198 protein-coding genes, 3 tRNA genes and 4 pseudogenes (2 of these 205 only partly in view) are annotated in these 230,686 nt (G+C 61.8%); 86 read left to right on the forward strand and 119 right to left on the reverse strand.

Annotated elements, in window-relative coordinates; translation table 11 throughout:
• On the forward strand, positions 1-437 hold the 3' end of the coding sequence (locus tag MESAU_RS23720; protein WP_015318562.1) for a putative bifunctional diguanylate cyclase/phosphodiesterase. Its footprint begins 1,705 nt before the window's first position; the window shows 437 of its 2,142 coding nt (coding positions 1,706-2,142); the start codon falls outside the window, past its left edge; the stop codon is at positions 435-437.
• 15 nt (positions 438-452) lie between these two features.
• Here MESAU_RS23720 and MESAU_RS23725 read toward each other — a convergent pair whose 3' ends face one another.
• The gene (locus MESAU_RS23725; protein WP_015318563.1) at positions 453-1,343 is read right to left on the reverse strand and encodes a fatty acid desaturase family protein; all 891 of its coding nucleotides are present in this window, start codon (positions 1,341-1,343) and stop codon (positions 453-455) included.
• A 111-nt stretch (positions 1,344-1,454) separates the two neighbouring features.
• Between MESAU_RS23725 and MESAU_RS23730 the strand changes: the two genes are divergently transcribed.
• Entirely contained in the window at positions 1,455-2,372 is a 918-nt protein-coding gene (locus tag MESAU_RS23730; protein WP_015318564.1) for a LysR substrate-binding domain-containing protein, read from the forward strand.
• Positions 2,373-2,386: 14 nt separating this feature from the next.
• On the opposite strand, the gene MESAU_RS32515 is transcribed toward MESAU_RS23730, so the two are convergent.
• The 18 genes from MESAU_RS32515 to rpoZ form a co-directional block, all read right to left on the reverse strand.
• Complete coding sequence (locus MESAU_RS32515; RefSeq protein ID WP_245262891.1) at positions 2,387-2,560, reverse strand: DUF3303 domain-containing protein; 174 nt, start codon at positions 2,558-2,560, stop codon at positions 2,387-2,389.
• A gap of 116 nt (positions 2,561-2,676) precedes the next feature.
• Positions 2,677-4,140: a RimK family alpha-L-glutamate ligase gene (locus MESAU_RS23740; protein ID WP_015318565.1), complete on the reverse strand. Its 1,464-nt coding sequence runs from the start codon at positions 4,138-4,140 to the stop codon at positions 2,677-2,679.
• On the reverse strand, positions 4,140-5,237 hold the full coding sequence (locus MESAU_RS23745; RefSeq protein ID WP_015318566.1) for a peptidase C39 family protein: 1,098 nt from the start codon (positions 5,235-5,237) through the stop codon (positions 4,140-4,142). The genes MESAU_RS23740 and MESAU_RS23745 overlap by 1 nt, the downstream gene beginning before the upstream one ends.
• Positions 5,238-5,445: 208 nt before the next feature.
• A complete protein-coding gene (locus MESAU_RS23750; protein ID WP_015318567.1) occupies positions 5,446-6,237 on the reverse strand; it encodes an anti-sigma factor family protein in 792 nt (263 codons plus the stop codon).
• Entirely contained in the window at positions 6,234-6,752 is a 519-nt protein-coding gene (locus MESAU_RS23755) for an RNA polymerase sigma factor (protein ID WP_015318568.1), read from the reverse strand. The genes MESAU_RS23750 and MESAU_RS23755 overlap by 4 nt, the downstream gene beginning before the upstream one ends.
• 161 nt (positions 6,753-6,913) lie before the next feature.
• A complete protein-coding gene (locus MESAU_RS23760; protein ID WP_015318569.1) occupies positions 6,914-9,661 on the reverse strand; it encodes a DUF2339 domain-containing protein in 2,748 nt (915 codons plus the stop codon).
• Between the two features lie 82 nt (positions 9,662-9,743).
• Positions 9,744-10,262 (reverse strand): PaaI family thioesterase, encoded by a 519-nt coding sequence (locus MESAU_RS23765; protein ID WP_015318570.1) that lies wholly within the window; start codon positions 10,260-10,262, stop codon positions 9,744-9,746.
• Positions 10,259-11,035 (reverse strand): DNA repair protein RecO, encoded by a 777-nt coding sequence (gene recO, locus MESAU_RS23770; RefSeq protein ID WP_015318571.1) that lies wholly within the window; start codon positions 11,033-11,035, stop codon positions 10,259-10,261. The genes MESAU_RS23765 and recO overlap by 4 nt, the downstream gene beginning before the upstream one ends.
• A gap of 133 nt (positions 11,036-11,168) precedes the next feature.
• Positions 11,169-12,329 carry a porin gene (locus MESAU_RS23775; RefSeq protein ID WP_015318572.1) on the reverse strand — a complete coding sequence of 387 codons (1,161 nt, stop codon included), beginning with the start codon at positions 12,327-12,329 and terminating at the stop codon, positions 11,169-11,171.
• A gap of 744 nt (positions 12,330-13,073) precedes the next feature.
• Entirely contained in the window at positions 13,074-13,994 is a 921-nt protein-coding gene (gene era, locus MESAU_RS23780) for a GTPase Era (RefSeq protein WP_015318573.1), read from the reverse strand.
• Positions 13,991-14,707 carry a ribonuclease III gene (gene rnc, locus MESAU_RS23785; protein WP_015318574.1) on the reverse strand — a complete coding sequence of 239 codons (717 nt, stop codon included), beginning with the start codon at positions 14,705-14,707 and terminating at the stop codon, positions 13,991-13,993. The genes era and rnc overlap by 4 nt, the downstream gene beginning before the upstream one ends.
• Entirely contained in the window at positions 14,707-15,456 is a 750-nt protein-coding gene (gene lepB / locus MESAU_RS23790; RefSeq protein WP_015318575.1) for a signal peptidase I, read from the reverse strand. Before lepB ends, rnc begins: the two co-directional genes overlap by 1 nt.
• Positions 15,457-15,535: 79 nt before the next feature.
• On the reverse strand, positions 15,536-15,949 hold the full coding sequence (gene acpS / locus MESAU_RS23795) for a holo-ACP synthase (RefSeq protein ID WP_015318576.1): 414 nt from the start codon (positions 15,947-15,949) through the stop codon (positions 15,536-15,538).
• Positions 15,946-16,545, reverse strand: coding sequence for a DUF2062 domain-containing protein (locus tag MESAU_RS23800; RefSeq protein ID WP_015318577.1), 600 nt, complete (start codon positions 16,543-16,545; stop codon positions 15,946-15,948). The genes acpS and MESAU_RS23800 overlap by 4 nt, the downstream gene beginning before the upstream one ends.
• Before the next feature lie 335 nt (positions 16,546-16,880).
• Positions 16,881-17,261 (reverse strand): VOC family protein, encoded by a 381-nt coding sequence (locus tag MESAU_RS23805; protein WP_015318578.1) that lies wholly within the window; start codon positions 17,259-17,261, stop codon positions 16,881-16,883.
• Between the two features lie 13 nt (positions 17,262-17,274).
• Positions 17,275-17,853 (reverse strand): orotate phosphoribosyltransferase, encoded by a 579-nt coding sequence (pyrE, locus tag MESAU_RS23810; protein WP_015318579.1) that lies wholly within the window; start codon positions 17,851-17,853, stop codon positions 17,275-17,277.
• Between the two features lie 24 nt (positions 17,854-17,877).
• On the reverse strand, positions 17,878-20,106 hold the full coding sequence (locus MESAU_RS23815) for a RelA/SpoT family protein (RefSeq protein WP_015318580.1): 2,229 nt from the start codon (positions 20,104-20,106) through the stop codon (positions 17,878-17,880).
• 212 nt (positions 20,107-20,318) lie between these two features.
• On the reverse strand, positions 20,319-20,720 hold the full coding sequence (gene rpoZ, locus MESAU_RS23820; protein WP_015318581.1) for a DNA-directed RNA polymerase subunit omega: 402 nt from the start codon (positions 20,718-20,720) through the stop codon (positions 20,319-20,321).
• A 317-nt stretch (positions 20,721-21,037) separates the two neighbouring features.
• On the opposite strand from rpoZ, the gene MESAU_RS23825 reads away from it, so the two are divergent.
• Both MESAU_RS23825 and MESAU_RS23830 read left to right on the forward strand, forming a co-directional pair.
• Positions 21,038-21,619, forward strand: coding sequence for a LabA-like NYN domain-containing protein (locus MESAU_RS23825; RefSeq protein ID WP_015318582.1), 582 nt, complete (start codon positions 21,038-21,040; stop codon positions 21,617-21,619).
• Positions 21,620-21,630: 11 nt separating this feature from the next.
• On the forward strand, positions 21,631-22,287 hold the full coding sequence (locus MESAU_RS23830) for a uracil-DNA glycosylase (RefSeq protein ID WP_015318583.1): 657 nt from the start codon (positions 21,631-21,633) through the stop codon (positions 22,285-22,287).
• A gap of 33 nt (positions 22,288-22,320) precedes the next feature.
• Here the strand turns inward: MESAU_RS23830 and MESAU_RS23835 are convergent, their stop codons facing one another.
• Positions 22,321-22,794, reverse strand: coding sequence for an Lrp/AsnC family transcriptional regulator (locus MESAU_RS23835; protein ID WP_015318584.1), 474 nt, complete (start codon positions 22,792-22,794; stop codon positions 22,321-22,323).
• Between the two features lie 146 nt (positions 22,795-22,940).
• Between MESAU_RS23835 and MESAU_RS23840 the strand changes: the two genes are divergently transcribed.
• Positions 22,941-23,864, forward strand: coding sequence for a DMT family transporter (locus MESAU_RS23840; protein WP_015318585.1), 924 nt, complete (start codon positions 22,941-22,943; stop codon positions 23,862-23,864).
• Positions 23,865-23,926: 62 nt separating this feature from the next.
• On the opposite strand, the pseudogene MESAU_RS23845 reads toward MESAU_RS23840, so the two are convergent.
• The 3 genes and pseudogenes from MESAU_RS23845 to dapA form a co-directional block, all read right to left on the reverse strand.
• Positions 23,927-24,637: pseudogene (locus MESAU_RS23845) on the reverse strand (glycoside hydrolase family 25 protein).
• 73 nt (positions 24,638-24,710) lie between these two features.
• Positions 24,711-25,190, reverse strand: coding sequence for an SsrA-binding protein SmpB (smpB, locus tag MESAU_RS23850; protein ID WP_006202221.1), 480 nt, complete (start codon positions 25,188-25,190; stop codon positions 24,711-24,713).
• 150 nt (positions 25,191-25,340) lie between these two features.
• Positions 25,341-26,222 carry a 4-hydroxy-tetrahydrodipicolinate synthase gene (gene dapA, locus MESAU_RS23855; protein WP_015318586.1) on the reverse strand — a complete coding sequence of 294 codons (882 nt, stop codon included), beginning with the start codon at positions 26,220-26,222 and terminating at the stop codon, positions 25,341-25,343.
• Positions 26,223-26,629: 407 nt separating this feature from the next.
• Between dapA and MESAU_RS23860 the strand changes: the two are divergent.
• Positions 26,630-28,660: pseudogene (locus MESAU_RS23860) on the forward strand (lytic transglycosylase domain-containing protein).
• A gap of 109 nt (positions 28,661-28,769) precedes the next feature.
• The gene (locus tag MESAU_RS23865) at positions 28,770-29,669 is read left to right on the forward strand and encodes an alpha/beta fold hydrolase (RefSeq protein ID WP_015318587.1); all 900 of its coding nucleotides are present in this window, start codon (positions 28,770-28,772) and stop codon (positions 29,667-29,669) included.
• Positions 29,670-29,727: 58 nt separating this feature from the next.
• Here MESAU_RS23865 and MESAU_RS23870 read toward each other — a convergent pair whose 3' ends face one another.
• Together MESAU_RS23870 and MESAU_RS23875 are read right to left on the reverse strand one after the other, a co-directional pair.
• Positions 29,728-30,804: a tyrosine-type recombinase/integrase gene (locus MESAU_RS23870; RefSeq protein ID WP_015318588.1), complete on the reverse strand. Its 1,077-nt coding sequence runs from the start codon at positions 30,802-30,804 to the stop codon at positions 29,728-29,730.
• Between the two features lie 242 nt (positions 30,805-31,046).
• Positions 31,047-32,183, reverse strand: a complete 1,137-nt coding sequence (locus tag MESAU_RS23875) for a porin (RefSeq protein WP_015318589.1) — start codon at positions 32,181-32,183, stop codon at positions 31,047-31,049.
• Between the two features lie 451 nt (positions 32,184-32,634).
• On the opposite strand from MESAU_RS23875, the gene MESAU_RS23880 reads away from it, so the two are divergent.
• The 3 genes from MESAU_RS23880 to MESAU_RS23890 all read left to right on the forward strand — a co-directional run bounded on the left by MESAU_RS23880 (position 32,635) and on the right by MESAU_RS23890 (position 34,361).
• A tRNA-Ser gene (locus tag MESAU_RS23880) sits at positions 32,635-32,725 on the forward strand.
• Positions 32,726-32,819: 94 nt separating this feature from the next.
• Complete coding sequence (locus MESAU_RS23885; protein WP_015318590.1) at positions 32,820-33,071, forward strand: GIY-YIG nuclease family protein; 252 nt, start codon at positions 32,820-32,822, stop codon at positions 33,069-33,071.
• A 96-nt stretch (positions 33,072-33,167) separates the two neighbouring features.
• Positions 33,168-34,361, forward strand: a complete 1,194-nt coding sequence (locus tag MESAU_RS23890; RefSeq protein ID WP_015318591.1) for a porin — start codon at positions 33,168-33,170, stop codon at positions 34,359-34,361.
• A gap of 124 nt (positions 34,362-34,485) precedes the next feature.
• Here the strand turns inward: MESAU_RS23890 and MESAU_RS23895 are convergent, their stop codons facing one another.
• Together MESAU_RS23895 and MESAU_RS23900 are read right to left on the reverse strand one after the other, a co-directional pair.
• On the reverse strand, positions 34,486-36,147 hold the full coding sequence (locus tag MESAU_RS23895) for a tetratricopeptide repeat-containing sulfotransferase family protein (RefSeq protein WP_015318592.1): 1,662 nt from the start codon (positions 36,145-36,147) through the stop codon (positions 34,486-34,488).
• 236 nt (positions 36,148-36,383) lie between these two features.
• Positions 36,384-38,048 (reverse strand): tetratricopeptide repeat-containing sulfotransferase family protein, encoded by a 1,665-nt coding sequence (locus tag MESAU_RS23900; protein WP_015318593.1) that lies wholly within the window; start codon positions 38,046-38,048, stop codon positions 36,384-36,386.
• A gap of 120 nt (positions 38,049-38,168) precedes the next feature.
• On the opposite strand from MESAU_RS23900, the gene MESAU_RS23905 reads away from it, so the two are divergent.
• Positions 38,169-39,281: a pyridoxal phosphate-dependent aminotransferase gene (locus tag MESAU_RS23905; protein WP_015318594.1), complete on the forward strand. Its 1,113-nt coding sequence runs from the start codon at positions 38,169-38,171 to the stop codon at positions 39,279-39,281.
• A gap of 103 nt (positions 39,282-39,384) precedes the next feature.
• Here MESAU_RS23905 and MESAU_RS31675 read toward each other — a convergent pair whose 3' ends face one another.
• Positions 39,385-39,546, reverse strand: coding sequence for a hypothetical protein (locus MESAU_RS31675; protein WP_174361971.1), 162 nt, complete (start codon positions 39,544-39,546; stop codon positions 39,385-39,387).
• A gap of 69 nt (positions 39,547-39,615) precedes the next feature.
• Between MESAU_RS31675 and MESAU_RS23915 the strand changes: the two genes are divergently transcribed.
• The 7 genes from MESAU_RS23915 to MESAU_RS23945 all read left to right on the forward strand — a co-directional run bounded on the left by MESAU_RS23915 (position 39,616) and on the right by MESAU_RS23945 (position 46,420).
• Entirely contained in the window at positions 39,616-39,900 is a 285-nt protein-coding gene (locus MESAU_RS23915; RefSeq protein WP_015318595.1) for an acylphosphatase, read from the forward strand.
• A 66-nt stretch (positions 39,901-39,966) separates the two neighbouring features.
• The gene (locus tag MESAU_RS23920; protein ID WP_015318596.1) at positions 39,967-40,617 is read left to right on the forward strand and encodes a TetR/AcrR family transcriptional regulator; all 651 of its coding nucleotides are present in this window, start codon (positions 39,967-39,969) and stop codon (positions 40,615-40,617) included.
• Complete coding sequence (locus MESAU_RS23925) at positions 40,586-41,749, forward strand: isovaleryl-CoA dehydrogenase (RefSeq protein ID WP_015318597.1); 1,164 nt, start codon at positions 40,586-40,588, stop codon at positions 41,747-41,749. Before MESAU_RS23920 ends, MESAU_RS23925 begins: the two co-directional genes overlap by 32 nt.
• Before the next feature lies 1 nt (position 41,750).
• Positions 41,751-43,358, forward strand: coding sequence for a carboxyl transferase domain-containing protein (locus MESAU_RS23930; RefSeq protein ID WP_015318598.1), 1,608 nt, complete (start codon positions 41,751-41,753; stop codon positions 43,356-43,358).
• 1 nt (position 43,359) lies between these two features.
• The gene (locus MESAU_RS23935; RefSeq protein WP_015318599.1) at positions 43,360-43,890 is read left to right on the forward strand and encodes an O-acetyl-ADP-ribose deacetylase; all 531 of its coding nucleotides are present in this window, start codon (positions 43,360-43,362) and stop codon (positions 43,888-43,890) included.
• A gap of 120 nt (positions 43,891-44,010) precedes the next feature.
• Positions 44,011-44,385, forward strand: coding sequence for a hypothetical protein (locus tag MESAU_RS23940; RefSeq protein ID WP_015318600.1), 375 nt, complete (start codon positions 44,011-44,013; stop codon positions 44,383-44,385).
• Between the two features lie 49 nt (positions 44,386-44,434).
• Complete coding sequence (locus MESAU_RS23945; protein WP_015318601.1) at positions 44,435-46,420, forward strand: acetyl-CoA carboxylase biotin carboxylase subunit; 1,986 nt, start codon at positions 44,435-44,437, stop codon at positions 46,418-46,420.
• Positions 46,421-46,493: 73 nt separating this feature from the next.
• Here the strand turns inward: MESAU_RS23945 and MESAU_RS23950 are convergent, their stop codons facing one another.
• Together MESAU_RS23950 and MESAU_RS23955 are read right to left on the reverse strand one after the other, a co-directional pair.
• Positions 46,494-47,615 carry a branched-chain amino acid ABC transporter substrate-binding protein gene (locus MESAU_RS23950; RefSeq protein ID WP_015318602.1) on the reverse strand — a complete coding sequence of 374 codons (1,122 nt, stop codon included), beginning with the start codon at positions 47,613-47,615 and terminating at the stop codon, positions 46,494-46,496.
• 427 nt (positions 47,616-48,042) lie between these two features.
• Positions 48,043-48,309 (reverse strand): SEL1-like repeat protein, encoded by a 267-nt coding sequence (locus MESAU_RS23955; RefSeq protein WP_010915070.1) that lies wholly within the window; start codon positions 48,307-48,309, stop codon positions 48,043-48,045.
• Between the two features lie 439 nt (positions 48,310-48,748).
• Here MESAU_RS23955 and MESAU_RS23960 point away from each other — a divergent pair, with 439 nt between their 5' ends.
• The 5 genes from MESAU_RS23960 to MESAU_RS23975 all read left to right on the forward strand — a co-directional run bounded on the left by MESAU_RS23960 (position 48,749) and on the right by MESAU_RS23975 (position 52,424).
• On the forward strand, positions 48,749-49,090 hold the full coding sequence (locus MESAU_RS23960; RefSeq protein ID WP_015318603.1) for a DUF2147 domain-containing protein: 342 nt from the start codon (positions 48,749-48,751) through the stop codon (positions 49,088-49,090).
• Between the two features lie 208 nt (positions 49,091-49,298).
• Positions 49,299-49,454, forward strand: coding sequence for a hypothetical protein (locus MESAU_RS31565; RefSeq protein WP_015318604.1), 156 nt, complete (start codon positions 49,299-49,301; stop codon positions 49,452-49,454).
• 40 nt (positions 49,455-49,494) lie between these two features.
• Positions 49,495-49,689, forward strand: coding sequence for a hypothetical protein (locus MESAU_RS23965; protein WP_015318605.1), 195 nt, complete (start codon positions 49,495-49,497; stop codon positions 49,687-49,689).
• Between the two features lie 117 nt (positions 49,690-49,806).
• Positions 49,807-51,267, forward strand: a complete 1,461-nt coding sequence (locus MESAU_RS23970) for an AMP nucleosidase (protein WP_245262892.1) — start codon at positions 49,807-49,809, stop codon at positions 51,265-51,267.
• Between the two features lie 146 nt (positions 51,268-51,413).
• Entirely contained in the window at positions 51,414-52,424 is a 1,011-nt protein-coding gene (locus tag MESAU_RS23975) for an endonuclease/exonuclease/phosphatase family protein (protein WP_015318607.1), read from the forward strand.
• 65 nt (positions 52,425-52,489) lie between these two features.
• Here the strand turns inward: MESAU_RS23975 and MESAU_RS23980 are convergent, their stop codons facing one another.
• Together MESAU_RS23980 and MESAU_RS23985 are read right to left on the reverse strand one after the other, a co-directional pair.
• Positions 52,490-53,086, reverse strand: coding sequence for a DUF922 domain-containing Zn-dependent protease (locus tag MESAU_RS23980; protein WP_015318608.1), 597 nt, complete (start codon positions 53,084-53,086; stop codon positions 52,490-52,492).
• A 138-nt stretch (positions 53,087-53,224) separates the two neighbouring features.
• Complete coding sequence (locus tag MESAU_RS23985; RefSeq protein ID WP_015318609.1) at positions 53,225-54,904, reverse strand: electron transfer flavoprotein-ubiquinone oxidoreductase; 1,680 nt, start codon at positions 54,902-54,904, stop codon at positions 53,225-53,227.
• 220 nt (positions 54,905-55,124) lie between these two features.
• Here MESAU_RS23985 and MESAU_RS23990 point away from each other — a divergent pair, with 220 nt between their 5' ends.
• The 3 genes from MESAU_RS23990 (at position 55,125) to MESAU_RS24000 (ending at position 57,586) form a co-directional block, all read left to right on the forward strand.
• Positions 55,125-55,769 carry a hypothetical protein gene (locus tag MESAU_RS23990; protein ID WP_015318610.1) on the forward strand — a complete coding sequence of 215 codons (645 nt, stop codon included), beginning with the start codon at positions 55,125-55,127 and terminating at the stop codon, positions 55,767-55,769.
• Positions 55,770-55,859: 90 nt separating this feature from the next.
• Positions 55,860-56,729, forward strand: a complete 870-nt coding sequence (locus MESAU_RS23995; protein ID WP_015318611.1) for a uracil-DNA glycosylase — start codon at positions 55,860-55,862, stop codon at positions 56,727-56,729.
• Positions 56,730-56,782: 53 nt separating this feature from the next.
• Positions 56,783-57,586 (forward strand): helix-turn-helix domain-containing protein, encoded by an 804-nt coding sequence (locus tag MESAU_RS24000; RefSeq protein ID WP_015318612.1) that lies wholly within the window; start codon positions 56,783-56,785, stop codon positions 57,584-57,586.
• Here MESAU_RS24000 and MESAU_RS24005 read toward each other — a convergent pair whose 3' ends face one another.
• Positions 57,587-58,552 (reverse strand): DMT family transporter, encoded by a 966-nt coding sequence (locus MESAU_RS24005; protein ID WP_015318613.1) that lies wholly within the window; start codon positions 58,550-58,552, stop codon positions 57,587-57,589.
• A 269-nt stretch (positions 58,553-58,821) separates the two neighbouring features.
• Between MESAU_RS24005 and pepN the strand changes: the two genes are divergently transcribed.
• Both pepN and MESAU_RS24015 read left to right on the forward strand, forming a co-directional pair.
• A complete protein-coding gene (gene pepN, locus MESAU_RS24010) occupies positions 58,822-61,467 on the forward strand; it encodes an aminopeptidase N (protein WP_015318614.1) in 2,646 nt (881 codons plus the stop codon).
• Between the two features lie 194 nt (positions 61,468-61,661).
• Complete coding sequence (locus MESAU_RS24015; protein ID WP_015318615.1) at positions 61,662-63,983, forward strand: PAS domain-containing sensor histidine kinase; 2,322 nt, start codon at positions 61,662-61,664, stop codon at positions 63,981-63,983.
• A gap of 51 nt (positions 63,984-64,034) precedes the next feature.
• On the opposite strand, the gene MESAU_RS24020 is transcribed toward MESAU_RS24015, so the two are convergent.
• The 14 genes from MESAU_RS24020 to MESAU_RS24085 form a co-directional block, all read right to left on the reverse strand.
• Positions 64,035-64,508 carry an EF-hand domain-containing protein gene (locus MESAU_RS24020; RefSeq protein WP_015318616.1) on the reverse strand — a complete coding sequence of 158 codons (474 nt, stop codon included), beginning with the start codon at positions 64,506-64,508 and terminating at the stop codon, positions 64,035-64,037.
• Positions 64,509-64,557: 49 nt separating this feature from the next.
• Complete coding sequence (locus MESAU_RS24025; protein ID WP_015318617.1) at positions 64,558-67,518, reverse strand: bifunctional [glutamine synthetase] adenylyltransferase/[glutamine synthetase]-adenylyl-L-tyrosine phosphorylase; 2,961 nt, start codon at positions 67,516-67,518, stop codon at positions 64,558-64,560.
• Positions 67,518-68,993, reverse strand: coding sequence for an ATP-binding protein (locus MESAU_RS24030; RefSeq protein ID WP_015318618.1), 1,476 nt, complete (start codon positions 68,991-68,993; stop codon positions 67,518-67,520). The genes MESAU_RS24025 and MESAU_RS24030 overlap by 1 nt, the downstream gene beginning before the upstream one ends.
• 8 nt (positions 68,994-69,001) lie before the next feature.
• Complete coding sequence (locus tag MESAU_RS24035) at positions 69,002-69,676, reverse strand: response regulator transcription factor (RefSeq protein WP_041163488.1); 675 nt, start codon at positions 69,674-69,676, stop codon at positions 69,002-69,004.
• A gap of 353 nt (positions 69,677-70,029) precedes the next feature.
• Entirely contained in the window at positions 70,030-71,580 is a 1,551-nt protein-coding gene (locus MESAU_RS24040) for a Do family serine endopeptidase (RefSeq protein ID WP_015318620.1), read from the reverse strand.
• A gap of 132 nt (positions 71,581-71,712) precedes the next feature.
• On the reverse strand, positions 71,713-72,180 hold the full coding sequence (locus tag MESAU_RS24045) for a cytochrome c-type biogenesis protein (RefSeq protein ID WP_015318621.1): 468 nt from the start codon (positions 72,178-72,180) through the stop codon (positions 71,713-71,715).
• Positions 72,177-74,162 carry a heme lyase CcmF/NrfE family subunit gene (locus MESAU_RS24050; RefSeq protein WP_015318622.1) on the reverse strand — a complete coding sequence of 662 codons (1,986 nt, stop codon included), beginning with the start codon at positions 74,160-74,162 and terminating at the stop codon, positions 72,177-72,179. Before MESAU_RS24050 ends, MESAU_RS24045 begins: the two co-directional genes overlap by 4 nt.
• A gap of 32 nt (positions 74,163-74,194) precedes the next feature.
• Complete coding sequence (gene ccmE, locus MESAU_RS24055) at positions 74,195-74,638, reverse strand: cytochrome c maturation protein CcmE (protein ID WP_015318623.1); 444 nt, start codon at positions 74,636-74,638, stop codon at positions 74,195-74,197.
• A gap of 8 nt (positions 74,639-74,646) precedes the next feature.
• Positions 74,647-75,783 carry a c-type cytochrome biogenesis protein CcmI gene (ccmI, locus tag MESAU_RS24060; RefSeq protein WP_015318624.1) on the reverse strand — a complete coding sequence of 379 codons (1,137 nt, stop codon included), beginning with the start codon at positions 75,781-75,783 and terminating at the stop codon, positions 74,647-74,649.
• Between the two features lie 121 nt (positions 75,784-75,904).
• Positions 75,905-76,345, reverse strand: coding sequence for a hypothetical protein (locus tag MESAU_RS24065; protein WP_041163489.1), 441 nt, complete (start codon positions 76,343-76,345; stop codon positions 75,905-75,907).
• A gap of 186 nt (positions 76,346-76,531) precedes the next feature.
• Positions 76,532-77,920: an ATP-binding protein gene (locus MESAU_RS24070; protein ID WP_015318626.1), complete on the reverse strand. Its 1,389-nt coding sequence runs from the start codon at positions 77,918-77,920 to the stop codon at positions 76,532-76,534.
• 28 nt (positions 77,921-77,948) lie between these two features.
• A complete protein-coding gene (locus tag MESAU_RS24075; RefSeq protein WP_015318627.1) occupies positions 77,949-78,614 on the reverse strand; it encodes a response regulator transcription factor in 666 nt (221 codons plus the stop codon).
• A 78-nt stretch (positions 78,615-78,692) separates the two neighbouring features.
• Positions 78,693-78,992, reverse strand: coding sequence for a hypothetical protein (locus MESAU_RS24080; RefSeq protein ID WP_015318628.1), 300 nt, complete (start codon positions 78,990-78,992; stop codon positions 78,693-78,695).
• A 170-nt stretch (positions 78,993-79,162) separates the two neighbouring features.
• Positions 79,163-79,570 carry a DUF3168 domain-containing protein gene (locus MESAU_RS24085; protein ID WP_015318629.1) on the reverse strand — a complete coding sequence of 136 codons (408 nt, stop codon included), beginning with the start codon at positions 79,568-79,570 and terminating at the stop codon, positions 79,163-79,165.
• 318 nt (positions 79,571-79,888) lie between these two features.
• Here MESAU_RS24085 and MESAU_RS24095 point away from each other — a divergent pair, with 318 nt between their 5' ends.
• Complete coding sequence (locus MESAU_RS24095; RefSeq protein WP_015318630.1) at positions 79,889-80,677, forward strand: 2-keto-4-pentenoate hydratase; 789 nt, start codon at positions 79,889-79,891, stop codon at positions 80,675-80,677.
• Here MESAU_RS24095 and MESAU_RS24100 read toward each other — a convergent pair.
• The 5 genes from MESAU_RS24100 to MESAU_RS24120 form a co-directional block, all read right to left on the reverse strand.
• Complete coding sequence (locus tag MESAU_RS24100; RefSeq protein WP_015318631.1) at positions 80,674-81,489, reverse strand: ABC transporter permease; 816 nt, start codon at positions 81,487-81,489, stop codon at positions 80,674-80,676. The two genes, MESAU_RS24095 and MESAU_RS24100, sit on opposite strands and share 4 nt — an antisense overlap.
• Positions 81,489-82,322, reverse strand: coding sequence for an ABC transporter permease (locus tag MESAU_RS24105; protein ID WP_015318632.1), 834 nt, complete (start codon positions 82,320-82,322; stop codon positions 81,489-81,491). The genes MESAU_RS24100 and MESAU_RS24105 overlap by 1 nt, the downstream gene beginning before the upstream one ends.
• Before the next feature lie 22 nt (positions 82,323-82,344).
• Positions 82,345-83,457: an ABC transporter substrate-binding protein gene (locus MESAU_RS24110; RefSeq protein ID WP_015318633.1), complete on the reverse strand. Its 1,113-nt coding sequence runs from the start codon at positions 83,455-83,457 to the stop codon at positions 82,345-82,347.
• A gap of 70 nt (positions 83,458-83,527) precedes the next feature.
• Positions 83,528-84,622, reverse strand: a complete 1,095-nt coding sequence (locus MESAU_RS24115; RefSeq protein WP_015318634.1) for an ABC transporter ATP-binding protein — start codon at positions 84,620-84,622, stop codon at positions 83,528-83,530.
• Positions 84,623-84,744: 122 nt separating this feature from the next.
• A complete protein-coding gene (locus MESAU_RS24120) occupies positions 84,745-85,641 on the reverse strand; it encodes a LysR substrate-binding domain-containing protein (RefSeq protein ID WP_015318635.1) in 897 nt (298 codons plus the stop codon).
• Positions 85,642-85,717: 76 nt separating this feature from the next.
• On the opposite strand from MESAU_RS24120, the gene MESAU_RS24125 reads away from it, so the two are divergent.
• The 6 genes from MESAU_RS24125 to MESAU_RS24150 all read left to right on the forward strand — a co-directional run bounded on the left by MESAU_RS24125 (position 85,718) and on the right by MESAU_RS24150 (position 93,418).
• Positions 85,718-87,304 (forward strand): zinc-binding metallopeptidase family protein, encoded by a 1,587-nt coding sequence (locus MESAU_RS24125; protein WP_041163491.1) that lies wholly within the window; start codon positions 85,718-85,720, stop codon positions 87,302-87,304.
• A 41-nt stretch (positions 87,305-87,345) separates the two neighbouring features.
• A complete protein-coding gene (locus MESAU_RS24130) occupies positions 87,346-88,278 on the forward strand; it encodes a dimethylarginine dimethylaminohydrolase family protein (protein WP_015318637.1) in 933 nt (310 codons plus the stop codon).
• 223 nt (positions 88,279-88,501) lie between these two features.
• Positions 88,502-90,655: a transglycosylase domain-containing protein gene (locus tag MESAU_RS24135; protein WP_015318638.1), complete on the forward strand. Its 2,154-nt coding sequence runs from the start codon at positions 88,502-88,504 to the stop codon at positions 90,653-90,655.
• Between the two features lie 109 nt (positions 90,656-90,764).
• Positions 90,765-91,349 (forward strand): DUF1214 domain-containing protein, encoded by a 585-nt coding sequence (locus tag MESAU_RS24140; protein ID WP_015318639.1) that lies wholly within the window; start codon positions 90,765-90,767, stop codon positions 91,347-91,349.
• On the forward strand, positions 91,342-91,911 hold the full coding sequence (locus tag MESAU_RS24145) for a DUF1254 domain-containing protein (protein ID WP_015318640.1): 570 nt from the start codon (positions 91,342-91,344) through the stop codon (positions 91,909-91,911). The genes MESAU_RS24140 and MESAU_RS24145 overlap by 8 nt, the downstream gene beginning before the upstream one ends.
• A gap of 481 nt (positions 91,912-92,392) precedes the next feature.
• Complete coding sequence (locus tag MESAU_RS24150) at positions 92,393-93,418, forward strand: hypothetical protein (RefSeq protein WP_041163883.1); 1,026 nt, start codon at positions 92,393-92,395, stop codon at positions 93,416-93,418.
• Here the strand turns inward: MESAU_RS24150 and MESAU_RS24155 are convergent.
• From MESAU_RS24155 to MESAU_RS24165, 3 genes are all read right to left on the reverse strand, one after another.
• Complete coding sequence (locus MESAU_RS24155; RefSeq protein ID WP_015318643.1) at positions 93,396-93,743, reverse strand: DUF1491 family protein; 348 nt, start codon at positions 93,741-93,743, stop codon at positions 93,396-93,398. The two genes, MESAU_RS24150 and MESAU_RS24155, sit on opposite strands and share 23 nt — an antisense overlap.
• Before the next feature lie 71 nt (positions 93,744-93,814).
• Positions 93,815-94,597 (reverse strand): peptidoglycan-binding domain-containing protein, encoded by a 783-nt coding sequence (locus MESAU_RS24160; RefSeq protein WP_015318644.1) that lies wholly within the window; start codon positions 94,595-94,597, stop codon positions 93,815-93,817.
• Positions 94,572-96,323, reverse strand: a complete 1,752-nt coding sequence (locus MESAU_RS24165) for a sensor histidine kinase (protein ID WP_041163492.1) — start codon at positions 96,321-96,323, stop codon at positions 94,572-94,574. Before MESAU_RS24165 ends, MESAU_RS24160 begins: the two co-directional genes overlap by 26 nt.
• 533 nt (positions 96,324-96,856) lie before the next feature.
• Between MESAU_RS24165 and MESAU_RS24170 the strand changes: the two genes are divergently transcribed.
• Positions 96,857-97,204 carry a DUF5330 domain-containing protein gene (locus MESAU_RS24170; RefSeq protein ID WP_015318646.1) on the forward strand — a complete coding sequence of 116 codons (348 nt, stop codon included), beginning with the start codon at positions 96,857-96,859 and terminating at the stop codon, positions 97,202-97,204.
• A 100-nt stretch (positions 97,205-97,304) separates the two neighbouring features.
• Positions 97,305-97,733: a SufE family protein gene (locus tag MESAU_RS24175; protein WP_015318647.1), complete on the forward strand. Its 429-nt coding sequence runs from the start codon at positions 97,305-97,307 to the stop codon at positions 97,731-97,733.
• Between the two features lie 87 nt (positions 97,734-97,820).
• On the opposite strand, the gene MESAU_RS24180 is transcribed toward MESAU_RS24175, so the two are convergent.
• Positions 97,821-98,249, reverse strand: coding sequence for a Ros/MucR family transcriptional regulator (locus tag MESAU_RS24180; RefSeq protein ID WP_015318648.1), 429 nt, complete (start codon positions 98,247-98,249; stop codon positions 97,821-97,823).
• A 450-nt stretch (positions 98,250-98,699) separates the two neighbouring features.
• A complete protein-coding gene (locus MESAU_RS24185; protein ID WP_015318649.1) occupies positions 98,700-99,068 on the reverse strand; it encodes an SH3 domain-containing protein in 369 nt (122 codons plus the stop codon).
• Between the two features lie 114 nt (positions 99,069-99,182).
• Here MESAU_RS24185 and MESAU_RS24190 point away from each other — a divergent pair, with 114 nt between their 5' ends.
• The 3 genes and pseudogenes from MESAU_RS24190 (at position 99,183) to MESAU_RS24200 (ending at position 102,479) form a co-directional block, all read left to right on the forward strand.
• The gene (locus MESAU_RS24190; RefSeq protein ID WP_015318650.1) at positions 99,183-101,282 is read left to right on the forward strand and encodes a S9 family peptidase; all 2,100 of its coding nucleotides are present in this window, start codon (positions 99,183-99,185) and stop codon (positions 101,280-101,282) included.
• 19 nt (positions 101,283-101,301) lie between these two features.
• Positions 101,302-101,927: pseudogene (locus MESAU_RS24195) on the forward strand (LysE family translocator).
• 150 nt (positions 101,928-102,077) lie between these two features.
• A complete protein-coding gene (locus tag MESAU_RS24200) occupies positions 102,078-102,479 on the forward strand; it encodes an SET domain-containing protein (RefSeq protein ID WP_015318651.1) in 402 nt (133 codons plus the stop codon).
• On the opposite strand, the gene MESAU_RS24205 is transcribed toward MESAU_RS24200, so the two are convergent.
• The 4 genes from MESAU_RS24205 to MESAU_RS24220 form a co-directional block, all read right to left on the reverse strand.
• Positions 102,476-103,426, reverse strand: coding sequence for a cytochrome c (locus tag MESAU_RS24205; RefSeq protein ID WP_015318652.1), 951 nt, complete (start codon positions 103,424-103,426; stop codon positions 102,476-102,478). The genes MESAU_RS24200 and MESAU_RS24205 overlap by 4 nt on opposite strands.
• A 9-nt stretch (positions 103,427-103,435) precedes the next feature.
• The gene (locus MESAU_RS24210; protein ID WP_015318653.1) at positions 103,436-103,873 is read right to left on the reverse strand and encodes a c-type cytochrome; all 438 of its coding nucleotides are present in this window, start codon (positions 103,871-103,873) and stop codon (positions 103,436-103,438) included.
• A 157-nt stretch (positions 103,874-104,030) separates the two neighbouring features.
• Complete coding sequence (locus MESAU_RS24215) at positions 104,031-104,633, reverse strand: superoxide dismutase (RefSeq protein ID WP_015318654.1); 603 nt, start codon at positions 104,631-104,633, stop codon at positions 104,031-104,033.
• A gap of 172 nt (positions 104,634-104,805) precedes the next feature.
• Positions 104,806-105,684 (reverse strand): branched-chain amino acid aminotransferase, encoded by an 879-nt coding sequence (locus MESAU_RS24220; RefSeq protein ID WP_015318655.1) that lies wholly within the window; start codon positions 105,682-105,684, stop codon positions 104,806-104,808.
• Between the two features lie 155 nt (positions 105,685-105,839).
• Between MESAU_RS24220 and MESAU_RS24225 the strand changes: the two genes are divergently transcribed.
• Positions 105,840-106,502, forward strand: a complete 663-nt coding sequence (locus MESAU_RS24225) for a haloacid dehalogenase type II (RefSeq protein WP_015318656.1) — start codon at positions 105,840-105,842, stop codon at positions 106,500-106,502.
• 170 nt (positions 106,503-106,672) lie between these two features.
• Complete coding sequence (locus MESAU_RS24230) at positions 106,673-107,500, forward strand: L,D-transpeptidase (protein WP_015318657.1); 828 nt, start codon at positions 106,673-106,675, stop codon at positions 107,498-107,500.
• A 53-nt stretch (positions 107,501-107,553) separates the two neighbouring features.
• Here MESAU_RS24230 and MESAU_RS24235 read toward each other — a convergent pair whose 3' ends face one another.
• Entirely contained in the window at positions 107,554-109,101 is a 1,548-nt protein-coding gene (locus MESAU_RS24235) for a helicase HerA-like C-terminal domain-containing protein (protein ID WP_015318658.1), read from the reverse strand.
• Between the two features lie 341 nt (positions 109,102-109,442).
• Here MESAU_RS24235 and MESAU_RS24240 point away from each other — a divergent pair, with 341 nt between their 5' ends.
• From MESAU_RS24240 to MESAU_RS24255, 4 genes are all read left to right on the forward strand, one after another.
• Positions 109,443-110,885, forward strand: a complete 1,443-nt coding sequence (locus tag MESAU_RS24240) for a methylmalonyl-CoA mutase subunit beta (RefSeq protein ID WP_015318659.1) — start codon at positions 109,443-109,445, stop codon at positions 110,883-110,885.
• The gene (gene scpA, locus MESAU_RS24245; RefSeq protein WP_041163493.1) at positions 110,882-113,002 is read left to right on the forward strand and encodes a methylmalonyl-CoA mutase; all 2,121 of its coding nucleotides are present in this window, start codon (positions 110,882-110,884) and stop codon (positions 113,000-113,002) included. The genes MESAU_RS24240 and scpA overlap by 4 nt, the downstream gene beginning before the upstream one ends.
• A gap of 74 nt (positions 113,003-113,076) precedes the next feature.
• On the forward strand, positions 113,077-113,307 hold the full coding sequence (locus MESAU_RS24250) for an AbrB/MazE/SpoVT family DNA-binding domain-containing protein (protein ID WP_015318661.1): 231 nt from the start codon (positions 113,077-113,079) through the stop codon (positions 113,305-113,307).
• The gene (locus MESAU_RS24255; RefSeq protein WP_015318662.1) at positions 113,304-113,690 is read left to right on the forward strand and encodes a type II toxin-antitoxin system death-on-curing family toxin; all 387 of its coding nucleotides are present in this window, start codon (positions 113,304-113,306) and stop codon (positions 113,688-113,690) included. The genes MESAU_RS24250 and MESAU_RS24255 overlap by 4 nt, the downstream gene beginning before the upstream one ends.
• On the opposite strand, the gene greA is transcribed toward MESAU_RS24255, so the two are convergent.
• Positions 113,687-114,160, reverse strand: coding sequence for a transcription elongation factor GreA (gene greA, locus MESAU_RS24260; RefSeq protein WP_015318663.1), 474 nt, complete (start codon positions 114,158-114,160; stop codon positions 113,687-113,689). The two genes, MESAU_RS24255 and greA, sit on opposite strands and share 4 nt — an antisense overlap.
• A gap of 117 nt (positions 114,161-114,277) precedes the next feature.
• Between greA and MESAU_RS24265 the strand changes: the two genes are divergently transcribed.
• Positions 114,278-115,654, forward strand: a complete 1,377-nt coding sequence (locus MESAU_RS24265; protein ID WP_015318664.1) for a TIGR03808 family TAT-translocated repetitive protein — start codon at positions 114,278-114,280, stop codon at positions 115,652-115,654.
• Positions 115,655-115,663: 9 nt separating this feature from the next.
• On the opposite strand, the gene MESAU_RS24270 is transcribed toward MESAU_RS24265, so the two are convergent.
• Both MESAU_RS24270 and MESAU_RS24275 read right to left on the reverse strand, forming a co-directional pair.
• A complete protein-coding gene (locus MESAU_RS24270) occupies positions 115,664-116,668 on the reverse strand; it encodes an asparaginase (RefSeq protein ID WP_015318665.1) in 1,005 nt (334 codons plus the stop codon).
• A 27-nt stretch (positions 116,669-116,695) separates the two neighbouring features.
• A complete protein-coding gene (locus MESAU_RS24275) occupies positions 116,696-117,862 on the reverse strand; it encodes an acetyl-CoA acetyltransferase (protein ID WP_015318666.1) in 1,167 nt (388 codons plus the stop codon).
• A 194-nt stretch (positions 117,863-118,056) separates the two neighbouring features.
• Here MESAU_RS24275 and betI point away from each other — a divergent pair, with 194 nt between their 5' ends.
• From betI to betB, 5 genes are all read left to right on the forward strand, one after another.
• Positions 118,057-118,647 carry a choline-binding transcriptional repressor BetI gene (betI, locus tag MESAU_RS24280; protein ID WP_015318667.1) on the forward strand — a complete coding sequence of 197 codons (591 nt, stop codon included), beginning with the start codon at positions 118,057-118,059 and terminating at the stop codon, positions 118,645-118,647.
• Positions 118,644-120,173 (forward strand): choline-sulfatase, encoded by a 1,530-nt coding sequence (gene betC, locus MESAU_RS24285; protein WP_015318668.1) that lies wholly within the window; start codon positions 118,644-118,646, stop codon positions 120,171-120,173. Before betI ends, betC begins: the two co-directional genes overlap by 4 nt.
• Positions 120,170-121,174, forward strand: coding sequence for a threonine/serine dehydratase family protein (locus tag MESAU_RS24290; RefSeq protein WP_041163494.1), 1,005 nt, complete (start codon positions 120,170-120,172; stop codon positions 121,172-121,174). The genes betC and MESAU_RS24290 overlap by 4 nt, the downstream gene beginning before the upstream one ends.
• Positions 121,167-122,819 carry a choline dehydrogenase gene (gene betA, locus MESAU_RS24295; RefSeq protein ID WP_015318670.1) on the forward strand — a complete coding sequence of 551 codons (1,653 nt, stop codon included), beginning with the start codon at positions 121,167-121,169 and terminating at the stop codon, positions 122,817-122,819. Before MESAU_RS24290 ends, betA begins: the two co-directional genes overlap by 8 nt.
• 81 nt (positions 122,820-122,900) lie before the next feature.
• Complete coding sequence (betB, locus tag MESAU_RS24300) at positions 122,901-124,364, forward strand: betaine-aldehyde dehydrogenase (protein WP_015318671.1); 1,464 nt, start codon at positions 122,901-122,903, stop codon at positions 124,362-124,364.
• Positions 124,365-124,370: 6 nt separating this feature from the next.
• Here betB and MESAU_RS24305 read toward each other — a convergent pair whose 3' ends face one another.
• Together MESAU_RS24305 and MESAU_RS24310 are read right to left on the reverse strand one after the other, a co-directional pair.
• The gene (locus MESAU_RS24305) at positions 124,371-126,605 is read right to left on the reverse strand and encodes a mannose-1-phosphate guanylyltransferase/mannose-6-phosphate isomerase (RefSeq protein WP_015318672.1); all 2,235 of its coding nucleotides are present in this window, start codon (positions 126,603-126,605) and stop codon (positions 124,371-124,373) included.
• 10 nt (positions 126,606-126,615) lie between these two features.
• Positions 126,616-128,136 (reverse strand): phosphomannomutase/phosphoglucomutase, encoded by a 1,521-nt coding sequence (locus tag MESAU_RS24310; RefSeq protein ID WP_015318673.1) that lies wholly within the window; start codon positions 128,134-128,136, stop codon positions 126,616-126,618.
• 199 nt (positions 128,137-128,335) lie between these two features.
• Between MESAU_RS24310 and MESAU_RS24315 the strand changes: the two genes are divergently transcribed.
• The 6 genes from MESAU_RS24315 (at position 128,336) to MESAU_RS24335 (ending at position 131,061) form a co-directional block, all read left to right on the forward strand.
• Positions 128,336-128,412: transfer RNA gene (locus MESAU_RS24315), tRNA-Pro, on the forward strand.
• Between the two features lie 628 nt (positions 128,413-129,040).
• A complete protein-coding gene (locus MESAU_RS24320) occupies positions 129,041-129,325 on the forward strand; it encodes a hypothetical protein (protein ID WP_015318674.1) in 285 nt (94 codons plus the stop codon).
• A gap of 599 nt (positions 129,326-129,924) precedes the next feature.
• Positions 129,925-130,140: a hypothetical protein gene (locus MESAU_RS24325; protein ID WP_015318676.1), complete on the forward strand. Its 216-nt coding sequence runs from the start codon at positions 129,925-129,927 to the stop codon at positions 130,138-130,140.
• A 2-nt stretch (positions 130,141-130,142) separates the two neighbouring features.
• A complete protein-coding gene (locus tag MESAU_RS24330) occupies positions 130,143-130,580 on the forward strand; it encodes a hypothetical protein (RefSeq protein ID WP_015318677.1) in 438 nt (145 codons plus the stop codon).
• A gap of 93 nt (positions 130,581-130,673) precedes the next feature.
• Positions 130,674-130,847 carry a hypothetical protein gene (locus MESAU_RS31985; RefSeq protein WP_245262893.1) on the forward strand — a complete coding sequence of 58 codons (174 nt, stop codon included), beginning with the start codon at positions 130,674-130,676 and terminating at the stop codon, positions 130,845-130,847.
• Positions 130,780-131,061 carry a hypothetical protein gene (locus MESAU_RS24335; protein ID WP_425339447.1) on the forward strand — a complete coding sequence of 94 codons (282 nt, stop codon included), beginning with the start codon at positions 130,780-130,782 and terminating at the stop codon, positions 131,059-131,061. The genes MESAU_RS31985 and MESAU_RS24335 overlap by 68 nt, the downstream gene beginning before the upstream one ends.
• A gap of 39 nt (positions 131,062-131,100) precedes the next feature.
• On the opposite strand, the gene MESAU_RS24340 is transcribed toward MESAU_RS24335, so the two are convergent.
• The 4 genes and pseudogenes from MESAU_RS24340 to MESAU_RS24355 form a co-directional block, all read right to left on the reverse strand.
• Positions 131,101-132,720, reverse strand: coding sequence for an ABC transporter ATP-binding protein (locus MESAU_RS24340; RefSeq protein WP_015318679.1), 1,620 nt, complete (start codon positions 132,718-132,720; stop codon positions 131,101-131,103).
• A gap of 17 nt (positions 132,721-132,737) precedes the next feature.
• Entirely contained in the window at positions 132,738-133,859 is a 1,122-nt protein-coding gene (locus MESAU_RS24345) for an ABC transporter permease (protein WP_015318680.1), read from the reverse strand.
• Positions 133,852-134,775, reverse strand: coding sequence for an ABC transporter permease subunit (locus MESAU_RS24350; protein WP_015318681.1), 924 nt, complete (start codon positions 134,773-134,775; stop codon positions 133,852-133,854). Before MESAU_RS24350 ends, MESAU_RS24345 begins: the two co-directional genes overlap by 8 nt.
• Before the next feature lie 418 nt (positions 134,776-135,193).
• Positions 135,194-136,708 (reverse strand): annotated as a pseudogene (locus MESAU_RS24355) (peptide ABC transporter substrate-binding protein); the annotation flags it as partial.
• 108 nt (positions 136,709-136,816) lie between these two features.
• On the opposite strand from MESAU_RS24355, the gene MESAU_RS24360 reads away from it, so the two are divergent.
• Positions 136,817-137,263 carry a TadE/TadG family type IV pilus assembly protein gene (locus tag MESAU_RS24360; protein WP_083883080.1) on the forward strand — a complete coding sequence of 149 codons (447 nt, stop codon included), beginning with the start codon at positions 136,817-136,819 and terminating at the stop codon, positions 137,261-137,263.
• Positions 137,264-139,018 (forward strand): Tad domain-containing protein, encoded by a 1,755-nt coding sequence (locus tag MESAU_RS24365; protein ID WP_015318684.1) that lies wholly within the window; start codon positions 137,264-137,266, stop codon positions 139,016-139,018.
• Positions 139,019-139,046: 28 nt separating this feature from the next.
• Here MESAU_RS24365 and bglA read toward each other — a convergent pair whose 3' ends face one another.
• From bglA to MESAU_RS24415, 10 genes are all read right to left on the reverse strand, one after another.
• The gene (bglA, locus tag MESAU_RS24370; RefSeq protein WP_015318685.1) at positions 139,047-140,681 is read right to left on the reverse strand and encodes a beta-galactosidase BglA; all 1,635 of its coding nucleotides are present in this window, start codon (positions 140,679-140,681) and stop codon (positions 139,047-139,049) included.
• Complete coding sequence (gene glgX, locus MESAU_RS24375; RefSeq protein WP_015318686.1) at positions 140,681-142,678, reverse strand: glycogen debranching protein GlgX; 1,998 nt, start codon at positions 142,676-142,678, stop codon at positions 140,681-140,683. The genes bglA and glgX overlap by 1 nt, the downstream gene beginning before the upstream one ends.
• Positions 142,679-142,694: 16 nt before the next feature.
• On the reverse strand, positions 142,695-144,323 hold the full coding sequence (locus tag MESAU_RS24380) for an alpha-D-glucose phosphate-specific phosphoglucomutase (protein WP_015318687.1): 1,629 nt from the start codon (positions 144,321-144,323) through the stop codon (positions 142,695-142,697).
• Between the two features lie 3 nt (positions 144,324-144,326).
• Positions 144,327-145,772 carry a glycogen synthase GlgA gene (gene glgA, locus MESAU_RS24385; protein WP_015318688.1) on the reverse strand — a complete coding sequence of 482 codons (1,446 nt, stop codon included), beginning with the start codon at positions 145,770-145,772 and terminating at the stop codon, positions 144,327-144,329.
• A 102-nt stretch (positions 145,773-145,874) separates the two neighbouring features.
• Positions 145,875-147,140 (reverse strand): glucose-1-phosphate adenylyltransferase, encoded by a 1,266-nt coding sequence (gene glgC, locus MESAU_RS24390; RefSeq protein WP_015318689.1) that lies wholly within the window; start codon positions 147,138-147,140, stop codon positions 145,875-145,877.
• A gap of 51 nt (positions 147,141-147,191) precedes the next feature.
• Positions 147,192-149,405 (reverse strand): 1,4-alpha-glucan branching protein GlgB, encoded by a 2,214-nt coding sequence (gene glgB / locus MESAU_RS24395; protein ID WP_015318690.1) that lies wholly within the window; start codon positions 149,403-149,405, stop codon positions 147,192-147,194.
• A 71-nt stretch (positions 149,406-149,476) separates the two neighbouring features.
• Positions 149,477-151,939: a glycogen/starch/alpha-glucan phosphorylase gene (locus tag MESAU_RS24400; protein WP_015318691.1), complete on the reverse strand. Its 2,463-nt coding sequence runs from the start codon at positions 151,937-151,939 to the stop codon at positions 149,477-149,479.
• A 133-nt stretch (positions 151,940-152,072) separates the two neighbouring features.
• Entirely contained in the window at positions 152,073-152,855 is a 783-nt protein-coding gene (locus tag MESAU_RS24405; protein WP_015318692.1) for an ATP-binding cassette domain-containing protein, read from the reverse strand.
• Positions 152,852-153,913: an ABC transporter permease gene (locus tag MESAU_RS24410; protein ID WP_015318693.1), complete on the reverse strand. Its 1,062-nt coding sequence runs from the start codon at positions 153,911-153,913 to the stop codon at positions 152,852-152,854. The genes MESAU_RS24405 and MESAU_RS24410 overlap by 4 nt, the downstream gene beginning before the upstream one ends.
• A 159-nt stretch (positions 153,914-154,072) precedes the next feature.
• Positions 154,073-155,050: a sugar ABC transporter substrate-binding protein gene (locus MESAU_RS24415; RefSeq protein WP_411969383.1), complete on the reverse strand. Its 978-nt coding sequence runs from the start codon at positions 155,048-155,050 to the stop codon at positions 154,073-154,075.
• Between the two features lie 267 nt (positions 155,051-155,317).
• Here MESAU_RS24415 and MESAU_RS24420 point away from each other — a divergent pair, with 267 nt between their 5' ends.
• The 4 genes from MESAU_RS24420 to MESAU_RS24435 all read left to right on the forward strand — a co-directional run bounded on the left by MESAU_RS24420 (position 155,318) and on the right by MESAU_RS24435 (position 159,284).
• Complete coding sequence (locus MESAU_RS24420) at positions 155,318-156,544, forward strand: ROK family transcriptional regulator (protein WP_015318695.1); 1,227 nt, start codon at positions 155,318-155,320, stop codon at positions 156,542-156,544.
• Between the two features lies 1 nt (position 156,545).
• Positions 156,546-156,992, forward strand: a complete 447-nt coding sequence (locus MESAU_RS24425; RefSeq protein WP_015318696.1) for an RbsD/FucU family protein — start codon at positions 156,546-156,548, stop codon at positions 156,990-156,992.
• Positions 156,989-157,912 carry a carbohydrate kinase family protein gene (locus tag MESAU_RS24430; RefSeq protein ID WP_015318697.1) on the forward strand — a complete coding sequence of 308 codons (924 nt, stop codon included), beginning with the start codon at positions 156,989-156,991 and terminating at the stop codon, positions 157,910-157,912. The genes MESAU_RS24425 and MESAU_RS24430 overlap by 4 nt, the downstream gene beginning before the upstream one ends.
• Before the next feature lie 229 nt (positions 157,913-158,141).
• Positions 158,142-159,284: a DegT/DnrJ/EryC1/StrS family aminotransferase gene (locus tag MESAU_RS24435; RefSeq protein ID WP_015318698.1), complete on the forward strand. Its 1,143-nt coding sequence runs from the start codon at positions 158,142-158,144 to the stop codon at positions 159,282-159,284.
• Between the two features lie 74 nt (positions 159,285-159,358).
• On the opposite strand, the gene MESAU_RS24440 is transcribed toward MESAU_RS24435, so the two are convergent.
• The 5 genes from MESAU_RS24440 to MESAU_RS31315 are packed head-to-tail and all read right to left on the reverse strand — an operon-like array spanning position 159,359 to position 164,769.
• Positions 159,359-160,621 (reverse strand): O-antigen ligase family protein, encoded by a 1,263-nt coding sequence (locus MESAU_RS24440; protein ID WP_015318699.1) that lies wholly within the window; start codon positions 160,619-160,621, stop codon positions 159,359-159,361.
• 54 nt (positions 160,622-160,675) lie between these two features.
• Positions 160,676-161,479: a 3'(2'),5'-bisphosphate nucleotidase CysQ gene (cysQ, locus tag MESAU_RS24445; RefSeq protein ID WP_041163886.1), complete on the reverse strand. Its 804-nt coding sequence runs from the start codon at positions 161,477-161,479 to the stop codon at positions 160,676-160,678.
• A gap of 10 nt (positions 161,480-161,489) precedes the next feature.
• The gene (cysN, locus tag MESAU_RS24450; protein WP_015318701.1) at positions 161,490-163,427 is read right to left on the reverse strand and encodes a sulfate adenylyltransferase subunit CysN; all 1,938 of its coding nucleotides are present in this window, start codon (positions 163,425-163,427) and stop codon (positions 161,490-161,492) included.
• Between the two features lie 2 nt (positions 163,428-163,429).
• The gene (cysD, locus tag MESAU_RS24455; RefSeq protein ID WP_015318702.1) at positions 163,430-164,335 is read right to left on the reverse strand and encodes a sulfate adenylyltransferase subunit CysD; all 906 of its coding nucleotides are present in this window, start codon (positions 164,333-164,335) and stop codon (positions 163,430-163,432) included.
• Positions 164,336-164,379: 44 nt separating this feature from the next.
• A complete protein-coding gene (locus MESAU_RS31315) occupies positions 164,380-164,769 on the reverse strand; it encodes a hypothetical protein (RefSeq protein ID WP_157163665.1) in 390 nt (129 codons plus the stop codon).
• 30 nt (positions 164,770-164,799) lie between these two features.
• Here MESAU_RS31315 and MESAU_RS24460 point away from each other — a divergent pair, with 30 nt between their 5' ends.
• Positions 164,800-166,167, forward strand: coding sequence for an O-antigen ligase family protein (locus MESAU_RS24460; RefSeq protein ID WP_015318703.1), 1,368 nt, complete (start codon positions 164,800-164,802; stop codon positions 166,165-166,167).
• Positions 166,168-166,184: 17 nt separating this feature from the next.
• Positions 166,185-167,132, forward strand: coding sequence for an NAD-dependent epimerase/dehydratase family protein (locus tag MESAU_RS24465; protein ID WP_015318704.1), 948 nt, complete (start codon positions 166,185-166,187; stop codon positions 167,130-167,132).
• 41 nt (positions 167,133-167,173) lie between these two features.
• Here MESAU_RS24465 and MESAU_RS24470 read toward each other — a convergent pair whose 3' ends face one another.
• The 3 genes from MESAU_RS24470 to MESAU_RS24480 all read right to left on the reverse strand — a co-directional run bounded on the left by MESAU_RS24470 (position 167,174) and on the right by MESAU_RS24480 (position 170,130).
• A complete protein-coding gene (locus MESAU_RS24470; RefSeq protein WP_015318705.1) occupies positions 167,174-167,713 on the reverse strand; it encodes a sugar transferase in 540 nt (179 codons plus the stop codon).
• A 118-nt stretch (positions 167,714-167,831) separates the two neighbouring features.
• On the reverse strand, positions 167,832-168,119 hold the full coding sequence (locus MESAU_RS24475; RefSeq protein WP_023771497.1) for a hypothetical protein: 288 nt from the start codon (positions 168,117-168,119) through the stop codon (positions 167,832-167,834).
• 22 nt (positions 168,120-168,141) lie between these two features.
• Complete coding sequence (locus tag MESAU_RS24480; protein WP_041163495.1) at positions 168,142-170,130, reverse strand: UDP-N-acetylglucosamine 4,6-dehydratase; 1,989 nt, start codon at positions 170,128-170,130, stop codon at positions 168,142-168,144.
• Positions 170,131-170,592: 462 nt separating this feature from the next.
• On the opposite strand from MESAU_RS24480, the gene MESAU_RS24485 reads away from it, so the two are divergent.
• From MESAU_RS24485 to MESAU_RS24525, 9 genes are all read left to right on the forward strand, one after another.
• Positions 170,593-172,023 carry a phosphomannomutase gene (locus MESAU_RS24485; RefSeq protein WP_041163887.1) on the forward strand — a complete coding sequence of 477 codons (1,431 nt, stop codon included), beginning with the start codon at positions 170,593-170,595 and terminating at the stop codon, positions 172,021-172,023.
• A complete protein-coding gene (locus MESAU_RS24490) occupies positions 172,023-173,438 on the forward strand; it encodes a mannose-1-phosphate guanylyltransferase/mannose-6-phosphate isomerase (protein WP_015318708.1) in 1,416 nt (471 codons plus the stop codon). Before MESAU_RS24485 ends, MESAU_RS24490 begins: the two co-directional genes overlap by 1 nt.
• A 57-nt stretch (positions 173,439-173,495) precedes the next feature.
• Positions 173,496-174,482 (forward strand): GDP-mannose 4,6-dehydratase, encoded by a 987-nt coding sequence (gmd, locus tag MESAU_RS24495; protein WP_015318709.1) that lies wholly within the window; start codon positions 173,496-173,498, stop codon positions 174,480-174,482.
• Between the two features lie 25 nt (positions 174,483-174,507).
• The gene (locus MESAU_RS24500) at positions 174,508-175,464 is read left to right on the forward strand and encodes a GDP-mannose 4,6-dehydratase (RefSeq protein WP_015318710.1); all 957 of its coding nucleotides are present in this window, start codon (positions 174,508-174,510) and stop codon (positions 175,462-175,464) included.
• Between the two features lie 104 nt (positions 175,465-175,568).
• Positions 175,569-176,282, forward strand: coding sequence for an ABC transporter permease (locus tag MESAU_RS24505; RefSeq protein ID WP_245262895.1), 714 nt, complete (start codon positions 175,569-175,571; stop codon positions 176,280-176,282).
• Between the two features lie 2 nt (positions 176,283-176,284).
• Positions 176,285-177,511: an ABC transporter ATP-binding protein gene (locus MESAU_RS24510; RefSeq protein WP_015318712.1), complete on the forward strand. Its 1,227-nt coding sequence runs from the start codon at positions 176,285-176,287 to the stop codon at positions 177,509-177,511.
• Positions 177,508-178,929, forward strand: a complete 1,422-nt coding sequence (locus MESAU_RS24515) for a methyltransferase domain-containing protein (RefSeq protein WP_015318713.1) — start codon at positions 177,508-177,510, stop codon at positions 178,927-178,929. Before MESAU_RS24510 ends, MESAU_RS24515 begins: the two co-directional genes overlap by 4 nt.
• On the forward strand, positions 178,929-182,678 hold the full coding sequence (locus MESAU_RS24520; RefSeq protein ID WP_015318714.1) for a glycosyltransferase: 3,750 nt from the start codon (positions 178,929-178,931) through the stop codon (positions 182,676-182,678). The genes MESAU_RS24515 and MESAU_RS24520 overlap by 1 nt, the downstream gene beginning before the upstream one ends.
• Before the next feature lie 100 nt (positions 182,679-182,778).
• Positions 182,779-185,034 (forward strand): hypothetical protein, encoded by a 2,256-nt coding sequence (locus MESAU_RS24525; RefSeq protein ID WP_015318715.1) that lies wholly within the window; start codon positions 182,779-182,781, stop codon positions 185,032-185,034.
• A 42-nt stretch (positions 185,035-185,076) separates the two neighbouring features.
• On the opposite strand, the gene MESAU_RS24530 is transcribed toward MESAU_RS24525, so the two are convergent.
• The 4 genes from MESAU_RS24530 to MESAU_RS24545 are packed head-to-tail and all read right to left on the reverse strand — an operon-like array spanning position 185,077 to position 188,722.
• The gene (locus tag MESAU_RS24530; RefSeq protein WP_245262896.1) at positions 185,077-186,159 is read right to left on the reverse strand and encodes an FkbM family methyltransferase; all 1,083 of its coding nucleotides are present in this window, start codon (positions 186,157-186,159) and stop codon (positions 185,077-185,079) included.
• The gene (locus tag MESAU_RS24535; protein WP_245262897.1) at positions 186,146-187,069 is read right to left on the reverse strand and encodes a hypothetical protein; all 924 of its coding nucleotides are present in this window, start codon (positions 187,067-187,069) and stop codon (positions 186,146-186,148) included. The genes MESAU_RS24530 and MESAU_RS24535 overlap by 14 nt, the downstream gene beginning before the upstream one ends.
• Entirely contained in the window at positions 187,030-187,671 is a 642-nt protein-coding gene (locus MESAU_RS24540; protein WP_015318718.1) for a class I SAM-dependent methyltransferase, read from the reverse strand. Before MESAU_RS24540 ends, MESAU_RS24535 begins: the two co-directional genes overlap by 40 nt.
• 4 nt (positions 187,672-187,675) lie before the next feature.
• Positions 187,676-188,722, reverse strand: a complete 1,047-nt coding sequence (locus MESAU_RS24545) for a glycosyltransferase family 2 protein (RefSeq protein ID WP_224598170.1) — start codon at positions 188,720-188,722, stop codon at positions 187,676-187,678.
• 172 nt (positions 188,723-188,894) lie between these two features.
• Here MESAU_RS24545 and MESAU_RS24550 point away from each other — a divergent pair, with 172 nt between their 5' ends.
• Positions 188,895-190,019 carry a glycosyltransferase family 4 protein gene (locus tag MESAU_RS24550; RefSeq protein ID WP_015318720.1) on the forward strand — a complete coding sequence of 375 codons (1,125 nt, stop codon included), beginning with the start codon at positions 188,895-188,897 and terminating at the stop codon, positions 190,017-190,019.
• A complete protein-coding gene (locus MESAU_RS24555) occupies positions 190,016-191,134 on the forward strand; it encodes a glycosyltransferase (RefSeq protein ID WP_015318721.1) in 1,119 nt (372 codons plus the stop codon). Before MESAU_RS24550 ends, MESAU_RS24555 begins: the two co-directional genes overlap by 4 nt.
• Before the next feature lie 61 nt (positions 191,135-191,195).
• Here the strand turns inward: MESAU_RS24555 and rfbD are convergent, their stop codons facing one another.
• The 22 genes from rfbD to MESAU_RS24665 all read right to left on the reverse strand — a co-directional run bounded on the left by rfbD (position 191,196) and on the right by MESAU_RS24665 (position 215,636).
• Positions 191,196-192,095, reverse strand: a complete 900-nt coding sequence (rfbD, locus tag MESAU_RS24560; protein ID WP_015318722.1) for a dTDP-4-dehydrorhamnose reductase — start codon at positions 192,093-192,095, stop codon at positions 191,196-191,198.
• The gene (rfbB, locus tag MESAU_RS24565) at positions 192,092-193,162 is read right to left on the reverse strand and encodes a dTDP-glucose 4,6-dehydratase (protein ID WP_015318723.1); all 1,071 of its coding nucleotides are present in this window, start codon (positions 193,160-193,162) and stop codon (positions 192,092-192,094) included. Before rfbB ends, rfbD begins: the two co-directional genes overlap by 4 nt.
• A gap of 25 nt (positions 193,163-193,187) precedes the next feature.
• Positions 193,188-193,742, reverse strand: coding sequence for a dTDP-4-dehydrorhamnose 3,5-epimerase (gene rfbC, locus MESAU_RS24570; protein WP_015318724.1), 555 nt, complete (start codon positions 193,740-193,742; stop codon positions 193,188-193,190).
• Positions 193,743-194,624, reverse strand: a complete 882-nt coding sequence (gene rfbA / locus MESAU_RS24575) for a glucose-1-phosphate thymidylyltransferase RfbA (RefSeq protein ID WP_015318725.1) — start codon at positions 194,622-194,624, stop codon at positions 193,743-193,745. It lies immediately after the preceding gene.
• A 152-nt stretch (positions 194,625-194,776) separates the two neighbouring features.
• Positions 194,777-196,048: an O-antigen ligase family protein gene (locus MESAU_RS24580; protein WP_157163666.1), complete on the reverse strand. Its 1,272-nt coding sequence runs from the start codon at positions 196,046-196,048 to the stop codon at positions 194,777-194,779.
• Between the two features lie 65 nt (positions 196,049-196,113).
• A complete protein-coding gene (locus MESAU_RS24585) occupies positions 196,114-197,373 on the reverse strand; it encodes a tetratricopeptide repeat protein (protein WP_041163496.1) in 1,260 nt (419 codons plus the stop codon).
• On the reverse strand, positions 197,261-199,639 hold the full coding sequence (locus MESAU_RS24590; protein ID WP_015318728.1) for a GumC family protein: 2,379 nt from the start codon (positions 199,637-199,639) through the stop codon (positions 197,261-197,263). Before MESAU_RS24590 ends, MESAU_RS24585 begins: the two co-directional genes overlap by 113 nt.
• 45 nt (positions 199,640-199,684) lie before the next feature.
• Positions 199,685-200,422 (reverse strand): polysaccharide biosynthesis/export family protein, encoded by a 738-nt coding sequence (locus MESAU_RS24595; RefSeq protein ID WP_245262898.1) that lies wholly within the window; start codon positions 200,420-200,422, stop codon positions 199,685-199,687.
• Positions 200,423-200,454: 32 nt separating this feature from the next.
• A complete protein-coding gene (locus MESAU_RS24600; protein WP_015318730.1) occupies positions 200,455-201,267 on the reverse strand; it encodes a tyrosine-protein phosphatase in 813 nt (270 codons plus the stop codon).
• Positions 201,268-201,392: 125 nt separating this feature from the next.
• Positions 201,393-201,713: a hypothetical protein gene (locus tag MESAU_RS24605; protein ID WP_157163667.1), complete on the reverse strand. Its 321-nt coding sequence runs from the start codon at positions 201,711-201,713 to the stop codon at positions 201,393-201,395.
• Positions 201,714-202,023: 310 nt separating this feature from the next.
• Positions 202,024-202,512, reverse strand: coding sequence for a hypothetical protein (locus tag MESAU_RS24610; protein WP_015318732.1), 489 nt, complete (start codon positions 202,510-202,512; stop codon positions 202,024-202,026).
• A 425-nt stretch (positions 202,513-202,937) separates the two neighbouring features.
• On the reverse strand, positions 202,938-204,065 hold the full coding sequence (locus MESAU_RS24615) for a glycosyltransferase family 4 protein (RefSeq protein WP_140717757.1): 1,128 nt from the start codon (positions 204,063-204,065) through the stop codon (positions 202,938-202,940).
• 34 nt (positions 204,066-204,099) lie between these two features.
• Positions 204,100-205,050 (reverse strand): glycosyltransferase family 4 protein, encoded by a 951-nt coding sequence (locus MESAU_RS31320; RefSeq protein ID WP_157163668.1) that lies wholly within the window; start codon positions 205,048-205,050, stop codon positions 204,100-204,102.
• Between the two features lie 176 nt (positions 205,051-205,226).
• Positions 205,227-206,642: a lipopolysaccharide biosynthesis protein gene (locus MESAU_RS24625; RefSeq protein WP_083883086.1), complete on the reverse strand. Its 1,416-nt coding sequence runs from the start codon at positions 206,640-206,642 to the stop codon at positions 205,227-205,229.
• Positions 206,566-207,810 carry a hypothetical protein gene (locus MESAU_RS24630; protein WP_157163669.1) on the reverse strand — a complete coding sequence of 415 codons (1,245 nt, stop codon included), beginning with the start codon at positions 207,808-207,810 and terminating at the stop codon, positions 206,566-206,568. The genes MESAU_RS24625 and MESAU_RS24630 overlap by 77 nt, the downstream gene beginning before the upstream one ends.
• A 129-nt stretch (positions 207,811-207,939) precedes the next feature.
• On the reverse strand, positions 207,940-208,752 hold the full coding sequence (locus MESAU_RS24635; RefSeq protein ID WP_041163501.1) for a class I SAM-dependent methyltransferase: 813 nt from the start codon (positions 208,750-208,752) through the stop codon (positions 207,940-207,942).
• Between the two features lie 73 nt (positions 208,753-208,825).
• Positions 208,826-210,040: a glycosyltransferase gene (locus tag MESAU_RS24640; RefSeq protein WP_280739563.1), complete on the reverse strand. Its 1,215-nt coding sequence runs from the start codon at positions 210,038-210,040 to the stop codon at positions 208,826-208,828.
• Positions 209,958-211,127, reverse strand: coding sequence for a glycosyltransferase (locus tag MESAU_RS24645; RefSeq protein WP_015318739.1), 1,170 nt, complete (start codon positions 211,125-211,127; stop codon positions 209,958-209,960). The genes MESAU_RS24640 and MESAU_RS24645 overlap by 83 nt, the downstream gene beginning before the upstream one ends.
• 112 nt (positions 211,128-211,239) lie before the next feature.
• Positions 211,240-211,935: a class I SAM-dependent methyltransferase gene (locus MESAU_RS24650; RefSeq protein ID WP_041163502.1), complete on the reverse strand. Its 696-nt coding sequence runs from the start codon at positions 211,933-211,935 to the stop codon at positions 211,240-211,242.
• A gap of 83 nt (positions 211,936-212,018) precedes the next feature.
• Positions 212,019-213,044 (reverse strand): NAD-dependent epimerase, encoded by a 1,026-nt coding sequence (locus MESAU_RS24655; RefSeq protein WP_015318741.1) that lies wholly within the window; start codon positions 213,042-213,044, stop codon positions 212,019-212,021.
• Positions 213,044-214,318: a nucleotide sugar dehydrogenase gene (locus MESAU_RS24660; protein WP_015318742.1), complete on the reverse strand. Its 1,275-nt coding sequence runs from the start codon at positions 214,316-214,318 to the stop codon at positions 213,044-213,046. Before MESAU_RS24660 ends, MESAU_RS24655 begins: the two co-directional genes overlap by 1 nt.
• 40 nt (positions 214,319-214,358) lie before the next feature.
• Positions 214,359-215,636 (reverse strand): sugar transferase, encoded by a 1,278-nt coding sequence (locus MESAU_RS24665; RefSeq protein WP_157163670.1) that lies wholly within the window; start codon positions 215,634-215,636, stop codon positions 214,359-214,361.
• Between the two features lie 539 nt (positions 215,637-216,175).
• Here MESAU_RS24665 and MESAU_RS24670 point away from each other — a divergent pair.
• Together MESAU_RS24670 and MESAU_RS24675 are read left to right on the forward strand one after the other, a co-directional pair.
• Positions 216,176-217,804, forward strand: coding sequence for a fatty-acid--CoA ligase (locus tag MESAU_RS24670; RefSeq protein ID WP_015318744.1), 1,629 nt, complete (start codon positions 216,176-216,178; stop codon positions 217,802-217,804).
• A 67-nt stretch (positions 217,805-217,871) separates the two neighbouring features.
• Positions 217,872-218,657, forward strand: coding sequence for a DUF1499 domain-containing protein (locus MESAU_RS24675; protein ID WP_015318745.1), 786 nt, complete (start codon positions 217,872-217,874; stop codon positions 218,655-218,657).
• Positions 218,658-218,719: 62 nt separating this feature from the next.
• On the opposite strand, the gene MESAU_RS24680 is transcribed toward MESAU_RS24675, so the two are convergent.
• On the reverse strand, positions 218,720-219,628 hold the full coding sequence (locus MESAU_RS24680; RefSeq protein ID WP_015318746.1) for an MBL fold metallo-hydrolase: 909 nt from the start codon (positions 219,626-219,628) through the stop codon (positions 218,720-218,722).
• 115 nt (positions 219,629-219,743) lie between these two features.
• On the opposite strand from MESAU_RS24680, the gene MESAU_RS24685 reads away from it, so the two are divergent.
• The 3 genes from MESAU_RS24685 (at position 219,744) to MESAU_RS24695 (ending at position 221,376) form a co-directional block, all read left to right on the forward strand.
• Positions 219,744-220,334, forward strand: coding sequence for a biotin transporter BioY (locus MESAU_RS24685; RefSeq protein WP_015318747.1), 591 nt, complete (start codon positions 219,744-219,746; stop codon positions 220,332-220,334).
• A 170-nt stretch (positions 220,335-220,504) separates the two neighbouring features.
• Positions 220,505-220,858: a hypothetical protein gene (locus MESAU_RS24690; RefSeq protein WP_015318748.1), complete on the forward strand. Its 354-nt coding sequence runs from the start codon at positions 220,505-220,507 to the stop codon at positions 220,856-220,858.
• A 128-nt stretch (positions 220,859-220,986) separates the two neighbouring features.
• Positions 220,987-221,376 carry a DUF427 domain-containing protein gene (locus MESAU_RS24695; RefSeq protein ID WP_015318749.1) on the forward strand — a complete coding sequence of 130 codons (390 nt, stop codon included), beginning with the start codon at positions 220,987-220,989 and terminating at the stop codon, positions 221,374-221,376.
• A 53-nt stretch (positions 221,377-221,429) separates the two neighbouring features.
• On the opposite strand, the gene MESAU_RS24700 is transcribed toward MESAU_RS24695, so the two are convergent.
• The 3 genes from MESAU_RS24700 to ppdK all read right to left on the reverse strand — a co-directional run bounded on the left by MESAU_RS24700 (position 221,430) and on the right by ppdK (position 226,229).
• Positions 221,430-222,170: a polysaccharide deacetylase family protein gene (locus MESAU_RS24700; RefSeq protein WP_015318750.1), complete on the reverse strand. Its 741-nt coding sequence runs from the start codon at positions 222,168-222,170 to the stop codon at positions 221,430-221,432.
• Positions 222,171-222,328: 158 nt separating this feature from the next.
• On the reverse strand, positions 222,329-223,459 hold the full coding sequence (locus MESAU_RS24705; protein WP_224643876.1) for a glycosyltransferase family 9 protein: 1,131 nt from the start codon (positions 223,457-223,459) through the stop codon (positions 222,329-222,331).
• A gap of 91 nt (positions 223,460-223,550) precedes the next feature.
• Positions 223,551-226,229: a pyruvate, phosphate dikinase gene (gene ppdK, locus MESAU_RS24710; RefSeq protein ID WP_015318753.1), complete on the reverse strand. Its 2,679-nt coding sequence runs from the start codon at positions 226,227-226,229 to the stop codon at positions 223,551-223,553.
• Positions 226,230-226,452: 223 nt separating this feature from the next.
• On the opposite strand from ppdK, the gene MESAU_RS24715 reads away from it, so the two are divergent.
• The 4 genes from MESAU_RS24715 to MESAU_RS24730 form a co-directional block, all read left to right on the forward strand.
• Complete coding sequence (locus MESAU_RS24715; protein ID WP_015318754.1) at positions 226,453-226,797, forward strand: VOC family protein; 345 nt, start codon at positions 226,453-226,455, stop codon at positions 226,795-226,797.
• A gap of 127 nt (positions 226,798-226,924) precedes the next feature.
• Positions 226,925-226,999: transfer RNA gene (locus tag MESAU_RS24720), tRNA-Gln, on the forward strand.
• A 517-nt stretch (positions 227,000-227,516) separates the two neighbouring features.
• Entirely contained in the window at positions 227,517-228,965 is a 1,449-nt protein-coding gene (locus MESAU_RS24725; protein ID WP_015318755.1) for a TolC family protein, read from the forward strand.
• A gap of 36 nt (positions 228,966-229,001) precedes the next feature.
• Positions 229,002-230,686 carry the 5' portion of a type I secretion system permease/ATPase gene (locus MESAU_RS24730; protein ID WP_015318756.1) on the forward strand. The gene runs 448 nt beyond the window's last position, so only the first 1,685 of its 2,133 coding nucleotides appear in the window; it begins with the start codon at positions 229,002-229,004; the stop codon falls past the right edge of the window.

Raw genomic sequence — 230,686 nt, forward strand, 5'->3', positions numbered from 1 at the left:
TTTCCGGCGTTCCAGCTGGACGGCTGGAGCTGGAGATCACCGAAACCGTGCTGATGGACGAAAGCAAGGCCGTGCTGAAAACGCTGCGCCAGTTGCGTGAGCTCGGCATCCGCATCGCCCTGGACGATTTCGGCACCGGCTATTCCTCGCTCGGCTACCTCAGGCGTTTTCCGGTCGACAAGATCAAGATCGACCGATCATTCATTCGCGACATGGGCAACCGCGACACGGCGGCCATCGTTCGGACCATCATCGGGCTGGGTGCCGAGCTTGGTATCGTCGTCACGGCCGAAGGCGTCGAGACGGAGGCGCAACTCGACATGCTGCGCGACAATGGCTGTGTCGAGGCGCAAGGCTATCTGATCGGCGTGCCGTCGAAGCCGGCCGACATCCAGCGCCTGCTGGAGTCGCGTGCGACACGCAGCCAGACCGGCTGATGGCGTCAGCGCAAGTCAGCGCAGCGTTTCCAGGTATTTCTCATGGAAGCTGACATAGCCGGGCTCGACCACCTTCAGATGCCGCTCGATCAGCGCATGAAACCGCGGCAATTGGTGAAACGGAACGCCGGGATAGGCATGATGCTCGGCATGGAACGGCATGTTCCAGGCGAGCTTGCGCACCCCCCAGCTGGTCAGCGTCGTCCTGGTGTTTTCCAGCATGTTGGCCACCAGCGGGCAACGACCGTGCTCGGCCAGCAGATAGAGGCGCAGGAATGGCTGTCCGAGCAGAGCGGGAATGATCCAGACATAGAAAAGCACGGTGAGCCGGAAATAGACGGCGAGCAGAATGAGGACAGCGTAGAAGGCAATCATGGCGCGCGCCTCGGCCCGCACCTTGCGTCGGCCTTTCAGCGGTACATAGCTCTCCTGACTACCGCCAATCGCATTGGCGTAGAGTGTCTTGAGATGGCCCCACCACACCGGAAGCCCAGAGACGTGGACAATGTATTGCCGCAGGGTTTCGGGCTTCGGGGAGGCAAGCTCGGGGTCGTTTTCGGGATCCTGCGTGTACCGGTGGTGAGCGAAATGGAAGTAGCGGAACCAGTCGGCCGGCAGCGCGATGGCCAGGCTGCACAGCCGCGCCACGCCGTCGTTCAGCCACTGTGTTTCGAAAGCCGTGCGGTGCGCCGTCTCATGCAGCAGCGTGAACAGGAACACGATCAGGATGCCTTGCGGCAGCATCAGCAACGGCCAGAATGGGACCTCGGCCGCGATCAGTGATCCAATGAAGATAATCGCACCCAAGTGAGTGCAGAGCTGGAACAGGCCCGCAACATCGGACTTGGCCGTCAGGCGATTGCGCTCTTCCGGTGTCAATGAGGCGATAATGTCGCGATGGTCCATCGGCTTCGATCCAGGCTGAAGAATGATGAAGCCATTCTAGTCGACGAAAAAGCTTTCCAGAAACGACGATTTCTGCGATTTAGATAAGCTTACCTTACCTATCTAGCGATCATGGCCACATTCCCATCCCTGAAAGGACTTCAGGCTTTCGAGGCCGCGGCGCGCACGGGCAGCTTTACCGCGGCGGCGGAAGAGCTTTCGGTTTCGGCCGCCGCCGTCAGCCAGCTTATCCGCACCGTGGAGGTGCAGATGGAACGCAAGCTGTTTCACCGGATCAACCGCCGCGTTGTCCTCACCGAGGCCGGCGTGGAAATGCTGCCTCGGCTGACCGTGGCCTTCCAGGAGATCGGCAGCGTCTCGCGCGAACTGGGCGCCGATGCATTCCGCCCGCGCCTGGTGGTGTCGGTGCCGCCATCCATGGCCATGGGCTGGCTCTCGCAGCGCCTCGCCGGCTTTGTCGCAAGCCACGGCGCCGCCGACATATCGCTCCGGGGCGATGACGACCCGGTGTCGTTCGACCGCGAGTTGATCGACATCAGGCTTTCCTATGGTCCGCATTATCGCGAGCACCCGACCGAGGAGATCGCCAGGGACGCCGTCTATCCCGTCTGCGCGCCAGGGCTTGCCGGCATCACCAAGGCGGGCGGCGAGCCGCTCGCCGGGCTGCCGCTCATCCACACCGACTGGGGGCCGACAGGCGCATCGTTTCCGTCCTGGCCCAACTGGTTCGAGGCCGAGGGTGCTCACCCTGGCCGAGCGGCACGGCGCGGCCTTTCGGCCAATTCATCGCGCGCGGCCCTCGACCTCGCCATTTCGGGGTTGGGGGTGGCGCTGGCGCAAGGGGTCTATTGTGCCGAAGCGGTGGAGGACGGCAGGCTGGTCCGGCCGGCCGGCGGCGCGATTGCATTGCGCCAGCCCTATTGCCTGACGGTTCCAGAGCGAAGCGCAAGCCGCGATGTCGTGGCCGCGTTCCGCGATTGGCTGGTCAACCAATGCCAGCGCGCGGTTGGCTCGCCGGCGCTGCGCTGACCTGGAGGGGATGGTCAGAGGTGCCCGCTCAAGACCGCCACCATGTCCTTGCTGGTCGCCACGGGCACGATCTCGAACTCGACCAGATCAGCCCATTCGACGACCCAGCGCTGCAGCGACGTGACGTCATCGGTCTCCACCAGCGGGAAACAGCGGCTCATGTCAGCCGCGATCCAGCTGTGATGCACGACAGCTCCTCCGGCTTCAGGCGGCCGCGGTCGCGCGGAACCGGCGGTAGATTTCCTTGCGGTCGCAGCCGGTGAAATCCTCAATGACGATGAACTGCATATTTCCCCTCGGATGATTACCGCCCCGGCCGGTCGAGCCGCTCCAGGAACCACTGCGTCAGCCGCACCCAGACCTCGTCCTTCTCGCCGGAATCTTCCCAGCCGTGATCGAGGTTTGGATTGTCGTTGACCTCGATGACGAAGACGCCGTCCTTGGTCTCCTTGAGGTCGACGCCGTAGAGGCCGTCGCCGATGCAGCGCGCCGCCTTGACGGCGGTCTCGACGACATGGGCCGGCGTCTCCTTCAGCGTGAAGGTCTTGATGCCGCCCTGGTCGGGCTTGCCATTGGCCTTGTGGTTGACGATCTGCCAATGTTTCTTGGCCATCAGATAGTGCACGGCAAACAGCGGCTGGCCACCGAGCACGCCGACACGCCAGTCATATTCGGTCGGGATGAATTTCTGCGCGATGAGAAGGTCGGAATCCTCCAGCCATTCGGTCGCGAGCCGCGTCAGTTCCTCCAGGGTCTCGCATTTCTTGACGCCGCGCGAGAAGGACGAATCGGGGATCTTCAACACTAGGGGAAAACCCAGCGTCTGTGCGGCCAGTTCGAGGTCAGAGGTGCCGGCGATCATCACCGTCGGCGGCACCGGCACCTTGTTGTAGGCCATCAGTTCGTTGAGATAGACCTTGTTGGTGCAGCGGATCATGGACAGCGGGTCGTCGATGACCGGCATGCCTTCCTGCTGGGCGCGGCGAGCGAAGCGGTAAGTATGGTTGGAGATCGAGGTGGTCTCGCGGATGAACAGTGCATCGTAATTCGCGAGCTTGGCCAGATCTTTTCTGGTGATCGGCTCGATTTCGACCCCCATCTTTTCGGCGATCTTGGCCCAGTAGCGCAGCGAAGAGATTTCCGAAGGCGGCAATTCCTCATGCGGATCGACCAGCGTGGCGAAGGTGTAGCGCGCCGGCGTGCGGCCCTTGGTGTCGCGCCACTCGCGGTTGGTGTAGGTCTCCAGGCACTGGATGAAGCTTTTTTCCTCGTCCTCCGTCATCCGAGCCAGGGGGTGGAAGCCGATCTTGCGGATCGAAGCCCATTCGGCGCTGTCCTTGATATGCACTTCGAGCGCCGGCGCCCGGAACCAGTCGAACAACAGCTTGGCGAAACGGTCCCAGACCTTGGACGGGCCGATGCCGAAGAAGATGCAGACCTTCGCCGGAAATACACCGCCGAGATCCTTGCGGCATTTGTTGAGCGCCAGTTCCAGTTCCGGCAAGGCGTGCTCGTAGAGCTTGCGCTCCGACAGGTCGATCATCGTCTCCACGGTCGGGATGACCTTGTGGCCGCGCGAACTCGCCAGCAGCGAGGCATAGTAGCCGCGGCTCTGATAGCCGTAGTTGTTCGACAGGTTGATGACTTTAGGCCGCTGACCGCGAAACAGCGAGGGATGCGCGAGATAGTCGCGATTGGTGATGATCTTGTGCGGCGTCGCCACCTGGTCGAGATCGCTCTGCCTGCCGGTAAGAATGACCCAGGTCATTATCTCTTTCCCAAAGTGATGGCGGCACGCAGTCCGTCGCGGCCGAACTGCGCCATGTTCATGAAGATGCCGTAAGGCACGGGAATGTTGGCGGCATCAAGGATGGTTTCCTGCCTTTCATCCTCGACCCACGGATCGTGGATCAGAATATGATCGCCATCATCGCCGATGGCCAGCACCCAGTGCGGCACCTTCTTGCCGAACATCAGGAAGCCGCTGATCAACACCAGCACCAGTTTGCCCCCGGCGAGAGCCGCCCTGATATCGTCGATGGTGAATGGACGGTAATTCACCGGGATGCCGTAAAGTTCCGCGCGGCGGCGAAAGTCGACCTGTGCCAGTTCCATGACCCGGCGCTTGTCCTCGCTGCGCACCGACTGCAGGAACAATGCGCCGTAGAAGGAAACGTAAATCTCCGCCGCAAGCCCGCTTTCGTAGCCCGAGACAGCCAGGCCGAATGGTTCGCAGCCGCCCGGTCCTGACATCATGAAGACGGTCGTCGCCTCGCGCCAGAGTCGGATTTCCATCACCGGGTCGGGCACGAAGCCACGATCGAAATTGGCCATGGCCATCATCAGGCAGCATGGACCGCAGGTGAACTCGCAGGTCTGCTGATAGAATGGCACCCTGGTGGCGACCGCAAGGTCGCCGCGCAGGGTTTTTTCATAGCGCAGTGCCGTCGCGCCGTCCTCGTAGTAACCGGGCTCGCGGCCGATCTTGCGGTAGCCGGCCTGTTCATAGATGCTGATGGCACGGCCATTGTCCTCGCGCACTTCGAGACGCAGCATCATGCGGTCGTGTTCGAAGGCTGCCTCTTCGGCCGCGGCCAGCAATTGCCGGCCTATGCCGAGCCCGCCGAAAAACGGTCCGACGGCGATCGAATAGAGCCGTGCGACCCCACTGCCCTTGCGAAACAGCACGATCGCATAACCGCCGACGCGGCCATCGATTTCGGCGACCAGCGTCTCGGCGGTCTCGCGCTCGATGAACAGGCGGAAGGAGCGCCGCGAAATGCGGTCGCTCGAGAATACAGCTTTCTCGATGGCGGCGAGGTCATCGACGTCAGACGCGCGGGCCGTGCGGATCTCGGCAGGCATGCGGCTTGAGAAAACCTCGATTGCGTTGCGGCAACGTCCCCGGTCGAAAAGCGTCGCAAACACCGGCCGAAGCGCCGGTATTCATCAAGCGCTATCGCTCCTTGATTAGGGCCGAATTGTGACACTTTCCGCGACGGCAGGGAAGCTGACAAGCTTTGAACGGAATCGCTGTTTTCATGCCAGCCGACCGCGCAAGATCGCAGCCGGCTCAGCTGGAGAGACCGGCCAGAAGCTGGCCATACGCGCTCTTGGCCACGGCCGCCAACTGCTCGCGCGGCAGCGAACCAACGACGGCACAGCCATAGCCTTTATCCAGCCAGTAGACGGCCTGCGGACCGTCCTGCGCCGAAGCATAGGTGCCCTTGGCATTCTCGGTCGATTCCGCCGTCACGAAGAGGGATATGCGCTCGCCCTTGTCGTCTTCGTAGAGCAGCATCGCGGCCTTGCTTTCCCCCGCCGGCAGCAACCGGCCGCCAACCAGTTGGAAGCCGTTCGCGCTCAGGTCCGGTGCCACCAGTTTCAGGCCGACCCGACTGGACAGCCAGGTCTGCAGATGATCCTTGTCGCTGGCCGGCACTTCCACCGCGTGCCGCTTCTCGGCGGCATAGATGACATGGGCGGCGATCGCTTGTTCGGCGAGCTGATCCTCCGCCGGATCCTCCTGCCCGATCCCTCCGATACCCGCAAAGTAGCCGCCAAATCCGCCCGTGGCGAGAAGCACGGCCGCGGCGGCGGCAAGCCACCAGCGTGAGCGTCGCACTGCTGCCTTAACAGGCGCTTCACCGAGCACCACCTTGCGCAAGCGCACTGGCACCACCTCGTCCAGCACGCCGACGAAGGCCGAGCGCAACGCCTCCCGGTCGGCGGTGAAGCGGGCGCTCCTGGCCTTCATCTCGGGATTGGCGTCGAGCCAGGCATCGTAGGCGGCGCGCTCATCGGCCGGCAGTTCGCCGTCGAGCGCCATATGGATGTCCCGTTCGGAAAAATCGCGGCGGATCATTTCTCGACGATCCTTATGGCGCGGCGGCGCGCTGTGTCGTCCAGCAGCCCGCGCAATTCCTCACGCCCCCGCGCGATGCGCGACATCAGCGTGCCGGCGGGAACATCCAGAATGTTGGCAGCCTCGGCATAGGAAAAGCCTTCTATGGCAACCATGACGATGGCCGCGCGGCGATCGGGGCTGAGCGCCTGCAACGCGTCGATGATCTCGCGCGAAGCGATGCCCTCCAACTGTTCGGGCGGCTGGGCAACCGCCTCGCCCGCCTCCAGCGGCAGCATCGCCGCTTCGCCGCGGCGGTTCACCTTGCGCATCTGGTCGATGAACAAATGATGCATGATCGTAAACAGCCACCTCCTGGGGCTTTCTCCCGTCTGCCAGTTGTCGAGCCGCAACAGCGCACGCTCGAGGCAGTCCTGAACGAGGTCGTCGGCAGCATCACGGCCGCGCAGAAGCGAGCGTGCGTAGCGGCGCAGGCGCGGTATTTCACCAAGGATTGCTGCCTTTTTTTCGTCCATGACCGCTGGTTCTGAGGTCGCCCTTGTTGATCCGATAGAACGCGCCTTCCCGGCACGGCGCAAGCAGCCAGCGCGAAGCGGTCCACCGCTCCGGTCACCCAAGCAATGAGATAACGCCGGCGGATGCCGGTTTATTCCCGCGCAGCGTTGAATTCCGACTATTATTGTTCGCCGGCCGGCAATTTCTCCTTTGCCGCCCGCGTCAGCAGCCGCTGGTAGAACAGGCCGATGCCGATCAGAACGGCGCCGAGCCCGATAAAGGACAGCGCCCTGAGCACACCTTCCAGTTCCGACATGTCGAACAGGAAGACTTTCAGGACGGCCACCGCGATCAGCGCGGCGGAGGCGATGCGCAGCACCTGCGATTTCAGCCAGACGCCGGCGGTGAGCAGCGCCACGCCGATAACCAGCCAGAGCGCCGAATAGGTATAGGTCTCCAACTGCCCAAGGCCGCTCCACATGCCGATGAACTCGCCCTTGAACAGGCGCCTGACCGAAAGCGTGGCATAGGCGAAGGCAAGCAGCGCCGCCATCAGCGCCAGCATGGCCGAATACCATTTCGGCCGCTTGCCCCTGCTATAGAGCGCCAGACCACCGGCGGCGACGGCCGGCAGGAGATAGGCGAGGAACAAGAGGTTGAAGACTGGTATCCGGCCGGTCGATTCGTCCGTGAACAACGGATTGAGCACCAGAAAATGCTGGATGACGATGAAGGCGGCCGAGAGCACGCCCACCGCCATCGAACCATAGCGCAGCACCGAGCTTGGCGAGCGCCTGTCGATGGCGATCAGGATGGCGCCGGCACCGACGGCGATCAGCGTGTAGATCGCCTGTTCGGCGAGCGTCGGCGCATCGCTGTTGATGACGCCGCCATGCATTGCGTGACGCACCAGCATGGCGAGCGTCAGCAGCGCAAACAGTGCCGCCGCCGCTTCCATGGCCAGGCGTGGACGGCCATCGGTGGTGCGGGCGAGTTGCCAGGCCGCGAAGCCGAAGGCGAGCGCCGGCACGCCGTAGCCCGGCAGCAACCAGTTGAAAACCGGTGTCGTCGACAGGAATTCGGCGCCGACGATCGTCGGATCGACGGCGGCGCGGCCAAGCACCGCGATGACAGCGGCGACCGAAATCCAGCCGAGCACAGGATAGGAGCGCCAGCGCGTGGCGAGCGCCGGCACCATCGCGGCGGCACCAAGCAGGATGGTGGTCCAACCGGAATCAAAAGCCATATGCAGCATCAGGAGGCCGGCGACTGCCGCGCCGCCCAAAACAAACGACACTGCGGCTCCCCCCTTGAGCGGCGGTTCCTCAGCCCGCGCGATCCACTCGCCGCCGGCGGCGAAGACCAGGACCAGCAGGGCCGCGACGGCGGCATAGACAAAGTCGCGGTCGAGATTGCCGAAGGTGAACCAGAGCGCCAGCAGGACGACCAGCGGCACGATGACACCCCATGCAGCCCAAGAGGCTGCTCGGATCCGCGCCGTGGCGGCGAAGCGGCGCGCGGCCCACAAACCAGCGGCGACGAAAACAAGACCGAGACCAATACCGATACGCAAGCTCAGCGCGTCAGCGGTGGCCAAGGGCACCCCATCAACACCCAAAGCGCCGCCCGAAAAGTCGGAAGCGATAGACGTTGGCGGGATGATGCCGAGATAGATCAGCACCGTCACCAGTCCCGCGCCATAAAGCAGTGGCAGCGCCAGTGGGCGGTAGAGCGCGACCGCTATCATCACGACAAGCAGCACCGCGCCCGGCAAAGCATCACCGGCAGCGGCGAAGACCGGGTCAACCGAGAGGCCAAGCGCCGAGAAGGCGACGAACAGTCCAGGCACGATGGATGGCCAGTCGAAAGTCCCTGCTAGCCCGGTGTCGCCGCCACGGCTGCTCAGCCAGACAAGGGCAAGCACAGCCAGCGTTACAGCGTCGATGAGCAGTATGGCGGAGAAGTTCGCGCCCGGTGCGTCGGTCATGTAGAGGATGGTCCAGACGCCGGTACCGAAAAAAGCGGCCGCCATCAGCGTCTTCCAGTCGCGCATGCGGGCGATCACGCCAGTGGCGGCGAGCACGATGGCGAGATAGCCGAACAACGCCCACGGATTGGGCGCCTGCGAAGCGATCAGCACCGGCGTCACCATGGCGCCGACGAGACCGATGCCGGCCAGCGCCTGGCCATGGACGAGAGCGGCGGCAATGGTCGCAACGCCGATCGCACCGAGCAGCGTGAAGGCAAGCGCCGGGCCGATAAAGCCGTAAATGCCATGGGCGGCATAGACGGTGCCGAACAGGATGAAGGCGCCGGCCGCGGTCAGGATCGCCGGAATATAGGCGCCGGCAATACCTTGCACCGGTACCTTGAAGCCGGTGCGGCGAATGAACTCGCCGCCGGCGATCAGCACCAACCCGAGCACCGCCGCCATGGTGAGCCGCACGCCGGGTCCGAAAATGCCGGCCTCGATGGTGTAGCGGATCAGGAACAAGCCGCCCAGAGCCAGTGCAATGCCGCCGACCCAGACCGCCCAACGCGTGCCGAGCGCGGTTTCAACGTCGGACTGGCGAGCGGCTTTGGCGACCGCGGCCGGCGCGACCTCTGGCGTTTTCGGTGTGATCTCGGGGGCGCTCCAAGGGCCGGGCCCTCCGGCCGGGATTTCCGCCTCCGTGGCCTGTAGCGCGGGGGCCGGCTCGCCGGTTGCTGCCGGGGCGATGTCGGCAGGCCTGGCCACCGGAGCCGTGTCGGCCCTGCCCTGCGCCGCCTCCAGTTCCGACGGCTTGACCGTGGGCGATACCGCGCCCGAAAGCACGAGGCTGCGCAGTGCGCCAAGTTCGCGCTCGATCAGACCGATGCGGCCCTGCTGACGCGAAATGATGACGAACAAGGCAATGATGGCGACGAGGCCGATCAGGCTCTCAAACATGGCGGTTCCCCCAAACCAGGCCAGTTTTCACTGACGCTTCATGTCACTGACATTGAAATACGGCGGCTAAACGGCTGAAAATTCAACGTGCCGCCAGATTGGCGGCTGGAAATATCGAACATGTCTCGGTACCGAAAGCCAGCAGCTTGCCGCCGGCATCCTTCAGCGTCGCTTCCGAAACGGCAAGCGTGCGGCCCTTGTGAACCACCTTGCCTTCGCAGACAACCTCACCGGTCCTGGGCGTGATCGGCCGCGTCAGGTTCACCTTGAACTCCGCAGTCGTGTAAGCCTCGCCCTTGTCGAGCAGGGTCTGCACCGCGCACGCCAACGCTGAATCGAGCAGCGTCGCCGCCCAGCCGCCGTGAACGCCGCCCAGCGGGTTGAGGTGGCGTTCGTTCGGCACGCCCCGGAACACGGCGCGACCTTCCGATACTTCGGTCAACGCGAAGCTGAGCTGGAAGGAGATCGGTGGTGCCGGGTATTTGCCGTCGACGATTCGCTGCAGCAATTCCAAGCCGGTGTATTTCAGGATGTCGGCATGAGGAATGGTGCCGAGGCCGAGCGGCGAGACCCGGCCCGGATAGAGTTCGACTTCGCTCATCGGATGATTTCTCCGGCCGCGCTCTCTCCGGCGATGGGCTTCTGCGCTGCGTGGTGCTTGCGCAGTGCGGCCAGAAAGCCGGCGCGCGCATCGGGCTGATCGATGCCGCGCGGCTCGTAGACGTGACGGGTGAAGAAGAAGCCGGTCAGGCGGAAGGCGTCCGCGATCGCCGCATGATTGGCGCGCTGGCCGGAGCCGCGCTGCAGGAAGGCGGGCAGCACCAGCATCTTGTCGTGCCACGGCGCCCCGGCTTCACGCGACACCGCGCGCCCAGACTTAGGCGAGACATAGGCCAGATCCTGCCTCGTGCCGGTGGCGGCGCATTGGCTGAGATCGAGGCCAAAGCCGAGTTCATCGAGAACCAGGAGCTCGAAGCGCGCCACCAGTTCGCCGGCGGCATCTGCGTCGTCGAGATGAACGATCATCACCGAAAGCGCCTCGTAGAGGCCGGCATGGGCATCGCGCTCGGGCAGCAGGCGCAGATGCGCCGCCATCGTCTGAAGGCCGTAGACGGCAATGGCACTGTCCATCAGCCGGGCGGCGTTCATCTCGATGGCTTCGGCCTGGAAAGTGCCCAGGTGCTCGTCGAGGCGCGCGCGCCACAAGAGATCGACACGATTGCCTGGCTGGAGAACGGGCTGCTGCTTGCGCGAGCGGCCACCGCGCACGAGGCCGAGATGGCGGCCATGGGCGCGCGTCATCACCTCGAGAATGGCGCTGGTTTCGCCATGCCTGCGGGTGCCGAGAACGATTCCCTCGTCGCGCCATTCCATATCAGGAGCTTTTCACCGATCGGGTGGCGAAATCAAGGTATGGGTCTGGCGCCTGTGCCGGCTCTCGCAACGAGGCATAAAAAAGCCGCCCGCAGCACATCGCTGCGGGCGGTTGGTGAGGTCAGTCGATCCGTTAGAAGTTGCGCTGGAAGCGGATGATGCCGCCGACGCTGTCCTTCTTGTCGGCCTTGGACCAGTTGCCGTAGATGGATGGATTGCCGAAATTGCCGTAGTGATCCCAGTCGACTTCGGTCGTGACCGTGAAGCCCGGGACGATGGTGTATGCGACGTTCGCGGCGAGAGCATAGTTCTTGTCGTCGTCAGCCGAAGCCTGGACGTTGAACGAGGTCTTCTCGTTGAACTTGTAGGTACCGCCGCCCCAGACGGCCCAGTTGCCGCCCCACGGCTTGTACTGGCTGCGGCCATGTACGTCGATGGCATTGTGGGCGTCGTCTGTGAGGTTGTCGTCGGTGCCGTAGCCGCCCATGATGAACAGCGACAGTTCCTTGCTGACGTTGACATCCAGGCGAACCTTGCCGGCCACTTCCTCGTAGTTGCTGTCATAGGCGACAACACCGGTGATCGCGCCCCAGTCGCCCTTGTACTTCAAGCCGCCGACGACATGCGGAACATAGCTGTCGATGGTGTTGACGCCCGTGCCTTCTTCGAGCGAGACCACGCCCGTGAAGCCGCTGCCAGCGTCGAAATAGTACTGGACGACATTGGTGTCCTTGACGCCGTACGGGATGATCGTGTCCTGGATGACGTTGCCCGCGTAACCGATGAACTGGTCGTATGCAGTTTCATCCTTGCCGACGCGCAGGCCACCGAGCTGTATCCAGGCGAAGTTGAGGCTGGTGGTTTTGTTGCCGGCCTGCCAGGAGGTCGAGGAGCTTCCATCATAGTCGCCCGAGGAGTTGCCGAACTGGAAGCGGGTCTCGGTGAAGGTCTTCAACGTGCCGAGTTCGGTTTCCTGGCCGGTATACGTCCTCAGCGTGAAGCGCATGTTCTTGTAGTAGGTGTCGTGGTTTCCGCCGTCCATGTGATCGCCAACGTTGTTGACGCCATCCAGCGTGCCGGAATCGCCGACGCCGATGTCATAGCGGAGATAGCCGCCGATGCGCAGGCAGGTCTCGGTGCCCGGGATGTAGAAGTAGCCGGCGCCGTAGACGTCGCAGATCTTGACGTATTCGGCTGGTTCCGGTTCGGCGACGACAACCGCGTCCGCGGCGCGCGCGCCGGACACCGCGATCAAAGCCGCGGCTGAGCCGAGAAGGAGGCTCTTGATGTTCATTTTCTGACCTCTCCAGTCAAGTTTGAAAAAATGGCTTCTGAATTGTGGCTGGCGGATATGTTTTCCCGCCTCACCCCCACAATGAAAAAGGCCCGCACCGCGTCCCCTTTTCGCGGCGAACATACCCACCAATCGTCCACCTTCAATGACAATTCCATAAATGCGCTGGATTCTCGCTACAGATTAAATACGTGTTGCACAAATAACACTAATGAGATCTGGCTTGAATTTAAAATGGCACAAATGGAACATCGTCATATTTTTGTAACAAATAAGTGTATCCTTCTGCATAGACCAGTTTAGTCTATGAATTGCGGTCTTTTAAAACTATAAATCTAAAATAACTCGAGAAATTTGTGATTTCTGTCCTCGTATCGCTGTCGGCGCGAAAACAACACCGGCAGCGGCTCCAGATCACGGCGCGGAAAGCCGGCCTCAGCGCGCGTCGGCGCTTCGTTGGCGGCTTGCCAAGAATCTGAGTTGGTCTCGCGCCAATCGCGGGCCGCATGGTGGAGCCCGCGCTTCGCCTTAGTCTGCTTCCCAGCACCCCGGGCGGTTCGCGGTTCGCGTAAACCGCGACGTGCTCTACAGCACGTCGCGGCGAATCGGATTCGCCGACCTGCTGTAAGCTTCTGATTTTGTCGTTGTCCCGGAACCGAGGACACTTCCGGGCGACATGCATTAGCCTCACGCCCAATGCTTGTGGTCGGCCACCGCGCGATGGCGCGCCAGGATTTTTCGGCCTTAGCGGGGGAACTCCAGCCCCATCTCGCGGTAGCGCTCGGGATCATCGCCCCAGTTCTCGCGCACTTTCACGAACAGGAACAGGTGCACCTTCTGTTCCAGTATGCCTGATATTTCCATCCGCGCGGCCTGCCCGATGGCGCGGATGGTCTCGCCCTTGTGGCCGAGCACGATCTTCTTCTGGCTGTCGCGCTCGACAAAGATGGTCTGGTCGATGCGCACCGAGCCGTCCTTTTTCTCTTCCCATTTCTCCGTTTCGATGTGCGAGGAATAGGGCAGTTCCTGATGCAGCCGGAGATAGAGTTTCTCGCGTGTGATCTCGGCTGCCAGCTGGCGCATCGGCAGGTCCGAAATCTGGTCTTCCGGATAGTACCAGGGGCCGGCCGGCAGCGCCTGCGCCAGATAGTCGAGGAGGTCCTTGCAGCCGGAACCGGTCAGCGCGGAGACCATGAAGGTGCGCTGGAACGGCACTTTCTCGTTCGCTGCCGCAGACAGGGCCAGCAGCGCCTCGTGCTTGACCCGATCAACCTTGTTGAGAATCAGCACCATCGGTTGGCGCACGTCCTTCAGCCGTTCGAGGATGGCGTCAGCATCGCCCCTGATGCCGCGCTCGGCGTCGATCAGCAGCAGGACGATATCGGCGTCCTTGGCGCCTCCCCAGGCGGTGGTCACCATCGCGGTGTCGAGCCGCCGCTTGGGCTTGAAGATGCCCGGTGTGTCGACAAAGACGATCTGCGCGTTGTCGTGCGTGGCGATGCCGCGCACGATGGCGCGTGTCGTCTGCACCTTATGGGTGACGATCGAGACCTTGGCGCCGACCAGCTGGTTGACCAGTGTCGACTTGCCCGCGTTAGGCGCGCCGATCAGCGCAACGAAGCCGGAGTGCGTGACGGGAGCGGCTGCAGTGTCTTCTGCGGTCATGCCGCGCTCCCTTTATTGGCCCACACGCCTTCGCGCACGAGAAATGCCGAAGCCGCCGCTTCTTCAGCCGCCCTGCGGGAGCCGCCGGTACCGACGGAAGGTGCAAAGCCGCTAACCTGCAAAGAAATAGTGAAGACCGGCTGATGGTCGGGCCCTTCGCGTTTTTCGATCACATATTCGGGGCGCGCGTCACTCGTCTTGGCAATCCATTCCTGCAAATCGGATTTCGGATTACGTGGCTTCGTCACAACCGTGCTCGAACGTGGCTCCCAATAACGCAGAACGAACCGCCGCGCGGCGTCGATACCACCATCGAGATAAACGGCCGCGATTAGGGCTTCGACGGCATCAGCCAGATAATTTCCGCCGGAGCCGCGCGATCGCGTCTTCAAGGCGGCGTCGGCCCGGACCAGATTCTCCAGCTGCATCTCGATGCCGACTTCCGAGCATGTCTTTGCATCGACCAGCGCATTGAAACGGGGCGCGATTTCACCTTCCGGTGCATCAGGGAATTTCTCGAAAAGCATCTCGGCGACGACAAGACCAAGCACGCGGTCGCCAAGGAATTCAAGACGCTGATTGTTGCTTGCCGCCTTGACCGCGCTGGAATGCGTCAAGGCGGTCTCAAGTAAGCGGATGTCCCTGAAAACATGGCCGGTCCTGGCCACCACCAAACCGGCCAGAGTCTCGCCTGTCGGGCGCTTCAAGGCCATCAGTTGACGAAGTGGAACAGGCGCGAAGCGCGCATCAGCGACGGCCATTTCCAGATTTCGAGCGGGCTAGCCTTGCCGGCGATCGAGAAGAAGACAAGGTTGGCGCGGCCGACCAGGTTCTCGGCCGGAACATAACCGACGGTGAAGCGGCTGTCGGCGGAATTGTCCCTGTTGTCGCCCATCATGAAATAGTGGCCGGGGGGCACGTCGAATTCGCGGGTGTTGTCGCCAATCGAGTTCGGCGACAGGTCGAGCGTGTCATAGCTGACACCATCGGGCAGCGTCTCGCGATAGACGTCGATCGGATAATCCTTTTCCGTGATGTCGGGATTATCGATCTGGCCGGTCTTGACGCGCGGCACGCCAACGCCATTGATGAAGACTTGGCCATCCTTCATCTGGATCTTGTCGCCGGGCAGGCCGATGACGCGCTTGATGTAGTCGACGGACGGATCAGGCGGGAACTTGAACACCACCACGTCGCCACGCTTGGGCTCGGAGCCCCAGATGCGGCCCGAGAAAATGTCCGGTCCAAAAGGCAGCGAATAGCGTGAATAGCCGTAGGACCATTTGGTGACGAACAGATAGTCGCCTTCCAGAAGCGTCGGCCGCATCGAGCCCGACGGGATCGAGAACGGTTGGAACAGCAGCGTGCGAATGACCAGGGCGAGCAAAAGCGCCTGGACGATGACGCTGACGGTTTCGCCAAGCCCGCCGGATTTCTTCTGAAATTTTTCAGCCACGCTCATGTCGTCCTCGATTGTGCGTTGGATGGTATAGAGTCTCGGCGCGCGCTGGGCAACGTCCCATGCCGGTCGTCAGATGCAATCAATGTGGCGCTTCTTCGACCGGTAACGCCTCTATGATCACAAAGGCTTGAGCGAGCGGGAAATCATCCGTGATGGTGAGGTGGATCGCCGCCCGATGACCTTGAGGCAGGATCTTTTCCAGCCGCGCCAGCGCCCCGCCGGTCAGCGCCATCGTCGGCGCACCGCTGGGCAGGTTGACGACACCCATGTCACGCCAGAAGACCCCTTGTGCCAGACCAGTGCCCAGTGCCTTGGCGCACGCCTCCTTGGCGGCAAAGCGCTTGGCGTAGGAAGCTGCGCGGGCGCGCCGGTTCTCCGAACGCGCCTGTTCCACCTCGGTGTAGATCCTCTGGATGAAGCGCTGGCCGTGACGCTCCAGCGATTTCTCGATGCGTGTGATGTCGATCAGGTCGCTGCCGATGCCGATGATCATTGGGCGGCGGAACCGACGCTTCCGCCGGGATGAGGCGAATGCTCACGGCGTCTCGCGCGCTCGGCCAGCCGCTTGCGCCGCTGTTCGCGGAAGACATTCATGCCCCAGCGCGTGATGCCGTAGAACACCAGGCCGAACACCAGCCCGAGCGGCACCGCGCCGATCAGCATCGGCTCCAGGACGGGATGCCATAGTTTGGCGAAGGACAGCGTGTGCAGCATCTCGCCCAGATGCGCCGGCGGACCGTGTGTCGGCAGGCGATCGTGCAGGATGAGCTTGCCGGTTTCCCAGGATGCGCCCCACAAGAGCGGAAAAGTCAGCGGATTGCCGAAGAATACGGCTCCGAGAGCGGCGGCCACCAGATTGCCGGCGATCACCCAACACAGAACGGCGGCAATGATGAAGTGGAAACCGACGGGGAAGAACGAAGCAAAGACACCCGCGGCGACGCCGGCCGCCACCGCATGCGGGGTGGCCTTCAGCCGCAGAATGCGCTTGGAGAAATATTGAAGCGAGCGCGAAAACGAACGGCGCGGCCATAGATAGGTACGCACTCGCTCGAAAAGGCCATCAGGCTTGCGGCGACGAAAAAGCACTCTCTTCCTATTCCCGACAGTTCACAGCTTACACGCCGGCTGTTTCCAGCCAGGCTTCGACCGCCACATCTTGCGCTTTACGGTCGCCAGAAGGCAATCGCGACTTTGATATAGCCATCCGCAAGCCCAACAACAACCGAAGGCCGTACGCTCAGCGTCCGCAGCGCCAGATTTTTGGTCAGATCCATCTTCTCCACATCGGACAATCGCGGCGAATTTGAGAAGTGGTTTCGGCTAATTGTCGCAGCCGGATGACCGATATGCGGCCAGGGGTTCCTGCCGGCTTCGACAAGGGCACCATCCGTGGCCGAGACGATATCCTTCCGGCGCGGTGCCTACTTCAGATATTCGCTGACCTCGACCAGATTGTCGTCGGGATCGCGGAAATAGACCGACATCATAGGTCCTCGCGCGCCGATGCGCTCAACCGGACCGACTTCGATGGCAACGCCGTCGGCCGCGAGGCCGGCCTGGATTTCGGCGAGAGGCACCGCCGACACGAGGCAGAAATCGCCAGAACCCGGCGTCGGCGTCCTTGCCTTTGGCTCGAAAGTGCGGCCGACTTCGTGCAGGTTGATCTTCTGCGAACCGAACAGAAGCGCTGTCGGCCGGTTCGGCTGATCCAGGCGCCGCATGCCAAGCACGCGCCGGTAGAAGTCGCAAGTCGCTTCAACCGAGCGGACCGTCAGCACGAAATGGTCGATGCCGGCGATCATTTCGACCTCCCCGTCAGATGTTGCGGCTGCCCGGCTTGATGGCCGGGATGGCGGCAAGCTCCGGCGGCAACCTGTCCGGCGGATAGGCCGGAACTTCATATTCGGCAAGCGCGATCAACGGCACGCCGACATGGGTCTTGCCGGCCGAACGGTCGATGATGCAGGCGGCCGCGACCACCTCTGCGCCAACGTCGCGCAGGCAATCAATGGTTTCGCGGATCGACAGACCGGTGGTGACGATGTCCTCGACGATGACGACGCGGGCGCCTCGATCGATCTCGAAGCGGCGCAGGCGGAACTCGCCCCCTTCCCGCTCCACCCAGATCGCCGGCACGCCAAGGTGGCGCGAGGTTTCGTATGCCGGGATCAAGCCGCCGATCGCCGGCCCGACGACATAGTCGATCTTGCCTGGCACGGCGGCGCGGATCTTCTTGGCCAGCGCCTTGCACAGCCGCTCGGTCTTGTCGGCATGCATGAAGACGCGTGCCTTCTGCAGGAAAACTGGACTGCGCAGGCCCGACGTCAGGATAAAATGACCCTCGAGAACAGCGCCAGCCCCGCGGAATATGTCCAGCACTTCGTCGGTATTCATCTCGTCCCCCATGGTCGGCTATCGCTAGCCGTTGACGCGCCGCGCATCGCTGACGCTCGAATTGTCCTTGAGCTGCGACAGCAGCCGGTTGAGATGCTTCAGGTCCCAGACTTCGAGATCGATCAGCATTTCGGTGAAATCGGGCGCGGTGCGCACCATCGACAGCGTATGGATGTTGGCGTCGTTGGAGGCAACGACCTGGGCGATATCGGCAAGCGAACCCGGCGCGTTGATGGCGGTGACCGAGACGCGCGCGGGGAACCGTTCCTTGGTGCGCTCGTCGATGTCCCAGCGCACGTCGATCCAGCGCTCCGGCTGATCGTCGAAGGCCTGCAGCGCCGGAGACTGGATCGGGTAGATGGTGATGCCGGTGCCCGGCTGGACAATGCCGACGATACGATCGCCAGGGACCGCGCCTTCCGGCGCGAAGCGCACCGGCAGGTCGCCGCGCACGCCGCGGATCGGCACGGCGCCGGCGCCTGGCTGGTCCTTGTCCTTGCGCGCGGCCCGGCCAGGTATCTGGAACAGCATGCCTGCGGCGTTGCGGATCTTCGACCAGCCCTCCTCGCGCTGCTTGGGCGCTGCCGGCGTGACGCGCTCGTCCTTGTAGTCGGGGAACACCGCCTTCATGACATCGGTTGAGGCCAGTTCGCCGCGGCCCACGGATGCCAGCACATCCTCGATGTCCTTGCGTGCCAGCCTGTGCAGCACCGGCTTCAGGTTTTCCCTGTTGAAGGTCTTGCCGGCTCGTTCGAAGGCACGCTCCAGGATACGCGCGCCAAGGCCAGAATACTGCTTGCGGATCGCATTCTTGGTGGCGCGGCGGATGGCGGCGCGCGCCTTGCCGGTGACGACGACCGATTCCCATGCGGCTGGCGGCACCTGCGCCTTGGAGCGGATGATCTCGACCTCGTCGCCATTCTTCAGTTCCGTCATCAGCGGCATGATGCGGCCATTGACCTTGGCGCCGACGCAGGTGTCGCCGACATCGGTGTGAACCGCATAGGCGAAATCGATCGGCGTGGCGCCGCGCGGCAGGGCAATCAGCATGCCTTTCGGCGTGAAGCAGAACACCTGGTCCTGGAACAGCTCCAGCTTGGTGTTCTCCAGAAAATCCTCGGGATTGTCGCCCTCGGCCAACTGCTCGATGGTACGGCGCAGCCAAGCGTAGGCGTTGGTCTCCTTCGAGATCGCATGGCCGGCGCCGTTCGTCTTGCCGCCGGTGTCCTTGTAGATCGAATGGGCGGCGACGCCGTATTCGGCGATCTTGTTCATCTCGCGGGTGCGGATCTGCAGTTCGACGCGCTGGCGCGAAGGCCCGACGATGGTGGTGTGGATCGAACGGTAGTCGTTCTGCTTCGGGGTCGAGATGTAATCCTTGAAACGGCCGGGCACCATCGACCAAGTGGTGTGGATGGCACCCAGCGCGCGATAGCAGTCCTCGACGCTGTCAACGACAACACGGAAGCCGAAAATGTCGGACAGCTGCTCGAAGGACAGCGCCTTGGCCTCCATCTTGCGGAACACCGACCATGGCTTCTTCTGCCGGCTCTTCACGCCGGCGTTGATGGCGTGCTTTTCAAACAGGGCCGACAGCGCCTTTTCAATGTCGGTCAGCACGCCCTTGTTGCGCTCGAATATCTCGGCGAGCCGCGCGGTGACGGCCCGGTAGGCTTCCGGATTGATGAAGCGGAAGGCGATCTCTTCCAGCTCCTCGCGCATGCCTTGCATGCCCATGCGCCCGGCCAGCGGCGCGTAGATATCCATCGTCTCCTCGGCGATGCGCAGGCGTTTGGCCTCGGGCATGTGATCGAGGGTGCGCATGTTGTGCAAACGGTCGGCGAGCTTGACCAGCAGCACGCGAACATCTTCCGAGATCGCCAGCAAAAGCTTGCGCAGGTTCTCCGCCTGCTCGGCCTTCTTGGAGACGAGGTCGAGTTTCTTGAGCTTGGTCAGGCCCTCGACCAGCTTGCCCATTTCGGGGCCGAACAGATCGTCGATCTCGGCCCGCGTCGCCGTCGTGTCCTCGATGGTGTCGTGCAGCAGTGCGACGGCGATGGTCGCCTCGTCCATGTGCATCTCGGTGAGGATGGCGGCGACTTCGAGCGGATGCGAGAAATAGGGATCGCCGGAAGCGCGCTTCTGGTGGCCATGCTTCTGCATGGCGTAGACATAGGCCTTGTTGAGCAACGCCTCGTTGACGTCAGGCTTGTAGCGCTGGACGCGCTCGACAAGCTCATACTGACGCATCATGGGCTAAATCTCTCGGCGATGAAATGAATCATGCGCCGCACTGTCGTACGGCGCATGCCGGTACCAACTGTCGCAAATACCAGATTCACGCATTATGCCAAGTGCGGCCAAAGCTGCATTCTGGTATTTGCGACAGTTGGTACTAGATAGCCACGAAACCGCCGGGACGGAAGTGCCGGAAGATTGTTCCAGCGACCGCCGGAACGGAGGGCTTAGTAGTCGTCGCTCTTTTCCGGGGGCACCAGGCCTTCGATGCCAGCCAGGAGATCTTCCTCGGTCATCCGGTCGAAGGTGACGTTCTCCTCGGCGTCGTCGGCTTCGGCGGCCGCAACAGCGCCGCCGGTCTGATCGGCGATCACTTCGCCATCGGCTTCGGGCTCGTCGACCTCGACATGCTTCTGCAGCGAATGGATCAGATCTTCCTTGAGATCATCGGGCGACAGCGTCTCGTCGGCGATCTCGCGCAGTGCGATGACGGGGTTCTTGTCGTTGTCGCGCGGGACGGTGATCTGCGCGCCCTGGCTGATCTGACGGGCGCGGTGGCCGGCCAGAAGCACCAGCTCGAAGCGGTTGTCGACCTTGTCGATGCAATCTTCAACGGTTACGCGGGCCATGGACTGCCCCTTTCATGCCTGGATTTGATGGAAAACAGGCGCGGTCCATAACCCGAACGGCGCCAAAATACAAGCATCATGGCAATGCGGGCCCACAGGGCACTCAATCTCAATATCGAACTCCCGATCTAGCAAAGCAGCCGGGTCCAGGGTTCGGCGCCACGATCACAATTGCTTGCAGTGCGCCACATGCCCTTGGATTGCCACCAAACTGGCGTTATCTCGATTGGTCCAAGGTCGGCCGGTTATTAGAGCCTGACCGATAGTCGCTACCGCATTTCGTTTAGACGGCCGTTTTTTCGAAAAGGATTATTTCCATGTTCGACCCTCGTGAAAAAATCGCCCTGTTCATCGACGGCGCCAATCTCTACGCCACATCGCGCGCGCTCGGGTTCGACATCGATTATCGCAAGCTCCTGGCGAGCTTTCACAAGCGCGGTTACCTGTTGCGCGCCTACTATTACACCGCGCTGGTCGAGGACCAGGAATACTCCTCGATCCGGCCACTGATCGACTGGCTCGACTATAACGGGTTCAAGGTGGTCACCAAGCCGGCCAAGGAATTCACCGACTCGACCGGCCGCCGCAAGATCAAGGGCAACATGGACATCGAGCTTACCGTCGATGCGCTGGAACTCGCCGATGTCGTCGACCACTATGTCATATTCTCCGGAGACGGTGATTTCCGAACGCTGGTCGAAGCGCTGCAACGGCGTGGCCGCAAGGTGTCGATCGTCTCGACCATGGCCTCGCAACCTCCGATGATCTCAGACGACCTGCGCCGGCAGGCCGACCATTTCATCGACCTAGCGACGCTGAAGAACGAAGTCGGCCGCGATCCCTCCGAACGACCGGCACGGCGGCCCGAACCGGCTGAAGTCGACGAGGACGACTACTGAGGCCGGTCGACTTGACCGCCCCTTCACTTTCCGAACCCAGCCGCGATTGCCCGCTCTGCCCGCGGCTGCATGATTTCATCGCCGAATGGCGGCAGCGCGAGCCGTCATGGTTCAACGCGCCGGTGCCGACCTTCCTGCCACTGGGTGGCGAAGATACCGTCCAGCTTCTGATCGTTGGTCTGGCGCCTGGCCTGCGCGGCGCCAACCGCACCGGGCGCCCCTTTACCGGCGACTATGCCGGCGACCTGCTCTATTCGACACTGATTGCCCACAACTTCGCACGCGGCGAGTTCAAGGCGCGGCCCGATGATGGGCTGGAACTCCTCGGCACTGCGATCACCAACGCGGTGCGCTGCGTGCCGCCGGAGAACAAGCCGGTCGGTGCCGAGATCGCCACCTGCCGGACATTCCTGGTGCCGACGATCGCTCGCTTTCCCAACCTGCGCGCCGTGCTGGCGCTGGGATCGATCGCGCACCAGTCGACCGTGCGGGCACTGGGCGGGCGCGTCGCCGCCTATCCGTTCAAACATGGCGGCCAGTTGAAAGCCGGCGGCATCATGCTGTTTTCGAGCTACCATTGCTCGCGCTACAACACCAATACCGGTGTGTTGACCGCAGACATGTTCGTCAGGGTGTTTGGCGAGATCGCGGCATTCCTGAAGAACTGAGCTCTCGGATACCGTGCGGTCTGCGGTGCGAGCTCACACCGGCAGCAAGGCATCCGGCTTCACGTCGCCGATCGAGGCATAGGTATGTGTCTCCTTCACCCCGGGCAGCGGCAGGATGACGCGTTTGAGAAAGTCCTGATAGTCGGCCATCTCGGCAATGCGGGCCTTCACGAGATAGTCGAAGCCGCCGACGACCATATGGCATTCCAGAACCTCGGGCGCCTTTGCCACCGCCTCGGCGAAGCGGTCAAAGATATGCGGGGCCGCGTGATCGAGCCGCACCTCGATGAAGACAAGCATGCCGCGGCCAATCTTTGCCGGATTGAGCACCGCCCTGACGGCGGTGATAAACCCGTCGCGAAACAGGCGTTTCACGCGCTGGCTGGCGCCGGTCGGTGACAGGCCGACGCGCGCTGCCAGGTCGAGCGTGGTGCGGCGCCCATCTTCCTGCAGCAGTCGCAGAAGACTGCGGTCGACGGCGTCCAGGTCGACTGGTTCAGGATTCACGTTCAAGTCCTCCTATTTGCGTGAATTACACTTCAAATTCTAAAAAACAGCGTATTTTGTCGCGATCATTTCGACCATAGGCTGCGCTTCATCGCAAGGTCGGGGGCTGTCTCCTCCTGGCGGCATGAACATGCGGCGGAACTGACATGGCGGACGGACGAGACACGGGAGACACAAGACTGGCGGTGATCGCCGGCCTTGTCATGATCGCCATCTATGCGGCGCAGTTCGTCGCCGCCCGCTTCAGCCTCAGGGAGCATCTGACGGCCACCGACATGGCCAGCCTGCGCTTTGCAGGTGCCAGCGCGGTGTTCCTGCCGATCGTCTGGAGACGCGGCCTGGCGACCATGAAGGCGCTGGGCTGGCGGCGTGGACTGACGTTGGCTGCACTGGCCGGATTGCCCTATCCGCTGATCATCAACTGGGGTCTAACCCAGGCGCCCGCCGCCCATGCCGCGGCGCTCTGCCCGGCCTCGATCGTGTTCTTCTCGTTCCTATTGTCGCTGTTCAGGGAAAGCGCGTCGCGTCGGCGGATCATCGGCGTCGTTACGATCATCGCCGGCTTGTTGCTGTTCATAGCGCCGGCGCGCACCGGCGCCAGCGATGTCCTGTTCGGGGACCTGCTGTTTATCGGATCGGGCGCGATGTTTTCCACATATGCCGTTCTTGTGCAGCGATGGCGTGTCGACCCGGTCACGGCGACCGCGAGCGTCGTGCTTTTGTCCTGCCTGCCGCTGCCACTTCTTTATGTCTTTGCGCCAAGCGGCCTCCATGCCGCCGCAGGCCCCGAAATCGCCAGCCAGATCGTCATTCAAGGTCTTCTCGCGGGCGCTGCGGCAATGTTCCTCTACACTTACATTGTCGACCGATTGGGCTCACAGGCTGCATCACTGTTCCTGCCGGGTGTGCCGGTCGCCACGGTGATGGTCGGCATGGTCGTGCTTGGCGAGACCCCGCTGGCTATCCAATGCGTGGCCATCGCCATCATGGCCGCCGGGATGGGTTATTCGGCGATGGGTCGACGCAGCACCAGGGAAAATCTGGCTGTCTCGACATCAGCTGGATCGTGAATGGTTTCAGGGGCATGGCAGGCTGCCGAAGAACGGGACCGGTACCGGATCGGGCCTGTTCATCAAGGTGTGGAGGCGAGCAGCGCCGCCAACTTCTCCGGCCCGCCCTGCAAAACGTTCAGATCGACGTCCCCCTCGATGCCGTTCACGCGCCCCCTGTTGTGGTACTGCCAGTAGATCCAGTCACGGCGGTCCGGTTCCATGAGCAGTGAGCGTAGCCAGAGTGGGCGAGCGGCGATTTGCCCGGCATAAGCGGCCTCGGCTTCATCCGTAAGATAGACGATCGCCGGCTTGCCGAATGCCGCCTCGACAGGTCCGAGGAAGGCCTGGAGTTCGGCATTCAACTGTTCGGGCTACGGACGCCGCGGACAGTTGCCGCCGAACTCGATGTCGACCACGGGCGGCAGCAGCGGCTGATCGTGCGGCACCACCGAGATGAAATTCCTCGCCTGGTCGGCGCCCGGCCGGCAGAAGGTGAAGAAATGATAGGCGCCGACGGCGAGTCCGGCGGCGCGGGCCTCGCGCAGATTGCCGGCGAAGGCGTCGTCGACATGGTCGCCGCCTTCAGTCGCCTTGATGACGACGAAAGCCACATCATCGGCGGCAACACGCCGCCAGTCGATCCGGCCCTGATGATGGGAGACGTCGATGCCCCTGACCGGATATCGGTCGCGGTCGGGAGAGTAGGTGCGGAAATAGGCCACTCCTCCCACAGCAATGACACATGCCAAGGCAAGACTGGCCGCGCCCCAGAGAACAATCCGCTTCTTCAAGACCACCCCTGTTGGACTTGCCGGTTGTTCGGCGTTGAAAACCAGGCCGTTGGCTTTGCAGGCTATCTCCCGATCACCCGCGCTCCTTCAGCAGCCGGCCTTTTTCGCGCGACCAGTCGCGTTGCTTTTCGGTCTCGCGCTTGTCGTGCAGTTTCTTGCCGCGGCCGACGGCAAGCAGCAGCTTGGCGCGTCCCTGGTCGTTGAAATAGATTTTCAGCGGCACCAGGGTCATGCCTTCGCGGTCCACGCTCTGCGACAGCTTGGCCATTTCGCGCTTGTTGAGCAGCAGTTTGCGGCGGCGGCGCGGCTCGTGGTTGAAGCGGTTGGCCTGCAGATATTCGGGCAGATAGGAATTGATCAGCCAGATCTCGCCGCCTTCGACCGAGGCATAGCTGTCCTGGATGTTGGCCTGGCCCTGACGCAGCGACTTGACCTCGGTTCCGGTCAGCACAAGGCCGGCCTCGATCGTGTCGAGCACCTCGTAGGAAAACCGCGCTTTGCGGTTTTCGGCAACGGTCTTGTTGTTGGGATCGGCTTTTCTGACTTGGTTCATGAGGTCTAGAGTCCGTTTCGAAACTCGCTCCCGCGAGTCAGATGATGGTGCTACCGAGAACCGGAGCGGAGCGTACATATAGTACGGGAACACCGGAAGCGCAGGTGGCGCCTTCAGATGATCGCGGGAGCAGACTTCCCAAACGGCTCGCTAATTGATCAAGCCGGCGTGCTTCATGGCCGCATCGATCCTCTCGGCCGTTGCCGGTTCAACAGTCACCAGCGGCGAACGCAGCACGTTCTCGACCTTGCCCAGCTTCGACAGTGCATATTTCGCGCCGGACACGCCGGGCTCGATAAAGATCGCCTTATGCAGCGGCAAGAGACGGTCCTGCAGCTCCAGCGCCTTCGCACTGTCGCCCGAAAGCGTTGCTTCCTGGAATTCGGCGCAGAGCCGCGGCGCGACGTTCGAGGTCACTGAGATGCAGCCGACACCACCATGCGCGTTGAAACCGAGCGCGGAAGCGTCCTCACCCGAAAGCTGGATAAAATCCTTGCCACAGGTCATGCGCTGCTCCGACACGCGCTCGACCTTGCCGGTGGCGTCCTTGACGCCGACGATGTTCTTGAAGTCGTGCGCCAGCCGGCCCATCGTCTCCGGCATCATGTCAATGACCGAGCGCGGCGGGATGTTGTAGATGATGATCGGCAGCTTGGTCGCCCGGGCGACAGCGGCAAAATGCTCGTAGAGGCCGCGCTGTGTCGGCTTGTTGTAATAGGGCGTTACGACCAGGGCAGCATCGGCGCCGGCCTTTTCGGCATACTGCACGAGCCCGACGGCTTCCTCGGTGTTGTTGGAACCGGCACCGGCAACCACCGGGGCGCGGCCCTTGGCCACCTCGATGCAGATCTTGACGACGTGGCGATGCTCGTCATGCGACAGCGTAGGCGACTCGCCCGTTGTGCCGACAGGAACCAGGCCTGTCGTGCCCTCGCCAAGCTGCCAGTCGACGAACGCGCGAAAGGCTTTCTCGTCGAAACGCCCGCTCTTTTCGAACGGTGTCACGAGCGCGGTAAGCGAGCCTCTCAGCATGTCGTCCAACTCCTTGGGACTTCTCGGTTCACGCATGTCGTTGTCCCAAAACCGGTATCCACTTTTGGGCGCCATGCACTTTGTTGGTTGTGCATGTCGTTACCCCAAAACCGGTATCCACTTTTGGGCGCCATGCACTTTGTTGGTTGTGCATGTCGTTACCCCAAAACCGGTATCCACTTTTGGGCGCCATGCATCGGTGTTTCGTGGTGCGCCTTCTAACCGAAAGCGAAGCCGCGCACCATAGTCTCGACATTGTTGCGCGGCAAGCATTGCCATGGTGCCAGCAAGCGTAATTCGAACGGCCTCGATAACCCTTTGTTTACGAGCCCTTCACGACCTAAGTTTAGGCTTCAAGGCTTCTTCGCCGCCGGTAAAATACTGGATTTAAGGAAAGACACGCGATCATGCCGACCAGTCGGCCCCATCTCTTCGCGCTGCTTGGCGCCGTCGCCGCGCTGATGCCCGGCGTGGCGATCAGCGGCAGCGTCGATGTGCGGGTCACCTCGGCCATCCCGGTGCCTGGTGTACAGGACAAGGCGCAACAGGCCCCCTCACCCAGCGTCGCACTGTTGAAAAGTGGACTGGATGCGCTGGCGGCCGGCGATATTTCCGGCGCGCGCGGCGTGCGTGATGCACTGCCCGCACAATCGCTCGACCAGCACATATTGGCCTGAGCGATCGCGCTTTACGGCGGAGACAAGGTTCCAAGCGGCGACATCGCGGCGGCCGCGAAGATGCTGCCCAACTGGCCGGGCACCGTCGCCTTGCGCAAGAACAGCGAGCGCGCGCTCTACCGCGAAAACCCGGCGGCGGATGTCGTCGTCAAGGCATTCGACGGCAGCCAGCCGCAGACATTCGAAGGCGTGATGGTTCTCGCGCGCGCCTATGTGTCGTCCGGCAACGCCAAGGCGGCGCGATCGGTGCTGTCGCCGTTCTGGCGCACCGCGATCCTGGAGGCCAAGAACGAGACGGCTCTGATCAAGGAGTTCGGCAGCCTTGTTCCTGCCGCCGACCACCGTTTTCGCATGGAGCGCATGTTCTATGCCGACCGGGTGAGTTCCGCCTTGCGTGTCGCCGGCCTCGCCGGCGCCCAGCAGCTTGCCGACGCCTGGGCGGCGGCCGACAGGAGCGACAAGAATGCCGCCAAATTCCTAAAGGCGGTACCGGCGGCGCAGCGTTCGGCCGGCTATTTCTTCGCGCAGGCCGAGTATCTGCGCAAGCAGCAGGATTTTGCGGGCGCCGCGGCGGTTGTCATGAAGGCGCCGGCGGACCGTGACTTCCTGGTCGATCCGGATGCCTGGTGGGTCGAACGCCGGGTGCTGTCGCGCGAACTGGTCGACCGGGGCGACATGAAGACGGCATACAAGATAGTCGCCACGCATGCCGCCGAAAGCGCGGCCAATGCGGCGGAAGCCGAGTTCCATGCCGGCTGGTACGCGCTGCGTGGCCTGAACGATCCCAAGCTCGCGGCGACGCATTTCGCGCGCATCGCCGACCTTGCCCAGGGACCGATGACCCTGTCGCGCGCCTATTACTGGCTCGGCCGCGCGGCGGAAGTCGGAGGCCCCGGCAATGCCAAGGATTATTTTGGACGTGCGGCGACCTACGGCACCACGTTTTACGGCCAGCTCGCCGCCGAACGTGTCGGCCGGCAGGCGCTCAACATCGTCTATCCCCAGCCAAGTGCCGCCGACCGGCAGAGCTTTGCCGGCCGCGAGGCCGTCTCCGCCATCAAGCGACTGCAGGAGGCGGGCTACGACCGCTATGCCGAAACGCTCTACCGCGACCTTGCCGGCCAGTTGACCAGTCCGGGTGAACTGGCGCTGCTCGCCGTCCTGGCGGAAAAGCAGGACAACCATTTCATGGCGCTGAAAATCGGCAAGATCGCCGGAGCGCGGGGCATCGACGTCGGAGCGCTGTCGCATCCGCTCGGCGTCATCCCCGATTCGGCCAATATTTCCGGTTCCGGCAAGGCGCTGGCCTACGCGATCGCCCGCCAGGAAAGCGAATTCAATATCGGCGCCATATCCAGTGCCGGCGCGCGCGGGCTGCTGCAGCTGATGCCGGCAACCGCCAGGCAGTTGGCGAAGAAGGCCGGATTGCAGTTTTCGCAGACCAGACTGACAACCGACGCCGCCTATAATGCGACGCTTGGTTCGGCCTTCCTCGGCGAACAGCTGGATCGCTTCAACGGCTCGTACGTATTGACCTTCGCGGGCTACAATGCCGGCCCGGCCCGGGCCGGCCAGTGGGTGGCGAAATATGGTGACCCGCGCGGCAAGGACATCGATGCGGTGGTGGACTGGATCGAACGGATTCCCTACACGGAAACAAGAAGTTACGTGCAGCGCGTGATGGAGAATTACGAGGTCTACAAGATGCGTATCTCCGGCAAGTACGACATCGTCGGCGATCTCGTGAACGGGCGGAGTTGAAGTTTTTGCTCTTCCTTCGTGAGGAGAAGGAGGAGCCTTTCCCATTTGACCCTCCCGCGCTCCGTCTATAGCAGACGTGGACGATCCCTTCGGCTAGAGAACCCGTCCCATGTCGAGCAACCCAGGTTTCTCCGACTTCTTCTATGCCGCGCCAGATGGGCTGAGACTTCACGCGCGCGTCTATGGCGAAGCGAATTCCGCACATTGGCCGGTCGTCTGCCTGCCTGGCCTCACACGTAATGCGCGGGATTTTCACGAGCTGGCGCTCTATCTCTCAACGCGATCCGCCTTTGCGCGCAAGGTCATCGCCTTCGACTATCGCGGACGCGGACAGTCGGCCTACGATCCCGATGTCAGTCACTATAATGTCGGCGTCGAGGCGGGGGACATCCTTGCCGGGCTGACGGCGCTCGGCATCAAACAGGCGGCCTTCATCGGCACCTCTCGCGGCGGGCTGATCATCCATGTGCTTGGCGCGATGCAGCCGGCGGCGCTGAAAGCCATCGTGCTCAACGACATCGGGCCAGTGATCGAGCCCGCCGGCCTTGACCATATCCGCGCCTATCTCGATCCCACGCCAAGACCGAAGAGCCGTGCCGAGACTGTCGATGCCCTGCGCGACACCCATAGCAGCGACTTTCCCGCCCTCGCTTCGGCGGATTGGGAGCGGATGGCGTCAGCGCTCTATCGCGAGACAGATCAGGGGCTGATGCCGGATTTCGACCCGAGGCTGGTTGAAACGCTCGCCGCCCTCGACCTAAGCAAGAAACTGCCGGATTTGTGGGCGCAATTCGAGGCGCTGGCCGTCATGCCTATGCTGGTCATACGCGGTGCCAGTTCGAGACTTTTCTCCGTCGAGACGCTTGAAGAAATGAAGAAGCGCCACCCAAACCTCGAGGCGATCACGGTCGAGGGCCAAGGCCACGCGCCTTTCCTCGAGACCGGCAGCCTGCCCGTCGCCGTTGCTGCTTTTCTCGATCGCGCCGAGAGGCAAATAAGCGGCAAATAAGCCCCAAGACCAGATCAGATCCCGGGGCTGTTACGGCGGCAAAGGCAAACTGTCGGAACTACTTGGCCTTGGAGCTTTTGCGGGTCGCCTTTGGCGGCGCCTTCGCCGAAGCGCCCTCATCCGTCTGCTTCCGCTTCGCCGACGGCGTCGTCACCGGCGACGAAAACAGCGAGCTTTCCGCGTTGCCGGCCGGTTGCTCGCCGCGAGGCTTCTCCAGCACGACAACGCAACCATCGAGATCATTGGTGGCCAGATGCGCGTAGCGCATGGTCATCGACAAGGTCTGATGGCCAAGCCACATCTGCACGCGGCGGATGTCGATGCCGCCCTGGACAAGACGCGAAGCGCAGGTGTGGCGCAGGATGTGCGGCACGACCTGGTCGTCGGCGCCGAGGCCGACTTCCGCCTTGGCATCGTTCCAGATGGCGCGGAATTGTGCCTGGCTGAGCTGGGTGAACGGGCCCTTGGGTCGGCGTCCTTCGGCCGGAGGCAGCTTGATGACCTCCTTGACCCGTTCGGTCATCGGAATGGTCCGGCTGCGGCCGGATTTGGTGATCCAGAAGGAGACGCGATGTTCCTGGATATCGTTCCAGATCAGCCCGAGCGCCTCTCCGAGGCGGCATCCGGTGTCGACCAGGAAGACGGAAAGCCGGTAAGCATCCTCGCTGCGGCTCTTGATAGCGGCAAACAGCCTTGCCTCTTCCTCCCTCTCGAGGAAACGAATTCGTCCCGCCCGCTCCTTCTGGCGGCGAAACTCGGGCAAGCTGTGGATATCTCCCATCTTGTAAGCCTTGCGCAGCAGTTTGCTGAGAGCAGCCATCTTTCGATTGATGGTCGCGTTGCTGTTGCCGCGCTGGCGCAAGGTGCCGATAAGGTTGTCCAGGGTACTCTGGTCAAAGGCGCTGAAACGCTCCCCAAGGAGGATCTCGTCTATCTCGCCGATGAAGGAGCTGACATTATATTTATGTCGCCCATCATCCCACAATATGTCTCGATAAGCTGAAAAAAGCTCTCCGACCCGGTATGACTTTACTTCTCTTATCTTGTTATATGTGTAGTTGATCTTCGAGTTCTGAGAAGAAAACGTCGAAAACTGATCAGAGGGGTATCCCTCTTGAATCGCTTCGTTGGTCATTATCCGTCACTCCCCCGAGTGGATTGGGATCAGCCCTATCCGCTTGGGAGCGTCCTTTCAAGAGATTAAATCACGCAGTTGTGATCTCACCCGCCCACCGCGGATCCCACGAGACCAACCTACGGATCTGTTCAGCTACCGATTCCCCCTCTTTCCTTGGTTTGCGTTGACCCAGTCACGAAACAAAAACAGCCCGGGCGTTTGTGCGCCCGGGCTGGATTTCATCTGTAAGGAACCAGCCCTTAGAAAGAGCGCTGGAAGCGGAGGATACCGGCGACGTTGCTCTTCTTGGTCGCACCGACCCAGCCTTGCGACAGGTCGTCAGCACCGCCGACGTTCTGGTAATCGACTTCGGCCGTGACCGTGAAGCCAGGAACAACGTCATAGGCGATGTTCGCAGCGATGCCGAGGTTCTTCCAGTCGTCATACGAGATCTGAGCGTTGAACGAGGTCTTCTCGTTGAACTTGTAGGTGCCACCGCCCCACACTGCCCAGTTGCCGCCCCACTGCTTGTAGAAGCCGCGGCCGGTACCGAAGTCGTTGAGGTTGTCGTCCGAGCCATAGCCGCCCATGATCCAGAGCGACAGCTCGTTGGAGACGTTGACGTCCAAACGAACCTTGCCGGCAACTTCTTCGTAGTTGCTGTCATAGGAAACGACGCCGGTGAGAGCGCCCCAGCCCTGGGTCCACTTCAGACCGCCGACAACATGCGGAACGTAGCTGTCGATGGTATCGGCGCCTGCGCCTTCTTCCAGCGAGACCACAGCCGAGAAGCCGTTGCCGGCGTCAAAGTAGTACTGAACGACGTTGGTGTCGAAATTGCCGTAGGGGACGATCGTGTCCTCAATGACGTTGCCGGCGTAGCCGATGAACGTATCGAAGGCCGATTCATCCTTACCAACGCGGAGACCACCAAGCTGGATCCAGGCGAAATTCAGCGAAACGCCCTTGTTGTGCGCCTCGAACGTGCCAGTCTGCGGGAAGTCGTAGTCGCCATAGTTGTTGCCGAAGTTGAAGCGGGTCTCGGTATAGGTCTTCAACGTGCCGAGTTCGGTTTCCTGGCCGGTCCAGGTCTTCAGCGTGAAGCGGGCGTTCTTCCAGTAGGTGTCGTGATCGCCATCGCCCATATGGTCCGGAACGTTCTGGGCGCCACCGAATGCGCCGGCATCACCCACGCCGATGTCGTAGCGGACATAGCCGCCGATGCGCAGGCAGGTCTCGGTGCCGGGGATGTAGAAGTAGCCAGCGCCGTAGACGTCGCAAATCTTGACGTATTCAGCGGGCTCCGGCTCGGCGACGACGACGGCGTCGGCGGCGCGCGCACCGGAAACTGCGATCAGGGCCGCAGCGGAGCCGAGAAGAAGGCTCTTGATGTTCATTTTCTGACCTCCAGTCAAAAGTTAAAAAACGGGTCTGGGTATTCTTTGCTGAAGGACAGCGTTCCCTGCCCCATCCCCACTACCGAAAAAGATGCGCACCGCGCCGCTCCTTCGAACTCGACATTACCCATGAGCCGGCGGCGTTCAACAACGATCGTACCGGCGAAAGGGCTGTTCGGCTGCTATCCCCCAGCGTTGTTGCACAAATGACACGATTTGGCCTCACTCAGAAAGCTCTCGTTAACCATCGGGCCCGCCGCAGCCGGCTATTTCCGGCCGAATCCGGCATTCGGCCGATGGAATCGTGGCGAGGCCGCGAGTCACCTGCCAGGGATTTGCCGCATTACCGCCCCATCGCGGAAATCCGCGGCGACAGAGCGCCGTTATTTTCTATATTAATGATGCGGGCTTGTTGATTGTGCCGGCGCTTTTCTTTATCCAGCGGCTCAACGGAGAGGTGGCCGAGTGGTCGAAGGCGCTCCCCTGCTAAGGGAGTAGAGGTCAAAAGCTTCTCGTGGGTTCGAATCCCATCCTCTCCGCCACCCTACGCCCTGCGGGCTTCGGGTGGCAGGCCACCCGGAACCGCATTTGGGCGTAGGAGTGTCGCCCGAAGCTACGAAGTAGCGTAGGGGGACCATGTGGTACGTCTATTTCCTGGAGCTCCGTAACGGCGATATCTATGTCGGATCGACAAACGACCTTCGACGCCGCACCGAATCGCACCGATTGGGCAATCTTCCATCGACAAAGGCCTACCTGCCCGTAGCCTTGAAGAGCTACATCGCGGTCGAAACCGAGGCCAACGCTCGCCAACTCGAGAGATATTTCAAGACCGGATCGGGCAAGGCTTTCGCGACCAAGCGTTTCTTGCAGACCGCGCCTCGCTGACCGCCATCATATTATCTACCTGAAATAAAAAGGAAAACGGCTCTCCTGGCAGCTTTTCGTCGGCCTTCGCTCGCGATTCTGACTGGAGGTCAGAAAATGAACATCAAGAGCCTTCTTCTCGGCTCCGCTGCGGCCCTGATCGCAGTTTCCGGTGCGCGCGCCGCCGACGCCGTCGTCGTCGCCGAGCCGGAGCCCGCTGAATACGTCAAGATTTGCGACGTCTACGGCGCTGGCTACTTCTACATCCCCGGCACCGAAACCTGCCTGCGCGTCGGCGGCTATATTCGTGAGGATATCGGTGTGGGCGACGGTGGCTCGTTCGATGGCGTCAATCACGTCACGGACCACCAGCACGGTGATGACGACTCGACCTACTGGAAGCAGACCCGCTTCACGCTGAAGACCTGGACTGGCCAGGAAACCGAACTCGGTACGTTGAAGACCTACACTGAGTACCGCATCAACTTCGGCAACAGCTACGGCGACTATGGCACCCCTGGTCTCGCAGGCAACACCGAAGCGAACCCTAACGCTGGCGGCGACGGCTGGCAGGCGCGCAACAAGACCAGCGCCTTGGAATTTGCCTGGATCCAGCTCGGCGGTCTGCGTGTCGGCGCTGACGAATCGGCCTTTGATACGTTCATCGGCTACGCCGGTAACGTCATCAACGACACGATCGTCCCTTACGGCAATTTCCAGACCAACGTCATCCAATACTACTTCGACGCTGGAAACGGCTTCTCGGCCGTGGTCTCGCTCGAAGAAGGCTCCGGTGAGGTTGGCACCATCGACAGCTATGTTCCGCATGTCGTCGGCGGTGTGAAGTGGACACAGGGCTGGGGCGCCATCACCGGCGTCGTCGCCTATGACAGCAACTACGAAGAAGTCGCCGGCAAGGTTCGCCTGGACGTCAACGTATCCAACGAACTGTCGCTGTTTGCCATGGTCGGCTATGGCTCGGACAACAACCTCAACGACCCGACCAACAACATCGATGCGCTCGGCCGCGGCTTCTACAAGCAGTGGGGCGGCAACTGGGCAGCATGGGGCGGCGGCACCTACAAGTTTAACGAAAAGACATCGTTCAACCTCCAGGCGTCGTATGATGACTGGAAGGACATCGGTGTCGCGGCGAACGTCGCCTACACCGTCGTTCCCGGCCTCACCGTCACGGCGGAAGTCGACTGGCAGCGCGTCGGCCAAGGCGCCATCGACAACCAGTCCGTGTGGGTCAACGCGACCAAGAAGGACAACGTCGGCGGTCTCCTCCGCTTCCAACGCGACTTCTAGTCAATTCGCCTTGGCGAAATCAAACCCGGCGGGCAACCGCCGGGTTTTTTTAGGCCGCTTGCAACTATCGCAGGTAAGGGGCCTCCGTCGTGCGCAGAAAGTCAGTTCGAACAACTGAGAACGGCTAGCCTTCAGCCAAATCCCCCAAGGCATCGATCAATGGCCGAAGCCTGCCTTCGTAGTGCTTCCAACGCTTGACCGATGATTTGTAGATCGGCTGACGAACCTGCCAGTGGCTGAGGGTTCTGACGGAGCCAGCCCTTTCGAAGAAACGGAGGCAGGCGTCGTGCCACTCCAAACCCAGATGCTCCACAAGCCGACGGGACTGCCCCTCCTGGTCGGAAACAAGGTCTTCATAGCGATTCTCGAGAATGCGTCCCGGAAAAATCGACTTCCAATAGCGCATCAGGCGATCGTACTCGCGGTAGTAAAGCCCAAGCACCGCAAGGTCCGAATTATACTTATGCGCGTCGTTAAGATTCGAGGTGAAGCAAGAAAAACAATTATCAACGGGATCGCGTACGCAATGAACAATCCGTGCGTTAGGGAAGAGAAGGGCGATGAGGCCCACAAGTTCGAAATTGTGAGGCATCTTATCGACGATTCGCAATGCTTCGGGCGCGTTGAGACGCAAGCTGGATAGATATTCACCGGCGAGCGCCTTGGATTGCGTTCGCGTCATCGACATGACTGGTCGTCCCAATGGGCGTCCCGGCTGCAATTTAAGACCGTTGGCAACCGCGACTCGCCCCAGCTTGGAGTGTTCGCCCGCGCCGTGGACATCGGGATGGCTCGAGCAGATCTGTTCCGTCAGCGTCGTGCCAGAACGCGGCATTCCAAGCACGAATACAGGCGTCTCAGATGGATCACCATATCCCACCCTCGCCGCGAAGAACTCCGGATTGAACAGCTCGATCCACGCATCGACCTGTCGACCGTAGGATTCAATGTCAAAATCGAACCCCTTGTTCGTTGCGGCTCTGAGAAAATGGTCCATGGCCTCATCGTGGCGACCAAGATCATCCAAGACCTTACCGGCGGCCATATGAAGCTGGTAGGGCTCATCGGCGGGATTCGCCGTTTTTTGAAGCTCGTCCAGAATGGCTTTGAGCTCGGGTGGCTCGGCGGAGAATTTTCGAACCGCTACAAGCGTATTGTAGGACGACGGCACGCTCATGCGCCTGTCGATGCTCTCCTTCAGGCAAACCGTAGCTTCGTCCATGCGGCCGAGGGCAACGAGAGTATTCGCAAGGGCCGTCCGGACGAATGCGTTGTCGGGGTCAATTTCGAGCGCTTTTTCATAGAGCGGCACAGCCACGTCCGCCTTTTCGAACATGAAATATGCTTCGCCAAGTCGACGAAGAGCATCCGTGAGATCGGGCTTCAGCTCGCAGGCGCGCTGCAAATGATGAATCGCAAGCGGATAATCCGCGACCTTTAGAAAGGCCTCCCCCAGACTGAGCTGATAGTATGGATTTTTCGGCTCCTTCGCTGCCGCGCGGGCGAAATACTTGATCGCCAGTTCGTCGTCGAAACCGAGCCCCAGCGTGCCAAGAATGTAGAGGGCAAGCGCGTGATTGGGCGAGCGCGTCAGAACACGATGGCAGAGTTCTTCGGCTTCCGGCAGCCGTCCGGCTTTCTGTAGTTCCAGCGCTTGTCTAAGCAGCATGTCATCGGTTGGCCCAAGCAACGATCCAGGCTTAGCCGGTTGGGCGAAGGGTCTGGCCTTTTGCACTGGCTGTGCCTTGAGATGCTTGGACCAGGTTGGGGGCAGCCGTGAGTTCATCGTGCCTCGCTAGCAAAAACGGCCGACAGAATCCAGCATGGGATAGACCACCGGCCGTTGCCTGGAGACTTGCCAGAACTATTTGATACCGAAATCTTACTCCCCTACGCCTGCAGATCTGATCCAGTCCTGCACTCGCGTGCATCCACCCGCTTAACGGATTTAGGCCAGAGGGGCAGGACGTCTCGCGCAGCCACGGCCAAATCTCGACATCGTTCCGGCGCAAGCGTGCCAGACTAAGTCTCAGCCAAGTCTCCAAGGGCCTCAATCAGCGGCAGGATTGAACTTCCATAGCCCTTCCAGCGATTGACAGACGAGGTGTAGATCGGTTGTCGAACCTGCCAGCGGCTAAACGTGTTCACCGAACCTGGCTTGTCAAAGAAGCGCAGACAGGCGTCGTCCCAGGGCAGCCCCAGATGGTCGATCAAGCGGCGCGATTGCGCTTCCTGGTCGGAGACCATGTCCTCATAGCGGGTCTCAAGGATTTGGCCTGGAAAGACCTTATCCCAGTGCCGCATAAGCCGGTCGTATTCGCGATAATACAGTCCGAGCATATGGAGATCCGCGGTATAACTATTGTCCTCATTGAAACTCAGGAAATAACACGAGAGGCAGTTGTCGATAGCATCTCGACGGCAGTGAATAATGCGTGCCTTGGGAAACAGAAGCCTTATAAGGCCGATAAGTTCGAAATTATGCGGCAATTTGTCGACGATACGCTGGGCGTTGGGGGACCGTTGACGGATATGGGCAAGATAGTCTTCAGCCAAAGCCTTCGACTGATTCACCGTCATGGTCAGGATCGAGCTTCGCAATTCTTCGGGCGAGCGCGTTTTGGGCGCGAGACTGTTTGTGATGCGCCGGAGTTTTGTCAGCTCGCCAGCGCCATAAGCATCCAAGTGGCTCGCACAGATTTGCTCGGTCAAAGTGGTGCCTGAACGTGGCATGCCAAGCACGAAGACAGGCACTTCCGAAGAGCTTCCATGTCCTGTCTTGGCGGCCAACATCTCGGGGCTGAACAGTTCGATCAAGAAATCGATGCCGCGGCGGTAAGCCTCAAGGTCAAAGCCGCGGGTCGAGCGCTTTGCCTGCTGAAAATGGCCCATCGCCTCGTCATAGCGCCTGATATCGTTGAGCACCTTCCCGGCCGCGTAGTGGAGTTGTTGTATGCTTTTGTTATCAAGCGCCGGATTCTTCAGTTCAGCCAGAATGGATTTTAACTCCGTCGGCTCTTCCTTGAATTTTCGTATGCCGACCAGGCCGTTGTAAGCAGCGGCGACATCCTGGCCACGGGCGATCGCCTCTTTCATGTAGTTTGCCGCCTCATCCATCCGGCCGAGGCTTACAAGCGCGTTGGCCAACCCTATTCGGATAGCGGAACGGCCGCCATCGATCTTGAGCGCTTTCTCATAGAGGGGCACCGCGAGGTCGGCTTTGCCGAATCCGGTGTAGGCGCGGCCCAGCGCATAAAGCGCCTCGACCCAGTCGGCCTTCAATTCGCAAGCACGCTCGAAATGCCTGATTGCATCCGTATGCTCGCCGACTTTCAAATAGGTTTCACCCAGGGTCAGATGGTAATGCGGATTTTGAGGTGCCTCCTTCACTGCCCGCTCAAAACATCGAATGGCCATCTCGTCGTCCAGACCGAGCGCAAAGGTTCCAAGCAGATACAAGGCAAGGGGGTGTCGCGGGTTGCGAGCCAGGACGCGCTGACATAGCGCCTCCGCCTCCACCAACCTATTTGCCTGCTGAAGCTGAACCGCCTGCCTGAGCAGCGCGTCATCAGCTCGGGCCTGCGATAGCGGATTCGCTTTCGGTTGCGCGATTTTTGGCTGCTGGTTTTTTGGCCCAGATGAAGTTTTAAGATGCTTGGACCAAGCGGGCGGCAATCGATTGCTCATCCTGTCTGGCTAGCAAAAAGAGGTGGCCGAATCCAGCACGACATATTGCTGCCTGGGAGCAACTTGCGCCAACCATCCGGTCACGTTAGCAAGAAGGCCCCTTCCAAGCGAGCTTCCGACATGCCTGTGCGCCCTGCCCTCTCACCACTCATCGCCGCGCTTCCGTCGACCGTGCCGTTTGTCGGTCCCGAAGCGCAGCAGCGTGAGCGCGGGCGCGCTTTCCGTGCCCGCATCGGCGCCAATGAGAGCAGTTTTGGCCCCTCGCCGCGCGTGATCGCCCGCATGGAGAGCGTCGCGCGCGACCAGTGGATGTATTGCGACCCCGACAATTACGATCTGAAGGTCGCGGCTGCGGCGCATCACCATGTGGCGGTCGAAAATATCGTTGTCGGCGAAGGCATTGACGGTCTGCTCAGCCTGGTGGCGCGCATGTACGTGGCGCCTGGCGATGCCGTGGTCACCTCGCTCGGCGCCTATCCGACCTTCAACTTCCACATTGCCGGTGTCGGCGGCCGGCTGGTGACCGTCCCTTACGAGAATGACAGGGAAAGCCTGGACGGTCTGCTCGCGGCAGTCGTCAGGGAGAAGGCGCCGCTGGTCTATCTGTCCAACCCGGACAATCCGATGGGCAGTTGGTGGGAAGCCGACGAGGTCATCCGCTTCATCGAAGCCTTGCCGGAAACCACCATGCTGGTGCTCGACGAAGCCTATGGCGAATTGGGACCAGCCTCGGCCCTGCCGCCGATCGACATCTCGCGGCCGAACGTCATCCGTATGCGAACCTTTTCGAAGGCCTATGGACTTGCCGGAATACGCTGCGGCTATGCCGTCGCGGAGACGCAAGTGATCAGCGACTTCGAGAAGATCCGCAACCACTATGGTGTCAGCCGCATGGCGCAGATCGCCGGCGTCGAGGCGCTCGCCGACCAGGCCTATCTCGAGACGGTGGTGGCCCAGGTCGCCGCCGGACGTCGGCGCATTGCCGATATCGCCGAACAGAACGGGTTGAAGCCGCTCGCCTCGGCGACCAATTTCGTCACCATCGACTGCGGCCATGACGGTGCTTTTGCCCTGAAAGTGCTGCAGGGGCTGTTGTCGCGCGACGTCTTCATCCGCAAGCCGATGGCGCCACGGCTCGACCACTGCATCCGCGTCAGTGTCGGTCTCGCCCACGAACTGGACATCTTCGCCGAGGAATTGCCTGGCGCCTTGGCAGCGGCGCGCGGAAACTAGGGCACTTCGCGGCGCTCGGGAGCCATCGCGGCGCCGAGCAGATGTCCGGCACGCGCCAGCACATCCGACAATTCCGCGGCTTCCCTGTCATTCAAGCCCGCGGTCAGCGGGCCAGATCACGATCCGTGGCCGCATGAAGTGCCGCAAGCGCGGCCTGGCCGCGCGCGGTGAGCGAAAGAACGCGCGGCCGGAGTAGCGCGGGATCGGTACACATCTCGGTCAGGCCGGCGGCAGAAAATTTGGAACGGAGGCCCTCGATTTTCATCGCGGTCACCGTTTCAACCGTTGCCTTCGTTCGATGCTGCGCCAGACTCTATGGAACGGGAGCGAGCCCATGAATGATCGGAAAAGGGCAGTGCAGGCGCACATATACGGCACGGTCCAAGGGGTCGGCTACAGGGCGTGGATGCGCGATGAAGCGACAAGGCTCGGGCTGTTGGGCTGGGTGCGCAACGAAAGAGACCGCTCGGTGACGGCATGGCTTACCGGCGCCGACGCGGCGATTGCGGCCATGATTGAACGGCTTCGGCAAGGCCCGCCGGGCGCGGCTGTCTCGCGCATCGACGTGGAAGAGCTGGAGACCTGGGCCACGCCTGGAGATTTCAGGATCATCGGATAGACGGATTTCCGCCTGCTTGAATTAATTGAACGTTTGTTTTATTATTCTGCCGTCAACGAGGCGACGATGGCGCGCACCACAGGGTCAGACGGCGAGCGAACCGAAGCGGCAGTCCGTGAAGCGGCGGCCACCCTGATTGCGCGTTACGGTTATGAAGCAATGTCGATGCGCCAGCTGGCCGCCGAGGTCGGCGTGCAGGCGGCCGCGCTCTATCGCTATTTTCCGACCAAGGAAGACCTGCTGTTCACGCTGATGCGCGACCATATGCAAGCGCTTCGCGAGGCCTGGGAGCGTTCCAGGCCGGCCGACGCGGATCCGGTGCGGCAGCTTGCCGCCTATGTGCGCAACCACATCGCCTTTCATATCGGGCGCCGCCACGCCACGCATGTGTCGAACATGGAATTGCGCAGCCTGTCGCCCGACAGGCTGACACAGATCCTGCGCATGCGCACGGCCTACGAAAAGGACCTGCGTTCGATCCTGCGCGATGGCGCCGAGGCGGGTATTTTCCGCATCGAGGACACCGGCCTGACGGCCATGGCTCTGATCCAGATGATGACCGGCGTCATCGTCTGGTTCCGGCCGCGCGAGCGATTGTCGATCGCCGAAGTCACGCAGACATACCTTTCGATGACAATGCGCCTGGTCGGCGCAAACATCGGCATTGGTACCGGGGAGGAACGGCATGTACACGAACACGCTCAGCTTCGGGCATGATGAGGACGTCGAGGCGTTGCGCGACCTGGTGCGCCGCTTCGCCCAGGACAGAATCGCGCCGATAGCCGCTGACATCGATCGCGAGAACGAATTCCCGGCGTATCTATGGGGAGAACTCGGCAGTCTTGGCCTGCTCGGCATAACCGCCGATCCCGATTTCGGCGGCAGCGGCATGGGCTATCTCGCCCACGTGATCGCGGTCGAGGAGATTTCGCGCGCCTCGGCATCGGTCGGCCTTTCCTACGGCGCCCACTCCAATCTCTGCGTCAACCAGATCAACCGCTGGGCAACGCCGGCACAGAAGGAAAAATACCTGCCGCCGCTATGTTCGGGCGAGCACGTCGGCGCGCTGGCCATGTCGGAGCCCGGCGCCGGCTCCGACGTGGTGTCGCTCAAGTTGCGCGCCGAAAAGCGCAATGACCGCTATGTGCTCAACGGCACCAAGATGTGGATCACCAACGGCCCCGATGCCGAAACGCTGGTCGTCTACGCCAAAACCGACCCGGACCGGAAATCGCGCGGCATCACCGCCTTCATCGTCGAAAAGGCGATGCCGGGGTTTTCGGTGGCGCAGAAACTCGACAAGCTCGGCATGCGGGGGTCCAACACCGGCGAACTGGTCTTTTCAGACGTCGAGGTGCCGTTCGGCAATGTGCTGCACGAGGAAGGACGCGGCGTCGAGGTGCTGATGTCCGGCCTCGACTATGAGCGCACCGTGCTTGCCGGCGGCCCGATCGGCCTGATGGCGGCCTGCCTCGACGTAGCGATCCCCTATGTTCACGAGCGCAAGCAGTTCGGCCAGCCGATCGGGGAATTCCAGCTGGTGCAAGGCAAGCTTGCCGACATGTATACGGCGATGAACGCCGCGCGTGCCTACGTGTACGCCGTCGCCGCCGCCTGCGACCGCGGCCAGACCAGCCGCAAGGATGCAGCCGGATGCGTGCTGTTCGCCGCCGAGAAAGCGACGCAGATGGCACTCGACGCGATCCAGCTGCTTGGCGGCAACGGCTATATCAACGACTATCCGACCGGCCGGCTTTTGCGCGACGCGAAGCTCTACGAGATCGGCGCCGGCACCAGCGAGATCCGTCGCTGGCTGATCGGCCGCGAGATCATGGCGGAGGGGGTGTAGCATGGCTATCCTCCAAACCCAGATCTCGCCCTCCTCCGAAACCTTCCGTGCCAATGCCGAGCGCATGCGCGCGCTGGTTGCCGACATCGCTGAAAAGGCCAGGACAGTCGAGCGCGGCGGCTCGGATGAGGCCCGCGATCGCCATGTCGGTCGTGGCAAGCTGCTGCCGCGCGAACGCCTGGCGCAATTGCTGGACACCGGTTCGCCCTTCCTCGAGATCGGCCAGTTCGCGGCATGGTCCATGTATGGCGAGGAGATTGCGTCGGCCGGCCTGATCGCCGGCATCGGCCGCGTCGAGGGCACCGAGGTGATGGTCGTTGTCAACGACGCCACGGTGAAGGGCGGCACCTACTATCCGCTGACGGTGAAGAAGCATCTGCGCGCGCAGGAGATCGCGCTGCAGAACAATTTGCCATGCGTCTATCTGGTCGACAGCGGCGGCGCCAATCTGCCCAACCAGGACGAGGTCTTTCCCGACCGCGAGCATTTCGGCCGCATCTTCTACAACCAGGCCAACATGTCGGCTGCCGGCGTTCCGCAGATCGCCTGCGTCATGGGCTCCTGCACCGCTGGCGGCGCCTATGTGCCGGCGATGTCGGACGAGACGATCATGGTGCGCAACCAGGCGACCATCTTCCTCGGCGGACCGCCGCTGGTGAAGGCGGCCACCGGCGAAGACGTCAGCGCCGAGGAATTGGGCGGCGCGGATGTACACACCAGGCTTTCCGGCGTCGCCGATCACTATGCGCTGGACGACGAACACGCGCTCGCCATTTGCCGGCGCATCATCAAGAACCTGAATCGGAACAAGGCTGTAAGCCTGAGCTTACAGAAAGCTCATCAGCCGCTTCATCCCGCGGATGAGCTCTATGGCATCGTCCCGACCGACCTGCGCCAGCCCTATGACGTGCGCGAGGTGATCGCGCGCATCGTCGACGGCTCCGAATTCGATGAGTTCAAGCAGAACTACGGCACCACGCTGATCACCGGTTTCGCCCACCTCCATGGCATGCCGGTCGGCGTCATCGCCAACAATGGCGTGCTGTTTTCCGAAAGCGCGCTGAAGGGCGCGCACTTCATCGAGTTGTGCTGTCAGCGCAAGATTCCGCTGGTTTTCCTTCAGAATATCACCGGCTTTATGGTCGGCCGCAAATACGAGGCGGGCGGCATCGCCAAGGACGGCGCCAAGCTGGTGATGGCGGTGGCGACCGCCAGGGTGCCGAAGGTGACCGTCATCATCGGCGGTTCGTTCGGCGCCGGCAACTACGGCATGTGCGGCCGCGCCTACTCACCGCGCTTCCTGTGGATGTGGCCGAACGCGCGCATCTCGGTGATGGGCGGCGAACAGGCGGCAACCGTGCTCGCCATGGTCAAGCGCGAAGGCATCGAGCGAAAGGGCGGCGAGTGGAGCGCCGAGGAGGAAGCGAAATTCAAGAAGCCGATCCTGATGAAATACGAGCATGAGGGCCATCCGCTCTACTCGTCCGCCCGCCTCTGGGACGACGGCATCATCGATCCGGCCAGGACACGCGAGGTGCTGGCGCTCAGCCTTTCCGCGTCGCTCAACGCCGAGATCGAGGAGACACGCTTCGGCGTGTTCAGGATGTGAGATGAGCAAGGCCCAAGACAGGATCCGCATCCACACCGGCGACATCACGAAGCTGGATGTCGACGCCATCGTCAATGCTGCCAACACCTCGCTTCTCGGCGGCGGTGGAGTCGATGGCGCCATCCACCGCGCGGCGGGTCGTGAGCTCGAATTCGAGTGCCGGATGCTCAATGGCTGCAAGGTCGGCGATGCCAAGATAACCAGCGGTTACAAGCTGCCGGCTCGACATGTCATCCATACTGTCGGGCCGGTCTGGCAGGGCGGCGGTAAGGGCGAAGCCGAGCTGCTGGCGTCCTGTTACCGGCGTTCGCTTGACATAGCCGTCGCCAATGATTGCCGCTCAGTGGCGTTCCCAGCCATCTCGACCGGTGTATACCGCTATCCGAAAGATGACGCGACCGAAATCGCCGTCTATGAGGTCAATGACTTCATCAAGCACAACGCGCTTCCCGAAATCGTTGTTTTCTGCTGCTTCGACGAAGCGATGGCGGAACTATACCGACAACATCTTGCAACATTGGGTGGAGATTGAATTTTATAGGCCAGGCCTTTCGTTCGCTCACGAAATCGCGAGCTCATCCCGCAGCTCTGGCGGCGCCGGAGAATATTCGCTATCGCTCGTCCTGCACTTTGCAATGGGGATGGGGTGAGAATGGAACGGAAATATTCACGGAATGCGTCTACTTTAATACTTTCGGCATTGCTGCTAACCGCCGCGCATGGCGCGGGCGTGGCCGGATCGCTGGCGGGAAGCGAGGGAGACAAGCGTTTCCCGCCCTATTTGCCACGAAATTTGAAAGATCCATGTACCAAGACCTACAAGGCCTATGTGGCGGCCGGCGGCCATTCGGCCTACGCCACCACGCCTTATGCCCGGATCATGTCATCATACATAATCTGCGGCGGGCATCTGAACGCGCCGTCACAAAAGGCAGCGGAAGAACTGGCTATGAAATCCTGTCTGGCCACGCGCGCGCACTACAAGGTAACCACCGGCGGCGCCTGCGAGATCGCCGCTTCGAAATAGGCCGGCGCCTACCAAAATGGCGCCGCCCGATACTGACCCGGGAGGCTCCATGTTCAGCAAAATCCTGATCGCCAATCGGGGCGAGATCGCTTGCCGCGTCATCCGCACGGCTCGCAAGCTGGGCGTGCACACTGTCGCCGTCTATTCGGATGCCGACGCGAGATCCCTGCATGTCGAGATGGCCGACGAGGCGGTCCATATCGGTCCTTCGCCCGTCGGCGAGAGCTATCTGCGCGGTGACAGGATTGTCGCCGCGGCCCTGGCCACGGGTGCGCAGGCCATCCATCCCGGTTACGGCTTCCTGTCGGAAAACCCCGATTTCGTCGACCAGGTGGTGGCGGCCGGCCTCATTTTCATCGGCCCGTCGGCGACCTCGATCCGCGCCATGGGGCTGAAGGACGCCGCCAAGCGGCTGATGGAAAAAGCCGGCGTTCCGGTCGTTCCGGGCTATCATGGCGAGGCACAGGAAATCGTGCTGCTTGCGTCAAAGGCCCGCGAGATCGGCTATCCCGTGCTGATCAAGGCGCGCGCTGGCGGCGGCGGCAAGGGCATGCGCCGCGTCGAGCATCCCGATGACTTTTCCGAGGCACTCTCCAGCGCCCGGCGCGAAGCAAAGGCCGCTTTCGGCGACGACCGCGTGCTGGTCGAGAAATATGTCGACAAGCCGCGCCATATCGAAGTGCAGGTGTTCGGCGACAATTTCGGCAATGCGGTGCATCTCTACGAGCGCGACTGTTCGGCGCAACGCCGCCATCAGAAGGTAATCGAGGAGGCCCCCGCCCCCGGCATGACGCCGGCTTTGCGCAAGGCAATGACCGAGGCGGCGGTAAAAGCCGCCAAGGCAATCAACTACTCCGGCGCCGGCACCATCGAATTCATCGTCGACGCCTCGCAAGGCCTCGAGGCCGATCGCTTCTGGTTCATGGAAATGAACACCCGGCTGCAGGTAGAGCATCCGGTCACCGAGATGGTCACCGGCACCGATCTCGTCGAATGGCAGTTACGGGTCGCCAGCGGCGAAAAACTGCCGAAGACACAGAGCGAGATCACGCTTTGCGGCCATGCTTTCGAGGCGCGCATCTATGCCGAGGATGCGGCCAAGGGGTTTCTGCCGGCGACAGGCACGCTGCACCACCTTAGATTTCCGGACGTTGTCCCCGAAGGCGCCGCGATGCGCATCGAGACCGGCGTGCGGGCTGGCGATGCCATCTCGCCCTACTACGACCCGATGATCGCGAAGCTGGTCGTTCATGCCGGAGACAGACGGCAGGCGCTGGAAGCGCTCCGCACCGCGCTCGCGCAAACCGAGATTGCCGGCTCCACCGTCAACACCGCTTTTCTTGCCGCTCTTGCCGCCGATCCGGATTTTGCGGCTGAAGACATCGATACCGGCCTGATCGGCAGACACCAGGAGGCGTTGACGGCGGTCGCACCGCCGACCGGCGAGATCATCTCGGCTGCCGCCATGGCGGCCTCGGGTGCCGGAGCATTGCCGCCATCGAACGACCCATGGTCGGCACTCGCCGGCTATGCGCATTTCCACGGCGTGGCGCGGCGCATGCGGCTGACGTTCGGCGATGAAGCCATTCAGGCAAAGATTTCAGTGCGATCGGACGGGCGCTTCCAGGTGGCGCTCGATGCGCCTTATGACAGCACCAGTTCGCATGATATTCGCGCCGTTCCCCGCCTCGCCCGCTGGCCTGGCCACATCACGGTGTTCGAAGGCGCCGTCGGCTATACTTTCGCGGTGCCGGACCCCTTGGCCAGGAGCGATGAAGCGGCCGCCGCCACCGGCAGCCTGCGCGCGCCGATGCCGGGCCTGGTCAAGCTTGTGCGCGTGGCGAAAGGCGACGCTGTGATCAAAGGGCAACCTCTGCTGATCCTCGAGGCGATGAAGATGGAGCACACCATCGCCGCCCCGCATGACGGGGTGATCGCCGAGATCGCCGGGGAAGGCGCACAGGTCACCGACGGCGCGGTGCTGGTGCGGTTCGCCGAGGACCAGAACGCATGCACCGCGGCCGCCGGCGGATAGAAGGAGCGACCGCAAACTGAAATGGCCGGGACGAAACCGGCCATTCCCTTGGATTACCCGAGTGCCAGGGCGATTACTGCGCGATCGGCGCGTACTTGCCGTCATGCCACTGGTTGATGTCGTAGCTGGCATTCTTGAGGTCGCCCTTCTCGTCGAAGGTGACGTCGCCGACAACGGTGCTGATCGCCGTGCCATTCTTCAGCGCCTCGGCAACCTTGGCCGGATCGTCGCTGCCGGCACGCTTGATGCCTTCGGCGAATGCCTGGACCACGGCATAGGAGAACAGCGTGAAGCCTTCCGGCACGAAGCCGCCGGCCTTGATCTTCTCGACGGCTGCCTTGGCTTCCGGCTTTGCCTGCGGATCCGATGGGAACACGAACATCGTGCCCTCGCCGGCCGGGCCGGCAACCTGCCAGAATTCCGGCGAAGCGATCGAGTCCGGCATGATCAGCTGGAACTTGAAATTCTGTTCCGCCGACTGACGCAGGATCAGGCCAGCTTCAGGATGATAACCGCCGAAATAGACGACATCGGCCTTGAGATCCTTCAGCTTGGTGACAAGCGCCGAATAGTCCTTCTCGCCGGGGTTGATGGCGTCATAATAGACCTCCTTGAGGCCACCGGCATTCATGGTCGCCTTGACGGCATCAGCCACGCCCTGGCCGTAAGCGCTCTTGTCGTGCAGGATGACGACGTTCTTGCCGGCGTATTTCTTGGCGATCCACGGGCCGATGAAGGCGCCCTGCGCGTCGTCACGCGTGTAGAGACGCATGATTGTCGACCAGCCGGCCTTGGCGGCCGCATCGGTCAGCACCGGGTTCGAGGAAGCCGGGCTCATCATCAGGGCGCCGGCTTCGGCATAGACCGCCGAGGCCGGAATGCTGGAACCCGAGCAGGCATGCCCGTCGATGAACTTGACGCTGTTGGCGACGATGCGATTGGCGACCGACACCGCCTGCTTGGGATCGCACTGGTCGTCCTCGATGTCGAGCTTGATCTGGGAACCGTTGACGCCGCCAGCCGCGTTGATGGCGTCGGCGGCGGCCTGTGCGCCCTGCTTGAACTGATCGCCGATGGTGGCGAGCTGTCCGGTCATCGGGCCGACCACCGAGATGGTGATGTCATCGGCGAACGCGACCGGCGCGCTCATCATCAGGCCGAAAATGGCCGCGCTCAAAACACTCATTTTTTTCATGACAATAGAACTCCTCCACTCACGCGCGGCCGCCCGGCCGCGCTTCTTCCAGAGAGGCGGGACAATTTCATCCTTCATCGGACCTGTCTAGGCGCATTGGCGCCACTCGATTGGGCCTGCGCGGCCTCATCCACGCAAAAAGCCACGCCAGCCTTGTTCCGGCCGGTCGTGGCTTTTTTTGCCGGTCAGGCTGTTTCCCCGGCGCCCCCGCGCTGTGAACCCAACCCACCTTCCCTGTCTTCATGTTGGCCATGATCCTTCCGAAAACCGGAGTCTTCGGGATCATGGTCCGTTGCGCGGCTTGGACCTGTCGGCGTGCCGCATTCTCGTTGTCGATGGCCGTGGCCTGGCTGTCTGCGCAGCCTTTTCCCTGTTGGCCCGACCGTCTTTCTGCGGTCTTGGCCGGAGCGTCCCCGTCTGGCGGAACTCAGTGCATGGTCATCCATTCGCGGGCTTCGCGCAGCGCCTTGGCGATCTCGACCTTCGACATGGCCGCCGAGAGTTCCGAGCGCAACTCGGCGGCGCGGGCCGATCCCTTGATGGCGGCGATGTTGAACCATTTGTGGGCGGCAACGACGTCGGTTTCGCAATCGCGGCCGGTCGCATACATCATGCCCAATTCGAAAAGAATGTCGGCTTGGGCAGTTGCCCCCATGGCGCCGAAGCCTGCTTCAAGCATTTCAAAACGTGCCATTTTTAGTCCCCTGTCTGGCTCCCGAGAGCTGCCTCCGTTCGTCTTGTCCGGGCCGCTCTTTCGATGCTTTCGAGAATGCCGCGCAGGCTTGAATCCGTCGTTAAATGGCGTGCTTAATTTGAGGAAAACAAAGCTAAAACAAGAGGTAAACGCGAAAATTCGTTAAGGATACGAAGCCAGCAATTCAGCTGGTTTTCGCCAAATTTGCCGAAAATTTTCGAGCGCGCGGTCAACACTCTGCTAACCCTAGAAAGCAAACACGAGGCGCTGGTCGTTTTCATTTCCGGGCCGACAGGGCGAATTCAGGCGCTTTCGAAATGCCAAAACCTTCCGTCGCGGCACCGCTTTCGTTTTGACGGAAGCTGGATTAGCTTACGTTTGCGTAAGCGGCAGACCGGCGAGGCGGAGCATTCGGCCGGCTATCCAAAGGGAGGAAGACATGTCTCGAAAAGTGAGCCTGGCCCTGGCGGCCACTTTGATCCTGAGCGGCGCGGCGTGGGCCGATCCGATCGAGGGCAACTGGAAAACGCAAGCCGGCGACACCGCTGCCATTTCAGGCAGCAGCTCGTTCTCCATCACGCTCAAATCAGGCAAATATGCCGGCAAGACCATCGGCTCGCTCAAGGCGGCCGGCGACAACAAATACACCGGCAACATCACCGATCCGGCAAATGACAAGACCTATTCGGGCAAGGCAACCTTGTCGGGCGACTCGCTCAAGATGAGCGGTTGCGTGCTCGGCGGACTGATCTGCAAGAGCCAGACCTGGCACAAACTCTAAGCGACCATTTCCGTGTGATCTCTAAACGGGGCCTGGTGGGCCCCGTTTTCGTTCTGTCGATGAGCAGGCAGCGCTCGGTCGGCATTCTGGTTGCCGCAACCCAGTCAACATCCCTTCAATCAATTTGAACGGCAGATGAACGCCGGCATCAGAGCCGGTTCAGAGGCGTCAGGGCATTCTCATGCGTGTTGAAGGAGACACGGACCCAATGCTTGCTCGCCGCTTCACCATCGTCTGCCTGCTGATGAGCCTGTTTGGAATGTTCTTCGCCATCCTTGTCGCCGAAGCGGGCCGTTCCCCGCGCTCCTGGGACGGCGCCACCAGAATGTGCCATCTCGCCTGCCTGACCGATTTTCGTCACTGAAGCAGAGAACCCGGACCTCGAAAAGAAAAGCACAGAGATCATGAACCGCATCGCCGCCAACCTCTCCAAGACCCTCCGGCTCCTGCCGCGGGCGGCGCTCATCCTGATACTTCTGGCCGCTCCGGTCCTGGCGGTGCCGATGATGCGCGCCGATAGCGGCTCGACGATCGAGGCGCCGGCGCTCAGAAAGTCCGGCGTCGGGTTCGTGCTGCTGGTCAGCCTGCAGCGGGGTTGAAGAAAAAAGGGCGCTTTAAGCGCCTTCGGCGGCGAGCCCCCTCCCAACCGCCCGTCCAAGTCTCTATATTGAGCCATGGAAAAGCGAATCTATCCCCAAGCCATCGAATCTGTCGTCATGCCCGAGCCCTTTGGCCGGCAAAGCTTCGATAACGCCGAAAAGGCCGTTGCCGCGCTGCAGGTGCTCTACGACCGCAATACCAAGTTTCTGCGCGATTCCTTCGCGGCCCTAGCCGCCGGCGGCGACAGCAGCAAGCGCTACCGGGCCTTCTACCCCGAGATCGGCGTCACCACGAGTTCGTTCACCCAGGTCGATTCGCGCCAGGCCTATGGCCACATGCCAACACCAGGTCATTTCGCCACCACGGTTACCCAGCCGGACCTGTTCGAGACCTACCTCATCGAGCAGCTTCGGCTGATCATGCGCAATCACGGCGTGTCGGTAGCCGTCTCGGAATCGACCACGCCGATTCCGCTGCATTTCGCTTTTCTGGAAGGCACCTATGTCGACGGCGCCGCTGCCGAACGCATCAAGCGGCCGATCCGCGACCTGTTCGACGTGCCGGATCTCGACGGCACCGACGATCAGATCGCCAATGGCACGTTCGAAGTGGCCTTCGGCGAGCCCCGGCCGCTGGCGCCGTTCACGGCGCAGCGCATCGACTATTCGCTGCACCGCATGACGCACTACACCGCAACCAGCCCGCAGCATTTCCAGAACTTCGTGCTGTTCACCAACTATCAATTCTATATCGACGAGTTCGTCGCCCGCGCCCGCGACCTGATGGAAAAGGGCGGTGACGGCTACACGGAATTTGTCGAACCTGGCAACGTTATCACCCGGGCCGGGCAGAGCGCGCCCAGCGACGGCGTAGCGCCACAGCGTCTGCCGCAGATGCCGGCCTACCATCTGAAGAAGCCGAACCATGGCGGCATCACCATGGTCAATATCGGCGTGGGTCCTTCCAATGCCAAGACCATCACCGACCATGTCGCGGTGCTTCGGCCACATGCCTGGGTGATGCTTGGTCACTGCGCCGGGCTGCGCAACACCCAGGCGCTCGGCGACTATGTGCTCGCGCATGCCTATGTGCGCGAGGACCACGTGCTGGACGACGATCTTCCGGTCTGGGTGCCGATCCCGCCGCTGGCCGAGATCCAGGTCGCGCTGCAGGAAGCCGTCGCCGAGGTCACCGGCCTGTCGGGCTATGATTTGAAGCGCATCATGCGTACCGGCACCGTCGCCACCATCGACAACCGCAACTGGGAACTGCGCGACCAGCGCGGACCGGTGCAGCGCCTGTCGCAGTCGCGCGCCATTGCGCTCGACATGGAATCGGCGACCATCGCCGCCAATGGCTTCCGCTTCCGCGTCCCCTACGGCACGCTGCTGTGCGTTTCCGACAAGCCGCTGCATGGCGAGTTGAAGCTGCCTGGCATGGCAACCGAATTCTACAAGCGGCAGGTGGCGCAGCACCTGACTATCGGCATCAGGGCGATGGAGAAGCTGGCGGAGATGCCGATGGAGCGGCTGCATTCGCGCAAGCTCCGGAGCTTTTCGGAAACGGCATTCCAGTAGGCGACCGCGAAGCCTCGGCGAGGCAATTCGTCGTCTTGCTCAGGCCGCAATTTGGCCGATAAGCAAATCGAACGGACCGACACGCGGCATTCAGCGGATACAACCTCGCAGACACGACCTCAATGGGAACAGGCGCGCGCTTGAACATGACGGCTGGGCTGGCATTCCTGGCGATGACGGCATTGTCGGCCGCTTTGTTGGCCGGATTTTTCGGCACGCTGCACCCGGCGTTCGATTCCTTCTCGCATTTCCGCATTCATCTCAGCGTGCTGATGGCACTTCTGGCGCTGCCGCTGCTCGCCAGCTCGTTTCGGCTGCAAGCCGCGGCTGGGCTGCTTTTCGCCATTTTCTGCCTGGCCACAACGACGGGTGCGCTGCCCAAATGGTGGCCACAACAGGCGGCCGCCAAGCCGACCGGCCAGATCGTCTACAGCCTGCTGCAGATGAATCTGCGCTTCAACAACCCAACACCTAAGAAAGTGCTCTCACTGATCGGCCGCACCAATCCGGACGTGATCACGCTCGACGAGGTGTCGCAGATGTGGACGATCGAGCTTGGCTACATCGCCAGCGCCTACCCCTACCGAATCCTCTGCCCCTACCCAAACGGCATGTTCGGCGTGGCGCTGCTGTCGCGCCGGCCCTTTGCCGCCGACGCCGCGCCGCGCTGCGAGCCGCGCGGCGCGATGGCCATCGCCACAGCCGACTTCGGCGGCACCGATGTCGATGTCGCCGCGATCCATTTGAGCTGGCCCTGGCCGAAGGAGCAATACTGGCAGATCGGCGAACTGGCGCAGCCACTGGCCGCGCTCGGCGAGACCGCGATCATGGCAGGCGATTGCAACGCCGTGCCGTGGAGTGCCGCGGTGCGGCGGGTCGCGGCTCTCGGCGGGCTGACACTCATGCCTTCCGCCGGCCCGACGTGGATCCACCGGACGCTGCCCGACTTCCTGCGCCGCTATGCAGGCCTGCCGATCGACCAGGTGTTCAGCAAAGGCGGCGTGACGATCCTGTCTTCGACGCGGCTGGAAGATACCGGCTCCGACCACCTGCCGGTGCTGGTCGAATTCTCGGTCCGGTCCGATGAGAAACAGCCTGAGGATGAGCACGCCACCGCGCTCGCGGCGCACGATTTGCCTGCTGAGCCGCGCGGCTGACGCGTCAAAGCGAATGGAGCACCCGCGCCACGGCGAAGCGTTGAGATGGCGAACGGATTGCTCGTTCAAGGTTTCCCGATCAAGGCAGCGATCAGGTGTTCGACATGGCCGCCATCGCGATGCTCACGCCGATCGAAGGCGTTTTGCCTCGCCTCATATTCTGCATAAACGGCCTTGATGCGAAGCCGAGCCTCGCGGCGCGCCTTGTCGCATGACGGGTCGTTGGCGACCCGCAGGCCAGTTATCGACCTTTCTGTCACGCGCATCATCTCCCTGGCGATGCGCCCATGTGTTTCCTCATGGGCGCGAACACCCGCGAAAAACCTGTTCCAACGCCTCTTCAACGTCGGCGCCATGGGCGAGCCAACGCGAGGGAAGGTGTAGAACAGATTGAGCGTGCCGTTGACCCGCCGCAGCCGGCAGACGCCGTTGTCCTGGCCTCCGCCGAGATCCCAGTCGACCGTATAGGCGGTTGTGGCGATGGCATGCGTCATGAAGCCATGCTTAGGCCCCTTGCTGTCCATCGCGTCGATGAAGGCCGTACCCGAGTTTCCCGTGATGTCGTAGGTCCGCGTCTGGACGATTGCCCTGGTGCCGGCAAAGGCCTCAGGCGCGCACAGTGTCCCGATGACGGCGAGGCATGTCAGAACTGTCCGGCGCATCGGCATTCTCCTTGTCCCCGGAGAAGGGAACCATAAGCCGGTGATAGTTTCAACGGTTCTGCTGCGCTGCATGCTCTCGCAGCCGGAACTGCGCTGCAATTTTGCTGCCGCGCCCTGGACGGCGCGGCGGCGCAGGGGTCACATGCCCTGGTAGACCGGTCCTTCACCGCCTTGCGGGGGCACCCAGTTGATGTTCTGGTTCGGGTCCTTGATGTCGCAGGTCTTGCAGTGGACGCAGTTCTGCGCGTTGATGACGAAGCGCACATCCTTCGCCTGCGGGTCGGCGGCGGCGTTGCCGTCCTTGTCGACCCATTCGTAGACGCCGGCCGGGCAATAGCGTGTGGAAGGTCCGGCAAAGACATCATGTTCCGAGCGTTTCTGCAGGTCCATGTCGCCGACCAGCAGATGGACCGGCTCGTTTTCCTCGTGATTGGTGTTGGATAGGAACACCGAGGACAGACGGTCGAAGGTCAGCACGCCATCCGGCTTCGGATAGACGATCTTCTTGTGCTTGGCGGCCGGCTCGAGCGTGGCATAGTCGGCCTTGCCGTGCTTCAGCGTGCCGAAGGGCGAGACGCCGAACAGCGTGTTCAGCCACATGTCGAGGCCGCCGAGGCTGACGCCGATGATGGTGCCGAAGCGCGACCACAGCGGTTTGACGTTGCGCACCTTCTTCAGGTCCTTGCCGATGTCGGTCGCCCGCCAGGCATCCTCATAGGCGGAAAGCTCGTCATTGGCTCGGCCGGCGCCGATCGCCTCGGCGACATGCTCGGCCGCCAGCATCCCCGACAGCACCGCATTGTGGGAGCCCTTGATGCGCGGCACGTTGACGAAGCCCGCCGCGCACCCCATCAGCGCACCGCCCGGGAACGACAATTTCGGCACTGACTGCCAGCCGCCCTCGGTTATGGCGCGCGCGCCGTAGCCCAGGCGCTTGGCGCCCTCGAACGTGCCCGCGATCGCCGGATGGGTCTTGAAGCGCTGGAATTCCTCGAAAGGCGACAGATAGGGATTCTTGTAATTGAGGTGGAGGACGAAGCCGACCGCCACCTGGTTGTCCTCCAGATGATAGAGGAACGAACCGCCGCCAGTCTTCATGTCCAGCGGCCAGCCGAAGGAATGCTGCACCAGACCCGGCCGATGGTTCTCCGGCTTGACCTGCCAGAGTTCCTTGAGGCCGATGCCGTATTTGCCGGGCTCGCGGCCATCGGAGAGTTTATATCTAGCGATCAACTGCTTGGCCAGCGAACCGCGCGCGCCTTCGCCGATCAGCACATATTTGCCCATCAACGCCATGCCCGGCGCGAAGCCCGGACCATGCGTGCCGTCCTTCTCGACGCCCATGTCTCCGGTGACGACGCCGGTGACGGCACCTTCTTCATTGTAGAGCAGGCCGGCCGCGGCAAAGCCTGGGTAGATCTCGACGCCGAGCGCCTCGGCCTTGCCAGCCAGCCAGCGGCAGACGTTGCCGAGCGAGACGATATAGTTGCCGTGGTTGTTCATCAGCGGCGGCATGAAGATGTTGGGCAGGCGGAACGAACCGGCGGGGCCGAGCACCAGGAAATGGTCCGCAGTGACCGGCGTTTTGAAGGGATGACCATCCTCCTCGCGCCAGCCAGGCAGCAACCGGTCGATGCCGATCGGATCGACGACGGCCCCCGACAGGATGTGGGCGCCGACTTCGCCGCCCTTTTCCAGCACGACGACGGAGAGCTCGGGATTGACCTGCTTGAGGCGGATGGCCGCGGCAAGGCCGGCCGGTCCGGCACCGACGATGACCACGTCGAATTCCATGCTTTCGCGTTCGATATCGCTCATCAACCCCTCCGCACTGGCTTGCCGCCGTTGGCGTATCTTGCTGGCTCCTGCGCTGCATAGCGCATCAATTGGCGACAGGAAACCGGCGCATACCTGACAATGCCGATTTGGCCAAAAAGTCGCGCTTTGCGCGGCAGAGAGGCCATTTCCACGCGGCGCGGCCCGCAAGGCTTGCGTTTTTTATTGTTCGACGGCTTGCTTATCGGCCATACTTCCCGCCATGCGCATTCCCGGGCCAGGCGGCTTCTCTTCGACGCGCTTTCCATCAACGCCCGGCCGGGCCTGCCGGGCGCTTATTTTGGCCCTTCTGGCGTCGAGCCCGTGTCATGCCGTCGCGGATGAAGTGAAGGTCTGGGCGACAGGCGCATACTCGTTTTCCGACGAGCTTGGCGGTTTCCGCATCACCGGAGCCTCCGGCATCGGAACCAAGGACGATCCGCTGGTCATCACCGAAGAGCTGAATTCGGCGACACCCGTGACGCTGACCATCCGCACCACAAAGCCGATCCAGGCATTCGGCAGAGCAGGCGAGTTCGCCAATGGCATCATGTACATGCGCATCGACGTGCTCAACAACAGCGGCCAGGCCTGGATCGAGTTCCAGTTCGAGCTTCAGGAAATACTGGACCAGCCAAGCGTGTTCGGAGACGGGCTTTCGTTCGACCAGCGCAACAAGACGCCCGACAATATCTGGTCGAGCAATTTCGCCGATTTCGACCGCGATTTCGAGCCCTATGACCGGCTGCTGTTCAAAAACGGCAAGGTGGACCCGCTGAAGACCGCCAGCTTCGAATTCCTGATGACCGACTACACGCCGCGATGGACCTTCTATTTGGTTCAGGATCCACGCATACCCACTGGCTAGACCGCGACCTCGCCTTGGCAAGCGGGATTGGCTGCCGCGACCGACTTCGCCGAGGTTGCAAATTGATCCCGCCCGGACGATGGTGCGGCCATGACTGCCGCCTCTCCCAACAATCCGGTCGATTTGGCCGATCTGCTCGCCTTCTATGCCAGCGCGGGTGTTGACGAGGCGTTGGAGGATGCGCCGGTCAATCGGTTCGCGGAGGCCGTGCCGAAGCCGGCGGAGCGCACGCCGGCGGCGGCGCCACGCGAAAGCAAGGCACCGGAGCCGGCCACGGGTCCACCGCGCCTCGATGCGCGCGCCTTGCCGGATGCTCCGGCCCCGCGCCCGCCCACCTCGGCCGTGCCCGACGAAGCGCAGGCGGCGCTGGCACGCCAACTGGCAATGACGGCGACGACCCTGGACGAGCTGCGCCAGCACATGGCAGCTTTCGAGGGCTGCAATCTCAAGGCGACCGCCAAGAACCTGGTATTCGCCGACGGCAACCCGCAAGCGGCTGTCATGCTGGTCGGTGAAGCCCCGGGCCGTGACGAGGACATTGAAGGACTGCCGTTCGTCGGGCGCTCGGGCCGCCTGCTCGACCGGATGCTGGCTGCGATCGGCCTCGACCGTAGCTCGGTCTACATCGCCAATGTCATTCCCTGGCGCCCACCCGGCAACCGCACGCCGACGCCGCACGAGACCGAGATCTGCCGGCCGTTCATCGAGCGTCAGATCGAGCTGGTCAATCCCAAGGTGCTGATCAATCTCGGCGGCCCGTCGGCCAAGACCTTGCTCAACACCTCGGAAGGAATCCTGCGGCTGCGCGGCAACTGGCGCGTCCACACCACGGGTTCCGGCATTGCCATTCCAGCCATGCCGACACTGCACCCGGCCTATCTCTTGCGCACCCCCGCGCACAAGAAGCTCGCATGGCGGGATTTTCTCGAAGTGAAGGCGAAGCTGCGGGAAGTGAGCTAACGATGACCTTGCAGGTGATTGAAATACATTCAGCGTCAGCCTAGTCGTCCTGCATGACAACGCCCCAAACCTCCGCCGGTAGCCTGATCCGCGAATGGCGCACGCGACGTCGCATGAGCCAGCTCGACCTCGCCATGGAGGCCGAAATCTCGCAACGGCATCTCTCCTTCGTCGAAAGCGGGCGTGCCGCGCCCTCGCGCGACATGGTGCTGCATCTGGCCGAGCAGCTTGCGATCCCGCTGCGGCAGCGCAATCAATTGCTGCTAGCCGCGGGCTTCGCGCCGAGCTTCAGCGAACGGCCGCTCACCGACACGACGCTGGCACCGGCAATGGCGGCGGTCGAGATGGTGCTCAAGGGGCATGAGCCGTTTCCGGCATTGGCGGTGGACCGGCACTGGAACCTGGTTGCGGCGAACACGGCGATCGGGCCATTCCTGGCCGATGTTTCCGAGCCCTCTCTGCTCCAGCCACCCGTCAATGTGCTGCGGCTCAGCCTGCACCCAGGTGGTGTCGCGCCGCGGATCGTGAACCTCCAGGAATGGCGCACCCACCTGCTCGAACGGCTGAAACATCAGAACGATGCTGCCGGTGACCCGGTGCTGGTGGCATTGGAGCAAGAGCTTCGCGGTTATCCCTCTGGCCTGCAGAGCAGCCGGCCGGCGCCGGTCGAGCCGAATGCGATCGTGCATCCGCTGCGGCTTGCCCATGGCGATACGGTGCTTTCCTTCATCAGCACCATCACCGTGTTTGGCACGCCACTGGATGTCACCCTTTCGGAACTGGCGATCGAATCCTTTTTCCCGGCCGATGAGCAGACACGGGCGATGCTGGTACGCTTGGCGAAGGAACGGTCCTGATCACCCTTGCGGCAGCGCAGCTTTGCGGGTGCGCGTCCGCTCCAGACCCAGCTGCCGTTCGCGCCAGATGATGAAGATGCCGGCGGCGACCACGATCACGCCACCGACCAGCGTGCCGGGCGAGGTCACGTCGCCGAAAGCGAAATAGCCGACGACGACGCCGAGGATCATCGAGGTGTATTCGAAAGGCGCCACGACCGAGGCTTCGGCATGACGATAGGCCGCGGTCATCAAAATCTGGCCGAGCCCGCCACAAAAGCCGGCGAGGATGAGCAACGTGGCTTGTATTGGCGTCAGCGACTGCCAGCCGAAGGGCAGCGTCAACAGCGAGAGCACGCTCGCCGTCGACGAGAACCATAGCACGATGGTCGCCGTCTTCTCCGTCTGCACGAGATTGCGCACCAACAGCATGGCGACAGCGGAGATTGCCGCGGCCGCCAGCGCGGCCATGACGCCCAGGACCTCCTGGTGGTCGAGACCTTCATCCGAATTGAGCAGCGTCAGCTCCGGCCAGGAAATGACGAGCACGCCAATGAGGCCGATTGCGACAGCGCTCCAGCGATAGACGCGGATCGTCTCGCCAAGGAAGACCGAGGAGAACACCACGACCAGCAGCGGCTGTGCATAGTTCAGGGTGATCGCCTCGGGAAGAGGCAGCCTGGTGAGCGCGAAAAAGCCGAGCCCCATGGCACCGACGCCGACGACGCCACGCGCGACGTGGTTGAAGGGGCGTTTCGTGACGAATGCCGTGGCCAGATGTCCCTTCAACGTCAGGAAGACAATGATCGGGAAGATGGCGAAGAAGGAACGGAAGAAGACGATCTGCCCGGCAGGCACATCGCCCGCCGCCTTGATACAGGTTTGCATGCCGACAAATACCGCCACGGAGACGATCTTCAGCACGATGCCTCTCAGCGTACCGTGGCCGAGCGCCGTCTCTGGTTGCGCCCCCGCTCCTGATGTCACTTTGGCAATGCGTCTCTGCCCGCGGTCGAGGGCACGTTGCGGTTCTCGAAATGGCAGAACGGGAAATTATCGGGGCGCCAAACGAAAGCGCCCATCCCGAATTTCGGTGTGACGGCCGTCATGACTGCCTCGCGACAAGGAAAGGATGACCTGAATTAGGCCCTGCCGCAGTTTTGTCGAGGGAGTGTTTCGTGTAAAGAGCGCGGACTTCGAATTTTGGACCGGTCAGATCATGTCCGGTCCCCGGAAAAGACAGGAAAAGCCAGGGAATGCGCACCGATACAGGCCAGGTCTTCAAACTCGAGGACTATCGCCCCAGCGACTACCTCATTCCGGAAACCAGCCTTGAATTCCGTCTTTCGCCGCAGGCAACGGTCGTCGCCGCGATACTGACCGTCGAACGCCGCGAGGACATATCCACGTCGGCTCCGCTGGTGCTCGACGGCGATGGGTTGACGCTCAAACGCGTCGAGGTCGACGGCAAGGTGGTGAGACCGGCGGATCTGCTGACGAGCCCCGACCAACTGACCCTGCTCAAACCGCCGGCGGCACCTCGTTTCCAGCTGCTGATCGAAACCGAACTGGCCCCAGCCGGCAACGAGGCCTTGATGGGCCTTTACCGCTCGAACAACGTGTACTGCACGCAATGCGAGGCGGAGGGTTTTCGCCGCATCACCTATTTCCTCGACCGCCCCGATATCCTGTCCGTCTACACGGTGCGCATCGAGGCGCGACGCGACGAGGCGCCGCTGCTCCTGTCGAACGGCAATCCGGTCGAGAGCGGCGATCTCGCCGAAGGCTGGCACTACGCCACATGGCACGACCCCTTCCCCAAACCATCCTATTTGTTCGCGCTGGTGGCCGGCAATCTCGGCCAGGTGGCCGACAATTTCGTCACCAAGTCCGGCCGTAAGGTCGAGCTCGGCATCTATGTCGAGCCCGGCAAGGAGGCGCTCGCCGGCTACGCGATGGACGCGCTGAAGCGGTCGATGCAATGGGACGAGGAGGCGTTTGGCCGCGAGTACGACCTCGACGTCTTCAACATCGTCGCCGTGTCGGACTTCAACATGGGCGCAATGGAGAATAAGGGCCTCAACATCTTCAACGACAAATACGTGCTGGCCGACCAGGAGACGGCGACGGACGCCGATTTCGCCAATATCGAGGCGATCATCGCGCATGAATATTTCCACAATTGGACAGGCAACAGAATCACTTGCCGCGACTGGTTCCAGCTTTGCCTGAAGGAAGGGCTGACGGTCTTCCGCGATCATGAATTCTCCGCCGACCAGCGCTCGCGCGCGGTCAAGCGCATAGCCGAGGTGCGCACGCTGCGGGCCCACCAGTTTCCCGAGGACCAGGGCCCGCTGGCGCATCCCGTGCGGCCGCGCCGCTACCGCGAGATCAACAATTTCTATACGGCGACGGTCTACGAGAAAGGCTCCGAAGTGGTGCGCATGATCCGCACCATTCTCGGGGCCGAGGTCTTTCGCGCCGGCATGGACCTCTATTTCGAACGCCACGACGGCGAGGCCGCGACCATCGAGGATTTCATAAAGGTGTTCGAGGACGCGTCCGGCCGCGACCTGTCGCAATTCGCGCTATGGTATCACCAGGCGGGCACACCCAACCTGACGGTGAGTTCGACGCACAATCCGGCCGCACAGGAATTCACGCTCGAGATCGAGCAGTCGGTGCCGCCGACCCCCTCCGAAAGCCGCAAGCGGCTGATGCACATCCCGCTCGCCTTCGGCCTGATCGGCGCCGGCGGCAAACCTGTCGCGTATAGCGGCGTCGAGGGCGCCAGCGTCGAGGACGGCGTCATCCATGTCCGCAAGCGTCGCCATGTGGTGCGTTTCTCGGGCGTGGCCGAGCGCCCGGCGGTGTCGCTCAACCGTGGCTTTTCGGCGCCGGTGACGCTCTCGGCCGAGCAGAAGGCGGCCGACCAGTACTTCCTCGCCCGCCATGACAGCGACGCCTTCTCGCGCTGGCAGGCCTTCAACACGCTGTTGACCGATGCTCTGATCGCTGCCTTCCGCCAGATCCTTGGCGGCAAACAGCCGGACTTCGCCCCACGGCTGACCGAGCTTGCCGGCAGCATCGCCAGCGACGAGACGCTGGAGCCAGCCTATCGGGCCCTGGCCCTGGCGCTGCCTGGAGACGCCGATATCGCCCGCGACATCGGCAAGAACATCGATCCCGACGCCATCCATGCGGCCCGACAGGCGCTTGCGCTGGCGATCGGCATGGCCAATGGCGAGGCATTTTCCGGCCTCTACGACAGCCTTGCCGACAAGAGCGCTTTCAGCCCCGACGCGGCGAGTGCCGGACGGCGCGCCTTGCGCAACATTCTGCTGGATTATCTCTCGCTGCTGCCAGATGGAGCGGCGTTGGCGGCCGGGCATTTCCAGTCCGCGAGCAACATGACCGACCGGGCGGCCGCATTGGCCGTGCTCGCGCATCGCCACCACGGATCGCCGGAGGCAAGCAAGGCGCTGGCGGCTTTCGAACAGACATATGCGTCGGACCCGCTGGTGATGGACAAATGGTTCCAGATACAGGCCAGCGTGCCTGGGCCGCAGGCGGTGGAGACGGTTCGCGCCCTGACCGCTCATGCCGGCTTCTCGATGGGCAATCCGAACCGGGTGCGCTCGTTGATCGGCACATTCTCCAGCGCCAACCAGACCGGCTTTCACCGCGCCGACGGCGAAGGCTACCGCTTCTTCGCACGAACGGTGCTCGAGGTTGAAAAGCGCAATCCGCAAGTGGCGGCAAGACTGGCAACGGCGCTCAGATCATGGCGCTCGCTCGAACCGGGCAGGCAAGCCCAGGCCCGGGAAGTGCTGGTTTCGATCGCCAATGCCGAAAACCTGTCGGCGGATCTGCGCGACATCGTCGAGCGCACGTTGGCTTAGGCGCTCCCGCCTTCTTCCCTGCGGGAGAAGGCCGGGTTCTAAAAGCCCATTATTTAGTCGATTTTTAATCTTTTTTCGCCGGACCACTGGACAAGGCGAATCACCTTTGATTCTTTAATGGCGATTCGGAAGTGCGGTGTTGCCGGATCACCAGCACATAGAAATGCGGCATACTGAAATCGGGAGTGCCATTTATGGCAAAGGCGGACGCGTGGGGCGCGCCCGGTGGGATGGTTTTTGCGCGTCGCGAGACGCGCGGCGATGGCCTTGCCGGGAATACGCGGCTCATTGCCGAACCGGCCTACAAGCGGCTTCTGGCGGCCGAACGGCTGCTGCGCCGGTCGATACCGGCCCTCATCGTCATCTTCCTGCTCGTCATCGCGGCGCTGCGTGTAATCTCGCTGATGAACGAGCGCGACGACGTGGAGCGCGATGCCAAGGCTATCCTGACGCTGGCCGCCGCGCAGCTCGCCAGTTCGCTCGCCACCACAGCGGACACGCTGCCGGGCGCCACGCAGGACCTGCTGGAGACCACCAGCCGCCAGGGCGCCATGGGCCGCAGCCATGTGCTGGTCATTACCGACAGCGCCTTCAGGATCACCGCGGTGACGCCGCGTTCGGTGCCCTGGCAAGGCCATTCGCTCGACGGCCTCGTCCAGGGCGGCCAACCTCTGTTCATGTTCGGCGACCGGGCCGGCGTCATGGAGGTCAACATCAGCGGGCAGGACTGGTACGCAGCGGTCAGCCTGAGCAAGGACAGGAAGGGAGCCGCGGCGGCGCTCGTCCCCCAAGAGGCGGTCTTCGACACGTGGCGCAAGACCGTCTCGCTCAACGTCACCCTGTTTGTGCTGACGGCCGGCGTGCTGATCATCATCCTCTACGCCTATTTCGGACAGGCGGCGCGCGCGCAGGCAGCCGACCGCATCTATGTCGAAGCGCATCAGCGTATCGACATGGCGCTGGTCCGCGGCCGCTGCGGCCTGTGGGACTGGGACATGGTGCGCGGCAAGATGTACTGGTCACGCTCGATGTACGACATGCTCGGCTATGAGCCTTGCGAGACGATGCTGTCCTTCGGCGAGGTCGACGAGATCATCCATCCCGAGGATGGCGACCTGTTCGAACTCGCCAACAGGATCGTCGCGCGCGAGATCGACCACATCGACCAGGTGTTCCGGATGCGGCATGCCGATGGCCAGTGGGTGTGGATGCGCGCCCGCGCCCAGGTGATGGACCCGGAAGCGCCGGAGATCCAGCTCATCGGCATCGCCGTCGACGTCACCGAGCAGCGCCACCTGGCGCTGCGCTCCGAAGCGGCCGATCTTCGCCTCAGGACCGCGATCGAGAACATCAATGAATCCTTCGTGCTGTGGGATTCGGCTCAAAACTTGATCATGTGCAATTCCAAATACCAGCAGGACAATGGGCTCTCGGACCGCGACGTGATGCCGGGTGTGACGCGCGCTTCCCTGGAAGAACGTATGCTGGCCTTTGCTTCGGAGCGCCGGCTCGCCAACACCAACGGTCCGCAGGGCGGCGCCACGTTCGAGCGGCAGCTGTCCGACGGCCGCTGGCTGCAGGTCAACGAGCTCAGGACCAGGGACGGTGGCATCGTCTCGGTCGGGTCCGATATCACCCAGATCAAGCTGCACCAGGAGAAACTCGTCGACAGCGAACGCCGGCTGATGGCGACGATCCATGATCTCAGCCTCGCCCGCCGTGCCGAAGAGGAACGGGCGCGCGAACTGGTCGACCTCAACCGCAAATACATGAAGGAAACCGAGCGCGCCGAAGCGGCGAACCGGGCCAAATCCGAATTCCTGGCCAACATGTCGCATGAACTGCGCACACCGCTCAACGCCATCATCGGCTTCTCCGAACTGATGGAACAGAGGCTGTTCGGTCCGTTGGGCTCGGAGCGCTACGAGGAGTACGCCACCGACATCAACAGCAGCGGCAAATATCTGCTCGGCGTCATCAACGACATTCTCGACATGTCCAAGATCGAAGCCGGCCAGTTCTCGCTGGACCAGGAACAAATCGACCTCGGTCCGCTGATCAGCGAGACGGTGCGTGTCGTTTCGCTGCAGGCGGCGCAGAAGGCGATCACCGTGGAAACGCGCATTGCCGACGCCTTGACTTTGTTTGCCGATCGCCGGGCGATCAAGCAGATCGTCATCAATCTCCTGTCCAACGCGGTGAAATTCACCGGCCAGGGCGGCCACATATCGGTCAGGGCCCGCAACACGTCAGGCGCGCTGGTGCTGACGATCGAGGACAATGGCTGCGGTATCCCGAAGGAAGCCCTCGGCAAGCTGGGGCGCCCCTTCGAGCAGGTGCAGAACCAGTTTTCCAAGAACCATGCCGGCTCCGGCCTTGGCCTTGCCATTTCGCGCTCGCTTGCCGAGTTGCAAGGCGGTGCACTGAAGATCCGCTCGACCGAAAGCGTCGGCACGATCGTATCGGTGCGCATTCCCGTGAAGAAGGCGCCAACGGCGGTCAAGGCCGCGGCCTGAGCGACAGGCTCCGGTCGACGACCTCGGAGCGGAGCCCGTATCAACCAAATCTTACTGCACGCCGCCTTCGTTGCCTTCGCCATCCCATTGACGGTCATCGCGCCCGTCATTCGGCAGTTCGCCCTTCTCGATCTTGCCGTCATTGTTCTTGTCGAGCATCGCGAAAAGCTTCTTTTCGCGGCCGATGATGTCATCCGATGTCAGCGTGCCGTCGCCCTTGCTGTCGTAACGGGCGATGATGCGCCTGGCCATGCGTTCGAAGCGCGCCTTCTCCAGCGCGTCGGCGAGTTGAGCGACAGTCAGCTTGCCGCCATTGTCAGCGACAAGCTTCTTGAGCCGCGCGTCCATGACATCAGAGAACTGGTCGAAGGTGATTTTGCCGTCATTGTCCTTCATCGCCTTGTCGAGCCGCATCATGGTGCGCTCACGCACGTTGGCGCTGTCGAGGTTCTCGGCGTAGGCCGCGCCGCCGACGGCTCCGGCCAGGGCGATGTAGGCAAGTGCGAGCTTGGTTGTCTTTCTCATGGTTTCTCCTGTTGCATCGTCACCCCCGATGCGGCCGAACGGTCGTTGGTCACGACCCTCCGGCACGAAGCAGAAGGTCGAAATCCTTCCTGACCTTTTGCGACGTCTCCTTGAGATGTGCTTCCAGCACACCGAAATCCGGCAGGTCGGTGACCGCCAAAAGCAGATCCGAAAGCCCCGGCGGAACGTCGTCACGTTCGAACGGTCCGGTAAGGCACAGCCGCGTCATCTGGGTCAGTGCCAGATAAAGGGCGTAAGCCTCGCCAAGGTCCTGCCGGATCACGGCATTGGCGAAACGGGGCGTCAGACGAGACAGGATCTCGGCCGTACCGGTGGCGCGTGGCCCGGCCTCGACCTGCCCAGTGATGACAGCCACCTGGGCGATGAATTCGAGATCGATCAGACCGCCCGGTATGAGCTTAATGTCCCACAGGTCGCGGGGCGGTTTTTCCTGCTGAATCATGGCGCGCATGTCGGAAGCTTCGGTTTTCACCTTCGCCGCGTCGCGTGGCTGACCGAGCAGCGCGGCGACCTCCGCTTCAACCTCGGCGCAGAGGCCGGCGTCGCCGGCAATCGGCCGCGCCCGCGACAGCGCCATGTGTTCCCAGGTCCAGGCTTCCTGGCGCTGGTATTTCTTGAAGGCATCGATATGGGTGGCGACCGGTCCCTTGTTGCCGGACGGCCGCAAACGCAGGTCGAGCTCATAAAGCACCCCTTCCGCCGTCGGCGCCGATACCGCGGATATCAGCCGCTGCGTCATGCGGGTGTAGTAATGCGACGGCGCCAGCGGCTTTTCACCATCGGAGTCCTCGGCGTCCGCGTCGTGATCGTAAAGCAGGATGAGATCGACATCCGATCCGGCCGTCAATTCGCGGCTGCCGAGCTTGCCCATGCCGAGCAGCGAAACCACGCCACCGGCGATCGTGCCGTGGCGCACCGCGAATTCGGCGATCACCGCTTGCAACGCCGCCGCAATGGTCAGGTCCGCAAGATCGGAGAAAGCGCGGCCGGCGCGGGCCGGGTCGATCGAGCCCGCGAGCAGCCGCACACCGATGAGGAATTTCTGTTCGGAAGCAAATATGCGTAAGCGGTCGAGCACGTCCTCATAGGCCCTGTCGCCCTCGAGGAAGGCGGAAAGCCGCCCCGAGAGATAGGCGCGGTCTGGCAGCTCGGTCAGCAATGCCGGGTCGAGCAAGCCGTCGAAGACATGCGGCCGGCGAGTGATGATGGCCGCCAGCCTTGGTGCCGCGCCCATGATCGTCGCCATCAGCTTGAGCAGTGCGGGATTCGACTGCAGCAGCGAAAACAGCTGGATGCCGGCCGGCAGGCCGGCGAGGAACTCGTCGAAACGGACCAGCGCCTCGTCGGCCCGGCGCGTCTGGCCAAAGGCCTTGAGCAGTGCCGGCGTCAGTTCCGTCAGCCGCTCGCGCGCCTCCGCCGACTGGGTGACGCGATAGCGGCCGAAATGCCAGCCGCGGATGACACGGCAGATATCGCTCGGCCGCTGAAAGCCGAGGCCGTGCAGGGTCTGCAGCGTGTCCGGGTCGTCGACGTCACCGGTGAAGACCAGGTTGCCGATGCCGGCCGAAAGCTCGGGCGCGGTTTCGAACAGCGCCGCATAGTGGCGCTCGACCTGCTGCAGCGAGGCACGGAAGGCCCCGGCGAACGCGGCGGCGTCGGCGAAGCCCAGCATGCGGGCGATGCGCTCCAGCCCTTCATCGTCTTCCGGCAGCGTGTGCGTCTGCTCGTCGGCCACCATCTGGATGGCGTGTTCGACCCGGCGCAGGAACCAGTACTGGAGGGCGAGTGCGTCTCTTGCGTCTGAAGTGATCCAGCCTCGGGCCGCGAGCTGACCGAGCATCGGCACGGTTTCGCGGCCGCGCAGCTCCGGAAAGCGGCCGCCGGCGATGAGCTGCTGGGTCTGGACGAAGAACTCGATCTCGCGGATGCCGCCGCGCCCGAGCTTGACGTTGTGCCCCTTCACCGCGATCTCGCCATGGCCCTTATGGGCATGAATCTGGCGCTTGATCGAATGGACGTCGGCAATCGCCGCGTAATCCATGTATTTGCGCCAGATATAGGGCTGGAGCTCCTTGAGGAAGGCATCGCCCGCGGCGAGATCGCCGGCCACCGGGCGCGCCTTGATCATCGCGGCGCGTTCCCAGTTCTGGCCACGCGCTTCGTAGTAGCGAAGCGCGGCTTCAACCGGGATAGCCAGCGGGGTGGAACCGGGATCGGGACGCAATCTCAGATCGGTGCGGAAGACATAGCCGTGCTCGGTGCGGTCCTGCAGGATGCGAACCAGTCGGCGCGTCAGGCGTGAGAACAGGTCGGTGGCGTCGAGAGGATCGACCACGGCGGGTGCCTCCGGATCGAAGAACACGACGAGGTCGATGTCGGAGGAGAAGTTCAGCTCATGCGCGCCGAGCTTGCCCATGCCGAGCAGGATCCAGCCCGATCGATGCGACGGGTTGTCGAGGTCGGGCAGCTTGAGCTTGCCCTGGCCATGCGCGTCACGCAGCAGGAAATCGACTGCCGCGCGGGTGCAGGCGTCGGCGAGATCGCTCAACCGCCTTACGGTCAGCGAGGTTTCGGCCTCGCCCGAAAGATCGGCGAGCGCGATCAGGAAATGCGCCTCGGCCTTGTGCCGGCGCAGCTCCATCATCAGGCCGGATTCCGAGACCGTTTCGGCCAGCGGCGCCTGGTCGATCGCGGCGGTGATCGCCTTCAGACGGGCCTCTATCGGCAGGTCGAACAGCCCGTCCAGGATTTGCGGCCGGCGCCGCGCCGTATCGCGCAGGAATGGCGAAAGGTCGAAGACAGCGGCGAGGAGATCCTGCGCCTTCCCTTTGCCGGCCAGGAATTTGGCCACCCGTGTCAGCCCCTCTTCGCGCGCTGCGTCCGCGATTTCGGCCAGCTCCTGACGTGCCCGGGCTTCGTCGAGCGGGACAAGCGGGGTTTCCAGGCTGAGCAGCCAGTCTGTCTTGCTCCGCTTGGCAACGGCCGCCATCAGTGATCCTCGCGTGTCGGGAAACTCATGACCACGGATAGTCCTGGATTGCCAGGCAGCAGGTCAAGCCGGCCGTAATGGAATGTCATGACCGCCTTGGCGAGACTGAGGCCAAGGCCGGAACCAGGCTGCGAACGGCTCTTCTCCAGCCGCACGAAGCGCTCCGTCGCCCGGGCGCGATCGGCGTCGTCGGGAATGCCCTGGCCATTGTCCGTGACAGAAAGCCTGATCTCGCCATGCGTGCGTTCGAGCTTTACACGGACCGCCGGCTTGGACGTCGAATCGGTCGAGTACTTGATCGCATTGTCGACGATGTTGGAGAGCGCCTGGCCGATCAGCTCGCGGTTGCCGTCGACGACAAAAGCACCATTCACCTCGGCGTCCAGCGAAACGCCAGCCTCCTCGGCCACCGGCTCATAGAGTTCGACGACATCACGGACGGCCACCGCCAGATCGACGCGGCTGGTGTGCTCGGAAGAATAGCCCGCCTCCAGGCGGGAGATCATCAGGATGGCGTTGAAGGTCTTTATCAACTGGTCGGACTCGGCGATGGTGCCTTCCAGCGCCTGTCGATAGTCCGATGTCTTCTGCTTGCCGGAAAGCGTCGCTTCGGCCCGGTTGCGCAGCCGGGTCAGCGGCGTCTTGAGGTCATGCGCGATGTTGTCGGAAACCTGCTTGAGGCCTTCGTTGAGCGTGGCGATCCTGGCCAGCATGGCGTTGAGGTTTTCCGAAAGCCGATCGAACTCGTCGCCGGCGCCGGTTACCGGCAGCCGGCCGGAGAGATCCCCGCCCATGATGCGCCGGCTTGCCTCCGATACGCCATCGATACGCTTCAGCGCCGCGCGGCCGACAAAGAACCAGATCAGGATGCCACCCAGGGCCATCATGCCGAGCGCCAGCATCAGCGAACGGCGGATGACGGCACGGAACCGCTCTGGTTCCCCGAGATCGCGGCCGACCAGCATGATCATCTGGTTCGGCAGCCGCAGCACCAGGGCAATGGCGTTGTGGCCCTTCTCGCCCTGCGCTTGCGTGTCGCTCTGGTCGGGTTGTGCGGTCCCCTTTTCGGTAGGCAAGTTGCGTAGACGATCGAGTTCTCCCTCGCCAAAGCGCTGATAGGAAAAAGGGCTGGTGGTCCAGCCTTCGTTTTCGAGAACGCCCGGCTCGAGGCTCTGCACGTTACCGGTCAGGATCTGGCCGTTGGCATCGGCGATCAGATAGAGATTGGCGCCGGGCTGCCGCGAGCGGGCCTCGACCACGCGGACCAATACCGGAAGGCCGCCGCGCTGATAGGCGCGGGCAAGGCCGAGCACCTCGTCGTTGATGGTCTCCTGCGTCTGCCCGGTCAGCATGCGCGCCGAGAGCGAAGTCATATAGAGGACGAGCAGCACCGCGCAGAGCGCGAAGAGCAAGAGATAGAGCGCCGAAAGCCGCGCGGCCGTCGTCTTCATGATGGCGGGCACGGAAAGCGCCATGCCGCCGCCTAGCCGCCCTTCAGCATGTAGCCGGCGCCGCGAACGGTATGCAGGATCGGCTTGTCGAAGCCCTTTTCGATCTTGCCGCGCAGCCGGGAGACGTGGACGTCGATGACATTGGTCTGCGGATCGAAATGATAGTCCCAGACATTTTCGAGCAGCATCGTGCGCGTCACAACCTGGCCGGCATGGCGCATGAGATATTCGAGGAGGCGGAATTCGCGTGGCTGGAGCGTGATCTCACGGCCCGCCCGGCGGACAGAATGCGATAGCCTGTCGAGTTCAAGATCGCCAACCCGGTAGACGGTCTCGGCCTCCTTGGCGCTGGCGCGTCGGTTGAGCACCTCGACACGAGCCAGAAGTTCGGAAAAGGCATAGGGTTTGGTCAGGTAATCGTCACCGCCGGCGCGCAGGCCGGTGACCCGGTCATCGACTTCGCCCAGCGCCGAAAGGATGAGCACCGGCGTCGTGTTGCCCCTGGAGCGGAGGGCGGCAATAACCGACAGGCCGTCGCGGCGCGGCATCATCCGATCGATGACCATCACATCGTAGTCACCCGCATCGGCAAGCGCGAAGCCGGTCTCGCCGTCACCCGCAACATGCGCGGTATGACCGGCTTCGGTGAAGGCTTTCTGCAGATAATCCGCAGCCTCGCGATCGTCTTCTATGACGAGAATCTTCATAGGGCCGTTATACGCGATTTCGCTTGAAGGTTGAGTAGCCGGCATCTGCATTTTAGCCTTTGCCAAAGCGCATCGCGATCAAGACGATCGAGAGCGTACGCGATAAAATCTTTGTTCCGTGGCGTCGTTAGGCCGGACATGCCAGTTCCAGGTCATGTCGTTACCTGCAACCCGGGACCAACCGGCATCGGGCACGAGGGCCTGAGTGGGAAGCCAGATGCGGGCGCGGCAGCGGGCGATGGGAAGCCCGCTGCCGCTGAAGGAGAGCGCGATGACTGACTAACGGGCTCTCCTTCTTACTTTCCCATGCGGCGACTCGGGGGTGTTGAAACCGCCGCATTGGAAAAGTCGTCTCAGCCCTTGGCCACCGGCACCGCGACGAAGCGGTTGTTGTCGTCACGGGTGATCTGCATCAGCACCGCCTTGCGTCCGGATTTGACCGCATCGGCCATGGCCTTGGTGACGTCTTCGGTGCCATTGACCTCCGCCGAGTTGACCGCGGTGATGACGTCGCCCGGCTGGATGCCGCGATCGGCGGCGGCGCTGTCGGGGTCGACGTCTGTCACCACCAGACCCTTGCCGTTTTCAGACTTGGTGACGGTGAGACCGAGATCGGCCAGCGTGTCAGGCTTTGCCGGAGCGGCAGGCTGCTGTTGCTGGTCGTTCGAGGCCTGCTTGTCGCTCGCCGGCAGTTTGCCGAGATCGACCTTGACCGTCTGGCTCTTGCCGTCGCGCCAGACCGTGACATCAACAGACTTGCCGGGCGAATAGGCGCCGATCAGGCGGGCGAGCTCCTTCGGCGACGCAACGTCCTTGCCGTCGACCTGGGTGATCACGTCGCCGGCTGATATGCCGGCCTTCTTGCCGGGGCCGTCGTCCTGGGCGCTCGAAACCAGCGCGCCGTTGTTGGACTTCAGGCCGAGCGATTCGGCGATGTCGGAGGTGACCGGCTGGATTTCGACGCCCAGCCAGCCGCGCTGCACCGCACCGCTCTTCATCAGGTCCCCGACGACCTGCTTGGCGGTCGAGGCCGGAATGTCGAAGGCGATGCCGACGCTGCCGCCGGAGGGCGAGAAGATGGCGGTGTTGATGCCGACCACCTGGCCGTTGAGGTTGAAGGTCGGGCCACCTGAATTGCCGCGGTTGACCGAGGCGTCGATCTGGAGGAAATCGTCATAGGGGCCGGCGCCGATATCGCGGCCGCGCGCCGAGACGATGCCGGCGGTGACGGTGCCGCCGAGACCGAACGGATTGCCGACAGCCACGACCCAGTCACCGACACGAACCTTGGAATCGTCGGCGAAGTCGACATAGGTGAACTTGCCGCCACCATCGACCTTGAGCACGGCGAGATCGGTGCGCGGATCGGTGCCGACCAGCTTGGCGTCGAGTTCCTTGCCGTCATTGGTCACAACGGTGAAGGCGGTGCCCTCTTCGACGACGTGGTTGTTGGTGACGAGGTAACCGTCTTCGGAGATGAAGAAGCCGGAGCCCTGCGCTACCGGGCGCGGCTCGCCGTTGTTGCGGTCGCGATGTCCGAAGCGACGATGATCTTCGTCGTTCTGGCCGCCCTGGTCACCAAAGCCGCGGAATTCCTTAAAGAAACGACGCAGCTGCGGATTGTTGGGAAGATTGTCGAGGCCGTCCTGATCGTCGGAGCCATCATCGGCGGTCGGCTGGATCTTGGCCTTGACCTTGACGCTGACCACGGCTGGCGACACACGCTCCACGACATCGGCGAAGCTCGGAACCTGCGGGGCCTCGACGCGCACGGCGTCAGCGAGAACGGGGCTGGTTCCGCTGGTCAGCGCGCCAACGCCGATCGCACCGGCGACCGCGATAGACGCGGCAGCAGCCAGAAGACGCTTGCGTGTGCGAAAATATGAATCGGGGGCAATGTTCATGGATCTCTTATCCTCTTTCAAGCGGACGCGCCTTGATCGGCATCCTCAAGGAACGAGAATTAGGGAAGCGCACATTACGACGCCATTTCCGGCACATGAAACTTTGGTAATGTTGGTGGGCGACGGCAGCCGTCAGTCGCGGCGGAGGATCGCGTCCAGTGCGGCCTGCTCTTCGACCGAAAGCGCTGCCGTTGCCGGAAGCCGGCGCGACCGCGCACTGAGCACTATAAACACGCCCCCGGCCAGAAGCAGGAGAACCGGCGTGCCCCACAGCAGCGCGTTGCGCAGATCGAAGCGTGGCTTCAGCAGCACGAACTCGCCGTAACGCGAAACCACATAATCCATCACCTGCCGGTCGGTATCGCCCGCGACAAGGCGTTGTCGCACCAGGATACGCAGGTCCCTGGCAAGGTCCGCGTCGGATTCGTCGATCGACTGGTTCTGGCAGACCATGCAGCGCAGGCCTTCCGACAGCGCCCGCGCCCGCGCCTCGAGTGCCGGGTCGGCCAGCATCTCGTCGGGCTTCACCGCCATTGCCGTTCCGGCGAAGAACAATGCCAGCAACAGGACTATCGACGTCACCGAAAGCCTTGCCCTCATGGCAGGCCCGCCGGCGCCACCGCCTGCTTGCGACGGCGCGAAGGCGCGCCGACCCGCAGGCGCCTGTCCATCAGCGACATCGCCGCACCCGCCATCATCACCAAGCCGCCGCCCCAGATCAGCGTTACCAGCGGCTTCCACCACAGACGCACCACGACCGAGCCGTCCTTGCCCTCGTCGCCGAGCGAAATGTAGAGCTGGGAAAGGCCAAGAGTCTTGATGCCGGACTCCGTCGTCGTCATCTGCCGCACCCGATAGAAGCGCTTGGCGGAGCTGACTTCGCCGACAGGGCTGCCGCTGACGCCGATCAGCTCGAAACGCCCGCGATCCTCGCTGTAGTTCGGTCCCTGCGCAGGATAGAGCCCGACGAACCGCACCGTGCGGCCGGAGATTTCGACGGTTTCACCAGCATGCATGGACAGGATCTTCTCCGTCCCGAAGCAGAGCGTGCCAACAATGCCGAGCACGGTCAGGCCGAGGCCAAGATGCGCGAAAGCAGTCCCGAAGACCGAGCGTGGCAAACCAACCAGACGCCTGACCATTGTCGGCGCGGCGACATTGCCGACCCCCGCCTTGGTGGCGAGGTCGGTCAGCGCGCCAAGGATCAGCCAGACGCCGAGGCCGACGCCAAGCGCGGCAAGCACCGAAGCGCCGTCGATGAACAGGACCGTAACCAGTGTCGCAAGAAGTGCGGCCGCGAACGCGGCCATCAGCCGCTGCGCAACGCCGAAGACATCGCCGCGCTTCCAGGCCAGCAGCGGCCCAAAGGGAACCATCACGAGCAGCGGCACCATCAGCGGCGCGAAGGTAAGGTTGAAGAACGGCGCTCCGACCGAAATCTTGTCGGCCGAAAAAGCCTCGACCGCCAGCGGATAGAGCGTGCCGACGAGCACCGTGGCGGTCGCCGTGGTCAGGAACAGATTGTTGAGGACGAGCGCGCCTTCGCGCGAAACCGGGTGAAACAGACCGCCTGCCGTCAGCTTCGAGGCGCGCAGCGCAAACAGCGCCAGCGAGCCACCGATGAACAGCGTCAGGATGCACAGGATAAAGACGCCGCGCGTCGGATCGGTGGCAAAGGCATGGACGGAAGTCAGGACGCCCGAACGCACCAGGAAGGTGCCGAGCAGCGACAGCGAGAAGGTGAGGATGGCGAGCAACAGCGTCCAGATCTTCAACGCCGAGCGCTTTTCCATGACGATGGCCGAATGCAGCAGCGCGGTGCCCGCCAGCCACGGCATGAAGGAAGCGTTCTCGACCGGATCCCAGAACCAGAAACCGCCCCAGCCGAGTTCGTAATAGGCCCAGTACGATCCCATGGCGATGCCGCCGGTCAGGAACATCCAGGCGACCAGCGTCCATGGCCGCACCCAGCGCGCCCAGGAGGCATCGATGCGACCCTCGATGAGGGCGGCGACCGAGAAGGAAAAGCAGATCGAGAAGCCGACATAACCGAGATAGAGCATCGGCGGGTGAATGGCGAGGCCAAGATCCTGCAGGATCGGGTTGAGATCGCGGCCTTCGATGGGCGCCGGATTGAGCCGGATGAAGGGATTGGAGGTCACCAGGATGAACAGGAAGAAGGCAGCGCCAATAGTGCCCTGCACGGCGAGCACATTGGCGCGCAGCGTCGCCGGCAAGTTGGAGCCGAAAGCGGCGACAAGCGCGCCGAAGAAGGTCAGGATCAGCACCCAGAGCAGCATCGAACCTTCGTGATTGCCCCAGGTTCCAGTGATCTTGTAGATCAGCGGCTGCAGCGAATGCGAGTTCTCCCAGACGTTCGCCAGGGAAAAATCAGAGCTTGCATAGGCGCTCGCAAGGGCAGCGAAGGACAGCGCCGTCAACGCGAAACCGGTCACCGCGACCGGACCGCCGACCGCCATCAGGCGCTGGTTGTTCAGCCTCGCGCCAAACAGCGGCACGATCGTCTGCACCAGTGAAAGCGCGAACGCCAGAACCAAGGCGAAATGTCCGGTTTCAACCATTCGCGCGGCTCACACTTGCTCTTCCGCCAGAGTTACTCACTCTTGCTCTCCTGCCAGACGCCCTTGGCCTTCAGGCCGTCGGCTACTTCCTTGGGCATATAGCGCTCGTCGTGCTTGGCCAGAACGCTGTCGGCGACAAAGACGCCGTCGGGGCCGAAGGTACCCTCGGTGATGACACCCTGCTCTTCGCGGAAAAGGTCGGGCAAGATGCCGGTATAAGTCACCTTGACCGATTTGTGGGTGTCGGTGACCGAAAAGGCAACCGTTGCGCCCTGACCGCGCTGGATGGTGCCTTTTTCGACCAAACCGCCGAGCCTGATGCGCTGGCCCGGCTGAACGCTGGCGGTGGTCAGATCGGCCGGCATGTAGAAATAGGACGCCTTCTGGCCAAGCGCATAGAAGGTCAGCCCGGTGGCGGCACCCAGAAAAACCAATCCGCCCGCGATGACCGACAATCGTTTCTGCTTGCGCGTCATACCCAATTCTACTCCGTCGCCGTCAAGCCGAGCGAGGCGGCAAAGGCGGTGAATTTCTTGGCTTCGTCACTATCGGCGCCAAAGACCGCGATGGCGCGGCCCAGCGCATCGCGCGCCTGATCGGCCTTGCCCAGCACGACATAGGAACGAACCAGCCGCATCCATCCTTCCGGGTCGCGCGGATTTTGACGAAGTTTGTCGTCCAGGCCGGCGACCATGGTGTTGATCATGGCTTCCCTGTCCTGCTGCGACATGGAGGACGCCGCGTCGACATCGGCGGCATCGGGGCCTTTCACGGTCGTGCCGGAGGCGACTTCCGGGCCGCCGGATTTGGCCAGCGCCTGTTCGACAGCGCCGCGCCACGGCGAATCCGGCGGCAGTGTACCAAGCATAGCCTGCCAGGCCGCGGCCGCTTCCTTGCCACGGCCCTCCTGCGCCAGTGCCATGGCCAGATAGAAACCGGCTTTCGCATTGGCCGGGTCAAGCTTCAAGGCCGCCTCGAAGGCATCCTGGGCATCGGCCGAAACAATGCCGCCCGCCGCACCGGCGATCGCCTCGCCGAGACCGGCCTGACGGACAGCGCTGTCGCCGTCCAGGCGAATGGCGTTGCGGTAGGCCGCCGCGGCGTCGGCAAAGCGCTGCATACGCAGATAGACCGGCGCCAGCACGTCCCAGCCCCTGCCGTCGGAAGGATTGGCGGCAAGATGGGCCTCGGCGCGCGCCACCAGCTCATCGACCGAACTGTCGGCGGGGTTCTTGGCCAACCGCTCACTGAGCGGCTGCGACGGCAGGTCAGGCGAGCCGATCTGACTGTAGAGCCCCCAACTGACCAACGGAACCGCCAGCACCGCAACGGTCGCGACAAGCCGTACGGTGCCCGATGACCTGCCGGACGCCTTGGCCGCCATATCCGCGTTGCCCAGGCGAAGGATGCGGCGGGCGATCTCGGCGCGCGCCTCGGCCGCTTCAGCGGGCCCGATCAAACCGCGCCCGGCATCGCGGTCGAGTTCGGACAGTTGATCGCGATAGACTTCCAGATCGTGATCGCCACTCGATGATGCGCCCTTGGAGGCACCAGCCAACGGCAAAAGCACCGCCAGGCTGGCGCCCAGCGTGAGAATTGCGGCTATGACCCAGAACAGCATGGTTCTTCCAATAACGGCAGAGCCCTGCCCTGCCAACACAGGCATCCTGCGACGCTTTGACGGCACGCGCCGAATGTCGCGATCGAAATCCACCGGCCGGATCGCAACGAGACCCGGCTGGCTAGGTCAATGGCGTCCAACTGCCGTCGGCATTGCGGCAGGCTGTTCCGTGCGCCGTGACGCTGGCGCCGCCCGTGAACACCGTCTGCGTGTATTGGCGGCAATCCTGCGAACCGACGCGGTAAGGCTGGGCAGGGACGACCTCGCCATAGCGTGAGGCCTGATCGCCCTTCCAGGTCACCTTCTGGCCGCTGGTGTTGTATTCGAGCGCCTTGTATTCGGCCTCGAGCGCGCTGCGCTTCTCCGTGTCGCTCAGACCGTTGCCGATCGACCCGCCAATGAGGCCGCCGCCCATGGCGGAGATGATCGACTTGGTAACGACCTTGCCGCCGGCCGGAGGCGTCGAGGCCGGTGTCGCCGCCACGGTCGGACCCTTGCCGCTCAAGGTGGTGCAGCCCGACACGGCCAGCAATGCGGAAACAAGCGCGACGCGAATCTTCATGCCAACAACCGGTTTTCTTGAGTTGGAGCCTGCCATGGATGCGCCGGGGGCCGCGTCATCGGAGAAGTAGGCGTCGCCATAGTGTTGATATTTGTCGGAAATTTGGCCACTGGCGGCTGCTCTGGGGTCAATCGATATGCCGCCACAAGATGCGCCTTCCATTGCTGCCGATTGGCCTGGGTAGCATTACTGCAGGCTCCGCAATCGCACCGTCGCCTTCAGTCCGCCCATGCCGGACCGCTCGAGTGCCAGGACGCCTCCATACTCGTTGACGAGATCGGCGACAATGGCAAGGCCCAGGCCCGTCCCAGGCTTGGTCTCATCGAGGCGCCGCCCTCGCTTCAGCGCTTCACGGGCCCTATCCTCGGGAATCCCCGGTCCGTCGTCCTCGATGCTGATCTCAAACAGGCTCTCATCCTTGCCGGCCAAGGGCACGACCGAGATCGCGACAGCACTCCTTGCCCATTTCACCGCATTTTCGAGAAGATTGCCAAGCAGTTCCTCGAGGTCCTCGCGTTCGCCGGCAAAGACGATCTCGGTGGCCGGCAGCGACAGCGACAGGCTGGTCCGCGGGTTCAGCTTCTGCAAAACGCGCACCATGCGCTGCACCAGCGGTGCCACCGGCGTGCGATAGACGACGCTGTCGCGCTGCGCCGCGACGCGGGCACGCTGCAGGTAATGGTCGATCTGCTTTTGCATGGAGGCGGCCTGCTCGGCGATCAACTGTCCCTTGGCGCCGCCAAGCGCCCGGCCCTCGTTGAGCAGAACGGCAAGCGGTGTCTTCAGGGAATGGGCGAGGTTGCCGACCTGGGTGCGCGAGCGCTCGACGATGCGTTTGTTATTTTCTATCAAGGCGTTGGTTTCGTTGGCTAACGGTTCGATCTCGGCCGGGAAACGGCCGTCGAGCCTCTGTGCGGTGCCCTCGCGCACCATGGCGAGTGCGTTCCGGACCCTGCGCAATGGCTGCAGCCCGAGCAGGATGGCGATGGCGTTGATGGCGATCATGCCGATGCCGAACAGGCTGAGATAGGTCAGCAGGCGGCGCTGGAACGTTCCTATTTCCTGCTCCAACTCGGTCTTGTTGCCCATGACGCGGAAGCGCGCGGCGCGGTTCTTCGCGTCGAGAACGAATTCGCTCTCGAACACGACCAGCTCCTCGCCATTGATGCCTTGCGCGGCATAGCTGCGCTGGAAATTGGCGTTGAAGGGAACATCCGCCACGTCCGGCGACGGGATGGTCCGGGTCATGGACGACGAGTGAAGATCGCCATGCACGCCTTCCGAGGCGGGCTCGACGGACCAGTACCAGCCCGAATTCGGTTCCGAGAAACGGAGATCGCCAAGATCGGGGGAGCCGGTCAACGCGCCGCTGTCGGAGATGCCGATGGAGCCGATCAGGTTGAACAGATGCGCCGACAACAGGCTGTCGAAGCCCCGCTCGCTGGCCTGTCGGTAGAGCGTTGTGATCAGGGTGAAGATGACGACCAGGGTCAGGATCGCCCACACGGTGGAGAAGGCGATGACGCGGAACGTCAGCGAGCGCGGCCACGCGCGCAGCGAGAGCCGTCTGCCCACGGCCGGGTTGGTGGGGAGCGGTTCCGCCTTACGCCTCCGGCTCGCGCATGCGGTAGCCCATGCCGCGTACGGTTTCGATCATGTCGATGCCCATCTTCTTGCGCAATCGTCCGACAAAGACCTCGATGGTGTTGGAATCGCGGTCGAAGTCCTGGTCGTAGAGATGCTCAACCAGTTCGGTGCGCGAAACGACCTCGCCCATGTGGTGCATCAGATAGGCAAGCAGCCGGAATTCGTGCGAGGTCAATTTCAGCGGCACGCCGTTGACATCGGCCTTCGAAGCCTTGGTGTCGAGACGCAGCGGCCCGCAGGTCAGTTCCGACGAGGCGTGGCCGGCCGCACGGCGGATCAGGGCCCTGACGCGCGCCAGCACCTCCTCTATGTGGAACGGCTTGGTGACGTAGTCGTCGGCGCCGGCGTCGATGCCGGAGACCTTGTCGCTCCAGCGGTCACGCGCGGTCAGGATCAGCACCGGCATCTTGCGGCCGCCGCGACGCCAGCGCTCGACCACGCTGATGCCGTCCATCTGCGGCAGGCCGATGTCGAGCACAACGGCATCGTAAGGCTCTGTGTCGCCGAGGAAATGGCCCTCCTCGCCGTCGAAGGCACGATCGACGACATAGCCGGCATCGACCAGCGCATCCGAGATCTGCCGGTTGAGATCCTTGTCATCCTCGACGACGAGTACGCGCATACGGGGACCAATGCCTGTTGATTGAAGATTTCAGATATAGGCCGATTCCGCCGGCCTGGGAAACGGAGGGAAGAGCGGTCAGTTCTGCGGAACGACGATTTCGGAGCGGCGCGGACGTTGTCCGTCCTTGCCGGGCACGAGCACGACGATGACGCAGACCGGCTGGCCGCCACGCGTCGATGCCGAAGCCTTGGCGAGCGTTCCGCCATTCTGCTGAGCCACCTGCTGACCGATCGCATAGCAGTCGGATGCAGCCAGGACGATCGGGCTGGCCTGGTCGGGCTCGATGACCGGTATCGCCATTGCCTGCGACGCAAACAGCCCGGCGGCACTAAGCGCCAGGGTCGCGGTTCGGAAATGGGAGCGAAGCGTTTTCATGACCCGCGTTGTAACGCATCGGTGCTGAACGTGAAATGAACAGTGAACGGCCCTGAAACCATGCTCGCCACACCCCTGCAACGCGAGACAGACATCTTGGATTTCACCGCCCCCCAGTGAAACCCGCGAAAGCTCAGTCTAGACTCCGTTTCGGTGATATTGAAAGTGCGTCAGGCGTTTTCCTGCGTCAGCGCACGGAATCGCAGCAGGCCATGGTGGACAAGGAGTTCCTCATCGTAACGCGCCTCGCTGAATTCCAGCGACAGCCGCGTCTGGCCACGCGGGCCTATAACCAACACCGCTCCGGCAAGCCGCGCCTTGATGGCATCCATGATCGCCCGGGTCTCGGCCTCGCCATGCGCCTTCGACCAGACATGCAGCGTGATCAGCTGGTCGTCGTTGTTCTCGGCGCCGGTGTCCCAGTCAAAGGCAGAAGTCTGGCCTGAAGTCACATAGGGAAAGGCGACGTTGTCGGTTGCCCGCTCGAGCAGTCCGGCGCCGCCCAGCAGCGCCGACAGCGACGCATCGCTTTTCAATCTTAGAAACAGGGCCTGCTGCAAATCGCCGGGCGCGGTCATCGTCCATTTCCTCAAGCCGTTGCGCCACCGACAATGCTTTTCCAAAGCCTGCCCATGTCCGCATCCCTTCTCAGATATAGCGGTTCGCCACGCGAAGACGATGGCGATTCGTCATCGGAATCATGAACGCCGATGATCTCGAAAATGCGACTTGCCGACAATCTCGTCGGCCGGCGCGGTAGAGCCAAATTGACCATGAGCTTGCCTCCGATTGTCTGGTCACGCGATCTTGCCCCATATAGGCTGGTCCATACGACGGAATGTTCCTTGCCGGCTTGGCCGGACAGAGGGGCATGTTCCCGATTTCCGGAGCTGATCATGCTCGATCCAGAAAAGGCCAGGGCCGCGTCACGTCTGCTGGTAGGCCATTGGGACAATGGCACCCATCTCGACGCCATACCCGAGGAACTGCGGCCGAAAACGCGCACCGAAGGTTACGCCATCCAGTCGCATGTCATGGAGCGTTCGGCGGCCCCGCTTTTCGGCTGGAAGATCGCGGCAACCAGCCTGGCCGGTCAAAGGCATATCAACGTCGACGGCCCGATGGCCGGGCGTCTGCTCGCCGAAAAAGCGGTCGAGGTCGGCGGGATCGTCTCGCTGGCGACGAGCAAGATGCGGGTCGCCGAGGTCGAATTCGCGTTCCGTTTCGGCCGCCAGATCCCACCTCGCGCCGCACCTTATGAAATCGCTGACGTGATGGACGCCGTGGCGACCCTGCATCCGGCGATCGAAATACCGGACTCACGATATGATGATTTCTGCGCTGTCGGCGCGCCGCAGCTGATCGCGGACAATGCCTGCGCCAATCTGTTTGTCATCGGCCAGCCTGCCGAAGACGATTGGCGCGACGTGAACCTGGCGGACTACCCGGTGACCGGTCTCGTTTCGGGTAAGTCGCGGCACGACGGAACGGGCGCAGCTGTATTGGGCGACCCGCGCATCGCCCTGACATGGCTGGTCAATGAGCTATCGGGACTTCGCATAGCGCTCCAGCCGGGGCAGGTGGTGATCACGGGAACTTGCGTGACACCGATCAGCGTCGCCGCCGGTGACGAAGTCATTGGCGATTTGGGCAGGTTCGGCAACGTCTCGGTGCGGTTCGTCTAGACCGGCTTGCTCCCCCGGTTCAGCCCGACCACGACGCTCCTCACCGCCAGAACCAGCACGGTGATGATGATCAAAATCACCGACAGTGCGGCGATCGCCGGGTCGATGTTGTCGCGTAGTCCCATCCACATCAGGCGCGGCAGCGTGATGGCGTTGACCGAGGTGATGAACAAAGTGACGCCGATCTCTTCCCAGGACAGCACGAAGGACAGCAGCGCCGCGGTGACGATGCCGAATTTGATGTTGGGCATGATGACGCGCGTGGCGCGCGCCCAGACACTTGCGCCAAGCCCCCGCGCGGCAAGGTCGATGCGTCGGTCTAGCTGGCTGAGCGAGACCAGGATCAGCACCGTCGCGAACGGCACCGTCATCACCGAATGCGCCATGGCAACGCCGAGCCAGGTATCGTAGCCGAAGAAGGAACTGACGCCCGAGATCGAGGTGAGCAGGAAGTAGAGCGTGACCGCCGAAACCACCGGTGGCACCACCATCGGCAACAGCACGAAGCCGACGAGGGTCGCGGTGAAGCGCGGCTGGAACATCCAGACGCCGAGGCTGAAGCAGAGCGCCAGCACAGTTGAAATGGCGCTGCTGACGATGCCGATGCGGATCGAAAGCAGGATCGACTGGAGCCAGCGCGGATCCTCGATCAACGATCGGTAGTGGCGCAACGACAATTCGCCCGTCGGCATCGCCAGCATGCGGCTCGGCGTCAGCGACACGGGAATGACGGCCAGCAGCGGCAACAGCAGGAACAGCGCCACCAGGGCGGCGATAACCAGCGAGACAGGACCGGGGCGATAAGTCGGCATCAGATCAGCTGCTTCGGTCTGACATAACGAAACAAGAGCGCCATCAGCGCGCCGACGAACAGTACCAGCACGACGCTGATCGCAGCCCCCAGCCCCCAGTCCGGGCTCTGGAATATCCTGAGATAGATCAGTTCGGCGATCATGACGCTGCGCCCGCCACCGAGAATCGCCGGCGTGACGAAGAAACCGAGCGAGAAGACGAACACGATCATAGCGGAGCCGATAATGCCGGAGCGCGTCATCGGCACGAACACCGTCCAGAAGGTGCGCATGCGGCTGGAGCCGAGGCCGCGCGCGGCGAGCAGAACACGCTCGTCAAGGCTGCGCATGGCCGAAGCCAGCGGAAAGACGGCGAAAGGAATGAGGAAATGCGTCATGCCGACAATGACGCCGAATTCGTTGCGTACCAAAGTCAGCGGTTCGGAGATAAAACCGATCGACTGCAGCCAGGTGTTGATCAGGCCGCGATTGGACAGCAGCGCCACCCAGCCGAAGGCGCGTGTCAGCACCGAGATCCAGAACGGCACCAGGATGCAGAATTCGGCGATGAGGCGCTGCGCCGGGCTGCCGCGAACCCAGACGACCGTAATAGCATAGGCGGCGGCGACCGACACAATAGTGACGATCGCGGCGATGCGCAGCGTGCGGATGAACACCGACTGGACCAGATCGTCGGTGAGCAATGCCTCGTACTGACCAAGCCCAGGCGTCGGCAAGGTGAAGCTCCACTTCACCACGCCGAGAAATGGCCAGGCATAGGCGAGGCCGAGAAAAAGGAGCAGCGGCGCCATCAACAGCGCCGCGCCCATCCTGTCAGAGAGAACGCCTCTCATGTCAGATCAGCATCGCCGCCGGTCAGGCGGAGATGATCTTGGTGTATTCGTCGAGCGCCGGCCCATAGTTCTTGGCGTACCAGTCCATGTCGAGCGGGATCTGCTTCTTCATGTTCTCGGGATCGACGGGGTTGATGCGCTTCTTGTCGGCGGGGATCAGCGCGTCGGCCGCCGGATTGGCCGGACCCTGGCCAAGCTTGTCGAACATGACGAGCTGCTTTTCCGGATCCTGGGCGCTGGCGATGAACTTCATCGCCGCATCCTTGCCGCCGGGGTTGTTCTTGAGCACGGCCAGCGCGCCGGGCGAGATCAGGCCCTGGTCCCAGATGAACTTGATCTTGCCGCCGGAATCCTGCTCGATCAGCGAGGCGCGCGTCGACCAGACGATCGCCATCGAGGCTTCGCCATTGAGCAGCACGCTCTGGCTCTCAGCGCCGCCGCCCCAATAGGCGACGACGTTTTCCTTGAAGGCCGATATCTTGTCATGCGCACGTTTTAGGTCGAGCGGGTAGAGCGAAGCCGGCGCGATGCCGTCGGCCAAAAGGGCCGCTTCCCAGCTCGACACGCCCCATTTGTAGAGCGAACGCTTGCCCGGGAATTTCTTCACATCGAAGAAATCGGCCATGCCAGTCGGTGCATCCTTGCCGTATTTCTCGGAATCGTAGGCGATGACATAGGAGAAGAAATAGGTCGAGGCGGCATAGTCCCAGCCGAAGCCCGGCCGCATCTTCTTTTTGTCGACGATGTTGTAGTCGATCGGCTCGAGCATGCCTTGCGCGCCGAGCGTAATGGCCGAGAACGGGTCGACATCGACCAGGTCCCAGGTCGGGGCGCCGCTCTTGGATTGCGCGGCGATCGCGCCTTCGGTCGGGCCCGAGCCGTCCATCTTGACGGTGATGCCGGTGTCCTTGGTGAAGGCCTGGCCATAGGCCGCGTCGTAGGCCGTGATGGCATCGCCGCCCCAGTTGACCAGCACAAGTTCCTTCGCTGCGGCAAAGGCACCGGTCGAGCGCAGCAGCATCGGCGTGCCGGCGAGCACGAGGGCAGCGAGTTGCGCGAACTGCCGACGCGAGATCTCGCCGCGTCTCGTCCTTTCGGACAGCGTTTCGATGGCCTGTTTCTTGGTGTCGTTCATGTCAGTTCCCCTTTGTTTTCGTTGATTTTGATTCCGGAAGCCGGTGCGGCTGATCAGGCCGCGCCGGCGCTCATTGTCCTCCGTCCGGAAGGAGGAAACCCTTTTCCGCCGGCCATGTCAGCCACACGGAATTGCCCTTGCTGAGCGCCGCCGCCGCGACCTCGTTGGGCACCGAGACGGTGACTTTGGCACCTTGGCGCGTGGTGAGGTCGAGCTTGGTCGCCGCCCCCAGATAGGTCGAGGCGATTGCCGTCGCGGCAATGCCGTTCTCTCCGGCGGCAGCCTCGCGCGCTACCGACATGTGTTCGGGCCGGATCGCCAGGATGGCGTCGCCACGCACCTTCTCAGCCTTGCAGTGGATACTTACCGCGCGGTCCTCACAGAGGCCGGTCGAGCCGTTGTCGACAGGCCTAACCCCCTTCAGCGGCAGCATGTTGATCTCACCGAGGAACTCGGCGACGAAGCGATTGTCCGGCCGGTCGTAGACCTCGTCCGGCGCGCCGACCTGCAGCAGTTTGCCATGATTGAAGATGGCGACGCGCGAAGACAGCGCCAGCGCCTCGCTCTGGTCGTGGGTAACGAAGACGAAGGTGGTGCCGGTCTCCTGGTGCAGGCGCTTCATCTCTGCCTGCATCTGGCCGCGCAGGCTCTTGTCCAGCGCCGAAAACGGTTCGTCGAGCAGGAGCACGCCCGGCTCGAACACCAGCGCCCGGGCCAGCGCGACGCGCTGCTGCTGGCCACCGGAAAGCTGCGAGGGCAATTTCTTCTCGTGGCCGACCAGACCGACGCGCTCGATCATCTCGCCGACACGCTTCCTGATCTCGGCGGCCGATTTCTTGCGGACCTTGAGCGGGAAGGCGATGTTGGCCTCGACGCTCATATGCGGAAAGAGCGCATAGCCCTGGAACACCATGCCGGCGGCACGCTGCTCGGCCGGGCGGTCGGTGATATCGGCGCCGTCGCTGAAAAGCCTGCCCTCGCTCGGCTGCACGAAGCCGGCCAGGATCATCAGGAAGGTGGTCTTGCCGGAGCCGGAGGGCCCAAGCAGCGTCAGGAATTCGCCGCGGCCTATGTCGAGCGTCAGATTGTCCAGCGCACGGAACGAGCCGAAGCTCTTGCCGATCCCGATTGCCTTGATCTCTGCGGCCCGGCCGGGTTGCTGCATCCTGCCTCTATCCTTACCGTTGAGCCAAATCGTAGGCAGGGCGGAAGCTCACCGCAACCGAATAGTTTTCGCCTGATCGGCAAATTTCATTCATCTATGGCGGGCTGACGCCACGCTGCCCCTCAATAAGGCTGAATGCGGTTCTCGGAGAGAGTCGACCTCAGCCATCCCGCGAACGCTTCCAGGACCGGGTGCGAGGCCTTTGCGTGTTCGGAGACCAGAAAATAGGAGCGCGGCGATTTGATCGCGATGTCGAAAGGCCTGACCAGACGGCCTTCGCTCAGCGCACGGCGGCTGGTCAGTTCGTCACCCATGGCGATCCCCTGCCCGGCAATCGCCGCCGAGAAGACGAGGTTCATGTCGGAAAAGAAGATGCCGCCTTCGGTGTCCGGGTTTTCGACCTTGGACAGCGCCAGCCAGCGTGCCCAATCCTCGGTGTCGTCGAGATGGAGCAGATTGGCGCGCAGCACGTCCGCCGGCCGGGAAAAGCCGCCGACCTTGTTGAGCAGCGTCGGGCTGCAGAGCGGCGTGAACGAGATTTCGCACAACAGCTCGGCCATGCGGTTCGGCCAGTTGCCCACGCCGAACGCGATGAAGGCGTCTGCGTCGGCATTGCTGACATCGTCGAGCCGTCGGGGCGTCAGGATGCGCAGCGCGACATCGGGGTACATCTGCCGGAACTCGCCGATGTGGGTGCACAGGAACAGCGAGGCGAAGCCCGGTGTACAGGAGATGGCGAACGAGCCGCCGACGCCAGTGCCGGCATCGCGCGTCACCGCGTCACCCAGCACGGTCAGCGCCTTGCGCACGTCGCTGGCATAGCGCTGCCCACGCGGGGTGAGCGCCACCCCCTTGCCGATCCGCTCCAGCAGATCGAAGCCGAGATCTCGCTCGAGCAGCCGCAATTGGTGGCTCACCGCGCTGCGGGTCAGGTGCAGTTCGTCGGCGGCGCGCCAGACGCTGCCATGCCTGGCGAAACTGTCGAGCGCGCGTAGCGCCTGTGTCGATGGAATTCTCAAGAGGTGAACCGAATTTGCATGAACCAGGAAAACATATCACTTTTTGGCGAGCCGCTTCACTGCTTTCTTCTAGAGCATGGAGAAACCGGTGACGACATCGGCGCAAGAGACCGCGCTTGCCTGCCTGGACGGCATCCAGCCCCTGCTGTCGGCATGGACACGCACCATTTTCGATTTCGGCGAGACCGCCTGGCGCGAGTACCAGTCGGCCGCCTGGTATGTCGATCGACTCAAGCGCGAGGGATTTTCGGTCGAGGAAGGCTCGGGCGGCATGCCGACCGCCTTTTGCGCCCATTGGACGAACGGTGCCGGACCGACAGTGGGCATGTATGCCGAATATGATGCCGTGCCCGGCAATTGCCAGGACGCCGTGACGGTGAGGCAGCCGCGACCTGGCCTTGGCGCCGAGGCCGGCGGCCATACCGACCCGCATTCGGGGCTCGGCATAGCAAGTCTCGGCGGCCTGCTCGCCACCAAAGCCGCCATGCAGCGCCACGACATTCAAGGCACGCTGCGCTTTACCGGCGAGCCGGCTGAGAAAGTGCGCGGTTCGAAGCCGATCCATGCGGCAAAAGGCTACTATGACGGCCTTGCCGGCATGATCTCCTTCCATCCCTTCTACATGCTGCCGCTCTGCAATACCGCGCGCTGGGACACGCATTGCGGCGCGGCCTACGCGATGATCTATCGGTTCGTCTGCGACGAACCCGAAAATTGGGTTCGCGCAAGCGACGGCGCACCGATCCCGCAGGCGCATTCGGCGGTCAGGGCACCGGGCGCCAACGATGCACTGATGACCATGTACATGGCTTCCAAGGCGTTGCGCGATTCCATGCTGCCACACCAGGGCGGCTGGTCGATCAGCGAGGCTATCCTGACGGCCGGCCAGGCCACGGCCGACAATCTGCCGGCGGGACTGGCCGAGATCCAGTACATGATCCGCGTGCCCACCATCGGCATGGCCGAGCAAGTAACGGCGGTGCTCGACCGCAACGCCGCGGCCGCGGCCGCGATCAGCGGCTGCCGCTACGAGCGGCACTGGGTATCGAAGTCACGGCCGGGGCTCGCGAACCACGCCATGGCCGGGATTGCCTATGAAGCCTTGTCGACAGTCGGGCCGCCACGCTGGGACCAACTGGCCAGAACAATCGCGCGGGAAATCCAGGTCAATGCCGGCGGCACTGCTACCGAAAACCCCTTTATCGATGAGCTTGAGCGGCTGATTTCGCCACAAGAGGCTGAGGCGATCCTGCGCCGCGACCTGCCACCGTCCCAGGTGAACTCGACCTCCGACGACTACACCGACATGAGCTGGCACGCGCCGACCGCCCGCTTCTATGTCGCCCGCCCAGCGCTCCGCTCGGCGAATGGCGGTGCCTATCCCTCCTGGGTGATGAATGCGCTGGGTGGCATTCCCGCGACGATCGACCCGATGGTCATCTGCGCCGCCAAGACGGTCGCGCTGGCGGCGCTGCGCCTGCTCGAGGACCAGACCGCCCGCGATGCGGCAATGGACGAGTTCATCACCCGTACCGGCGGTGGCGTCGGCGGCTCCAACTGGATCGCGCCGCTCTGCGACTACGACCCGCCGATCAACTTTCGCTGGCCGGAATATGTCACCACCGCGCGCGGCCGCGACTGGTGGATCCCAAGCAATGCATGACCTGACCAACCCTTTAGAACGAGCCCACGAGGAGAACCCGCATGACCGTCCATGACCGCATCATCGCCGAGCCGTTTTCGCTTCAACGCCGCAACCCCGCCGGCGGTACCAAGCCACTGACCGTCTGGGGCTTCGCCAACGAAACCGACGTGTTGACCGACGTGCTGCTCGGATCCCCGAATTTCCTGCGCCACCTGTCGACCAGTTCGCTGTCGCGCAAGCACCTGCGTGAAGCCCCTTGCAACGTTCAGATCGCGCAGGCACAGCACAAGGATCTTGTCGCGGCCTACGAGCATTTCGGCGTCAACATTCACTGGCACGAGCCGACGCCGGAACTGCCGATGCAGGTCTATTCCCGCGATTCCAGCGTCATGACGCCTTATGGCGCCATTATCACCGCCATGGCCAACTGGTGGCGGCGCGGCGAGAACTACGCCGCCATCCGCACCTATGAAAAGCTCGGCATCCCGATCTACGACATGGTGACAGCCGGCACTTTCGAGGGCGGCGACTTCAATGTCATCGAGGACGGCGTGGTGCTGATCGGCTGCGGCGGCGCCCGCACGCAGGAGGAAGGCGCCCGGCAGGTGCAGGCCTGGTTCGAGAAGGAAGGCTGGGAGACACGCATTGCCTTCATCGACGAATATTACGTCCATATCGACCTGATGGTGGTGCCGATCGCCGAAAAGCTCACTGCCGTCTGCCTCGCCTGCACCGAGCCTGGCATCGTCGACTGGCTGAAGGGCAAGGGGCACGAGATCATCGACGTTCCCTTCCAGGACACGATGGCGCTCGGCTGCAACTTCATGTCGCTGGGCAAGGACCGGGTGATCGCGCCGACGTCCAGCAAGACGCTGATCGAAAAACTCAAGGCGCGCGGCTTCGAGGTCGCGGCCGTCGACATGAGCGAAATCTCCAAGACCGGCGGCGGTATCCATTGCATGGCACAGGCGCTGAAACGCGAGGCGGCCTGATAGTCGGGAAAACGGCAAAACAGCTCCCGCTCGCCGGATCGAGCACCTGGCGGGCGAGGGACCGGCCGCCGGGTACCTGGCTCTTCCATCAACAAACCGTGCCCCTGTGTCCTCGCCGCCCTTGTGAGTGTCCGTAAATGGATGAATAGTCGGACAGGGCGCCGCCCTGAAATTGCCCGCTTGCGGTTTTCAGGTCGCGCCAGAACCGAGCCGGGTTTTTTGAATGGTCAGCCCTGAACCACGCAAGAGAAGAGGTCCGATCGCCGCCTGGTTGCTGGCGCTGGACGCGTGGCTCGATTCCTCGCTCTATGAGATCGGGTTCAAGGCACGCCAGTTCTGGGAGGCCGCGACGATCTTCTCGCGGCGCTTCCGTCTCAAGGGTTGGCGCCGCGGCTTCATCGAACTTTTGAGCGAAGGTTTTACACTCGGCGCCGGCGGCATGGTGGTGATGCTGGCGCTGGCGATACCCGCTTTCCAGGACACCACCGGCGACTGGCGTGCCCAGGGCGACTTCGCCGTCACCTTCCTGGACCGCTATGGCAACGAGATCGGCCAGCGCGGCATCATCCAGCGCGATTCCGTGCCGGTCGACGAGATGCCGGACCATGTCATCAAGGCGGTGCTCGCCACCGAGGACCGCCGGTTTTTCGACCATTACGGTATCGATGTGCTCGGCCTGTCGCGCGCGATCTTCGAGAACGTGCGGGCGAATTCGGTCGTCCAAGGTGGCTCGAGCATCACCCAGCAGCTGGCCAAGAACCTGTTCCTGACCAATGAGCGCACGTTCGAGCGCAAGATCAAGGAGGCGTTCCTGTCGCTGTGGCTGGAGGCCAATCTGTCGAAGAAGGAAATCCTGCAGCTCTATCTGGACCGCGCCTATATGGGCGGTGGCACGTTCGGCATCGAGGCGGCGGCGGACTTCTATTTCGGCAAGAGCGTCAAGGACCTGAACCTTGCCGAGGCGGCGATGCTGGCCGGCCTGTTCAAGGCGCCGACCAAATACGCGCCGCATATCAACCTGCCGGCGGCGCGCGCGCGGGCCAACGTGGTGCTGTCCAACCTCGTCGATTCCGGTTTCATGACCGAAGGCCAGGTGCTGCAGGCCAGACTGCATCCGGCCGACGTCGTCGACCGCGGCGAACAGAAGAGCCCCGACTACTACCTCGACTGGGCCTTCGACGAGGTCAAGAAGATCGCCAAGCCCGGCCAGCACTCGCTGGTTGCCCACACCACCTTCGACGCCAACATCCAGAAGGCGGCGGAGGAGTCCGTCGAGTTCCACCTGCGCCAGTTCGGCAAGGAGTACAACGTAACCGAAGGGGCCGTGGTGGTGATCGAGACCAATGGCGCGGTGCGGGCGATCGTCGGCGGCCGCGACTACGGCGCCAGCCAGTTCAACCGCGCCACCAAGGCACTGCGCCAGACCGGCTCATCGTTCAAGCCCTATGTCTACGCCACGGCGATGGAACACGGCTTCACGCCGAACTCGATCATTTCTGGCGGGCCGATCAGCTGGGGCAACTGGTCGCCGCACAATTACAGCGGCGAGTCGGCGGGCAACATCACGCTGATCATGGCGATGGCCAAGTCGATCAACACCGTGCCGGTGCGGCTGGCCAAGGACCATCTCGGCATCGCGCCGATCAAGGCATTGGCGGAATCGTTTGGGGTGGAATCGCCGCTCGAAGGGCACAAGACGATGGTGCTCGGCACCTCGGGCATGACCGTGATGGACCAGGCGACGGGCTACAGCGTGTTCGCCCAGAATGGCTTCGTCGGTTCCCGGCACGGCATCACCCAGCTCGTAACCCGCACCGGCGACGTGGTGTATGACTGGACCAAGGACGCGCCGCCGCCGCATCGCGTCCTGTCCGAGCAGGCGCTGAAATCCATGAACACCATGCTGGCGGCCGTGCCGGTGATGGGCACGGCGCGGCGGGCGCAAATTCCCAACATTGTCGTCGCCGGCAAGACCGGCACCACGCAATCCTACCGCGATGCCTGGTTCGTCGGCTTTACCGGCAACTACACGGCAGCCGTGTGGCTGGGCAATGACGATTTCACCCCGACCAAGAACATGACCGGCGGCTCGCTGCCGGCGATGGTGTGGCAGCGGTTGATGGTCTACGCGCACCAGAACATCGACCTGAAGCCGATCCCGGGGATCGACAAGCCCTTCGTCGACGAGGAGGTCGCGGCCAAGGCCGCCGAGGCACAGAAGAAGAGCGAGGAGCAGGCAGCGGCCGATGCCGCCGCCGAGCGGCCGCCGGTGCTGTCCAGTCGAACCACACAGACGTTGCGGGACATGAGCCAGATGTTCCAGGCGGCCCCCAAACTTGACGCCCCCGCTTCACCCGAAACGTTGTCGGCACTGTGATATCCGCCCGCTGAGACAAGACCGACTGGCAAATCCATCACGCCTGCTTGCCACAAGGCCCCGCGCCGCGATATCCCCGAACGGCAATTCTGCGCGCACCTGGCCCTTCATGCTCAAGAATGCCTTCCTGATGCTGATTTCGCTTGCCATAGCCATTGGCGGAGGCGGTGCCAGCGTCTGGTATGCGCTGAAGATCCAGGACGGTGTCGGCGCAATCAGGATCGGCCAGTGGACTGCCTTCCCCGACATCGGCACACCGGCCGCGGACCCCTATTCCAAGGCCCGCGTGGCGCGCGAGGGCGTGCTGGCGCTTGGTCGCGCCGAGGGCCTGTCCTTCGTGGCGGAAAAGGATGCCGCCGGCGACCAGCTCAAGCGGGAATGCACCTACAGGATCGAGGGCGGATTTCCGACAGCGCGGTTCTGGACGCTTTATGCCGCTGATCAATCGCTCGGCGTCGTCGAGACCGGCAAATCGCGGCTTGCGGCTCTTCAGTCCTACGAGGTGCTACGCCAACCGGACAATTCCGTGATTATATCCGTGGGCCATCACCCGATGCCGGGCAACTGGCTGCTGACCGACGGTTCTGGACGGATGTATTTCGTCCTGACCCTCTACGACACGCCGATCGCCAGCAGCACCGGCCTGTCAGACGTTTCGCTGCCCAGGATCGTCAAGGCGGGCTGCGATGCGTAGTTTGCGTGCCGCATTGCGCAGGCTTCTCCATGCCATCCTGCTCGGCCTCGTCGGCGCCGGCATCGTCCACATTGTCGTCCTGCTTCTGGTGCCGGAATTTTCGGAACGCGACGCCTGGTCGCGTCTCTCCATGGCTTCGGATCTCTACAGGATGAACCGGCTCGATGCCGAAGCGGGCGGCGCACCGGTGGTGAAATCGGTTGACCCGCTGTTCTACGCAACGGCCTGCCGCTTCGACCTCGAGGAAGGAATGGTCCGGATCAAGGCGCCGGGGGACGTCCCGTTCTGGTCGGTGTCGGTCTATGACCGCAGCGGTCACAACATCTACTCCTTCAACGACCACACGGCGGCGGGCGGCAAGCTGGATGCCGTCGTGCTGACGCCGGCGCAGATGATCGACGTGCGCAAGGACCTGCCCGAAGATCTTCAGGGAGCGATCTTCGTCGAGGCGCCCATCGATGAAGGCATCTTCGTCATCCGCAGCTTCGTACCCGACGAGAGCTGGAAGCCGATCGTGTCGCGCTTTCTCGATCAGAGTTCCTGCGAGTTGCAGGATTTCTAAGCCGCGATCCTCGATCGCGGATCCGGAGCAGAGGGACTGACGGACCACACCATGGCTTCAGCAAAGCTCAGTGATGGGGGACTGCTCAGTGATGGGGGACTGGCGTCCGTGGCGATCCCGGCTTGTCTGGCCCTGCAGGCCGGGCTTCGCCGGTGCTGGACCGTTCATAACGGATGCCGGGAAATATGATCACCGCCGCCGGTATTTCGGTGGTTTGCTTGGCTCGATTGGCCGGTGCCGCACGCGGCACGAAAGACAGTACCATGCCCATGATTCGCGCATTCCTCTCGGTTTCCCCGGAGCACAACGCAACGCCTCCAAATATCATTAAGGCCGGCAGAGGGTTAACGGAGCGCTAACGGATCGCGGCTAAATTGATCTTTGTTCCCGGGTCAGTGAGTTCTGACCGAGGCAATCGCGAAACCGACATAGTCCCGGTGCCGCGAGGTCGAGTGTGTATCTGGTGTCAGGCGTATCCTTCGTGTCATCTTCGGATTTCAGGCAAATCGCGATAAGGACGCAATCGGGAAAAGCCGAAAGGCTGTTCCGCGCCGCCGTTTCCGCGTTCTGCTCGCTGACGCGACCGTCGCGCCGGGAGATCGGCCAACTCGAAGACCTGACGCTGCCTCTGTTCGATGATGTATCCGTCGAATCGCGGCGCTACGTGGCAGCCGCCCTTTCCGAATGCGAATACGCACCCGCGGCCCTGGTGCGGCGCCTCTGCGAGGAACCGGTCGACATTGCCGCTCCACTGCTCATCCGCTCGCGCGCCGTCAGCGACATCGACCTGATCGCGCTGATTGGCCGGCATGGGCTGCCGCATGCGCGCGCCATAGCGCGGCGCAAGGATCTGAACCCGACCATCGCCGATCTGATCAGGGCGCTCGATAGGCCGACCCTGGTGCGGACGCGGGATCCGGAAGCAGCCCCGGCGCAGAGCCTTGTCGTGAAGGCGCAAGCGACGGCGGACAGCGCGGAAACTCAGCAGACACCCGGCGTTGCCGCCGAGAGCGCGCGGCGCAAGCTGCGCTCCATGATGCGCACCGGCGACCAAGCCTTGGCGGCGAAGATCGACGCGTTCCCCGGCGCGGACACCTTTGTCAAACTGCGCGAGACGGCACTGACGGGAAACGCCGCGTTCTTCCACACCGCGCTGGCGGACGCTCTCGACATTGATTTTTCGATTGCGCAATCGCTGACCGCCCACCAGAACTATGCGCCGCTGCTTGCGGCGCTGCGTTCGCTCGACTTCAGCGAGGACCGGGCATTCCTGATCACTGTCGCCGTCTATCCCGGCCTGTTCCCGCATCCCCAGGCCATCCGCGCCTATCTCGACCGCTACCGCCTGCTGCATCGCGACGCGGCCCTGGATATGGTGCGGGAGTGGAAGGCCGAAACCCTGTCCAAGACGGTTCGCGGCAAGCCACCGGCAAACGGCGACAGCCGCAGGGCCTCCAACAGCGACGAAGCCGACGCCCCCGGCCTCAGGGCGTCTTCACGGAAATAAGTTCCTCGATGGGAACGCTACCGGCCTCGATCTCGACCACCCAGAGGTCGGGATCGAATTTTTTCTCGCGCTCCAGTCTCGCATCCAGCACGGCGGCATCGTTGCCGGCGGCGAGAAGGCTGAAAAAACGGTCTTCGGGCTTGGCCGAATCGTAGCTTGTCTGCGGTGCCGGCCCGTAGAGAGCCGTTTCACCCAGCCTGCCCCGCGCCAGGATGAACACGGCCCCGGCCTCCGTCGCGCCGCGATTGACCACGGCGGCAAATCCGCCGACGCCGAAAACCCGGCGCAACAGGGCCGAGACCCACAGATCAGCGGTTACGCGCATGGAGGACTCCCGACGACATGCGGGCTCTCTACCGAAATTTCCCGTGGAGGGCGAGCCGTCGTTTTCGGCCGTCAGTTGGTGAGGCCGATCTCGCGCATCTTGACGTAGACGATCTCGTCGGGCTCGCCGGTCTGCGGCAAGCCGAACAGCGACTGGAATTCCTTGATCGCCGCCTTGGTGCGTGCACCGACGACGCCATCCAGTTGCATGTCGTCATTGCCGAAGGCCTTCAGCCCGGCCTGGATCTTGACGATGCGGGGGTCAGGCCCCTGCAAAGCGGCGTTCGCCGGAGCCTCGTTGGTCTGCAAGGACACGGGAACGGCGGCCGGCGGCATGTCAGGACGAGGTTGCGGTTTCGGCACGGCAGCCGTCTTCGGCGTTGCACCCAGTTGATCCAGGAGCAGCGCGTCGATCTCGCCCGAGGCGTTCAGCCCGACCTTCTGTTGATAAGCCTGTATGGCCTTGCGCGTGTTGGGGCCGGAGATGCCGTCGAGGGTGCCGGAGTAGAAATCGAGGTCCTTCAATATGCCTTGCACCTGCTCGACCACCGGGTCGCCCTTGATCGGAGCGGGCGCGGCATTGGACCGCACGATGTTGATTGTCGTCTCGGGCTCGTCGGCGGTGGCGTGCGGAAAGCCCTGGAAATTGCGTGTGGCGAAAAACGCTCCGGCGTGCGGGAAAGGCTGATACCATAGCGCATTCGCCGAGACGTAGAACAGCGTCACCAGGAATGCGGTCGATCCTCCCACCAGGACGGGATTGCGCGAAATCATGCCGCCGACGGCGATGGCGCCGTCTTGAAAGGCATTGCCGCGGCGTTTGACCGCCTTAGCCTGTTTTGCGGAGCGAGCCATTTCCGTCCCCTTTCGCCCTCGTCACCGGCATTGTCAGCACTCCGGTCGGGTTGGCGGGGCGCCCCTTCGGCCCGCCGACCGGCAGGCTGATGGTGACCGTGGTGCCCTCGCCCGGCATGCTTTCGATCGCCATGGTCCCTTCATGCAAGGCCACCAGCCCCTTCACCAGGGAAAGGCCAAGACCCGTGCCCTCAAAACGGCGGGTATAGTCGTTCTGGATCTGCGTGAAGGGTTTGCCGAGATTGGCGAAATCCTCCTCGGCAATGCCGATGCCGGTGTCCCTCACCCAGAAATGCAGACGTGAGCCGATCCGCTTGGCGCCGACGACGACATCGCCGCCGTCGGGGGTGAACTTGATCGCGTTGGAAACGAGGTTGATGAGCATCTGCTGTACGGCGCGGCGATCGGCATTGATATCGCCGGCGTCAGGGGCGATCTGCGTCTGCAGGTCGATATTCTTGGCCTGCGCCTGCAGCCGCATCATCGACTGGCACATGTCTGCGGCTTCTACGAACCGGAACGGCTCCGGCTCGGTGGCGTAGACGCCCGATTCGATCCTCGACACGTCGAGTATGGATGTCACGACTGCCAGCAGATGCTGGCCCGAATCCCGCACCAGACCGACATATTCCTTCTGGCGCGGATCCTTGAAGGCGCCGAACATCTCGTGCAGCAGCATGTCGGAGAAACCGATGATGGCGTTCAACGGCGTGCGCAGTTCATGGCTCACGACTGCCAGGAACCGGCCCTTAGCCACTTCGGCGGCGGCGGCCGTCTCATTGGCTTGCGCCAGTTCTTCGCGCAGCCGCGCGGTCTCGTCATTTTGGCGCAGGACAAGCGTGAAGACGTCGCCTTGTTTCTCGCCACGCACCAGTTCGAGCGCGAATGGCTGGTAATTGTCGGCCACAAAGCCATTTCCATTGTGGGCGCCGTTGCCACTCTGGGGCAGCCTGATGCGCAAGTCGAGGCGGCGCGACCGTGCGCCGTCACGCATGTCGGCCAGGGCGCTGAGATAGGAGACGCGGTCCGACAGGTGCACCCGATCGAAGAGGCCCGTTCCGGACAACAGTTCAGGCGGCAATTTCAGAAGCGTACGCGACTTGGCGGATGCATCCACGACCTCGCCGTGGCGGGCGACCCGCAAGACCACCGCGTCGATGATGTCTTCCAGTCGATCACCCGCATCGAGCGTATCGGCCGCGCCGGCGGTGCCGCGAAAAGCCGATATGCGCGGGATGAGGGCCAGCGCCCAGGCCAATGGCACCAGCCAATGCCAGGCGGCGATGTGCGCATCCGTGAATGGAAGGAAGGCGGCCGACAAGGACTGAAGGGCGATGGCGATGACTGCTGTCGCGCCCCCCCACAATGCCGCACGCCGTGACGCGCCGATCCACCAGGCTTCGAATGGCAACGCCAGGGCAAGCATGGCGACAGGTGAACTCAATCCGCCGGCGGCACCGATGAGACCGGCAAGGGCAAGCGCCGCCATCGCCAGGGCGATCGGCCCCGCGGCAGCCATCTTGCCGGTAGCGGCTACCAGCAGGGCGACGAACCAGCACAGGCCGAAGGCCGCGAAAATGGCGGCCATGGTCACCGCGGCGCCCATCCCCGATGTAACCAGCGTGACCGCGGCACCCGCTGCAAAAAACGGCGCGGCCAGCATCACGCCGATGAAACGGCGCTGGCGCTCGCGGTCGCTCCGTTCGAGAACGCTGGGATGAACCATGCGCTCACAACCGGCCGCTATTGCACCAGGCAATTCAGCGTATCTGGCCTCGATCGGCATCAATTCAACGCACTCGCACTCGTCGTGAACAGCTCTGCTTTTGCAGATTGTCTTGGTTGGCTTTGAAACTCGCATCCAGCGTTTAAGGAATGGATAAGGCAGGGCCGACCAAGGCCCGCCCTGCGGCAAATATCGGGATGACGGCGGCCGAAAACCCGGTCAAATGCAGCCATAGTAAACGGAGGGTTATCCTGGCGGCCCTGTCGTCGGACCGCGGGCCAAGTCGTCGAAGCCGCTTTATTTCCTCGAAGACACAATTCATTCAACGGGATAGATGGTTATCGAATGGTGAGAAGGATCGTTCCGATATGAAACAAATCGACAGCAAAACGCTTCGTTTCGAATTTGCCTAAAATTTGAGGAAAATTCTCGGCGATCGTGCAAGCCGTCCTTCGTGCCTGTGTGTCAACATCCTGCCCATAAAAGAGGTCATGCCATATGATGCATGATCCGGTCACGACGAGAGGCAAGGCATGTTCTTCCTGATAAGAATGGCTTTCTGGTTTTCACTGGTGCTGCTGGCGCTGCCGCTGGGTGTCGGGTCCGATGAAACGGGCCAGGAAAGCGTCGGGCCGATCCAGGCCCTGTTCGCGGCGCGAGACGCCGTCGGCGACATCGCCGGTATCTGCGAACGCAAGCCCGATGTCTGCGAGACGGGCAAGTCGGCGATGCACACCATCACCGCACGCGCCAAGGAAACTGCCAAGATCGCGGCGGCCATGCTGGACGACAAGTCCGCCGGCCCCGACACCTCGACAATGACGGGCAGCGTGCCGGAAGTCGTCCTGCCTGAAACGGTCAACCTGCCGATAAACAATTAAGCCGTCTCGACGGCGCACCGCGGGCAGTCTGCCCTCTCGACGCCCGCGGTGTCCTTGTTTTTTCCGTGACGCGGCGCCGCCGCGTGACTATATCCGGGTCATGACGACGACGATCCAGACGATCCGCGACGACTTCTCGTTCCTTGACGAATGGGAGGATCGTTATCGTTACGTCATCGAACTCGGCGAAGCGCTGCCGCCCTTTCCCGATGCGGAGCGCAACGCCACCAACAAGGTGCCAGGTTGCGTCAGCCAGGTCTGGCTGACCACCGAACGGGGTCCGGGCGCCGACCCCGTCATCACCTTCACCGGCGATTCGGACGCCCATATCGTGCGCGGACTGGTTGCGATCATGCTGGCGCTGTTTTCCGGAAAGACGGCCAGCGAAATCCAGAAAATCGATGCGGAAGCGACGCTGAAGGCACTCGGCCTCGACGAGCACCTGTCGCCCCAGCGTGCCAACGGCCTTCGCTCGATGGTCAAGCGCATCAAACGCGATGCCGAGATGGCGCTCGCCCAGACTGCCTGATCGACCTGTCGATCTTCCGCCCACCCCTGAAATCAAAACGGCGCCCGAAGGCGCCGTTTGATTTCAATCCAATCTGGCAAGCAGCGACTACCGCGCCGCCTTGCGCTTGCGGCCGAGGCCCATCTTCTTGGCAAGCTGCGAGCGGGCCGCCGCGTAATTCGGGGCAACCATCGGATAGCTTGGGTCCAGGTTCCACTTTTCACGATACTGATCGGGCGTCAGATCGTAGTGGGTCATCAGATGACGCTTGAGCGACTTGAACTTCTTGCCGTCTTCGAGACAGACAATGTAGTCGTCATGAACGGAGCGCTTCGGGTTGACAGCCGGCTTCTGCTTGTCGGCAGGCGCCTGTTCGACGGTTCCGCCCACACGCCCGAGGGCGGCATGGACATCGGATATCAGGTTCGGCAGTTCGCCGACCGGCACCGGATTGTTGCTGACATAGGCAGCCACCACGTCGGCGGTGAGCTCAATCAGCGCATCATTGTTTCTGGAAGGTGTTTCGACAATATCCATGGTCTTCAGGCCCCAACAAGAGTTACGTCGGTCTGTGCCCCTTTTTACAGGCAGGGCATTGCACGAATTTGCGCAGATAGAGCTGCCGCGATTCGTGTCACGGGGACATCAATGCGGCCGCAGGTCAAGTAAGTCAATTCGTTGCGCGCATTATATTTATGAATCTTGATCAACTATTCCGCGATCAGCTTCAATCTTTCGTGCATCATGTAATTTTTCGATATTTCGCCCGCCAAACCGATAAAGCCTGACGTAACGTCAGTTCACCGTTACATTCGCGATAACTCACAAATCAGGTTTCAATGCTCTTGGTTGCTTTGCCGTCGCTTCGGCAAACTTGGTTGTTCGCATCTGTCCTCAAAACCACAGGTTGCCGCACCTCTCTGTCGGGCAGGCAACCAGGCGACATGCCCGCCGGCCGAACCCGTCGGGGCCAAAATCGATGGTCGTTCAATTCGGGATGATGTATCTGCCATAGGCCCAGCCGGTCACGAAGGTGCCGTTCTTGGCCGGGTCATGCCAGATTTCGCACCAGCGATAGCGAACCGTCTGCTGCTGTTTCCATGCCGGTTGATTGGCGATATCGAGCAGGTTTATGCCGCCGGTGCATCGTCCGGTCATCTGCAGGACGGTCCCGTTCGGATAGGCTGCCTGCTTCTGGGATGTTCCCGACGGATATTTGCGCACATTGAGCGTGTCGCCGAACGGCACATTGGCCACTTGCCAAGCCGAAAATACGGTCGCATGAGACTGGCCGGCAAAGACCAGACTTAGCGAAGCGACGGCGGAAGCCGCAGCAATACGAGACCGAATAGTCATCTTCTCTCCTCCCGGCCGTCGCATGGGCCGACACCACCTCTACGCCACGGCTCTTGAACCTGCCCTGATCGGCGTGTTCATTCGTCATTCAAGATATTTCCAGAGCGAGACGCAATGACCAGGACTTCCCGATTTCCAATCGCCAGCGCCCCTGCCCCCGAGAAAAGGCCCGTCTCGGACACGCATCACGGCATCACGCGAACCGATGAATATGCCTGGCTGCGAGCGGATAACTGGCAAGAAATGTTCAGGGATCCTTCCTTGCTCGGTCCTGGGATCCGCGCCGAACTCGAAGCCGAGAATGCCTATCAGTCGACGCTGATGGCCGACACGTCAGATCTGCAAAAGCAGCTTTTCAAGGAAATGAAGGGCCGCATCAAGGAAGATGATTCTTCCGTTCCCATGAAGGACGGGCCTTATGCCTACGGCTCTTCCTTCAAGCTCGGCGGCGAGCAGCCGCGCTATTTCCGAACGCCGCGCGGCGGCGGACCCGAGCAGATCCTGCTCGACGGCGACGCCGAGGCCGAGGGCAAGGCCTATTTCCGGCTTGGCGGCGTCGATCATTCGGCCGATCATAGCAAGCTCCTATGGGCCTTCGACGACAAGGGTTCGGAATTCTACACGCTGCGTGTGCGCGACCTTGCCGACGGCAAGGAACTGGCGGACCAGATACAGGCCACCGGCGGTTCGGGGGTCTGGGACGCGGGCAATGACGGGTTCTTCTATACGCGTCTCGACCCAAACCACCGGCCGTCGAAGGTGCTGTTCCACGCACTGGGGCAGGCCCCTGAAAACGACCGGCTGATCTACGAGGAAACCGACCCCGGCTTCTTCATGAACGTCGACGGGACCCGCAACAACCAATGGATCATGATCGGCATCAACGATCACGAGACTTCGGAATACCGCCTGTTGAGCGCCAGCGATCCATTTGCCAAGCCGAAGCTGGTTTCGGCGCGCGAGACCGGCCTTCAATATGAACTTGAGGAAGGCGGCGATATCTTCTTCGTCCTGACCAACGCGGACGGTGCCAAGGACTTCAAGATCATGACGGCGCCGGCGAGCGACCCGGTCCGCGCCAACTGGCAGGAACTGGTGCCGCATGAACCCGGCCGGCTGATCCTGTCGGTGATCGGCTTCAAGGACCACATGGTGCGGCTCGAGCGCAAGGAAGGCCTGCCGCGCATCGTCGTGCGGGATCGGGCCAGCGGCGAAGAGCATCTGATTTCCTTCGACGAGGAAGCCTTCTCGCTCGGCCTTTCAGGGTCCCTGGAATATGACACCGAGATGATGCGTTTTTCCTACTCGTCGATGACGACACCGTCACAGATGTTCGACTACAACATGCGCACTCGTGAGCGTGTGCTGCTCAAGACCCAGGAAGTGCCGTCCGGCCACGATCCGCACCTCTACGTCACGAGGCGGCTGATGGCGCCGGCGGCCGATGGCGAACTGGTGCCGATCTCGCTTCTGCATCACCGCGACACGCCGCTGGATGGCTCCGCGCCATGCCTGCTCTACGGTTACGGCTCCTACGGTATCACCGTGCCGGCCGCCTTCAACACCAACTGGTTCTCGCTGGTGGACCGTGGGTTCGTGTTTGCCATTGCCCACGTGCGCGGCGGCAAGGACAAGGGATATGGCTGGTACGACGACGGCAAGCGGGCGCACAAGATGAACACCTTCACCGATTTCATCGCCTGCGCCCGCCACCTCGTTGCCGAGCGCTATACCGCGCATGACCGAATCGTCGCGCAAGGCGGCTCGGCCGGCGGTATGCTGATGGGCGCCATCGCCAACATGGCGCCGGATTGCTTCGGCGGCATCGTGGCCGAGGTTCCCTTCGTCGATGTACTCACCACCATGCTCGATGCAACGCTGCCGCTGACCCCGCCGGAATGGCCGGAATGGGGCAATCCGATCGCGTCGGCCGACGATTACCTGACGATCGCCGCCTATTCGCCATACGACAATGTCGCCGCGCTCAACTATCCGCCGATCCTGGCGCTCGCCGGTCTCACCGATCCGCGCGTCACCTATTGGGAGCCGGCCAAATGGGTTGCGCGGCTGCGCGACCGCAAGAGCGGCGACAATCCGGTACTGTTCAGGATCAACATGGATTCCGGCCATGCCGGTGCCTCCGGCCGGTTTTCACGCCTGGAGGAGATCGCCTATACTTATGCCTTCACGCTGAAGGTGACGGACAAGGCATAGCTCACGGAGGAACGCTGCGATGATCGATCTGGCCACAACGATAGCTTACATCGCGGTTGTGCTCGGCTTTGTCTTCATTCCTGGCCCGGCCACGCTGTTGACGATCGCCCGCGCAACGAGTTCGGGGACGAGAGTCGGAATCGCCACAGGCGGCGGGATCGCGGCCGGCGATGTGTTTCATACCGCCATGGCGATGGTTGGGATCTCGGCGATCATCGCCACATCGGCGACGCTGTTCAGCATCGTAAAGTATATCGGCGCGGCCTACCTCGTTTACCTCGGCATTCGGGCCATCATCGAGAAAGCGCCAACCGATCCGACCGCCGGCGCGCTTGCAAGCTCCGCCGGCAAGGCGTTTCGACAGGCTGTCCTGACGAGGTGCTCAACCCCAAGACCGCGCTTTTCTTCCTGGCGTTCCTGCCTCAGTTCGTGCGGCCCGAAAACGGATCAGTGATGGTTCAATTGGCCGTATTGGGGATCATCTTCGTCATGCTGGGGCTTTTCAGCATGGTCGTGTTTGCCGTGAGCGCAGGGCGGCTCGGCAGTTTCCTGCGCCGAAATCCGACAGTGCTGAAATGGCAAGGCAAGGTTGTCGGCGGCATCTACTGCGCCCTGGGTGTCCGCCTCGCCTTGCAAGAGCGCTGAGGCCAGGCGACCCACGTCCGCTGGCAGGCCTGATGATCATCACTTTTTGAATTCCGCGCGGCTCATTTCCGCTCGCAATTGCGACGGTCGCGCGCTACCCAAAGCACGATTTTCCCGGGCACGAAGTCCGCACTTGCACAAGGGTCCATTATGCTGCTCGTCGACGTCTATCTCGACAAATCGCCGATCCAGGGCATCGGTGTGTTTGCCAAGAACCATATTGCCAAGGGCACGCTGGTCTGGAAGCTCGACCCCCGGTTCGATCGGATCATCGACGTCGAGACCTATGAGAGCGAAACCGGGCCGGTGAAGAACTACCTCGACCGCTATTCCTACCCCGACCGTCGCGATCCCGCCTATATCGTCTTCGAAGCCGACGACGCCCGCTACATGAACCATGACGACGAGCCGAATTGCGATGTCTCGTCGCCCGAGGAGACCTACGCCTTGCGCGACATCGCGCCTGGCGAGGAGATGACCTGCAACTACAACCTTTTCTTCGAAACGGGCTTCGATTTCCTCGGCGATCGCCACCTGCAGTCCGAGGATTAGTTCGTACTTTTCTTGCGCGCCGGATAGCCGTTGGGATGCGGCGGCACCGCCTTCAGATAGGCAGCAATCGCCGCACGGTCGTCCGCCGTCAGCTCGGCCATGTTGCGCTGCACGTCGACCATGGCGCCGCCGACGGAATCGAAGTCCGGCGTGAATCCGGTTTCGAGGTAGTTTGCGATGTCGGACGCGGACCAGCTGCCGATACCTCCCTCGCCCGAAGTGATGTTCGGCACGACGCCCGAGCCCTCGGCGGCCACCGCACCGGCCAGCCATTCGCTTTTCCTGGTGCCTCCAGCGAGGTCGCGCGGCGTGTGGCATTCGCCGCAATGGCCCGGTCCTTCGACCAGGTAGCGGCCTGCCATCACAGGGTCTGGCGCGCCATCAGGCAGGGGCACGACAGGCTTGTCACTGAGATAGAGCCGCTTCCACAGGCCAATGCCGCGCCGGATGCTGAACGGGAACGCCAGCGAATTGCCGGGCGCCTTGCCGGCGACGGCGGGAAGCGTCTTCAAGAAAGCGTAAAGGTCGGCGACATCTGACGGTTTCATGCGAGCATAGGAGGCATAGGGGAATGCCGGATAGAAATGCTCGCCCGAAGGCGACACACCTTTCAGCATGGCGTTAGCGAGATTCCCGGCCGACCATGCGCCGATGCCGTCCTTGGGATCTTGCGAAATATTGGGCGGAACAAAGATGCCGAATGGCGTCTTGAGTTCGAGCCCGCCTATGAGCTGAAGCCGTGCATCGCCCTGCGACCCGGGCTTGGCATGGCAGGAGGTGCAGCCGCCGGCATAGAAGATGCGCTTGCCCCGGGCAACATCGCCTGGGCCGAGTTGCGCCAGGGTCGCCGCATCAAGCGTGACCGGTGCCGACAGCAGCCACCCCGCCGACGCGCCGGCGACGCCCAGGACGAGGGCCGCGCCGACGAGCTTCTTCAGCCATGCCATGGCTGGCGATCAGCCCTTTTTGACCCTGTAGCCCTGGTGGCAGGTACCACAGTCCGAGCCGATGGTGCCGATCTGCGTCTTCAGCGCATCGACGTCGGCCGGAGCCGCCGCGACCGCAGCCTTGACATCGGCGAGATACTTGTCCTCGGTCGCCTTGAAGCCGGCCATGTCTTCCCAGATTTTTGGCGCCGCCGTGGTGTCGCCGGTGTCGGTGCCCTTCGGGAACAAGGCCTCTACGTCGAACTTCTCGGCATTTGCCTGCAGTGCCTGCAACTGCGTCAGCACCGCGGCGGCATCAAATGGCTCCTCGCCCTTGACCACTTTCGACAGGCCGCCGACGATCTTTCCGCGTTCCTTCATCAGAGCCTGCCGATCGAGGATCGGATCGGCAAAGGCCGCCGATGCGGCGAGTGCGAGCATGGAGATGGCGATGACAAGCTTTCTCATTCATTTGGCTCCGTGGTGAAGGCATTTCAGGACAGGACGTTAACGGATGCGGGAGGTGGAATATTCCCATTCTCCCGCATGAAATTGCATGACCCTAGCCGTGGGGTTCGAGACGAAAAGAAAAGGCCCGGGGGTGCCGGGCCTTTCGGAAGATTGATCAGGCATTCGCCTTTTCGTAGAGTTCAAGCACGTGATCCCAGTTGATCAGGCTATCTACGAAGGCCTCGAGGTATTTCGGCCGGGCGTTGCGATAATCGATGTAGTAGGAGTGCTCCCAGACGTCGACGCCGAGGATCGGCGATGCGCCATGAACCAGCGGGTTCTCGCCGTTCGGCGTCTTCGATATCGCCAGCTTGCCGTCCTTGACCGAAACCCAGGCCCAGCCCGAACCGAACTGCGTTGTGCCGGCGGCAATGAAATCAGCCTTGAACTTGTCGTAACCGCCGAGATCGCTGTCGAAAGCCTTCTGCAGCGCGCCAGGGAGCTTGTTGCCGCCGCCGCCCTTCTTCATCCATTTCCAGAAATGGATGTGATTGTAGTGCTGGGCAGCATTGTTGAAGAGACCGGCATTCTTGCCGAACGATTGCTTGACCACCTCTTCGACCGAAAGATCGCCAAGGCCGGCTTCGGCGGCGAGCTTGTTGCCGTTGTCGACATAGGCCTTGTGATGCTTGTCGTGGTGATACTCCAGCGTCTCTTTGGACATATAGGGCTGCAGGGCCTCATAGTCGTAGGGCAGAGCGGGCAATTCGAAAGCCATGGGTAGTACTCCCTCGTGGAAAATCCGGTGTGGATACCGGAGTAAGATAGGTCGGGATTGAGCTGGAGCAACTCCGGAAGTGAAGCGCCGGTTCCCTTTCTAAGCGGGTTCCCGGGAACTGTCACATGCTTTTCCTGTGACCAGCCGCGCGGCGACAAAAAGGCCGGCTATCTCAGCCAGCCGAGGTCGAATGCGCCCACTCCCAATAGAGTTCACGTGCCTTCTTGGCCACCGGGCCGGGTTGCAGATCACGGCCCTCCATGCGGGTGACCGGCACCACCTTGGAGTGGTTGCCGGTCGAGAAGATTTCGTCCGCTTCGAGGAAATCCCGCACCGACAGCGTCTTTTCAGTCGTCGTGAACCCATAGTCGCCAAGCAGCGTCATCGTGCGCGCGCGGGTAATGCCGGACAGGAAGGTTCCGTTCGGCGCCGGCGTCAGCACATGGCCGTCCTTGACCAGGAAGATGTTTGAGCTTCCGGTCTCCGCGACATTGCCCAGCATGTCGAGCACAAGCGCGTTGTCGAAGCCGCGCGCCTTGGCCTCGAGGATGGCGCGGCCGTTGTTGGGATAGAGGCAGCCGGCCTTGGCGTTGGTCGGCATGGTTTCGATAGTCGGGCGCCGGAATGGCGACACGGTCACCGAAAAGCCGGTCGGTGAGATCATCGGCGATTCATAGAGGCAGAGGCAGAAACGGGTCGAGGCGGGATCGGCCGGCACGCCCATGTAGCCGCCATGCTCGGCCCAGTACATCGGCCTGATGTAGACCGCCGTCTTGCCGTCGAATTTCTTCAATCCGTCCCAGGTCAGCCCGACGATCTGCTCGGGCGTCATGTTCGGCGCCAGCCCAAGCGCGATCGCCGAGGCATTGACGCGTGCGGCATGAAGTTCGAGATCGGGCGCCACGCCTTCGAACCACCGCGCGCCGTCGAACACGCTGGTGCCGAGCCACATGGCATGGCTGCGCGGCCCCAGAATGGCGACATTGCCTTCGTACCAATCGCCATCGACGAAAGTCCATGTCGCGGATTGCGCCGCCGCCGCCAGTGTCATCGCGTTTTCCCGTTCCGGTCAATCTTGTGTGACAACATTGGATGATGCTTTGACCGCCGCCGTCAACCAGCATCGGGGAGTTTTGTTGAGGCCAGCGACGGGTGCGCTGCAATCAAGGCTTGCACCTTGTCCCGCCTCGCCTCAAAACTGTTGCCATGCAATACGCCGCCTACGTGTTCGACGCCTATGGCACGCTGTTCGACGTGCACGCCGCCGTGCGCCGCCATGCGGACGCGATCGGCCCGGACGGCCAACTCCTGTCCGAAATCTGGCGCGCCAAACAGCTCGAGTATTCCTGGGTTCGCACGCTGATGGGCGCCTATGCCGATTTCTGGCAGCTGACCGAACAGGCGCTGGACTTCGCCTTGCGCAAGGTCCCTTCGGCCGATCCGAGCCTCAAGGCGAAACTTCTGGAAGCCTACTGGCGGCTGGACTGTTATCCCGAAGTGCCGGCCGTGCTGAAAGCGCTCAAGGCTTCGGGCGCCAGGCTGGCGATCCTCTCCAACGGTTCGCCCGAAATGCTGCAGGCAGCAGTCAAGTCGGCGGCACTCGACCAGGTCCTGGACGACATCTATTCGGTCGATGCGGTGCGTCGCTTCAAGACCGATCCTATTGTCTACGACATGGTCGCCACGGGATGGCGCCTCTACCCCGGCGCGGTCTCCTTCCAGTCCTCCAACCGCTGGGACATTGCGGGCGCCACCAAATTCGGCTTCCGCACGGTCTGGATCAACCGCTCCAACCAGCCGGAGGAATACCAGGACTTGCCACCGGCCCTGATCCTGCCATCGTTGGAGGCACTCGTATCCGGCGCCTAACTGACCTGTGGCTCCAGCGCCACAGTGGCGGCGCAGTCACAGCTTCGCCTTTGTTTGTCCACGTTCGAGCCAGAATCGGAACCGCCTATCGCCTCAGGTGTTGTCAGGCACCCGCAGCGAACGTCGCGTGTTGACGCTTTGTTGCGATTTGAGTCTTAAAGAAGGCAGCCATGTCCATAACCGAAATCGAATCCTATCGCCTGAGCCGTCGCGGCTTCCTCAACGCCGCAGCCCTGGGCGCCGCCTCGATCGCGGTTTCCGCATGCGCCACCACCGGACCGGGACCAGTCGAGCCGCCGCCGCCACCAACGTATGTCGAGCCTCCGCTCGCCGACTATGCGTCGATGTACGCTGCGGTCAACGATGGCGGTTTCGATCTGCCGGCCATCCCCGTCGACAGGATCGATCCGCAGTTCCTGCGCCAGATCGTACCCGACCCGACCGGGCAGAAGCCGGGGACCATCGTCGTCGATACGACAGGCCATTTCCTCTATCTGGTTCGCCCTGGCGGCCAGGCCATTCGCTATGGTGTCGGCCTTGGCCGCGCCGGCTTCGAATGGTCGGGCGACGCTGTCGTCCAGTGGAAGCAGAAATGGCCGAAGTGGACGCCGCCGGATGAGATGATCGCCCGCCAGCCGGAATTGAAGCAGTACAGCGCCGACAATGGCGGCATGCCCGGCGGCCTAAAGAACCCGCTCGGCGCACGTGCGCTCTATCTCTTCCAGGGCAATGTGGACACGCTCTATCGCCTGCACGGCTCGCCGGAATGGCGCTCGATCGGCAAATCGGTGTCGTCGGGCTGCGTGCGCCTGATGAACCAGGACATTATCGACCTTTATGACCGCGTGCCCTCGAAGACGCCGGTCATAGTGACCAGCGACGCTCGCCAGCCGATGGTGGCGACGGCCAACCACAAGGCGATCCCGATCGATGCCGGCGTGCCGGATGGATCCGTGCTGCTCGGCCCAGTCAAAGCGGTCACGAACGCGATCTTCTGAGTTTCAGGGGCTTCTGAGTTTCAGGGGGCAGTGGCGTTGCGGCTGCCCCGATCCTACCGTCCCCGCGACAAACTACCCAGAATCCCGCGCACAATGGCACGTCCAACCGACGAGCCGACCGAGCGCACCACCGACTTGATCGCGGCCTCGGCCACCGTCTGGCGATTGGAGGGGCGCGGCGCAGGCGCGCGCCGGCCACCGGACTGCGGCGCGGGATCGTCATTGCCGAAGCCTGGAATGGTCCAGCGCGAGCCGCCGGTGCCGGCCTGCTGCGCCTGCGCCTCGGCGTCCTGCGCCTGCTTTGCCTTCTTCTGCAGCATTTCGAAGGCCGATTCGCGATCGACAACCTGGTCATACTGGCCGGTGACCGGGCTTTCCCCGATCAGCTTCTGCCGCTCGGCAGGGGTGATGGGTCCAAGCCGCGATGACGGCGGACGGATCAACGTGCGCTGGACCATGGACGGAATGCCCTTGGCCTCCAGGGTAGAGACCAGGGCCTCGCCGGTGGCGAGCTGGGTGATGGCGGTGGCGCAGTCGAAATCCGGATTGGGCCGGAAGGTTTCGGCCGCCGTCCTCACCGCCTGCTGCTCGCGCGGCGTGTAGGCGCGCAGCGCGTGCTGCACGCGGTTGCCGAGCTGGGCCAGGACCTTTTCGGGGATATCCAAGGGGTTTTGCGTGACGAAATAGACGCCGACGCCTTTCGAGCGGATCAGGCGGACCACCTGCTCGACCCGGTCGATCAGCACCTTCGGCGCCTCGTCGAACAAGAGGTGCGCCTCGTCGAAGAAGAACACCAGCTTCGGCTTGTCGGGGTCGCCAACCTCCGGCAGTTCCTCGAACAGCTCCGACATCAGCCAGAGCAGGAACGTCGCGTAGAGGCGCGGATTCATCATCAGCTTGTCGGCGGCCAGCACGCTGATGGCGCCGCGACCATCGCGGGTGGTGCGCATGATGTCGGCAATGCGCAAAGCCGGCTCGCCGAAGAAGTTCGCCGCGCCCTGCTGCTCAAGTACCAGCAGCGTGCGCTGAATCGCCCCCACCGACGGCTTGGTGACGTTGCCATAACGGGCGCTGATTTCTTCGGCGCGCTCCGCGATGTTGGCGAGCAGCGCCTGCAGGTCCTTGAGGTCGAGGAGAAGAAGGCCCTCTTCATCGGCAATGCGGAAGGCAATGTTCATGATGCCTTCCTGCGCGTCGGTCAGGTTCATCAGCCGCGACAGAAGCAGCGGTCCCATCTCCGAAATGGTGGCGCGGATGGGGTGACCCTGCTCGCCGAACAGATCCCAGAAGATGACGGGAAATTCCTGGAAGTCGTAAGGGTCGAGCTTGACCTGTTCTGCCCGCTTGACCAGGAAATCCTGGGCGGTGCCCATCATGGCGATACCGGAAAGGTCGCCCTTGATGTCGGCGCAGAAGACCGGAACGCCGGCGTTGGAAAATCCCTCGGCCAGGATCTGCAAGGTGACGGTCTTGCCCGTACCGGTGGCGCCGGTCACCAGGCCATGGCGATTTCCGTATTGCAGCAGCAGGTTTTCGGCGCGCTGATAGCTGTCGTCGGGCTTGCGGCTGGCGCCGATAAAAATACTGGTGTCGTCAGCCATAGCTCGGGTCTCCGCAAAACTGATGTGTCTAAAGCCAGCCTTTGCCCGATGGTATAGTGAGGCTGCCGCACAGCGACAATGACAATTGTCCAAGGCAGGACCAATCGTTCAATCAGGGCTATCGTCCAAATCGGACCAATCGCCAAAATCGGATTTTGGAACTTGCGGATTTCGACGGTGTTTGGCAATCGTCCATGGTCCGTCCACGCAAGCGACCTATATCAGGTGGATCGAATATCAGGTGGTCGAATTCAAGCCCTGGGCGTGCATTGCGATAACTGACCGGGGACCGTAGATTAGGCTGCCCGGGCTGGTGCGGCCACATAGAACGAGGACGATGAATGGGCGCCGGAGCCTTGACCAGGGATGTTGAGCCAACGAATGCGGAGCGTCAGCGATGGCTGACCCTGGCGGAAAAAGCGTTGGCTGGCGCCTCCTTCGAGAAAAAGCTGGTCTCGCATACCGACGACAACATCCGCGTCGAGCCGCTCTATGAACGCGCGACCGGAACGGAACCGATCGTGCGCGCCAATCCTCAATCGCCGTGGATCGTCAGCCAGCGCGTCGACGACCCCGATGTCGAACGCGCCAAGAGGCAGGTCCTGGAAGATGTCGCCCAGGGCGCGACGGGATTGTCGCTCGTCTTCGAGGGCGCCCCGAACGCGTTTGGCTACGGCCTGCCGAGGACGGCGCAGGCGCTCGAGACGGTGCTGGAGGGCGTGCCCCTCAACCGGGTCCAGATCCGTATCGACACCCACCCCTGGAGCCGCCCCATGGCCGACTGGCTGGTGGCGTTCCTGAGCAAGCGCCGCTCCGATCCGGCAAAGCTCAACCTGTCTTTCGGCATCGATCCGGCTGCTATCCTCGCCGGCACCGGCCGGCTGCGCATGTCGATCGAGGCGCTGCAGGAATCCATGCCGCAATCGCTGGCGCATTTCTTCTCGATGGGCGTTCCGGGTGTGCTTCTGGAGGCGGACGGTCGCGTCTTCCACAATGCCGGCGCCACGGAAGCGCAGGAACTCGGCATCATGCTGGCCTCGGCGGTCTCGTATCTGCGAATGTTCGAGAAGGCGCGGCAGCCGCTCGTCTATGCCGCGCCTCATATCGGCTTCGCGCTCAGCGTCGACCAGGACCAGTTCCTGTCGATGGCCAAGGTGCGAGCCCTGCGCAGGCTGTGGGCACGGGTGCAGGAGGCCTGCTCGATCCCCAATTCCACGGCCAACATCCATGCCGAGACATCATTTCGCATGATGACGGCATTGGATTCCGAAACCAACATCCTGCGCACGACGATCGGCTGCTTCGCCGCGGCGGCGGGAGGCGCCGATTCGATCTCAATCCTGCCGCATACGATCGCGCACGGCCTGCCGGCGGCCTTTGCCCGCCGCGTCGCGCGCAACGCGCAGCTGATCATGGCCAATGAAAGCCATGTCGATCATGTCGCCGATCCCGCCCATGGCTCCGGCGCCGTCGAAGCGCTCACCTCAGACCTTTGCGAAGCCGCGTGGGCGGAATTACAGGCCATCGAGGCTGAGGGTGGCGTGCTGTCCAGCCTTCGGGACGGACATATCCAGCAGCGCGTCCGCAACGCCGCCGCCCATCGCGCCATAGCCTTCAAGTCAGACGAGCGGGCCATTGTCGGCGCCACGCTTTATCCGTTGAAAAGCGAGCGCCCGGTCGAGACGCTGGACGCAGAGAAGCGACCTGCCTTCACCGAGGGCGTCGTCCTGTGCGAAGCGTTGTCTCCGGTCCGCATCGATCAATCCATCGGGGCCGCTTCTTGATTCCGGATTTCAGTCAGATCGGCTGGGTGCCGCCGCGCCGCGCGCCTGTCGAGGTCAAGGGACAGCGAACAACGCCGGAAGGCCTTGTCGTCAAGCAGCTGTACAGTCAGGGCGACCTCAAGGGATTGTCGCATCTCGACACCTATCCGGGCCTGCCGCCCTTCGTGCGCGGCCCCTACCCGACCATGTATGTCCAGCAACCCTGGACCATCCGGCAATATGCCGGTTTTTCGACCGCCGAAGAATCCAACGCCTTCTACCGGCGCAACCTTGCCGCCGGCCAGAAAGGCCTTTCGGTTGCCTTCGATCTCGCCACGCACCGCGGCTATGATTCGGACCATCCGCGCGTCGCCGGCGATGTCGGCATGGCGGGTGTGGCTATCGATTCCATCCTCGACATGCGGCAATTGTTCGACGGCATTCCGCTCGGCGAGATGACCGTGTCGATGACGATGAACGGCGCGGTGCTGCCGATCATGGCGCTCTACATCGTGGCGGCGGAAGAGCAAGGCGTCGCGCAGAAGGATTTGGCCGGAACCATTCAGAACGACATTCTGAAGGAGTTCATGGTCCGCAACACCTATATCTATCCGCCGAAGCCCTCGATGCGGATCGTTTCGGACATCTTCTCCTACACCTCGAAGAACATGCCGAAGTTCAACTCGATATCGATCTCCGGCTATCACATGCAGGAGGCCGGCGCGACCGCCGACCTGGAGCTCGCCTATACGATCGCCGACGGGATTGAATATGCCCGCGCCGGCGTCGCGGCGGGGCTCGACATCGACCGTTTCGCGCCGCGCCTGTCGTTCTTCTGGGCGATCGGCATGAATTTCTTCATGGAAGTTGCCAAGCTCAGGGCCGCACGCCTGTTGTGGGCGACGCTGATGAAAAAGAACTTCGCGCCAAAGGACGAGCGGTCGCTGTCCCTGCGCACCCATTGCCAGACCTCCGGCTGGTCGCTGACGGCACAGGATCCCTACAACAACATCATCCGCACCATGATCGAGGCGATGGCCGCGACCCAGGGGCATACCCAGTCGCTGCACACCAACTCCTTCGACGAAGCAATGGCGCTGCCGACCGACCATTCGGCGCGCATCGCCCGCAACACGCAACTCGTCCTGCAGAAGGAATCCGGCACCACGCGCATTATCGATCCGTGGGGTGGTTCGGCCTATCTCGAACGGCTGACACACGATCTGGCGGCGCGTGCGCTCGCCCATATCGAGGAGGTCGAGGCTCTCGGCGGCATGGCGGCTGCGATCGAAAAGGGCATACCCAAGCTGCGCATCGAGGAAGCCGCGGCCCGCACGCAGGCGCGCATCGATTCCGGCGAGCAGATGCTGGTCGGCGTCAATGCGCATCGCCCCGGAGCCGATATCGAGGTCGACGTGCTGAAGATAGACAATGCCGAGGTCAGGGCCCGGCAACTCTCGAAGCTGCAACGGCTGAAGGGCACGCGTGACGTCGCCGCCGTCGAAAGCGCGCTCGATGCGCTGACCCGTGCCGCACAGAGCGAGGACAACCTCCTGGAGTTCGCCATCCGCGCCGCGCGCGCCAATGCCACTGTCGGCGAAATCTCGTTCGCCCTGGAAAGAGCTTATGGCCGCCATGTGGCCACGGTGCAGACCATTTCCGGTGTCTACCGCAAGGCGCTTGGCGACAGTCCGGTGATCGACCGCCTGCAGGACAAGCTCGGTGCCTTCGAAAAGAAAAACGGCGGCAAGCCGCGCATCCTCGTGGCCAAGATGGGACAGGACGGCCACGACCGCGGGCAGAAAGTGATCGCCACGGCCTTCGCCGATCTCGGCTTCGACGTTACCGTCGGCGCCATGTTCCAAACGCCGGAAGAGATCGCGAAACTGGCTGTCCAGAATGACGTCCACATCATCGGCGCCTCATCGCTGGCAGCGGGTCACCTGACGCTGATCCCAGAATTGCGCGACACGCTGAAGAAGCTCGGCCGCGGCGACATGCTGATCGTGGCCGGCGGCGTCATCCCGCCGCAGGACTATGATGCGGTGCTGCAAGCCGGCGCGGCGGAAATCTTCCCGCCGGGCACGGTCATTCCGGAAGCGGCGGAGCGGCTGCTGGATCGGCTGCTATCCTCGTGACGAATCTGTTATAATATCTGTTGCAACACCCGGCGCACCGCGTTATAATTAGCGTTGCAACAGGATGTTTCATCATGAACACCACAATTCGCAAGATCGGTAATTCGGACGGCGTGATTCTGCCGAAAGAGCTTCTCGATCGATTGAATCTCAAGACAGGCGACAACGTGGTCGTCGTCCAGGAAGGTCAAGAGCTTCGCTTGCGCCGATTGGAAGATTCTGCCGAAGAATTCGAGCGCAAGATGAAGGTAGCGCGCGAGCGGATGAGGAAATACGAGGTTGCCTACCGCGCGCTCGCAAAATGACGGCACATCATTCGCGAGAGTTCGTGGAGGCGATGCATGCCGAGCAGTTGCGTCTTCACGGCGGCGCGTCGGGCATCCGCGATGAAGGCCTGTTGGAATCGGCGCTCGCACGTCCGCAACAGAAAGAAGCATACGGCGAGCCGGATCTGAGCGAACTCGCTGCCGCCTATCTCTTCGGCATCGCAAAGAACCATCCGTTCGTCGATGGGAACAAGCGCACGGCTTTCGCTGCGGCCGACTTGTTTCTCTATTTCAACGGATTAAGCATCGAAGCCGAACAGGAGGAGGTCATCCAACTGGTGATGATGGTCGCTGCCAGCGAGATAGACGAAGCGGGTGCGGCCGCATTCTTCCGCGACCATGTGGTCAAGCTTGAAGACTAACTCTCCGAGAGCTTGACGATCTCCCACTCCTTGCCGTTGACGCTGGCCACGTCGCCAACCTTCTTGCCGAACAGCGCGACCGCCATAGGCGAGACGTGCGAGATGCTGCCCTTGGCCGGATCGGCTTCATCCTCGCCGACAATCTTCCAGTGCACCTTCCTGCCGTCGTCACTTTGCAGCGTGACACCCATGCCGAAGCGGACGACATCGCTGCCGGGCTCCGGCACGGAAAGCTCGGCACTCTCGCGTCGCGCGGTCCAGTAGCGCAGATCGCGCGACACGACCGCGATGCGCTCGCGGTCGGCTTTCCGCTCCGCTTTCGCCATGATATCGCGCAGATCGGCCAGATTGTCGTCGATCTGCGCCAGGCCGCGCTCCGTCACCAGGTTCCGGTGCGTGCTGATCGGCCGCTCGCCAACACCGGCGATCGCGTTTTCGCTGTCTTCTTCGCGGGTAAAAGCTCTGCTCATCCCCTGAACTTAGGCGCCGAGTGGCCGCCCGACAAGTCATTGCCGCCGAGAAGAGGCGCGTTGAACGTCTGGCATGATTCCTGCGGTGTCGGGGCGGAACACTGGGATTCTGTGCCGATGTTGAACAGACGAACCCTGCTGACGCAGACCACCTGCTTTGCCGTCATGGGCCTCGCGCTCGGCAAGGCGGCGGCCGCCAGCCTGACCGGCATCGAGAAAGCCTCGATGCGCGGCTCGATCAACGCCACCGAACTTGGCGTCCAGCCCGGTACGTTTGACGACCAGAGCAAGGCCTTCGCCAAGCTGCTGCGCGACGCGAATGGCCGTGACATGCCGGTCTTCCTGCCGCCCGGCACCTATGTGGTGTCCAATCTCTCGCTGCCTGGTCGCGTGCGTCTTTCCGGCGTGCCGGGCGCGACGCGGATCGTCTATGGCGGCGACGGCCATTTGTTCATGGCCGAACACGCCGACCATATCGAACTCAGCGGACTGGTTTTCGACGGCGCGAACCGCTCGATGGGCGACTACGCGCAAGGACTGCTCGATCTGCGCCGGGTGGCGCATCTGGTGGTGGACAACTGCCAGATCACAGGCAGCGGCAAGAATGGGCTGGCGCTGGAACATGCGACGGGCCGGATCGAACGTTCGGACATATCCGGGGCGGCGGACGCCGGCATCTATTCGGTGGAGGCGGCAGGGCTGGCGATATCAGGCAACACCGTCTCCGATTGCGCCAATGGCGGCATCCTGGTGCATCGCTGGCAAGCTGCGGAAGACAGCACCATGGTCACCGGCAACCGCGTCGAACGCATTGGCGCGCGCAGCGGCGGTACAGGCCAGAACGGCAACGGCATCAATGCCTTCCGCGCCGGCAATGTCGTCATCTCGGGCAATGTGGTCTCCGACTGCGCCTTCTCGGCGATCCGGGCCAACAGTTCCAGCAATTTGCAGATATCGGGCAACACCTGCTCGCGCTCGGGCGAGACCGCGGTCTATTCCGAGTTCTCGTTCGAAGGCGCCGTCATTTCCAACAACATCGTCGACGGCGCGGCCAACGGCATCTCGATCGTCAACTTCAACGAAGGCGGCCGCATGGGTATCTGCTCCGGCAACATCGTGCGCAATCTGTCGACATCAGGCCCCTATACCGCGGATCCACCCGGCTTCGGCGTTGGGATCGCCGTCGAGGCCGACACCGTCGCTTCCAACAACGTCATCGAGAACGCGCCGCTCTACGGCATGTCGATCGGCTGGGGGCCGTATCTGCGCAACGTCGTGGCCACCGGCAACATCATTCGCAAGGCAGGCACCGGCATCGTCGTCAGTGTGGTCGAAGGTGCCGGCACGGCCGTCATCTCCGACAACGTCATCGATGGCGCGTCGAACGGAGCGGTTGTCGGCCAGCGCTGGGCCGAGCCGGTGACATCAGACCTCACCCAGACCAGCAGCAGCGGCTATGCGCACTTAACCGTCGAGCGCAACCGCGTCAGCTGATTACCGCCTTCAATTCAGGGCCGGCGTCGGCCTCAGCGCCCCGACCTTGGCGCCAATCCGGCTTTCGATAGGCGCATTCGCCAGTTCGAGCAGCTTCGCCGCCAAGGCCTCGTCCGCCCGCAGCAGCCTGGCGAGGACCGCGGCGGCGATTGCATCGCCGGCGCGCCCGGCACCGTCATCGCATTTGACCGCGATGCCGAGGCCGAGTTCCGGAATTGCGGCACAATGGACGCCCTCGGCCCCGCCTTTCGCAAAAATTCGCCTCGGAGCGGCTTCCATCAGCAACAGGTCCGCGCGGCCGGTGCCGGCCACGAAGAACGGCTCCGCCATGCAGGCCGAAAGCAGCCGCTTCGCGGCCTTCGCCCGCTCCGGGCCAAAGCCTTGGGCCGTGGCCATGCGAGCAAAGCCGAGCGCGAAACTCCTGAGCGGCACCGCATAGGTCGGAATCGAGCAGCCGTCGACCGCGCGTTCGTCGGGGCCGTGGACAGCGCCGGTGACTGCCTGCATGGCGTCGCGCACCATTTCCTGCAGGGCGTGATCCGGTCTGACATAGCCGCGATGCGCGATGCCCAAATGAACGCAGGTACAGAGGAAACCGGAGTGCTTGCCGGAACAATTGTTATGCAACGCATTCGGTGAGCCGCCGGCACGCGCGAGCGCAATCTCCGCGTCATGGTTCGAGGGCCAGTGGACCCCGCATTCGAGCGCCGACCCGTCCAGCCCGGCCCTGGCCAGCATGGACCGCGCCACTTCGACATGCGCCGGCTCGCCGGAGTGGGAGGCACAGGCCAGCGCCAGTTCGCGATTGCCGAAGCCATAGGCATCCGCGGCACCCGTTTCGACAAGCGGCAGGGCCTGGATCGCCTTTACGGCGGAACGCGGAAAGACCGGCTTCGACGTATCGCCGATCTCCAGCACCGGCTTGCCGTCGGCATCGAAGACGGCGACGGCGCCGCGATGGGCGCTCTCGACAATGGCGCCGCGCAAAACTTCGATCAGAACCGGATTTGCCATGCTACCTCCCGCGAATGCCGGGGCGGTTTACCTGATCCGGTCGAGAATGGAAACGTAGTTGGCGACCGCCGCACCGCCCATGTTGAAGATGCCGCCGAGTTTCGCGCCCGGCACCTGGATGCCGCCGGCTTCGCCGACAAGCTGCATGGCGGTCAAGACATGCATGGATACGCCGGTGGCGCCGATCGGATGGCCCTTGGCCTTCAGTCCGCCGGAGGGATTGACCGGCAGGCCGCCGTCTTTTGCCGTTGTGCCATCCAGCGCCAGTTTGGCGCCCTCACCCGGCTTGGCCAGTCCCATCGCTTCATACTCGATCAATTCGGCGATAGTGAAGCAGTCATGCGTTTCGACGAAGGAGAGATCGTCGAGCGTTACGCCGGCGTTCTTCAGCGCGCGGGTCCAGGCCTGTTCGCAGCCTTCGAAGGTCAGGATGTCGCGCTTCGACATCGGCAGGAAATCCTGCACATGCTCGTTGGCGCGGAAGGCGACCGCGCGGCGCATCTTCAGCGCCGTTGCCGTGTCGGCAAGGACAAGGGCAGCGGCGCCGTCGGAGACCAGCGAGCAGTCGGTGCGCTTCAAGGGTCCTGCGACGAACGGGTTTTTCTCGCTCTCCTGCCGGCAGAAGTCATAGCCGAAATCCTTGCGCATCTGCGCATAGGGATTGTCGACGCCATTCTTGTGGTTCTTGGCAGCGATCATGGCGAGCGCATCCGACTGGTCGCCATAGCGCTGGAAATAGGCCTGCGCGATCTTGCCGAAGACGCCGGCGAAGCCGGCTGGCGTGTCGCCGTCCTCGGGCAGATAGGAAGCTTTCAGCAAATTCTTGCCGATTTCGGGCCCGGGCGTCGTCGTCATCTGCTCGGCGCCAACCACCAGCACGATGCGGGCGGCGTTTGCATCAATGGCGCGGATACCTTGCCTGACCGCCGCCGAACCGGTGGCGCAAGCGTTCTCGACGCGTGTCGCCGGCTTGAAGCGCAGCCGGTCGTCCGCCTGGAGAACCAGGCTTGCCGTGAAATCCTGCGCCGAAAAACCGGCATTGAAATGGCCGAGCACGATCTCGTCGACCTCGTCCGGGCCAATGCCGGCATGGTCGAGCGCGTCCGTCGCGACCTTGACGATCAGGTTTTCGAGCGTCTCGCCCTCAAGCTTGCCGAAGCGCGAATGCGCCCAGCCAACGATGCATGCGGTCATGGCGGTCTCCATCCTTGGCGCCAGCGCCCACGGCTCGTGACGCACTTCGCCTTTATTGTTCAAATATAAACATTCTCGCCCGGGCCGTGAAGGGCCGCAACGCAACAATCGCTTGGTACAGGTCGCGTCGAGGTCGATTTTTTATTGATTGACGCGTCAATAAAAAATAATCTCCCGCAAAAATCGGAAACGGCATGCCAAAAGTCGGAATGGAGCCATTGCGCCGCAGGGCGCTCATCGACGCGACGATCTCGGCGATCGGCGAGCGTGGCTCGCTTGACGTGACCATGTCCGAGATCGCCGGACGCGCCGGTGTGTCTTCGGCGCTCGCCCACCACTATTTCGGCGCCAAGGACGAGCTGCTGTTCGCGACGATGCGGCACATCCTGGCCGAACTGACCATCGATATGCGCCGCGCCTTGCAGTGCGCCGGCACCGCGCGCGAGCGCGTCTCGGCCGTGGTCGCCGTCAACTTCTCCGATGTCCAGTTCCAGGCCGAAACCATTGCCGCCTGGCTCGCTTTCTATGTCGAGGCGCAGCAATCGTCTTCGCTGCGCCGGCTGCTCAGAATCTATGCCCGGCGGCTGCATTCCAACCTGATGAGTGGATTGACCGGTATCCTGCCGAGGACCGAGGCCGACCGCGCCGCGGAAGCGACGGCGGCGATGATCGACGGGCTCTACATCAGGCGCGCGCTGAAGGATGGCGTGCCTGACGCCGCGACCGCGATCGCGCTGGTCGAAGATTATCTCGAAACCAAACTTGGCGGACGGCACAAGCAGTGACAGCGAAGCGACCCAATTTCCTGATCGTCATGGTCGACCAGCTCAACGGGACCTTGTTCCCGGATGGGCCGGCGGAATTTCTGCACACACCGCATTTGAAGGCACTGGCGGCGCGTTCGGCGCGCTTTGCCAACAACTACACCGCCTCGCCACTCTGCGCGCCGGGCCGTGCGTCGTTTATGAGCGGCCAGTTGCCGTCGCGCACCGGGGTCTATGACAATGCCGCCGAGTTCGCCTCGTCGATCCCGACCTTCGCCCATCATTTGCGTGCGGCCGGCTACTACACCTGCCTGTCGGGCAAGATGCATTTCGTCGGACCGGATCAGCTGCACGGTTTCGAGGAACGGCTGACCACCGACATCTATCCGGCGGATTTCGGCTGGACGCCGGACTACCGCAAACCCGGTGAGCGCATCGAGTGGTGGTATCATAATCTGGGTTCGGTGACCGGCGCCGGCGTTGCGGAAACAACCAACCAGATGGAGTATGACGACGAGGTCGTGTTCCTCGCGTCTCAGAAGCTCTATCAGCTTTCGCGCGAACAGGACGATGCGAGCCATCGGCCCTGGTGCCTCACCGTCTCGCTGTCGCATCCGCACGATCCCTATGTCGCGCGCAAGCAGTATTGGGATCTCTATGAGCATTGCCAGGTGCTGGATCCGGAAACCGGGTACATCGCTGAAGACGAGCAGGATCCGCATTCTCGGCGGCTGTACCATGCCAGCGACTATCCCTCTTTCGAGATCACGCCTGAAGAGGTGCGTCGTTCGCGGCGCGGCTATTTCGCCAACATCTCCTATGTCGACGACAAGGTCGGCGAGCTCCTCGACGTTCTCACGCGGACGCGCATGCTCGACGACACGATCATCCTGTTCTGCTCGGATCACGGCGACATGCTCGGCGAGCGAGGCCTGTGGTTCAAGATGAGCTTCTTCGAAGGCTCGGCGCGAGTGCCGTTGATGATTGCCGGCAAGGGCATTCGTGCCGGGCTGATCGAGGCGCCGGTCTCCAATCTCGACGTAGCACCAACGCTTTGCGACCTTGCCGGCATCGACATCGGGGCGATCGCGCCGTGGACCGACGGCCAGTCGCTGCTGCCGCTCACCAAGGGCGGGCAGCGCACGACACCGGTGCTGATCGAGTACGCGGCGGAGGGCTCCTATGCGCCCTTGGTGGCAATCCGCGAAGGCAGGTACAAATTCGTCCATTGCGAACTCGATCCGCCGCAATTGTTCGATCTCGAAGCCGATCCGCTCGAGCGGGACAATCTGGCCGACGACCCCGCCAATGCGGGTCTTGTGGCGGCATTCCTGGAAAAGGTCCGGGCGCGTTGGGACATGGCCGGCTTCGATGCCGCCGTGCGCGAAAACCAGGCACGCCGCTGGGTCGTCTATCCGGCGCTGCGCAACGGCGCCTACTACCCTTGGGATTTCCAGCCGTTGCAGAAAGCGTCAGAGCGGTACATGCGCAATCACATGAACCTCGACAATCTCGAAGAGAGCAAAAGGTATCCGCGAGGCGAATGATGGCAGACCTTCTCGTTCCCACTCTCGACCATCTCAGGCAGGCCTACGCGGTAACGTCACGGGCGACACAGGTCACGCCGCTGCTGGAATCGGCGGCGCTCGCCAGAGAAACCGGCGCGGCCCGGGTCTTCATCAAGCCGGAATCGCTGCAATGGGCCGGATCCTTCAAGGTTCGCGGCGCTTATTGGCGGCTGAAGCGGCTTTCGCCCGACGAGGCGAAGAAGGGCGTCGTCGCCTATTCCTCGGGCAATTTCGCGCAAGGGCTGGCCGCGGCCGGCCAGGCGCTCGGCATTCCCGTGACCATCGTCATGCCGATCGACGCGCCGGCCGCCAAGCGCGATGCTACCGCGGGTTATGGCGCGCGCGTCGTGCTGACCGACCATGACGATCGCGCGCGTGAAGAGGTCGCGGCGGCCAAGGCGCGCGAAATCGCTGAAACAGAAGGGCTAGCGCTCCTGCATCCATTCGACGATCCCGAGATCGTCGCCGGTCAGGCGGGTGCCGGCCTCGAAGCGCTCGACCAGCTGTCGGGTAAGGATGCCAGCGCCGATCTCTTGTTCTGCTCGGTCGGCGGCGGTGGGCTGATCGGCGGCGTTTCGCTCGCCTTCCACTATCTGTCGCCGGCGACCGAGATCATCGGCGTAGAGCCCGAAGGGTTCGACGGCATGGGCTCTTCACTGGCGCATGGCAGCATCGAGACCATGCCGATCGGTCCGAAATCGATCTGCGACGGACTGATGTCGCGCCGGCCCGGCGACGCGCCGTTCGCCGCGGTCAAGACCGCTGGCGTGCGCGGCATCACGGTCGACGATCAGTCGGTGCGGCGCGCGATGCGGATCGCTTTCGAGCGGATGAAGCTGGTGCTCGAACCGTCAGGTGCGGCGTCGCTGGCGGCATTGCTCGGTGGCAAGGTGGATGTGGCGGGAAAAACCGTCCTGGTGGTGGCTACCGGCGGCAACGTTTCGCTCGCCGATTTTATGGCGCATATGAACCATGCTTGAAGCGGATTTCGTTATCATCGGCTCCGGCTCCGCCGGCTCGGCCATGGCCTATCGCTTGTCGGAAGACGGCAAGCATTCGGTCATCGTCATCGAATTCGGCGGCACTGATATCGGGCCGCTGATCCAGATGCCTTCGGCGCTGTCGATACCGCTCAACATGAGCCTCTACGACTGGGGATTCGCCAGTGAACCGGAACCGCATCTGGGTGGCCGCGTGCTGGCGACGCCGCGCGGCAAGGTGATCGGCGGCTCGTCCTCGATCAACGGCATGGTCTATGTGCGCGGCCACGCCCGCGACTTCGACCATTGGGCCGAACAGGGCGCGGCCGGCTGGGGCTTCGCCGACGTGCTGCCCTACTTCAAACGCATGGAGGATTCAGATGGCGGCGAGGATGGCTGGCGCGGGCACGGCGGCCCGCTGCATGTGCAGCGCGGCTCCCGGCGCAATCCGCTCTATGGCGCCTTCGTCGAAGCGGGCCGCCAGGCAGGGTTTGAACTGACCGACGACTACAATGGCGCCAAGCAGGAAGGCTTCGGCCCGATGGAGCAGACCATTCTGGGCGGCCGCCGCTGGTCGGCGGCATCAGCCTATCTGAAGCCGGCGCTCCGGCGCAAAAACGTCAGACTGGTCAAAGGCTTTGCGCGCCGGGTGATCATCGAGAATCAACGCGCCATCGGCGTCGAGATCGAAGCTCACAAACAGATTCAGGTCGTTAAGGCGCGACGTGAAGTAATCGTCGCGGCGTCGTCGATCAACTCGCCGAAGATCCTGATGCTGTCCGGTATCGGCCCGGCCGGGCATTTGCACGAAAACGGCATTGCCGTCGTGGCCGACCGGCCTGGCGTCGGCGGCAACCTGCAGGACCATCTGGAGCTCTACATCCAGCAGGAATCGACCAAACCGATCACGCTGAATTCAGTGCTGAACCCGTTCTCCAAGGCGATGATCGGGGCGCAGTGGCTGTTCTTCAAATCGGGCCTTGGCGCCACCAATCATTTCGAGGCGGCCGCCTTCGTGCGCTCGCAGGCAGGCGTCGACTATCCCGACATCCAGTACCACTTCATCCCGGCGGCGGTGCGTTACGACGGCAAGGCGGCGGCGAAGTCGCACGGCTTCCAGGCGCATGTCGGACCGATGCGCTCGAAGTCGCGCGGCTCGGTGACGCTGCGCTCGCCGGATCCGAAAGCGAAGCCGGTCATCCGCTTCAACTACATGTCGCATCCGGACGACTGGGCGGAGTTCCGCCACTGCATCCGCCTGACCCGCGAGATCTTCGGCCAGTCGGCCTTCGATGCCTATCGCGGACAGGAACTCTCGCCGGGCAGCCATGTCCAGTCGGACGACGATCTCGACGTGTTCATCCGCGACCATGCCGAAAGCGCCTACCACCCCTGCGGCACCTGCCGAATGGGCCGCGTCGATGATCAATCGAGCGTGGTCGATCCGGAATGCCGGGTCATCGGCGTCGACGGATTGCGGGTCGCCGACTCCTCGATCTTCCCGCGCGTGACCAACGGCAACCTCAACGCGCCATCGATCATGACCGGCGAAAAAGCGTCCGATCACATCCTTGGCCGCACGCCGCTCGCGCCGTCCAACCAGGAACCATGGATCAATCCGCGCTGGCAGGCTTCCGACAGATAGGCCATGATCCGCCGATAGAGTGAGCTGCCCGACAGGCGCCCGCCCAATAGCCGTCTTGGGCACAACGATTGGAGACCTCCCATGCGCGCCCAGCCCACGGCTTCGCACTATGTCAACGGACGCTATATCGAGGACGAAGGCGGCGCGCCGCTGCCGGTGATCTATCCGGCCACGGGCGAGACCATCGCCATGCTGCGATCGGCGACGCCGAACGTGCTGGAACTGGCGGTCGAGGCCGCCCGCGCCGCACAGCCGGCCTGGGCGCGGCTTAAGCCGGTCGAGCGCGGCCGCATCCTGCGCCGAGCCGCCGACATTTTGCGCGCCCGCAACGCCGATCTTGCCCGCATCGAGACGCTCGACACTGGGAAGGCGATCCAGGAGACACTGGTGGCGGATGCACCTTCCGCCGCGGACTGCCTTGAATATTTCGCCGGCGCGGTCGCTGTCTTCAACGGCGAAGCGGTCGACCTCGGCGGGCCGTTCGCCTATACGCGCCGCGAGGCGCTCGGCGTCTGTGTCGGCATCGGCGCATGGAACTATCCGATCCAGATCGCCGGCTGGAAATCCGCACCCGCACTCGCCATGGGCAATGCCATGGTGTTCAAGCCATCGGAAAACACGCCGCTTTCGGCGCTGGCGCTGGCCGAGATCTACTCGGAAGCCGGCCTGCCCGACGGGCTGTTCAACGTCGTGCAAGGCTATGGCGACGTCGGCGCCGGCCTTGTCGGCCATGATGTCGTGGCCAAGGTCTCGGTGACCGGCTCGGTGCTGACCGGGCGCAAGGTGCTGTCGCTAGCGGGCTCCAGGATGAAGCACGCGACGATGGAACTCGGCGGCAAGTCGCCGCTGATCGTCTTCGACGATGCCGATCTCGAAAATGCCATTGGCGGCGCCATGCTCGGCAACTTCTATTCGACCGGCCAGATCTGTTCCAACGGCACGCGCGTTTTCGTCCAGAGTGGCATTCACGACCGCTTTGTCGAGCGGCTGATCGAACGGACCAAGAAAATCCGCATCGGCGATCCGCTCGACCCGGAAACGCAGATGGGGCCGCTGGTCTCCAAGGCACAGCAAGACAAAGTCGTCGGCTATATCGAGGCCGGCAAGCACGATGGGGCGACGCTGGCCTGTGGCGGCAATGTGCCGTCGCTGCAGGGCTTCCAGGGCGGCTTCTTCGTCGAGCCGACCGTGTTCACCGCCGTTACCGACACGATGCGGATCGCCCGCGAGGAGATTTTCGGCCCGGTCATGAGCGTGCTGAAATTCGACAGCGAGGACGAGGTGATCGACCGCGCCAACGACACCGAGTTCGGTCTTGCCGCCGGCGTCTTCACGCGCGACCTGCCGCGCGCCCACCGCGTCATCGCCGAGTTGCAGGCCGGAACCTGCTGGATCAATGCCTACAATCTGACACCGGTGGAAATTCCCTTCGGCGGCGTCAAGCAATCGGGCATCGGGCGGGAGAACTCGCTGGCGGCGCTGGCGCTCTATTCGCAGCTGAAGTCGATCTATGTCGAGACCGGGGACGTCGCCAGTCCGTACTGATCCCGCCTACTTCTCCGCCGTTCCATCCAGATACTGCGTCAGCGCACAGACCAGATGGTAGAAGATGCTCGCCGGCACGTCAGATGCCAGCGAGCGGCCGCGCTCGTCGATGCGATCGATCCACAGGCCGAGCGGCGCCGGGTCGACGTGCCAGCGGAACAGCCGGCCGACCCTCGCCTCGATCTCCGGCTTCAGATCGGGGCCGCCCGAGCCATCCAGGGCGATCGCCGCCTTGAGCGCCTCGGCCTGCGGCCAGCTGCGCGATATCAGGTCGAGCGGCAGTCCTTGCCGCGAGACTGCACCATAGGCAAGGCCAGTGGCCCGGTTGAGGCCATTGGCGATTGCCGAGGCGTAGAGTTTTCGGGCGAAGACGCTCAGTTCGGCCTGGCCGCTGCGGCCGGCGAAATCGACCAGCAGCGAGGCCCATTCGAAGTGATGGCCAGGTTCGGTCCAGGCCCCCTTCTCTCCCGGTACCGGTTTCCATTCTGCATCGAAATACTCGCCGAGCGTCCAGCTCTCGGCGTCGAAGAAATGGCTGCGGAAGAGGTCGATGATGCGCGCCGCGCGACGCAGATGCGCACGCTCACCGGTTGCCTGGTGCCAGGCCAGGAAAGCTTCGAGCAGATGCATGTGGGGGTTGGAGCGTCGCTCGCCCGCCCCGTCCGAGGTGTCGAGGAAGCCGGTCATGCGGCTGTCCTCCAGATGCGCATCGAGGAAGGTGAAGGTCTCTTGGCCGAGCCGCAAGGCATCGGCATTGCCCGACATATGCGCGTGCGCCAGCGCCAGCAGGATGCAGGAATGATCGTAGGCGTCCTCGACGGGATCGGCGACGGAGCCATCGACATTCAGCGTGCGCACCCAACCGCCCCGTTCGGTGCGGCCCTGCCCCGCCATGAAGTCGATGCCATGCGCGATCAGCCGGTCGGCCGGCCCGGTCCAACCGCGCTCCTTGGCAACCGCGAAGGCATAGACCTGCCTGGCCTGGGTGCGCATGCGCTTGGGCTTGACGAGCGGCTTGGCGTCGAAACCCAGCGCCTCGTGGAAGCCACCGTGGCGCTCGTCGACGCCTGATGTCGACCACAACGGCAAGGTCTCCTGGAACAGCCAGTGATGAACGCGCCGCCGCCAGGCGCCACTTTCGATGACGCGGTCATGCGCCGGCGTGAACCTGGTTTCCAGCCGTCCCGATTTTTCGAGTTGTTCGACGATCTTCTTGACGTGCTGGCTGTGGCTCACCGGGGCAACGAAAGTGGCATCCGCCGTCGAGACGATGGCAACATCCTTCATGCCGATCGCCGACAGCAGGCGGCCATCGCTGCGGATATAGGAATTCTCGCAATCGATAGCGACGACATCGCCGACAACGACGTTGCCCCGGTCGTCGGCGGGACCGACATCGAGGAGCGATTGCCAGGAGCCGAGATCGTTCCAGCGGAAGCCGGCCGGCACCATGGCTATGTCTTCTGCCCGTTCCATGATGGCATAGTCGATCGAGTTCGACGGGATCGCCGCGTAAAGTTCCAGCGGCATATAGAGGCCGGACAGGTCCGTCGTGGCCGCCTCGTAGGCGGCTTCGGTGGCGTGCCAGATGTCGGGCTGGAATGTCTTGAAGGCGTCGCGCATGGCACCGGCCCGAAACAGGAAGATGCCGGTATTCCAGTAGAAATTTCCCGCCTTGAGATAGTCGTTGGCCGTCGCAAGGTCGGGCTTCTCGACAAAGCGCGAAACGTCGAACACCCCGGTCTTCTCGGCCGATACCTCGATATAGCCGTAACCGGTTTCCGGCTGGGTCGGTTTGATGCCGAACACCACCAGACGGCCGGCGCGCGCCGCCTGCGATCCCGCCTCGATACTTTGCCAGAATTGCCCTGCCGTCGCTATTTCATGGTCCGAGGGCACCACCAGAACCAGGCTGTCGCCGAATTCCGACAGCGTGCGCAAGGTCGCCAGTGCGACGGCGGCGGCCGTGTTGCGTCCCGCCGGCTCGAATAGCGGGCCGCCGCCGGCGAGATCGAGACCGGCCAAGTCGGCATGGACACGATCGGCATGGCGCTCCGAAGCGATCAGGAAGATCGGCGTCTCGCCAGCCGGTCTCGCCGTCAGGCGGCGCAAGGTCTTGGCGAGCATGGAACCGTCGCCCGACAGATCGTGGAACTGCTTGGGATTGTCCTCGCGTGACAGCGGCCACAGCCGAGAGCCGACGCCGCCGCTCATGACAAAACTGACGATGCGCTGGCCCATGGATGCCCTGTCAAAAAGTCTGGTTGTAAGCGCCGACTTCCGGACTGCGGCGCAGCACGGCATCGACGGCATCGAACATCTGCCGGCGACGCTCGGACGAGACCGGACTTTCGACGACCACGACCAGTTCCGGCTTGTTCGACGAGGCGCGCACCAGACCCCAGGTGCCGTCCTCGGCAACGACCCGCACGCCATTGACGGTGACAAGGTCGACGATCTTCTGGCCGGCGAAACTGGAGCCGTCCCGCTTCATCGCCTGAAAATCGGAGACCACCCGCTCGACCACGCCGTACTTCACATCGTCCGCGCAGTGCGGGGACATTGTGGGCGTGCCGAAGGTCAGCGGCAGTGCCCCGTAGAGATCAGCCATCGAACTGGCCGGGTTACGGTCCAGCATCTGACAGACGGCGATTGCCGTGACCAGTCCGTCGTCATAGCCGCGCCCGATTGGGGGGTTGAAGAAGAAGTGGCCTGATTTTTCGAAGCCGGCGACCGCGCCGAGTTCGGCAACCCGGCGCTTGATGTAGGAATGGCCGGTCTTCCAATAGTCGGTAACGGCGCCATTGGCGCGCAGCACCGTGTCGGTGTTGAACAGTCCGGTCGACTTGACGTCGACAACGAAGGTCGAACCCGGATGGAGCCGCGAAATATCCCGCGCAAGCATGACGCCGACCTTATCGGCAAAGATCTCGTTGCCTTCATTGTCGACGACACCGCAGCGGTCGCCGTCGCCATCGAAGCCCAGACCGACATCGGCCCCTGTCTCCAGCACCTTGTCCCTGATTGCATGCAGCATCTGCATGTCCTCCGGGTTTGGATTGTAGCGCGGGAAGGTGTGATCGAGTTCGACATCGAGCGGGATTACCTCGCAGCCAATGCGCTGCAGGGCTTCCGGGGCAAAGGCGCCAGCAGTGCCGTTGCCGCAGGCGGCGACCACTTTCAGCTTTCGTGTGATGCGCTTGTCCCTTGTCACATCGTCGAGATAGGTGGCGCGAAAATTGTCGACGAAATCATAGGAGCCGCCGCCGGTAAGGTCGAAATCGGCGGCCAGCACGATCGTCTTCAGCGCGCTCATCTCCTCGGGGCCGAAGGTCAGCGCCCGCGCCGCTCCCATCTTGACGCCGGTCCAGCCATTCTCGTTGTGCGATGCGGTGACCATGGCCACCGACTGCGTCTCCAGCGCGAATTGCGCGAAATAGGCCATCGGTGACAGCGCCAGACCGATATCTTTCACCCGTGCGCCGGCCGCCATCAGCCCGGAAACCAACGCCAGCTTGATGCCGAGCGAATAGGATCTGAAATCATGCCCGGTGACGATGTCAGGCCCAGCGCCGAGCCGCCGGATCAGCGTGCCGAGCCCCATGCCAAGCGCCTGGACGCCGATCAGATTGAGTTCAGGCGGCACTGCCGAACCGGGATGGCCGAACCACCAGCGCGCATCATATTCACGAAAACCGGATGCCTTGATCAGCGCCGCGGTTTCGAATTCGAAGCTGTTTGGCCACGCTTCGCCGACGATTTTTAGGGGCAAGACGGCAGGGCTCCTAGCGGCAGAAATACGATCCATCAAGGCAGCGGCTTAGCACACAAGGCTTTAAGCCACGTTTATCCCGGATGGAAATTCGGGCCTTCCGGCAACGCCCGCAGAAAGCGGACGAAATGCGACAGAAGGGCTGCCATTGCCGCTTGCAGGAACGATGTGTGGCGGCTATAAGCCCGCGATCTGGTCACGGAGTGTAGCGCAGCCTGGTAGCGCACCTCGTTCGGGACGAGGGGGTCGCAGGTTCAAATCCTGCCACTCCGACCAGAAAAAACAATGTGTTAGCGCATCCCGACTTTGGCGCTCCACCCGAGTAGAGCCTTGTCCAAGATGATGCCTGTTCCTAGGGAACGGACACGAGATTCGTTCCTCTTTGGGGGCATGGGCCACGAAGTCCCTGCCCCCATATGCAGGCGTTTAACGCAGGCCGAAAAAGCTCAATACCGCTATGACGACGACCACCGCTCCCACAAGCCAAATGATGTTGTTCATAATCTCACTCCTGTTGCCTGGTGAAGCCCGCGCCTCTGGCGGAGGACGCGGGCCGATCAGCCTTTGCCTGCTGATCTTCAGCGAACACCAAACCGTGATGTCCGCTGCGGGAAGAACTGTTAGGCCGGCCTAATGTTCCGTCGCCTGACGGGGATCTGGCGACAGGTGGGCGAACTGTCTTAACATTTGCGGCAGAGCGTTCCTCCCTGGCAGTGACGGAACGCGGGTGATGTTTGCCGCCGCCTGCGCAGGTGGCCGGAAGCAAGCCCCCTCTTTGCCAATCGTGGCGACGCGATAGCCAGCCCTTCGCTTGCGTCCGGCTGCCCCCCGGGAACCGGAACCAAAGGGATCAGCAGCAGTTGTATCCAACGAAGGGCTAATCAAAGCAGTTGGAGAACTTGCAATGAAAACAATGATCATGTGCGCTTTGGCACTTTCGATGGGGTTGCCCGCTTTGGCTTCGGCAGCCGAGGCCGACGTCGTCATCAGGACCCACCATCGGCACCACCACAACGTCAGGATCATCAATGAGGAAGGCCAGCGCCTGCATCACCGACACCACGGGACGGTGGCGTTCTATGATCATGGCCGCCGGCATCACGACCGGAATACAGTCGTCGTCACCAGCTCCATTTCCACCCATCACCGTCACCATCATCCGGTGGTGATGGAAAACGGCGGTTACTGATGCCCGACTGGGGGCCGGGCTCTCGCGAGCCCGGCCCCCAGGTGACTTTGCCCAGCACGCTCGCGCGCGTTTCATGCGAATAGCTTCGAGTTCTCGCCCGCGGCTGAAATGCAGCCATGCGAAGCGATCGTTTCAACTTCGAATCTCCCATACCGCTCGGAAGCAAGTCGCGGGAATTCTGCTCGGTGACCAGGTCATTTGAGCTGGCCTGGCCAAGACTTCAGGGTTCGCCAGATCCATGCTCGCTCACGAAGCTATCGGCCTGGGAAAGAACTGGGCTGCGCCAATGTGCCAAGAGACTAGCTGAGGACTATTCCAGCCACCATGAAGGTGATGGCAACCGCGAAAATCGGTGCGAGCAACCAGCGCGCCTGACCAACACTCTTCTCCATCAAATTCCTCCCGTATTTGCAGCAGACAACGGTGACGAAGAGCGACTGTTCCGGCCGGCCCGCTTGGCAAGACCAATGCGTTCCAGGCCCAGACTTAGGTCCGACCTCCGCCCGACCGAAGCCCTGCCCTGGGAACGTTTCCGCTCGGCCCAAGTTCGAGATCGGGCGCGGGAAAACCAAGCGAAGCGGGAACGGATGAGCACCACCATGTCGAACCATGAGACTGTAACATCCCATGTGTTGGGGATGCGCATAGATAGCCTCAAAACCAGAATGCAACACGCTCAGATCACCGAGGGTGAAATGAAGACCTTCCAAAAGGTAGCGGCCGTGATTGAAGGCGGGCGAGGCCGCATCGACGGCGACGATCTGATCGCCGCATCCTTCGTTACCGACACGCTGACGGACGCGATGTCCGAGTAACCATGCCAACAATCAGTAAGCTTTTCGAATCCCATGCCGAAGCGGCGCGGATTGCCGGCGACCTGTTGGCGGCCGGGGTTCCGCGCGTACAGGTCGCCATTATCGGGCCCTATCGTGACGAAATCGATGTCCTGAGGTCTCCGGGTGTCATGCTGGGCGCTGCCGCCGGGCTGTTGGCGTGTCTCGGCGCCGTTGCTGTTTACGACATCAACCTTTTCCCGACCGGCCTATCGGCAATAGCCTTGGCCAGCGTGTTCTGCGGCGGCCTTGGCGGATTGCTCGAAGCCATTGTAGCGGCCGCCAGAAGACCCGAGCGGCCAAGTATTGGCGGGGGGATTGTGCTGGTGACGGCGCATGTCGACGACAATGCGACCGACATTGCCCAGATGATGCTCGGCGGTTGTGACTTCATGACCGAATTGGCCGCCCAAGCAGCGTAAAAATTCCGACAGCGATAATTGGCCGATAGCCAGTGCAGAACGCGAGCACTGGCCGGCCGGTGAAACTTTGACGAATTGGCTATCAGCGCTAGGTTGATCGATGAAGATCGGGGAGGCGGCAAAAACGGCCGGGCCGGACGCGCGCATGAGTTTGATTTCAAGGACAAGGTCGGCACCCGCTCTTCTGGCTGCGGCCTTCATGGCTGCCGGATGCTCATCGATCGGCAGGACGGCCAATCCGGCCAAATACGAGAGCATGAGCTGTAGCGACCTCAACAGTGCGCTGGGAAGCAGCGCGCGCGACATCTCGCAGACGGCGATCACCCGCGGCAAGGTCGTCAACACCAGCGTGCCGCGCTGGCTGCTGGGCGGATCGCGCGTCAAGACCGCAGTCGCCAACCGCGAAACGGCCAGGATCGACCGGCTGAAGCGACAGCAGGATGCCATTGTCGCTGTGCGCGCACGCAAGTGCGCGAGCTGAGCGACAGACGACGCCACGACAATTGCCCCTGCCGGCGCCTTACGCGCTCAGTCGAAACCGTGTGACGTCGATCGCGGCGTTCATCAGCGTCTGCGTATAAGGCGCCCGTGGATTGCTGAAGATCTCTTCCGTCGGCCCCTCTTCGACGATCTTGCCTTGCTTCATGACGATGATGTAGTCGGCCATTGCGCGCACGACCGACAGATCGTGGCTGATGAAGAGGTAGGACAGTTCGTGGTCGGCCTGCAGCTTGCGCAGCAGTTCGACGATCTGTTTCTGCACCGAGCGGTCAAGCGCCGATGTCGGCTCGTCCAGCACGACCATCTTCGGTTTCAGAATCATGGCGCGGGCAATGGCGATGCGCTGCCGTTGTCCGCCGGAAAATTCGTGCGGGTAGCGGTTGCGGGCATTGGGGTCGAGGCCGACCTCGCGCAGGGCCTCGACCGCGCGCTGGTCGCGCTGCTTTCCTGAAAGGTTGGGCTCATGCACCAGCAGCCCTTCGGTGACGACCTGACCGACGGTCATGCGCGGCGACAGCGAGCCGAACGGATCCTGGAAGACAAGTTGCATCTGGCGCCGCAGCGGCCGCATCTGCTGCCGGTCGGCAGTGGAGATATCGCGATCGCCGAACCGAATGAGCCCATCGCTCGGCAGCAACCGCAGCAAGGCGCGGCCGAGCGTCGACTTGCCCGAGCCGGATTCGCCGACAATGCCGATGGTCTGGTTGCGCTGCAGCCGGATCGAGATGTGATCGACGGCCCGCAGCATCAGCGGTTCGCCGGCCAGAAACCCACCGCCGATCCTGAATGTGACTTCGACATTCCTACCTTCGAGCACCACCGGCGCATCGCCTGGCGGCGGCGCCTTGGTTCCCGTCGGCTCGGCCGCCAGCAGCGTTTTGGTGTAGGCGTGCCGCGGATTGGCAAAAATGGCTTCCGCCTCGCCTTCCTCGACCACCTCGCCCTGGCGCATGACATAGACACGGTCGGCAAAGCGCCGGACAATACCGAGGTCATGGGTGATGAAGACGATCGCCATGCCGAGCTTGCGCTGCAGTTCGGCCAAAAGCATCAGGATCTGCGCCTGGATGGTGACGTCAAGCGCCGTCGTCGGCTCGTCGGCGATCAGGATGTCGGGGTCATTGGCGAGCGCCATCGCGATCATCACGCGCTGGCGTTGGCCGCCGGACATTTCGTGCGGATAGGATTTCATCCGTCGCTCCGGATCGGGAATATGCACGAGCCGCAGCAGCTTGAGCGCCTCTTCATGCGCTGCGGCGGCGCTCAGGCCCCGATGGCGGCGGATCGGCTCGATCAGCTGGTTGCCGATCGAATAGAGCGGATCGAGCGAAGTCATCGGTTCCTGGAAGATCATGCTGATCTTGCGGCCGCGGACCTTGTTCAGCTCGGACTTGCTCAGGGTCAGCAGGTTGCGGCCGCGATAGTCGACATGGCCTGACGCTTCGCCATTGGAGGCCAGCAGGCTCATCGCCGCCATCATCGTCTGGCTCTTGCCGGAACCGGACTCGCCGACCACGGCAACCGTTTCGCCCGCGTTGACGTGGATGTTGATTCCCTTGACCGCTTCGACCGTACCGTCGAGCGTGCGGAAGCGGACGCGAAGGTCCTTGACGCTGAGGATCGTTTCGGAAGCAGCCATTTCAGCGGTCCCCATCTTTATCGATCCCGTGGGTCGAGCGCGTCGCGCAGGCCGTCGCCGACGAAATTCAAGGCGAACAGCGTCGAGACCAGAAAGAAGGCGGGAAACAGGAGCAGCCAGTTGGCGGTGCCGATGTTCTTGGCGCCGACCGAGATCAGCACGCCCCAGCTGGTCATCGGCTCCTGGATGCCAAGCCCGAGGAACGACAGGAAGCTCTCCAGGATGATGACCTGCGGCACCAGCAGTGTCATGTAGATCACCACCGGGCCAAGCAGGTTCGGGATGACATGGCGGATCAGGATGCCACGCTGGCCAATGCCCATGGCTTCCGCCGCCTGGACATATTCCTGCCGGCGAATCGACAGCGCCTGGCCGCGCACGATGCGCGCCATGTCGAGCCACAGCACGGCACCGACCGCCAGGAACATCAGCACGAAGTTGCGGCCGAAGAACACCACCAGCATGATGACGAAGAAGATGAACGGCAAGGAATAGAGCACGTCGACGATGCGCATCATCACTTCATCGACCTTGCCGCCGGAAAAGCCGGCGGCGGCGCCGTAGATCACGCCGATCACCACCGCCACGACACCGGCCAGCAGACCGATGGCCAGCGATATGCGCCCGGCCATCAGCGTGCGGGAGAGAAGATCGCGGCCGGTATTGTCGGTGCCGAACAGGAAATACTGCTGCTTGACCGATGCGCTCATCGTTACTTCGAGGCCGTCGGGCGACTTGTTTTCGATCTTGGTGTCATCGAAGGCATCGGAACGGTCGAGGTAGCGGATGTTGCGGTCGTCGATCGGCTTGGTCGACTTGACCGTGACGAAGACCTGGCTCCCCTCCTGGTGCCAGTCCTTGATGTCGACTCGCATGCGCTTGATCGCTTCGGTAAGTGCCGTCTCGATCATGTCGGGTTTCGGATAGGCTGAGAGGCTTGGCGGCATGCGCACATAGTCGGCGTAGATGGTCGTGTATTGATGCGGCACGAACCACGGGCCAAAGACGCTGATGATCCCAATCAGAACGAGGTAGTAGAGGCTGAACATGGCGGCGCGATTGGCCTTGAGGCGCGCCCAGGCATCGCCCCAAAGCGAGCGACCAACGATTGCGGGGGCCGTGGCTGCGATGTCAGTCATAGCGCACCCTCGGGTCGACGACCGCGTACATGACGTCGACGATCAGGTTGAAGACGATGGTAAAAATGGCGATCACCACCACCGTTCCCATCACCAGCGTATAATCGCGGTTGAGCGCGGCATCGACGAAATAGCGGCCGACGCCGGGAATGGAGAAGATCGTCTCGACGATGACCGAGCCGGTCAGCAGTGCCGCCGCCGCCGGGCCGGTGAAGGAGACGATCGGCAGGATGGCGCCGCGCAACGCGTGCTTGACCACCACCGACCAGTCGGAAAGGCCGAGCGCGCGCGCCGTTCGGATATGATGGGATCGCAGCGATTCGATCATCGAGCCGCGCATCAGGCGGGCAACGATGGCGATTTGCGGCAAGGCAAGTGTCAGCACCGGGCCGACCTTGTTGATGAAGGCGCCGTCACCCCAGCCGCCGATCGGCAGCAGCCTCCAGGTCAGCCCGAAGACAAGCTGGATCACCGGCGCGATGACGAAGGTCGGGATGGTGCTGCCGGCGGTCGCCAGGGCAATCACCGTATAGTCGCCAAGCTTGTTCTGGTTGAGCGCGGCGATGGTGCCGAGCACGCTGCCGAGCAGCAGCGCCAGGATCAGCGCCGAGGCTCCGAGCTGCACGGAAATGGGCAGGCCCTTGGCAAACAGTTCGGTGACGGTGAAATCCGGCATGTTGTAGCTCGGGCCGAAATTGCCGCGCAGCAGATTGCCGAGATAATGGACATATTGCAGCCAGAGCGGATCGTTGAGGCCGAACTGGGCTTCCAAGTTGGCCTTGATCTCTGGGCTCAGCCCCCGCTCCTGGTTGAATGGACCGCCTGGCGCGACGCGCATCAGGAAGAACGCCATCGTCACGATGACGAACAGCGTCGGGATGGCGGTCAAAAGCCGCCGGAATACGTATCGCAGCATCGGTGCCCCACTTGATCCAGAGCACGCCCTTCCACTCGGACGATTGCGCTCCAGCCTTCAAATCTTCACACCGGATTCTTCCGAAAATCGATTTCCGCTTCCCGGGCCGATGCGATGGCAAACCAGCACCGCCGCGCTCTTTAGAGCGCGGCGGCTTGGCCAGGGATCAATCCTTGCTGACGAAGCGCGACGGATGCACGTCCATCACATTGTCGACGAAGCCATGCAGCTTCGAGGAAACGATGTCGTGGTAGCTGTAGTAGAGAAGCGGGATCTGGCCGACGTCGTCGATGAGGATGCGCTCGGCCGCGGAGAGGTCCTTCATGCGCTCTTCGGGCTTGCCGCCCGCGGCCGCCGCCTTGTCCATTGCCGCTTCGTATTGCGGGCTGTTGTAGTTGGAATAGTTGTTGCCGCTGGCCTTGCGCGTGATACCGAGGAAGGTCTCTGGATCCTTATAGTCGGCAATCCAGGCGGCACGCGCCACGTCATAGTCGCCCTTCTGCTCGAGGAAGGAGTAGTGGGTCTTGGTGTCGGTGTTGAGCAGCGTGACGTCGACGCCAAGCGGCTTCAATTGTTCCTGGATCGCCACTGCCGTGTTCTTGTGGTTTTCCGAGGTGTTGTAGCGGATTTCCATCTTCAGCGGATGTTCGGGGGTGTAGCCAAGCTTCTCGAGGATCTTCTTGGCCGCGTCCTCGCGGTCGATCTGCGGCATGTCGGCGTATTTGGCCATTGCGGGCGTATAGCCCTCGATGCCAGGGGGCACCATCGAATAGCCGGGCAGCATCGAATTCTGCCAGACCTTCTCGGCGATGAAATCACGGTCGATCGCCATCGAGATGGCGTTACGCAGTTCGGGGTTGTTCCACGGCGCCTTGTCGGTCTTGATGGCATAATAGTAGGTGCCGAGATACGGCCCGACATGGATCTGGTCGCCGAACTTGGTCTTGAGGTCGGCGAGCTGTTCGGTCGGCAGATCGTCATAGCTGTCGAGTTCGCCGGCCTCGAAGCGCTTCATCGCCGACGAACGATCCTCGGTCGGAATGTAGTTGACCACGTCGAACTTGACGGTCGCGGCGTCCCAGAATTTGGGATTCTTGACCAGTTTCATGTGATCGTTGGGAACCCATTCGGCCAGCGTATAGGCGCCGTTCGAAACCAGATTGCCGGGCTTGATCCAGTCGGCGCCAAGCTTTTCAATCGAGGCCTTGCTGACCGGATAGGTCGCCTGATGGGTCAGCATCTCCAGGAAGTACGGCGTCGGCGCCTTCAGCGTCACCTCAAGGGTGCCGGCGTCGATCGCCTTGACACCCATGTCCTCGGGCTTGCCCTTCTTGGTGTTGACATCCTCCGCGCCCTTAACCGGATACAGCATCGAGGCGTATTCGGCGCCGGTCGCCGGATCTTCCAGCCTGTGGAAGGCATAGACGAAGTCCTCCGCCGTCACCGGGCTGCCGTCAGACCACATGCCGTCCTTGCGCAGCTTGAAGGTGTAGACGGTGCCGTCATCCGATACCGTCCAGCTTTCGGCCGCGCCCGGAATGAGGTTCGCCTTCTGGTCCTGCATGACCAATCCCTGGAACAGGTCACGCAGCACATTGGCTTCATAGACCGTCGAGGTCTTGTGCGGATCGACCGACTCCGATTCAGCGGCGGTGCCCCTGTTATAGACACTCTCCGCGAAAGCCGGCGTGTAGAATGCGCCGGCGGTTACGGCCATGGTGGTGGCGAATACCGTCGCCTTCAGCATGTTTTTCAGCATGAAGTTCTCCCTGTCGGCGCTGCCATCGGCGCGCCTTACGTGTTGACGCCCCGAAGCCGATGACTGGCTCCTTTGAGCGCGCCCCCGGTTCCCTCCGGCGGCTGGTGGCAGGAGACTAGACAGGAGGTAAGCTCTTTTCAACCGAGTACTGATTGACCCTAAGTCAATCCCCATTGTAGAGAAAGCAACGGCTAAATTAGAGATTCGTTTTCAATCGACCGCACCCTTTGGTTGCACCCAGAGTTTTCGCTTTCTGCATGCGAATTTGGGCATGCTGGTGCCATGGTTCACCACCCCATTTTCGAGGCTCGAAGGCGCCGGTTCCGATCAAACAATTCGGGAACTTCAGCGGTCGAGTTCGCTTTGCTGTCCCCGCTTTTCATCCTTCTTCTGCTCGGAATGGTTGCGTACGGCATCTATTTTGGCGCCGCCAATTCGATCCAGCAAATTGCAGCCGACGCTGCCCGAACAGCCATCGCTGGGGTGAACCAGACCGAGCGGCAGACGCTCGTGGCCAGCTATCTCACCAACAATGCCGGCGGCTACCCCTTCGTGGACGCCAGCAAACTGACCTACCAGGCCAACGACAGCATCGCCGACGGAAGCCAGTTCGTGGTGTCCATCTCCTACGATGCCCGCAACCTGCCGATCTGGAACCTGTTCCCCGGCATAGCCATGCCAGGGACGACCATCAAGCGTCAGTCAACGATCAGGGTCGGGGGTATCTGAATGCTGCGGCGGGCGGGCAAGGGTATCGACCGGCTTGCACGGTCGATGATGGGAGACAGGAAGGCGAACTTCGCCGTCATGACCGCATTGAGCGCGCCGGTCGCATTGGCATTGGCGGCTGTGGCCATTGACGAAGCCTCCATCTATACCGAGCGCCGGGAAGCCCAGGCGATGGTCGACCTGGCGGCGATTACCGCCGCCTCGAACATCAACAACGTCAACACCGCGGTCGTCACCACACTGACCGACAACGGCATGCCGGGCGTCGTCGTTCAAGCTTCGGGCCAGACCATTGCCCCGGCCACCGGCAAAACGGTGGTGACGGTCACGCAGGGCCGATATGCCTCATCGACCGCCAATGTCAGCCAGCGCTTCCAGGCGGGTGTGACGCCTTACAATGCCGTCCGCGTCACTTTGGCAAAGATTCCGAACCGCTATTTCGCAAGTTCGCTGATCCCCACTCCCGTCATCGGCACCCAGGCCACGGCCAGCATGACGCCGCTGGCGACGTTCTCGGTCGGATCGCGGTTGCTCAGCGTCAATGGCGGCATCCTCAACGCACTTTTGAGCGGACTTCTCGGCGGCAACATCTCGCTCAGCGTCATGGACTACAACGGGCTGATCTCGGCGGATGTGAGCGTGCTTTCCTTCATCAGTGCGCTCGCCACGCAACTGAACATCACGGCCGGTACCTATTCCGACGTTCTGGCATCGAAGGCGACGGTCGGCCAGATCGCTACCGCCATGGCCAATGTTCCCGGCCTCGGCAATACGGCCAAGGTCGCCCTGCAGACCATCGCCTCCAAATCGACCAGCACCGTCAAGATCCCGCTCAGCAGCCTTGTCGACCTTGGTTCGGTCGGCAGCCTGGGCCTCGGGCAACAGCCGTCCGGGCTTGGGGTAGACGCAAGCGCCATGGGCATGCTGACGGCGGCCGCCGTGCTCGCCAACGGTACCAACCAGGCCGCGATCGATCTCGGCGCCACCATTCCGGGGCTGCTCTCCACCAAACTCAGCATCGCCATCGGCGAGCCGATGCAGTCCTCGCCCTGGCTGGCGATCGATGGTATCGGCACTGTCGTGCGGACCGCACAGACGCGCATCAAAGTAGCCGCGACAGTCGGCGGCGCAGGCGGCAATGTCGGTGGGGGCATTACTCTGGTGTCGGTCAACCTGCCACTGCATGTGGAAGTCGCCTACGCCGAAGCCAAACTCACCGACATAAGCTGTCCTACGGGTCCCGACAGCATCAAGGTCACCCTTTCTGCCCGCCCCGGTGTTGTGGAAGCGCATTTGGCCGACAGCAGTAGCTCCGGCTTTGCCGATTTCACCAAACCGGAATCGTTCTCCGACACTGAAGTCGCAAAGGTCAGTCTTCTGATCAATCTACTTTCAGTGACGGGCTCAGCGGCATTTGAAATGGCCAACAACGCGCCGACCGCATTGACCTTCAACAAGGCCGACATCGACGCCAAAACGATAAAGACAGTCTCCACGCAAAACCTGACACAGTCTTTGACGACCTCCCTGATCACTGATCTGTCGCTGACGACCAATTTGCTGGGCTTGCCGCTGCTGAATCTGAATACCTTGCTTTCCACCGTGCGGCCGGCAGTGGTTGCGCTCTTGAACGGCGTGGCGGCGCCGGTCGACGAGTTGGTTTACAATTTGCTCGGAGCCCTTGGTGTGCGTGTCGGCCAGGCCGACGTGCGCGTCACCGGCGCGACCTGCGGCCGGGCGGTGCTCGTTCAGTAGGACCGCCTAGCCACAACCGAAGTGCCAATCAGTCGAGCCGACCGAGAAAGCAGCCGAGAGTTGGCAGCGAGAGGGTGTTTTCCTCGACAGAAGCGGTCCCGCCGAAGATAGCCGTGACGGGTCCGATATTACCCACCAACGGCAAGGTCGCCGGCTCCTCAGCGAAATTGAAGACACAGATCAACCTCTCCCCGCCACCTTCGCGGATGAAGGCGAGCACGTCGCCCTCGGTATCGAGAAAGCGGATCGAGCCGCCGACCAGCGCCGGATGCTGTTTGCGCAAGGCAAGCGCCGAGCGGTAGGCCGACAGCACCGATTGCTCGTCGCCGATCTGCATATCGACCGCGCGGGCGCGATGGCTTGCCGGCACAGGCAGCCAGGGTTTTGCAGTGGAGAAGCCCGCATTGTCGGCGTCGGCCTCCCAGACCATCGGCGTGCGGCAACCATCCCTGCCCTTCACGCCGGGCCAGAAGCGGATGCCGACCGGATCGCGCAGATCCTCGTAGGCAAGCTCCGCCTCTTCAAGGCCGAGTTCCTCGCCCTGATAGAGGCAGATCGAGCCGCGCAAGCAGGCGAGCAGCATGATTGAGAATTTGGCCACAAGATCGGGATCGCCACCAGGCCGCATCCAGCGGCTGACATGGCGCACCACGTCATGGTTGGAAAACGCCCAGCAAACCCAGCCGTCGGCCACCGCGCTTTCGAAGGCCTCGACGCAGCCACGCACATGCGCCGCCGAAAACTGCGAACCGAGCAGGTCGAAAGTGTAGCTCATCTGAAGCTTGTCGCCGCCGGAGGTGTAGGCGGCGAGCGTCTGCAGCGAGCGACCCTCGTCGCCGATTTCGCCGACGGCTGCGCGGTCGCCATATTCGTCGAGCAACGCACGGAAGCGCCGCAGGAACGCCAGGTTTTCGGGCTGCGTCTTGTCGAACAGATGCTCCTGATAGAGGTAGGTGTTGGTCTCCGTGTTGGTGCCGGCGACGCTCGAGGCCAAGGGCGGATTGCCGCGTAGCCAGCGGTCGTGGACATAGTAATTGACCGTGTCGAGCCGGAAGCCGTCGACACCGCGATCAAGCCAGAACCGCACCGTGTCAAGCAACGCATCCTGGACTTCCGGGTTGTGGAAATTGAGGTCTGGCTGCGAGGCGAGGAAATTATGCATGTAATATTGGCGGCGGGTCGCGTCCCATTCCCAGGACGGCCCCCCGAAGACCGACAGCCAGTTGTTGGGCGCGCCGCCGTCGGGCTTCGTATCGGCCCAGACGTACCAGTCGGCCTTGGCATTATCGCGGCTGGCCCGGCTTTCGATGAACCATTCATGCTTGTCGGATGAATGCGACAGCACCTGGTCGATGATGATCTTCAGGCCGAGCCGGTGGGCTTCGGCGACCAGCGCATCAAAATCGGCCAATGTGCCGAACATCGGGTCGACGTCGCGATAATCCGATACATCATAGCCCATGTCGGCCATCGGCGACTTGAAGAAGGGCGACAGCCAGACAGCGTCGACGCCGAGCGAGGCGATATAAGCGAGCCTTGACGTAATGCCGCCGAGATCGCCGCTGCCATCACCGGTCGTGTCCTGAAAAGAGCGCGGATAGACCTGGTAGATGACGCAGCCGCGCCACCATTCGGCTCCCTGCCCCAAACTCTCACCGGTCATCACGAACCCTTCCTGACGCCGCCGTTTCCGGTTCGGCTCTCGATCATGAAATTGACGCTGCGCCCCGGCAGCGGGCGCGCAAGGTCAGTCACGTGCGTTTCGATCGCCGGATGCCATCGAAAACCTTCCCGCGCCGGCAAGGTGAAGACGCATTGGCGGCGGTCGCCATTGATCAGAACGGCAAGCCTGCCTTCCTCGCCGCCAAGCAGCATGACGAGGCGATGCCGGCTGGTATCGTTCCAGTCGGTCGCGTCGAGCAGCTCACCGGTCTCGGTCAGCCAAGCGACGTCGGGAACGCCTGATGCCGCAATCGGTTCTCCGGTCAGGAAACGCGTGTCCGACAATGCGGGCACCGCCTGGCGAAGTGCCGCGAGTACGAATGCGTAACGCTCCAGCTTCTGATCGCGGCCTGCCCAGTCAAGCCAGGTGGTGGGGTTGTCTTGGGCGTAGGCGTTGTTGTTGCCCTTCTGGGTACGACCGAATTCATCGCCCGCGGTCAGCATGATGGTGCCGTGCGAGGCGAACAGCGTGGCGAGCAGAGCGCGCTGGTCGTCGAAACGTGCCTTGACGATCGCCGTGTCGTCCGTCTCGCCTTCGACGCCATTGTTCCAGGACAGGTTCTCGTTATGGCCGTCGCGGTCCTGCTCGCCATTGGCCGCGTTGTGCTTGCGCTTATAGGCGACGATGTCAGCCAGCGTCATGCCGTCATGGGCGGCGATAAAATTCACGCCGTGGCTTGCCGGCTCCCCTGCCCTGTTAAACACGTCGGACGAACCAGCAAGGCGCGTTGCGAGAGCACCGACCATGCCGGCATCGCCGCGCCAGAAGCGTCTGACATCGTCGCGATAGCGGTCGTTCCACTCAAGGAAAGGCGGCCGGAAATTGCCGAGTTGATAGCCGTTTGCCCCGATGTCCCAAGGCTCGGCGATCAGCACGCGGTCGTAAAGCACCGGATCATGGGTGATGGCCTGGAGCAGCGGCGCTTCCGGATCGAAGGCACCATCGACCCGGCCCAGCACCGGGGCCAGATCGAAACGGAAGCCGTCGACACCGGCCTGGCGAACGAAGTGACGAAGTGTGTCGAGCACCATTTCCCGCATCACCGGATGGTCGCAAGCGATCGTGTTGCCGGTGCCCGTGTCATTAACCAGCCCGCCATCCGGCCGGTGCCGATAGTAGGCCTTATTGTCGAGGCCGCGCAGCGAGAGCGTCGGCCCCAGCCTGTCGCTTTCGCCGGTGTGGTTGAAGACGAGGTCGAGAATGGTGCCGATGCCGGCCCGGCGCAACGCGGCGACCGTGTCCTGCAATTCCGTCAGGCCGCCGGGCGCGAGGCGCGGGTCGAGCGCCATGAAGGTGACGGGATTGTAGCCCCAGGCGTTGCTCAGGCCGAGCGGCGGCAGATGCCGCTCGTCGATGGAGGCCGTGATCGGCATCAGTTCCACGGCGGAGACGCCGAGCCTTTGCAGATGCTCGATGATGGCCGGATGGGCAAGAGCGGCGATCGTGCCGCGCTTTTCTTGCGGTACATCCGGATGCAGCTTGGTGAAAGCGCGGACGTTCAGTTCGTAGATCAGGCCGCCCGGGCGAAACAGGGGCGGCAGGATCGGTGGAGCCGTGGGCGAGGCCTTGGTCACGGCCTTGGGCATCAGCGACGCGGTGTCGGCGCCCTCATTGCGCCGCGCGGCGAGCCGCCAGTGATAGGCGTAGGCCCGGTCGATTTCGACGGCGTAGGGATCGGTGAGCAACTTGTCGGGGTCGAACCACAGCCCCCGCTCGGGCGCATAGTCGCCATCGGCGCGCAGGCCATAGCGCGCGCCCGCGGCCAGGCCGGAGACAAAGAGTGAATGGACGCCGTTGCCTTCCGACGCCAGCTCGAGACGATCGAGTTCGCGGTTTCCCTGCTCGTCAAAGATCGAAACCCAGAGCCGTCTTGCCGACGAGGACCATGCGGCGAAGCGGATGCCTTCGCTGGTGATGGTGGGGCCGAGCTGGGTCAAGAGCGCTCCACCGCCCTCAAGTAATGACGCTCGGCTTGTTGCGCCCGGTGTGGCTCTTGATCCCGGCAATGTCGTCGGCCGCCGAAATCAGGTCGGCGAGCGCCTCCTGCGTGTCGAGGTCGTGCCTCGACTTGTCCGGCTCGTAGCGCTCGATATAGACGCGCAAGGTCGCGCCAGACGTACCGGTGCCCGAAAGCCGAAAGACCACGCGCGAGCCGCCTTCGAACAGCACCCTTATGCCCTGGTGCTCGCTGGTCGAGCCGTCGACCGGGTCGTGGTAGGCGAAATCATCGGCATTGGCGATCTTCAGGCCGCGCACGCTGGTGCCCGGTAGCGAGCCGAGCTTGGCCCTGAGTTCGTCGACCAGCGCATTGGCGCGGCCGCTCTCAACCTCCTCGTAATCATGGCGCGAGTAGTAGTTCCGGCCATAGGTCTCCCAATGCTCGGTGACGATCTGCTTGCAGCTTTCGCCGCGCGCGGCGAGGACGTTGAGCCACAAGAGGACCGCCCACAGACCGTCCTTTTCGCGGACATGGTTGGAGCCGGTGCCGGCACTTTCCTCGCCGCAGATCGTCGCCATGCCGGCGTCGAGCAGATTGCCGAAGAACTTCCAGCCGGTCGGCGTCTCGTAAATCCCGACACCTAGCTTGTGAGCGACGCGGTCGGCCGCGCCACTGGTCGGCATCGAACGGGCGATGCCTTTCAGCCCATCCTTGTAGCCCGGCGCCAGGCGGGCATTGGCGGCGAGCATGGCGACCGAATCCGAAGGGGTGACGAAAATGCCCTTGCCGATGATCAGGTTGCGGTCTCCATCGCCATCGGAGGCGGCGCCGAAATCGGGCGCGTCCGGTCCCATCATCTCATCATAAAGGTGCTTGGCATGGACCAGGTTGGGGTCCGGGTGATGACCGCCGAAATCGGGCAGCGGCTTGAAATTGCGGCAGGTGCCGTTCGGTGCGCCGAGGCGGTGTTCGAGGATTTCCTTGGCGTAGGGCCCGGTCACCGCATGCATGGCGTCGAAGCGCATGCGGAAGCCCGACTTGAACAGTTTGCGCAGCGCATCGAAATCGAACAGGCTCTCCATCAACTCGGCATAGTCGGTAACCGGATCGATGATCTCGACGGTCATGCCGGCAGCCTTGACTGTCGCGACCGTATCGATGTCAATCGGGTCGATGTCGGCGATCTTGAAGCTCGAAATCGTCTTGGTCTTGGCAAAGATGGCGTCAGTCAGCTTTTCCGGCGCCGGGCCACCATTGCCGGCATTGTACTTGATGCCGAAGTCCTCGTGCGGGCCGCCGGGATTGTGGCTGGCCGAGAGGATGATGCCGCCGAAGGTCTTGTATTTGCGGATGACATGCGAGGCCGCGGGCGTCGACAGGATGCCGCCCTGCCCGACCATCACCTTGCCGAAGCCATTGGCGGCCGCCATGGCAATGGCCTTCTGGATGACCTCCCGGTTATAGAAACGGCCGTCGCCGCCGATCACCAGGGTCTTGCCCTTGAACCCGTCGAGTGCATCGAAAATCGACTGGATGAAGTTCTCGGCATAGTGCTCCTGCTGGAACACTGGCACCTTCTTGCGCAGGCCCGACGTGCCGGGCTTCTGGTCGGAATAGGGCTTGGTGGAAACGGTGCGTATCATGCTTCAGGCAACCCTTTTCGAAAGCAGCAGGCGATAGAGTTCGACGTATTTTTCGGCGCTTCGATCCCACGACACATCGGTCTTCATGCCCTGGCGCTGGATGGTTTCGAAGATTGCGGGACTGGCGTGGGCGTCGGCCAGGCGTCGGATCGCGTGCAGCAGCGCGCCGCCATTGTTGGGGGCAAACTGGAAGCCGGTCGCCACGCCGGCGGCAAACGCTGCTTCATTGGCATCGATGATGGTGTCCGCCAGGCCGCCGGTGCGGGCGACGACCGGCACGCAGCCATAGCGCAGGCCGTAAAGCTGCGTCAGCCCGCAAGGCTCGAAGCGCGACGGGATGACGATGGCGTCGCAGCCGCCCTGCATGGTGTGCGACAGCCCCTCGTCATAGCCGACGACCACGCCGATGCGGCCACGATGGCGTGCGGCCGCGGCCAGCAGCGCGCCTTCGAGGCCGGCGTCGCCCGAGCCGAGGATGGCCAGCCTTGCGCCTGTCGCGACGATGCCGTCGACCACCGTCGCCAATATGTCCATGCCCTTCTGCCAGGTCAGGCGGCTGACGACGCAGACAATCGGACTGCCGTCGCGGTCGAGGCCGAAACGGTCCTCGACCGCGGCCCTGTTCGGCGCGCGGGCCTTCAACGTTTCGGCCGTATAGGTAGATACCAGATGCTTGTCGGTTGCCGGATCCCAGATGGCGGTGTCGATGCCGTTGACGATGCCATGGAGATCGCTGGAACGCATGTTGATAAGGCCGTCGAGGCCCATGCCGAATTCCGGCGAACGTATCTCCTGCGCATAGGTCGGGCTCACCGTGGTGATCGCCCAGGCGGCCTGCAGGCCAGCCTTAAGGAAGCCGACGCCGCCATAATATTCGACGCCGTCAAGCGCCATCGCCGCGGCAGGCAGGCCGAGCTCGCCGAAGATACCGGCCCCGAACTGGCCCTGGAAGGCGAGATTGTGGACGGTCATCATGGATGGGGTGCCGACCGCCTTGCCATAGCGCATATAGGCCAGCGTCATCGCCGACTGCCAGTCATGGGCATGGACGATGTCGGGGAGGTAGCCCGAGATGGCGCCCCCGGCGATATCGGCGCCGGCCTGGCTCAGCGCCGCGAAGCGCCGCCAATTGTCCGGCCAGTCCGCGCCCGAGGCGTTACCATAGGGGCCGCCGGGGCGGTCGAACAGATGCGGCGCGTCGAGCACGAACAAATCGAGCCCGGCGACCTGGACGGCATGGACCGACGCCTTGCCGCCTTGCAGTAGGGGATACTGATAGACGGCCTTCTTTTTCTTGAAGGCGCCCATCACCACGGGAAAGCCCGGAACGAGCGTACGCATGGCCACGCCCTTCGCCGCGAGCGCAATGGGCAGCGCGCCGGTTACATCGGCAAGCCCGCCTGTCTTGATCAGCGGGAAGATTTCGGGAGTGACCGACAGAACCTGCATGCGCTTAACGATCCGCTTCCCATCCATGCCGCCCAAACCGTGTGCGGTTTGGACCACGACATGCACAAAACACCCTAAAGTGACAGCCTGTTGATCACCTGTTCAGGTTGACAACTTGTTGATCATGTCCTGTGTGATCAGGCAGATACCCTTTTCCGAAACCCGGAAGCGCTTGGCGTCGAGGACGGGATCCTCGCCGACCACCAGCCCTTCGGGTATCCTTACGCCGTGGTCGATGACGACGCGCTTCAACTTTGCGTTCCGGCCGACATGAACGTCGGGCAGCATGACAACCTCTTCCAGCGTCGAATAGGAATTGATGCGCGCGCCGGTGAAGATCAGGCTTTTCTTCAGCGAAGCGCCCGAGACGATGCAATCGCCCGACACCAGTGACGAAATGGCGGAACCGCGCCTGCCGTCCTCGTCATGCACGAACTTTGCCGGCGGCTTCAGTTCGGCATAGGTCCAGATCGGCCAATCGCGGTCGTAGAGGTCGAGTTCGGGCGTCACGTCGGTCAGGTCGATGTTGGCCTCCCAATAAGCATCAACCGTGCCGACATCGCGCCAGTAGGCCTCGTTTTCGGCGGTCGAACGCACGCAGGACTTGGTGAAGCGGTGCGCGATCGCCTTACCGTGCGTGACGATATAGGGGATGATGTCCTTGCCGAAGTCGCGGCTGGAGCCCGGCTCGGCGGCATCGCGGCGCAGTTGCTCCATCAGGAACTTGGTCTTGAAGACGTAGATGCCCATCGAGGCCAAGGCGAATTCCGGGTTACCCGGAATGCCGGGCGGGTCAGCGGGTTTTTCGACGAAGGCGATGATGTTGTCCTTGGCATCGACATGCATGACGCCGAAGCCGGTCGCCTCCATGCGCGGCACTTCGAGGCAGCCGACCGTGACATCGGCGCCGGCATCGACATGCTGGCGCAGCATCATCTCGTAGTCCATCTTGTAGATGTGATCGCCGGCCAGGATTACCATGTATTCCGGGCCATAGGCCTCGATGATATCGATGTTCTGGTAGACGGCGTCCGCCGTGCCTTCATACCACTGCGTTTCCGACACACGCTGGCTGGCCGGCAGGATGTCAAAACTCTCGTTTCGTTCGGGCCGCAGGAAGTTCCAGCCGCGCTGCAGGTGGCGGATCAGCGAATGCGCCTTGTATTGGGTGGCGACGCCGAGGCGGCGGATGCCGGAGTTGAGCGCATTGGAGAGCGCGAAATCGATGATGCGCGTCTTGCCGCCGAAATAGACCGCGGGCTTGGCGCGCCGGTCGGTCAGTTCCTTGAGGCGGCTGCCGCGCCCGCCGGCCAACACGTAGGCCATGGCGTCGCGGGCCAGCGGCTGGGTTCTCTTCAAGTCTGCCATTTATACCCTCCCAAGTTACTCGTATCGATGCGCTAACCAGCCTTAACGAGTTCAGTCGGCAGCGAGTTCAAGCATGATCGTCGACAGCGGAGGCAGGAGCATCGTTGCCGAGATGCCCTTGCCCTCCGCCCTTGCCTCGACCATGCCGCCATTGCCCATGCCGGAACCGCCATATTCGGAAGCGTCGGTGTTGATGATCTCGCGCCACTTGCCGGCCTTCGGCAGCGGCACACGATAATTGTCGCGCGGCACCGGTGTGAAATTGGAGATGACGGCGACCGGATCGCCGCCGGGAGCGCTGCGCACCCAGGCGAAAACCGAATTCTGGCTGTCGTCGACGATCAGCCAGGAAAACCCTTCCGGCTCGCAGTCGCGGCCATGCAGGGCCGGGCGTGAACGATAGAGATAGTTGAGGTCGCGCACCGTCTGCCAGACCCCGCGATGCGGGCGGAAATCGAGCAGGTCCCAATCAAGCGCGCGCGCTTCGCTCCATTCGCGGCGCTGCGCGAATTCCTGGCCCATGAACAGCAGCTTCTTGCCGGGATAACCCCACATGAAGCCGTAATAGGCACGCAAGGTCGCGAATTTCTGCCAGTCGTCGCCGGCCATCTTGCCCAGCAGCGTGCCTTTGCCGTGCACGACCTCGTCATGCGAGAGCGGCAGCACGAAATTCTCCGAGAAGGCGTAGGTCAGGCCGAAGGTCAGCTCGTTGTGGTGATGCTTGCGGAAAATCGGCTCCTTGGAAAAATACTCCAGCGTGTCGTGCATGAAGCCCATGTTCCATTTGAAGCCGAAGCCCAGCCCGCCTTCATGGACAGGCGCCGAGACCTTTGGCCATGAGGTCGATTCCTCGGCGATGGTCATGACGCCTGGATGGTGGCCGTACACCTCCTTGTTCATCTTCTGCAGGAAGCTGACCGCCTCGAGGTTTTCGCGCCCACCCTTCTCATTGGGGATCCACTCGCCGGCCTTGCGCGAATAGTCGAGGTAGAGCATCGAGGCGACCGCGTCGACGCGAAGACCGTCGACATGGTATTTTTCGGCCCAGAACAGCGCGTTGTTGACCAGGAACGACACCACCTCGCGGCGGCCGAAATTGTAGATCGCGGTGTTCCAGTCCGGATGGAAGCCCTTGCGTGGGTCGGCATGCTCGTAGAGCGCGGTGCCGTCGAAATGGACCAGACCGTGCTCGTCGACAGGAAAATGCGCCGGCACCCAGTCGAGGATGACGCCGACGCCGGCACGGTGGGCGCCGTCGACAAAGCGGGCAAAGCCGTCCGGATCGCCGAAGCGGGCCGATGGCGCGTAGAGGCCGGTTGTCTGGTAACCCCAGGAGGGGTCATAGGGATGCTCGGAGATCGGCAGGAATTCAATATGGGTGAAACCGGTCTCGATCACATAGGGGATCAGCCGGTCGGCCAGTTCATCCCATGACAGGAAGGAGCCGTCATCGCCAAGCTGCCAGGACCCGGCGTGGACCTCGTAGATCGAGATGGCCTCGCGGCGAGGGTCGGCGTTGCGCCAGAAATTGCGATGCGCCTCGTCACCCCATGCATGCGCCGGCGGCATCGCGGTCACCGAGGCGGTGGCCGGGCGCAGTTCTGATTTGAAGGCGAACGGATCGGCTTTCAGCGGCAACCTCACGCCATCGGGACCGATGATTTCATATTTATAGGGCCGGCCGGCACCGATATCGGGAATGAACAGCTCCCAGATGCCGGTGTCGCGACGGTCGCGCATCGTATGCTGGCGGCCGTCCCAGTCGTTGAAGTCACCGACCACCGAAACGCGCCTGGCATTTGGGGCCCATACGGCGAAATGCACGCCGGACGCGCCTTCGTGCTCGATGACATGCGCGCCAAGCTTGTCGAACAGCCTGAGATGCGAACCCTCGGCGATGTAGTAATCGTCCATCGGCCCGAGTACCGGACCGAACGAATAGGGGTCGGTCAGCCACCAGTCGCCGCCGGCATTGCGGGCGTGGTAGCGCAGCGGCTGGCGCTTCTTGATCGACAGCTTGCCTTCGAAGAAACCGGCCTCGTCGCGCCTGGTCAATTCGCCGACCTCGACGCCGGTCAGGGTGTAGGCCGTAACCGACTGCGCGTGCGGAACGAAGCAGCGTGCGAACAGGCTCTTGCCGGCCTCCTGGACACCGAGAACCGCAAAGGGATTGCCGTGCGTACCGGCGACAATCGCCTCGACATCGCTGGCTGGCGCCAGTCCGTCCGGCCCGCTTGTCGCAGCGGTCGCGCGCGGCTTCCTCATCAGGCGGTCGCCCTCCCCGGGCACCAAGTGTTTGTTTTTGCGGCCATCGTTCGTGGCCTTATGCAATCATATCAGACGGGTACGTTCCAGATTTCTTTCGCATATTGACGGATCGTGCGATCGGAGGAGAACCAGCCGACGCGCGCGACGTTGCGGATGGCGCGCGCGTACCAGTCCGGGCTGTTGCGCCAGACAGCGTCCACCTCGCGCTGGCAGGCGGCATAGGCGTCGAAATCCGCCGCGACCATGAACCAGTCGCTGTCATAGAGGCCATTGATGAGGTCGCGGTAGCGATTGGGATCATCGGGCGAGAAGACGCCCGATGAAACGGCCGCAACCGCCTGCGCCAGTTCAGGGGATGCCTCGATCACGCCGCGCGGATTGTAGCCATTGTTGCGCCGCTCGGCGACTTCTTCGGTGGTGAGGCCGAAGATGAAGATGTTGTCGTCGCCGACATGCTCCTTGATCTCGACATTGGCGCCGTCGAGCGTGCCGATGGTCAGCGCGCCGTTCAGCGCGAACTTCATGTTGCCCGTGCCGGAGGCTTCCATGCCGGCGGTCGAGATCTGCTCGGAAAGATCGGCGGCTGGCATCAGCACCTCGGCCAGGCTGACATTGTAGTTCGGCACGAACACGACCTTCAGCAGGCCGCGCACCGAAGGGTCGCTGTTGATCACCCTGGCGACGTCGTTGGCCAGTTTGATGATCAGCTTGGCGTTATGGTAGCTGGGCGCGGCCTTGCCGCCGAAGAATTTCACGCGTGGCATCCAGTCGCGTTCGGGATGCGAACGGATCTGGTCATAGAGCGCGATCGCTTCGAGGATGTTGAGCAGCTGGCGCTTGTATTCGTGGATACGCTTGACCTGAATGTCGAAGAGCGCCGAAGGGTCGAGCTTGATGCCAAGGCGATCGGCGACCAGATTGGCAAGCCTCACCTTGTTCTGGCGTTTCACCGCGGCGAATTTTTCGCGAAAGGCGGTGTCGTCGGCTAAGGGATCGAGCCCCTTGATCGCTTCGATGTCATCCATGAAGCGGTCGCCGATCGCCTCGCGGGCAAGCGCGGTGAGGCCTGGATTGCACTGGATGAGCCAGCGCCGCGGCGTGATGCCGTTGGTCTTGTTGTTGATGCGATCGGGATAAAGTTTGTGGAGGTCGGCGAAGACTGTCTCCTTCATCAACTCGGTGTGCAGCGCCGACACGCCGTTGATCGAATGCGAGCCGACAAAGGCCAAATTGCCCATGCGCACCCTGCGGTCGCCATTCTCCTGGATAAGCGAGATACGGCTGATCTGCTCGTCCGAGAACTGATCGGTGGCGCGGGCTTCGAGCAGCACCTGCGCGTTGATGGCGTAGACGATCTGCATGTGGCGGGGCAAAAGCCTCTCGAACAGCGGCACGGGCCAGCTTTCCAGTGCCTCTGGCAACAGCGTGTGGTTGGTGTAGCCGAAGGTGCGCTTGGTGACATCCCAGGCGAGATCGAAATCCATGCCATGGACATCCATCAAGAGCCGCATCAGCTCGGGCACGGCGATCGCCGGATGGGTGTCGTTGAGGTGGATCGCCGCCTTGTCGGGCAGAGACTTGAGATCGCCATATTGGCTGAGATGGCGCTGCAGGATGTCCTGCAGCGAAGCGGTGGAGAAGAAGTATTCCTGGCGAAGCCTGAGTTCCTGGCCGGCCATGTGGGAATCGGCTGGATAGAGCACCCGCGACAGTGCATCGGCCTTGTTGCTTTCGGCCAGCGCCCCGATGTGGTCGCCGGCGTTGAACTTGTCGAGCCGGATCGGGTCGATCGGCATGCCGGACCAAAGGCGCAGCGTGTTGACGCGCTTGGCCCGCCAGCCAGCCACGGGCGTGTCATAGGCGACCGCAAGCACATGCTCCCTCGGCTTCCAGACATGGCGTTCGAGGCGGCCGTCCTTCGAGGTGATCGATTCGACCGAACCACCGAAACCGACTTCGAAGGAGCGCTCGCGCCGCTCGAATTCCCAGGGGTTGCCGTGGTCAAGCCAGGTCTCGGGCAACTCGACCTGCCAGCCATCGTGGATTTCCTGACGGAACATGCCGTTGGCATAGCGGATGCCGTAGCCATGCGCGGGGATGTCGACGGTGGCCATGCTTTCCATGAAGCAGGCGGCGAGCCGGCCAAGGCCGCCATTGCCGAGGGCCGCGTCCGGTTCCAGCGCCGCGATCAGGTCGAGATCGACGCCGAGCGACGACAGCGCCTCACGCATGTTCTCCATCAGGCCGAGGTTGGAAAAGGCGTCGCGCATCAGACGCCCAATCAGGAATTCGAGCGACAGGTAATAAACGCGCTTTTCCTGTTGGTCGTAGGCTTCCTTGGTCGCCTGCATCCAATGGTCGACGACGCGGTCGCGCACGACCTTGATCGTGGCGGTCAGCCAGTCGTACTGGGTCGCGACGGTGGTGTCCTTGCCGACCCGGTACTTGAGCGACATCAAGACTTCTTCAGCAAGCGTCTTGGGATCGGGATTGTCGAGAGCGGGGGCTTCGATCGTCATGGCGGATGTCATATCGCCTCTCGTTCGGTTTGGCCTGATCATACCGGCTTTCACCGTTTCTCCCAGCCCACCCTAGTGGATTGCAACATCTTTTCAATCGATTTAGAGAACGCCGTCATCTACTTACCCTGCGGCAAGTTGGCAGTCAGGCCGCCAATGCCGCCTCCGGGGGTGTTTTTGCCCCGGTCATGAAGGCAACGGCGTCGGACATCGTATATTGCTTGGGGTCGATGACGCACAGTCGACGGCCCAGACGGTGGATGTGGATACGGTCCGCCACCTCGAAGACGTGTGGCATGTTGTGCGAGATGAGCACGATCGGCAGGCCGCGCTTCTTCACGTCGAGGATCAGTTCAAGCACGCGGCGGCTCTCCTTGACGCCGAGCGCCGCCGTCGGCTCGTCCATGATGACCATTTTCGACCCGAAGGCGGCGGCGCGGGCCACAGCCACGCCCTGGCGTTGGCCGCCCGACAGGGTCTCCACCGCCTGGCTGATGTTCTGGATGGTCATCAAGCCTAGTTCGGTGAGCTTGTCGCGGGCACGCTTTTCCATTGCCGGACGGTCCAGCATGCGAAGCCACTGGCCGACGAAGCCGGGTTTGCGGATCTCGCGGCCAAGGAACATATTGTCGGCAATCGAAAGCGCCGGCGACAAGGCCAGGTTCTGGTAGACAGTTTCGATGCCGGCTTCACGGGCTTCCATGGGCGACTTGAAGGAGACGGGTTTGCCTTCAAGCCGGATTTCGCCTTCGTCCGGCACGGCCGCGCCGGAAATCGCCTTGATGAGCGACGACTTGCCGGCGCCGTTGTCGCCGATGACGGCAAGGATTTCGCCGGGGTAAAGGTCGAAATCGGCATTGTCGAGAGCGGTGACGCGGCCATAGCGCTTGACCAGGCCGCGTGCGGTGAGGATGGGTTCCTGGGTCATGCCGAAACCTTTCTGATCCATTGGTCGATGGCGACGGCGCCGATGATCAGCACGCCGGTAAGCAGCACTTTCCATTGCGGATCGGCGCCGAGCATGTTGAGGCCCATCGAGACGACGCCGACGATCATCGCGCCGAACAGCGTGCCGAGGATGGAGCCGCGGCCGCCGAAGAGAGAAATACCGCCGATCACGGTCGCGGTGATCGCCTGCAGATTGTAGTCGGTAACAGCGGCGGACGGCGAGATCGAGCCGTTGCGGCCGATGGAGACCCAGGCCGCGAAAGCGGCGATCAGCCCGGCAAGGGTGTAAACCGTCATCAGCACCTTCTTGGTCTGGATACCCGACAGCTTCGCCGCCTCCTGGTCGTCGCCGACGGCGTAGACGTGACGGCCCCATGCGGTGTGGTTGAGCACGTACCAAAGAACCAGCACGAGCACGACCGTGGCGATGACGCCGAGCGTCAGCACGGCCGTGCCGACCTTGAAGCTCAGGGCAAACAGGTGCAGCAGCGGTGCCTGGTTGTCGACGTCGGTGTCGCGGATCGTCTCATTGGCCGAATAGATGAAGTTCGTGGCCATGACGATGTTCCAGGTGCCAAGCGTCACGATGAAGGGCGGCAGCTTCATATAGGCGACCAGCAGCCCGTTCAGCAGCCCGCAAGCCGCACCGGCGGCAAGCCCGATCGCCACGGCGAGCACGCTCGGCATGCCGTAGCTGACCGCGCAATTGCCCATGATCACGGCCGAAATCACCATGATCACCCCGATCGACAGGTCGATGCCGGCGGTCAGGATGACCAGTGTCTGCGCGGCGCCGAGAATGCCGACGATGGCGATCTGCTGCAGGATCAGTGTCAGCGTGTAGGACGAGAAGAACCGCCCGCCGATCGTGATGCCGAAGATGACGATCGACAGAAGCAGCACGATCAGCGGCACCGCCGCCGGCGTCGAATGCAGAAAATGCTGGATGCGCTTGACGGCTGATTTGTGCTCGTCAAAAGCGGCTACACTTGTATCGCTGGCCGAGAGAACCTTCTCGAATTCCTGAGCTTGAGCCATGTTTCCTCCCCGTAGGGCTTCAGCCACACGCTGACGCCGTCCACGCCTTCCGGTCTGTCGCCGGGATTATTCGCGTTTACAGTGATGCATCGTCCACCCGATGCGACCGGGGATCAAGTCCCCCCGGTCGCATCGGTTCCGTTGCCGGTCAGGGCAGTATCAGCCCCAGCACTTGGCGAGGCCTTCCTTGGTGTCGATGGACTTGACGCCCGTCGCCGGCTTGTCGGTGACGAGGTTGACGCCGGTGTCGAAGAAGTTCTTGCCCTCGGTCGGCTTCGGCTTGGTGCCGTCCTTGGCGAAAGCGGCGATCGCCTCGATGCCAAGTGCGGCCATCTGCAGCGGATATTGCTGCGAGGTGGCGCCGATGACGCCTTCGGCGACCGACTTCACGCCGGGGCAACCGCCGTCGACCGAGACGATCAGCACCTGGCTTTCGAGGCCGACAGCCTTGAGCGCCTGGTAGGCACCGACCGCGGCCGGCTCATTGATGGTGTGGATGACGGTGATGGTGTTGTCCTTCTGCAGAAGGTTTTCCATCGCCTTGCGGCCGCCTTCCTCGTTACCGTTCGTCACATCATGGCCAACGATGCGCGGATCGGTCTCATCGCCGATCTTGTTGGGGTCCTTCACGTCGATGCCGTAGCCCATCATGAAGCCCTGGTCGCGCAGAACGTCCACGGTCGGCTGCGAGGGTGTCAGGTCGAGGAAGCCGATCTTGGCGTCCTTGGCCTTGTCACCGAGCGTGGCGGCGGCCCAGGCGCCGATCAGCTTGCCGGCCTCCAGATTGTCGGTGGCGAAGGTCGCGTCGGCGGCGTCGATCGGATCGAGCGGCGTGTCCAGCGCAATCACCAGCAGGCCCGCATCGCGCGCCTTCTTCACCGTCGGTACGATGCCCTTGGTGTCGGACGCGGTGATCAAAATGCCCTTGGCGCCGTCGGCGATGCAGCTTTCGATCGCCGCCACCTGGCTCTCGCTGTCACCGTCGATCTTGCCCGCATAGGTCTTGAGATCGACACCAAGTTCCTTGGCCTTGGCGGTCGCGCCCTCCTTCATCTTGACGAAGAACGGATTGGTGTCGGTCTTGGTGATCAGGCAGGCGCCGACGCCGGCCGCGGACGCAGACGAAGCGAACGCCATCAGACCCAGCGCGGCCGCCGCGAAAACGGTGGACTTCAACAATTTTGTATTGGTCACGATTTCCTCCCAGTGGAACATTTTCGAATGCCGGCCAACCGGCACCCGCACGGCATCCAGGCGACTTCTCCCAGCGCGGATGCTCCCTCAAGGAACACCACGCCAGCGCATCTGTCAATAATTAAATCACTCTTATTTATTATTGACAGCCTTGCGTCGTTCACTCATTCTGACCCAAAAGCATTGTGGGGAAAGGACGGGAGGAACAGGGTGGAGACGGCCACTGCGAGGCATGGTTCGCCCGAAGCGAACGAGAGCCTTATTCACCGCGGCACCAACCAGAGTGGCATGCGCGACCACAACGAGCGCCTGGTGCTTTCGCTGGTGCGCCAGCACGGCAGTCTGGCGAAGTCCGACATTGCCCGCATGACCGGACTTTCGGCGCAGACGGTCTCGGTCATCATGCGCGAACTGGAGGAAGAAAGCTTGCTCGTGCGCCAGGCGCCGTTGCGCGGCAAGATCGGCCAGCCCTCGATCCCCATGGCACTCAACCCCGAAGGCGCCTTCTTCATCGGCCTCAAGATCGGCCGCCGCAGCGCCGAACTCGTGCTGATCGATTTCCTCGGACAGGTGCGCGCGATGCTGCAGCATTCCTACCGCTACCCTGCCCCACGCGAGACGGTCGAGTTCGTCACGTCAGGCATGAAGGCGATGCGCGGCGAGCTGACGCCGGCACAGGACAAGCGCATCGCCGGACTTGGCATCGCCATGCCTTTCGAGCTCTGGAACTGGGCCGACACCGCCGGCGCGCCGCGCGACGTGATGGACGAATGGCGCCATCGTGACATCAGGACCGACATCCAGGCGCAATGCGATTTTCCGGTCTATCTGCAGAACGATGCCACCTCCGCCTGCGGCGCCGAACTGGTCTTTGGCCAGACGGGCGCGGCGCGGGATTTCGTCTATTTCTACATCGGCGCCTTTGCTGGCGGCGGCATCGTGCTCAACGGCCGGCTGTTTGGCGGGCCGACCGGCAATGCCGGCGCGCTCGGCTCAATGCCTGTGCCGGGGCCGGATGGAAAACCGACCCAGCTGATCGACGTGGCCTCGATCGCCATGCTCGAAAAAACACTCAACGCGCGTGGCGTCGAGGCCTCGTATCTGTGGACCTCACCCGAGGATTGGGGGGAGATCGGCGCCGCGCTGGACGAGTGGATCGCCAGCGCCTCGCAGGCGCTCGCCTACGCCATCGTGGCAGCGTCCTCGGTCATCGATTTCGAAGCCGCGGTGATCGACGGCTGGATGCCGAAGGCCGTGCGCCAGAGGCTGGTCGAGGCGGTCGTGACGGCAATCGGCGCGATCGACGGCGAAGGGCTGAAACTTCCGGCCGTCCGCGAGGGAAGCGTGGGTATCCATGCCCGGGCGCTCGGCGGCGCCAGCCTGCCGCTTTCCGAACGCTTCCTGATCGGTTCGACGACGATCTCCAGGGGCGCGTGAAATGCTGATCGGGATTCCGGCGCTGCTTGGTCCAGAGCTTCTGGCGACGTTGCGCGCCATGGGCCATGGTGACGAGATTGCCGTGGTCGACGGGAACTATCCGGCACAGGAGCAGGCAAGGCGCCTCATCAGGACCGATGGCCACGCCCTCATGCCCGTACTCGACGCGATACTGACGCTGCTTCCGGTCGACGATGTCGTGCCGGAGGCGCTGTTTCGCGCCTCGGTGAAAGGCGATCCGTCGCTTGCCGACCCCGTCCATCGTGAAATGGAGGCGATCTGCGCCAAACGCGCGCCGGGCCGCAAGGTGGTTGCACTGGCCGGCGCCGACTTCTATGCACGGGTCAAATCGGCGCATGCCATCGTCGCGACAAGCGAGCCGCGGCTTTACGCCAATATCATCATCCGCAAGGGCGTGATCTATCCGCCGGAGACCGAGAAGCCATGATCCTCTGCTGCGGCGAAGCCCTGATCGACATGCTGCCGCGCACCACTACGGAGAATGAGCCGGCTTTTGCCCCCTATGTCGGCGGCGCTGTCTTCAACACAGCGATCGCGCTCGGCCGCTTGGGCGCGCCGGCCGGCTTCTTCTCGGGCCTGTCGTCGGACCTGTTCGGCGGTCAGTTCAGGGACGCGTTGGGGGCGAGCAAGGTCAGTTCCACCTACGCGCACACCTCGCCCCGACCGACGACCCTGGCCTTCGTGCGGCTGAACAATGGCCAGGCGACCTACACCTTCTATGACGAGAACACGGCCGGGCGCATGCTGACCATCGAAGACCTGCCGCAACTCGGCAGCGAGATCGAGGCGATGCTGTTCGGCGCCATCAGCCTGATCTCGGAGCCGGCTGGGTCGGCCTATGAGGAATTCATGCAGCGCGAGCATGAGGCTCGCGTAATGATGCTCGATCCCAACATCCGGCCGAACTTCATTCCCGACAAGGCCAAGCACCTCAGGCGCATCCGGGAGATGATGGCGATGGCCGACATCGTCAAACTGTCGGACGAAGATCTCCACTGGTTCGGCGAAGCCGGCTCGCACGAGGATGTCGTGCGCAATTGGCTCGACCGCGGCCCGAAGCTGATCGTCGTCACGCATGGCAGCGAGGGTGCCGTTGGCTATAGCAAACAGCATCGTGTCACCGTCATGCCGGAGACAGTGAAGGTGGTGGACACCGTCGGCGCCGGAGACACGTTCAACGCCGGCATCCTTGCCTCCCTGCATGAGCAAGGCCTGTTGACGAAGGCGGCGATTTCCAGCCTGTCCGAAGACGCCATCCGCAAAGCATTGGCGCTCGGCGCCAAGGCGGCGGCAGTGACGGTATCACGAGCCGGCGCCAATCCCCCGTGGCGGCACGAGATCGGCTGATCGGCTCTCCAGCGCGATCACTTTATGTTTCCAGGCGCCGGAAAACCTCGATAAGAACGGGCTGAATTGCACCGCCAAGCCCGGATTCCCGGCTTTGTGGGACAATATGCCGGCAAAACGTGGTAACGGGCTGCGACACTTGCACCAAGTCCCCGATCCGCAGCCGGCTTTTTCAGCCGCGCCAAGTCTGGTACCAGCGGGCCGGTTATTGGCAGGTATTGAGGCCGACATGCAATTCATCGATCTTGGCGCGCAGCGCGAACGAATCCGCGACCGGCTGAAAGCCGCGATCGACCACGTGGTCGAGGATGGCCGCTACATCCTTGGCCCGCAGGTCGCCGAATTCGAGAAGAAGCTCGCCGCCTATGTCGGCGTCAAGCATGTGATTGCCTGCGCCAACGGCACCGACGCACTGCTTTTGCCGCTGTTCGCCGCCGGCATCGGCCCGGGTGACGCGGTGTTCGTGCCGAGCTTCACCTTCGCCGCCACGGCGGAAGTGGTGGCGCTGGCCAAGGCCGAGCCGGTTTTCGTCGATGTCGATCCGACAACCTACAACATCGACATCGCCAGCCTCGAGGCGGCGATCGCGGCCATCAAGAAGGAAGGTCGACTGAAGCCTAAGGCGATCATCCCCGTCGACCTGTTCGGTCTTGCCGCCGACTATGAGGCGCTCATGACTATTGCCAATCGCGAAGGCTTATTGGTGATCGAGGACGCAGCCCAGTCCATGGGGGGCTCGCTCGAAGGCAGGATGTGCGGCGCGTTGGGCCATGTCGGCTCGACCAGCTTCTATCCGGCCAAGCCGCTTGGCTGCTATGGCGACGGCGGCGCGATGTTCACCAATGATGACGCGCTGGCCGACGCGCTCAGATCCTTCGCCTTCCACGGCAAGGGCGAGACGCAGTACGACAACATCCGCGTCGGCATCAATTCACGGCTCGACACGCTGCAGGCGGCGATCCTGCTCGAGAAGCTCGCCATCCTCGAGGAAGAGATGGTGGCGCGGCAGGTGGTGGCCCAACGCTACGCTGAAGGCCTTGGTGACATCGTCACCGCAGCCCGCAACCTGGGTGGCAGCCGCTCGGCCTGGGCGCAATATGCGATCGAAACGCCGAAACGCGACGGGCTTAAAGCGCATTTGAGCGAAAAGGGCATTCCGTCCGTCATCTACTACGTCAAGCCGCTGCATGAGCAGATCGCCTATCGCGACTACCCGCGCACGCCGACCGGCCTTGCCGTTTCGGAGGACCTGCCGAAACGCATCCTGTGCCTGCCGATGCACCCCTATCTCAGCGAGGCCGACCAGGACCGGATCATCGAAACGATCCGCAATTATATCGGCTCGAACTCGGCGCAGGCCGCGGCCGAATAGGCGTTGGGCACGGACACCCGACCGACACTTCCTTGGCATAGAGCGACGACGGCGCAGGCCGTGCGCTTCGCCCGTTATTTTGAGAAGGCCGCCGCGTGTCTTGTGGTCCCGTCTTCCATTCCCGATCGGGTCATGGAACGGCACTGCACTATGCAGATCCCCGCGGCGAAGACCAAAATGCCCAGCACCCATGACAACCAGATCCGATGGTCGACCGAGAGTTCGACGACAGCTATGATCAGGTAGGAGCTGGCTATGAAATGGCAGGGGCCGCTCAAACCACCGATCATTCTTATGATCGCCGCCAGGAGCACCCCATACACGATGATGCCCAGCGCTCCCAGTTCGTACCACAAATCGAATACGATATTATGTGCGCTTGGGAGATCCGCCTGCGCATAATATGTCGGACTCACGACAACCCCGGCCGCGTTTCTGATCGTATTGGCGCCATGGCCGAGGATCGGCTGGTCCGCGATGCGGGGCGAAATCATCTGCCATAGATCAAGCCGCGCTGCGAAGGTTCCTGGATAGAAAGCCAGCCATCCCGTTGTTTTGAGGTAGGCGAACAGCGGCGCGACGACGAAGGGGGCAATCAGGGCAAGAGACAAATAGACGGCGAAAAATCCAACCAAAACGTGCTGGCGGTATTTCGCGGGCATGACAAACATCACCGCCACGAGGACAATCGCCAGATTGACGCCGGTCGATCGGCCGTAGAGCAATGTCAGAACGGCAAAGAGAGCCGCAAGCCCTTTCCAGACCAGCCTCGGCTGGGCAAGAAATATGACGGCAAAAAAAGCTCCGTACACCGTGATCTTATGGAGGGTGAAAACGTTCTCCACAAAGCGTGGATCTTCGGTCAGAAACGCAAAATACAGTTCCCAGCCCATCACCGATACGACGCCGATCAACATGCCGGCCAATGACACCCGCGCGAGCCGCTCGCGCTGAGCGCTCGCAAGCGCGAGGATGCCCTGAAACAGCAGGATAGCGGCGATCGAGTAGCCAAACACGTCCCTCGCCGCCATGAGAGAGCGGCTCGCATCGACCGACCACAGGGCGCTCGCAAGGACAAAGCCTGACAAGAGAGCGAGAGCAATTGCAAGGCCTATCGTGCCTCTGGCAAAACGCGCACGCTTCGTCAAAAGGGCGAGAGCGCCCATGAGTGCCCCGACAAGCGTTAAGACCGTTGGGGACATTTCGACGAAGGCGAAAAGGGCGGGAGAGAGGGCGTAGAGGCCCAGCAACATCCTGAAGACTATTTCATCACGATTGCTGGTCCATGCGGGAAAGCCGCCCAAAATGACGGCATGGCATTTCTGAAACAAGGACATTCACTTACCGACTCAGGGGACGTCGACAAAGGATAGGCCATCGACGAGGGCTTTTCACCTACGTCCGATACGTCCCTGGATTGCAGCCTCGCCGCTGGCGATGAAATGCGGATTGGCGAAGTCCGCGTCATCGGCCTGGTTGCGCTTGCCATAGGTTAAGGGCTTGCCGTCCAGCGTCCGCGTCGTGCCGCCGGCGGCACGCAGCACCGCGTCACCCGCAGCGGTGTCCCATTCCATGGTGCGACCGAAGCGCGGATAAACATCCGCCTCGGCATTGGCGAGGAGGCAGAATTTCAGTGACGAACCGACCGAGACGATCTCGGCGGCACCAAGGTCGCGAATATAGGCTTCGGTTTCCGGCGTGTTGTGCGAGCGGCTGGCAACCACGGCCAGCGGCGTCGCGGCCGTTCTCACCGAAATCGGCCGGCGGGAAACGATGTGGTAGTCGCCATCGACTTCGAGGGCTTCCGCCCTGCCCGGTCGCCCGGAAAAAAACCGGCCGCTGCAGGGTGCGAAGACAACGCCGACTTCCGGCACACCATGGCGGACAAGCGCGATATTGACGGTGAAGTCGGTGCGCCGGTTGACGAATTCCTTGGTGCCATCAAGCGGATCAATGAGGAAGAAGGTCTCGCCAAGTTCGCCCGGCATGATGCCGGCCGCCGCTTCCTCCTCGGCCACGCACGGAATATCGGGGAATGCGGCGCGCAGGCCTGCAAGAATGATCTTCTCGCTCTCGCGGTCCGCCTCGGTGACCGGCGAGGCGTCCGACTTGCGGTCGACCGCGCAGCCGGCGTGGAATACGCGCATCACCTCGCGCCCGGCGGCTAGCGCCAGCCGCTCGAAGATTTCAAGCATCGACGTGTCGTCAGATGCCGCCGCCATTGTCATATTGGTCTTCGGCAATGTCCCGCTCGTTCAGCCAGTGTTCCAGGGCATCTACCATCTCTTCAGCCGATCTGCCGAGCGTCTTCAGATGGATCTCCGGTTTCTCCGGTGCTTCGTAAGGCGAATCGACGCCGGTGAAATTCTTGATCTCGCCATTCAGCGCGCGGGCATAGAGGCCCTTCGGATCACGCCTGGCGCATTCCTCGAAAGGCGTATCGACAAACACCTCGATGAACTCGCCATCGGCCATCAATTCCCTGGCCATCCGCCGCTCGGCGCTGAACGGGGAAATGAAGGAGACAATGACGATCAGCCCGGCGTCGGCCATCAGCTTGGCCACTTCGGCGACGCGGCGAATGTTCTCGACGCGATCGACATCGGTGAATCCAAGGTCGCGGTTGAGACCGTGGCGGACATTGTCGCCATCGAGAATGTAGGTATGACGCCCAGTAGCGAAAAGCTTCTTCTCGAACAGGTTGGCGATGGTCGACTTGCCGGAGCCCGAAAGCCCCGTGAACCAGAACACGGCGGGCCGCTGGTTTTTCATGTCGGAACGCACTCGCTTGCCGACATCGAGCGATTGCCAATGGATGTTTTCGGCGCGGCGCAGCGAGTGCACGATCATGCCTGCGCCAACCGTGGCGTTGCTGATGCGATCGATCAGGATAAAGGCGCCAGTGGTCCGGTTCTCGCCAAACGGATCGAAGGCAATCGGCGCCCGGGTCGAAATGTTGCAGATACCGACTTCATTCATTTCAAGCGACTTGGCCGCCTCATGCGCAAAGTCGTTGACATTGATGCGGTACTTCAAGTCGGTGACGGTGGCGCTGGTCTGATCGGTCTCGGTGCGCAGGATATAGGAACGGCCCGGCAACAGCGCATGCTCGTCGAACCAGACTATGTTGGCGGCGAACTGGTCGGCGACCTGCGGCCGTGCGGACGGCGAAACCAGCATGTTGCCCCTGGAAACCTCGACCTCGTCGTCGAGAACGAGCGTGATGGCCTGGCCGGCCACCGCCTGTTTGAGATCGCCGCCATAGGCGACGATGCGTTTGACATGCGAGGACTTGCCCGACTTGGCGACCACGACCTCGTCGTCTTGCGCAATCATACCCGACGCGATGGTGCCGGCAAAACCGCGAAAATCGAGATTGGGGCGATTGACGTACTGAACCGGAAAGCGGAACGGCAGCTCGGCCGTGGCTTCGTCGACGGAGACGGTTTCGAGATGCTCGATCAATGTCGGGCCGGAATACCAATGCGTGTTTTCGGAGCGGCCGCTGACATTGTCGCCGTAGCGGGCCGACATCGGGATCGGCGCGATGGTCTGGAAGCCGAGATCGCGTGAGAACTGCCGGTAGTCCTCGACGATCCTGTTGAAGACCGCCTGGTCAAAACCGACGAGATCGATCTTGTTGACCGCCAGGACGATGTGGCGGATGCCGAGCAACGAGGCGATGATCGAATGGCGCCGCGTCTGGCGCAGCACCCCCTGCCGGGCATCGATCAGCACGATCGCCAGGTCGGCGGTCGAAGCGCCTGTCGCCATGTTGCGGGTATATTGCTCGTGGCCGGGCGTGTCGGCGACGATGAACTTGCGCTTCGGCGTGGCAAAGAAGCGGTAGGCGACGTCGATGGTAATGCCTTGCTCGCGCTCCGCCTCGAGGCCGTCGACCAACAGCGCGAAGTCGACGTCGTCGCCCGTCGTGCCATGCTTGCGCGAATCGCGTTCAAGCGCGGCGAGCTGGTCCTCGAAAATCTGCTTGGTGTCGGAGAGCAGGCGTCCGATCAACGTCGACTTGCCATCATCCACCGAACCGCAGGTCAGGAAGCGCAGCAGCGACTTCTTCTCCTGCGCGGCCAGATAATCGCGGACGCCGTCCGTTGGAGCGAGGCTCTTTGCCATGATGTGGCGCATGGTCAGAAATACCCCTCGCGCTTCTTCTTTTCCATCGAACCGGCTTCATCGCGGTCGATCAACCGACCCTGCCGTTCGGAGGTGCGTGCCGTCAGCATCTCGCCAACGATGGCTTCAAGTGTGTCGGCGTCGGATTCGATGGCGCCGGTCAGCGGATAACAGCCAAGCGTACGGAATCGCACCAACCTGTCCTCCACGACCTCGCCGGGCAGTAGCTTCATGCGATCATCATCCTTGAGGATCAGCATGCCATCGCGTTCGACAACCGGCCGCCGCTTGGCGAAATAGAGCGGCACGATCGGGATGTTTTCCTGCAGAATGTACTGCCAGATGTCGAGCTCGGTCCAGTTCGACAGCGGGAAGACGCGGATCGATTCACCCTGCGCGATACGTGTGTTGAAGATCTTCCACATTTCGGGCCGCTGGTTCTTCGGATCCCACACATGCTGGGCGTTGCGGAAAGAGAAGATGCGCTCCTTGGCGCGCGACTTTTCCTCGTCGCGACGGGCGCCGCCAAAGGCAGCGTCGAAGCCGTATTTGTCGAGCGCCTGGCGCAGCGCCACGGTTTTCATCACATGAGTGTGGGTGTTCGAGCCGTGATCGAACGGATTGATGTTGTCGCGCACGCCATCTTCGTTGACATGAACCAGAAGATCGAAACCCAGCTTCTTCGCCATCTGATCGCGAAATGCGATCATCTCGCGAAATTTCCAGGTGGTGTCGACGTGAAGAAACGGGAATGGCGGCTTGGCCGGATAGAACGCCTTCATCGCCAGATGCATCAGCACCGACGAATCCTTGCCGACGGAATAGAGCATGACCGGCTTGGTGAAGGCTGCCGCGACCTCGCGGAATATGTGAATGGACTCGGCTTCAAGCCGCTGCAGATGCGTAAGCGCTGGTATCATGGACCGTGAGCGTTCTCTCATGCCTTGCAACAGAAGATCCTGCGTCAAATCATCGAGCCTTTTGCGCCCGGTTCAAAGCTTCGCTTCTGGACAAGTGTTTCGTGCGGGCGTTCTAGCAGATCGTCGCGGCCCAGAACAATGCAGGACGAGCCCGACAGCCATTCGTTCGGGAATGAATTTTCCACGGTTGCGACAAAACCCGGAAATTTCTGCTTGGAGAGCTTCCAGCCGTGAAAAGGCTGGAAAAATATTGCCTGCGAGATCGCTGGGGATGCTTCAGGGTCAACCGGTGCCGACCGCAGGTTTCGATCAGGGCGCACTATCGAAACAGCGGCACAGCCGCTATACGCTTTTTGAGAGAGGGCAAGATGCATTATGAATGGGCAATTTCGAGGTAAGCATGTTGGGGTTTCACCGAACACGATGTGCCGCATAAATTTTCTCGAGAATAGCGGGTCCGGAAATTGAACCGGCTTTCATTCATAAGGCAGCAAATCACGCCTTCGCGGATCAATGTCTACTTCTCCATTCTCTGCTTCTTTTCTCCCCCGATCCTGGGATCGGCGGTCAGCTTCGTGTTCAACGGCGGCGGACTATGGTCCGTCCTGTTGATCGCCTTGAAGAGAAGGCACTTCAATGTCGACCGGGCGATGATGGCGCTAACGATCGCGATCTACGCCTATTGCGCAAGCAATGTCCTGGCGTCCATCGTCAACCACGCGATCGTCAAGGACGCACGGCATCTTGTCCCGCTGATCACCTTTCTGTTTTTTCCCATTTCCTATTCGACCTGGAGCACTACGCAAAAAACAACGCTCGTCCGCATCATTGTGTTGGCCAGCATGGCGGCTTGTTTCGGAGCGCTGCTGCTGGCGGTTTATCAGCAATATCGACTTGGTATGCGCGCCGAGGGTGGGGCGGGGAATGCGATCGTTTTTGCTGAGGTCCTCTGCCTTGCGGTGGTGATCTGCGTGGCCGCTGCCCTATCCGGTATAGAGAAATACAGGATCGCCCTCGCCTGCGCCGCACTCGGCGGAACGATCGCCATCATCTACTCCGGTACGCGCATCGTCTGGCTGGCACTGCTGATTGTCGGTGTCGCCGTTCTGTTGATCAACCAGCAGAAGCTAAGAGGGAGAGATGCCGTTCGCGTGCTTTTGCTGCTGGCCGCGATTGCGGTCGCTATCGCGTTTTTCGGGTTCCAGACGATAGCGGGGCGCGTCGCATTTCTGCACTCCGACTGGGATGCGCTGGCGGCCCATGGTGACCACACGACTGCTTTGGGACTACGCGTCGCGCTTTGGGATATCGGCCTGAAGGCATTTCATGAGATGCCATTGTTTGGACATGGGGTGGGTGCCACCCGGCTCTTGATCAAGCAGGGCTTTCAGGATCAGTTCGGGATGGATGCAGGTTTCAGTCATTTCCACAACGGCTTCCTGACCGCCTTGGTACAAGCGGGAATCTTGGGTGCGGTGACGCTGGCGGCGATCTTTGTGGCTGCCGTCAGAAATGCAGCCCTGGTCCTCCGTGACAGCACCGATCCGATCGAACGGTTCGGCGCCACCATGATCGTCGCCGTCGTGATCACCTACCTGACTGCCGGCATGACGGGCATCCTGATCGGCCATGACATTCTTGACTCGGTCTTTATGGTCTTCCTGGTGTCGGGAACATATCTTGCCTGTGGCCGCCAGGCCGCGTTGGTGGAAAGGCAAGCCCTTCCACCAGTGGTGGGAGCCCAGGCGACGTCACCACCGAAAAGCCAAACCGTTCCACTGGTGACGGAAGCCATTCCATCAGACCTGGCACCTCCGCCAGCCGCCCGATAGCCGGTCCTGGCAAGACAATGAAAGTCCTGGTTACGGGCGCGACGGGTTTCATCGGCCGCCAGGTGGTCCATCGGCTTCGTGAGGCCGGTGTCGAACTTCGCCTTGCCTCCCGTCAGCCGGAGAGACTTGATGCCGGGCCCGACACGATGCAGATGCCGGGGTACGATGCACCTGCCGAGGCTTTCCTGGCGCTGACCAGGGATGTTACGGATGTCGTCCATTGCGCGGGTCTGAACAATGATCAGGGCAATGCCGCCGAAGCTGATTTTCGGGCAGCCAATGCGCAATTGAGCGCACGTCTGGCGCATGCCGCCGCCACGCAGGCAAGCGGACGGTTCATTCATCTTTCCTCGATCCGGGCCGTGATCGGCGCGCGTGCCAGCGCAACCATCGACGAAAACACGATCCCCGACCCACAAGACGCCTACGGGCGCTCGAAACGTGAAGCAGAAATCGCCGTGTTGGGCGCCTATGCCTCGCATGGCCGTGCCGACGCGGCCATATTGCGGCTGCCTCCAGTCTACGGGATCGGGATGAAAGGAAACCTGGCGACGCTGATGCGGCTCGCCGATACGGCTCTGCCGATGCCAACGGGCGCATTGACGGCGAACCGCTCGCTGCTATCATCGCAATCCGCGGCACGGGCGGTGTGGCATCTGCTTTGCCATTCCGAGCCACTTCGTCCGATCTATCTCGCCAGCGACGAGCCGCCGGTGTCCGTCGCTGCCGTCATCGGTGCCTTTCGCCGCGGCTTGCGGAGGCCGACGCGCCTGATGACCGTGCCGGCTGGACCGATGCGGACAGCCGCCACACTGCTTGGCAAGCGGATGTTCTGGGACAGCCTGACGGCGACGCAAATATGCGACCCGTCGCTGCTTGTCTCGGAAGGCTGGGCGCCGGAACCCAGCACGCTGGAGCGGCTGACCGAGATAGCGCGGCTCCGAAACCCCCGACGTCCTGTTTGATCCCGGCCCAAAGACCGGTTCCGCTTCTGGAGCGGGGCTGCTCAGCCGCGATAAAGTGTTCCAAACAGGATCCGAAGGTCGAGCCAGAACGACGCGCTCCTGAGATAGGTGGCATCGGTTTCGGCCAGAAGTTGCGGGTTCGACATGTCGATGCCCCTGATCTGGGCCAAGCCTGTCATCCCGGGCAAAGCCTGCAAAACGCCCAGCCGCCTGCGGCATTCGATCAGTTCCGTCTGGGTCGGCAGGCAAGGACGCGGCCCGACCAGGCTCATTTCGCCGCGCAGGACATTCCACAGCTGCGGCAACTCGTCGAGCTTGAATTTCCGCAAGCCCCTTCCAACCGATGTCACGGCGCTCACCGGGGTTTCATGCGAGGGCAAGGATGGCGTTCCCTGGTACATCGTCCGCAACTTGTGGCAGCGAAAAAGCACACCTTCGCGGCCAATCCGCGTTTGTGAAAAAATCACCGGACCGGGCGAGGATACCCGGACGGCGACAATGGCCAGCAATAGAATGGGAGAGGTTGCCACCAGCAGCACAGCCGCACCGGCGAGATCGAAGATTTTCTTGGCTGTCTTCATGTGGCCGATAGGGCTCCCTGCCAGGGCTCTACGCGATAACCGCCAGCGATGCCCGTCAATCCGGCCGGCGTAGCACGAGGTCGCCTTCCCAACCAAGCGCGCCGCGCGGTCCTCGATTTCAGATACGACCCAGGACAAAGGCGAGATAGAGTCCAAGGGTGCCGGCAAAAGTCTGTCGATAGACGCCGCTTTTGCGCAGGGCGCCCAGGCGTTGGAAAAGGGAACCTCGCCGACCGTTCGCGAACAGGTCGAGGCACGCCACCGCATCCTTCGTAAGGAGATCGCGATTGACGGCAAGGCCGGCAAGATTGAGATCGGTCCAGTCCGCGAACTGGCCCTTGAACAGGCGACCCAGCCGGGAGATCCGCGCCTGCCACGATGCATTGGCGCCGACCAGATCAAGCACTCAAGATTATTTTCTGCACAGCCTAAGTCGCCTGCCCAGCCGTTTTCGGGATCACCTCTTGAGGCGTGGCCCCCCTCGCCTTCTTGGCGCGGTCAAGACCGGCAAGCGCGGCAAGCGAAGCTGCCTTGTTCTGGCTCTTCATCTCCTGCTGAAGCGCCGCAAGTGCTGTCTGGACATCCGACCACTGCGCGACATCGGTGCTCAGGCCGAAGATCTTGGCAATGCTGAGTTCCACCAGTTCCTCGTCCTCGCCGTGCAGGGTCTCGTGGAGCTTTTCGCCCGGGCGGATGCCTGTGAAGCGGATTGGAATGTCCGTATAGGGGCTTTTTCCCGCCATGCGGATCATCGTTTCGGCCACTTCGACGATCGGCACGGGCTTGCCCATGTCGAGCATGTAGACGGCGTAATCCTGGCCGGCCGGCCGCGAGGCGGCATCGGCCGCCGACATGATGACGAGATCGACGGCTTCGGCGACAGTCATGAAATAGCGCGTCATGCGCCGGTCGGTTATGGTGACCGGCCCGCCGGCCTCGATCTGCGCCTGGAATATGGTCGCCACCGAGCCATTGCTGCCGAAGACGTTGCCGAAGCGCACGGCGATGAACTTGGTGGAGGCGCGACGCCCGCCCGGTTCGCCGGCCGGCGTGCCGTGCAGGGCGCTGACGATCTGTTCGGCGGCCCGCTTGGTCATGCCGAGCACGGAGGTCGGATCGACGGCCTTGTCGCTCGAGACCATTACGAATTGCGCCACTCCGCATTTAGCCGCGACCTCGGCGCAGACAAGCGTGCCGAAGACGTTGGTCTGGATGGCCGATTCCCAATTCTCCTCCAGCAGCGGAACATGCTTCAACGCCGCTGCATGGAAGATGATGTCAGGTTTGAATTCCGTGACGACGCGCGTCATCTGGCGCCGGTCCGCGACATCGACGATGCGGACCTTGAGGCGATCATGATGCTTCTCGTCGATATACTGGCTCAACTGGAAGATGCCGAATTCGGAATTGTCGGCGACCAGCACGGCCTCGGCTCCAAGCTCCAGCGACCGCTTGACCAGCATTCGCCCGATGGAGCCGGCGCCTCCCGTGACCAGGACGCGCTTGCCGCCGACGAAGGCGCCGATGCGCTCGATGTCGGATGGCACAGTCGGGCGGCGCAGGATCGTTTCCATCTCGACGGCATCGAGAACGAGCTTTCCCTCCTGGCCCAGCTGCGAAAGGCCTGCGAACTGCACGACCGCTATGTCGGCGTGACGCGCGACACGGACCAGCTCCGAGTATTCCTCGATCTCATGCTCGGCGCCGCTGCCGAAGATCAGCAGATCGAGGCTTTTGGTGCCGCTCGCATAGTCCTCCAGGACATCGATTAGGCGCGGCCGGGTCGCCACCACCGGGACCCCTTGAATGCGCGTGCCGAGCGGCGCGCCATGCTCGGTGGCCATGATGCCGGCTATGGTATGATCGGGGGGTTGCGCCGTGCGCGTGAAACGAATGATCAGGTCGGCCTCGCCGAGCCGCCCGACGAACAGGGCCTGCTTGGTGCGCGCCGTGTCGGCTTTGCCGCTGAGGACACCCCAGCTCGCGCCGTCACGCAGGAAGCGGTAGAACAGCCGGGGCGCCGAGATGACGGTGAAGGAGACGAGCAGGAAGACGATGAACTGGCGCTCGTTGAGCCCCGCGACAGGCTGAAAGGAACGCACGAACAGTGAAACGGCGTAGAGGACGAATGTCAGTATCGCGCAGCTCTTCAGGATGTTGAAGAAATCAGGCGTCGAAGCGAAGCGCCAGACCGTGGTGTAGAGGCCGCAATATCTGAACAGCAGATGGCTGATGACCACGATGCCGGCCCAGGTGACAAGGCCCTCCGTGGAGAGCGCCCCAAAGGAAAGATCCGACCGCGACAGGACGAGGCTGAGCGCCACGGCGACCAGGACCATGACCACGTCCTGGACCATGATGAAGGCGCGCCGCATCTGAGGCCTGAGCCCGAACACAGCTTCTATATAGGATACCATTGGGCAGTACTGAACTCCGGACGTGAGAACTTCAACACCAATGCCGCGCCAGGTCGAATACCATTCGCCACCGGCCACCTATGTTAGCGCAAATTTCTCGGCCCCCGCCGCCTTTATCGCATAGCGTGGACTTGAAGCCATCGCCAGGGATTTTTTCACCGGCGTCTCATGAACGAGCGCGTTGATGAAGATATCATGTAACAGCGACTGGAAAAGTAGCTTCCGCTTATAAACACTGTCGCGCGACTCAGGTGGATTACAAGACCGGCCGAAAGATTGGAAATTTCGGCGGATTTGACGCCGCCTTTCTGGTCAACTACTCACGAAGTCTCGCCCAAGCCATTACCGACGCACTATTTGGAGAGCCCGAGGAACACTGGACGGCTGGCCAAACGATTTCCGGTTGACAGATGGGCGCACTGCAATATGACGGCCTTCCCCCACACTAGCCAAAGTGAAGTAATGAAATTTGGATCGAGTGGCCTTCGAGGCTTGGCTTCGGAACTGGTCGGCAAACCGAGTGGACTTTATACTGAAGCCTTCGCTTGGCGCCTAGCAGCAGGCGGGCTCCAGCCGAAGGCCAAGGTGTTCATAGGTCGCGACTTGCGCGATAGTAGCCCGACCATTGCAGCCAACTGCATGGCTGCCTTGGTGGTTGGTGGATTTCAACCGATCGATTGCGGTGCCATTCCAACACCAGCTTTGGCGTTGTATGCTCGGCAGCATGGCGCAGCGGCGCTTATGGTGACCGGTTCGCATATACCCGCTGACCGCAATGGCATCAAATTCTATAACCCGCAGGGTGAGATCAGCAAGGCCGATGAAGCCGCTATAGCACGCTATGCCGCGGAAAGGTCAGACGCTTATAACGCCCCGCCGGCAATAGGAACGGCTTTGCCAGGACATCATGACCAGGCGATTACCGCCTATCGCGCGCGCGCTGACGACATCCTGGAGCCTGGATCCCTTTCAGGCATGAGGCTCGGCGTCTATCAGCACAGTTCGGTCGCGGCGGACCTTCTCGTGAAGGTTCTCCAATCTTTTGGCGCCCATGTGATACCTGTCGGGAAATCCGATACCTTCGTACCTGTCGACACCGAAGCCGTTGACCCGACCACAATTGCAAAGTTCAAGGGTTGGGCTCGAGAATTCAAGCTCGACGCCATCGTGTCGGCCGACGCCGATGCCGATCGACCACTTATCGCCGACGAGAATGGCGATCTGTTTCGTGGCGACCTGATCGGCCTCGCCACGGCCTTGTTCTTGCGGGCTGATAGCGTAGTGACGCCCGTGACCTCCAACTCAGGCATTTCGGAAGCTTTCGGTTTTACGGTTCTGAGGACAAAGGTGGGATCTCCATTTGTCGTTGAAGCCATGGAAGCTTCCTACCATCCCGAAAAAACCGTCATTGGCTTCGAGGCTAATGGTGGCGTTCTCCTGGGGGCGGACTGTTCACTTCACGGAAAAACGTTGACGGCATTGCCGACACGAGATTCCCTGCTCCCCATCCTCGCCGTTCTCGGTATGGTCGCGTCGACAGGAAAATCCCTGTCGCGTTTGCGCGAACTGTGGAATCTTCCCGCCTGCGCAAGCGAACGTCTCGAAAATTTTCCGGTGGAGAGTTCCCGCAGCTTGATGCGCCGGCTTGCGGACCGGGATGCACTGCAGCGATTTCTGGCGCCGTTCGGGACCGTTGCCGACGTCGACGAGACTGACGGGCTAAGGACAAAAATGGAAACCGGCGAGATCATCCATCTGCGGCCGTCCGGCAACGCGCCGGAGCTTCGCTGTTATTCAGAGGCTATGGACCCAAGCAGAGCGACAGCGATCGTGGCGCTGACGCTCGAAAGAGCGCGGGCAATCACATCCACAAACGAAGCAGAGGTCGCGTAATGAAAGTGGTTCCCGTCATCATCAGCGGTGGAGCCGGATCGCGACTATGGCCCGCCTCGAGGCAATCGCACCCCAAACCTTTCCTCAAAGTGGCTGACGGACATTCTCTTATTCAGCACACAGTGTTGCGCGCAGCTTCGATAGAGCATGTCGTGGAACTCGTCGTGGTAACGTCCGGAGAACACCTGTTCCTGACGAAAGACGATTTCGACGAACTGGATTCCGTGATGTTGCCGCGCACATTTCTGCTCGAACCGGAAGGCCGCGATACGGCCGCCGCGGTGGCGGCGGCCGCTATCCATGCCAAGGCAACGCAGGGTCCTGAGGTGATTCTGTGTGTCTTCCCGGCGGATCACATGATTGGCAACCTGCCTGCTTTTCTGGCCGTGATGGGCCGGGCCATCGAACACGCGCAGCTGGGGCGGATCGCCACATTGGGTATCAGCCCGACCAGACCGGACACTGCATTCGGTTATATCGAAGCGGATGGTGAGAAAGTCGTCCGTTTCGTTGAAAAACCTGATCTCGAGACGGCCAAGGCCTATGTCGCATCCAAGCGCTTCTTCTGGAACGGCGGCATCTTCTGCTTCAGCGCACAAACCATGCTCGACGAAATGGCTTTGCATTGTCCCGCGGTGATCCAGGCTGTCTCCGACAGCTATGAGAACGGCCACTTCAGTCAAGGCGAAGGCTTTGCCAAGATCGAACTCGCGCCCGAGCACTTTGGCTCCGCCCCGCGAGTCTCGCTTGACCACGCGGTCATGGAGAAGACAAACAATCTTGCCGTGGTTCCCTGTGACATGGATTGGAACGACATCGGGTCGTGGAACGCAATGGCCGACCTGATCGCTCCCGATGCAAGCGGGAACAGGATACGCGGCGATGTTCACATGATCGACACAACCGGTAGCTATGTGAGCTCCGATAAGCGCGTCATCGGCACGGTCGGCGTCAGCGACCTGGTGATCGTGGATTCCCCGGATGCGTTGCTTGTCGCATCCCGCGACCGTGTTCAGGACGTCAAGAAGCTGTTTGACGACCTCAAGGCTTCTGGACATGAAGCGCACCTGCTTCACAGCACGGTGCACCGCCCGTGGGGTACCTATACGGTTCTGGAGGAAGGCGAGCGCTTCAAGATCAAACGCATCGAGGTGAAGCCCGGTAGACGTTTGAGCCTGCAAATGCACTACCATCGTTCCGAGCACTGGGTCGTGGTCAGCGGCTCCGCGAAAATAGTCAATGGCGACCAGGAGCTGTTTCTGGCGACCAACGAATCGACCTACATCCCCTGCGGCCACAAACATCGGCTGGAAAACCCGGGAAGAATCGACCTGGTGATCATTGAAGTACAAAGCGGCGATTATCTCGGCGAGGATGACATCGTGCGCTTCGACGACGTATACGGCCGCAGCTGACAACCCATCAGCTCGCGGTGCTTGGCGAGCAACCACTAGATAGAACCGAGAACATTGATGACAAAGAAAGCCTTGATTACCGGCATTACCGGGCAGGACGGCGCCTATCTGGCGGAACTCCTGCTTGCCAAAGGATATGAGGTTCACGGACTTGCGCGGCGTTCAAGCACCGCCGATGTGAACACCACGCGCCTGAAGTGGCTTGGCATTGAAAAAGATGTTCGGATCGTGGACGGAAACCTGACGGATTTGTCTGGTCTGGCTAGAGCGATGCGCGACGTGAAGCCGGATGAGGTCTATAATCTTGCCGCTCAATCCTTCGTCAAATCGTCGTGGCAGCAGCCGATCCTGACCGGCAACGTGACCGGCATAGGCGTGACCAATGTGCTTGAGGCCATCCGCCTCGAATCGCCTGAAGCCCGTTTCTATCAGGCATCGTCCTCGGAGATGTACGGCCTTATCCAGGAACCGATGCAATCCGAGACGACACCTTTCCACCCACGCTCTCCATATGCGGTGGCGAAACTTTATGGCCATTGGATTACGATCAATTATCGTGAAAGTTTCGGTTTGCATGCCTCGAGCGGCATCCTGTTTAATCATGAATCCCCGCTTCGCGGCATTGAGTTCGTCACCCGCAAAGTCACTGACGCGGTCGCGCGCATCAAGAAGGGCATGGCAAAGGAATTGCGGCTCGGGAACATCGACGCCAAGCGTGATTGGGGTCATTCCAAGGACTATGTCCGCGCGATGTGGCTGATGGTGCAGCAGGACCAGCCGGATGATTACGTGATCGCGACAGGCAGGACGACGACTGTGCGCGACATGTGCCGGATTGCATTCGAGCACGTCGGGCTCAATGTTGACGATCACCTTGTCATCGACCCCGACTTGTTCAGGCCGGCGGAAGTCGAAATCCTGCTCGGCAATCCAGCCAAGGCAAAGGCGAAGCTGGGCTGGGAGGCGACGATCTCGCTGGAAGAGATGATCCGCGAAATGGTGGATGCGGATCTCGAACGCCACGCGAACCCAGCCAGACGTTAAGCTGGATGGGAACCGTTTTTGCCTCATGGTCGGTAATTTGAAGCATCGTATCCTGATTACCGGGGCAAGCGGATTTGTCGGCTCTGCGCTGTTGCGCCTCCTGGAACGGGAACACAGTTCCTGCGAGGTGTTCGCGTTTGGCCATGGCGAAGGCCAGCGAAATGCCATCGACCTGCTGGACCGGGATGCGGTCGACACTGCGGTGCGGGAGGTCCAGCCCACCTCGCTCATTCATTTGGCCGCGGTTGCAGCACCTTCCGATGCCCGCCACGCGCCACGCCATGCCTGGAACGTCAACTTCACGGGAACGATGAACCTTGCCGAATCGGTGATGCGCCACGCGCCGAAGGCCCGGTTCGTCTACATTGGCAGTTCGGAAGCCTATGGGGCTTCGTTTGCGAGCGTGGCCGGCCCGGTGACGGAAACCGTGCCGCTTCAACCGATGACGGTCTACGGCGCCACCAAGGCGGCTGCGGACTTGATGATCGGGCAAATGGCCTATGACGGCCTGCGCGCGGTGCGCTTTCGCCCGTTCAACCATACCGGCCCTGGTCAGTCGGACGCCTATGTGGTTTCCGCCTTCGCGCGGCAGATTGCCGAGATCGTGTCGGGAAAAAGCGAGCCCGTCATTCACGTCGGAAATCTCGAAGCCGAGCGCGACTTCCTCGATGTTCGCGACGTGGTGCGCGCTTATGCGAGTGCGGCGCTTCTGGAGCTGGATGCCGGGCCCGACCATGTCTATAACATCGCATCAGGACGACCGCGGAGGATCCAGCATATACTGGACATGCTCATAGCGCAGTCGGGCATCAACATCGAGGTGCGTACCGACCCGGCCAAATTCCGCCCCAATGACATTCCCGTCATGTGCGGTGATGCGGCAAAAGCACACAATAGGCTGAATTGGACGCCTTTGGTGCCGTTCGAACAGACAATTGCCGACGTTTTCGGATATTGGCACCGGCTATGTAACGCCCGCTGACGGCAAGACGCAGCGCGCAAAGGGTCGATCACATGCTGCGAAGCTTATGGCACTACCGCCATTTCATCATTTCCTCCATCAGAGGCGACTTGAAGGGGCGTTTCGTGCGGTCGCGCCTGGGCGGCCTGTGGTTCATCCTTCACCCGCTTGCGCAGGCGATCATCTTCTCCATCGTGCTTTCGGAAGTGCTCAAGGCACGGCTTCCGGACACGGACAGCCCCGCGGCCTACCCGATCTACCTTCTGTCCGGCATGGCCGCGTGGACGCTGTTCAGCGAGATCCTTACGCGCAGCATGACCGTCTTCATCGAGCAAGCACCGGTCATGAAGAAGATCGCGTTTCCGCGCCTGTGCCTGCCTGTGATCGTCGGCGGCACGGCGCTGATCAACCACCTGTTGCTGCTTGTCGCCATCTTCGTGATCTTCATCTTCCTCGGCCACATGCCAGGCCGCGCATTGATCCTGCTGCCGGTCGGGATCATCCTGATTTCCGCAATCGGATTCGGTCTCGGTGTCATCCTCGGGGTGATGAACGTTTTCATTCGCGATATCGCGCAGGTCATGACGATCGTGCTGCAGCTCTGGTACTGGCTGACGCCGATTGTCTATCCAGCCAACGTCCTGCCGGAACAATACAGCTTCGTGCTCAGCCTCAACCCGATGGCTCCCTTGGTTGCATTGTACCAGGATGCGTTGCTGTTCAACCGCTGGCCCAGCCCCGAAAGCCTCATCATGCCGGCCATTCTGGGGCTGCTCAGCATGGTCTTCGCGATGATTTTCTTTCGCCGTGCAAGCCCTGAACTCATCGACGTGCTGTAACCATGACCGTGCTCTCCGTAAGTCATTTGTCGAAACGCTATGCGAACTATGCCAGCAACCTCGAGAGGTTTGCCGGCTGGTTCGGAGCGCCGGTTACCCCGACGGAGGAATTCTGGCCGGTCAGGGACATCTCCTTTTCCCTGTCCCCGGGAGAAGCCCTTGGGCTGATCGGGCAGAACGGCGCCGGCAAGAGCACGCTTTTGAAGCTAATCACCGGCACCGTGCGGCCAACCGAGGGTGCGGCGAGTGTCTCAGGCCGCATAAGCGCCATCCTGGAACTCGGGCTCGGCTTCAATCCCGAATTCACCGGGCGCCAGAATGCCTTCCATGCCGGCGGGCTGATGGGTCTCTCGCACGGGCGTCTGGCCGAACTCATGCCGCATATCGAGGACTTCGCCGAGATAGGCGAGTTCTTCGACCAGCCGGTCCGAACCTATTCGAGCGGGATGCAGGCACGGCTGGCGTTCGCGCTTGCCACCGCCGAGCGGCCGGAGGTGCTGATCGTCGACGAGGTGCTCTCGGTTGGCGACAGTTATTTCCAACACAAGAGCTTTGATCGGATACGCAGCTTCAAGGCGGCGGGCACATCGATCATTCTCGTCACTCACGCCCTGGCCGACGTGAGGGCATTGTGTGACAGGGTGATCCTGCTGGACAAGGGACATGTGCTGAAGGACGGGGCGCCCGACGAGGTGATTGATTACTATAATGCCCTGATAGCAACCAAGGAGAATGCGAAGCTGACGGTGGAGCAGCGGCGGGAAAAGGATGATTGGCTCTACAGCAGAAGCGGGACCAAGGCAGCCGCGGTAGAATCCGTGGCGTTGTTGGACGGCGAAACCGGTGCCCAGGTAAAGATCGCCGTTTCAGGACAGAGCATGACGGTTCGAACGCGGATTGTTGCGAAAGAGGATATTCCGGAGCTTGTCATCGGCTTCATGCTGAGGGATCGCGCCGGTCATATAGTGTGGGGAACCAACACCTGGCACACTGGTCAGGTGCTTTCGAACATTGCGGCTGGAGACAAGCTCGAATGCCGACTGCGCCTTGCCTGCTCCCTTGGCCAGGGCTCATATGGTCTATCGGTCGCGCTGCATACGGGAGACGTCCACATCGACAACAATTTCGACTGGATAGAGAACGTCGAGGTTTTTGACGTCATCAGTTCAGACAGCCCCTTCTTTGTCGGGACGAGCCGCCTTGAGCACGCTTTCGAAATCGTCCGATGAAAAAAAATTTTGACGATCTGTACAAGGCCTTCGAGGACCGCTTTCGTGGGTCAAGGGAACTCGTCAAGGGCCGACTTGAGATCTATCAACCCCTGTTGGCGCAGGTGCCGAGGCAACCTGAAGGGCCGACTCTTGCGATCGATCTTGGCTGTGGACGTGGCGAATGGCTTGAGATACTCACCGAGGCCGGGCTGGAAGCCGTCGGCGTGGATCTGAACGGAGGCATGGCGCAGGAAGCCATCGAACGTGGACTGAGAATCGAGCTTCGGGATGCGATCGAATATCTGCGAGAGCAACCGGATGAGACTGCGGCCGTCATTTCAGCCTTCCACATGGTCGAGCACGTGCCTACCGATTATCTGATCGAACTCTTGAACGAGTGCCGCAGAGTGCTGGCCGAAGATGGCCTGCTTATCCTGGAAACCCCGAATCCGGAGAATATTTCCGTCGGCACGCACACCTTCTATCTTGATCCGACCCATAAAAGTCCCCTGCCCCCGAGCCTGCTCGAGTTCCTGGTGGAGCAGGTCGGCTTCCCCGAAATCGCGATCCTGAGGCTGAACGGCAGTCCCATGATCGAAGCGGGGCCGACGGAGCGCAGCGTTCACCTCATGTTCGAAGTGGCGCGCGATTATTCCTGCCTTGCAAGAAAGCGTGACGATCCGGCAAGAGAACTCAAGTCACTTGCGGCGTTTGTGCAAACCGCGTCACAGCAAATGCCCGCCGACGTAGAACAAATAAAAGGTTGGCTTCATTTCGCTGACGACGAGATTGCCAAGAACTCGGAGACAGTCAAGGGAGTGATATCCTCCACCACGGATCAGCTTCGGGAATTGACCGAAAGCCTCGCCACCCAGTTGGAGTTAATAAGAGCGGGGCACATTGCACTCACCGACACGGTAGCGTCCCTCGGCAGGGCCGTGGCCGAGCGGGATGCTGAAGTCGCCCGCCTCCGCCGGAACCTAGCAGATGCCGGCGCGACAACCACGAAGCAATTGGCCGAGCGGGACGCAGAAATCGCCAGACTGAATGCGAGCGTTACGAGGCGCGCTCCGATGTGGGTTCTCGGCTGGCTTCGTTCCAAAGCAGCAGGCGTGAAGCGAGCTGCGGACAACGCGAAGCACCTGTTTCGGCCATTTGCCACGCAGGCGATGCTGTTTGTCGTGAAGCATCCGCGTTTGCGCACCCACGCTATCCGTTGGCTGAAGGCTAACCCGGCGCTGCTCGCCCATGCGCGCCTATTCGCGGCATCTCGCGGACTCGGCGTCGCGTCCATGAAGATTTCCGCTCCACCGCCGGGATCACTCTCCGCTGGACTGGCTGGGATCGATCCGTCGCTGCGTGGACTGTCGGCGCATGGGCGCCGAATTCATGCCCAATTGAAGCGCGCGGTTGATATGAAACGACAGAGTTTGTGATGCGCATCGTCATCGATATGCAGGGCGCGCAGGCGACCAATGCGAAGCGCGGTATCGGTCGTTATGTCATGGCCTTCGTTGAGGGACTAGTTCGCAATCGGCGCAAGCACGAGATCATTCTTGCCCTGAACGGCGCCTTCTCTGACTCCGCCGCGGATATTCGTACGTATTTTTCCGGTCTATTGCCAGCGGGCAACATCCGCACTTGGATAGCACCCGGACCAGTCGCAGGCCTACATCCGGAATACACCGGACGCCGCAAAGCGGCCGAGCTTTTGCGCGAGGCCTTTCTCGCCTCGCTCGAACCAGATGTCATCGTCGTGTCCAGCCTATTTGAAGGCTGTGTGGACGATGCTGCCACCAGTGTTGGATTGCTTCCCCACTCGGCCCTTGTTGCGACTATCCTTTTCGATCTGATCCCGCTCCTCAACCGCGATCCTTATCTCGCCAATCCGGCCGTCGCTTCGTGGTACGAATCAAAGCTCGACCATTTGCGCCGTTCGAATCTGCTTCTTGCCATCTCAGAATCCTCGCGCCGCGAAGCTATTCAGTGGCTCAATTTTTCCCACGAAGAAGTCGTCACTATTTCGGCCGCAGTGGACAACAACTTCCGGCCGCTGCAAATCGAAGCGGCGCAGGAGACTGCCTTGCGCCGCAAATACAGACTCACGCGCCCGTTCCTAATGTACACTGGCGGTATAGATCATCGCAAGAATATACCTGCTCTGATCCAAGCCTTCGGCAAACTCCCACGAAAGCTAAGGAAGGACCACCAGCTCGCGATCGTCTGCTCTGTCGAAGAGAGCGCCCGCGCTGAACTGCTAGAAACGGCAAGACTAGCAGGGATTCCTGCGGACGGCCTCGTGCTCACAGGTTTCATCCCCCAGAAGGATCTCGTCGCGCTTTATAATCTGTGCGCACTCTTCGTTTTCCCCTCGTGGCATGAAGGTTTTGGCCTCCCCCTTCTCGAGGCCATGAAATGCGGCGCGCCTGTGATCGGAGCGAATCGATCGAGCCTGCCGGAGGTTATTGGTTTCGAACGGGCGCTGTTCGATCCGTTCTCCGTGCCCGACATGGCAGCTCGCATGGAGCAAGCGCTGAGCGATGCCGATTTCCGCTCGGCGCTAGTTAGCAACGCCGCCGAACGCGCAAAGCTTTTTTCATGGGATGCCACTTCGTGTGCCGCCCTGGATTCCCTAGAAAAGCTCCATGTCACGCGCAGCCTCCCAGCCCAATCACCAGCGGTGCCGCTGCGTCGACCAAAGCTGGCTTACCTGTCGCCGCTGCCGCCTAGCCGCAGCGGCATCGCGGATTACAGCGCGGAATTGTTGCCGGAGTTGGCGCGCCACTACGAAATCGATGTCATCGTTGACCAACCTCACGTGGATAGTCCTTGGGTGAACGCGAACAGCCGCGTTTACAGCAGCACATGGTTTGCCGAAAACGCTCACCGTTATGACCGCGTACTATATCATTTTGGCAACTCCCCATTTCATGGGCAAATGTTCGCTTTGCTGAAACAAATCCCCGGTGTCGTAGTTCTACACGATTTTTTTCTGAGCGGGATTCAATCTCATCTTGAGTTTTTTGGCGGTATACCAGGCGCATGGAGCCGCAGCCTTTATGAAAGTCACGGTTTCGAGGCGGTGAGACACCGCTTTTGCATGCAAGACACGGCTGAAACTGCCTGGAAGTATCCCTGCAATTTTGAGCTGATTCGAGACTCTCTGGGGATCATTGGTCATTCCCATCACTCCAAGCAGTTGGCGCTCGAACACTGCGGCGAAGAGGCAGCGCGCAGATGGTCGTATGTTCCCCTCCTCCGCGCGCCTGTGGATCTGCCGAGTCGCGACGCCGCACGGAAACGGCTATCGATCCCAGCCGATGAGTTCGTCACCTGCAGTTTCGGCATGTTGACGACGACCAAGCTGGGTGATCGGTTGCTTGCAGCTTGGACTGCTTCTCGGCTCGGCCGCATGAAAGATAGCAGGCTTGTCTTTGTCGGAGAGTCGCCGCCGAGTGAGTTCGACACATCCCTGCGAGCGGCAATTCGTGGCAGCGGGGCCGGACGGCGTGTCTCGATCACAGGATGGACGAATCGGGAAACCTATAGGGACTATCTTGCGGCCGCGGACATGGCCGTCCAGTTGCGCGGCAATTCGCGGGGGGAAACCTCGGCCGCTATTCTCGACTGCTTGGCTGCAGGCCTGCCGACGATCGTGAACGCTAACGGCTCAGCGGCTGAGCTCGACGATCGCGCGGTTCGCAAGCTAAAGGACGGGTTCGGCCCAATCGAGTTGAGCGAGGCCCTAGATAGTCTCTGGGAGAGTGCCGACGAGAGGAAGCGCCTCGGACAACAAGGTCAAGCCTACCTGCGTGCAAACCACACCCCGCGTCTCTGTGCTGACCGATATGCCGACACTATTGAAAAATACTATCAGCAAGATCATGCTGGGCTTGGCGGGCTGGTCGGCGCGTTGGCGCAGGACGACTGCTACGGTCTGGAACTGACCGAGCTGGCTGCGGATATTTCCGTGAGCATAGCCGTCACACGCGAACGGCCTTCTCTTTTCATCGATATCACTTACCTACGGACTTTCCAGTTACGCACCGGTATCCAGCGTGTAGTTCGGTCTGTCTTGAACGAATGGCTTGCACATCCGAATCGCGAATATCGCATCGAGCCAATCTTTTTGAGCGACGGCCAGTTTTTCCATGCGAAGCGCTATACTGCGCAGTTCGTCGGCGGGGACGAGAACGCTTTCGAGGACGACCCCGTCAATTTCCGCGCCGGTGACATTTTCCTGGGGCTGGATCTTAATCCTGATACCCGTTCGATAGAAGCCGCACCGGCATTCCACCAAATGCGATTGTTCGGCGTTAAAATCGTATTTGTGATCTATGATATTCTTCCAGTTTTGCACCCTGAGTGGTGGCCGGCCGGCGGAAGCGATACTCACCGAGCGTGGCTCGTGAATTCATTGGTCGTCGCTGATCAGTTGGTCACGATATCTAAGGCTGTGACCGACGATGTTGAAGAATTTTTCGCGGCGGAGTTCCCGACCGGCAGCAAAAAACCTGAAATCGGCCATTTCCATTTAGGCGCCAATATCGGCTGGTCCGATCGGACCAGCGGCTTGCCGGACAGTGCCGCCGGCATCCTTGATGCTATTACGGGCACCCCAACCTTTCTGATGGTCGGTACCATCGAGCCGCGCAAAGGGTATGGTCAGGTTCTCGATGCGTTTGATATCCTGTGGAGCGAGGGGGCATCTGTGAACCTGGTGATTGTCGGGACCCAAGGATGGATGACCGAGGTGTTAGTCGACCGAATGCAACTCCATCCCGAAAATGGTAAACGCCTATTCTGGCTTAATAGTGTAAGTGACGAATATCTGGAACGCCTTTATGCTACCTCGGCCTGTCTCCTCGCCGCCTCCGAGGGCGAAGGTTTCGGTTTGCCGCTGATCGAGGCGGCGCAGCACAGGCTGCCGATCATCGCCCGCAACATTTCGGTGTTCCGAGAGGTCGCTGGCGACCACGCTTACTATTTCGTGGGATTGGCCGGTGCGGATCTGGCTGACTCTGTTCGCGAGTGGCTAACGCTTTTCAGATCGCGGCGACATCCCCGATCTGAAAATATGCCTTGGCTAACCTGGGCTCAGAGCGCGAGACAGTTGCTCGACCTTGTTCTGGCGGACGGGGTGTTTCCGGCCGAGGCGGAGCCTATCGCTCGCAAAGCGAATTGAACCGGTCTGATCATTCCGCAATCAACAGATTCTTCGAAAAGGAAGAGTTCGGCACGAGTACCCCTAGACTAGCAGCATTGGGGATTGGTGGCCTACTGGCATGTCATTACTCTGGCTGGCCTTTAATGCCATCTGGAAGCATGACAATCCGAAAAGCAAAGTTAAAGAGCGCATGTCGAACAGCCTGAGAACCTTTCTGGCGGGAGTTGTCCTTTTTCCGCTGGTCCTCGTCGCGAACGGAGCGATTCCGGGCTATATGAGCCCTACGACATTGCAGGTGTTCTGGCTTATCGGCTTCTCGAAGTCTTTCGCAAATTACGGATCTCTGTACGCGCATAATTTCGGGCTTCCTGAGCCGGCAGCAATATCCTTCGGCCTATCTGCGGCGCTTCCTGCGGCAATACTGTTGAAAGTCGGGGTATCCCCGGCCAACGCTTATGCAGCGGTGTTCGCCATGTGGCTTGCCACTGCCTTTGTAGGGGCATTCTGGTTTGCGAGATCAGTGGGGGTTGGACGACCAGCATCATTACTCAGCGCCTTGTTATGGTGCACGTTTCCGGTTGTCTGGCAGCATAATGGCTACTCGACGCTGGCGCTTGGGATCGCACTGCTGCCGTTCTATTATCTTACGGCCATGAAGGTTTCGATCGACCGGCTCTCTGCGTGGTCGTGTCTTGCCTTTGTTGCTGCTGCCTTTGTGGCGGTGTTTATGGACGGCTATACGTTCATGATGTTTGCCTCCGGCACCGCTTTGACGTTCGGCTGCGAGCTTGCCAGCCGCCGTCGCGATCTAAAGATAGATCTGCTCTACCGCGCCTTCATCATTACTCTAACGTTTGCTGCATCCTATGCCGCTTACGCCTTCTATGAGGGAACTTCAGACTTCGGCGCGCAAGCCATCGATTTTTTCCGAGGATGGGGCGCGAGCCTCGAATTCTTCTTCGTACCGACATCGAACGTGTTGGCGATCCCCGACCTGCTGGGTTTTAGCATAGCGCGGGCGCCGGATGACTTTTTCGGGGATGCGTCGACGTTCATTTCGACCTTCTGCGCTGGGATCGTGATCGTAGCACTTTACGGCGCACTCACACTCAGAGAGAGAAGGTTCCACCTATTGGTCTTCGGTTTATTTGCGATCGTCGGGTTCTATATGGCGCTCGGGCCAACAGCAAAATTTCTAACCTACCGGCCTGCTGGCGCCAGCCAACTGATGCCTGCTTCATACGGACGGTTCGAAACCGGGAATCGGTGGATTTCTCAATATCTGCCCGGCTTCAGAACCATGCGAGCCAGTTACCGCTGGACGGCATTCGGAATGTTCGGGTGTTGGGCTATCTTCGTGTTGACGCTGGCAAGCGGCAAGCTGTCGATGAATACCAGGGCAGCTCTGATTGTGATCTTGCTGGTCCTCAACATACCCAGCCGCGCACCACTGCACGAATACCGACGCTTTCGAGACATAGTTAACGCGATGACCACTGAGGTGGCATCGTGGAAACCGCACTTTCATAGGGGGGAGACGGTCGCGTTTCTGCCTTACGGCAATGACTTTCTCATCAATTATGTCGCAAGCGAACTAGACATCCGAACCTACAATGTGGGGGGAGACAAGAACCTCATGTCCGCCATGAGCAACTGGCCCGATGAGATGACCGGCTTTGAACAGGGAAAAGTGACGCCTGAGTTCGCGATGAGAGTGAAGGCGTTTCTTGAGAGCGGCAAAGCCGATGCCGTCGTTCTCCCATATATCAGTCTGCTGTGGTCTGCTTACGACTGGCCGGCACCGAATGAGCGGGAACAAGAACTCTCATCGATCGCCAAAGCTCTCGACGCCGAGGATCGGTATGATGCGGACTTTATGGAGCACTACGCCGTTATCCGGCTTGCTCACGGTCTCGATCCGGCGGGCACCTTATCTGTCTGGAACGCGATGCCGCCGATAGATCTGGACAAACCAGTGAACTTCGCGAGCGGGGAAGTCGGCGACAACTATCTCGTTGAACGCGGTTGGTACCCGCCCGACCCGACAGGGACATGGTCTCGCGTAAAGCAGGCATCAATCCTGGTCGACGTGACCGACATTCCGGACGGAGGGAGGTTGAGCGTTACATTTTCAGCCTTCGCCCCTGGAGATACCTGCACCGAAGTCGAAATCAGTAGTGGAACGACAGTGATGTTACGCCACAATTACTGCAACGTATCTGGTTGGATTTCCGCCGAACTTCCGCGAACCGGTTTGGCGAAGAATGGGCAGTTGGATTTCCGCGTTGATCAGTTACGTTCTCCCGCATCTTACGGGAGTCTCGATACTCGAATGCTCGGCATCCTCCTTCAATCTCTGTCGGTGGTCAAATAAGGCACGCAATCGTCGTGCAAATTCTTATGTTAAATCCGTGGGTCAAATAGAGAAAGCATTCCGCCAACCTTGGACCCCATCAACGGAAATCCGGGGGCGTCCATCAACTAATTCAATGATCGCCGGGCGCTCCATTTCGAGCTTCCAGCCCTCATTCAGGAGGGCGGTCATGATGCGTCCCTCGATCTGGCGGGAATGCGTGCCGATGACGATGTAGCGAACGAATTTATTGAGGTCACTGATTGCTGCTTCGACAAAGTCTGCCTCGCCGCCCTGGATATCGATGTGCAGGAGGTCAACTGGCTCGCCTTTGACGATCTCGACCAGCGGGACGGCGTCAAGTTGCTGATACTGACCTGACGTCGAGGCTTCCTTAATCTGTGCCGCCGACGCTTCCAGGATAGGCTCCGAGCCCCAGGAGGCGCCCGGATTTTCGACTATCGGAAAGAGTGCCACTCCCTTCCTGGGCGCGGCGACACCATGGATGATGCTGAACTCCTTTTCCGAAAAGCCGTTGGTCGCCATCGCCTCGTGAGCATAGGCGACATGCTCACTGTCCCCCTCGATGCCGATCAACTCTACCTCCAGTCCCCGGTTGCGTGCGGCGACGCCTGTGTTGTTCAGCCAGCATCCCCAGCCACATCCCAGTTCCACCACACGAAAGCGACCCGAGGCGAGATCGACGGCCCTCAGTGCAGCCGCCCATTCCGCTATGTCGGCGTGCCAATTGGCTGGGATCGGTATCGGCTCGACGGTTCCCGCCTTGCCGCCGAGAATGCCCGGGAAGAACCGGGGCGAAACTTTGACGCCGAGAAAGTTCGTGACATAGGATGGGTGCGCCTGCAGGTCGCTCCGCGCATGGCTATTCATGGCGCCTATTGCATCGAAGCTGCAGTTATAGTGGAAGAATACGCTACCCGATCCCGGTTCTCCGGACGCTCGCAACTGCTGGTTTTCCCGAAGCAGGGCATCGCGTTGTGCCAAAAGACTGGCACGATCCTGCCACAGCCTCCTAATCTGCGGTATTCTGAGCGCAGCGGTCTTGAGCATTGTTAACGCCTCCGGGATTAAACTCGATGTCCAGCAGGACCTAACGATCTGCTGCGTTCCGTCAGTCTCGTTCATTGGTTATCCAATAAGAGCGACGGGCGACCTGCCCGCCGGCGAAAAAGAGAAGGTCGCCCAGGATAGTGACCGCTCGCCCGATCACCACCGCCAGCAAAATGACTGGGCTCGAGCTGAGCCCTCCAAGCAGAAAGAGCAGTACCGCCTCCCTGACGCCGAGCCCGGCCGGCGCACCCGGAGTTAGAAGCCCCAAAAGCCAGGCCAAGATATATGCTCCAGCGATTGCCGGGTAGAGCGCGAATTCGCGAGCTCCACCTGCAAGGTCGAAGACTGCGACGAAGACCAGGCCCGAAAGCCCGAGAAACCCGAAATAGCAGATCGCGGCGTGGCAAAAAGCGGCACCGCCGAGATGGCCAATCAGCCAAAACGCGATAGCTACTGCCGCGACGAACGAAACCCAGCCGAACCAATCCGGCAAACCGGTCACGACCAGCGGCAACACAAGCGGCGAAAAGAGAAGTCCGCCGACAATGAGGGCCGCCACTTCATAGGCGGTCGACTTGACGAGCGGTCCGTTGCCGATGCCGGCCGCCACGCCGATCGCCTGCCGTCCTGCAAATTGAAAGATATTGCCGGGAACATATTTGGCGAGTTGCGAAATGGCATAGGTGCGAATCGCCCAAGGCCGCGAGACGGGAGCACCAAGGTGGTGCAGAAGATGTCGCCAGCCGAGAGCAAGCAGCAGGTTCGACACTCCATAGACGCCGGCCAAGGCTATAATGGCGGTGTAGCTGGCTGCTCCCATGCGGCGAAAATCGATCTCGCCGGTGTACCCCTGGAGTCTGATCCCTACGAAAACAACACCGGCCAACCCCAGGAAGGCTCCAATGCGATTGAGCCAGGTCTTGGCACGAGGGCCAAGCGCCACGATCAATGCCTTTTCTTCGGCTTGCAGTGCATCATGGTCCATGGCAGCGGAGACAGAACCTCGACCACATCGAAAAACTCTGAAGCCAGCGCGACGATGCCGCGCTGCGACCAGTGCTGCAGATGGCCGGGCGTGTTGCCCAAGGCCGAGATGTATTTCCCGCGCGCCAAGTTCAGGACACGCCAGATCGGCTCCCGGGGTACGCTGAGGATCAGGTCCGACCTGACGATACGCTCCAGCGCTTGCAATGCCTTCCGCGGCTCCTCGAGATGCTCCATTACTTCGCAACATACGATGAGATCGGCGCTGTCTGGTTCAGGGGCCACCTCATAAATACTGCGGACAGCGAAACGCCGGTGGTCAATATCCTTTCCGCGCGCGTTCTCCTTTGCCATTCCGATGACTTGGGCAGAGAAATCGGTGCCTCGCGCGTCGATACCCTGCTCCAGCCAGCGCATGACCCAATAGCCTTCTCCGCATCCGACTTCGTGAATAGTAGCGGGCCTCACCTTAGTCACCAAGCTGGACAATGCCGCTTCGAAACCTTGCACCATCCGGCGGGCGATCGGGTTGCGCGTGCCATATTTGTCATAGGTGTTGCCTATGACGATACCGTCTTCCGCCTGCCCGCCAGCTACCTTCATCTTCCTATCCTGCTTTCCTGCTGAAGCGGGCTTCTGCGTAGTTGCCATTCTCTCCCTGCGTGGAACGCTGCGTATAACGAATGTCTTCGAGAAGCTTGCGGTTGGCGGCGATCACGTCGGCCAGAAAGGCGACGAGAAGGGACTGGAAACCCATCGTCATCAGCACGCCCGCCAGGACCACCGACTGAATATGGCCGCTAACCCCTTCGGTCAAATAGAAATAAAGGAAGCGCAGGCCGAGCAAAAAACCAAGGCTGAAGAGGATAGCCGCGATCCAGCCGAAAAACCGAGCCGGCTGGTAAATGACGAAGATACGTATGATCGTGAAGATGGAGCGCTTCAGATAGGAAGGAATGCTCTTCACCAACCTTGACGGCCGCAAATCACCATTGACTCGGATCGGAACCGAGACCACGCGCATGTTCTTGCGCCCGGCCTGGATGATGGTTTCCAGCGTATAGGTATAGTTGTTGAACACGATCAGGCGCTGGGCCGCGTTTTTCGAGATCGCGCGAAAGCCGCTCGGGGCATCCCGCACATCAGTGCCGCTGGTCACCCGCACGACCCAGCTGCCCAACTTCTGCAGAAGCTTCTTCACCGGGGAGAAGTGCTCTATCTCCGATATCGGCCGCGCGCCCACGACCATATCCGCACGCCCCTCCAGCACCGGCCTGGTGATCGCCGGAATGTCGGCGGCGCGATACTGGTTGTCCGCATCGGTGTTGACAATCACGTCGGCGCCGCGCGCGAGGCAAGCTTCGATGCCGGTCATGAAGGCATAGGCGAGACCGCGGTTGCTGGTATGACGCACAATGTGGTTTACGCCGTTTTCCTCGGCGACCCTCACCGTCTCGTCGCTGCTGCCGTCATCGATGACCAGCCATTCGACGCTGTCAAACCCGGTGACGGTCCGCGGCAGATCACTCAGCGCTGTCGCAAGCGTCTCGGCTTCGTTATAGCAAGGAATCTGGATAATCAGCTTTGGCAGCGGCGTACTCTCGAATTGGATCCTGACACTCCGTGCGTCTACCACCATCGGGCGGAGGCGCAAATGATTTTTCCTCGGGAAAACCGTATTTCCCATTTCGAACCACGGAACCTGCGAAATGTATATTAGCGTTGCTTCATAATGATCTGCCGCATGATCATCCCTCGCAGCGTTGTCCTGCTATCGCCGCAAAAATGTCCGGCATTCTTTGCCTAATTCGCTTCCGGAGAGACGATTGAAAATCGGGATCGACGGCAGGAATCTCGGATCAGCCACCGATGGGATTGGCAGGTTCGTGCACAATTCGGTCAAAGCGCTGGTGGCGCTCGGCGCCGATGTGTTTGTCTATGCGCCGAGCAAGATCAATGCGAGTTACGATATTCCGCCTGGCGTTTCCGTCCAGGTCGCCAACTTCAATGGTCCCTACGCGAGGGCGTTCTGGGGACAGGCAATCCTGCCCTCCTGGGCCTTGCGCGATCGGGTGGATGTCGTGTGGGGGCCGTCCCATCGTCTGCCCTTCATCCTGGACGGCCGCATCGGGCGGGTGGTCACGATTCACGACCTCGTCTGGCTGTATGCCGCGCAGACCATGCGGACCCGGACCTGGCTGGGCGACCGCTTGATGATGAAGCCTGCGCTGAAAACCGCTGATGTCGTGGTCGCGGATTCGACAGCAACGGCCACCGCCCTGGCCGCCGAGTTCCCCTGGCTGAAATCGCCGATCAAGACGGTCGCACCCGGCACAACCGCGCTGCCGGCTCCGAGCGATTTTTCGAGTTTGGCGCCTCTCGGCATCACCAAGCCCTACGCCCTTTTTGTCGGCACGCTCGAGCCGCGAAAGAACCTCGGCAACCTGATTAAGGCCTATGGCCTCCTGCCGCAGAGCGCCCGGTCGCGCTGCGACCTGGTTATCGTCGGCGGCAAGGGCTGGAAGCAAACGGGCCTGGCCGACGACGTGCGCGACGGCGCACTTGGGACGAATATCAAGTTTACCGGCTTCGTCGATGACGCGACGCTCGCCACGCTCTATTCGAATTGCCTCTTTCTGGCGATGCCATCGCTTTACGAGGGGTTCGGCTTTCCAATCGTCGAGGCACAATCTTTCGGCAAACCGGTGCTGACGTCGAACACCTCGTCAATGCCTGAAGTGGCGGGAAACAATGCCGTGCTCGTCGATCCGGAAGATCCTGCGGCAATTGCCGCTGCATTCAGTCGCCTCTGTACCGATGCGGAATTCCGGAACGGGATCGCCGCGGATGCGAAGAAAAATGCCGGGCGCTTCACCTGGGAGAACCACGCCAAGGGCATGCTGCAAATTTTTGAGCAGGCCATCGAGCAAAGACGGAAGACCCGCGTTTGAAAGTCCTGCACTTCTTCAAGACCTACTGGCCGGATACGTTTGGCGGCGTGGAGCGGACGATCCATGCCATCGCGCAAAGCACGGCGCGCCACGGCATCGAAACCGAAGTGCTTTCGTTGAGCCGAATCCCTGGCGAGAACACACGGGCTTTCGATGGGCATATGGCCCGCAAGGCGAAACTGGATTTCGAGCTGGCATCGACCGGTTTTTCACGCGAGGTCTTTCGGGAATTCAGAGCGCTCGCCAAAAATGCCGACCTGATACATTACCATTTTCCATGGCCGTTCATGGACATCGTGCATTTTCACGCCCGTCACGGCAAACCGACGGTCGTCACTTACCATTCCGATATCGTCAAACAGAAACTCATCCTGCCTCTTTATCGACCGCTGATGCTGCGCTTCCTGAAGGACGTCGACGCTATCGTCGCGACGTCTCCGGACTATTTGAAATCGAGCCCCGTTCTCAGAGCCTTGGGGGGCAAATCGACGATCATTCCCATCGGCATAGATGAAACGGCTTATCCCACGCCGACCGAAGCCGACAACAGCTGGTGCCAAGCGGCTGTGGCGGAGCCTTTCGTGCTATTCGTCGGCGTCTTGCGCTATTACAAGGGGCTGGACGTGCTGATTGAGGCAGCCGACAGGATCAGGTGCAAGATCGTTATTGCCGGGTCGGGGCCTATCGAGGAGAGCCTCAAGCTTCAGGCCAAGACGTTGCGCCGCAACAATGTGATGTTTCTCGGCGAGGTCACGGAGCAGCATAAGATGGCTCTGCTGCGCAACTGCCTCGGCTTCGTTTTTCCGTCTAACCAGAGGTCGGAAGCCTACGGGCTTTCACTGGTGGAGGCTGCCATGTGCGGCAAACCGATGATTTCGTGCGAAATTGGAACGGGAACAAGTTATGTGAACAAAGCCGGCGAGACGGGGCTAGTCGTTCCGTCTTCAAATCCAGCACACCTGGCCGAAGCCATCAACCAGATCGTCGATTCGCCCGTCGAAGCAGCGAATTGGGGGCAAGCTGCCCGTGATCGCTACATCAGGCTCTTTACAGCCGACAGGATGGGAAGGGCCTATGCCGATCTCTACCGCCAGCTCGATAGTGGCCGCCGCTGAAGGCGGCTTTGCGCCGCGGCAGCCAGTGAATCCCTCCACCGGCCGCTGCTTGGTCATGCAGTTAGGGGCCGTTGGAGCCCCCGCTTACGAGACGATGGACCACTTCTCGGGCCGACTTCTGCCAGTCCGGCGCCGTCCATCCGAATGCCGCGCCAAATTTCGCGCTCGATAGCCGAGAGTTGGCGGGGCGGCGCGCCTTGGTTGGGTAGTCCATCGTCGTGATATCCCCTACCCGCGCCCAGGGACCACCAAACTTCAGGCTTGTGTCGAGGATATGACCGGCGAAGCCGCTCCAGTTGGTCTCGCCACTGCCGGCCAGATGACAGATGCCGAACCCGGCGAAGTCCTTGTTGCGGTGCAGCATGGTGGCCGCATGCAGGATCGCGTCGGCGACATCAAGCGCGGATGTGGGATTTCCCCATTGATCTGATACCACCGAAATCTCATCGCGGTCGGCGGCGAGCCGCAGCATGGTTTTCACGAAATTCTTGCCAAACGGACTGTAGACCCAGGCGGTGCGCAGGATCAGGTGGCGCGGATTGGCTGATGCCACCGCCTGCTCGCCGGCTAGCTTGGAGGCGCCGTAGACACCGAGCGGCGCCGTCGGGTCGGTTTCGATATAGGCATCGGCCTTGGTTCCATCGAAGACATAGTCGGTCGAAAGATGGATGACCGGCACGCCCAGCCTCGCCGCGGCCTCCGCCACCTTGCCGGCACCGGTCGCGTTCACCGCAAAGGCCAGATCGGGCTCGTCCTCGGCCTGGTCGACGGCGGTGTAGGCGGCAGCGGATACGACGATATCAGGCTTGGCGCCCGCGATGGCGTCGATGATGGTGTCGGGCCATGCCAGGTCAAGCTCCGGGCGACCGATGGCGACGACCTCCACGCCCGCGCGCGCCTGGCCGGCCGCGAGCAGGCTTGCCGCGACCTGGCCGTCGCGTCCGGTGACAAGCAGCCTCACGCGCCCACCTTGCGGGCTTCGCCCAGTCTTTCGCCGGCATAGCGCTGTTCGCGGATCGGCCCCCACCACCATTCGTTGTCGAGGAACCAGTCCACGGTCCTGGCAAGGCCGCTGTCGAAATTCTCCCTGGGTGTCCAGCCGAGCTCGCGGCTTATCTTGGTGGCGTCGATGGCGTAGCGGCGGTCGTGGCCGGGACGGTCGGTGACGAAGGAGATCAGCTCGCGATAGCGCCTGCCGCCGGCGCGCGGACGCCTGGTGTCGAGCAGGTCGCAGATCGTCTCGACGACGGCAAGGTTGGTGCGTTCCGAATTGCCGCCGACATTGTAGCTCTCGCCCGGTTGCCCTTTCGTGGCGACGAGTTCCAGGGCGCGCGCGTGATCCTCGACGAACAGCCAGTCGCGCACATTGGCGCCGGCGCCATAGACCGGCAGCGGCTTTTCGTCGAGCGCGTTGAGGATGACGAGGGGGATCAGCTTCTCGGGAAAATGATAGGGGCCGTAATTGTTCGAACAGTTGGAAAGCACGACCGGCAGGCCGTAGGTCTCGTGCCAGGCGCGCACCAGATGGTCCGAGGCCGCCTTCGAGGCGGAATAGGGCGAGGACGGCGCGTAGGGCGTCTCCTCGACGAACATGCCGCCGTCGAAAGACAGGTCGCCGAACACCTCGTCGGTGGAGACGTGATGGAAGCGGAAGCGGCTTTTCCTGTCCTCGGACAGGCCACGCCAGTATTCCAGCGCGGCGTTGAGGATCTTGTAGGTGCCGACGATGTTGGTCTCGATGAAGGCGCCCGGTCCGTCGATCGAGCGGTCGACATGGCTTTCGGCGGCCAGGTTCATGACGATGTCGATGTCGTGCCGGCGCAGAAGGTCGAGCACCGCCCTCTCGTCACAAATATCGGCCTGGGCGAAGCTGTAATTATCGGCGTTCTCGATCGGCCGCAGCGACGCCAGATTACCCGCATAGGTCAGCTTGTCGAGATTGGTCACCCGGTAGGCCGGGTTGGCGCACAAATGCCGGCACACCGCCGAGCCGATGAAGCCGGCACCGCCCGTCACCAGAAAATTCATACCGCAGTCCTCACGCAAACACCCATCAGGCGAATACCTCGGCGACGGCGAGCAGCGGCGCCTTGAGGTCCTTGTCCGAAAGCTGGAAGCCGCCGGCCAGCGACGGCCACTCGATATCGATGGCAGGATCGTCGAAACGGATCGACCGGTCGTGCTCGGGCGAATAGGTGTCGGTCACCTTGTACAGCACCTCGGTGTCGGGCACGAGCGTGACGAAGCCGTGCGCGAAGCCCCTGGGCACCAGGATCTGGTTGCCTTTTTGCGCCGACACTTCGAGGGGGACCCATTTTCCGAAGGTCTTCGAGGCGCGGCGGATGTCGACGGCGACATCGAGAATGCTGCCGCGGATCACCCGCAGCAGCTTGTCCTGGGCACGCGGCGCTAGCTGGTAATGGAGCCCGCGCAGCACGCCCGCGGCGGCGGAATAGGAGTGGTTGTCCTGCACGAAAACCAGGTCGATGCCGGCCTGCGAAAAACGCTCGGCATTGTAGGTTTCCATGAAGAAACCGCGCGCGTCCCCATGGCGTTTGGGAATGATTTCCAGCAGACCTTCGATGCCAAGGGATCTCACCTCGAGCATTTAGCCCTCCGACAGCTCGACGACACGTCGGCGTAGATAGGCGGCGTATTCGTTCCTTCCCAGGCGAGCTGCACGCTGCAACACCTCGTCAGCGCTCAGCCACCCTTGTTCGAAGGCGATTTCCTCCGGACAGGCAACCTTGATGCCTTGGCGGCGTTCGATTGTGCGCACGAACGAAGAAGCGTCATCCAGGCTGTCATGGGTGCCTGTGTCGAGCCAGGCATAACCGCGTCCCAGCCGATGCACCTGCAACTGGCCACGCTCGAGATAGGCATTGTTGACCGCCGTGATTTCGAGCTCGCCTCTCGCCGAGGGCCGGATCGTCGAGGCGATTTCAACAACATCGTTGTCGTAGAAATAGAGACCCGTGACGGCCCAGTTGGACTTCGGCTTTTGTGGCTTTTCCTCGATCGTCAGCGCGGTTCCGGTCGCCTTGTCGAAAGACACCACGCCATAGCGCTCGGGATCCTCGACATGATAGGCGAACACCGAAGCGCCGCTTTCACGCGATGCCGCCGTGCGGCAAAGCTTCGACAACCCATCGCCAAAATAAATGTTGTCGCCCAGGATCATCGATACGCTATCCGCACCAATGAAATCACGGCCGATGATGAAGGCTTCCGCCAGACCATTGGGATGCGGCTGCTCGGCATAGGTCAGCTCAAGCCCAAATTCCGATCCGTTGCCTAGCAGATCGCGGAAAACCGGCAGATCCCGTGGCGTGGAAATGACCAAAATCTCGCGGATTCCGGCGAGCATCAAAACGCTCAGCGGATAATAGATCATGGGCTTGTCGTATATTGGGAGTATTTGCTTAGAGACTGCCAAGGTCAACGGATAAAGACGCGTTCCGCTGCCTCCAGCAAGGATGATTCCTTTCAAGAAGCTCTCCTTGCCATGCCTAAGTCCCTCCCCTCAGGGCCTGTGCTTAGGTTTCATGCATTGGCTTGTCAATCGCGGCAAGCAACAAACGCATCGGCTGGGTTCGATACCGGTCTACCGGCGCCTCCCGCTTCGGCCGAACCCACCTGGTTCTACCTTGGCAAGGCCGATGCCTTGGCCGGGACAAGCAGATTGTCCTCGTCACGGCGGCTGGCCTTGCCCGGTTCATCCCTCTGGTCGAGCCGATCGGCAAAACCGCGGTGAAAGACAATACCGTTCAAACAGGCAAACGTCATCGCAAGGGCGGCGGTTCGCAAGGGATAATCGACGAGGGAATGAACGAGCAGAAAAGCCAGCGACAGAAAGGCCGCCTTCTGCAACGGTTCTCCGCGAATTCTAGCTGACGATGCGGACAGCAGCACCGCATAGGCAACCATCAGCAGGATAGCCGGCAAACCGCCCTCCAACGCCAATTCCAGATAATCGTTGTGCGCGTGATTGACATAAGACTTGAAGATCATGCTGCCTTTTTCATGGATCTGGTAAACCTTCTGAAAAGCACCAAATCCGACACCGGTGGTCCAATTCTGTTCAATTCCCTCAATCGTGGTCCGTGCGAATTCGGCTCGTCCAAAGGCCGGGTCGACCACTTTGGCATCGATCTTTGCCCACGCGCCGATCGTGTAGATCGAAAGACCGATGAAAACCGCGAGGATGCCATAACCACCAACCCTCGAGCGCGCGGACAGGAAGACAACGGAGATGGCGGTGATCGCCAGCCCGATCAAAATGCCGGCCCGCGAACCGGCGGCCAGAAGCAGCAGCAGGAGGGTTACTAGACCGAGCGCTCCTGAAAGAAGGTGGCCGCGGAACAAGCCATAATAAACCACGAAGGGGATCGAGACGAAGAGCAAGGCCGAGAAGTGGTTCTGGTTGGCAAAGAGACCCGCATTGATGGTAAACGGCAGCAGTCCCTCGATGGCAACGGTATCGGAGAGCGAATACTGGATCGCCGCCGCCAGGCCATTGCAGATCACCCCCATGAAAAAGAACGGCAGAAGACCGTGGACCTGCTCAGCGCGCAGGCGCAGGACGGCGAGGAAGAACGCCGCGGCCGCGACAAAATAGAGCATGCACTCGATGGTGCGCCCCACTCCGACGCTGACGAAGCGCAACCGGCTTTCGCCATCCAGCCATGGATCCGCAAGCAGCACCGCGGGCCGCACCCCCTCGAGCAGGGCGCCGGGCAGCGGCACGACCTGAAAACAGAACACCGCAACCACGAGAGCAAGCAACCACAACACGGCGCGGGGAATTGCCTGTTGCGACGGCCTCGAGAGGATCGCCGCGGCGGAGATGACCGCCGCAATCTCGATCAGCGTCTCGGTGTACAGACCGCTCGCGGTGCCGCCACCAATCAGCATCGATAGAAAGAGCACCGAGCCAAGAAGATATTTATCCCACTGCGTGGGCTGTCGCGACCGTTCTCTCACGACGATACACTTTCGATGCTCAATTTGTGCATGACCAACGTCCCGACATACCGAAACCGCCAACTCTGTGCGATCGCGGCCGTTTCCAGTCTCAGCAACTGCATCGGGCACGCCGCCGGCCCAACCGTGAAGTCCAGGCTCAGGCTTCGCCTGTTGAAGGTGCCTTCCGGTATGTTGAAGCGCGCGATCTCGTGTGAGGGAGCGACGCATCTGAGAGACCAGAACAATTCCTTCGGCAGTTTGAGATTCGTGGCCGAAGCGTTCAGGGAAATCCTGTAGGAGCCAGGAGGAAGTTCGATAAATTGCTGAAGCGCCGCGTTCTTGACGGGCGTGTTCAGAAATCGAATCGTCGCTCCGCTGTCGCTTTCACCTGCATCCCGCGATCCGGCGAAGGTGATCTCCATACCCGACCGGTCGTGTATCACCCAGTCGAATGGTTTGCCGCTGTGGACCGGTTCGAAGCCGCCGTTGAAAATGTAGCCGCCCAGTTTCCGTTCCTCGTCGGACAGGCTGAAGAGAAACAGCCGATAGGCCGGGTCATATTGCCTTTGCTTGATGTAGCCATCGATCACGGCCGACAATTCGTTGGACGTTGGAGACGTCGGGGACCCCGCGAGATCGAGCAACAGTTGGTTTGCGGCTGCCAAACCCTGGGGGTTCTGGCCAAGGGTCGAAAAAAGCTTGCCCCGCCATGGCGCCTCCGCCCGGATGGCGGCGAGCACGGCCCCGTACCCTTCGGGATTGGCGAGAATGGCCGGCCAACCGGCGGCCACGGTTGAAAATTGATCAGGCCACCGACGCAGCAAGATATCGATCTCGGCTACAGCCCTTACCAGGTTGCCCGTCTCGACGGAGCGATCGATGGATCTCTGCAATGCGTGTATTTCGGTCTTGGACAGCATTCGAGCCCGATCAAAGAGTTCGAACGCCTGGTCCTTCTCGCCCTGGCGATACTTGATCTCACCGATCAGGCTATAGAGGCGTGCATCCGCGACGTTGAAGCGAAGCGCATTCCGGGCCTTTGCGGCCAACCCGTCGAGATCGGCACCGTCGTTCGTCTGGTTCAGTTCGCCGGCGATCTCGCCTATCAAAGCATCTACGTTCAACGGATCCAGCGCGAGAGAGACGCTTGGCGTTCCCGTCTCAAGAAGACGACTTAGCCCGGTCGACGAAGCCATCAACACCAGAACGGAGGCGACGAACCAAACGCCTGAACGCAGGAGACTTTGCATGCGCGGGCTGGCCTGCTCCACCATCGACTTTGCCCTCGATTTTCGGGATATTCGTGCCGTATTCGTAATACTGGGAATTCATGTATTTGTAGGCGTAGTTGTAGTCGAACTTGTTCACCTGGAATTTCGACATCGCTGCCCCGATGACATTCGCTCCGGCTGCTCGTAGACGCTTCAGAGCCGTTTTGGCGGATTTGCGGGTTACCTGGTTGGTGGAAATCACCATCAGCGTGCCTTCGGCAAGCCGGCCGAGGATCGGCGCATCCGAAAGGCCAACGACGGGCGGCGCATCGATGATGACCAGATCGAAGCGCTTGCCGAGATTGGTGATGATCAGCGCCATTTTGGGCGAAGAGAGCAGGTCCGCCGGGTTCGGCGGTATCGTCCCCGATGTCAGAACAGTCACATTGGGATATTTCGTCGCTCTGAAGATACCGGCCAGATCTTCCTTGCGAACGGTGTTTGTCAGGAGATTGCTCAAGCCGATCGCGTTGTCGAGGCCGAACAGCCGATGCAGATTGGGTTTGCGCAAATCACCGTCGACAAGCAGAACCTTTGCGCCGAGAGCGGCAAAATCCTGGCCAAGCTTGAACGATGTGGTCGATTTACCCTCCGACGGTTCGGAGCTGGTCACCAGCAGCGAACGCGGCGCCCCTTCCGCTCCTGAGAATTGCAGCGACGTCCGCAACGAACGATAGGCCTCCGAAAGCCCCGACTTCTGATCGGCTATGCTGGCTATGAGTTCCCGGTCGTCGACGAGCGGCAAGATGCCGAGCATGGCCAATCCGAGCTCTTTTTCGATCTGCTCCGGATTTGTGAAGGTGTTGTTGAGCAATTCGACGATGTAGATGATCGACGCACTCAAGGCCATGAACAGCGCCAGGGCTATTGCAAGATTGATGCTGAGGCGAGGAGAATAAGGGCTCAAGGGCCGGGTCGCGAAATCGACAACGGCAGCGCTTTGCGTCTTCAGCTCAGAACTCACGCCGACTTCGTTCAGCTTGGCGATCAGGCCGTCATACTGCGACCGGTTGGAATCGACCTCGCGCTTGAGGATGGTGTATTTGATGTTCTTGTCGTTGAAGACGATCTGCTGCTTTTCCAGCTCCGTGAGCTTGGCCTTGAGGTCGGCTTCCTTGTTCTGCGCTTCCTGAAATTTCAACCGTAGCGAGTCGGTTATCGCCAGCACGCCATTGTTGTAGAGCCGCTGCAGTTCCTTGATCTGCGACTGCAACTGCTGCATTTCTGGAAAGCCAGGTTTCAGGATGCCTAATTTCTGCTGGTATTGGCTTGTGAGGTCCGCGAGCTTTTCACTGAGCTTCTGCAGGCCTTCGCTCTCCAGAACCGGACCGAGACTGGCGCCACGCCCCTTGTCCACCTGATCCACCATCCGCCCGGCATCGAGACGCTCCTGGATTGCGGTCGCGAGTGCCGTGTTGAGGGCCTCGATGTTTGACCCGATCAGCGATTTGTCGCCGCCGGTGACGGTAATGCCGGCATCCTTGGCATAGGCGACCAGTTCCTCCTCGGACTTCTGCAGCTTCTGTTTGACCTGCAGGACCTGCTCCTGAATGAACTGCCTTGCCAGATCCGACGTCTCGCTGGTCTGGTCGAGACGTTGATCGATGAAGCTCTGGGCGACCTGATTGGCGACATCGCTCGCATATTTCGGCTTCTGGTCGACGAAGGTGATCGACAGCAGGCTGGTGTTCGTCACCAGATTGACCGTGAGGTCATCGAGGACGCGCTTGATCGCCATGCCTTCCCGCTCTTCGGGCGTCTTTTCCTGGATCGAGAGCGATTTGGAAATTCCCAAGGCGCGGTAGAAGATGTTGCCTATTGAAAAACTCGGAGTCGGAAACAGGAAGTCCGGCTTTTCGGCTAGGCCCAGTTGAAAGACCACGCGCTGCGCCAAGGCCCTGCTCTTCAATTTCTCCCGGGCGGTCAGAAACGCCCGGACGTCACTGTTTTCGGAAACCACCTCAATGTCCTGGAAGACCTTTGCCGAAGGGACCAGAACCTCCAGCTGCGTCGTCGCTTGATATTTGGGTGTCTGCATCATCGTCACAATGACACCGGCGACGAGGCCCGCCACGGCCATCATGACGATCAGCCAGCGATACTGGATGACATAGAACAGCAAACGGAGCGGATTGAAGCCCTCGTCCTGGGCGGCATAGTCACGGCCATACGGGCTATAATTCTGCGCCCCATCGTAATAAAGATCCGCGGACAGGGCTTGGCCATGTCCGGGACCGGCAATTTGGGGCTGCCTGTTGCGATCGAGCATGGCGCAAAGTCATCCTGGTTTGTCCGTGGGCCGGCCGTGCCTGTCTTATGGAATGACCGCAATGCGGGCCGCGCTCGAGGCGAGACCCAACGCGTCCTTGAGATTGTTCATCGCGATTTTCGACTTCGAAGCGAAAACGACGATCACGTCGCCGCCGTAGATGCGCGGGTTGCGATTCTTGCCTGCGCGAATTTCCTCGACATTGTAGTTGGCGACCAGCCTGCTCTGGCCAAAATTGCGATAGACGAAGACCTTGCCGGCGTCGCCGACAGCATTGAATCCTCCGGCGAGCGCGATCGCATCCAGCAGGGAAGCGCTGCTGGACACCGGATAGATGCCTGCCCTGTCGACTTCGCCGTCGACCGTAATGCGCTGGCCTACCGATTCCTTCACGAAAATCGTCACGTCAGGCGATTGCAGATATTTTGCGCCGTACGCGGTCTCGATTTCCTTCTCGAGCTGACGAACGGTCTTGCCGGCCGCGGTCATCGCGCCAATGAGCGGAAGGGAAATCTGGCCGCTGGCATCGACCTGAACGGTCCTGTTCAAATTATCGACCTGGAAGACGCTGACTTCGAGCACGTCGTTGGCGGACAGCGGCTGCTCGCTGCCATTTTGCGTGTTTTGCGGCGCTGGCAGGTCTTTCACCACCTGCAGCGCACCACCGCCGGCAAGGGCCGTCGAAGACGATGTCGGTTGCAACGCTTCGACGGAGGCCGTCGATGATGTCGAAGAAGAGCTCGCGCAAGCAGAGAGTGCAAGCAACGCGGCCAGCGTCGGCATACCTGCATTGTTTCTGGCACGATCAAAAATGTTCATCCCAGAGACCCGCTCTTGAACAGCCGACCCAATCCGCCGAAACGGCTCGCGCTGCCGGCATACAATTTCTTGGTGCTCACTTTTCCAATGGGCGCGAGCAGCTGATTCTGCAATATCGCGCCCGGGCGTTTCACCGCCATATTGTAGGCTTCATCTTCGCCGCACCGATTTGCGATGGCGACCACCGCCTGGGAAAGCCCCGGCCGACGCCTCGACGGGCCGTGCGCATCGGATGCGATGATGTCCACCCTGCCTTCGTCGAGCAGCTTTTCCGAGTAGTAGAGAGCGGTCCGGCCAAAGGCTCCTACGACCGAATCCGCCGTGAGCTGGATAAGGCAGCCCAATGCGTTCAATCGCTCGACTACGTCATAGTTCGATTTGATCCAGGTCAACCGTTCAGGATGGGTCAGGATCGGAATATAGCCCGCGCCAACGAGGCGGGAAGCGAGATCCTCGAGCCGCGGCGGCAAGACGTGATGCGGTGGCTCAAAGAGGAAATAGCGCGATCCGTTCAACGTCGGCACTTTGCCGAGCTTCAGCCGGTCGGGAAGATCAGGCGAAACATGAACGTCGGCGCCGACGTAGAGGACAAGCGGGATGCTGGCGCAAGCAAGTTCCCTGACCAGCGCCTCGACTGCCTGGGCAATATTTGTCGTGCCGTTCTCATAGACGCCGGGCATGACGTGCGGGGTGCACACCATATGCGTTGTCCCATCAGCCGCTGCCAGCCGCGCCATTTCGAGCGATTCAGCCAGACTGGAAGAGCCATCGTCGAGACCAGGCAGAATATGGGAATGCAGGTCAATCATTGGCGTTTCTGTCTGCATGGAGGCAAAGCGACGCCGCTGCCTCGACAAAATACAAACGCATCACCCGCATGGCGGCGAATGACGCATTTCACAAGCTTACGCAGAACAGGAACGCTGGGGACCGACTAGCGGCTGACGGCGTCATCGTCATCCTGCAGGCCGAGAAGAAGGGCCGCGCCACCGCCAATCGCACCGGCACCGAGGAGAACCGGCAAAACGCCGGGCTCGGAACCGGCCGGCACGACAGCGGCTTGCGGTGCATCGAACGACACGCACATACCGCCCTCGACAGGGTCGATCTGGACGGTCACATTCGCCGGAACGTTGAACGCGCAATTGGTGCCCACAACCAGGGAAGCCGAAGCTTGCGCCCCCGTCATGATGCGTGCGCCCGAATAGACCGGCGCCTCGCCATTCACACCGGTATAACCGCCAGCCTGTGACATCCGCACGTCACCCTGGACGTTGGTCAACTGGCCGACCACACTTCCCGAAACCGGTATGGCCGCAAGGCAGGAACACTGCGCTGCCTGTGCGAAAGCCGCGGACCCGGCAAACAAAACATTTCCCGCTGCGAGCGCTACAAAAGCAATAACAACTCCAACTCGACCCGTCATTTCCGCCCCATCGAAACCAGCTATTCCCCGCCAGGATCGCCCACACTATTTCAACAACTACTAATGCAATATAGTTAACGAACCCATCTAAAGACACTATCGGCGCGCCGCGGCCAATCACGGCAATGGGCCACAGCCTTCAACGGCTGACAGCGCTGTCGTCGTCCTGCGTAGCCGCAAGCACGCCGGTCGCAAGAAGCGCACCAGAAAAAATTCCCTCGGGCGGACCGAAACCGCCGACCGCTCCGCCAGACTGCTGGATGGCGGCGGTCTGCTCGGAGCCAACCAGCTTGAGGCAGATGTTGCCCTCGACGCGAGAGACATCCAGGCTCGAACTCGCCGGCACATCCAGGTTGCAGCCGCCAACGGCCACGGACGCCGACCCCTTGGCGCCGACCACCACACGACTGCCGGAATCAAGCATATTTCCTGCCTTGGCCGGGCCGTAGCCGGCGGCCTGCGACACCATCACATCGCCATTGACGGAAACAATGGATCCAACCGGATTTGACGCACCATGATAGGCAGTCGCGCAACTGCAAGATGCTTTCTGAGCAAATGCGGAAGCGGAACCGAAACCGACGGAAACAACAAATCCAACCACCACGGTTCTGACGATGAGATTCATTCGTTTTGCCCTTCTCTCGAAGCCGCTCCTTGGAACTTGCAAATCAAAAGTTTATGACATCAGCGCGTAACAGTTTTTTGCCACAATTCCAACCTGTTTCGCGCCGGCGCTAGAATTTTGACTTGCCTCGTGCCTTTGGGAGCTCACCATTTAGCAATAGCGCATGAAAAGTTCTGATTATCGCCGGCGAATTTCAGATTACCCGAAAAACAATTGAGATATCCTTTGCTCCGTGACTGCGCGCGAGCGCTCCTGATCAGACTTGGCGAACGGGAAGGTGGTTCACCATCACCGATGCAGCCACGGCAGCTTGCGCCTGGTCGGACAATCGTGGACTGGCAGCGGCTCATGAAGCCCCGGCGATCGGCCGCTAAGACGGAAATAGATCCGGTGTCAGCCGGCTCACGGCCGGCGATGGCCGCTCATCACGTTGCGGCAGCCGTAAGCTTCTCTATCTGATGCATGTAGCTCTCGACGACGATCGTTTCCGAAAACTGCCGTTCAACCTTTTTCCGGCTCTCGTTCCCCATCGCGTCCCTGGAGTGGCCGTCCATCGTCACGAAATCGATCATCCGTGCCGACAGGTCGCTGGCATCCCTGACCTTGCAAAGGAAACCGTTGACGGCATGGTCCACCACCTCCTTGCAACCGGGCACGTCCGTGGCGATCAGAGGTTTGCCCATCGCGGCCGCCTCGAGCAGTGAGCGTGGGGTACCCTCCCTGTAGGAAGGCAGGACGACACAATCGGCAGCGTCCAGGAAAGGGCGAACGTCGTCGGTGGCACCGAGATACTCGACCAAACCCTCGTCGACCCATTGCTCGATTTCGGCGCGGCTGACCGCGGTTCGGTTCTCGACATCGAGAAAGCCAAGGAGTTGGAAGCGCACCGCAGGCGCTTGGCGACGGACGAGGCGGGCAGCCTCGATGAACTCACCGACACCCTTGTCCCATAGCAGCCTAGCCACCAGCAGAAATACGATGGCACCGGACGGCGCGCGCTGGCGCGGCGACGGCGAGAAGCGCGCGAGATCGACGCCTGAGCCGGGCAGCAGCGCGGTCCGTTCCTTGCGCACGATGCGCGCGCCGACGAACAGCATCCGGTCGTCGTCGTTCTGAAAGAAGACCACCTTCGAACGGGCCAGCGCCAGGCGATAAAGGGCTTTGGCGATTCCCTGGAGAAGGCCGCCCTGGAGGAAGACAGTGCCGAGCCCTGAAACATTGTTTATGACCGGAATGCCATTCAGGTTTGCAGCCATCGAGCCGAACACGTTGGGCTTGATGGTGAAGCCTACGAACGCCAGCGGCTTCTCGCGGCGCAGGATAAGCCAGTAGCGCCACAGAAGCGCAAGGTCGCGAACAGGCGAGGTGCCGGAATTGTCGATTTCGATGTCGACGTGGCGGCAACCCATCCCTGGGATCAAGGATGAATACTCGTCCCTCGGCGCGACGACGACGACATCATAGCCGCGCCGCCGCAACGCCTCGATCAGGCCCTTGCGGAAATTGACCACGTTCCAGGACGTGTTGATCGAGATGACAATCTTCCTTCCCACCTCGGACCCCACTCCCCGCCCCTCCGGATGTCCTTCAGCTCATCGACGCGCGCGTCCGCACGGTTCCAGTCCCAAAAGTCTCGAACAACCGCAAGATCACGTCATCATCGGCAACTGAAGAAATGCGCATGAAACATGCATCCCTTGCAAGCCGCAGGTCCTCGGGCCCGGCAATAAGCCCGGCAACCGCGCGAGCGATGTCTTGCGGGTCGTCTGGGTCAAAGTCGAACCCGGACCCCGGAGGGAGGTAATGCCTCGTGCCGCTGTCGCGCGACATCAATACGGCACATCCCGCCCAGGCGGCCTCGACGGGAGATACCGCGGCAGGTTCCGTACGCGAGGGCAATATCAAGAGATCATGGCTGGCATAGATCGAGATCATCCTGTCATGAGCTATGTTGTTTTGAAACCGAAGTCTGTCCGCCAGTCCAAGCGCTTGGGCCTCTTGCCGCAAGGCCTCACAAAAAGCCGCGTCGGAATGTGTCGCCTCCTCGCCGCACAATGTTATGGAGAATGGTGTGGACGCCGAGATCACCGCCAGTGCCCTCAGAAGCAAACTGTGCCCCTTTCGCTCCCGGTATTTTGCCACCATCAGGATTCGGGGCGGCGAATGCAACGGCCTGCCTCGCAGCGCTCCGATCCGGATCGGCTCGAAGGGATTTCCGAATGGCAGGGGCATGGCGCCTCCCGCACCGACGGAGCCAGGATTCGACGGGAGCCGTGACGTGAAGTGCGCAATCCCGAGTTGCCGAAAGACAGCTCTGCGGATCCATGTGCCGCTCCATGCCTGAGGCCTGACATCCTCCTGATCGTAGATAACCAGCTTGCGGCCTTGCAAAATCGCACACAACGCGGCGACCCTGCAGAACCATCGCGTCACGCCGCGCACGATCACCACATCGGGATTCTCGACCCGAAGATGTCTCCAGTAGGAAACAAGACCGGGAAAGGAAAAGGGCGAGTTTGGGATATCGCTCGGACCCATGTGCATAACTCTTCGTGACAGCGCCGATGGTGCCACTACATTGGGAGAAACAAGTGTGTAATTCTCCGTTGCCCCTGTTTCGACGACGTCGATTGCAACGTGATGCCCGGCCGAGGTCAGTATGCGCACCCAAGGCACAACATTGGTGTGGTATCTTGGTAGGCAAAACAAGTATCTCAAACTGTCAGACCTGGGATATTTTCCGTGATTCGGATCTGCTTTTTCAGCAATAATTGCGAAACCACCATCATTGCCGTGTAGACCAGCGCCGATGCGATCAGACCGGCCCAGGCGATACCCGGAATTCCGATCCACCCCGACAGGACGAACGAAAGCGGCAGGTAGACGATGAATGCCGACGCCATGATCTTGAGAAGCGGTTTTGTTCCGGCCAGAACCTGGATCAAAGGATTGAAATGCATTCCGGCCAGGCCGAGACACTCGGCCGCGAACAAGATAGCGAAAAGCAGCGAGGCATCGGCATAGGCCGAACCGGCGGCCAGAACCACGATGAATTTTTGCAGCACGACACCGCCCGCCGCCATGCCCGCGGCGACACATGCCGAGACCATCGTGATGCGGGCGTTCAGCCTGTTTAGGCGGGACGGAGATTCTTCGTTGGACAGTCTCGCGAGTTCGGGAAAGATCACCTGGTTCAAGGGCCCAGTCAGCCGGGACATCATCGTCGCCAGACGCGACGCCACGGAATAGGCGCCGGCGGCAACATCTCCTAAAAGACCGGCGACAAGGAACAAGGCTACATGTCGTCTAGCACTCACCAGGGTCGACAGCACACTGGTCCCGGTGGCCATGACAAGGAATGTCCAAAAGAAACGCCGCCTGGAACGGGAACGAAGCGGATTGAATAGTTTGATGTTCTCGCGTCGGGCATAGACAAGCAGCCGGACGAACAGCGCCAGATTGTAGAGCGCACCGATCGCCGCCAACACAGCCACATAGGCGATCAGAGGCGCTTCGATGGCCCAAAGGACGAGCGAGGCAACAACCACGGCAGCCCCCTGGGCGAGTTGATTGCCGGCAATGACGTCGTACCGCCCATTCAGGCGAAGCACGCCTTTGGGGGTGCCCGCGAGGCTGGCCAGCAAGGTGAGACTATAGATCAGCGCCAGAAGCCGATCCTGGTGGGATACGCCGATCGACTCCCCAAACAGCAGGACCCCACCAACCGCCACCGCAGTGGCGACAACGGCCGCCGAAACGTCGAGCGCGATCCCGCATGAAGCTGCCCGGCCAAGGCGCGAGCGGGACCTGGCGGACAGCCTGATGACAGGCTGCCAACTCTCAAACGTAGCGAGGCCGGAGATGAACGTGACATAGGCCTGGATTACGGCGAGGGTGCCAAAATCTCCGGGGCCGAGCGAGCGTGCATTGAGCGCCAACGCGATGACGGAACACAAAGCCGCCACTCCACTTGAGGATGTGGTCATGGTGACGTCCCGAGCGACCCTGCGCGCGCGTATCCATCCAGAAGGTTTGGCTATCGCCGTCATGTCCTCAGCCATGGTCCCGGCGCAGGCCCCGCACTCCCGCTTCCATCGCAGGCGCTTGCGGGAAGCACTTTCGATGGACATACACCAGCCCGAATATGAAAAGCGACACAAGGATGACCCGCTTGGCGGAGATGAACGCGCCAAGCAGTTCCTTGCGCTGGATGTAGAATGTGAGGTGGATGATCGCCACGATCAGACCAGACTTGAGCGTCGCGCTGCGCACGTTGCGGATTATTGCTTCGATGGCGACACAGACCAGGGAAAGAATAATGACGAGCAGCGGAAATCCGGCGTATCCGAAATTTGCATAGAACTCCGCCCAGATATTTGCCGCCACACCGCCACTGTAGCCCGGAAAAAGCAGCGGCTGGACCTGCTCGTTGTAAGTACAGCCATCCTTGCCGAAGACCGCATCCGAAAATGGAATGAAAGAAAGCGGCACCAACCAGAGATTGGAACAAGGCAAGGTGTAGTTATATTTTACGACAAGGTCCAAATGAGCCAATGTCACGAACTGCTCCAACCCGACAAGGGTGGAATCTGACAAATGGTCGAACTTTATTTTTTGGCCGACAAGCTCGAAATTCCCCGCCTTCACCGCGGAGTAGACCGACTTGTACACTGCCAGAAAAAATAATGCTGAAAGCCCGCCAATGACATACCGTTTTCTTATCATCATCAACGGAACATTCCTGTATCTTACATACAGTAAAGATAGGATAGTTATCGCAGCTGAGGATCTATGCCCAATATAGAGCGTTAAAATTAGTCCTAGCCAGCTCAGGGCCATAACAAGCTTGGATTTCCTCCATCCAGACAGAGCCCCAAAGACCACGCCGATGATACAAGCATTGTAAAATATATACTGAAACCGACCAGTTGACGATAAAACATCCGCCTTAGACGCGGAGAAAAGTGCCGGGTTCGCAATCGAAATTCCGCCGAAAATAATGATCATCGCGATTATTATCAACGACTCTCCTTGGCTATCTCCCTCAATTTCGAAACTCTGGCGTCTCGGAACGAAGCCAACCATCGCTGCGGCGATGCAAACCATGGAAACGGCGATGGCATACCCCGTGCCCAAATCATATGTAAAATCATACTTCCTTCCGCCAACGTCAACGTACTGAAAGCCGCCGGCAAGAAATGGAACAAAATAAAGTAGGCTCGATATAAGCAAAAGCATTTGCGGCGTAAGCGCAAAGGGTGAAACCAGGTAATCTCTTCTGACGTCCCGCGCCTTCACCCTATTGCCTAGCTCCCAATATCCTCACGCCCGGCGGCTCACAAATCCGGCTGGTGTCTGCGGCCCTCCGAATGCCATCCGAGTGCGGTACGGCGGGCGACATGTCGTGCGGAACGGGCCTGCCGACACCTAGACCTCGGCCATGATTACATGGGCCTGAATTTTGGCGGCGACTTCACCGCTGCCGTGTCGGTCTGCGATGGCGGATGCCGCGTAATCGGTTGCAGCTTCCAGTTTTCCAGCTTCCCTGGCCTCGATTTCGGTGCGAAGAACAGTGCCTTGACAGTAGGCAACGGCCGGAAGGCGTGGCGAGGATGCGCGGCTCTGTTCGGCTCTCGTCTCGATCACCACTCGAGAAAAGCCTGCATCCTCTAGGTCGCGACGGATCAGCACCTTGTCGTGATAGCCGTGCGGCGTGCGTGCCAGGAAGCGCGGGGGATCGTCGGGAAAGATCCGTGCCAGAGCGTTGGTCACGTCATCGGCGAACACATTCTCCTCGATGCGATCCCATACATTGAACAAAAACCGTCCGCCGGGCTTCAGGACCCGCCTGGCTTCGCGATAAGCAGACGTGCGGTTCGGAAAGAACATCGCACCGAACTGACAACAGACAAGATCGAAGGCCGCATCTTCAAATGGCAGCGCCATCGCATCCGCTTGGCGCCACTCGATGCGGCTATCAGGAGTTTGTCGCGAAGCAGCGTAGTCGAGCATCGGCTGGTTTAGGTCGGTCACGACATAGCTTGCGTCGGGCGACAGTCTTGGCGCCAATGCGCGGGTGACGACCCCGGTGCCCGCGGCGATTTCCAGGACCGCGCCGGGCGATAGGGCCGCTGCTCGCCGCGCGATATCCGCAGCGAACGGCTCAAAGATCAAAGGCACCATGTAGCGGTCGTAGTTTTCCGGAATTGAGCCCGCGAACAGCTTGTCGGTTTCCAACATGACAATCCCCACCGTCTGCCTGATGACTCGCGAGCTTAACATATAATTGTCTGTTCCTGGTCGTTTCCGTGCGCTAGCCCTTGGCAGACAATCTTTCCCATAGCGCGCTGTATGCCCTTGCCATCCGCTCAACTGAAAAATCGGACGCGACGCGGTTGCGGCATGCCTGCTGTCTTGTCTCCCAGGATGGCGAGTCACGGTTTTCCAGAGCCATGTTTGTAATGGCGCGAGAAAGCGCGTCGGGATCCTGGCTCGGAACAACACATCCGGTGTTGCCGACAATCATGCCGATATCGCCGACATCCGTCGCTACGCAAGGCGTACCGCACGCCATGGCTTCGGCGACAACGTTAGGGAATGCCTCGCGCCTCGAGGCAAGGACATGGATGTCGAACGCACTCATGAGAGCGGCAACACCGTCGCTCGGACCAAGCAGCATCACCTTGTCGCGAACGCCGTAACGGTCCAGCAGTCCGGCAAGGTCGGTATTTTCAGGAGAGATTCCGGGGCCGGCGAGAATACATTTGAAAGGGAACTCGGCGCGCGCCGACAGCTTGGCCAAGGCAGCGGCGAGATTCCTGTGATCCTTGTCGGGATGCCAGCGGGCGACGCTTCCGATGACGAATTGGCCTTCCTCTATCGACCAGGCCCGGCGCAGCCGACTGCGCGCCCTCTCATCCGGCTCGAAGACAGCCAGATCATAACCGTTCGGAATTATCGTCCAGTTCGAAGCCGAGTAACCCGCGCTGATATGGCGCCGTGATGCCTGTTGCGAACAGCTCACGATCTGGGTCGGGACCACCCGGGATATCAGCGCGCAGGCCCGGTCCGCCGTCCGCGTGGCCAAGGGGGCGACAAGCGGATCCAGACCGGAATTGTGCATTCCCCAAACCACCAGCCGGATACCCGCAAGCCGAGACAGGACGCCTCCAACCAGATTTGCGTGGTACATCCAGCACTGGACGATATCAGGCGGATGGGCTGACAAGACACGCCGAAATGCCGCCAGCCCGCCGAGGCTTAGCCTTCCCTTCGGCATCGACAGACAGGTCAGGGGCACCCCCGCCTCCCGAAGCAGCGGGCCATATTTTCCTTCGTCAGAAAGCGAGACCACGGCGTGCGAATGAGTGTGCTCGGCCATGCAGAGACGGAACAAAGCCGCCTCAGCACCGCCATTGTGCAGCCCGGTGATGACATGCAGGACTTTAATCCGGGATCTCCTTTCGGGTGGCGCTCGCCAGGCCCATACCCATCGCGAGCAGATACGCGTCAGCCACTTTTTCGACACTGAAATCCTGGGCCCGACGTCTGACGTCGGGCGGGCTGACGTCATCGAGGCCGGCCAATATCGCGGCCGCGAAGGCTTGCACGTCGCCCACCGCGACAAGCCGCCCCCATTTGCCGTCCTCCAGGATTTCCGCTGGGCCGCTTTCGCAATTCGTGCTCACCACCCTGGCTCCGCAGGCCATGGCTTCGATAATCGTATTGGGAAAGCCCTCCCTTCGCGACGAATGGAGAAACAGCGCGGCGCGGTGCATCCACGGATACGGATTTTTCGAAAAGCCGACCAGGGCGACCGAGGAACGCAACTCGAGTTCATCGATCATCGTCTGCAGCGACGCGCGCAGCGGCCCTTCCCCAACAATCGCCAGTTTGACGGGTCGTTTCCTTACGACTTGTGAAAAGCTGCTAATCAGAGTGGCATGGTCTTTTGCGAAATCAAGGCGACCGACGGCGACCAGCAGGGACCTGCCGTCCTCGTCCGCGAACGGATGATCGATGGGCGCGCTGGCCTGTGCCTGAATGTGTTCTATATCCAACGGGTTGTGGATCACTTCGACAGAATTCGGGTCGAGCCCGATGCGCCTGATCAGATCGTCCGCAACGCCATGTGAGACGGCTATTATCCTGTCGGCATAACCGTATGTCATTCGCATGAGGAACGGCAGAAATCTCTCACGGATCAGTTTCGTATCCGCAAGGGTCCTGGACAGGTTGCTTCTCTCGGATATGACCGTACGCACCCCTTGCCGTGACAGGAAGGACGACACTATTGCCAGGATGTTCGCGTGAGGCAGCGCCGCCAGCATCACCCGCGGCTGCTCCGCCTTGACGTAGCGAATAAGGCCGGACAGGGAAAACAGCATGCGAGACGTCTGCAGATCCACTATCCTTATCGTGTCAGGAACCAGGGGAAGATATTCACCTATCGCACATCCAAGTACGAGATCCGTCACCAGCCCACGCCGATCGAATTCCCGGGCCAGGGTAAGCATCGCGCGCTCGGTGCCACCTGCCCGCAGCGAGGGGATGAAGACGGCGATCCGGGCATCCGGACCGCCCGGCGACTTTCTATCTTTCCTCGTTCGCTTCATCCGGTTCGAAGCCCGGTCGCCGCCATACCGCCTCGTTCGGCTCTAGCTCTCCCGTTGGAAAGCAGGCGCAACCGGAAACGGGCCAGGACCGGCGGAGAATATCTTCGACGGATCACTGTTTTCGCCGAAAGACATAGGCATAGGTCTCCGCCGCATCCTTGCCGAGCAAGAGAGCGGTGATGCCAAGCCAGAGGCGCCAGGCGAGGAAAGCCGGCACGAAGGAATAGAAGTATGAACTTCTCCAGAACAGGCGCCGCTGGACAAGCTCCAGCCCATTTTGCGCCGCGATCCTTTCCACTTCGCTTGGCAGGCATTTGTCATAGAAAGCCGGAAATCCGTCATGACCCCTGCCTTTGTCGGGATAGATGGCAAACAGCAGCCGCCGCTTGATCCTCTCTGGCAAAATCAGGTTCAACCTGGCGAAAACGGCATTGCGTGACGGCGAGAAAATGGCAACCAAACCGCCCGGCTTGACGCAACTGGCGATGCCGCGAAGCGCGGCCTCTCCGTCGCGAACATGTTCCAGGGTCGCCTGGCATATGACCAGATCAGCGTCCTGCCTTCCCTTGAACACGGTAAGGTCCGCCTCGATCTGCTCGTCATAGAGTCCATCGGGGGCCTTGGACAGTTCCTCGGCAGCGAGATCAAGCCCGACCACGACGAGCCCGAGGCACCGCTTCTGCGGCAGGCTGACGAGCGGTCTTGCGCCTCCACCCAGATCGTAGACCAATGTGTCCGGAGACAGCAGCGCCGGCGCGATTTCGGTCGCAAACGTGCTATTGCCGTCCGCGCGAAGGCGTGGCGGCAAAGCCCTGTCAAGATATTCAGAGACCGCCACGTTCGCGCGTACAAACCCCCTCAGCAACGACACTGCCTCCTTATCGGTTCGCGCTATCCCCGCCCAAAATAATCCTGGTACCACTCGACGAACCGCCCCACCCCCTCGGTGACGGAGGTGCGGGGGCGATAGCCGACCGCCGCCTGCAGCGCCGAAGTGTCGGCGAAAGTGTCGGGCACGTCGCCGGCCTGCAGCGGCAGCAGCTCGATCACCGCCTTGCGGCCGAGCGCGTTTTCCAGCGCCTCGACATAGGCGGTCAGCTTCACCGGATTGTTGTTGCCGATGTTGAAGATGCGCCAGGGCGCGCTGCTGGTCGCCGGATCCGGACGGCCGGAATCCCAGGCCGGGTTGGCCGCGGCGGGGCTGTCGCTGGCACGGATCACGCCCTCGGCAATGTCCTCGACATAAGTGAAGTCGCGCGTGTGGTTGCCGTTGTTGAACAGCTTGATCGGCTCACCGGCCAGGATGCTCCTGGTGAACAGGAACAGCGCCATGTCAGGGCGTCCCCAGGGGCCGTACACGGTGAAGAAGCGCAGCCCCGTGGTCGGCAGGCCAAACAGGTGGCTGTAGCTGTGCGCCATCAGTTCGTTGGCACGCTTGGTGGCGGCGTAGAACTGCAGCGGATGGTCGGCCGGCCGATGCTCGGAAAACGGCATGTCGGTGTTGGCGCCGTAGACGCTCGAGGTGCTGGCATAGGTCAGGTGCCCGACACGGCTGTCGCGGCAGGCCTCGAGCATGTTGGTGTAGGCGATAATGTTGCTCTCGACATAGGCGCGCGGATTTTCCAGGCTGTAGCGCACGCCGGCCTGGGCGGCGAGATGGATCACCCGGTCGAAGGCATGGTCGGCAAAGCAGCCGTCGACCACGCCCCTGTCGGCGAGATCGCCATGGATGAAATGATAGCCGGCATTGGTCTTGCGGCTCGCCTCGTCCAGGAGCCGCAGCCGCGCCTGCTTGATTTGCGGGTCGTAGTAATCGTTGATGCTGTCGATGCCGACAACCTCGTCACCGCGCTCCAGGAGCCGCCTGGCGACATGATAGCCTATGAAGCCGGCAGCGCCGGTGACCAATACCTTCATCAGAAGCGCCCGTCCGTAACGTCCCTAGGGAACAGCCCCTTGATGTCGTAGATTACACTGGGGTCCTTGCAAAGCGACTTCAGCCCCGCAACGCCCAAGCTGCGGAACTGCGCGTGTCCGACAGCGACGATGACGCCGTCATAGCGCGCGGCGGGCATCTCCTTCACGCTCGCCGTGCCGAAAGCGCGTGCGCATTCCTGCGCGTCGACCCAAGGGTCCCAGATATCGATGCCGGCATTGTACTGCCTCAGTTGCGCGACGACGTCGACGACCTTGGAATTCCTCAAGTCCGGACAGTTTTCCTTGAAGGCCGCACCCATGACCAGAATCCGGCTGCCAACGACAGGTATGCCCTTGCGCATCATCAGGCGGGCCGTCTGGTCCGCCGCATGCTGGCCCATGCCGTCATTGATGCGGCGCCCGGCAAGAATCACCTCGGGATGATAGCCGAGTTCCTGGGCCTTGTGGGTGAGATAATAAGGATCGACGCCGATGCAGTGCCCGCCGACGAGGCCCGGCGTGAAGCGCAGGAAATTCCATTTGGTGCCGGCCGCCTCCAGCACCTCCGACGTGTCGATGCCCAGCTTGCCGAAGATCAGCGACAGCTCGTTCATCAGGGCGATGTTCAAGTCGCGCTGCGTGTTCTCGATGACCTTGGCGGCCTCGGCCACGGCAATGCTGGAGGCACGATGCGTACCCGCCGGCACGATCGAGGCATAGAGCGCGTCGATGGCCTCCGCCGCCTCTGGCGTGGAACCGCTGGTGACCTTGACGATCGTCTGCAGCCGGTGCTCGCGATCGCCGGGGTTGATGCGCTCTGGACTGTAGCCGAGGAAGAAATCGCTGTTGTAACGCAGCCCGGAATGTTTCTCGATCAGCGGTGCGCAGACTTCCTGCGTGCAGCCGGGATAGACGGTGGATTCAAAGATCACCACCGCGCCCGGGGATATGACCTCGCCGACCGTCGTCGACGCCATGACGAGAGGCTTCAGGTCCGGCCTGTTGGCCCGGTCGATCGGCGTGGGCACGGTAACGATGAAAATTCCGCAGTCGTGCAGATCGGCTTTCTCGCTGGTGAACTTCAGCCCTCTGGCGGCGGCGATTTCCTCCTCGCTGGCTTCTAACGTATGGTCCTCGCCGCGCTTCAGTGCCTCCACGCGCGACGGGTTGATGTCGAAGCCGATCACATCCCTGGTCGCCCCGAAGGCCACAGCCAGCGGCAGACCGACATAGCCAAGTCCGATGACAGCTATTTTCCTTGAGGCGAGATCCATTGCTCCCTGCACGTGCGATCGGATTCAGGCCCTGATTTGGCTATCGCGCACCAAAACCGGTGAACATCGTTTTTATGGTCCTGAGAACGATCAGTACGTCCAACCAAGGTGAGAAGTTCTTTATGTAGTAAAAATCATAGTGCAATTTTTCCATGACATCGCCGACCGCCGCGACATGGCCCTGATTTACTTGTGCCCACCCGCTCACGCCCGGCCTGACGATGTGCCGGTACCGGTAGAACGGCAATTCCGCCTCATACCATTGCGACAGCACGACAGCTTCCGGCCGTGGCCCGATCCAGCTCATCTCACCGCGCAGGATGTTGATGGCCTGCGGCAGCTCGTCGATCCTGAACTTGCGCAGGAAGCTCCCGACCCGCGTGATGCGATCGTCACCCCGTTTGGTGATCGCCTTGTCCTTGTCGCTGCCGGAGCCGGTCTGCTGCCTCATCGAACGAAATTTGTAGACGGTGCAGATCCTGCCCCGGTAGCCCATGCGGGGTTGGCGAAACAGCACGGGGCCTTCTGAGTCCAGCCGGATCGATAGGGCGACCAGCAGCAGAACGGGACAAAGAACCACGACAAGGACAAGCGCGGAGGTCCAGTCGATGGCCTGCTTGATCTTGAGATAAGCCTGGTTCGGATTGAGCGAGCCGAGCGTGTTCTCCGACAGATGTTCGATCTCGACACGACCGGTCAACGATTCGCTGACCTGCTTGACGTGATAGACGGGCGTGCCCGACAGCGCCCGGTCGGCGATGTAGCGCTCCCATTCGGCGCCGAGGTCCGCACGCAAATCGACAACCACGCCGTTAACTCTTTCGATAACGGTGCCGGGCGACTTGAGCCAGAACCAGTGCACGCCCGGCAGGGCCCTGAGGCGCTCGACATTGCCGCCGGGAATGACGGCCAGCCGGTACGGCTCAAGACGCCGGGTCATGAGGCTCAGGCCGAAATACCAGAGCGTGGACTGCGTGAAGCTGGCGGCGGCCTGAAACCGGCTATACTCGAAGCGGAAAAAGAAAATCGTCAAGAAAACAACACCGTAGGACAGGACGAATGTCGGCAGGATATAGCTGGCCGCGGCCACGCCCGGAAAATTGCCAATGCGGCGATAGGCAAGAAAGCCGGTAACATGCGCAATGATGGCAGCCGCGACCGTTATCTGCAGATTGGCCGAATAGATCGCGTCCGGATAGGATGCTATCCGGATCAGTGCTGGCGCGATGATCGCGAATGTCAGTCCGCCGATGAGTTGAAAACGAATTCTGAACAGGAAGTGCCGGCTTCCGACAATCGTTGATGTTGCGACATTCAACTTCTTCCCCTTCCCCCGAAAGGTGCCCGTGTCGGCAATCGCCACTACACTTGACAGGCCGTTCCTTCGCAAAGCGAACCGGACCCCTCACCATTGGCGATTCGACTCAGTCGAAGATCAAGAGCTACGCCAGTGCGACCTCACCAGCAAGCATCTATTTAGCGGGAATAGTTGGCAGAAGTTCTGATCGGCAGCATTGCTGCATTGCAATTTAAAAGCCGCGGCTAATGTCCCGGCTTATTCTCCAATCCTTGAGAAACCTGCCGAACCCTCAGCCGATATATAGAGCTGATGTCTTTGGTGCCGACCAAGCGCCCATGCCAAATCGGCCAACCGCCTGGCCAGATCGCCATCGATGGCCGGTCCGGGCCCGATGCAGCCAAGCGAAATCAAAAAGCCGTCCGGATTCAACCGTTTGCCGATACAGGTTCGAACTCCGACTTTCGCCCGCTGCGCTTGTGGACGCTGGACAATTCCCCGGTTCGCTTCACAATGCGATCAAAAGCGCACCGTGAAAAAGCGTGATGGAGGAACCCGGTATGCTGGGACTGATGCAGGAATGGCCGCTGCTGTGCCACAAGCTGATCGACAACGCCGAGCGGCAGCATGGTGCGCGGGAGATCGTGTCGCGTTCGATCGAGGGGCCGATCGTGCGCACCACCTATGCCGACCTTCATCGTCGTTCCCTCAAGGTCGCCCAGCGCCTGGAGCGCGACGGTTTTGCCTTGGGCGACCGCATCGCCACCCTGGCCTGGAACACCGCCCGCCACATCGAGGCCTGGTACGGCATCATGGGCATCGGTGCTATCTACCACACCCTCAATCCGCGCCTGTTTCCCGAACAGATCGTCTGGATCATGAACCACGCCGAGGACAAGGCCGTCTTCGTCGACCTCACCTTCATCCCGTTGCTCGAGAAGATCGCGGGTGCCGTCAAATCGCTGAAGAAAGTGATCGTGCTCACCGACAAGGCGCACATGCCGCAAACGACCCTGCCCAACGCCGTCGCCTATGAGGAGTGGCTAGGAGAGGTCGACGGCGATTTCGCCTGGAGGAGCTTCGACGAAGGCACCGCCGCCGGCATGTGCTACACGTCGGGCACGACGGGCGATCCCAAGGGCGTCGTCTACAGTCATCGCTCGAACGTGCTGCACGCCATGATCGCGGCCATGCCCGACGCCATGGGCCTGTCGTCGCGCGACACGATTCTACCGGTGGTGCCGATGTTCCACGCCAATGCCTGGGGTCTTGGCCAGAGCGGCCCGATGATCGGCGCCAAGCTGGTCATGCCCGGCTGCAAGATGGATGGCGCCTCTATCTATGAATTGCTCGATCAGGAAAAGGTGACGTTCAGCGCCGCCGTGCCGACCGTGTGGATGATGCTGCTGCAATATCTGGAGGAGACTGGCAAGACGCTTCCCCATCTCGGCAAGGTCGTGATCGGCGGCTCGTCGTGCCCGCGCGCGATCATGACGAAATTCCAGGACGATTACGGTGTCCAGGTCATCCATGCCTGGGGCATGACCGAAATGTCGCCGCTCGGCACGCTGTGCACCTTGAAGCCGGACTATGCCGGCCTCGAAGGCGAGGCTCGGCTCGACGTCCAGAGCAAGCAGGGTTACCCGCCTTTCGGCGTCGAAATGAAGGTGACCGACGACGAGAACAATCCGCAGCCTTGGGACGGCAAAACGTTCGGCCGGCTGAAGGTGCGCGGCCCGGCCGTCGCCCGCGCCTATTATGGCGGTGCGGGCGCGGAGCAGTTCGACGTGGACGGCTGGTTCGACACTGGAGACGTCGCCCATATCGATGCCGGCGGCTACATGCAGATCACCGACCGTGCCAAGGACGTCATCAAGTCCGGCGGCGAATGGATTTCGACCATCGACCTGGAGAATCTGGCCGTTGGCCATCCCGATGTGGCGGAAGCCGCGGCCATCGGCGTCAAGCATTCGAAATGGGGCGAGCGGCCCCTGCTGGTCGTCGTTGCCAAGCCGGGCAAGGAACCGACCAAGGCCGGGATTCTCGATTTCATGGATGGCAAGGTGGCCAAATGGTGGATGCCGGACGACGTCGCTTTCGTCGGCGAGATACCGCACACCGCCACAGGCAAGATCCAGAAGATCACCTTGCGTCAGCAGTTCAGGGACTATCGCTTGCCGACGGATTGAGAGGATGTTGCGTGTTTCCGCAAAAAGGCACTAAACCTCCATCCGGGTTGGGGCAGCGCAGAGAATAATGGTTAGCATTCCCGAACGGCAAACGTCGAAGGCTGCCGGCTGGTCGCGGCGCACGGGCGCCTTTTCAGCGGTGCTTTTGCTGACGAACTTTGTCGGCCATCGCTTTGGCCTCGTCCAAACGCCGGTCTTCCTGTGGGTACTGGGCATTGCTGCCCTGCTGGCGGCGCTGGCGCTGCTGTTTGCCGGCCTGGCCTTTGCGAGGCTGTGGAATTTCGGTGACCGTGGTGGCCGTGATCTCACCGTCGGCGCCTTGCTGGCGCTGCTGGTGCTCACCCCGTACGGCGTTGCCGCCTACTGGGCGACGATCTATCCGTCGCTGCGGGACATTTCGACCGATTTCGATGAACCGCCCGCGCTCGATGTCAGCGACCGGACCAAGGACATGAACGCAGTGTCCCCGTCGACGCCGGGTGAGCAGACGTTGCAGACGGACAGCTATCCATTGGTCACCGCACGCAGCTACGACCTGCCGTTCGAGACCGTCGTCAATGCCGTTGAAACCGTGCTCGACCGGCGCGGCTGGGACCTTTCGGAGCCTTATCCCGAACTCGCCGGACAGACGGAGGTGACAATCACCGCCGTCGCCTCGAGTTTCGTTCTTGGCCTTCCCGCCGACGTCGCCATTCGCGTCACGGATGACGGCGACACGGTCATCGTCGACATGCGCTCCGCCTCGCGTTACGGCCGCCATGACCTTGGCGACAATGCCGCGCGCATCACTGAATTCCTCACGGAGCTCGATCAGGAAGTCGCCGGCCAGATCGGCGCGGCGCCGGCACAATAGCCATTTTTCGAGCAAATCGCGCGCCGCGACGATGATTGGTGAACGGGTGGGCGGCGGCAGGGCTATCGGCCAGGCGTGAAAATGCCATCTATGGCGGGAGCGGCGTCCGTCGCCACCACGCCGCGCGCCACCAGGTCCTCCAGATGGGCAAGCACCGACAGGCCGGCGGCGCCGTGCAGCCGGGGATCGGTATCCCTGTAGATCGCCTTGACCATGTCGGGGATTGTCCTGTCGCCGGCCCTGATCCGTTCCAATATGGCTCGTTCGCGCATCTTGCGATGGGTCTTCAGCCCGCGCATGAAAGCGCGCGGCGCCGTCACCGGTCCCCCATGGCCAGGCAGCAGCAGCCGGTCGCCGCGCTCGATCAGGCGGTCCAGCGATGCCATGTAGTCGGCCATTGCCCCGTCCGGCGGCGCGACGATCGAGGTTGCCCAGCCCATGACGTGATCGGCTGAAAACAGGATGCCGGTGCCTTCCAGCGCGAATGCCGCATGGTTGGCGGTATGGCCGGGCGTCAGGACGGTCCGGATCGCCCAGCCGTCGCCGCTGACCAGCTCGCCGTCCGGCAAGGCGATGTCGGGAATGAAAGCGGTGTCGGCGCTGGCGTCGAGCGCGTTGGTTTCGCCAATGTGCAAGGGCCTCGCCGGCCGGTGCGGTCCCTCCGCCAGCACTTGGGCGCCAGTGCGCTCCTTCAACCGGGCCGCCAGCGGAGAATGGTCGCGATGCGTGTGGCTGACGAAAATGTGGCTCACCGGCCGGCCCGCGATCACGTCGAGCAAGGTCTGAAGATGCGCCTCGTCATCGGGCCCCGGATCGATCACCGCCAGCGTATCGTGGCCCACGACGTAGCTGTTGGTGCCATGGAAAGTGAAGGGACTGGGATTAGGGGCCGTGAAGCGTTGCACGTCGGGGGCCACGCTTACACCTTGGCCGTAAGCAGGGTCGAAGCTGATATCGAATTTGAGAGCCATGTCGGCGCTTTGTTCCCGGAACGGCAAAACAGATTGCCGCATAGCACGCAAGCCAATATAGGAAAATGCAAGACCGCGATTTCTGGTTCGCGGCAAGTTTGGATTGGGGAAGACCATGACAACCGCAACGACGACGCGCCCGCTTGTTTTCCTGGCCTTGCCGCAGGAAGGTGCCGCGCGACTGGCAACGCAGTTTTTGCTGGCGATCACCGGGACGCTGCTCTTGACGCTTTCGGCCAAGACCAAGGTGATGCTCGGGCCTGTCGACCTCTCGATGCAGACGCTCGCCGTCCTGCTGATCGCCGCCGCCTTCGGCATGCGGCTGGGCGTCGCCACCCTGCTGCTCTACATGGCGGAAGGCGCCATGGGCTTCCCCGTCTTCCAGGGCACGCCGGAAAAAGGCATCGGCATTGCCTATATGCTCGGCTCGACCGGCGGCTATCTCGCCGGCTTCGTGGTCATGGCGGCGATTGTCGGCTGGGCCGCCGACCGCGGCTGGGACCGTCATCCGATCAAGCTTTTCAACGCCATGCTGGTTGCCGAAGGGGTGATGATGGCGATGGGTTTTGCCTGGCTGGCAATGCTCATCGGTCCGGAAAAATCCTGGCAGTTCGGCGTCGTGCCGTTCATCGTCGGCGATCTCATCAAGGTCGCGCTCGCGGCCAGCCTCGTGCCGGCCGTCTGGTCGCTGCTGAAGCGCTCCTGAAATTTGGGGGTCCCTGCCGCCGATCGAATGGCAGGAGCTTCAAATAGATTCCATCGGCGCAAACTCCTCGTGATCGGACCAACAGCAAAAAGTGCCATAATCCGGCCATCGTCGGTGTTAAGCTTCGTTAACGGGCAAAGGGGTGCGATTGGCGACTGAAAGAGGTTCGCATGGACGCGCTCGACGATAAGGTTCTCGAGAGTACGCTTGCCGAAAGCCTGGCCGATCTGGTGCCGGACGAAAAGACCGTTTCCGAAGACGAGTTCGTCGAAGTTGTCGGCGGCGCGCTCGAAGCGGTCGGCGGCACACTGCTGTTCAAGATGTGCGTCCAGAACGAAGGCGAAGGCCAGCACGTCGCGGCGGCATCCGTCGGCGATGGCGGCAATCGCCAGTTCCTTCTGCTCACCTTGCCAACCGTCGGAGGGGCGCTGAAGGTCGAGACGATCTCGAGAAGCAGCAACCCGGTGGCGGGCATCGCGGCCGCCTATGCCGGGCTGATGGACGCCTTCAAAACCGCTGCCTGATTTTCCGCTGCCACGCCAAGGCCAGTCTTGCGCCACGCACGGGCGCTTGGTGTCTGCTTGTTTGTGACCACGGGCCTTGTTCTATCCGGTCGCCCACCACACCTAAGGTCGGGGCAAGGAGAACCAGCATGGATAAGATCGCCAACCCGGCACCCGGCTTCCAGCGCAATCCCGACAAGATCATTACGATAGAGCCCTATTCCGGCACCGTCACAATCCGCGCTGGCAGTACGGTCATCGCTTCTTCCGCCAAGGCGAAGGTGCTGACGGAGGCCCCCTACCCCGCCGCCTTCTACATTCCGTTCGCCGACATCGATTTCGACAAGCTCAGCCGAACGGATCACGCGACGCACTGCCCCTACAAGGGTGATGCCAGCTATTGGAGCGTGCTGCCGGCGGGCGAAGCGGGCAAGGACGCGATGTGGGCCTATCGGCAGCCCTTCGACGAGATGACCGACATCCGCGACCACGGCGCGTTCTACGCCAGCAAGGTCAGCATCGAGGCCAAGCCGGACTGAACGCTTCGGCTTGAAGACACTCAGGGGCATTGATATTCAGGTGATGCCGGCCCTTAGTCGGTGGTGCCGTGATTACCCGTTCCGTCGGCATCGTCGAGGCGCACGAAGGTCATGCCCTTGTCCTTGAGCGCCAGCAGGCCCTGAACCACGCCCTCGCCGGCGGCATGGGTCGGCTGATTGATGTGGGAGATGATGACATCACCGTCCTTGGCGGCGGCGATGCGCCTGGCCGTTTCCTTGGCGCCGAGCAGCGAGCCACCGTCGCCATTGATCGAGAAGCCGGCAATCTTGAAGCCGAGCTTGCGGATCATCGCAATGGCCGAGGGACTGTATTCGGCTGTTGCGCCACGGAACCATTTCGGCGCCGGTTCGCCGGTCGTGGCCAGAGCCGCGGCCCCCGACTCGACTTCGGCAAGGACTGCTTCCGGGCTGCCGGCGCTGCGTATGCCATAGATCTTCTGTGGCGTGTCGACCGCCGGGATATGCCGGCCACCGTGATTTTCCAGCTCGAACAGGTCGGGATGCGCCCGCATGATCGCGACGGCCTCGGCGTTGCGCTTCAGCCAGATGCCGGTGACGAAAATGGTAGCCGGTATCTTGTTGTCCACCAACGCCGAGAGAATGCGCGTGTCGGTCTTGCCGCCGCAGGCATCGAGCGTGAGTGCAACGCGACCGGTTCCGCTTGCAGCCGGCTTGATGTGCAGCGTGGGTTCGACCAGCGGCGTGGCATGGGCGCTGGATATCAGCGCCACCGACATGGCGATCATGCAGAGATGTTTTTGCGGCAAATGCATCGAACCAAGTTCCCGACCGGCGGTTTCAAGCCGACATCCCAAGACCCGCATGAAGGCGGAAATCGGACGAGGGATAGCAGAAAAACGCCTGGCGCGGCAATTTGACCTCCCACTTGGTCGACGAGCCGTTCAGCGACAGTCTTGCCGTTCCATCGCCCTCAGACAGCGCGTTCATTTTTCAGCTCGGTGCGCGCGAGAATTTCGCGCGCCGCTTCGACAACCGGCTTCACCTCCAGGCGCCAAACGCAGCACGCCTTGCTGGGATCGGTTCGGCGACACAAATCCTTGGCCACGCAGTCACATGGCATTGACGGCCGAAGCGCGATGCTGGGCACGCCGACAGGTCCCCAGCGTGACGGATGCGTCAGGCCGAAAAGGCCGACAACCGGGGTGCCGGCGGCAGCGGCCATATGCATCGGCCCGCTTTCATTGCCCACAAACAGCCGAGCCTGTTCCAGGACGGCCAGTAGGGTCTCGAGCGACAGCGCTCCGACCAGGTCCACCACCGGCGTCGCCGTCTCGGCAACGATCCGCGCGGCGGTTTCACCTTCGCCCGGCCCTCCCACCAGGACGATGCCCAGTCCGGTTTCGGCCGCAATCTGGTCAATCGCCTCGGCAAACCGTTCCGGCTGCCACTGCCGGCCCTTGAAACTCGCGCCTGCGTGGACAGCGACGAAGGCGTTCGGACGGATGTGGTGCGTGCCCAGAAGCGCCAAGGCTTTCGCGGCCTCGAATGGCGGCGGCTGGAGGCTCGGTACCGTCACCCGCAGATCGATGCCGAGCGCTTCAAGAGGGGAGAGATAGCGATAAACAAAATGCTGGCCGCCAAACCCGAATGGTTTGGCAAACACATTGGCGGGCTGCCGCTCCAGCAGCTTCAGCGGCCTTTCCGGGGGATTGTAGCCGACGCGTGTCTTTGCGTTGACCAAGCCGCTGATAAGCCGAGAGGTCTTCGAATCGGTCAGGTCGATCGTCAAATCGAAGCAGAAGCCGCGCAGCGCCTTCACCGTTGCGTAGAGCTCTTTTCCGCGCTCCAGCGGGGTGCCCCGCGCGCGAGCCCGCCTGAACGGAACCACCTCCGAAGCGATGCCATGCGCAATCACGAAGCTCTCCAAGTGCGCTTCGCAGAGGAACACGATCCTGGCACCGGGGAATTCGAGCCGAAGGTTCCTGGCGAGGGTCGAAGCGAGGACGATATCGCCTATGAACTTCGTTTGAATGATCAGGATCGAGCGGAACGGAGCGGGTGAAATCTGCAACATATGTTTCCGGAGACGTTTGGCGATCATCACGAAATTGGTCAGAAACAATGGCGAGATTGCGCGATACCTCTAGCACGTTCGCGTGAGTTTTCATACAAAACCGTAAGCTCGGACCGGTCTATCCACGCCCCGTGGTCGTTGTCTGCACTGCAGCCTGCGCCGCTGCCAGTCTGGCGATCGGCACGCGGTAGGGCGAGCAGGAGACATAGTCGAGCCCGACCTCCTCGCAGAAGCGGATCGACGAGGGATCGCCGCCATGTTCGCCGCAGATGCCGAGCTTGATATCGGGTCGCGTCGCCCTGCCCTTCTGCGCCGCCATGCGCACCAGTTCGCCGACGCCCTCAATGTCGAGCGAAACGAACGGATCCTGCTCGATGATGCCTTTCTGGCGATACGTCTCCAGGAAGGAGGCGGCATCGTCGCGCGAGATGCCGAAGGTGGTCTGGGTGAGGTCGTTGGTGCCGAAGGAGAAGAACCCGGCCGACTCGGCAATGACATGGGCGCGGATCGCCGCGCGGGGAAGCTCAATCATGGTCCCAGTCAGGTAATCGATGTTGACGCCGCTCTCGTCCATGACGCTCTTGGCGACGGCGTCGATGCGTGCCTTCACAAAATCGAGTTCCTTCGCCAGACCGACCAGCGGCACCATGATCTCGGGGACGACCAGCGCGCCGGCTTTCTTGCCGGCCTCGACTGCCGCCTCGAAAATGGCGCGCGCCTGCATCTCGGCAATCTCGGGGTAGGAGACGGCGAGCCGGCAGCCGCGATGGCCTAGCATCGGGTTGAATTCGTGCAGGGCCTCGGTGCGCTGCCTGAGCTTGTCTGCCGACACGTTCATGGCGGCCGCGACTTCGGCGACTTCCGCTTCGGTCTTGGGCAGGAATTCGTGCAGCGGCGGATCGAGCAGGCGGATCGTCACCGGCAGGCCGGCCATGATCTCGAACAGCTCCAGGAAATCCGAGCGCTGCATGGGCAGAAGCTTGGCCAGCGCCGCGCGGCGATCCTTCTCGGTGTCGGCCAGGATCATCTCGCGCATGGCGACGATGCGGGCGCCGTCGAAGAACATGTGCTCGGTGCGGCATAGCCCGATGCCCTCGGCGCCGAAGGAGCGCGCCATGCGGGCATCGAGCGGCGTTTCGGCATTGGTGCGCACCTTCATGCGGCGTACCGCGTCCGCCCATTCCATGATGGCGGCGAAATCGCCGGACAATTCCGGCTGCAGCATCGCCACGGCGCCCTTGAGCACCTGGCCGTTGCCCCCGTCGATGGTGATGATGTCGCCCTTGCGGAAGGTCTGCCCCATCGAGACCAGCGTGCCTGCCTTGTAGTCGACGCGCAGCGAGCCGGCTCCGGACACGCAAGGCTTGCCCATGCCGCGCGCGACGACCGCGGCGTGGCTGGTCATGCCGCCGCGCGTGGTCAGGATGCCTTCGGCCGCATGCATGCCATGGATATCTTCCGGACTGGTCTCGATACGCACCAGGATCGCCTTGCGCCCCTGCGTCTTCAGATCCTCGGCATCGCCGGAAGAAAAGACGATCTCGCCGGTGGCAGCCCCCGGAGACGCCGGCAGCCCGACGCCGATGATGTCTCGTGCGGCCTTCGGGTCGATGGTCGGGTGGAGCAATTGGTCAAGAGAAGCAGGATCGATGCGTGCGACGGCTTCTTGCTTCGTGATCAGGCCGTCCCTTGCCATTTCAACCGCGATCCTGAGCGCCGCCTTGGCGGTCCGCTTGCCGGACCGGGTCTGCAGCATCCACAATTTACCGCGCTCGATGGTGAATTCGAGATCCTGCATGTCGCGGTAGTGCTTTTCCAGGCTGTCGGAGATGGTGACGAAGGACTGGAAGGCATCCGGCATCAGCTTCTGCAGCGAAGGCTTGTCGGAACCGGCCGCGATGCGCGCCGCCTCGGTGATGTTCTGCGGCGTGCGGATGCCGGCGACGACATCCTCGCCCTGCGCATTCACCAGGAACTCTCCATAAAGCATTTTTTCACCGGTCGAGGGGTTGCGGGTGAAGGCAACGCCGGTGGCCGAAGTCTCGCCCATATTGCCAAACACCATGGCCTGGACATTGACCGCCGTGCCCCAGCTTTCCGGGATATCGTGCAGACGCCGGTAGGTGATGGCCCGGTTGTTCATCCAGCTTGAAAACACCGCGCCGATCGCGCCCCAGAGTTGCTCGTGCGGATCCTGCGGGAACGGCCTGCCGAGTTCCTCCTCGACCTTGGCCTTGTAAAGCGCGATGACGCCTTGCCATTCGATCGCCGTCAGTTCGGTATCGAGCTCGTGGCCGAGGCTGGCTTTCTGGTCTTCCAGGATTTCCTCGAACACCTCGTGATCGAGGCCCATGACGACATCGGAATACATCTGGATGAAACGGCGGTAGCTGTCATAGGCAAAGCGCGCATCGCCGGAATCGGCGGCCAGCGCCTCGACTGTCTCGTCGTTCAATCCGAGATTGAGCACGGTGTCCATCATGCCGGGCATCGACGCCCGGGCGCCGGAACGCACCGAAACCAGGAGCAGCTTCGACGGGTCGCCGAACCGGCGGCCAGTCAGCCGGCCGATATGGTCGAGGGCGACTGCGACATCAGCCTCCAATCCCGCCGGGTGGGTGCGACCGTTGGCATAATAGGCATTGCAGACCTCGGTGGTGATCGTAAAGCCCGGCGGTACTGGCAGCCCCAGGCTGCACATCTCGGCCAGGTTGGCGCCCTTTCCGCCCAGCAGATTCTTGTCGCTGGCACGGCCTTCCGCCGCACCATCGCCAAAGGTGAAAACCCATTTGGTCATGCTTGCTCTCCGGTTGCAGGAGATTGGAAAGATTGGCGAAACGCAAAGTTCCATCCGTGCCCGACTTTGGAGCGATATGATGCTGCAGTGCGAAAGGCAAGGCGTCGGCAAGCCGTTCGGCCGCTACAATCGATTAAGAAAAAACTCCGCCTGGGCCTGTGGCAAAAAGACTTGCCACCTCACGGCTCGACGTCTAGAACATAAAGGGAACAAGAGGTGCGCCATGAAACAGCCTGGAAAACTGGACTATCTGGAAATGCCGGCGACCGGCGGCACGCTGGATCGGTTGAAGGCCTTCTACAGCGCCGCCTTCGCTTGGTCTTTCACAGATTATGGGCCGACCTATTCGGCCTTCGCCGAGGGCCTGGATGGCGGCTTTCAGGCCGATGCCGCGGAAGCACCGGCCAAGCCGTTGCCCGTGCTTTACAGCGACAATCTGGAGGAAACCCTTCGCGCCGTCGAAAGCGCCGGCGGAACGATCGTCAGGCGGATATTCTCATTCCCCGGCGGCCGACGCTTCCACTTCGTCGATCCAGCCGGCAACGAGTTGGCTGTGTGGTCCCACTAGTCCGCTTGTGGATCACCTAGCGCCGATTGCACCGCTGGTCAGCCGAGCGTCTTCGCGGTCATTCATAAGCATTGTGCTTTTCGGCTGCTCTGCTAATAACGCGCCGCACAGCGACTCTGACGGCTATTGGGGCGTCGCCAAGTGGTAAGGCATCGGTTTTTGGTACCGACATTCCCAGGTTCGAATCCTGGCGCCCCAGCCAAGCGCAGACGGTCCATTCGAGACCGAAGCGCGCACCGAATAAGCCCTGATCCAAACACTCTGCAGCCTAGACTTAACCAAGAAGTGTCACGCTCGGCAGTGCGTCAGCGATCTCGCAAACCACAGCGGATGAAAGCGCGACCAGAACATGTCGTCAATCTGGGTGGGCCGGACCAAATCCTTCTGCACCCGAGCTGTTGAACGCGCCTTATTGCCTCCGCGAGAGCAACTTTGTTTGCGGACATGCGTACTCATCGGCATATGCCAGAACAGGCTTGCTGTTGCCCATCTTCAATATCTTGTCTCGGGGCTTCAAGTTTCGATACCGGCATTTGATCCCGCCGGCGTCCCAAATGTGTGCTATTTTTGCTACATTTTTTGACCGTCTGCCTAAATTCTATGATTTAGTCACAGCTTAATAATGAAACGCGCACGTTAATTTGCAAGATAGTGGCAAGGTCAGGCGCCAAGCCCGGCTGGGGCGCTCTTAAAAAGCGCGGGGAAACGTGGGTGGGAAAATGAAGACGACAGGTCTGTCGACCAAGGTCATGGGCGTTGGTCTCTTGATGACGGCTACCATGCTGAGCTGCTGGGGCGCGCATGCGCTGACACTCAAGGAAGCCATGGCGGTCGCGGTGGAATCCAACCCGGAAATCGGCCAGGCCATCGAAAACCGCGAGGCCATCGAGTTCGAACTGCGGCAAGCAAAAGGGCTCTATCTTCCAAGCGTCGACCTGGAGGCATCCGCTGGTGCTCGCCGCCTGGACAACTCCTCCCGCCGCGCGCTCTCCATCGAGCACGATGCGCTTTATCCCGCGGAGACCGATCTGACGGTTTCGCAAACGCTTTATGATAGTGGCGCAAGGCGAGCCGAACTCAACCGTCAAGCCTCGCGAGTGGATGGCGCCTCATTCCGCGTGCTGGAGCGATCTGAGTTCATCGGGCTGTCTGTCGTCCAGGATTACCTGGAATACATGCTTCAGGCCTCGATCGTGGCCGAGGCAAAGAAGAATCTGGGCTTTCACCAAGCGATTCTCCACGACATCAGGGAAGGCATAGCAGGCGGCGGATTGAACGAAGCCGACCGGCAACAGGCCGAGGAGCGCTTGTTTGCGGCCAAGGCCCGCATGCAGGAGGCTTCCGAGGAACTCGAGGCCTCGAGAATACGCTTCTTCAAGACCGTCGGGAAACCGCTGACCAATGCATCGCGGCCAGGCGACGTTTCCTCTGCACTGCCAAGGTCCCTGGACGACGCGCTGGGCATTGCGCGGGAGAACAACCCGCGCGTCCACATGGCCAATAGCGATATCGCCGCCGCGGGCTCGCAGGTTGACGCCGCTCGGGCGAAATACGGCCCGTCGGTCGTCGCCGAAGGCGTTGCCCGGGCCGGATACGACATTGACGGCGACAATGGAGACACGTCCGATCTGCAGGCACGGGTGGTGCTGCGGTGGAACCTGTATCGGGGCGGCATCGACAAAGCGAATGAGCAGGAGCAGATCCGCCGCGCCAGCGAACAGCGGCTTGGGCTGCATCAGGTTCTGCGGGAGATCGAAGAAGCCGTTCGCACGTCGTGGGATCGCCGCTTCCGGCAAGCCGACCTGGCAAAGACCCTGAAGCTGCAAGCCGCTTCCAACGAGAAGCTGGTTGCCTCTTATCGCGAGCAGTTCAAGGTCGGACAGCGCTCGCTGCTCGATGTGCTGGATGCGCAGAATACGCGGTTCAACACAGCAACGCTGGCGGACACCGCGTCCTACGCATCCCTCTTTGCCCAATACCGACTTCTGGCGGCAACCGGGCAGTTGCTGAAAACGATGGACATCCAGCCGCCGAAGCAGGCCGCGGCCTACGCCAAGGATGAATTCGCGGTTCCGGAGATCCCAGACACCGAAACCTATGCACGGACCCCGTCGGAACAGAAGAACGACCTGCCCTTCGATATCCTCGCCCCTGTCAGGAAGAAGTGAGCCGTAAGGGGTGTTGAGGGTTCTGGCGGGCGGGTCGTGAATCAGCAGCCACATATTCTGTCGCCCAAGGAGGCGTTCAAGGCCTGCTTTTCGGCGGTGGCTGCCTATCTCGGCAGGCCGAGCGCCGAAACCGTGCTGTTTGCCGGAGTGCCGATTTCGGACACGCGCATCGAGGTCACCGAGATCCGGCATCTTGCCGAGCGCATCGGTCTCGAGACCCAGGAATTCAACCATCGCGACTTCCTGCGCGGTCGCGTCGATCTTCCGGCAATTCTCTTCCGTGTCAGTCAGTTGCCGATCGCCTTGCTGGCGGAAACCGACGGCGACGGGTATCTCACGGCCCCGCAGGAAGACGGGCGCACGACTGTCGGCAAATCCGAGCTGGCCGCAAGTTACATCAGTGGCGGCGTATCCTTCTCGATCACCTATGCCAACGCCACCGAGGGCATGAAGGTCGGGTCGGCGCAGCAGATCGAGCGGCGCCATTGGCTGACGGGGACGATGGGCGCTTTCTGGCGCACCTATTCCAAGGTCGTGCTGTCGGCGATCTTCATCAATCTTTTGGCCATCGCCTCGCCGATCTTCACCATGAATGTCTATGACCGCATATTGCCGAACAAGGCGATATCGACGCTTTGGGTGCTGGCGATCGGCATCGGCGCCGTCATTCTCTTCGATCTGCTTTTGAAAACGGCCCGAGCCTCGCTCATCGACTATGCCGGGCGCAAGGCGGACTTGCGGATATCGTATCTGCTGTTCGAGAAGGTGCTGAATTCATCCCTGTCCGCGCGCCCGGGCTCGACAGGCGAATATGCCAACCGCGTCACCCAATATGAGTTCGTCAGGGAATTTTTCACCTCCAACACGATCAGCGTGTTCATCGATACGGCTTTCGTCTTCATCTTCCTGCTCGTCATCTACGCGATCGGCGGCTGGCTGGTCGTCATCCCGGCCCTCGCATTTGTGGCGTCGGTGGTCGTTGGCCTCGTCACGCAACGCCGCATCGGCAAACGGGTCGCAGCCTCCATGAATGAAGCCTCCCAGCGCCAGGCTCTGCTGGTCGAGTCCATCTCCACGCTGGAAACGATCAAGTCGCTGCGCGCCGAAGCCTATTTACTGAGGAAGTGGGGCGAGCATTCGAAGAATGCGGCCAACACTTCCGAGAAGATCAAGCAGCTCTCGGCGGCGGCCGGCAACATCACCCAGGCCATCCAGCAGCTTGTGACGGTCGCCCTGGTCGTGGCTGGAGCCTACGCCTTTTCGGAAGGGCATGTTTCGACAGGAGCCATCATTGGAACGGTGATGCTGGCGAGCCGGGCCGTGGCTCCGCTCGGCCAGATCGCGATCACCCTATCGAGATTTCGCCAGGCCATGCTCTCCTTGAGAATGGTGAATTCCATCATGGCCCAGCCGGAGGACCGGCCGGATACGGTGGGCTTCGTCAATCGTCCGATTCGCAATGGCGCGATGACGTTCAAGAATGTCGGCTTCGTCTACCCCGGATCGGAAAACGAGGTTCTGTCCGGCCTCAACTTTTCGGTGAGGCCGGGAGAGCGCATCGGCATCATCGGCCGCATCGGATCGGGCAAGACGACGATGGGACGCCTGATCGGCAGGCTTTTTCTGCCAAGCTCCGGCGAATTGCTGCTGGATGGCATCGACATCCGCCAGTATCACCCGTCAGAGGTGCGCGCCGCCGTCGGCATCGTCGCGCAAGCCGG

It is taken from the genome of Mesorhizobium australicum WSM2073, from assembly GCF_000230995.2.
Lineage (GTDB): Bacteria > Pseudomonadota > Alphaproteobacteria > Rhizobiales > Rhizobiaceae > Mesorhizobium > Mesorhizobium australicum.

Bases quoted from the DNA above. Each gene is read 5' to 3' on its own strand.
- recO (WP_015318571.1), bottom strand. From the start codon at position 11,035: ATGGAATGGCGCGACGAGGGAATCGTTCTCGGCACCCGCAGGCATGGC.
- ccmE (WP_015318623.1), bottom strand. From the start codon at position 74,638: ATGACGCGCAAGCAGAAACGATTGTCGGTCATCGCGGGCGGATTGGTT.
- MESAU_RS24595 (WP_245262898.1), bottom strand. From the start codon at position 200,422: ATGCCGACGCTGGCCGCGTTGCTTGCACTCTCTGCTTGCGCGAGCTCT.
- betB (WP_015318671.1), top strand. From the start codon at position 122,901: ATGCGCGCCCAGCCCACGGCTTCGCACTATGTCAACGGACGCTATATC.
- rfbC (WP_015318724.1), bottom strand. From the start codon at position 193,742: ATGCTCGAGGTGAGATCCCTTGGCATCGAAGGTCTGCTGGAAATCATT.
- acpS (WP_015318576.1), bottom strand. From the start codon at position 15,949: ATGATCATCGGCATCGGCAGCGACCTGATCGACATCACACGCATCGAG.
- MESAU_RS24690 (WP_015318748.1), top strand. From the start codon at position 220,505: ATGGACGCGCTCGACGATAAGGTTCTCGAGAGTACGCTTGCCGAAAGC.
- MESAU_RS23740 (WP_015318565.1), bottom strand. From the start codon at position 4,140: ATGACCTGGGTCATTCTTACCGGCAGGCAGAGCGATCTCGACCAGGTG.
- MESAU_RS24240 (WP_015318659.1), top strand. From the start codon at position 109,443: ATGGGCGCCGGAGCCTTGACCAGGGATGTTGAGCCAACGAATGCGGAG.
- MESAU_RS23935 (WP_015318599.1), top strand. From the start codon at position 43,360: ATGAGCAAGGCCCAAGACAGGATCCGCATCCACACCGGCGACATCACG.
- MESAU_RS24585 (WP_041163496.1), bottom strand. From the start codon at position 197,373: ATGGTGGAGCAGGCCAGCCCGCGCATGCAAAGTCTCCTGCGTTCAGGC.
- MESAU_RS24380 (WP_015318687.1), bottom strand. From the start codon at position 144,323: ATGATACGCACCGTTTCCACCAAGCCCTATTCCGACCAGAAGCCCGGC.
- glgB (WP_015318690.1), bottom strand. From the start codon at position 149,405: ATGAGGAAGCCGCGCGCGACCGCTGCGACAAGCGGGCCGGACGGACTG.
- MESAU_RS24440 (WP_015318699.1), bottom strand. From the start codon at position 160,621: ATGTCCTTGTTTCAGAAATGCCATGCCGTCATTTTGGGCGGCTTTCCC.
- MESAU_RS24725 (WP_015318755.1), top strand. From the start codon at position 227,517: ATGAAGACGACAGGTCTGTCGACCAAGGTCATGGGCGTTGGTCTCTTG.
- MESAU_RS23725 (WP_015318563.1), bottom strand. From the start codon at position 1,343: ATGGACCATCGCGACATTATCGCCTCATTGACACCGGAAGAGCGCAAT.
- MESAU_RS24085 (WP_015318629.1), bottom strand. From the start codon at position 79,570: ATGACCGCGCCCGGCGATTTGCAGCAGGCCCTGTTTCTAAGATTGAAA.
- MESAU_RS24270 (WP_015318665.1), bottom strand. From the start codon at position 116,668: ATGGCAAATCCGGTTCTGATCGAAGTTTTGCGCGGCGCCATTGTCGAG.
- MESAU_RS23985 (WP_015318609.1), bottom strand. From the start codon at position 54,904: ATGAGCGATATCGAACGCGAAAGCATGGAATTCGACGTGGTCATCGTC.
- glgA (WP_015318688.1), bottom strand. From the start codon at position 145,772: ATGCAGGTTCTGTCGGTCACTCCCGAAATCTTCCCGCTGATCAAGACA.
- MESAU_RS24075 (WP_015318627.1), bottom strand. From the start codon at position 78,614: ATGCGCGTACTCGTCGTCGAGGATGACAAGGATCTCAACCGGCAGATC.
- MESAU_RS24235 (WP_015318658.1), bottom strand. From the start codon at position 109,101: ATGGCTGACGACACCAGTATTTTTATCGGCGCCAGCCGCAAGCCCGAC.
- MESAU_RS23930 (WP_015318598.1), top strand. From the start codon at position 41,751: ATGGCTATCCTCCAAACCCAGATCTCGCCCTCCTCCGAAACCTTCCGT.
- MESAU_RS24415 (WP_411969383.1), bottom strand. From the start codon at position 155,050: ATGGCGTTCGCTTCGTCTGCGTCCGCGGCCGGCGTCGGCGCCTGCCTG.
- dapA (WP_015318586.1), bottom strand. From the start codon at position 26,222: ATGCTGAGAGGCTCGCTTACCGCGCTCGTGACACCGTTCGAAAAGAGC.
- glgC (WP_015318689.1), bottom strand. From the start codon at position 147,140: ATGGCAGACTTGAAGAGAACCCAGCCGCTGGCCCGCGACGCCATGGCC.
- MESAU_RS23970 (WP_245262892.1), top strand. From the start codon at position 49,807: ATGCCCGAGCCCTTTGGCCGGCAAAGCTTCGATAACGCCGAAAAGGCC.
- MESAU_RS24190 (WP_015318650.1), top strand. From the start codon at position 99,183: ATGACCAGGACTTCCCGATTTCCAATCGCCAGCGCCCCTGCCCCCGAG.
- MESAU_RS24165 (WP_041163492.1), bottom strand. From the start codon at position 96,323: ATGGTTCATCCCAGCGTTCTCGAACGGAGCGACCGCGAGCGCCAGCGC.
- MESAU_RS24180 (WP_015318648.1), bottom strand. From the start codon at position 98,249: ATGGATATTGTCGAAACACCTTCCAGAAACAATGATGCGCTGATTGAG.
- MESAU_RS23875 (WP_015318589.1), bottom strand. From the start codon at position 32,183: ATGAACATCAAGAGCCTTCTTCTCGGCTCCGCTGCGGCCCTGATCGCA.
- MESAU_RS23815 (WP_015318580.1), bottom strand. From the start codon at position 20,106: ATGATGCGTCAGTATGAGCTTGTCGAGCGCGTCCAGCGCTACAAGCCT.
- cysQ (WP_041163886.1), bottom strand. From the start codon at position 161,479: ATGCTTGAAATCTTCGAGCGGCTGGCGCTAGCCGCCGGGCGCGAGGTG.
- MESAU_RS24255 (WP_015318662.1), top strand. From the start codon at position 113,304: ATGACGGCACATCATTCGCGAGAGTTCGTGGAGGCGATGCATGCCGAG.
- MESAU_RS24025 (WP_015318617.1), bottom strand. From the start codon at position 67,518: ATGGCGGCCGTTGCCAAGCGGAGCAAGACAGACTGGCTGCTCAGCCTG.
- greA (WP_015318663.1), bottom strand. From the start codon at position 114,160: ATGAGCAGAGCTTTTACCCGCGAAGAAGACAGCGAAAACGCGATCGCC.
- MESAU_RS23950 (WP_015318602.1), bottom strand. From the start codon at position 47,615: ATGAAAAAAATGAGTGTTTTGAGCGCGGCCATTTTCGGCCTGATGATG.
- MESAU_RS24525 (WP_015318715.1), top strand. From the start codon at position 182,779: ATGTCATTACTCTGGCTGGCCTTTAATGCCATCTGGAAGCATGACAAT.
- MESAU_RS24040 (WP_015318620.1), bottom strand. From the start codon at position 71,580: ATGAACATTGCCCCCGATTCATATTTTCGCACACGCAAGCGTCTTCTG.
- MESAU_RS31675 (WP_174361971.1), bottom strand. From the start codon at position 39,546: ATGAAAATCGAGGGCCTCCGTTCCAAATTTTCTGCCGCCGGCCTGACC.
- MESAU_RS24600 (WP_015318730.1), bottom strand. From the start codon at position 201,267: ATGATTGACCTGCATTCCCATATTCTGCCTGGTCTCGACGATGGCTCT.
- MESAU_RS24660 (WP_015318742.1), bottom strand. From the start codon at position 214,318: ATGGATCTCGCCTCAAGGAAAATAGCTGTCATCGGACTTGGCTATGTC.
- MESAU_RS24155 (WP_015318643.1), bottom strand. From the start codon at position 93,743: ATGCGCGTAACCGCTGATCTGTGGGTCTCGGCCCTGTTGCGCCGGGTT.
- MESAU_RS23975 (WP_015318607.1), top strand. From the start codon at position 51,414: ATGACGGCTGGGCTGGCATTCCTGGCGATGACGGCATTGTCGGCCGCT.
- MESAU_RS23905 (WP_015318594.1), top strand. From the start codon at position 38,169: ATGCCTGTGCGCCCTGCCCTCTCACCACTCATCGCCGCGCTTCCGTCG.
- MESAU_RS24290 (WP_041163494.1), top strand. From the start codon at position 120,170: ATGATGGCAGACCTTCTCGTTCCCACTCTCGACCATCTCAGGCAGGCC.
- MESAU_RS24200 (WP_015318651.1), top strand. From the start codon at position 102,078: ATGCTGCTCGTCGACGTCTATCTCGACAAATCGCCGATCCAGGGCATC.
- MESAU_RS24275 (WP_015318666.1), bottom strand. From the start codon at position 117,862: ATGACCGCATGCATCGTTGGCTGGGCGCATTCGCGCTTCGGCAAGCTT.
- MESAU_RS24230 (WP_015318657.1), top strand. From the start codon at position 106,673: ATGTCCATAACCGAAATCGAATCCTATCGCCTGAGCCGTCGCGGCTTC.
- MESAU_RS23895 (WP_015318592.1), bottom strand. From the start codon at position 36,147: ATGAACTCACGGCTGCCCCCAACCTGGTCCAAGCATCTCAAGGCACAG.
- MESAU_RS24185 (WP_015318649.1), bottom strand. From the start codon at position 99,068: ATGACTATTCGGTCTCGTATTGCTGCGGCTTCCGCCGTCGCTTCGCTA.
- MESAU_RS24305 (WP_015318672.1), bottom strand. From the start codon at position 126,605: ATGGGCCAGCGCATCGTCAGTTTTGTCATGAGCGGCGGCGTCGGCTCT.
- MESAU_RS23890 (WP_015318591.1), top strand. From the start codon at position 33,168: ATGAACATCAAGAGCCTTCTTCTCGGCTCCGCTGCGGCCCTGATCGCA.
- MESAU_RS23840 (WP_015318585.1), top strand. From the start codon at position 22,941: ATGGCGGACGGACGAGACACGGGAGACACAAGACTGGCGGTGATCGCC.
- ccmI (WP_015318624.1), bottom strand. From the start codon at position 75,783: ATGCTGTTCTGGGTCATAGCCGCAATTCTCACGCTGGGCGCCAGCCTG.
- MESAU_RS24220 (WP_015318655.1), bottom strand. From the start codon at position 105,684: ATGACACTGGCGGCGGCGGCGCAATCCGCGACATGGACTTTCGTCGAT.
- era (WP_015318573.1), bottom strand. From the start codon at position 13,994: ATGACCGCAGAAGACACTGCAGCCGCTCCCGTCACGCACTCCGGCTTC.
- MESAU_RS24335 (WP_425339447.1), top strand. From the start codon at position 130,780: ATGGCTGCCGGATGCTCATCGATCGGCAGGACGGCCAATCCGGCCAAA.
- MESAU_RS24540 (WP_015318718.1), bottom strand. From the start codon at position 187,671: ATGAAGGTAGCTGGCGGGCAGGCGGAAGACGGTATCGTCATAGGCAAC.
- MESAU_RS24080 (WP_015318628.1), bottom strand. From the start codon at position 78,992: ATGAAAACGCTTCGCTCCCATTTCCGAACCGCGACCCTGGCGCTTAGT.
- MESAU_RS24490 (WP_015318708.1), top strand. From the start codon at position 172,023: ATGAAAGTGGTTCCCGTCATCATCAGCGGTGGAGCCGGATCGCGACTA.
- betI (WP_015318667.1), top strand. From the start codon at position 118,057: ATGCCAAAAGTCGGAATGGAGCCATTGCGCCGCAGGGCGCTCATCGAC.
- MESAU_RS23940 (WP_015318600.1), top strand. From the start codon at position 44,011: ATGGAACGGAAATATTCACGGAATGCGTCTACTTTAATACTTTCGGCA.
- MESAU_RS24500 (WP_015318710.1), top strand. From the start codon at position 174,508: ATGGTCGGTAATTTGAAGCATCGTATCCTGATTACCGGGGCAAGCGGA.
- MESAU_RS24705 (WP_224643876.1), bottom strand. From the start codon at position 223,459: ATGATCGCCAAACGTCTCCGGAAACATATGTTGCAGATTTCACCCGCT.
- MESAU_RS24325 (WP_015318676.1), top strand. From the start codon at position 129,925: ATGTCGAACCATGAGACTGTAACATCCCATGTGTTGGGGATGCGCATA.
- MESAU_RS24000 (WP_015318612.1), top strand. From the start codon at position 56,783: ATGACAACGCCCCAAACCTCCGCCGGTAGCCTGATCCGCGAATGGCGC.
- MESAU_RS24675 (WP_015318745.1), top strand. From the start codon at position 217,872: ATGGTTAGCATTCCCGAACGGCAAACGTCGAAGGCTGCCGGCTGGTCG.
- MESAU_RS23870 (WP_015318588.1), bottom strand. From the start codon at position 30,804: ATGACCAACGAAGCGATTCAAGAGGGATACCCCTCTGATCAGTTTTCG.
- bglA (WP_015318685.1), bottom strand. From the start codon at position 140,681: ATGACCGGTGAGAGTTTGGGGCAGGGAGCCGAATGGTGGCGCGGCTGC.
- MESAU_RS31320 (WP_157163668.1), bottom strand. From the start codon at position 205,050: ATGGGTCCGAGCGATATCCCAAACTCGCCCTTTTCCTTTCCCGGTCTT.
- ppdK (WP_015318753.1), bottom strand. From the start codon at position 226,229: ATGACCAAATGGGTTTTCACCTTTGGCGATGGTGCGGCGGAAGGCCGT.
- MESAU_RS23745 (WP_015318566.1), bottom strand. From the start codon at position 5,237: ATGCCTGCCGAGATCCGCACGGCCCGCGCGTCTGACGTCGATGACCTC.
- MESAU_RS23960 (WP_015318603.1), top strand. From the start codon at position 48,749: ATGTCTCGAAAAGTGAGCCTGGCCCTGGCGGCCACTTTGATCCTGAGC.
- MESAU_RS24170 (WP_015318646.1), top strand. From the start codon at position 96,857: ATGTTCTTCCTGATAAGAATGGCTTTCTGGTTTTCACTGGTGCTGCTG.
- MESAU_RS24365 (WP_015318684.1), top strand. From the start codon at position 137,264: ATGCTGCGGCGGGCGGGCAAGGGTATCGACCGGCTTGCACGGTCGATG.
- MESAU_RS24430 (WP_015318697.1), top strand. From the start codon at position 156,989: ATGATCCTCTGCTGCGGCGAAGCCCTGATCGACATGCTGCCGCGCACC.
- MESAU_RS23915 (WP_015318595.1), top strand. From the start codon at position 39,616: ATGAATGATCGGAAAAGGGCAGTGCAGGCGCACATATACGGCACGGTC.
- MESAU_RS23920 (WP_015318596.1), top strand. From the start codon at position 39,967: ATGGCGCGCACCACAGGGTCAGACGGCGAGCGAACCGAAGCGGCAGTC.
- MESAU_RS24470 (WP_015318705.1), bottom strand. From the start codon at position 167,713: ATGAAGACAGCCAAGAAAATCTTCGATCTCGCCGGTGCGGCTGTGCTG.
- MESAU_RS24050 (WP_015318622.1), bottom strand. From the start codon at position 74,162: ATGGTTGAAACCGGACATTTCGCCTTGGTTCTGGCGTTCGCGCTTTCA.
- rnc (WP_015318574.1), bottom strand. From the start codon at position 14,707: ATGGCCTTGAAGCGCCCGACAGGCGAGACTCTGGCCGGTTTGGTGGTG.
- MESAU_RS24215 (WP_015318654.1), bottom strand. From the start codon at position 104,633: ATGGCTTTCGAATTGCCCGCTCTGCCCTACGACTATGAGGCCCTGCAG.
- MESAU_RS23730 (WP_015318564.1), top strand. From the start codon at position 1,455: ATGGCCACATTCCCATCCCTGAAAGGACTTCAGGCTTTCGAGGCCGCG.
- MESAU_RS24635 (WP_041163501.1), bottom strand. From the start codon at position 208,752: ATGTTGGAAACCGACAAGCTGTTCGCGGGCTCAATTCCGGAAAACTAC.
- MESAU_RS23885 (WP_015318590.1), top strand. From the start codon at position 32,820: ATGTGGTACGTCTATTTCCTGGAGCTCCGTAACGGCGATATCTATGTC.
- MESAU_RS24250 (WP_015318661.1), top strand. From the start codon at position 113,077: ATGAACACCACAATTCGCAAGATCGGTAATTCGGACGGCGTGATTCTG.
- MESAU_RS24265 (WP_015318664.1), top strand. From the start codon at position 114,278: ATGTTGAACAGACGAACCCTGCTGACGCAGACCACCTGCTTTGCCGTC.
- MESAU_RS24510 (WP_015318712.1), top strand. From the start codon at position 176,285: ATGACCGTGCTCTCCGTAAGTCATTTGTCGAAACGCTATGCGAACTAT.
- MESAU_RS24645 (WP_015318739.1), bottom strand. From the start codon at position 211,127: ATGAAGCGAACGAGGAAAGATAGAAAGTCGCCGGGCGGTCCGGATGCC.
- MESAU_RS23775 (WP_015318572.1), bottom strand. From the start codon at position 12,329: ATGAACATCAAGAGCCTCCTTCTCGGCTCAGCCGCGGCTTTGATCGCG.
- MESAU_RS24175 (WP_015318647.1), top strand. From the start codon at position 97,305: ATGACGACGACGATCCAGACGATCCGCGACGACTTCTCGTTCCTTGAC.
- MESAU_RS24410 (WP_015318693.1), bottom strand. From the start codon at position 153,913: ATGGCTCAAGCTCAGGAATTCGAGAAGGTTCTCTCGGCCAGCGATACA.
- MESAU_RS24345 (WP_015318680.1), bottom strand. From the start codon at position 133,859: ATGACTGACATCGCAGCCACGGCCCCCGCAATCGTTGGTCGCTCGCTT.
- MESAU_RS24425 (WP_015318696.1), top strand. From the start codon at position 156,546: ATGCTGATCGGGATTCCGGCGCTGCTTGGTCCAGAGCTTCTGGCGACG.
- MESAU_RS23755 (WP_015318568.1), bottom strand. From the start codon at position 6,752: ATGGACGAAAAAAAGGCAGCAATCCTTGGTGAAATACCGCGCCTGCGC.
- cysD (WP_015318702.1), bottom strand. From the start codon at position 164,335: ATGATACCAGCGCTTACGCATCTGCAGCGGCTTGAAGCCGAGTCCATT.
- MESAU_RS24320 (WP_015318674.1), top strand. From the start codon at position 129,041: ATGAAAACAATGATCATGTGCGCTTTGGCACTTTCGATGGGGTTGCCC.
- MESAU_RS23945 (WP_015318601.1), top strand. From the start codon at position 44,435: ATGTTCAGCAAAATCCTGATCGCCAATCGGGGCGAGATCGCTTGCCGC.
- MESAU_RS23990 (WP_015318610.1), top strand. From the start codon at position 55,125: ATGCGCATTCCCGGGCCAGGCGGCTTCTCTTCGACGCGCTTTCCATCA.
- MESAU_RS24140 (WP_015318639.1), top strand. From the start codon at position 90,765: ATGCTCAAGAATGCCTTCCTGATGCTGATTTCGCTTGCCATAGCCATT.
- lepB (WP_015318575.1), bottom strand. From the start codon at position 15,456: ATGAGCGTGGCTGAAAAATTTCAGAAGAAATCCGGCGGGCTTGGCGAA.
- MESAU_RS23760 (WP_015318569.1), bottom strand. From the start codon at position 9,661: ATGTTTGAGAGCCTGATCGGCCTCGTCGCCATCATTGCCTTGTTCGTC.
- betA (WP_015318670.1), top strand. From the start codon at position 121,167: ATGCTTGAAGCGGATTTCGTTATCATCGGCTCCGGCTCCGCCGGCTCG.
- MESAU_RS24100 (WP_015318631.1), bottom strand. From the start codon at position 81,489: ATGCCGACTTATCGCCCCGGTCCTGTCTCGCTGGTTATCGCCGCCCTG.
- MESAU_RS24405 (WP_015318692.1), bottom strand. From the start codon at position 152,855: ATGACCCAGGAACCCATCCTCACCGCACGCGGCCTGGTCAAGCGCTAT.
- MESAU_RS23805 (WP_015318578.1), bottom strand. From the start codon at position 17,261: ATGATCGCCGGCATCGACCATTTCGTGCTGACGGTCCGCTCGGTTGAA.
- smpB (WP_006202221.1), bottom strand. From the start codon at position 25,190: ATGAACCAAGTCAGAAAAGCCGATCCCAACAACAAGACCGTTGCCGAA.
- gmd (WP_015318709.1), top strand. From the start codon at position 173,496: ATGACAAAGAAAGCCTTGATTACCGGCATTACCGGGCAGGACGGCGCC.
- MESAU_RS24535 (WP_245262897.1), bottom strand. From the start codon at position 187,069: ATGGACCATGATGCACTGCAAGCCGAAGAAAAGGCATTGATCGTGGCG.
- MESAU_RS24020 (WP_015318616.1), bottom strand. From the start codon at position 64,508: ATGAGAAAGACAACCAAGCTCGCACTTGCCTACATCGCCCTGGCCGGA.
- rfbB (WP_015318723.1), bottom strand. From the start codon at position 193,162: ATGAATTTTCTGGTGACGGGCGGTGCCGGCTTCATCGGCTCGGCGGTG.
- MESAU_RS24160 (WP_015318644.1), bottom strand. From the start codon at position 94,597: ATGGCTCGCTCCGCAAAACAGGCTAAGGCGGTCAAACGCCGCGGCAAT.
- MESAU_RS24135 (WP_015318638.1), top strand. From the start codon at position 88,502: ATGGTCAGCCCTGAACCACGCAAGAGAAGAGGTCCGATCGCCGCCTGG.
- MESAU_RS24205 (WP_015318652.1), bottom strand. From the start codon at position 103,426: ATGGCATGGCTGAAGAAGCTCGTCGGCGCGGCCCTCGTCCTGGGCGTC.
- MESAU_RS24480 (WP_041163495.1), bottom strand. From the start codon at position 170,130: ATGGTATCCTATATAGAAGCTGTGTTCGGGCTCAGGCCTCAGATGCGG.
- cysN (WP_015318701.1), bottom strand. From the start codon at position 163,427: ATGCGCCACATCATGGCAAAGAGCCTCGCTCCAACGGACGGCGTCCGC.
- MESAU_RS24125 (WP_041163491.1), top strand. From the start codon at position 85,718: ATGGAGAAACCGGTGACGACATCGGCGCAAGAGACCGCGCTTGCCTGC.
- MESAU_RS24465 (WP_015318704.1), top strand. From the start codon at position 166,185: ATGAAAGTCCTGGTTACGGGCGCGACGGGTTTCATCGGCCGCCAGGTG.
- MESAU_RS24715 (WP_015318754.1), top strand. From the start codon at position 226,453: ATGAAACAGCCTGGAAAACTGGACTATCTGGAAATGCCGGCGACCGGC.
- MESAU_RS24485 (WP_041163887.1), top strand. From the start codon at position 170,593: ATGAAATTTGGATCGAGTGGCCTTCGAGGCTTGGCTTCGGAACTGGTC.
- MESAU_RS24680 (WP_015318746.1), bottom strand. From the start codon at position 219,628: ATGGCTCTCAAATTCGATATCAGCTTCGACCCTGCTTACGGCCAAGGT.
- MESAU_RS31565 (WP_015318604.1), top strand. From the start codon at position 49,299: ATGCTTGCTCGCCGCTTCACCATCGTCTGCCTGCTGATGAGCCTGTTT.
- pepN (WP_015318614.1), top strand. From the start codon at position 58,822: ATGCGCACCGATACAGGCCAGGTCTTCAAACTCGAGGACTATCGCCCC.
- MESAU_RS24130 (WP_015318637.1), top strand. From the start codon at position 87,346: ATGACCGTCCATGACCGCATCATCGCCGAGCCGTTTTCGCTTCAACGC.
- MESAU_RS23995 (WP_015318611.1), top strand. From the start codon at position 55,860: ATGACTGCCGCCTCTCCCAACAATCCGGTCGATTTGGCCGATCTGCTC.
- MESAU_RS24625 (WP_083883086.1), bottom strand. From the start codon at position 206,642: ATGTCCATCGAAAGTGCTTCCCGCAAGCGCCTGCGATGGAAGCGGGAG.
- MESAU_RS24095 (WP_015318630.1), top strand. From the start codon at position 79,889: ATGCTCGATCCAGAAAAGGCCAGGGCCGCGTCACGTCTGCTGGTAGGC.
- MESAU_RS23765 (WP_015318570.1), bottom strand. From the start codon at position 10,262: ATGAGCGAAGTCGAACTCTATCCGGGCCGGGTCTCGCCGCTCGGCCTC.
- MESAU_RS23925 (WP_015318597.1), top strand. From the start codon at position 40,586: ATGTACACGAACACGCTCAGCTTCGGGCATGATGAGGACGTCGAGGCG.
- MESAU_RS23980 (WP_015318608.1), bottom strand. From the start codon at position 53,086: ATGCGCCGGACAGTTCTGACATGCCTCGCCGTCATCGGGACACTGTGC.
- MESAU_RS24030 (WP_015318618.1), bottom strand. From the start codon at position 68,993: ATGGCGCTTTCCGTGCCCGCCATCATGAAGACGACGGCCGCGCGGCTT.
- MESAU_RS24605 (WP_157163667.1), bottom strand. From the start codon at position 201,713: ATGTCACAGGCTGGCGGTTATACCGGTGTGAATGGCGAGGCGCCGGTC.
- MESAU_RS24360 (WP_083883080.1), top strand. From the start codon at position 136,817: ATGGTTCACCACCCCATTTTCGAGGCTCGAAGGCGCCGGTTCCGATCA.
- MESAU_RS24400 (WP_015318691.1), bottom strand. From the start codon at position 151,939: ATGACATCCGCCATGACGATCGAAGCCCCCGCTCTCGACAATCCCGAT.
- MESAU_RS23825 (WP_015318582.1), top strand. From the start codon at position 21,038: ATGTTCGACCCTCGTGAAAAAATCGCCCTGTTCATCGACGGCGCCAAT.
- MESAU_RS24590 (WP_015318728.1), bottom strand. From the start codon at position 199,639: ATGCTCGATCGCAACAGGCAGCCCCAAATTGCCGGTCCCGGACATGGC.
- MESAU_RS24210 (WP_015318653.1), bottom strand. From the start codon at position 103,873: ATGAGAAAGCTTGTCATCGCCATCTCCATGCTCGCACTCGCCGCATCG.
- MESAU_RS31315 (WP_157163665.1), bottom strand. From the start codon at position 164,769: ATGCGGCACATCGTGTTCGGTGAAACCCCAACATGCTTACCTCGAAAT.
- MESAU_RS23750 (WP_015318567.1), bottom strand. From the start codon at position 6,237: ATGATCCGCCGCGATTTTTCCGAACGGGACATCCATATGGCGCTCGAC.
- rpoZ (WP_015318581.1), bottom strand. From the start codon at position 20,720: ATGGCCCGCGTAACCGTTGAAGATTGCATCGACAAGGTCGACAACCGC.
- MESAU_RS23955 (WP_010915070.1), bottom strand. From the start codon at position 48,309: ATGGCACGTTTTGAAATGCTTGAAGCAGGCTTCGGCGCCATGGGGGCA.
- MESAU_RS24685 (WP_015318747.1), top strand. From the start codon at position 219,744: ATGACAACCGCAACGACGACGCGCCCGCTTGTTTTCCTGGCCTTGCCG.
- MESAU_RS23900 (WP_015318593.1), bottom strand. From the start codon at position 38,048: ATGAGCAATCGATTGCCGCCCGCTTGGTCCAAGCATCTTAAAACTTCA.
- MESAU_RS24035 (WP_041163488.1), bottom strand. From the start codon at position 69,676: ATGAAGATTCTCGTCATAGAAGACGATCGCGAGGCTGCGGATTATCTG.
- pyrE (WP_015318579.1), bottom strand. From the start codon at position 17,853: ATGAATACCGACGAAGTGCTGGACATATTCCGCGGGGCTGGCGCTGTT.
- MESAU_RS23865 (WP_015318587.1), top strand. From the start codon at position 28,770: ATGTCGAGCAACCCAGGTTTCTCCGACTTCTTCTATGCCGCGCCAGAT.
- MESAU_RS24065 (WP_041163489.1), bottom strand. From the start codon at position 76,345: ATGAAGATTCGCGTCGCGCTTGTTTCCGCATTGCTGGCCGTGTCGGGC.
- MESAU_RS24520 (WP_015318714.1), top strand. From the start codon at position 178,929: ATGCGCATCGTCATCGATATGCAGGGCGCGCAGGCGACCAATGCGAAG.
- MESAU_RS24115 (WP_015318634.1), bottom strand. From the start codon at position 84,622: ATGCAGCAACCCGGCCGGGCCGCAGAGATCAAGGCAATCGGGATCGGC.
- MESAU_RS24655 (WP_015318741.1), bottom strand. From the start codon at position 213,044: ATGAAGGTATTGGTCACCGGCGCTGCCGGCTTCATAGGCTATCATGTC.
- MESAU_RS24340 (WP_015318679.1), bottom strand. From the start codon at position 132,720: ATGGCTGCTTCCGAAACGATCCTCAGCGTCAAGGACCTTCGCGTCCGC.
- MESAU_RS24045 (WP_015318621.1), bottom strand. From the start codon at position 72,180: ATGAGGGCAAGGCTTTCGGTGACGTCGATAGTCCTGTTGCTGGCATTG.
- MESAU_RS24330 (WP_015318677.1), top strand. From the start codon at position 130,143: ATGCCAACAATCAGTAAGCTTTTCGAATCCCATGCCGAAGCGGCGCGG.
- MESAU_RS24015 (WP_015318615.1), top strand. From the start codon at position 61,662: ATGGCAAAGGCGGACGCGTGGGGCGCGCCCGGTGGGATGGTTTTTGCG.
- MESAU_RS24695 (WP_015318749.1), top strand. From the start codon at position 220,987: ATGGATAAGATCGCCAACCCGGCACCCGGCTTCCAGCGCAATCCCGAC.
- MESAU_RS23965 (WP_015318605.1), top strand. From the start codon at position 49,495: ATGAACCGCATCGCCGCCAACCTCTCCAAGACCCTCCGGCTCCTGCCG.
- MESAU_RS24435 (WP_015318698.1), top strand. From the start codon at position 158,142: ATGCAATTCATCGATCTTGGCGCGCAGCGCGAACGAATCCGCGACCGG.
- MESAU_RS24580 (WP_157163666.1), bottom strand. From the start codon at position 196,048: ATGCTGATTGGTGGCGGCACCGCGAGCGGTCTGTACACCGAGACGCTG.
- MESAU_RS24110 (WP_015318633.1), bottom strand. From the start codon at position 83,457: ATGAACGACACCAAGAAACAGGCCATCGAAACGCTGTCCGAAAGGACG.
- MESAU_RS24515 (WP_015318713.1), top strand. From the start codon at position 177,508: ATGAAAAAAAATTTTGACGATCTGTACAAGGCCTTCGAGGACCGCTTT.
- MESAU_RS24145 (WP_015318640.1), top strand. From the start codon at position 91,342: ATGCGTAGTTTGCGTGCCGCATTGCGCAGGCTTCTCCATGCCATCCTG.
- MESAU_RS24105 (WP_015318632.1), bottom strand. From the start codon at position 82,322: ATGAGAGGCGTTCTCTCTGACAGGATGGGCGCGGCGCTGTTGATGGCG.
- MESAU_RS24225 (WP_015318656.1), top strand. From the start codon at position 105,840: ATGCAATACGCCGCCTACGTGTTCGACGCCTATGGCACGCTGTTCGAC.
- MESAU_RS24700 (WP_015318750.1), bottom strand. From the start codon at position 222,170: ATGCATTTGCCGCAAAAACATCTCTGCATGATCGCCATGTCGGTGGCG.
- MESAU_RS24530 (WP_245262896.1), bottom strand. From the start codon at position 186,159: ATGAACGAGACTGACGGAACGCAGCAGATCGTTAGGTCCTGCTGGACA.
- MESAU_RS24670 (WP_015318744.1), top strand. From the start codon at position 216,176: ATGCTGGGACTGATGCAGGAATGGCCGCTGCTGTGCCACAAGCTGATC.
- MESAU_RS24350 (WP_015318681.1), bottom strand. From the start codon at position 134,775: ATGCTGCGATACGTATTCCGGCGGCTTTTGACCGCCATCCCGACGCTG.
- MESAU_RS24610 (WP_015318732.1), bottom strand. From the start codon at position 202,512: ATGAATCTCATCGTCAGAACCGTGGTGGTTGGATTTGTTGTTTCCGTC.